The following is a 230,686-nucleotide window of genomic DNA, read 5'->3' on the forward strand; positions in this document are numbered from 1 at the left end:
CTGTCTCTTGATCACAAGTCTGGTGAATCAAGAGACTTAGCCAGTTCATACCCTTCAAGGATGGTTTGTAACCTAAACCATCCTTGCCATAATGTCTTTATAGAAGCACGACCCGTTCGCTTTGTATTCTTCCAACCCCCTAATCGAGCAATACCTCTGTAAGCCCATGATATGTCCGGAGCTTCCTTCGGTAGCCCTTTTCTTTCTAGCTTTAGCCACATTAGCTTCCATGCTTTGCCTTTTAATATCGGCTCACAACTGCTCTTAGATAACTCATCTGATTCATTCATAAATCTCAACTGGAGCAACCGAGTCGCGATAAAAGCCAGAATAACGCTGAGCCTTTCTAAGTTATCTTTGCTTTGCATTCTCAATTGCTCGACTTGAGTGCCTTCACTTTTCCAGACTTTATGAAAATCTTCAATTAGCCAACGCAGCTCATAATAACTGACGATTTTAAGTGCCTCTTCCCTGCTCGTTACTGGCTCTGAGGTCAGTAAGTGCCATGCGAGCTTATCGTTACTCTCTCCTTGCTCTATGCATCCCACGTAGTAAAGCGAAATGTTATTGAACTCTTTTTTCTTCGCGGGAGATTTGAGTGTCACGGGGGCATATTTGATGTCTAGGTGAACCGTGCGAGCTTTACGGCCGCCTTTTTGCGGTATGTCGAGCACTCTTTCTCCTGCTGATTGCAGCTTGGAAGCGTAGTCATAAAGACGATTATCATGCTCTTTTATACAGCGACTTTGCATTGAGCGAACGAGGAATCGCTGTTGTTGCTCTTGCTTGTAAGTGAGGTATTCAAATAGGTCGGCTTCTCTATCGCACACAGAAATAACATCTGAGATTTTCTCGCCAAGTCGCTCTGCGACATGGCGAGAAGCTTGCTCCCATTTATAGCTTTCTTTCTCTTTGTATGGTCGAGTGGCGTACTGGTGTCCTTGTCCACGCTTTTCAATATCTCGAGTCCAGCGTTGTTGTTCAATTAAGCCAACAACCACTTGAGTTTCGGGAGCAAAAAGTAAGGTCGAGTGTATGAACATAGCCCGATTTCGATTGCCTTGATTGGAGTGCCCAAGTTCATCTTGTATGCTGCGATGGGAGTAACTTAGAGAAGTCGTATCTTCTAATGCAAGAAGTGTTTGTTGTTCTAAAGCCTCTTGCGCTGTGACATGAAAGCCCGCTTCAGCGATATCTTCTGCTTTGATTTGCTCATTACGGATAAAGCGATAAGCCCCTTCCATATCTGCAGGGGAGATGATGAGTTTCGAGACCGGTACGCCAGGTTGCTCGGCCAGAGAGGCAGCTAGGGCAACGAGTCTTTGAGTACGTCTTGGGTCATTGAGGTGAGCTTGACCAAATTGCTTTTGTGCCCAGAGGGTTGGTTCTATATAAGTCATTCTAATCATCCTTGTTATTGCTTAGATGATCAGATCATGAAACATAAAATTAGTTCAAAAAAATCCCCAAGCAGAGGCTTGGGGATTTGTGTATAAGAGACAGGGCTTAAACCTCCCTATCGAATAATTTGTTCAAGGCGCAGAAGTAATGAATTTACTTACCCAAGGCTTCTTTATAGTGCTGACGACATACCGACACGTATTTATCGTTACCACCAATAGAGACTTGATCACCTTCAGCAATCGCCACTCCATGTTCATCGGTGCGAATGACCATGTTCGCTTTACGGCCACAATGACAAATTGTTTTCAATTCCACCAGCTTATCGGCCCAAGAAAGTAGATATTTACTCCCTTCAAATAGCTCACCTAAGAAATCGGTACGCAAGCCATAGCACAGTACCGGAATGCCGATTTTATCGACCACTTCAGTCAATTGATAGACTTGATCTTTGGTTAAGAATTGGCACTCATCAACCAAAATGCAGTGACGCTTTTGTTGCTCGTGCAGTGCGTTGATCTCATCATACAAATTCGTTTCAGCAGTAAAAAGCTGGGCGTCTGATTCCAATCCTATTCTTGAACTTACTTTACCAACACCATAGCGGTCGTCGATGGCGGCGGTATAGATCACGGGCGTCATACCACGCTCTTGGTAGTTGAAAGAAGATTGTAGAAGAGTGGTTGATTTACCTGCATTCATCGCAGAGTAATAGAAATACATTTGAGCCAAAAGAGAGATTCCTGTCACTAAGTCAATTGGCGAGAGAACAAGGTTCACTCAAATAAAAAAGGATAACCCTACGCGGGGGCAAAAAAGAGGGTGACTTTCGCCACCCTGTTACCGTTGCGTTTATTGCGCTTTTTCTTTTGCGACCGTCACCGCAATCGCCAACTCTTCGAGCGACGCTGGGTTAGCCAGACTCGGTGCATCCGTTAGCAAACAAGCGGCTGCGGTTGTTTTAGGGAAAGCGATCACGTCGCGAATATTTTCCGTACCACACAACAGCATCACCAAACGGTCAAGACCGAATGCAAGACCTGCGTGTGGTGGCGTACCAAATTTCAGCGCATCCAATAGGAAGCCGAATTTCAGTTGTTGCTCTTGCGCATCGATACCTAAAATATCAAACACCACAGATTGCATTTCAGCATTGTGAATACGCACCGAGCCACCGCCCACTTCATAGCCGTTTAGTACCATGTCGTAAGCATTTGAATTTGCAACCGCTGGGTTGGCTTGCAGCTCTTGCGCGGTTAAGTTAAGTGGCGCGGTAAATGGGTGATGCATAGCATGCAAGTTACCTTCGTCATCTTCCTCAAACATCGGGAAATCAACAACCCATAGTGGAGCCCATGAATTTTCATTGGTGATCGCCAGATCTTTACCCAATTTCAAACGCAGCGCACCCAAGGCTTCAGTCACCACTTTTATTTTATCGGCACCAAACAAAATGATGTCGCCAGACTCAGCGTGAGTACGCGCCAAAATGCCTTCCACAATGTCAGCCGAAAGGAATTTCGCGACCGGAGATTGAACACCCTCTAAGCCAGCAGCGCGGTCATTGACTTTCATCCACGCCAAACCTTTCGCGCCATAAATACCAACAAACTCAGCGTAGCTATCAATTTGCTTACGAGTTAATGCCGCGCCACCCGGTACACGAATAACCGCAACGCGTCCTTTAGCATCATTAGCTGGGCCAGAGAAAACATTGAAATCCACATCTTTTACAAGGTCTGCAACATCAACCAATTCCAGTGGGTTACGCAGATCCGGCTTGTCGCTACCATAGCGACGCATCGCTTCGCTGTATGGCATCACAGGGAAATTACCTAAGTCTACATTTAGTAACTCAAGCCACATATTGCGAACCATTTTTTCAGTCACTTCACGCACTTGGTCGGCCGTCATAAATGACGTTTCAATATCGATTTGAGTAAATTCTGGTTGACGGTCAGCACGTAAATCTTCATCACGGAAACATTTTACGATTTGATAGTAACGGTCAAAACCTGACATCATCAGCAACTGTTTAAACAGTTGTGGCGATTGAGGAAGTGCATAGAAACTGCCTTTGTGCACACGACTTGGCACTAAGTAGTCACGAGCCCCTTCCGGCGTTGCTTTCGTCAAAACTGGCGTTTCAATATCGAGGAAACCGTGTTCATCAAGGAAGCGGCGTACAAAGCTAGACGCTTTAGCGCGCAGCTTAATACGATCACTCATTTCTGGACGGCGTAGATCTAAGTAACGATATTTTAGACGTTGCTCTTCTGAGTTCTTTTGGTTGAAATCCAGTGGCAAAACATCACTGCGGTTGATAATCGAAATCCCACTCGCGAGAATTTCTACTTCGCCAGTCGCCATCTCTTTATTGATTTGACTTTCTGGACGCGCGCGTACTTCACCAGTGAGCTTAATGCAGAATTCATTACGCAGTTGGTTAGCTACTGCAAATACATCCGCCATATCTGGATCAACCACCACCTGAACGATGCCTTCACGATCTCGCATATCAATAAAGATAAGACCGCCTAAATCACGACGGCGATTAACCCAGCCGCACAACTCCACAGTTTGTCCTGCGAGGGACTTGTTCAGGTGACCACAATAATGGCTACGCATAATGAATTTCCCAATCTCTAATTAGTTATCAATTCTAAGCCGCTCAGCGTCATTATCTGAGCAGCGCAAAGTTCCATTTATACGCTGAAAGATGTGCAAAATCGACCTTCCAGAATACAATTTGTTGTGTTTTATCAAGGGTTGCTGCTTTTTAAATCAATAATCAACCAAAATAGCAACACCGCTGAGAAATTGCGGCTGATTATAGCGTTAAAATACCAAAATCATCAAAACTCTCGTAGAGTATTTATTTTTAGTAATGGATAAAAGGTCAGTATGATGAATTTACCACTGCGACTCGGCCTTACCATGTGGTCACATGCAGGCTGGCAAAGTACGTTTTACGGCGCGGGAACGCCTGCTGTGCAGCGTCTTGAAAAGTATGCGAGGGTTTTTCATACCGTAGAAGGCAACACTACTTTCTATGCGTCACCTTCCATGAACACAGTGCAGAACTGGCGCGCCGCCACTCATGATGATTTTCGGTTTACGTTCAAACTGCCCAAAGCTATTACCCACGAACATAAGCTCACTGGCTGCCAAGATCAGTTAAAAGATTTTATGATGCTGATGGAGCCTCTACACTCTCGTGTTGGATTATGGACCATCCAACTGCCAGCTACTTTTGGTCCACAGCACTTAGAGCAGTTGAAAAAATTCTGCGCCTATTTTCCCGCGGGTTTTCCACTGAGTGTTGAAGTGCGGCACCTTGAGTTTTTTGCTAAGGGAGAAGCTGAAAAAGCGCTCAATCAATGGTTAGTTGAATCGTCGATTGATCGAATCATTATGGATAGTCGTCCTATCTTTTCGGCCAAACCGACGACCCACGTCATCATTGATGCTCAGAAAAAGAAACCTAAAGTCCCTGTTCACGCCATTGCCACGGCACAAACGCCGATGATCCGTTTTATCGGCCACCCAGAATTAGAGGCCAATTACCCCTTTTTTGAAGCGTGGATGACCAAACTGCCACATTGGATCGAACAAAGAAAACAACCTTATCTTATGGTCCACACGCCAGACAATATTGAAGCCCCATTATTAGCCGCCGAGCTATACCAACAGCTGCAACAACGACTCACATTACCTACATTGACAACATTTCCAGCCCAAGATGACCAGCACCAAATCACCCTATTTTGATACTAAAACTCACCACTAATACACACCCCCTATTGTGTAACAAAAGGGGGAATCCAGTTCATGCGAACACATAAAAATGTGGGGTAACAAACCATCAGGCTTTTATGAATGCCACTATCTTTTGGTATTCAGTTTCATGAATTCACAAAATTAGACAAACCTTTTATCTTTTTCCATGCGTCTCTATCACCAATTCTCTTTCTTTTTAGAGACAGTTCTGCTGAGCTCAGCATCCAAGGTGTTTTTGTACACACTTTATTCCCCTGAGCTCCTCCTGTGTTCGATTCCTGAATTTGTAAGTTACCACTGTTGAGTAAAACCTTCTGTAGTAGTTTCTGATCTTCACTGCCAAGTGCTCCCCAAGGAGTAACCGATTCATTCTGATGTAATTTAATCACTTCTCGCTTAACTTCTCCGTCAAGAAAACCCGTACGATCTTTACCACTTTTGCAATTCCAAGCAGGAATAATCCCAATTTCATACGTTAATAACACAATGCACCTTGCCATTTTGTATGGGTCACTCTCATCGGTATTATGTGCTTTAGCTTCCCAAATCTCTTTTATTTGTTGTACCAATTGTAAAACAACCGATTTATTTTTAGGGTTATCGGCCAAATATTTACCGACCCAACCTTGTGGATCAGTACTATTGCAAAAACCATCCCCCAACAGAATCTTTAAACCCTCTAGGTTTATACTGTCCGATTTCTTTTGACCAATTTTAAATTTCAAAGAAAGCTCGTTTACTCCAAAATTAAAAGGAATGATCTCTGGTTTAACCTTAATTTTTTGACAATTTCCTGATTTGTCTACCACCTCTAATTCTATAACTTTATTTGATAATTCATTCCATGAATATATTTGGTCCTCTAATTGATCACCTTCAGTGACAGACCAAACATTACCAGCGGTAACTAGAGAGGTTGATGTTAATTGTAAAGGCACCACTTCATCAGGGTTTTGTAAAGCAGACTCTAAGATCGCCTTATTAGCATACAAGGCAGCCAATATAACCTCTTTCCCTCGATTGACTCTACCGACTTTGCGCTCTTGACTATTTTTATCAAGTCCATACGGTGACAAAACCCCATGCCTTATACCTTTAAAAAGCACATCTCCCGATGTTGATGTCAGCTCAGACATCCATAGATTTACCGCATGTTCAGATTCACATATACTTCCACTGGAAATACCTTCATCATTGTAACTATGACTGAATATATCACTATCACCTAGCTTCATTTTCCCTGCAGGCGTCATAATATTATTATATGTTTCACCTGTAGGTGTAGTAATATTATTCTTTAAAATAACCCAGCTATGCTTCGTTTTATTTAGCATAGATAACTTCTCTCTCTTCCATTTTTTCTTCATTAATTTAACATCTTTTTTTCTTAAGCGATTTCTGAGGGAATTATCTATTTTCAATGTTTTTTCTATTTTATTTTCTGTAGCTTTTATCATTTCAGCTTCCTCTTCAAGAGGTAGACACTGCTCCTCTTCAGGAAGAGACTCTTGAAGTATTTTTATACGTCTCTCTTTATTTTTTAAAATACCTTGACTTTCATTTATTGCTTTAATCGCGGTTTCTATAAGAAACGTTCTATAAAATGGTTTACTAAAATCATGTGAGCTATTTTTATTTTTTCTCTTCTTAAGCCGTTTAACTTTTTTAACTTGTTTAGAAAATGAGTTATTATTTTTTTTAATAGCTTGACACCCAATTCCAGAAATAGAGGATGAAAATAGAAAAGAAGGATATATCATTTTTTGACCTATAAGAAATGTATGTCTTTATGCAAATAATTATTCTTTCACTAGCTCAGTAATTCAAATGCAAAGATGTGAATCTTTCGCGTGCTATTAGATTCATCTTTATTCATCAAAAACGTCTTGACACTGTCAGCGTATGATAGAGTTGTTATCAGCTTAAAAACCCATTAAAGACCGGACCAGTTTTAATTTTAATATAATCTCATCGAGAGTCGTGCAAGGTTAATGACACGCGCACGCTTTTCTCTTAAAATGTGCGCCTTTTTTAAGGTAGTGCAGCCGTCAGCACTGCTTGTTGCGCGCCGCTATGAGGTACACCATGAGCAATCATAAAGACATCATCTTTTCTGCCCCAATCGATAAGATTGGTGATTTCACCTTTGATGAACGTGTTGCTGAAGTCTTCCCTGATATGATCCAACGCTCAGTGCCGGGATACAGCAATATTATTTCGGCCATTGGCATGTTAGCTGAGCGCTTTGTTAAACCACACTCTACCATTTACGATTTGGGTTGCTCTTTAGGCGCGGCTACGCTTTCGATGCGTCGTCATATTCGCCAAGAAGGTTGTAAAATTGTGGCGGTTGATAACTCGTCCGCCATGGTTGAACGATGCAAGCTGCACATTAACGCCTATCGTTCGGATACGCCTGTCGAGGTGATTGAGGCCGACATTCGTGAGATTGAAATTCGTGATGCCTCTGTGGTGGTGCTCAATTTTACGCTGCAATTTCTATCGCCAGAAGATAGGCTCGCGCTGCTTGAAAAAATCTACGCGGGCCTTCGCCCGGGTGGCATACTAATTTTGTCTGAAAAGTACATTTTTGAAGATGAAACGGCGCATGAGCTGCTAATTGATCTCCACCATGATTTCAAGCGAGCCAATGGCTACAGCGAATTAGAGATCAGTCAAAAACGCAGTGCGATTGAAAATGTGATGTGCCCAGATTCCATCACAACACATAAAGCTCGCTTTAAACAAATTGGCTTTTCAAGCTATGAAATGTGGTTCCAGTGTTTCAACTTTGGTTCAATGTTCGCCATTAAATAATAGAATGCCGTTTTGGCTTTTTTCCCTAGAAGGGCCAAAACCTGATTTGCCATTTGTCTAGGGTCTTTTTACCTAATCTAGGAATACGCTTTGCATGTTTAACTTTGCCAATTTTTATCAACTGATCGCTCAAGATACCCGTCTCCAACCTTGGCTAAACGTTTTGCCACAACAGTTGACGGACTGGCAAAATGCAGAGCATGGCGACTTTGACCGCTGGGTTCGTGCGTTAAATAAAATCCCCTCGGGTACACCTGATCTGCTTGAGCTCAAACAGTCAGTCACTCTCTCAAATAGCACACCGCTGACGTTAGGCGAACAGAAGAAACTAGAAAGTTTGCTTAAAACCTTTCATCCTTGGCGCAAAGGCCCCTATCACCTACACGGTATCCATATCGACACTGAGTGGCGATCCGATTGGAAATGGGATCGCGTATTGCCCCACATTTCACCGCTGAAAGACCGTTCCGTGCTGGATGTTGGCTGTGGTAATGGTTATCACATGTGGCGTATGCTTGGCGAAGGTGCTCGCCTGTGTGTGGGTATCGACCCTTCGCACCTGTTTTTAGTGCAGTTTGAAGCGGTGCGTAAACTATTGGGTGATGACCAACGTGCTCATCTTCTGCCACTAGGCATTGAACAATTACCTGAATTGAACGCCTTTGACACCGTATTTAGCATGGGTGTCCTATACCATCGCCGCTCACCGCTAGATCATCTGATCCAATTGAAAAATCAGTTGGTCACAGGGGGCGAATTGATTCTTGAGACGCTGGTTATTGAAGGCGACGAAAATGCGGTGTTGGTCCCTGTCGACCGCTACGCACAAATGCGTAACGTCTACTTTTTCCCTTCAGCAAAAGCGCTCAAAGTGTGGCTTGAAAAATGTGGTTTTGGTGACGTGCGTATCGTTGATGAGAGTGTCACCTCCGTTGATGAACAACGGACAACTCCATGGATGACGCACAACTCATTACCCGACTATCTTGACCCAAACGACCCAAGCAAAACCTTAGAAGGTTATCCGGCACCAAGACGCGCTATTTTGGTGGCAAAAAAACTATAATTGACACAGTTTTAACGCTTGATTCTGCGTATAATATTACCCTTATCGGAGGATGCTACACGCATCCTTTTTTATCAGCTAAACTTCGGTTTATCAGTAGTTATCCATCACAAATACATAAGGTCGCAAATGTTTAAGTCAATAGCATCCGTTGTTGCAATTGCTTTACTGTCAGGCTGCACCCTAACAAATGGTGAACAATACCACCAAGCTACCCTAGCAGCGATTCAGACTTCGGAATCGAACCTCAACAATACAATGACCAATCTGGAACTTCAGTTGAGTAACCAGAATGATTACATTGAAAACCTTGAAAATCAGATGTTAAAGCTCGATCAAAAACTCTCTAAACTCAAGGTGATTGCCGCTAACGCCCAAAAGTCACATACAGAAGCAACAACCGGCGATGACCTTATCGTTCCGGCTGCGACTCCATCGATGCCAAGATCTCGTTATGACGTTATTTTAGGTGAAGTTGAAAAGGTAACGATTGATTCGATCAAACAAACATTTGACGCGCGTGTTGACACAGGAGCCGCGACTTCTTCACTTAATGCCATTGATATTGAAGAATTTGAGCGTAACGGAAAGAACTGGGTGCGTTTCCACCTTTCCGATGGTGAGAAAGCAACAGATGAAACGAACTGGATAGAATCCCCTATTATTCGCTACGTTAAAATTCGCCAATCGACCAATGAAGAAATGGAACGCAGAGCCGTTGTTGAGCTGTGGGTAAAATTAGGCAGTATTCACGAAAAAGCACAGTTCACCTTGGCTGATCGCTCTCAAATGAGCCATCCTATCCTCTTAGGACGCGAATTTATTCGTGATATCGCCCTAGTCGATGTCAGTCGCAAATACATCCACACCGAAACCAAATAACAGCAAGGATATTTATGACGTCACGAGTTCCATTTTATCTATCAGTCTTGTTACTGATAGCGGCTGGTATTACATTGAGTGTAGTTCGCCACCAAACATATGGGGTGCCATGGACACCCGGGGAAACTCGCCAAATTTGGGATATTGAAGCACGTGTTGAATTCAATGCGTTAGGCAAAGAAGCCAAAGTCTCTTTAGCTGCGCCTCATACTCAAGATGGATATACTTTGATCAATGAATCGTCATCATCACCAGGTTATGGCGTAGCTTACGTTACTACTGACACGGGCAAACGTGTTGAGTGGTCAATCCGCAAAGCAACTGGCCCACAAACGATTTACTACAAAAGCCAATTTTTAGTCGATCCTCAAGCGAAAGCGGACCCTATCCCCCCGATGGGTGATGTGGTTAAGCCAACCTTTGATGGCCCAGAAGAAGCAGCGGCTATCGCATTAATTGAACGAGCGAATCAACGCTCGGCGGATAACATCACTTTTACCCGCGAACTGATTAAAAATCTCAATGACGCCGATAGCCAAAACGCCTCTTTGCTGCTTAATAAAATGAGCAAAGTGGACGCCACACAAAAACTGCTGTCATACTCTCAAATTCCCAATAAAGTCGTTGGTGTTATTCAGCTCGAAGATGGTCGCCGCCGTCAAACGATTCAACACATGAACGAAATATGGAATGGTGATCAGTGGGTACTTTTTAACCCTGAAACGGGCACGCAGCCCAACCACCCTAACCTACTGGTTTGGGATGAATCCAACGTTTCACTGCTGGATGTCACGGGTGGGCAAAACAGCCAAGTTCACTTCACTATGCTGTCTCAAGATGTTTCACCTCAAACGGCAACCAATAATAAAATTGAGGCCGACAAACTCTTAAACTTCTCTATTCACAGTTTGCCGCTTGAAGAGCAAGCGATGTTCAAGACCATCATGTTGATTCCTATCGGCGCATTAATTGTGGTGTTCTTGCGGGTGATTATTGGGCTAAAGACCTCAGGTACTTTCATGCCGGTACTTATCGCCGTGGCGTTTGTTCAAACTCAATTACTGACGGGTATCGTGGGCTTTCTGCTTATCGTCGGAACGGGTTTGATCATTCGTAGCTATTTATCGAAATTGAACCTGCTACTGGTAGCACGGATATCGGCGGTCATCATTGCGGTAATACTCATCATCTCTGTCTTTACCGTCGTTGCCTTTAAGATCGGGCTGACCGAAGGGTTATCCATTACCTTCTTCCCGATGATCATTCTCTCTTGGACCATCGAACGTATGTCGATTCTGTGGGAAGAAGAAGGAGCAAAAGAGGTGATTTTACAAGGTGGCGGCTCGCTCTTTACTTCCATCTTAATCTACTTAGCAATGACTAACTCTTATGTCCAACACCTAACCTTTAATTTTATTGGCTTACAGCTGATCGTATTAGCTGCCATTCTGCTATTGGGAACCTATACTGGATACCGTTTAACTGAACTTCGCCGTTTTAAACCGTTAGCCGAGGAGTAAAGATGTTTTCATTATCCGAATACACTTCTCCATTTAAGCTACGCCGTAAAGGCATTATGGGCATGAACAAGCGCAACCATAGCTACATTGGTCGCTATAACGATCGCTCAAAATACCCATTGGTTGATGATAAGTTACAAACCAAATTGATTGCGCAGCGTGCGGGTTGTACTGTGCCAAAACTGATTGGTGTGATCAGTAATCAAGCGGATGTGAAGTCGATCCATGCCATGGTTAAAGAGTGGCCGGGCTTTGTGATAAAACCTGCACGCGGAAGCGGTGGTAAAGGAATTTTAGTGATTATGTCGCACAAGGATGGCGTGTACACTAAACCTTCTGGTGCGACCATCAACCAGCAAGATGTTGAGCGCCACATCAGTAATGCCTTGGCCGGACTATTTTCACTAGGCGGTAAAAATGATGTTGCTGTGGTTGAAAACCTAATTAAGTTTGACGATTGTTTCGAAGGCTTTAGCTATGAGGGTGTGCCTGATGTACGCATTATTGTCTTCAAAGGTTACCCCGTCATGGCGATGATGCGCCTTTCGACTTCGGCTTCTGATGGTAAAGCCAACTTACACCAAGGCGCTGTTGGCGTAGGTCTTGATATTGCGACAGGAAAAGCAGTACGAGCAGTGCAGTTTAATTTACCCATCACTGAGCACCCAGATACCGGCAAAGAGCTCTCAACGCTGCAAGTACCACATTGGAAAAAGCTACTCACCTTAGCCTCTAGCGCTTGGGAAATGACCGGCCTTGGTTATATGGGAACCGACATGGTGTTGGATAAAGAAGAAGGCCCGATGGTACTTGAGCTTAACGCTCGCCCAGGGCTTGCTATCCAGATAGCCAATGGCGCAGGGCTGTTGCCACGCTTGCAGCATATTGAAAGTTTAGGTACGCAACTTATCTATCCCAGCCCCGAAGAACGCGTGGCTTATGCCGCAAAGCAATTCGGTTCAGGTGAGGTAAGCGAGTAACTCTCACCAAATTTAATCACTAAAAAGCCCAATCTCTATCAGGAGTATTGGGCTTTTTTATTAGCGATGGAGGCGATGCTTACAGCATTTCGGCCATCTGCTGTGCTTCTGATTTTGGTTTTTCAGTTTGACCAAAACCCCGTAGACCGACCACATGAACGTGTTCGTGATCTTTAAACACTTTGCGCACTAATATATAAGTCGTGCCTTTCTCAGGGCTAATATTCTCTGGCGCAGCAATCAAGAGTTGCATATCCAGACGCTCGCACAGTTCAAACAAGGTTGAAATGGATTTAGCATCCAAACGCGCCGCTTCATCTAAAAACAGTAAACGACATGGAACGATGTCTTTACTGCGTAGACGACGAGATTCCTCTTCCCAACTTTGAATTACCATCAATAAAATAGACTGCCCAGTACCAATCGCTTCACCAGTCGATAACGCGCCCGATTCCGCTTGCAACCAGCCATCGGATCCGCGATTTACTTCAACACTCAACTCTAAGTAGTTACGGTAATCCAATAGCTCTTCACCCAATACTTGCGGTGAACGTTGCCCCATATCGATATGCGGGTTAACACGCTGGAACAATTTCGCCATCGCTTCGGAGAAGGTATAACGAGTACTCTCAAACAGATCTTTATGCTGACTCTGTTTTTCAGATAATCCCGCGAGTAGGATTTCATGGCTCTCGCGTACTTTCACGTTAAGGCGAACGCCTTTCACTTGACCAAAGTTAATGTTAGACAAACCTTGGTTGAGCATCCGAATACGATTTTGCTCACGTTGAATGGTTTTTTTGATGATGCTGGCCACCGATTCAGAGCTGATCGCTAAACGGTTTTCACGTTGAGTCAGCTCTTCTGTTAAGCGCGCAAGCTCCACTTCCATCTCTTCAATCGCTTCAACAGGATCATCAGTGCGAATGATGTCTTGGCGAATACGCTCACGCAGATGTTGATACACGGCGATATAGAACAAAACTTTGCGTTCTGGATGTGCGTTATCTTCCGACAAACGCAGTGCATCGCGTAGGTCGTCATTGCTTGCGACGGCTAAACGCAGTGCGCCCAACGATTTATCCGACATGGAACGCAGTTCATCGGCCGATAGATACGCTAGCTCACGTTTATGCAAGCGGCGCTCAACATCATGATCACGCGCCAAACGTAATACAGAGCACCACCCTGCTTTTGCATTCACCACAAATGTGCGCAGATCTTGATAATCTTTCTGCGCCTTTTTCAACCGTTTAACTAATGCTTTCATTTCAAGATCAGTTGCGGTTAGTGTACGTTCATACTCGCTCTTACGGGTACGTGAGGCATGCAGACGCTGTTGAAATTCATCACGACGACGTTCAGCACGCTCTTGCGCACCTTCATCGGCATGCACACCAAACTCTTGTAGCTCCTGCTTGAACTCTTGAACCGTTTCCAACTTAGCTTGATGCGAGCTTTTTAAGGCCGCTAACACTTGGTTATATTGGTTCATTTGGCTTTGAGCCTGTTTGAGCTCATCACGAGTACGGGTACGGGCGCTTTCTGCCTCGACCAATTTGTTTTTGAGCTGCTCACTTAGCTCGCTGCTTTTACTGAGCAGATCAACCGAATCGGAATAGCTAAAATAGTGGCGGCGTTCAATCACGTCTGAGAGTGCAAAGATCTGCACTTTCAATGTCTGAAGAGCTTGATCCGCTTGCTGATATTGTGCAGTGAGTGCATCAAATTGCTGCGGGTCAACCTCAAGCGCTGAAGCAAGCTGTTCTAACTCCGCGATGGCTTTACCGTGCGAGCTTAAAAACGCTTTCGCTTCCGCCAGTTGATTAATGTTCAGCTCAGCTTCATCGAAACGTGCTTGCAATGCCTCATCTTCAATGAGCAACATGTTAGGAGCCAGCTTATCGAGCATCGTTAACGCGTGTTTGCTTAGCTGTAACTGGTTGCGTTGCTGCTGTTCTTTTGCATCCAATTCAGCCAATACACGGACCAGTTGATTGCGTTGCTCACGTGCAGCTTGCAACGCTTGTTCTGGATCGGCTTCAAAAGCAACTTGGATGTGTGAAGCAACAAATTGGTTAAAGCTGTGGTATAGACGTTGCAGTTTTTGTGAATCAAACGCCGCTTTCGAGTGCTCTTCCACCACTTCTTCGCGCTCGTTACGCAGTAACTCTAAACGTTGTTCACGCGCGGCGCGGCCAAAGAGTGGGATCTCAGGTAAACGAGAATAACGCATTTGGCGGTTATTGAGCTGAACACATACCGCTCCTTCCAATTCGTCAGCATTGAACGAGCTATCATCAAAGGCATCGACATCCCCTTCAATGATGTACAGATCTTCTGGGCAGTCATCAAGCTCGACCAGCTTCTCTTTGATGCCAGATAAATCCGAAACCACAATCGCATGGCGAGCTGGGCCGTACATGGCACTGAAATAAGGTGCATCGTCAATCGTGATGTCATCGTAAATTTCAGACAGTAAAACGCCGCCTAAGCTATCTGCTAATCCTTTCAAGCGAGGATCATTTGAACCACCAGGAGACGCCAAGCGCTCGATTTCATTTTCAAGCTGCGCGCGACGTTCTGCCAGTTTATCTTTAGCGATTGATTGTGCTTTTTCTTGCTCAAGCACTTGCTGCATCTGTGACATCACAGCTTGGCTATTTTCTAATGTTGCATCACTTTGTTCACGTAAAGTATGCAATGCATCGTTGGCAGCAATCCAAGTCGGAGCGATCGATTCCAGTCGTTGAATTTCAGCCTGTTTATCTTGCTCGGTACGGCGTTGCTCACTGCGCTGTTCACGCAGCACTTCTTGTTCATATTCCAGCGATTCAATCAGAGCGGCGTGGCGCTCGCGCTCTTGCTCTAGTGTTAGCTCATCGTGCAAGTCAATATGGTGTTGCTTTTGGTATTCAACCACGGACTGACGCGCCACTTGCTGCTGATTTAAGCGACGTTCCAGATCTCGCTGCTGTGCATACCACTGTGCTTCATTTTGGCTGATTTGCTGGGCGTTACGCGCTTGCTGCATGATGGCTTTTGCATGCTGAGCCGCATCGTGACGAGGCACTTCACCCACCACACTGCGCACCAGTTTCAGTGCCTGCTCAAACTGTTCGACTGCGGCCGAAGACATGTCCAATTTATGCTTTAACGCTAATAAGGTGGTGGTGTTAGCGTCTTGCTGATGCTTGAGATCAGAAACCTGCGCTTGGGCACGTTCTGGTGTTAACTGATCATCATTTAGCAACTGTTTGGCTTTATCGAGCGCCTGTACGGCTTGTTGATATTGCAAGGCTCGCGTTTGTTGAACATCTAATGCTTGTTGGTAATCGGCCAATTGACTCTTTAAGCTATCGACCTCATCTTCAGAGATAATCGCTTGCTCTTCAGCCATCATGACGCGCTCTTGCGCCTCTTCCACCACCATCATCTGCTCTTCAAGGCGAATAGTGAGCTCTTGCAAATCCTCTTGATAGCGTTCAATTTTCTCTTGCTGACGCAGTGCGTTTTGCACCAGTTGCAAGTGATCAGAAGCGGCTTGGTGATCTTGCTCTAAGGTAGATTCTTGCTCTAACAGCAGTTCAAGCTCTTCTTGAACTTGATTGAGCAATCGATTTTGCTCAATCAATGTATGGCGAGAGCCGAACAACTCGTTACGCAACGCGAGCGTTTGCTCTAGCTTATTGTGGCGATCGTTGGCGTGGCGCATGTAATCAGCGGCCACGTAATTTGTCGATTCGGTAATCAGGTGCTTGAAGAGATCGCGATCCGCTTGCGTGGTTTTGATCGCTTCTAACGTCATGCGGTTTTCACGTAACGCCGATTCCATATCTTGGAATGCTTTCTTCACACCACCATTTTGTGGCAACAGATAATCACGCAACGAGCGAGTAATGGCACTGGAAATACCGCCGTATAAAGAAGCCTCAATCAAGCGATAGAATTTTGAACGGTCACTGCTGTTACGCAGTTTTTTCGGCACCACGCCAAATTCAAACATTTGCGCGTGATAATCCACAATGGAGCTAAACGCTTTAAAATGCGCCCCTTCAATTTTCGCGACAATCTCTTTCACTTCATTGAGTTGACGCACGCGCGCGTGGTTGTCTGAGACGTTTTCAATCAGCACATCGGTTGGTTTAACATGGCTTGGCAAGCCTTGAATCACAAACGGTTTGATATCCACTTTTTTATCGCGCCCCGCCACCTGTTGTAGCTTAACGCCAAACAGTAAACGCTGTTTGCGTGAATTCACTACATCCAACGCGGCGTAACATGCGCCCGCTTGCAGTTTACCGTATAAGCCTTTATCGCGAGACGCTTGTGAGCTGCCCGCTTCGGTGGTGTTTCTAAAATGGAGCAAACTTTGATCTGGGATCAAGGTGGTGATGAATGCCGCCATGGTGGTCGATTTGCCCGCACCGTTACCGCCTGACAAGGTGGTAACTAATCCATCAATATCAAAAGTACGAGCAAAAAAGCCGTTCCAATTGATCATGGTTAGCGATTGATATTTACCTCTCTCAATCATGCTTCACCTTCCCATTCTGTTTGCTCGTTAACATTTTGTTCTTCAATCTCGTCTTCGTTATCCAGCAAGCTGCCTTGATTCGGCTCTTGGGCGTGGACAACCGCCTCACCATCGCGGATCAAACGCAGTTGTGCTTCACGCATGTCGTCACCAATACGCACATCGGCACCAAAACGAAATACGGCTTCGCTAATGCGGAATTTATTGGTATCACCTAAATGGATGATCATCCCCAAACGACGTAAACGACGCAATGAGGTACGCACTTTTTCAAACAGCTTTTCTTTGTCTAAGTCTGAACCGCTGGCTCGGTTGGTGACGAGCTTCATCAGTTTTTTTTCATCGGCCAGAGACAGTAGCTCTTCGTACAATTCTTGATTAGTAAAGATGCCTTCGTGCGCAAGGCGTTCAGGACTCAAATAAAGAAAACAGAGCACTTTGCCGACCAGCATATCCAACTCAGACAGCACGCTACGATTGATTAAAGCAGTAGAGCGAGGACGCAGGTAAAAAAAGCCTTCCGGCGCTTTGACTAATTCGGTGTTATAGCGTTGGTAAAACAGCGCTAAACCGGGCTCAAAATCCAATAAAAAGGTGTGATTATCCAAATCATCACTAGAAACATGACGCCCAGCTCGAAGCTGGCTATCTAGCGCAGGAAATAAAGGATTTGAAATCGCTTTAGCCAGATTTTCTGGCATGTATTCATTAATATCTGTCGATGACATTTGCTTGTACCTTTGCACCAAAATCGTTGATCGCTTGCCAGTCAGGTTGGATGGCTTGGTAATCTTGCTCTGAGTAGCCAAGTCTCACCGCTTGATCAACAATAATTCGGGCTAAATCAAAATGATGTGTATGGGGATGAGTGGTGAGGTAGTCTCTGAGTACTCGTCCTAAATCAATTGGCATCCCTTGATCTTTATGACCTTTGAGCATGCTGCCGATACGCAGGGAGAGCTCATCATTGACTTGCTGGAACTCTTCGTACTCCACTTCTGGAGGCACTTGCCCCATCACCTCATCATCTCTTAACACGAGAGCTTCATCTCGCAGGTCGGTTAAACGCTCAGCATCGGCATAAGTGAGATACCAAGGCGCGTCAAAATAGTCGCTGAGTGATTGACGTAAGCGCTGGCTAAACGCTCGGTTTTGGTCCATATCAATGGCGGTACGAATGAATTTATGGACATGGCGGTCGTAGCCAATCCAGAGATCGATCGCTTGTTGTCCCCAACTGGTGATGCGATCAAGTTTCATCTGTAATCCAAACAGGATTTCTTCAATAAATTCGAGTTCAGCTTCGCCATAAACCAATTCTTGGATATCCAAAATTTGCGTTTGCAGCTCATCCCCCGCCGCTTGTAAAGTGTCTTGCAGTTCACGCAGCGTTGAAGAGGTTTCAGACAATAACGATTCACAGTTGTTGATCGCTTCACGCCAATCTTTATTCAGCAACTCTGCGATTTGCAGTTTGACCGATTGCTGCTGCTCGTCCATCACACGTTGGTTTAAATCGATACGATCAAAAATTTCCCCTACCGAGTATTTTAATACGCCGTAGACGTTCTTTTTCCAATGCCCGGGAGTACCACCTTTATTCGCGGCTTCAATCGCCTTGGCCATTTCATCGGCGACCATAGAAAGCTGAATTGAGAGCTTCAGCTTGGAAAACTCTCTATGGCGGACGTAATAGTCCGTAATACCAATAGCCAACGGTGACAAACGGTAAATGCTAACGCCATCAGTCATCTCGCTGGTGAAGCGGCTCATTAAGCGCTGTTTTACCAACTCATTGATCGCATTATTAGCACGAAACGCGGAGGCTTCACCGGTTTCTTCAAATAAGCGAGTTACGATGGCAAACGCATCGTGTAACTCACCTTCACCTAATTCTTCATCAAACCTTTCGTTACTCAATACTGCGATGGCAATAAGGAACGCCAGTCGTTCTGTCGTCAGGTTCAATGAGAAATCATGCTGCTTTACCCAACTAACCAATTCATCAATAGGTTGCTGTGCAGCGTTCTGAGTCATCTCACTCATTGTTATTCCTGCTCTATTTTCTTTTTCGCCCATACATGAATGTATCGACCTAGCGAGAGGTACGGCTCTTGTCTACATAATTGTTGTTCGAGTGCCAGTACATCTTCATATTGGTAGTCACCCATATTTTTCACATTCCCAATATAGTCACTGAATGATCGGATGCCCGATTTTCCACAAATCTCAAATCCTGATTCTTCGATCCATTGATACACTTCTTCAGGTTTTAGCCCTTGCTGAGGCTGGAGCTTAAACCGCTTGCGATGCGGCATGCCCTCCAATACATGGGGAATGTTGCCACAGACAACGTTTTTGTACACCAAGCCATGATGGTTATAGAACATGATTGATGCCATACCACCTGGCCTAACTTGCTCTAACAAATTCTGCAATGCGGGTTTTGGCTCGGCTAACCATTCCATCACCGCGTGAAACAACAACACATCCACTGGCGCACTAAGGTGCGATTGGATGGATTGCACGGGGGAATGTACCAACCGATACTGCTCAAGCAGACCATTTTTGCGGATCTCTTGTTCCGCAAGTTGAAGCATTTCCGAGGATAAATCACACAGCGTGATTTGGTGTCCCAGCTTGGCTATTTTTTGTGACATTTGTGCCAAACCGCCGCCAGCATCAAGCACTTGCAAAGGTTTTGGGTGGTTGCTCAACAAAGCGAGCAGTTGCTCAAGATCTTGCCAAACAATGACTTGACGAATTTCACCTTTGTCAGAGCCGTATATGTTTTTTGCAAATTTGTGGGCAATATCGTCGAAATTCCGGTCTTCAGTCACAGTGGCTTGAGTTATGATAGCGAATCGTGCTGCTATTCTGTCATAGGAATGGCAGGAATAAAGGGGCTTTGTTCCTTTTTATTATCAAGTGGTGTTTTTTCGGACTATTTTGTATATGTTTGAGCTGAAAAAAGTTATTTCCTCATTATTAATGCCTCTTCCGGCAATGCTAATCCTCGGTTTTGTCGGATTAATGCTCATAATGTTCACCGTCAGACGTAAGACTGGCTGTATGTTTGTCCTCTTCTCTTTAGTGGGGATATTTCTTATCTCTTTCCAACCCTTTGCAACGCGCATGCTAATGCCTTTGGAAAGACAATACTCGGCTTTTCTCCCCGTTGATGGCACCATCGATTATGTGATGGTTTTAGGCAGCGGCCACGTAGTGGATGACCAAATACCACCGACCTCGGAACTCAGCCGCACTGCGTTGGTACGCCTAAACGAAGGCATACGTGTCATGCGTATGTACCCCGGCTCAAAGTTGATTTTATCAGGCTACTCTGGCGGGTCGGAATTTAGCCATGCGCGCATGCTAGCCGTGGTGGCACTCGCGCTTGGAGTGAATAAATCCGATATTATTTTGCTAGAAACAGCTAAAGATACTTGGGAAGAAGCACGACAAGCCGCCGCCTTTGTTCAACAGCGTAGGCTGGTTTTGGTAACGTCAGCCAGTCATATGGAAAGAGCGTTAAAAGAGTTTAATTCTGCAGGTATTGACCCAATACCTGCGCCAACCAATTTCTTAGCGCAAACGAATATTGAGCAACCTTGGGAAAAATACGCTCCTCGAGCACGTTATTTAGAACAAACCGAGCGTTACTGGTATGAAACGTTAGGGCTGCTGTGGCAAGACTTACGTGATTGGGCCTCCGGGCATGGCGATACAGAGTTGGACATCAATAGCAATTAGCAATTAGCAATTGTATTCAACCCAAAACGGAGCCACTTATGTGCTCCGTTTTTCTTGATAATTGCGGCTACAAAAAATCATGGGAATAAAAAGGCACGGCCCAACTGCCAATTTTACACACGCGACCACTCAGCTAATCACCAGCGAACATATAACCTTCACCGTGCACAGTCACAAAGATTTGCGGATTCTTGGGATCAAACTCCATCTTCGCCCTCATGCGTCGAATCAGTACATCAATCGTTCGATCGTTAGGTGCATCCACACGATGGCTGATCATATTTAAAATACGTTCACGGCTAAGGACTTGATTCGGATATGACGACAAGGCAACTAATAGCTCATATTCCGCTTTGGTCAGTTTTACGGGCTCACCATTACGGCTCAGCGCTCGGCGCTGGATATCAAAGGTCCACTCGCTAAAGCGCACTAAATTCGCATTGTGAGATACACCGCTCTCTTCGTTCAGTTTGTTTTTTGCGGTCGAGATCCGCCACAGCAAGTTTTTCACTCTCACCAGCAACTCGCGCAATTCAAAAGGTTTCGTTACGTAATCATCGGCCCCCATTTCAAGACCAACAATCTTATCAATGCTATCCGTGCGCCCTGTCACTAATATGATGCCAATATCAGATTGGCTGCGTAGCTCACGCGTTAACATTAAACCATCTTCACCGGGTAAATTAATGTCTAGCATAATCAGATCTATCGCGCTGTTTTTCAAAGCATCTCTCATCTGAGTACCGCTTTCCGCTTGCGTTACCATATAACCTTCGCTTTGAAAGTATCCAGCTAGCTTACTGCGAGTGACTGCATCATCTTCAACTACTAATACGTGATAGCTCATTTACACCACTTTACTCTATAGAAATGTTCAAACCTCGGCTCGAGATTCTGTACAAAGCCATTCTATTCATAAATAGTCATAATTCTAGTCGTATCACTTTTAAAATTAAGAAAGATGAGAGTTTTTTGATTCAAAACAACCTTCCAGACATCCATTAACTTAATGAAAAAATCACTCATATTTTTTCATTTTCTTAGCGACTGCTATTCATTTTTATTAGTTACACTTAGATCAATTACTTTTTAAAAACGATTTTCGCAAAACCACCCCCTTGGAGAGCCAATACCATGCAAGACATCAAAGCTTTTAATGAACAACGTGCCGAGATTTATTGGTGGCTTTCGAGTTTATTTGTGAAAGAACTTTCGGAGCATGAATTAGAGCAATACTATACGCCCGCTATTCGCACATTTCTTTCAGGATTAGCAGAAAACGCGACACTTAAACCTGCCATTGATAAATTAGTTGATGCACTGAACCGATTACAAGACAAAGAAGACGCACAGCTTGAGCTCGCAGCCGATTTCTGTGATCTTTTTTTAAAATCCAATAAGGAGTCCGCGCTACCCTATGCCTCAATGTACATTGGAAAATCAGGGTTGCTCAATGACGAACCAGCCAGAGCAATGTCGGATTTGATGGCAGCCCATCACATTGCAGTCAACGATACACTCAACGAACCCGCCGACCACATTGCGATTGAACTGGATTTCTTAGGTAACTTGATCATTCGCTCCAATGAGCTTGAACAAGAGACACACCTTGAACAAGCCTTTACACAGCAGTGTGATTTTATTGAACAACATTTGCTCTCTTGGATCCCACAATTCCATCTTCGCTGCCAACAAATTGATCAATTTGGTTTTTACGGTGCCGCAAGCGAATTGTTGGTCGCGTTTCTTCACTTAGACCGCGACTATTTATCAAACCAGTGAGATAACCTGGTTAATACCAATTACTAAATCGGTCAATTGTGACTGTTGACCGATTTATTCGGTGGATTTTTCGTTGCTTGATGGACATTTGCGGACTAGAATCTTGACCGCAAACGATAAAAAATGAATTTAAGATGCAACCGCTGATTAGAGGCGGTTTTTGTGTTTTTACTACTTTTAGGCTTCAATATAACACCGATAGGCCTAATACCGCTGAATTGCTCTTCGTGACTATCACTTTCAGCAGTTATCGACAGGACAGAGAATTTATGGCTACGATTAAAGACGTTGCACGCTTAGCGGGCGTATCAACCACCACGGTATCGCATGTAATCAATAAAACTCGCTTTGTGGCTGAAGCAACCCAAGAACGAGTGATGGAAGCGGTATCAGAGCTTAACTATGCACCAAGTGCAGTCGCTCGCAGCTTAAAATGCAACACCACCCGTACCATTGGTATGTTAGTGACCCAATCGACAAACTTATTTTTTTCTGAGGTTATCGATGGTGTTGAAAGTTACTGCTACCGCCAAGGCTACACACTTATTTTGTGCAATACCGGCGGTATTTACGAGAAGCAACGCGACTACATCCGCATGCTAGCGGAAAAACGTGTCGATGGTATGTTGGTCATGTGCTCGGACCTCACCCAAGAACTGCTTGAGATGCTTGATCGTCATTCAGACATTCCGAAAGTGATCATGGACTGGGGCCCTGAAAGTTCTCAAGCCGATAAAATTATTGATAACTCAGAGGAAGGCGGATATCTCGCCACCAAATACCTTATTGATCATGGCCATACTGACATTGCTTGCTTAAGTGGACACTTCGAAAAAGCGGCGTGCCAAGAGCGTATTCAAGGGTTTAAGCGTGCTCTTGCCGAAGCAAGCCTAACCGTTCATGAAGATTGGATTTTGGAAGGTAACTTCGAGTGTGATACTGCGGTGCTCGCCGCCGACAAGATCGCCGCCATGGACAAGCGCCCAACGGCTGTTTTTTGCTTTAACGATACAATGGCTCTCGGTTTAATGAGTCGCTTGCAACAAAAAGGCATCCGTATTCCTGATGACATGTCTGTTATTGGTTATGACAATATTGAACTTGCTGAGTATTTCTCGCCACCGTTAACCACGGTTCACCAGCCAAAACGACGAGTAGGGAAAAACGCCTTTGAAATCCTATTGGAACGCATTAAAGACAAAGAGCATGAACGTCGTGTGTTTGAGATGCACCCCGAAATTGTTGAACGCAACACAGTAAAAAACATAACGAAATAGTGTCATTATTTAAAGCAAGCGACAAATGTCAATTTTAGGGATTTTCCTATATTCGAGACAGAACGCCGTATTAAATAATGGTAAATTTGGAATGAGCATCACGCAAATAATAAATAAACGTGATGCTCATCCAAAAATTTATATATTCTTATTATTAGAAGTCACGCACAGGGCAAACCATTTGAAAAGATGGGACGCAAAGCCTCCGGCCTAAACCGACTATTCGGTAGGTAGCGGGGTTGCCGATGGCAAATATGCAAACGTTAAGTTTACCCCTTACTGACACTCTTTCTGCATAAGTTTGCTAATCTCTCGGACCTGATTTTGGTGGCGTTTTTCCCATACACCGAGAATTTACAGCATGGATAAACCAGTACTTAAAGATTCAATGCGACTCTTCGAACAACTTGGACGCGTTAAGTCTCGTTCAATGTTTGGCGGCTTCGGCATTTTTGTCGATGACACCATGTTTGCTTTGGTCGTAAACGATAAACTTCATATTCGCGCAGACGATCTATCAACCTCTCGCTTTAAAGAGCAAGGTTATGAGCCCTATATCTATAAAAAACGTGGGTTCCCTGTCGTCACAAAATACTTCGCATTACCTGACAATTGTTGGGAAAACCCTTCGCTCATTTTACGAGATGCTGCTGTCGCACTCGAAATCGCCAAACAAGAACGAGAAGTTCAAGCCCAAACGAAGCCAGAACGCCTAAAAGATCTCCCGAACCTTCGACTCGCCACCGAACGTATGCTTAAGAAAGCAGGGATAGAATCAGTAACGGATTTGCATACAAAGGGGGCTTTGGAAGCCTATAAAGCGATTCAGCAAACCCATTCTTCTTCAATCAGTCTTGAATTGCTATGGGCCCTTGAAGGTGCGATTGAAGGCAAGCATTGGTCGGTTATCCCACAATCTCGACGCGATGAATTAGCTAAAAGCCTTTAACTTCAGAGTAAATAAATCTCTCGATTAAATAATCAAATGCGCTCGTATCACCATGCGGGCGTTTTTTTAATCCCGTTTTGAAATATAAATTCGACTTCCTCTGTCTTCTTCACTATATCTAGTAAAATATGTCGTTTTGAGGAATACCATGAATAAAAAACTTCTCTTAGGCTTGGCTTTATTTGCCTTTATTATCTTTTTGATTGTAAATTTTGGCCACTATCTAACGTTAGATAATGCCAAAGCACAGCAAATGCTATTAAACGAATACATTAGCCAAAACGTGATCAGCGCTGCTTTGATCTATTTCTCACTCTATATTGTGCTCACCGCTTTCTCTATCCCAGGAGCGGCGGTCGTCACGTTACTGGGCGCTGCGCTGTTTGGTTTTTGGACTAGCTTACTGCTTGTCTCCTTTGCCAGCACCATAGGCGCAACTATCGCCTTTTTGAGTAGCCGTTTCTTACTGCGTGAATGGATTCAAACAAAATTTGGTCAAAAGCTGCAAACGATTAATCAAGGCGTTGCAAAAGATGGGGCATTTTATCTATTCTCACTGCGCTTAATTCCGGTTTTCCCTTTTTTCTTGATTAATTTATTAATGGGCCTAACACCCATATCAACCGCTCGCTTTTACCTGATTAGCCAACTCGGTATGCTGCCCGGCACTGCCGTTTATCTGAATGCTGGTACTCAACTAGCTGAAATTGAAAGCTTATCCGGTATTGTATCTCCTTCGGTTTTGCTTTCATTTGCTCTATTAGGTCTTTTTCCTATTCTCACCAAGTGGATTATGGCCAGATTGAACAAAAACCCAACTTCCGCCTGAAGTGAATAATGATGAAAATTTGTGTTTCAAACCACCCGATAGAGGCATATATAGTTTGTCAGTATTTACAGCAATTCAATATTCGCTGTGAAGTGAGAGGCGATAACTTATACGGCTTAGGTGGGGAGCTCCCTTTTTCAGAAGAAACCTTGCCCTATATATGGCTGTTGGATGAAACTCAAATTGCCGAGGCTCAAGCACAATTATTGGCCTATCAGATAGAAGAGATAAACGAAGAACCTAACTGGGTTTGTGGACAGTGCAACGAGGAAAATGGGCCGCAGCCTGCTGGTACTGCGGTTGTTTAGATTCAGACTAACGAGTCTGATGCTGGCGGATGAACTCAATTGAATGGCGGTTAAACATCTCAGATTGTTCAACATTGCACACGTGGCCGCAATCTGGGATTTCTAATAACACACTTTGTCTATGCATTGCCACCATGTCTTTAACGGGTTGAATGAACATATAGTCTCTCTCTCCCATAAGATAAAGAGTAGGAATGGGCAGCTCTTTCTCTTTGAAGCATTTCATCAGAGGATTGACTTCGGAAGTCAGCATAAACCAGCGTTTAAACTCTTTTTGGCACAGCTTCTTCGCTTCTCGAATAAAAAGATGGCGTGACTCTTTTTGGTTGCGTTGTGGCATTACAATGTAAGCAAACAGACGATAAAGCCACATGTAAGGAATGATGTGTTTACTCAAATTACCCAACTTTACGAGCACTTGAGAGCGCACATTCAAACGGGTTATCGCTCCCCCCAAAACCATAGAGCAAACTCGCCCAGTCGCCATTTCAGCAAGATTACGCACAATAATGGTGCCGAGTGACATTCCAACAAAATGAGCAGACTGAATTTTCAAATGATCGAGCACTTTGAGAATATCAAGAGTGACGGATTTAAACGTGTAACGATTTGCCATCAACTCTTTAAACAGTTGGTTTGACTTGCCATGACCTCGTAAATCAACTAATAACAGGTTGAAATGCTCACGGTACGCTTTGATTTGCTTAAACCAGATGGATGAACTTCCACCTGCACCATGCACAAAAACAACCCATTCATCACTGGTGGGATGCAGGTAGGTCTTATGGAAAAGTAGGCTATGAGACATACAAAACCGTTAATCAGCTTCAATTTGAGAAACGCAAGACTACCACAAAACGGGGGCTGAATAGCAAAAAATCATGCGGGCTCGTTCGGCTAAACAAGTAAGGCGCCAAAGCGCCTTACTTGTTATAAAAACATCAGTCATGAAACGCGAGATGATACATCTTGATGTACTCTTTCGCTGAATCCTGCCAGCTAAAATTTTGTCGCATCGCCCTCTGCTGAACCTCCAACATAGTTTCGGGATGTTGAAGATAAAACAGCATCGCTCGCTGCATTGCAATAAGCAGTGCTTCTGGAGAAGGATCATGAAAACCAAAGCCGGTCGCTTCTTCAGGAAACTTATCATAATCACGCACGGTGTCTTTTAAACCACCAACTTCACGAACGATGGGCAGCGTGCCATAAGCCATGCTGTAGATCTGATTCAAACCGCAAGCTTCAAATTCTGAAGGCATTAAGAAGAAATCAGAACCGGCTTCAACCAAATGTGCAAAACGATTGCTATAAGCTTCAACAAACGCAAATTTATCAGCATGCTTCGCCGCCATTTTATGTAGCTGAACAGCAACTTCAGGCTCTCCTGTGCCAACAATAATGAGCTGAGCATCATTGCGTAAGAACGACTCTAGTATAGGTAAAATATAGTGGAAACCTTTTTGGTGGGTGAGTCGACAAACCATCCCAAACAAAGGCAAGTCACGCTGAGGTAATTGCAGCTCCTCTTGCAACATGCGCTTACTCGCCCGTTTGCCCGCTTGAAGTGATTCAGCTTCATCACAGTAGCCAAGAGGAAGAAATTCATCGTTTTGTGGATCCCACTCGCTATAATCACACCCATTAACGATGCCGTGCAAATCTCTAGCTCGGTGAACAAAATCATCTACTAACCCATGAGAGCCAAGCGGTGTTAGCAGCTCAGAAGCATAATTAGGGCTAACGGCATTGATTTTGTCAGCAAAGGCAATCCCTGCTCTTAGCATACTGACGTGATCGTGTCCGTAGCGTAAAAATTCCATGCCAGATAAGTTCAATTCTGGGATGATCTCTAATTGATGATAAGAAAAAATACCTTTAAAAATCGCGTTGTGAACGGTCAATACGCTTTTCATATCAGAAAAATAAGCGTCATGCTGGTAACGCGTTTTCAACAAAAATGGAACCAACCCTGTATGCCAATCATTTGCATGGATAATCTGTGGTTTTTTACCGAGCTTAGGTAAAACATCTAGGCTAGCTGCTGAAAAGAAACCAAAACGCTCGCCATTATCAGCGTACGCTTGGTTATTCTCGCCATACATTTGTGCTCGGCCAAAATATTGTTCACATTCAATTAAGTACACGGCCACTCCATCTAGCTCCATCTGGCGGACCAGATATGAAGTATGAGGCCAATGGGTAAGCTCAGTTTCTAGCACAACAGGAGCATCTGAAATGCCCAATATAGAACGATAAGCAGGTAGCACAATAGCTACCTGATGACCTAACTCTTGCAGTGCTTTAGGCAGTGCTTTGGCCACATCGGCCAAACCACCACTTTTGATCAAACCTTGAGCTTCTGAAACGGTAAACCAAACATCGATTTTTTCCATTCTAGAATCCAACTTTTGTTCCTTTTGCGATAACAACGATACCCTCATCAGAAACATGGAAACGTTGTCTATCGAGTTCTAAATCTTCACCAATGATAGTACCTGGCGCTATTTCGACATTTTTATCAATAATCGTACGCTTAATTGTACATCCTTCGCCAATTTTAACATCACCGAGGATCACGGATTCACTCACTAAAGTGTTGGCTCCGATGTTACTGCGATAGCCTAGTACCGATTTATAAATCTTCGCACCTTGAATGTAGCTTCCGCCGGAGATCAAGCTGTCGGTGATCTGTACTTTACGATCGTGTGAATCAACAAAGGTTGCAGGTGGCAACGGTGGATAATAAGTGTGGAGAGGCCAGCTACGGTTATACAACGAGAAATCGGCATCATGCTCTAATAGATCCATGTGCGCTGCCCAGTAGGCCTCAATCGTACCAACATCACGCCAGTAAGTTGTGTCTTTTTCGCCTTTGATTTTATTGGTTGAAAAATCATAGACATAAACCTCTCCTTCTGGGAAAAGTTTAGGAATAATATCTTTGCCAAAATCATGGCTGGAGTGATTATCTTCAGCATCACGACGCAATTCTGCACAGAGTTTATCTGTATCGAATATGTAGTTACCCATAGAAACAAGTGCAAGGTCTGGGTGCCCAGGGATCGCTTTAGGGTTGCAAGGTTTTTCTTCAAAACCGACCATTTTTCCGGCTTCATCAACTTCAATCACACCAAACTGAGACGCTTCTTTCAGCGGCATTCTCAGCGCAGAAACGGTCAGTTTTGCGTCTACACGTTTATGGAAATCGAGCATCTGGCGGATATCCATTTTATAGATATGATCAGAGCCAAAAATACATACTTGGTCGGGGGTAGAGAGTTCAATAAAACGAATATTCTGGTAGATAGCATCCGCAGTACCTTCGTACCAGCGCTTGCCATCACGCATCTGTGCGGGGATTGAATCGATAAACCGATCAGTGATGCCCGAAAGGTTCCAGCCTTTCTTCATATGTAAATACAACGATTGTGATTTAAATTGTGTAAGCACGTAGATACGCATCAAATCCGCGTTTACAAAATTATTCAAAGCAAAATCGATTAAACGATAACTGCCACCAAATGGCACTGCAGGTTTACTACGAGATTCCGTTAAAGGCATCAAGCGCGAGCCTTCGCCACCAGCAAGGATCATTCCTAAAACACCAGCCATTTTAATTCTCCTTATTTCATTCTTATATTTGCATTCCATACCTTAATTTACAGGGGATGTATGGATGCTATCCTTATTGACCACTTGCAGTGGGCTGTATGAAACTCCCTCACCACCCTAAATGCAATCGGTTGTTTATACGTTATCGAATTAAAGAAATAATACAATTTTAAATACGCTGTTCTGACTTGTCTGAACCCTTTAGTTTGCTAACTCCTAACCTAGCTCACATTTACAGCTCGGTGTAACATATAAACATAACAATGTATTAACTAATCATTTTTATTCACTTTATTGATGCATTCTTAATTTTATATACACTCTCTTTTTATTAAAAATACAACGAATTTATGACGCTATGTTTACTAGGTTAAAGACATAAATATTAATTACACCAAATAGCTCCATTTTAGTTGTTGAACCGACTGAACAATTCACAACATGCTGGTGCAATAAGGCTATCTCCTGTGTACAAGACTCTGAACATCCGACACCCCGCCCGCTCACGGATAGTTCATCATTACGGTCTTACTCGACAAATGTCAAAATATTGGCGATAGATTCACTATGAATTGTATGAATAGTTGAACTTGCTCAAACTCCAGCCAAAAAAAAGGTAGCCCGAAGGCTACCTTTTCGCATTGATCACATTAAAGGCTATTTTTTAGCGTTTTTACGCTTATCGGTAATTTCCCACCGCCCATTATCGTACAACGCCGTCCAACCTGAGGGTTTACCCTCTATCTCAGTGCGTACATAGTGTTCTTTTGACTTACGACTAAAGCGTACAACCGCCGCCACACCATCAGGATCATGTGTAGGCGCATCAGCTAAGTATTGATACTTTGGTGCGAGGCGCTCTTTGAAACGAGCCAATTCTTCAACCAATGGTGCACGTGTCTCACGAGATTTAGGGAAATTGCTCGCCGCAAGAAACAGACCTGAAGCGCCATCACGCAGTACAAAATACGCATCCGAGTTTTCACAAGGCAATTCTGGGAAATGGATAGGATCTTCTTTTGGTGGAGCAACTTCGCCGCTTCTTAAGATCTTACGCGTATTTTTACAGTCATCGCTGGTGCAATCCATGTACTTACCAAAACGACCATTTTTCAGCACCATGTTTGACCCACACTTGTCACACTCGACAACTGGGCCATCATAGCCTTTAACTTTAAACTCACCGAATTCTACAACGTAACCTTCGCAGTTCGGATTGTTCCCGCACACATGCATTTTACGTGTGTCATCGATTAGGTACGCATCCATCGCCGTTTCACAGATAGGACAACGTTTTTTAGCGCGCAGTGCAGCTGTTTCAACATCTTCTTCCAAGACATTGATGACGCCTTCTTCGTCACCTAGGTTAATGGTGGTTTTACAACGCTCTTTAGGTGGCAGTGCATAACCAGAACAACCAAGGAACACCCCTGTAGAGGCTGTACGAATTCCCATTGGACGTGAACATGTCGGACATTGAATGTCGGTCATCACGATGTGGTTGGGTTTCATACCACCTTGTTCTTCATCCAGTTCAGCGGTTTCTAAATCTGCAGTGAAATCTTTAAAGAAATCGTCCAAGACTCCTTTCCAATTTGCAGATCCTGCTGCAATTTGGTCCAGCTTTTCTTCCATTCGCGCGGTGAAGTCATAGTTCATCAAATCATTGAAGCTGTCATCCAGACGATCGGTGACGATTTCACCCATTTTCTCAGCATAAAAACGTCGCTGATCCACTTTCACATAGCCGCGATCTTGAATGGTAGAGATGATAGAAGCATACGTCGATGGTCGGCCTATACCACGCTTTTCAAGCTCTTTTACCAGCGCAGCTTCCGTATAACGTGCCGGTGGCTTAGTGAAATGTTGTTTTGGATCTAACGTTTGCAATAACAACGTTTCGCCCACTTTCACTGGAGGTAAAATTTGGTCTTCATTCTTACCCATTGGACGTTGAACTCGTGTCCAACCATCAAATTTAAGGATGCGACCTTTCGCCTTAAGGGTAAATTCTGCCGCTTTCACGCTCACAGTGGTCGAATCGTATTGAGCTGGCGTCATTTGGCAAGCAACAAACTGATTCCAGATTAGCGCGTATAGCTTATGAGCATCCGCTTCCATACCTTGTAAATCATCGGCTTTAACATCCACACTGGATGGACGAATCGCTTCGTGCGCTTCTTGAGCGCCCTGCTTACTTCCATAAGCTAACGGATTCTCAGGTAAGTAGGCTTGTCCAAACTCACTACCAATATAGCTGCGAACCGCTTCAACCGCTTCAGCACTTAAGTTGGTTGAATCGGTACGCATATAAGTGATGTAACCTGCCTCATACAAGCGCTGAGCTAGCATCATCGTTTTCTTCACTCCGTAACCCAAGCGAGTACTGGCTGCTTGCTGTAACGTCGAGGTGATAAAAGGAGCGGAAGGTTTACTGCTGGTTGGGCGGTCTTCACGTTTACACACTTCGTAAGAAGCTTTTTCTAAAATCGAAACCGCTGATTTAGCTTCCGCTTCGTTGACAGGTTTAAACGCTACATCATTTTTTTGCGCAACCAACAGACGGAAATCCGTTTTATCTTGCGTTTTCGTATCAGCATGGATATCCCAGAACTCTTCAGGGACAAACGCGTTAATTTCACGCTCACGCTCAACAAGTAATTTCACCGCCACCGATTGGACGCGACCCGCAGACAGGCCACGCGCCACTTTTTTCCAAAGTAATGGAGAGACCATAAAACCCACCACACGGTCCATGAAACGACGCGCTTGTTGGGCGTTTACACCGTCGATATTCAATTCACCCGGTGTTTGGAAGGCTTGTTGGATTGCATTTTTAGTAATTTCGTTAAATACAACTCGTTTGTATCGCTGTTCATCGCCACCGATGATCTCACGAAGGTGCCAAGCGATGGCCTCTCCTTCGCGGTCCAAATCGGTTGCGAGATAAATGCAGTCGGCATCTTTGGCAAGCTTTTGCAATTCCGCCACTACTTTTTCTTTACCCGGCAAAATTTGGTAATTCGCTTCCCAGCCGTGATAAGGGTCGATGCCCATCTTCTTAATTAACGAACTGCGGTCTTTCTCGCTTTTCAAGCGTGCTTTCTCTTCAGCGCTAAGGTTCTTTGAAGAAGAACTAGGCGTTGCTTTTTTAGCGGTACTTTGACCTGCGGTTGGAAGATCACGAACATGCCCTACGCTCGACTTAACAATAAAATCTTTACCAAGATATTTATTGATCGTTTTAGCCTTGGCTGGCGATTCCACTATAACGAGTGATTTACCCATAATTGACTCAAATGCCCTTAATCATTACGCGAAAGTAAATCGCATGACGTTCTAAATTATTGCTTCTTTTTTTACTATCGAGCCAGTTAACAAGAAGATCAACATGTTTTTTAAAAATAAAATTCAACCACTCAATAATTGGTCAAAATGCAACCAGAGCTCAGTGGTCTATTCTCCGCCAGCTTTCCAACCTAAATTGAGAAGTTTAAAATCGAATCCTGTGGTACTTATGATCTTGACTTTCATTGCTGCAGCACTCTACTAAACGTGCTTTGGCGCTCATACTAAAGTGAGTATTATCAGTTCGCGAAATAAATCCAATGAAATATGCCGTAAGTCACACATTCTCATTGCATAAAAAATCGGCTTTCTTGATTAAGCTTAGACGTGGCTTCTCTCTTTGGTCAAAGCTTGAGAATCCACTCCATCGAATTTTGCGCCGAATTCTATTTGAAATCATTGAAATTACCTACCCTTTTACGGCACTATCCTCGCACATCTACTCATAGGATCGTAAAAGATGAGCGAAAAACAATCTATTACTGAATTTGATTTGCTACTTATTGCAAACCAAATCATTCAAGAACATGACGCTTATATCGTTGGCATGCGCGCCGATAGCGTTGAAGAAAAAGAGGATGTATTAGTTTTTAAAGGCAACTACTTTTTAGACGACAAGGGGCTGCCAACACCTAATACCACTGCGGTATTTAACATGTTCAAGTACCTTGCCTTGCATTTATCAAAGCAATTCACTCTCGTTCAATCGTAATTCTTGATGAAAAAAAGCCTCATTCGAGGCTTTTCATTATTGGGTTTAAAGGCTCAATACCTAGTGGCTTAGTTGCGCAAGCTGTTCAAAATAATCAGGAAACGTTTTCGAAGTACATTTAGGATCATTAATCGTCACTGCGGTATCGCTCAGTGCAACCAGCGAAAAACACATCGCCATTCGATGATCGTCATAAGTGTCGATTGCCGCATGCTGTAATGACGTTGGTGGTGTGATGATAATGTAATCATCCCCTTCCTCAACCTCTGCACCCACTTTACGCAGTTCCGTCGCCATTGCGGCTAAACGATCGGTTTCTTTAACACGCCAATTATATACGTTGCGAATGGCTGTGGTGCCTTTGGCAAATAATGCGGTCGTCGCAATGGTCATAGCCGCATCAGGAATGTGATTAAAATCGAGATCAACCGCATTAAGCTCTCCACGACGAGCGATGACATAATCATTCCCCCATTCGATGACTGCGCCCATTTTTTCTAGCGCATCGGCAAATTGAATATCTCCTTGGATACTGTTTTTACCAATACCAGTAACTTTTACTTCGCCACCTTTGATAGCCGCCGCCGCGAGGAAGTAAGAAGCAGAGGATGCATCTCCTTCCACCAAAAACTGCCCAGGAGAAACATACGATTGCCCAGCTGGGATCACAAATTGAGTGTAGTTATGGTTGATCACTTTTACACCAAACTGCGCCATGATGTGTAACGTGATATCAATGTAGGGCTTTGAGACCAAGTCACCGACGATGTTGATCGTCATTTCACCATAAGACAGTGGCGCAGCCATTAAAAAGGCGGTCAAAAATTGACTCGAGATTGAACCGTCAATCGCCACGATTCCAGCTTTAAGGCCGGTTGCCGTAATTTTTAACGGCGGGAAGTCTTCGTTTTCAAGGTACTCAATATCAGCGCCCGCTTCACGTAACGCCGTAACGAGATGACCGATTGGACGCTCTTTCATCCTCGGCTCACCAGTCAAAATGAATTCACCCTGTCCAAGAACTAATGCTGCCGCAAGTGGGCGCATTGCCGTCCCTGCATTACCTAAAAACAGCTCAACGGATTGCTCGATGCTAAAAGGCCGACCCAAACCTTTTATCTCACACACCGTTTTGTCGTCTGACAAACGATACTCCACACCAAGTTTTTCTAGTGCGTTGAGCATGTGGCGAATGTCGTCACTGTCTAACAAGTTCGTTAGCTTAGTCGTACCACTTGCCAGAGCGGCAAGCAGTAGCGCTCGGTTTGAGACACTTTTGGAACCGGGTAAATTGACTTGCCCATTAATTTTTTTTATTGGTTGTAACGTGAGGCTTTCCATTCGAGTTGTGTTTCCTTGCATCTTCCAAAGAGCTCCTGTTTGCTCTGGGAAAATGAAAATTCTTCGTACTTGCAGCCTATCTAAAAATAAAAGCGAACTCCAGTACAAATATGGCCTGATAGTAATGATTGGCAAACTATTGAAAAATCCCTACTATCCTCATTCCGTGGCCTTATCTTGATGGTTAACCCAGATCGGATCGAACATGACTATTTACCTTCCTCAACTTGCGCTTGATGATTTCTCTTTTCCTTCCGCTGATGAGGCGCTAGAAGAGCCAAATGGACTGCTCGCGTTTGGTGGGGATTTACAACCAGAACGTATTTATAATGCTTATCGACACGGAATTTTTCCTTGGTATGGCCCACAAGAGCCTATTCTTTGGTGGAGCCCCGCTCCGCGAGCTGTGTTTAACCCACAAACTTTTTCTCCAGCTAAAAGCGTTAAAAAATTCCAGCGAAAACATCAATATAAAATAAGCCTTAACCATGCAACTAAAGAGGTAATTACAAGTTGCGCCAACGTAAGATCCGCAGATCAAACTTGGCTAAATGAAGAGATGCGCAGCGCCTACCTCGCCCTTGCGGCTTCTGGCCGTTGTCATTCGGTTGAGGTGTGGCAGGAAGATAAATTGATCGGCGGGCTCTATGGCATACAAATGGGCCAAATGTTTTGCGGTGAGTCGATGTTTAGTATCAAAGCCAATGCATCAAAAATTGCGCTTTGGTATTTTTGCCAGCATTTTCAATCACACGGTGGACAGTTGATTGATTGTCAGGTGATGAATCCGCATCTGGCATCATTGGGAGCTTTCGAATTAGAGCGCGACGATTTTCTCAAATCCTTGCTATCTTTTAGAGATAGCTCTGTCGATGAGCGCTGCTTTACACCCCAGTGGATCACCTTGCCTAATGAAGGATAACCATGAGCTCAGATTTACAGCAAATACGCATCGGTTTAACCAATAACCACCCTTGTAGCTATTTAAAAGATAGGCAAGAACGTGTCGCTGTGACTTTAGATTCCGCCATGCAATCGCCTGAGAATTATGAAATTCTACTCGCAAATGGTTTTCGACGCAGTGGGGATACCATTTACAAACCTCACTGTGACAATTGCAACTCCTGCCAAGCATTGCGTGTTTTTGTTGACCAAGTCAAGCTATCAACCAGTCAAAAGCGGTTACTCAAAAAGGCACACGCTTTTCAGTGGCAGTTGAAACCAACCATGGATTCGGGTTGGTTTGCACTCTATGCCCGCTATATTGAAGCGCGACATAAAGAGGGCAGCATGTACCCTCCCAACGAGCAGGAGTTTGCAACCTTTTCCGCTTGTCGTTGGCTAGATACTCAATACCTGCATATTTATCAAAACGGACAACTGGTCGCGATTGCGGTGACGGATATTTTACAAAACAGTGCCAGCGCCTTTTATACCTTTTATGATCCAGAGTCAGATCTGTCACTCGGGACACTTGGCGTTTTATTTCAACTGCAATATTGCCAAGCCACACAGAAACAATGGTTATATTTGGGTTATCAAATTGATGAATGCCCAGCAATGAACTACAAAGTACGCTTTGAGCACCATCAAAAGCTAGTAAATCAACGTTGGCAAGGGTAGAATACGCCCCAACTTTACATATTTATCTTTTAGCGGCAGAATGCGTCCGTTAAAAATCGCCAAGTTTCTAAAGAGGATTAAATGGCTAAAGAAGACGTAATTGAGATGCAAGGCACTGTCCTTGATACTCTTCCAAACACAATGTTCCGTGTTGAGCTAGAAAACGGCCACGTAGTAACAGCTCACATCTCTGGTAAAATGCGTAAGAACTACATTCGTATTCTTACTGGTGACAAAGTAACTGTAGAGATGACTCCATACGACCTAACTAAAGGCCGCATCGTCTTCCGTGCTCGTTAATCTCTGATTTTCGAACGCAACAAAAAACGGAGCTAAATGCTCCGTTTTTTGTTACTTATAGAACTGGATTAAATGCAATGCATAGAAGAAAGCACGCCTCAGCGTGCTTTTGTTATTAGGTGATAAGCATCGGGATTACCGATTAGTGAACCGCTTCTTCACGAGAACCAATGTACTTAAACTTAAGCTCTTCGCCATCTAAATCCACTTTCACTGTGCCACCATCGACCAACGAGCCAAACAACAACTCATTCGCTAATGGCTTTTTCAGCTTATCCTGAATCACGCGGCCCATTGGACGAGCACCCATCTCAATATCGTAGCCTTTCACAGCAAGCCAATGACGAGCATCCTCAGAAACCTCTAACGATACACCCCTCGCATCGAGTTGAGCTTGTAGTTCAACAATAAACTTATCAACCACTTGATGGATTACACGCTCATCCAAACGATTAAACCAGATGATGTTATCTAAACGGTTACGAAATTCGGGTGTGAATACTTTCTTAATCTCTGACATCGCATCAAAACTATTGTCTTGTTGGATAAGACCAATCGATTTTTTCACTGTCTCTGCAACACCTGCGTTGGTTGTCATCACCAAAATGATGTTACGGAAATCCGCTTTTCGTCCATTGTTATCCGTTAAAGTGCCGTTATCCATGACTTGAAGTAACAAGTTAAAAATATCAGGGTGCGCTTTCTCAATCTCATCAAGTAGCACCACTGAATGTGGATGTTTAATCACAGCATCAGTTAGCAAGCCACCTTGGTCATACCCAACATAACCAGGAGGAGCACCAATTAAACGACTCACTGAGTGGCGTTCACCATACTCAGACATATCAAAACGCAGCAGCTCAATGCCAAGTAGCTTCGATAACTGCACTGTCACTTCCGTTTTACCCACGCCTGTTGGACCAGCAAACAAGAATGAACCCACCGGTTTATTGTCGGCACCTAAGCCAGCGCGTGAGAGTTTGATCGCCTCACTCAATACATCGATAGCGTCATCTTGTCCAAATACCAACATTTTCATTTTTCTATCAAGGTGCTGCAAAATGTCTTTATCGGAAGAAGAGACCGATTTTTCTGGAATACGCGCCATTTTAGCAACCATAGCTTCAATATCGGCCACTCCAACGGTTTTCTTGCGGCGACTTGCAGGTGCCAACCTTGAACGTGCACCCGCTTCATCAATCACATCAATCGCTTTATCTGGCAAATGACGTTCATTGATGTATTTTGCAGAAAGCTCTACGGCCGCACGTAACGCTTTATTGGTGTAACGTACATCATGGTGCGCCTCGTATTTTGTTTTCAGACCCATGAGTATTTTAGTGGTGTCATCCAACGATGGCTCGACCACATCGATTTTTTGAAAACGGCGAGCCAGCGCACGCTCTTTTTCAAAGATGTTGTTGTACTCTTGATAAGTCGTTGAGCCGATGCAGCGCAATTTACCGCTGCTAAGCAGAGGTTTGATTAAGTTAGCCGCATCCACCTGACCACCAGAAGCGGCACCCGCACCGATGATGGTATGAATTTCATCAATAAATAGAATCGCGTCCTGCTCTTTTTCAAGCTGTTTCAAAATGGTTTTAAAACGCTTTTCAAAATCGCCACGGTACTTAGTTCCAGCGAGTAATGAGCCAATATCCAGTGAATAAATAATGCTATTTTGAATGATTTCAGGCACTTGGCCTTCCACTATACGCCACGCCAGCCCTTCCGCAATCGCCGTTTTACCGACTCCCGCTTCTCCCACTAACAGCGGATTATTTTTACGGCGACGACACAACACTTGAATGGTTCGTTCTAGTTCTTTATCACGCCCAATTAGCGGGTCAATCAACCCTTGCTTTGCCAATTGGTTGAGGTTGCTGGCAAAGCTTTCCAAACGTTCATCAGAACTGACTTCATCAGCTGATTCGCTGCTAAAAGAGTCGGAAGAGGCTGAATTATCACTTGCGCTGGAAGCTTTAGTGATGCCGTGTGAAATGTAGTTGACGATATCTAAGCGACTGATGTCATTTTTTTTCAGTAGGTAAGCCGCATGTGACTCCTGCTCACTAAAGATTGCAACCAGTACATTCGCCCCTGTGACTTCATTGCGGCCAGAGGATTGCACATGAAATACAGCACGTTGCAGCACACGTTGAAAACTCAATGTAGGTTGCGTTTCACGTGTTTCGTCACTTTCAGGAATAAGAGGTGTGGTTTGATCAATAAAAATATCAAGCTCTTGGCGTAAGGCATCCAAATCCGCTTGGCAGGCTAATAAGGCCTCTCTGGCTGCATCATTTTCTAATAACGCAAGTAGGAGGTGCTCGACGGTCATGAATTCATGTCTTTTGTCTCGCGCTCGAGCGAACGCGCCGTTTAGACTCGACTCTAGTTCTTTATTAAGCATAAGTACCTCCTTAAGGAACCACTTTGTTGCTCCAGCAAGCGACTACGCTTGCTCCATAGTACAAAGCAGTGGATGCTCATTTTCCCTTGAGTACAAAGTAACTTGAGCTACTTTGGTCTCTGCAATCTCGGCACTGAACGTGCCACAAATTGCTTTCCCTTCATAATGCACCTTGAGCATTATCTGTGTTGCTTTGTCGATATCCATCGAGAAAAATCGCTCAAGGATTTCAATCACAAACTCCATCGGCGTGTAGTCATCGTTATTGAGAACTACGTTGTACATCGCTGGTGGTTTAATTGCTGTCTTCTCTTTCTCCAGAAGATCTGAGTCTGGAGTCACCCATTCAAAATGTTTACTCATGATGACCGTATTTAGAGTGCTTCTCTACCTAGTGGAACCGTGTGCCTCTCAGTAACCATTGTGTCGTTGGAATCTATTAATGTTATTAGTGCTACCGACACAGTTGAAAAACAACCCTTACTTAGAGACTAATGCAGCAATTGTATCGCTGCAAATAAAACATTGCTATTCCGAACTATCAACGGCGTAGTTGATTAAAAAGAAAACAAAAGCAACTGCTTTCTTTAACTATTTCATTCTTAACGCCCTATTTAATCGTTACAACAATGTAAACCTGAAAAGTGATTTATTTGCAAATATGTCGAGTATCATACCTTTTGCCTATTGACTGTGCCGAATCATTGACTACATTGGTCAATTAGTGACTAAAAATTTGGCAGCGGCTGAATTGATATTCACATTCGGGTAACGTTTTTAGGATAAGTTTCTCGATAACAACATCAGTAACTAAAATGCAATGAGGGATGTAAAGCATGGCTACAGGTACAGTAAAATGGTTTAACAACGCCAAAGGATTTGGGTTTATTTGTCCAGAAGGTGAGGATACCGATATTTTTGCTCACTATTCAACCATTCAAATGGAAGGCTACCGCACACTCAAAGCGGGCCAACAAGTTTCCTACGAGATTGAACAGGGGCCGAAAGGTTATCACGCTAGCGCTGTTGTTCCAATCGAAGGTCAACTTGCAAAATAATCGCTGCCAAACGTGTATTTGATGAAAAACCCGCCGAACTGGCGGGTTTTTTTATTGCTTAGAGGTGAATAACTGAAGGTTAAGCGCCAATGATCGCGTTCAAGGTTTGGCTTGGACGCATTAGTGCTGATGCTTTTTCAAACACTGGCGCATAGTAACCACCCAAATCACCCGGAGTACCTTGTGCCTGATTCAGCTCAGAGACGATAACCTGTTCATTTTCTTGTAGCTGCTTCGCAATCGGTGCGAATTCCGCCGCTAAATCAGCATCCGCCGTCTGCTCTGCTAAGGCCTCAGCCCAATAGGTTGCAAGATAGTAGTGACTGCCACGGTTATCAAGCTCACCAACTCTGCGCGATGGTGATTTATTGAGATCAAGGAACTTACCTGTGGCTTTATCAAGCGCATCGGCTAGTACTTTCGCTTTCGCATTTCCAGTGACAACACTCAAATGTTCCAAAGACGCCGCCAGCGCCAAAAATTCGCCTAACGAATCCCAACGCAAGTGGTTTTCTTTCTCAACCTGCTGAACGTGTTTTGGCGCAGAGCCACCAGCACCTGTTTCAAACAAGCCACCGCCATTCATCAAGGGAACAATCGACAACATTTTAGCCGAAGTACCGAGCTCAAGAATGGGGAATAGATCCGTGAGGTAATCACGCAGTACGTTACCCGTAACTGAGATGGTATCTTTACCCGCTTTGAGACGCTCAAGTGTGAACAGAGTCGCTTCAACGGGTGATAGGATCTGAATATCTAAGCCAGCCGTATCATGATCAGCAAGGTAGACGTTGACTTTTTTGATCAATTCACGGTCATGCGCGCGCTGATCGTCTAACCAGAAAATCGCAGGAACGCCAGTAGCTCTGGCGCGAGTCACGGCCAGTTTCACCCAGTCTTGGATCGGTGCATCTTTCACTTGGCACATGCGGAAAATATCACCAGCTTCAACAGCTTGCTCTAGCAATACTTTGCCGGAGGTATCCACAACACGTACCGAACCCGCTGCATCGAGGATAAAGGTTTTATCGTGCGATCCATATTCTTCAGCTTTTTGCGCCATAAGGCCCACGTTTGGCACACTGCCCATCGTGGTGGGATCAAATGCGCCGTGCTTTTTACAAAAATCAATCACCGCTTGATAAACGCCAGCGTAGCAGCGATCGGGGATCAGTGCTTTGGTGTCTTGTTGCTTGCCATCTGGCCCCCACATTTGACCAGAAGCGCGCAGCATTGCTGGCATTGACGCATCAACAATGATATCGCTTGGGACATGTAGGTTAGTAATACCTCGGTCAGAATCGACCATAGCAAGCGGTGGCTGCGTGTTATAAACCGCTTGAATCGCGGCTTCAATTTCTTCTTTCTGTGCTTGTGGCAATGCTTGTATTTTCGCGTAAACATCGCCTAGGCCATTGTTGACATCAACACCTAATGAATCAAACAACGCGCCATACTTCGCAAATACGTCCTTGTAGTACACTTTAACGGCATGGCCGAAAATGACTGGGTCAGACACTTTCATCATGGTTGCCTTCATGTGCAAGGAAAGCAGCACATCTTGCTGTTTCGCTGCTGCGATTTGTTGCTCGAAAAACTCAACTAGCGCTTTTTTGCTTAAGACTGAAGCATCGATAATTTCTTTATCAAGCAGCGCAAACTCTTTCTTTAAGACTTTAGTCGAGCCATCATGGCCGACAAACTCAATTTTGACCTTAGTGTCACCTTCAATGGTGACTGACTTTTCTGTTCCATAGAAATCTTTGTCTTGCATGCTGGCAACATGTGAACGGGATTGCGGTGACCATGCGCCCATTGAATGTGGGTTTTTCTTCGCATAATTCTTGACTGATAATGGTGCGCGGCGATCGGAGTTTCCTTCACGCAACACAGGGTTAACCGCACTACCTTTGATTTTATCGTAAGTCGCTTTAATCGCTTCTTCTTCGTAGGCACTTGGTTCTTCAGGATAATTTGGTAGGTCGTAACCTTTTTCCTGCAACTCTTTAATCGCGGCTTTCAATTGTGGGACCGATGCAGAAACGTTAGGCAGTTTAATAATATTCGCTTCTGGTTTGGTCGCCAGTTCACCTAATTCGGCAAGCGCATCACTTACACGTTGATTTTCTTTTAAATGTTCAGGGAAGCTGGCAAGGATACGCGCAGCCAGTGAAATATCGCGGGTTTCAACGCTAATGCCTGACGAGGCGGTAAAGGATTGGATAATCGGCAATAAAGAATAAGTGGCCAGTGCTGGTGCTTCGTCTGTGATGGTATAAATAATTGTAGGTTTTTCTGTAGGCATGAAAAATTTCCCTATTTGTTCTAGCAGCACCATTGGATGAAACAGCGCTGTGTGATTGTCCGTGTCAAGTGGGTTAGCATCCTCGCGACTTGAACACGATAGCGTCACTCTTTCAAAAACTGAATCGAATGTCGTTGAGCGTTATCCGATTTTAGTCATTGAGTGAAAATACGTATACACCCAAACCCTTTATTGATACTGAATCCAAATAGCATGGGTTGAGTATAATTAAACAAAACTAGGATAATAGTCTATTATCTTGTGCGTCAATCCTGTTTCTGGGCGCGCAAATCATAGCTTAAATCCAAAGTTCAGAAAACTTTCAAACACACTTCATTTACATTTTTGCAAGGTAGTTAACATGTCATCCCGCTTGCGTCGTGATTCTTCATCAGTATCAAAACCCTCTGGCTCTTCTCATTTTAAACGGCGCGATCCACATCAGCGCTCAACCGCCCGCTCCTCCTCATCTGCAGAAGAGGTAAAAAAACGAGTATCACTTGCTGATCGAAAAGTCATCATCTTTAATAAGCCTTTTGATACGCTAAGCCAGTTTACCGATGGTGATGGGCGCAAAACTCTCGCTGATTTTATTCCCGTAAAAGAGGTGTATGCCGCAGGTCGCTTGGACAGAGATAGCGAAGGTTTGATGGTGCTCACCAATGACGGCATCTTGCAAGCAAGACTAACGCAGCCGCAGTCAAAATTACCAAAAACGTATTGGGTTCAAGTAGAAGGAGAACCCGCTCAAAACGATTTAGATAAATTGCGCCAAGGTGTAGAGCTAAAAGATGGCATGACGCTGCCTGCCAAGGTTGAGATTTTGCAACCGCCTACCTTGTGGGAACGTAATCCACCGGTTCGTTTTCGCGCACAAATCCCAACCACATGGCTTGCGATTACCATTACTGAAGGTAAAAACCGGCAAGTACGACGTATGACAGCGCATATTGGCTTTCCAACACTGCGCTTAGTGCGCTACGCGATGGGCGACATTGTTTTAGGCGATCTACAACCCGGTGAGTGGAAAGAAATTACCCTCTAACACCGCTCTCAAAAAACGGAAGCCTCTTTATTTAAGAGGCTTCACTGTGTTTATTTATGGCGTTCTTTAAGCTTATCAATCACATCACTCAACGCTAATCCTTGGTCTTGCAATAGCACCAATAAGTGATAAATCAAATCAGCAGACTCACACACTAACTCCGCCTTATCGCCCGACGTCGCCGCAAGTGCAACTTCAACGCCCTCTTCGCCCACTTTCTGCGAAATACGCTTTGTTCCACGGGCATAAAGGCTAGCGGTGTAAGAGGAATCAGGGTCGGCACTCTTGCGGGCAGCCAATAGCTGCTCAAGCTGATGAAGCCACACCATTTGAGACTCTTCTTGTGCATCGTTATCCCAACAGGTTGTGGTTCCAGTATGGCACGTTGGCCCAATGGGATTCACTTTGACCAATAAAGTGTCGTTATCACAATCGAGCGCCATGTTTTTTAACTGTAACACATGACCAGAGGTCTCTCCTTTGGTCCAAAGCCGCTGTTTGCTGCGAGAAAAGAACGTCACTTGGCCTGTTTGCGCGGTTTTTTGCAACGCATCTTGGTTCATGTAACCCATCATAAGCACTTGACTTGATTGAAAATCTTGCACTATCGCCGGAACAAGGCCATCAACTTTGTTCCAATCAATACGCTCAGAAAGTGCAACCGCACTCGATACTTGAAAACTCATCGTCTTACCTCTACACCTTCTGCTTGTAAATATTGTTTTAATTCGCCGATATTGATGATCTGCTTGTGAAAAACCGATGCCGCCAACGCACCATCGACATGAGCTTGTTGGTAAGCTTGCGCAAAGTGCTCCATCGTTCCCGCCCCGCCAGAAGCGATAAGTGGCACGCGACACACAGCACGTACCTTCTGGAGTTGCTGTAGATCATAACCATTGCGCACGCCGTCTTGGTTCATCATATTCAATACGATTTCACCCGCACCACGTTTTTGTACCTCTTGTACCCAATCGCAAGTTTGCCACTGCGTTGCTTTAGTGCGCGTCTCATCGCCAGTAAATTGATAGACCTGATACTGACCCGTTTCTTGATCGAAGTAAGAGTCAATGCCGACCACAATACATTGCACGCCAAATTTATCCGCCAAGTCAGTAATCAACTGTGGGTTAGCGAGCGCTGGAGAGTTAATGGAGACTTTATCTGCACCAAATTCTAAAATTCGCGCAGCATCTTCGGCAGATTTAATACCGCCCGCGACGCAAAATGGAATATCAATCACTGCCGCGACACGCGCAACCCAACTTTTATCCACCACTCGGCCATCACTCGACGCGGTAATGTCGTAAAACACCAACTCATCCGCACCCTCTTCGGCGTAGCGTTTTGCAAGCGGTACGATATCACCAATGATTTCGTGATTGCGAAACTGCACCCCTTTCACGACTTGTCCATCGCGAACATCCAAACAAGGAATTATGCGTTTTGCCAACATTCAAATGCCTCCTGAGCGGTGAACTTACCATCTAATAAGGCTCGACCGACAATCACGCCTGCGACGCCACTGCCTGTTAAGGCTTTGATGTCCGCTAAGCTACCGATACCACCTGAGGATTGAAACTGTACTTGTGGGTACTGTTTGCATAAATCGATATACAACTCAACGTTAGAACCGGCTAGTGTGCCATCGCGGGAAATATCAGTGCACAATACGTGTGTCAAACCGACCGTTAGGTAATCATCAATCAAGGCTTCTATCGTTACACCTGAATCTTCTTGCCAACCTGAAATGGCCACTTTACGTGTGCCGTCTTGATCAATGTTGATGTCGAGCGCTAGCACAATTTTTTCTGCGCCATACTTTTCCATCCATCCTTTGACTAATTCAGGCTGTTTTACGGCCGTAGAACCGACAACCACGCGCTGCGCACCCGCATTTAATAAATCCACCACATCTTGCTCACTACGCACACCGCCACCAATTTGAATATTGGCAGGGGTACTGGCAAGCAGTTTGGCAATCAGATCAAGCTGTCGGGCTGAGGTATCTTTTGCACCCGTTAAATCGACAAGGTGCAACCAGTTAGCTCCAGCCTGATGATAGAGGCGAAACTGCTCTGCAGGGTCCACTTTGTATTCGGTAACTTGACCATAATCGCCTTGAAATAAGCGAACCACTTGGCCATCAATTAAATCTAATGCTGGAATAATCATTGCTAATTCCCTTTTATAATTCCAAGAAGTTCTTGATCAGTGCTGAGCCAGCTTTGGATGAGCGCTCTGGGTGAAATTGGACACCATAGTAATTACCGCTTTGCAGCGCCGCGGTGAAAGGCTTACCGTATTCACATTCGGCAATCGTGTATTCACCGACGGGCATGGCGTAGCTATGGACAAAATAGAAATATTCACCCTGCTCAATGCCTTTAAACAGAGGATGGCCTCTTTCGGCATTGACCGTATTCCAACCCATATGTGGCAGTGGTAAATCGCCTGTATCCATCAGGCGAACCTCGCCGTCACATAATCTCAAGCATTCCACAATATCATTATCAACAATGCCATTAGCTTGATCGCTAGCTTGCTGTCCTTTTTCTTCTGACAGCTGACCTAACAGTTGCATGCCTAAGCAGATGCCGAGCAGTGGCTTTTCAACCTGTTTCACCAAGGTGATTAAATCGCGCTGTTGCAGATTTTTCATCGCCTCACTTGCCGTACCGACACCGGGTAAAAACAGCTTATCTGCCGTCAACACCACATCAGGATCTTTTGAAATAGTGACTGGGTACCCCAAGCGTTCGATGGCAAATTTCACGGAAGACACATTAGCGCAGCCTGTATCAATGATGACGACCTTTTGCGGCTGGCTGCTGTGATCACTCATCGCTTCGCGGACTGACGACATTACAGTACTCCTTTGCTGCTAGGTAGTTCATTGCCTTCCACTTTAATGGCTTGGCGCAATGTGCGGCCAAAAGCCTTAAAGAGACTTTCAATAATATGGTGATCATTCTCGCCACTGGATGAGAGGTGTAGCGTACAGGCCAAAGTATCGGTTAATGAACGGAAGAAGTGATATACCATTTCAGTGGAGAGATCGCCCACTTGCTCACGTGTAAAGGTGGCCTCAAATTTCAGATAAGGGCGACCCGAGAGATCGAGCGCACATTGTGCTAAACACTCATCCATCGGCAACGAAAAACCAAAACGACCAATACCACGCTTATCGCCTAATGCCTCTTTTAAGGCTTGCCCGAGTGCTAATGCGGTATCTTCAATGGTGTGGTGATCATCAATGTGCAGATCCCCATTAACGCTCAACTTCAATTGAAAACCGCCATGGGTTGCGATTTGGTCAAGCATGTGGTCAAAAAAACCTAACCCAGTAGCAATTTGATTGCCGCCCGCTTCATCCAAATTGACCGCAACTTTAATGTCGGTCTCTTTAGTGGTTCTCACCACTTCGGCGCTGCGCGCTTTCACGGTCAAGTCTTTAACTATTTCACGCCATCCCATACTTTTCGGATGATACTGAATGCCACGGATCGCCATATTTTCAGCCAGTTGCAGGTCGGTCATTCGATCGCCAATCACCACTGATTGCTGAAAATCGACTTTGCCTCCTTGCAGATACTCTTTAACCATCCCCAGTTTGGGTTTGCGGCAAGAGCAATTATCTTTTTCAAAGTGCGGGCAAATCAACACATCATCAAAGAGCACTCCTTGGGACTGAAAAATATCCATCATCATCGCATGAGGGGCATCGAAATCGGCTTGAGGATAGCTATCCGTCCCCAGTCCATCTTGGTTGGTGACCATTACCAGCCGATAACCCGCAGCCTGCAAAGCCAGTAGGCTTGGGATCACATACGGCTCTAGTTTCAGTTTGTCTAAACGATCAACTTGGAAATCGACCGGAGGCTCAACAATTAAGGTGCCGTCACGATCAATAAAGAGAATTTTTTGCTGTTTGCTCACTGGAATATCCTTTTCTATTGGCCAGTAACGTTACTTAAACGACTGGCTCTTTATTCATTTTGGGCTATTTATGGTGCTCGATTACTGATAATAATTGCGAATAAAAGCGAGTGTTTTTTCACACTCTTCGCGATTACCGATACTGATCCTCACACAATTTTCAATCGGAGAATTGCGTAAAATGATGCCGTGATCCCAAGCGGCTTTAAACAATGCATCGCCATCGGGAAATTTCACTAATAGGTAGTTTCCCCACCCTTCAAACACAGTTAAATTGGGCACCATATACAACCCTGCTTGTAAGTAAGCACGGTTTGCATTGAGATCCAACACTTGGAATTTGGTACGAGCCAGCCCAGCTTCCGATAACGCTTGCACGGCAATGTCTGCTACCGGAATTGGCACGGGATAAGGTGCAATTACCTTCTGCAGCACATCAATCAGCTCTTTATTGGCCAAGGTAAAACCGCAGCGCAAACCGGCAAGCGCAAACGCTTTAGATAAGGTGCGTAAAATCGCCAAATTCGGGTATTGCGCTAATAAATCAACGGTTGAGGCTTCTGGACAGAAATCAATGTAGGCTTCATCCATCACGACAATAGCGCGGTCTTTAGTCATTTCCAGCAAAGCAATAATATCTTGGCGCTTAACCAAATTGCCGGTTGGATTATTAGGACTACAAACGAAGATCAACTTCACGCTGTCTAAATTGGCACGAATGGCTGACAGATCGAGCTGCCAATCCGCTGTTAATGGCACAACTTTACGCTCGACACCGAACGTTTCAGCGCTAATCGCGTACATACCATAAGTCGGCGGACAGTATAAAATAGCGTCTTGATTGGGCTCACAAAATGCGCGGATCAAAAGTTCAATCCCTTCATCAGCACCGCGTGAGGTCAACACCTGCTCTGGCTGTACCTTGGCATAAGCCGCATACGCATCGATCATAGCTTTGGGTTGGCAATCACTGTAACGGTTCAAACGTACAAAATCGGTTTTGTACTCATTATTGAATGGCGATTCGTTGGCATTGAGCCACACATCACCACTGCCGCCAATACGGCGAGCCGATAAGTAAGGTTTCAGTGCTTGAATTTGCTTACGAGCCAGTTTTTCCATTATTTTTTCGCCTTTTGCAATTTTTCGACTCGAATGGTGACCGCACGTTTGTGTGCATCCAATCCTTCAGCTTCTGCCATTGTGATCACGGTTGGCGCTAACCCTTGTAAGCCCTCTGCGCTGAGTTCTTGCACCGTCATGCGCTTACTAAAATCAGCTAAACCAAGGCTAGAATAAGTACGCGTGTAACCGTATGTTGGCAAAACGTGGTTGGTACCCGAAGCGTAGTCACCGGCTGATTCTGGTGACCACTCACCTAAGAAAATTGAGCCAGCGTTATCAAGTAACGGCAACAGCTCACGAGGGTTCCGCGTTTGCACAATTAAGTGCTCAGGACCGTAGTAGTTCGAGATAGAAACCGCTTGGGTCAAAGACTCAGCGATGATAATCAAACTAGAAGCCAAGGCTTTTTCTGCAATGGCGGCGCGAGATAAGCTTTTTAGCTGCTTTTGCACTGCATCTGTTACTTGATCGGCAATCACCGCTGAAGGGGTCACTAACACAACTTGTGAATCAGGTCCGTGCTCAGCTTGGCTAAGCAGATCTGCCGCGATAAAATCGGCATCAGCCGTATCATCAGCAATCACCAACACTTCCGAAGGACCCGCTGGCATATCAATCGCTGCACCGCGAAAATCATTGCTCACTTGACGTTTTGCTTCTGTCACGTAGGCATTACCGGGGCCGAAGATTTTGTCTACTTTAGCAACGGATTTAGTCCCATAAGCCATTGCTGCAATCGCTTGACCACCACCAATGTTGTACACCTCATCAATGTTACACAGCTTGGCCACGTAGAGGATTTCGTCCGCAATCGGTGGCGGTGAGCAGAGCACCACTTTACGACACCCTGCAATTTGTGCAGGAACACCCAACATTAATACGGTAGAAGGTAAAGGCGCACTGCCTCCGGGAATGTACAAGCCCACCGTATTAATTGGACGCGTGACTTGTTCACACACCACTCCCGGCTGCGTTTCCACTTTGATCGGTTGCAGCTTTTGTGCTTTATGGAACTTAGTAATGTTCTCATAAGCTTGTTGAAGCGCTTGTTTCATCTTGTCAGAAAGACGCTCGCACGCCGCATCAATCTCACCACTTGAAACGCGAATTGAATCCGGTTTCACGCGGTCAAATTTTTCAGTTAACTCAATTAAAGCTTGGTCACCTTGCGCTTTCACCTGCGCAATCACGGCGCTCACGGCAGCAGTGACATTGGCTCCTTCAGTAATGGCCGGGCGTTCTAAAATTGAATCTTGCTGAGTTTCACTCAACGATTGCCAAACGACAGTTCTCATCGCCGTTACTCCATCATTTTATCGATAGGTAAAACCAAAATAGAACTCGCCCCTAATGCTTTTAGGCGCTCCATGGTTTCCCAAAATAGGTTCTCGGTACTGACCACATGTACTGCAACACGATTTTTCTCCGCCGATAAAGGCAGCACTGTTGGGTCTTCCGCTCCCGGAAGTAAGTCTTTAATCGCTTCTAATTGATCAACCGGGGCATGCAGCATGATGTATTTGGACTCTTTGGCTTGAATCACGCCTTGCATACGCGTCAATAAACGAGCAATCAATGCTTGCTTATCTTCACTGAATTCACCTTGACGCTGAATGAGTGTTGCTTTGGATTGGAAGATAACTTCAGCCTCTTTGAGGCCATTCGCTTCTAATGTTGCGCCGGTAGAAACAAGGTCAGCAATCGCATCAGCTAGGCCAGCTCGTGGCGCAACCTCAACAGAACCTGTGAGCACACAAGTGCTAAAATCAATGCCCTTTTCATCCATGTACGCTTTGAGTAGCTGCGGATAAGTTGTGGCGATGCGTTTACCCGCCAAATCTTGAGGACCGTTGTATTGCTGATCTTTATTGATCGCGATGGATAAGCGGCAACCACCAAAATCAAGACGGCGCAGTGAAACAAACTCACTTTTCTTATTTTGCGACAAGCGTTCTAAACGCACCTCTTCCAGTTCATTCTCACCAATGAAACCGAGATCAACCACACCGTCCATCACCAGCCCGGGTATGTCGTCATCACGCACTAGCAGTAGGTCGATCGGCATATTGAGAGAGTGAACGACAAGACGCTCACCCATGATATTGAATTTCACGCCGCATTTTTTAAGTAAGTCTTGGCACTCTGAGCTCAAGCGGCCTTTCTTCTGGATGGCAATTCTTAGGCGTTGTGTTTGCATGACAATTTCCCTGTGCAATGTATTGAATGTATTTGGAATTGAGTTAAAGCAAAATGAAAAAACCCTCGGGAGATTTGCGTTCTCCCGAGGGTTTTAATCTAAATGCTTTGACTTAACCACCGGGAGTTTCCTGCCTCCCGGGTATGCGTACACCTCCCCGAAAGATTATTTAGGGTGATGGTGATGATGAATGTTCATTACAAAATTACGCATACTTATCAGCTCTTATTGGTTTGCTGTCTTGACTCCACACTAACCAAGCTGATGTTCTTTTTCAACTAAAAATTTTGCTTTTTTAAAATCTTTTTTCGCCGTCGTGCACCAGTAATAAAAAAGGGAAACTTTCGTTTCCCTTTTATCAACTCTATTTAACCAAAATACGGCTACAACGTCTCGCAATGTGTCATTTTTGATTTCGCCATAGCGGCCATAATCATGCACACAATGATAAATGCAACAGAAGCACAAGCCAACGAGATCAGCACTGACGCTGTCATTCCTAAAACAACAAAACCGACACTCGAAACCAAGGCCGTAGCCAGTGCATACGGCAATTGTGTCGCAACGTGATCGATATGGTTACAACGCGCGCCTGTCGACGATAAAATGGTGGTGTCAGAAATAGGAGAACAGTGGTCACCAAAAACGGAACCAGCGAGCACCGCGCTCAGCATAGGGAGTATTAGAGCGATATCGGTCGCCGCGGCCATATCTCCAGCAATGGGCAACATGATGCCAAACGTTCCCCAAGAAGTGCCGGTTGAAAACGCCATCACGCCCGATAGTAAGAATAAGATGACCGGTAGCCAATGCGGATCAATATTACCTTGAACCAAAGATGACATGTACGCACCGGTTTTCATGTCCCCAATAACAGAGCCAATTGTCCACGCAAAAATCAGGATCAAAATCGCACCAAACATCGATTTAGCACCGATCCACAATGTATTACGGATGTCATTCATTGGCAGCTTTTGCTTAAACACAGTAAACAGAGCCATCGCCAAGCCAACTAGCCCGCCGTAAATCAATGAAGCGCCGACATTGGTGTTTTCAAACGCACCCAGTAGATCAAATGCTTTACCGTCTGCGGCTAAAGATTGACCACCCGTAAATAACATGGCTGAAACCGTTGCAATGATGAGTAATACGATAGGCAGAACCAGATCCAACACTTTGCCATGTTCGCTCTCTTTGATATCAAGCTCTTCATTTAACTCATGTGCGTCTTGGCTATCGTTTTCATTTGCGTCGTCAAATCCACGGCCTTGGGAGGCATTAATTTCATGCTGGCGCATTTGACCAATATCTAATTGGAACCACACCACCGCAAACACCATCAGTAATGCAAAAATGGCATAAAAATTCATTGGTACTAAACGCATGTACGCGCCCAATGCCGAATATTCGGTAATCCCGTGAGAAACGAGAATACCGCCAATAATCGTCATAATGTACGCGCCCCAACTAGAAGCTGGCATCACAACGCACATTGGTGCTGCAGTTGAATCAAGGATATAGGCAAGTTTAGCGCGAGATACATAAAAGCGGTCAGTCACAGGGCGAGAAATAGAACCTACGGCTAAACTGTTAAAATAATCATCAACGAAAATAAACACACCCAAAAATGCCGCCAGCAGTTTTGAGCCACGTTTACTTTTTACGCGGACTTGTGCCCATTCGGCAAAAGCACGAGTACCGCCAGACAAAGTTAATAGCGCGGTCATCATACCTAATAAAAGCAAAAACCCGACGATACTCATATTCCAAGTGTTAATGCCGCCATCAGCAACAAAGACGCTTGATACCTTAGTAGCAACATAACTGAATGCACTACCAAAAGAATAATCCGCGAGTAATACCGCGCCTAGTACAATACCGACACCTAATGAAACAAGTACTCTGCGTGTAAGAACAGCCAAACTTAATGCTACCAGAGGCGGTAACAGCGACAGAGGAGATGATGCAAAATCGATTAAATTCATGATCTTCAAAAACCAGTAAGTAAATGGTTAGAGATCTACTGCAGACAAATTACGAGCTAAGATAACCACGTAATTCATGTTGAACTAAGCGAAAGGGAAGCGAACACTTCACCCAACCCTACAGTAGCGCTCCATAGTTTAAAAAAAGAATAGACTATGGCAGTGTTGTTCCTATTCGAATACAACCCCAGCAAGCTGCTTTAATGTGCATACTTACTTCGGCGATAAAACCTTTCACTTTTGTTCATTGGCATTACCCCAACAGAAGTTACTATTTTTTACCGCACCTCTACGTCAAAGAAAGTACAATAAACCACCGTTATTAAGTCATTTTAACAATGATAAATGTCTTACTTCGCTTTAGGTAAATGACATTGTACTTAACAACGAATGCATTGCAACCGATCATGTCATCAAAGTGCATCAATTATTGGTCACATTCATTAAGAAACATTGAGACTTCTTTCATAATGTGGTGCAATGAATATCACGAAGATTATAATAAAAAACATTAATTATAAGTCTATCTAAAAATCATTGATGATCTTCTTGATACTACTACTTATGTATGAAATTAGCTCATCACTAACAAGTTCATATTTTTTTGATTTTTATTTATCTATAAAATTTTCATTAATATTTGAATCTAATATTGTAAGTACCAATTCAGCAGTTTATTATTGCTGTGTCGACTAAATTAAATCAAATAGGAATAGTCATGTCTGAATTAACAAAAACTCTACTTAATATTCGTAGCCTACGCGCTTTTTCCCGTGAACTCACTCTAGAGCAGCTTGAAGAAGCACTAGATAAATTAACGATCGTTGTTCAAGAACGCAGAGAAGCGGAAGAAGAAGAACGCTCTGCTCGCGCAGAACAAGAAGCGAAGCTGGCTGCGATTGCAGAACAGATTGCCAAAGACGGTATTGATGTAAGCGCATTAATTTCTGCACTTTCTGGTGAAACTAAGAACAAAGTTAAAGTTCAAGGCAAACGCGCACCTCGTCCAGCAAAATACAAATATCTTGATGCCAATGGCCAAGAAAAAACATGGACAGGTCAAGGTCGCACACCTTCTGCAATTCAAGAGCAACTTGATGCAGGTAAATCTCTAGAAGAATTCGAGATTTAATAACTCTTTAGCAAATAAAAAGGCTCCTAACGGAGCCTTTTTATTATTTTAATCTTTTATCTTTCCCAATACGCTTCTTCTAAGCTGTCTTCACGTTCAGGTAAACCACGTGACAGACGAGGTGAATGCTGGGCTAGCACCTCATAACTGGCACGGTTGGAATATTTGCAAACTTGCGAGAAGGATGAATAGGTTAAAAAGTTATTCTGATGCTTGCTCGAATTAGGGACGTTCTCTTTATGATATTTATTGGCTGCCATATCATGCAGCAATGCCGATAACGCCGCATCTCCCGCACCATTAGTATTTTTAATTTTCTCAGGTCCACCCATATACGGTGAAATATGAGAATAAACACGTATCGGATTTTCACAACTTATTTTTGATGCTGGGCGGCTAAATTCATAACGATTGAATTCAGCAATAGAACCAGGTAATAGTGGCAACGATGTTTCACGTTTCGCCGCATCTTCAGTATATCCTGCCATAAATAAACCGACTGGGCCTGCGGTGCATAATACAAGATCAACCCAGTTTAAGGCTTTATTTGACGCTGCAAGGGGATCACTTTCCCCGGTTAATGCTTCGGCTTCATCTTCATTCATGGCAACAACAGTGACATGATCACGCAAAAAATTTTGCCAAAATTGAGGGTCATCTTGAATAACAAATTTAGTACCTAAGGTTAAAACAACAGGTACATCATATTTCTTAGCATATTCAATCGCTCTCATTGTTGCCTCTGGCATTGGATCACCAGTTTTGCAGCGAATTAAATAAGCAGTCAGTACTAAGGCTGAAGCACTTTTAAATATTTTTTCTGGAACACTTTCTGCGCGAAGTTGGTTCATTTGCCCTTCACTAATAGCAAAGGTTCTTTCTCCATCCTCTGTGATCAAGGCAAAGCAGCGCCCAATCGCTCCATCGACCGCTTGTAAATAATTCAGATCCATCCGACTTGATGTATTACATAAATAACGATAACCGTAGCTACCAATTTTTATATCTTGGCTCATCACACCTAACAACGTTGAGCGATCATCTGCCAGCACCGAATAATTGTGTAATGTGTTGCCAATCGTTCCCCCAGCATATTCGTTAGTAATCAGACCATTTTGTTTGAGCTCAGTGTACAAAGCTTCGGCCTTCTGATCGTCAATCACTAACGAATGGCCTTTACTAAGCTCATATTTTTCGATGAGGTCAGTATTTACTTTCGCTTCTATATCCACCAAGGTCTGGTCGATACCAATAATATGTGTACGTGACATTTTTTTATTTTCTTGTGCTTGGATAACAAGTGGGTCACGTGCATGAACAGGAAAGTAATGCTTTGATTTGCGTTGGCCAGGAAATTTCATAACGTCAGTCTGAGTAGAGGAGAAAAAGATGCGCGATTCTACCGCGCACCCATTAGCGCGGCAACTAAGGCAATTATAGCAAACGTTTGCTCTTGATTATTTTTATTCACCTTCCATAAAGCTGAGATCAGGTAACCTATCTAAATGCTCTGAATAGCGTTTTAGGTCAAATTGCCCTTCGTTTTTCATCACATCAAAAATCTCAATTGCAAGCGCACAAGCAATAGAGGCAACGGCATCCTCCCTTGAGTGACCTGTCATCATCAAGCGCATCAAGGTTTCTTTGACCTTTAACGGATTTCCGTCCGCGAGTTGATTCTCTACTGTTTCGATGAGGAATGCGTCATCCATAATCTGATTGTCATCTTGCATTTTGTGGCCTTTTATTACGCTTTAAAATGGCACGCACTATGCCATAAGCCATTGTAGAATTCTAAAACTAATTTCTGCTGACATTGACAGATACGACGCCAATTAAACCAGATAGAAGTGTGATTGCTGTCTCGGATCTGTCGCGACGAAAATCTTTCTGCTAGAATCTGCGACCAAGTCAATTGAGTGGTATTAAGTAATGTCAGACAACCGCAGCGCAAACAGCCAAAAGAAAGTCATCGTCGGCATGTCCGGTGGTGTTGACTCCTCCGTTTCGGCGTATCTTCTCAAAGAGCAAGGTTATCAAGTCGAAGGCCTGTTCATGAAGAACTGGGAAGAAGATGATAACGAGGAATATTGTACAGCGGCGGAAGATTTAGCCGATGCACAAGCCGTGTGCGATAAGTTAGACATCCCTCTTCATACCATTAATTTTGCCGCCGAATATTGGGACAACGTATTTGAATATTTCCTTGAGGAATATAAAGCAGGGCGAACTCCCAACCCAGACATTCTTTGTAACAAAGAAATCAAGTTTAAAGCCTTTTTAGAGTTTGCAGATGAAGTGTTAGATGCCGATTATATCGCCATGGGCCACTATGTTCGACGCACCTTCCCTGAAGGTAATGACAAACCACAAATGCTGCGCGGCTTGGACAACAACAAAGACCAAAGCTACTTCCTCTATACATTAAGCCATGAACAAGTGGCTCGTAGCTTATTTCCTGTGGGTGATTTAGAAAAACCCGAAGTTCGACGCATTGCGGAAGAACAAGGTTTGGTGACGGCGAAGAAAAAAGATTCAACCGGTATCTGTTTCATCGGCGAGCGCAAATTTACCGACTTCTTGTCTCGCTATTTACCAGCACAACCGGGTAAAATTGAAACACCAGAAGGTCTCGTTATTGGTGAACATCAAGGCCTGATGTACCACACTTTAGGTCAACGCAAAGGGTTACACATTGGTGGCCAAAAAGGCGGTGGCGGTAACGAAGACCCATGGTATGTCGCTGATAAAGATCTTAAACGTAACGTTTTGATTGCAGTCCAAGGCGCTGATCACCCATTATTGAAATCTCATGGCTTGATCGCTTCCCAATTACACTGGGTTGATCGTACACCAATCCAAGCAACGCTAAGCTGCACGGTAAAAACGCGTTACCGTCAAACGGATATAGCGTGTACCATCATCCCTATTGATGATGAAAACATTAAAGTAATTTTTGATGAGCCACAAGTGGCCGTCACGCCTGGTCAATCCGCGGTTTTCTATCAAGGCGATGTGTGTCTTGGCGGTGGAATTATTGAGCAGCGAATTTAAACAACTTAGGAGTAATAAACGTGGCTAACACCCTTTATGACCGTACCATCGCTTTTGCGGGTATCTGCCAAGCTGTCGCTTTAGTGCAACACGTAGCAAAAAATGGTCACTGTGATTCAGACGCGTTTGAAACTTCTCTAACGGCTATCTTAAGTACTAATCCAAACAATACACTTGATGTCTTCGGCTCTGAGGCCAACTTAAAAATTGGCCTCGAATGTTTGGTGAAAGGTATTGATAGCACGCCATCAGGGAGTGAAATCACTCGCTATATCATTAGCCTGATGGCATTAGAGCGTAAATTAAGCGCTCGTCGTGATGCGATGTCACAGCTGGGCGATCGTATTCAAACGATTGAACGTCAAGTCAACCATTTTGACTTGCTTGATGATCAGATGATCAGCAACCTTGCCAGTATCTACTTGGATGTTATCAGCCCTATTGGCCCGAGAATCCAAGTCACTGGAACCCCTACCATACTTCAACAAACTTCAACCCAGCACAAAGTGCGCGCCTTACTCCTTTCAGGAATTCGTTGCGCTGTCTTGTGGCGTCAGGTTGGAGGAAAGCGTCGCCATCTGATCTTCGGTCGTAAGAAAATGATCGAACAAGCTCAGATTTTATTAGCTCGAGTCTAATATTGACGCAAAGAATTCACTCTCACACTTAACCTCAAAATTCAGGAGAAAAACATGGAACTGTCAGCCTTGACTGCTGTTTCACCGGTAGACGGCCGCTACGGAAGTAAAACGATTGCGTTACGCAGTATCTTTAGTGAGTTTGGTCTCCTCAAGTATCGGACCATTGTTGAAATTCGTTGGTTACAGAAGCTTTCAGCCACTGCTGGAATTGCCGAAGTTCCAGCATTCAGTGATGAAGCCAATCAATTTCTTAATGCGATAGCAGACAATTTTAGCGAAGAAGATGCCGCTCGTATTAAAGAAATTGAACGCACAACGAACCATGATGTTAAGGCTGTAGAGTATTTCTTAAAAGAAAAAGTAGCGGGTGTTCCTGAGCTGCACGCCGTTAATGAATTCATTCACTTTGCTTGTACTTCAGAAGACATCAACAACACATCTCACGCGCTAATGCTCAAAGAAGCGCGCGATACCGTGCTTCTTCCTGAAATGCGCAACATTATTGATGCGATTCGTCACTTAGCAGAAGAGTATCGCGATATTCCGTTATTGTCTCGTACCCACGGACAGCCAGCATCACCAAGTACTATGGGTAAAGAGATGGCTAACGTAGCGTACCGTATGGAACGCCAATATAAGCAGATTGCCAATATCGAGATTCTCGCAAAAGTAAACGGCGCAGTAGGTAACTACAACGCTCACCTTTCAGCCTATCCAGAACTCGACTGGCATACCTTTAGCGAAGAGTTTATCACTGAATCGCTAGGTGTGGCGTGGAACCCTTATACCACACAAATTGAGCCACATGATTACATCGCAGAGCTATTTGATGCCGTTGCCCGCTTCAATACTATTCTGATCGACTTCGATCGTGACATTTGGGGCTATATCGCTTTGGGCCACTTCAGACAAAGAACCATTGCGGGTGAAATTGGTTCATCGACAATGCCACATAAAGTCAACCCGATCGATTTTGAAAACTCAGAAGGCAACCTAGGCCTTGCTAATGCCGTGTTCAATCACCTAGCACAAAAGCTGCCTATCTCTCGCTGGCAACGTGACTTAACAGATTCAACCGTGCTGCGTAACCTTGGTGTGGGTGTTGGTTATGCGATCATCGCCTACACTTCAACGCTAAAAGGGATCAGTAAACTGGAAGTGAACCGTGATGCGCTGCTTGCTGAGCTCGATAAAAACTGGGAAGTCCTTGCTGAACCAGTGCAGACGGTTATGCGCCGCTACGGCATCGAAAAACCGTACGAAAAATTGAAAGAACTCACGCGCGGTAAGCGAGTCGATGGTGAAGCAATGCGCCACTTTATTGATGGCCTTGCGCTACCTGAAGCTGAAAAAGCACGCTTGAAAGAGATGACACCAGCCAACTACATTGGCCAAGCAATTGAGTTAACTGACAAATTGTAATGCTCTTCAATCTAGCCAATTAATGACAAAGCCCACTTAGTGGGCTTTGTTTTTTAAGGTCGTATTTTATGTTATATCATTTTTGATACCATAAAAAACGTTAGGCGTACTGCTGTTCAAACTCTTGCATAAAATCAACTAAGGCTTGAACGCCTTCCAGTGTCATCGCATTGTAAATCGAGGCACGCATACCACCCGCGACTCGGTGACCTTGCAGCGAGACTAAACCACGTGCTTCAGCCAACTCTAAAAACGTACTATCCAACTCTGGTTTCACTAATTGGAAAGGCACATTCATCAGTGAACGGTTGTCTGGGTGAATGGTATTGCGATAGAAAGGTGACTCATCAATTGCGTTATAAAGCAGCGCTGCTTTCTCGCGGTTGATTTTCTCAATCGCCGCGACACCACCCTGCCCTTTTAGCCACTTGAACACGAGACCCGACAAATACCACGCAAACGTAGGCGGCGTGTTGAACATAGAATCTTGTTCAGCTTGCACTTTATAATTCAATATAGTCGGTAGCACATCACTGGCTAAATCAAGCAAATCATCACGAACAATCGCAATACAGATCCCCGCTGGCCCAATGTTTTTCTGCGCTCCCGCATAAATGACCCCGTACTTTGAGACGTCTATTTGGCGCGACAAAATCGTAGATGACATATCAGCTACAATCGGTTTGTCTGTATCTGGTAAATCATTAATCTCAATACCATCTATCGTTTCATTCGGACAAAAATGCACGTAAGCCGACTCAGGATCGATTTTCCATTCGCTGGCTGGTAATACCGCTGTTTTGCCCTCTTTGGTCACTTTGGCGTTGAAAACATCGATTTCACAATATTTCTTCGCTTCTTTGACCGCACTTTCAGCCCAGTAACCCGCATCAATATAGGTCGCTTTAGTCGCATCGCCTAATAAATTTAAAGGCACCGCCGCAAACTGAGCGCGCGCTCCACCCTGACAAAATAATACTTTGTAATTACTCGGGATATTAAGCAAATCTCGCAGATCTTGCTCCGCTTCTTGAGCAACATGAATAAAAGGTTTACTGCGATGACTAATTTCCATAACGGACGTGCCAAGCTCGTTCCAGTTAATAAACTCGGCTTGCGCTTTTTCCATCACGGCTTTAGGTAAGGCTGCTGGGCCTGCGCTGAAATTATAGACTGGGCCCGCTTGATTTGATTCCATGAGTTCCTTGCTCCTGCTATCGACAATTAATGTGATTAATACCACTTTTTGATGTGGATAAAAAGCGAGAAAAGAGCTTCTATCGGCTCTTTTCTCTTACTGATTGCTAAAACTCGCGAAATCGTTTGCTTGAGCGCCGTTCGCTATCGCATCAATGCCGGAAGTAATAGTGTCAATAGCGGCATTTGGTTGCCATTTTCAAATTCCAAGTTGCCCTCTTTCAGTTCAGCTTGGAGTCGATATCCTTGATCGGTTTGCTGCATAATTTCCATCACAACAAGCTCATCAATACCTTGCTGGATAAAAGGAAAATCTTCAACCAGCTGGTCAGAAATGAAGGTATCAATGTGGCCGGTTAAGGCTGGTAAAATGGTACTCGGATCTTGCACCACATTATTTGTCCCTTCAGGAACCGCTATCTTCCAGTTTGATTCAAACTCACCTTGGCCAACTTTTAGCGCCATTTTATTCATCGATAGATAAAAACCTTTCTCGAATAATGATTGCACATAAGGTAGTGCTTGCTGAATGTCCTCATCAGAAAGTTCTGGGCTGTTTTGGTAAAGCGTTGAAAGCTTCTCAAAAGCGTCACCATCTAAATCACCCAAGGTAAAATAAAGATTGAGGTCCTTCACCTCGCCTTCGCTATAAGTTAATTTATCCATCTCAATCAAGTGATTACTATCAAAACGAGAAGGCTCTCCTTTTAATACCGAATCAAAGGAATAACGCATGTTGTCCATACTCAGCGTATTTTCACCTAGGCCATCGACAAGATTAATTTTTGCTAACGCCAATGACTGTTGTCCTAGCCAGAAGCCTTTATCTTGTTTACCTATACCTTGACCAGTTAGCTGTGAAAGCATCATTTTTTCACCACTGGTAAAATCCAACTCAACAGAAGGAACATTGAGTTGATAAGTGATTTCACCTAGCACCGAAATATCACCTTTCAATGTGGCGGGCGTTGTCGAAAACGTCATCTCGCCATCTTCACTTTGGTAGTGCCAACTGTCTAGCGCCACAGTGTATTGAGTATTGCCATTCAACTGCGTGATACTGGTCATCGTCAATGGTAGATTTTCTTGATCAGCTATAACGGATGTTGCTGTTAAACTCAACAGGCCATGCTTAACCTCGCTATTGACTAAAACTTGGGTCGGTAAACCATCGGCAACAAACTGTTGTTTGAGCGTTTTATCTGCAATCTGATAGCGGGTTTGCACGGTTGATGAAAGGTAACCGCGCTTATAACTGACAATGTCCGCCTCGATTGAACCTGAAGAGATATTTGCAATACCGTTAGTGATCACCTTTTCACCGATTTGCCCGACAGCCAACGGCCAACATGCTGCTAAGACGATAGCACCACCAACCGCACCAATGATTTTTAACTGTTTCATAGCGTTCCATTCCTGAAGATTTTACCCAGTCTACCGTAAACAATTGAAAACCAAAACATGGAGTTAGGTCAGAGTATTGCTAAGATGTGATGAGAAATTCTAAAACCTAGCTCTCAAACCCACTGCGTAATACTTGCTACAGTAGTCAAAACAGCGATGACAGTAGAGGCTTGTGTGAACCATTACGCACTACTTTGTTTAGACAATAACCCAATCAGCACAGAACAGTTGCGAGCTGAGTTAGCTCCGTTCGCCGCTAAATTTGATCTTCATACAGCGGACACCATAGATGAAGCTGAGCAAGCCCTAGAATATTTGCACGAGCAGCAACAAACGATTGCATTGGTCATTGCCAGTCACCATGAGCAGTTTGATGGTGCGGATTTTTTGACTCAACTCGATAAATCAATCCACACGCGTTCAGCGCGGAAAGTGCTGATAAGCTGCGGACAAGATATTCAAGCCATTCTCACCGCCGTCAATGAGGGGCGATTAGATCACTGCCTCACTAAGCCACTACAAAATAACGTGCTCTATAAAACCGTCCAAAAAGAGCTCACGACCTACATCTTAGATCACGATAAAGACAACATTCTCAACTACAGCACAATACTTGATCAACAGCGCATCTTACGCGCGCACATCGATAATAAAATGCGCAGTTATCGAGATGGTTTTATCTCCGATTACCACAAGCTTTCTGATACAGAACTGGCTGAACAAGTAATTGGTGCTTTACACCAATTTTTTGAAAATGAAGATGAAACTCGCGCCTGCCGTACATACTCCACTAATCACTTTCTTACCAAAGAGGGAGAAGAGAACCGCTTTCTTTGGTTCATCACTGAAGGTGAAGTGGCCCTGTATAAAAAAGATGATTTAGGGCAACAAAGAGAAGTGGTTCGCCACAAAAAAGGCAACATTGTCGGTGGTATGTCTTTTGTGACTGGTGAGAAATCTTTTTCTACTGCCGTCACCCTGACTAAAACCGATGTGATTAAACTAGACCGAGATGTGTTTGCAAAAGTCATGCATTCGGATACTCGGCTATTGCCCCTATTTACTAACTTGTTGCTCCGCCATTTTAACCGCCGCTTACAACGCAGTATTAACACTAAATTGCAACTACAAAAAACGCTCGAATCACTTGAGTCAGCTCATCAGCAATTAATCGAGCGGGAAAAAATGGCCATGCTCGGTCAGCTTGTTGCAGGCGTCGCTCATGAACTAAACAATCCTGTCGCCGCAATTTTACGTGGAACCGAAACATTGTCAGACAAGATTGAGCACTTAGTCCAAGAGACTGAACATAAAAATCTGCAACATAAAGGCAGCCAACTATTAAGGAATGCACTTTCAGCCAAACCTACTTCTACATCAGAAGAGCGGGCACGCGCTAAAGCCATAGAAAATGAAATTCATCATCGTTTGATCGCGAAAAAATTGGTCAAACTCAATCTAGATGATGATCTTGCGCTCCGACAATCAGCTAAACACGATCCCGAAAAAACGTTAGAAACACTGGAACAGTTAGAAAACTATTTCCTAACAGGTAGTACACTTCGTTCTATCAATGTTTGTGCACAACGCATCGCCGATATGGTACGAAGCCTTAAAGGGTATGCTCGCCCTGATGATGAAGCGCTGCACAAGGTCAATATTCATGAAGGTATTGAAGACACTCTGGTTATTTTCGAAAATCGTCTTAAGCGCCACAAAGTTGAGAAAGAGTATGCCGACTTACCTTTGATTACCTGTCAGCCGATTGCATTACAACAAGTATGGACAAACCTCATTTCCAACGCTATTGATGCCTTCCCAGCCAATGGCGTACTGCACATTGCAACCACATTAGCAAAACAGGGTAATCAATCTTTTGTAACCATTAGTTTCACGGATAATGGTTGTGGGATCCCGTACGAGCAGAAAGAGCGTATCTTCACATTAAATTACACGACGAAAAAAGAAGGTAACTTTGGGCTCGGTATTGGGCTTTCTGTCTGCCAACAAATAGTCCACCAGCATCAAGGTTGGATCGATGTTCAATCTGAACAGGATAAATACACGACAATGACGGTATGGCTGCCAGTTAGTCGATAACTTGTCGTGCTGATGATTAAGGAGAATATCATGAACAAATTTTTGATCTTATGCGTGGACGATGAACGTGAAGTATTGGACAGCGTCATACAAGACCTCGACGAATTTGAAGAGTTTTTTATCTTAGAAGCCGCAGAATCTGTTGCAGAGGCAAAAGAAGTGATTGCCGATCACCAAGCTCAAAATATCAAGCTGGCTTTAATTTTGTGCGATCACATTATGCCCGAACAAACAGGCATTAGTTTCTTAATTGAATTAAGCCACAATGAAGAGACGCAACATACACGCAAAGTACTACTAACAGGCCAAGCAGGGCTAGAAGACACCGTAGAAGCGGTGAATCATGCCAGCCTACATTTTTATGTAGCCAAACCTTGGGATGGGAACAAACTTCGCGATGTTATCAAAGATCAATTAACACAATATATGATTGAAAACGAATCAGATTTAATGCCTTGGGCCAGAGTCTTGGATGCCGAGAAAATCTTCAATGCGATCGCACAAAACCGCATCAGTTTTGGTGAATAAAATATCCTAACGAAGAAATGGCACTCTCTTTGCTTATTTTTTGCGAAGACAACAAAAGAATGACACTTTTTAATGGCGACAATGTCAATCTATGCACTATGATGTCTAAATTCTTTAATGTCACCGCGGGTATTCCGCGACTGACCATGGAAATAAACTAAAAATATAGGTTTATAGTGACTATGCGTAAAACAATCATTGCAGCCGCTTTGCTGCTAGCCTCAGGCCAAACACTGGCAGAAATAGACCGAAATAGCCCATCCGTCATGAGCAATTTTAGTTATGACTATATCGAAGCTCGTATTGGAGCAAGTCCAGTCACCTTTGGTGCTGCGATGAGCAAATCAATTCACCCAAATGCACATGTTATTGGTCGTATAGACTCTGAGTTTGAAGGTGATTTTGACGCAGCCGCAGGTTTTGGCTTTCATGCTCCTATTAACAACTGGGCTGACTTCACGGGTGAAATGCTATTACGCCTCGTAGATACCCGCGATAATAAAAGCGCCGATACAGGAATGGAATTAAACCTTGGCGTACGTCAATGGCTTGGACCACAGTTGGAAGTTGGTGGCAAAGGTGGCTTTGTCTCTATCGATGACAATGATGACTGGATTGCGTCTGTTTATGCCCGTTTTCATTCTACAGAACTGTTCTCTCTCGGTGCCGAAGCTCGTATCAATGATGCTTACGGCGATCAGCTGATGTTTACGACTCGTTTTAAGTTCTAGGTGTAAGCTAAATACAATAAAAAGCCGAGTCTTACGTCTCGGCTTTTTATTTGATAACTATCTTTATTTATTTAATAACAGTGCTACAAAACTGTCAGCGTCATGAGCAGCTTTCTAATAATTGACGCTTGCGAGGCTCTTGCAGCAATTTCCAATGAATACCTTCGATCGCACCAGCAAACTTCCACAGTAGTTTTACATCGACGTCACTACCGTACGTTTTTCTCACTTTAGAAAATATCGTAGGAGCACCTAAGCGCATGAACGTTTCCACATCATTAATGCCCGCTTTTTTAACCATACGCTCTAACGTTAACTGCATGTTTGGTAAGTCACGTAGTCGACGGCTTGCAGAGGATTTTTGAAAGCTACGTTGCTCAACAGAATAGCGAATGGAACGTTCAATGATCGTATCTAGGCTCTCATGATTGCTCACAAAAAGCTCAGTAATATCATAATAATTAACGGTTGCTGTGGTCTGCTTTTTAACGTGTTTGTATTTTTCGCAGCCTAATTTTGTGAGTGCATCATCGAGCTCTTCACCTCCACGAATAAAAACAGACTCTTCACTAATCAGTGAATACATCGCTTCTTTTTGGAAAAGCCCAACACCGCCAAACATTGAACGCTTTTGAAATGCGCCAAATTTAATAACGTAATTGAAAAATGCATGCTCAATCATATCCATTGATCCTTAATCAAGTTCCCCGATTAATAGTGATCACCAGATAGCAGCGTATTTTTGCGAATAAAAAGAGTAAGTTAGTAACAAGCTTGTAGTAGTTTAGTATTAGCTTGCTTAATATGGGTACTATCATAGTTAACGATACAAAATAAGTCTGGGCATACATCACATCAATAGACATATCTCAGCAGAGTTATGAGATAGAAATCACATCATTGTGTTTATGAATAAATTTTTTTGACACATACGCTTTCCATTAACGTATTAAGATTAATACATCAAGAAAACAAATTAATGCGATTGACGGTGAATTGATTGCTTATTTGGGTTAGCAGACGGTAAAATGCCTTCAGTACAGATCGAGCACAAAATTATGAATCATCTATCTTTTTACTGGCTTCCAGATCATCATCAAATGCTCATCCAAGGGTTAGAAAGTGAATTTTCTCAATTGGTTGAACACTCACTCAGCACAGGAAAAATTTCACTTCCTCCTATTCCTGATGTTGTTCTAAAAATACAGCGCTTATGTACATTAGAATCTACTGAAATTTCAGATGTCGCCGATTGTCTACTTGAAGATCCCGGACTGACTGCAATTGTAGTACGCGTAGCAAACTCTGTTGTCTTTAATCGTCGAAATATTACCTGTACGGATTTAGTCACGGCTGTATCACGCTTAGGCATACTACGAGTACGCGACATTGTAACAGCCCAAGCGATTGAGCAGTTAAAGCACTCCATAAACTTAAGCAAAGAATGCAATAAAATATTGGTTAATAGCGCCGCCATATCGCGAGAGCTTGGCGCAACCATGGTGATGGTAACTCATGCATTTAAACAGCTAGAACCAAGCCGATATCAACATTTAGAGCAGGAAAAAGCCTTACTTGTCGGTCTACTTGCGGATATTGGCTTGTTTTGTCTGGTACACGAATATCATTTATATCTTGAGAAAGGCAACTATCTCGATCAAGACATCGCCCTACAGATTTTTCAGTCGCGATGTTCAAAAACCAGTCAGCTTGTGTTAAGAAGTTGGGGGTTCGACTCAGATTTCCTTGAAGTAGCAGGAAATCAATCTTTAGTCGCATCTTCTCACGAAGTCAGTTACCTTGATGTGGCACGTATTGCTCACCATCTTTTACTGTTTCGTCGTCAAGATGAAGAGATTGAAGAGCATGACGTCGAAATAAATGCGACCGGAGCTGAGGTGCTATACAACTTAAGTAACCTTAGTGAGCTTGAATTCAAATCAAAACTCAATGATGTGATCAACGCAAGCGGCTTCTAAACCCAAAATAATCAGAGGATGAGATGTTCTCAGGGATGTTATTTATTTTTGCCCCACTAATAGTGGGGTATCTATTTTCTATTGCCAATCAACAGTGGCTAGCAGCATTAAATAAAGCCACGTCTTGGTTAGTTTACGTCATTCTGTTTCTGATGGGTTTAAGCTTGGCAGCCCTCGATAACTTGGGCAGTAACCTACAGTTGATACTCAAATTTACCACCGTATTTTTCTTGATGATCGGTGCTTGCAACTTGTTGGTCTTGCCTTTTATTGACAAATTCCTACCCATAAAAACCGATGCGAACCATTCAAAACTGCCACTATCTAGCATGGCGTTAGAATCCGTAAAGCTGATTGTGGTTGTCGGTGGAGGATTGGCGCTTGGGGTTGTATTAGGATTCGATTTAAGTTGGGTGAGCACTGCCAGTGAATGGATCTTGTTCGTATTACTTTTCTTTATTGGTATTCAGTTGAGAAATAGTGGTTTAACTCTACGACAAATTTTGCTCAATAAATACGGAATGGTCATCGCATTAGTCATTATATTGACCTCTTGGATTGGGGGGATCATTGCGGCCATGATTCTTGATATCCCAATTTATCGAGGACTAGCCATGGCTTCCGGTTTTGGATGGTATTCACTTGCCGGGATTTTAATGGGTGATGCTTTCGGCCCCGTCTATGGTGGTGCCTCTTTCATGATAGAGCTACTTAGAGAACTGGTTGCTTTAGTGATGATCCCCATGCTAATCCGAACCAAACCTTGCTCTGCCATCGGCTATGCTGGGGCAACCGCGATGGATTTCACCTTGCCCGTGATCCAGACAACTGGCGGGGTTCGTTGCGTACCGATCGCGATTGTCAGTGGGTTTATTCTCAGCCTACTGGTGCCTATTCTTATGCTGTTCTTTGTATCACTTGCAGGCTAGATCTCAGGAATCACTTTAGCCTTCATTTAAACTAACAATAGGGAGTAGAAAACTCCCACACAATAACAAAGCCCAAAGGAAGATTTATGAAACGTGTTCTCGTTGCCCTACTGCTCTCAACTTCAGCGAATGTTGCTCTCGCTGCTGATAACCAATGCTTATCCGAAAAATATGACGCTTATGTCGACGCGTCTCTCCATTGGTATAGTGATCTCGCAGACTTAACGACCGCGCAATATCCTGAACTTACTGAAGTTAGCCAATGGTTTCTGCAAGGACGCCAGCATCACTTTGAATTAAGCCGTGCGGCAGTCCACTATTACCTAAGCAACGATCCTTCTAAAGTCGCCACCTCGCAACCTGTAGAAGCTTGGTTAAAACTAGAACAGCACGACATTAAAGTATTGGCCTCACGCAGTGATGATCTCGGCCACATTGCTAAAATCACCTATGAAGATCGCCAAGCAAAGCCTAACGAAAAAAACTATGAATTACGTTCAGCTTTAGCCGAATTGCTCAGTCATCCGAAGCAGATCGAAGCTGCGTTGAATAAATATAACGATGCCATCGCCTTGATCGAAAAGAAAGTCTGTAACTAGTCGCCGCCTCTACTCTAGCCGAATTAAGACGGGACAACTGTCCCGTTTTCGTTTAGATTGTGCCGCTCGCATTCCATAAAATCAAAATAACGAAGCTGTATGGTATCAGAACAAAAAACTGCAAATGTGAGTTTCGAGAGCTTGTTACGGATCTTCACTGTGCCCGAAGGCCCCGACTCAACACTGACAAAAATAGACCAAGAGCTATCGCGCAATTTGAACCTCTTCTTGCGTGAACATATTGTCGCTGAAGAAAAACCACTCAAAGAGATCGAAAAAGATTTCTCTAATCCGCAAATTCCAGAGTCACCGGAGTTCGTTTCAGAACATACTCAGCATTTGTTGGATAATTTAGTCGCTCATTCAGTGCATACCTCGGCTCCTAGCTTTATTGGTCATATGACATCTGCACTGCCATATTTCTTGATGCCGTTATCAAAGATCATGATTGCGCTGAATCAAAACTTAGTCAAAATTGAAACGTCAAAAGCGTTTACACCGCTAGAACGGCAGGTTTTGGGTATGTTGCATCGTTTGATCTATCAAAAAAACGACGCTTTTTACAGCCAATGGATGCATAGCGCTAATCATTCGCTCGGTGCATTTTGCTCTGGCGGAACAATTGCCAATATCACGGCATTGTGGGTGGCTCGTAATAATGCTTTGAAAGCCGATGGTGATTTCCAAGGCGTCGAAAAAGAGGGGCTGTTTAAAGCCATGCGTCATTATGGTTACCACGGGTTAGCCATTTTAGTGTCTGATCGTGGCCATTACTCTTTAAAGAAAGCCGCTGACGTATTGGGTATCGGCCAAGAAGGCTTGGTTTGTGTAAAAACCGACCACAACAACCGCTTATGCCCACAAGATTTGAAAGCCCAAATGGCACACCTAAAAAGCCAGAAAATTAAACCTTTTGCGGTTGTTGGCGTCGCCGGAACGACAGAAACAGGCAACATTGATCCCTTAAGAGATATCGCCAATATTTGTCAGCAAGAAGGTTGTCATTTTCACGTAGACGCCGCTTGGGGCGGTGCAACATTAATGTCGAATAATCACCGACACTTACTCAATGGTATTGAGTTGGCTGACTCCGTCACAATTGATGCACATAAACAGCTCTACATCCCTATGGGTGCAGGCATGGTACTATTCAAAAAGCCTGATGCTATGCATTCAATTGAGCACCATGCGCAGTATATTTTGCGGAAAGGTTCAAAAGATCTAGGCAGCCATACGTTAGAAGGTTCTCGTTCAGGTATGGCCATGTTGGTGTACGCTAGCATGCACATTATTAGTCGCCCTGGCTACGAATTATTGATTGACCAAAGCCTAGCTAAAGCTCGCTATTTCGCCGATCTAATTAAAGAACAAGACGATTTTGAACTGATTTCTGAACCCGAACTGTGTCTTTTAACCTATCGCTATATTCCTGCTTTTGTTCGCCAAGCACTGCAACAAGCCTTACCCAATCAAAAAGCAGAACTGAACGAGTTGCTAAATGAAATCACCCAGTTTGTGCAGAAAAAACAGAGGGAAACGGGGCGTTCATTTGTCTCTCGAACTCGTTTAAACCCAGAACGCTGGGACAAGCTTGATACCATCGTATTTCGCGTGGTACTAGCCAACCCGCTAACAACACACGCTATCTTGCACTCGATCTTAGATGAGCAGCGACATATTGCCACGCTAGCCCCTAATTTGATGGCCAAAATTGAGCAGCTTGCTCAAAAAATCATCAGCTAGAATCCCTGTAAGTTACAGCGAATTGAAAATTTATTTCTTTTTGCTGTAACTAATACATCATTAATGAGCTGGAAATTTCCATTAATCATCGATTTAAATCTAAATTCTGTAGTTTTCATGAAATTTTGTTTGAGGCTTGTCATGTTCTCATCAATTGTTAACTTGAATTGTTACGGAAATCTACATCCTAGGTTTATACTCATTGCATGGCGTTGGTTTAACTTACCTTTTTGGAAATGTGTTATTTCCAATCCCCCCAAAGGGCGACCGGGTAAAACCAACGAGTTGTTCTCTTCGCCCGCGTGAACACTATGAATACATTAGAAAAAATTCAAAAAAACCTGGAAAACTTTAGCAAGTCGGAACGTAAAGTCGCCGAAGTAATTATGGCTTCGCCCCAAACCGCGATTCACTCAAGTATTGCGACGCTCGCCAAAATGGCCGATGTCAGTGAACCAACGGTAAACCGCTTTTGTCGACGACTCGACACCAAAGGCTTTCCCGACTTTAAGCTTCATTTAGCGCAAAGCCTTGCTAACGGAACTCCGTATGTAAACCGAAATGTTGAAGAAGATGATGGCCCAGACGCCTACACCCATAAGATTTTCGAATCGACTATGGCGTGTTTGGATGTGGCTAAAAACAGCTTGGATCCAATGCAAATTAACCGTGCAGTTGACTTACTCACACAAGCAAAACGGATCTCTTTCTTCGGTTTAGGAGCCTCTTCTGCTGTAGCAAAAGATGCCCAAAACAAATTTATTCGCTTTAACATTCCGATCACTTGTTTTGAAGATATCGTGATGCAACGCATGAGTTGTATCAACTGTACCGACAATGACGTAATTGTTTTGATTTCGCATACAGGTCGTACTAAAAGCCAAGTGGAAATAGCCAATCTTGCGCGCGAAAATGGTGCGACTGTCATTGCGATTACGGCAAAAGATTCACCGCTGGACAAAGCAAGCTCGTTGTCGATCTCTCTTGACGTACCTGAAGATACTGACGTCTATATGCCCATGGCAAGCCGTGTGGTGCAAATGACGGTAATTGATGTACTGGCTACTGGTTTCACCCTGCGCCGTGGCTCTGGTTTTCGTGAAAATCTTAAACGCGTCAAGGATGTACTAAAAGACTCGCGCTACGATAAGCTGTCACAGTTCTAAGATAATCGCGATCCTAAAATAATCGTTAGAACGGAGCTCAATTGCTCCGTTTTTTTATCAACTTTGCTTGCTACTTTCAGGCGCGACGGGATCATGCCTAACTTCTACCTGATTGGATGAACTCGGTTGCCACTCCTCACACTCACCTTGGCACTCGCAAACTTGATTTAATATATGGATTAACCTTTCTTGTGTTAAAGGCAAAGGGTTACCTTTAATCGCGACCGACTTTAAAGCGTCTAACGCCACGCGCTCAAACGACGTATTGCACACACCAAACTGGTTGAGTTTAGGCAGTTGCAACTTATCTAACATCATTTTCACCCACAGCACGCCATCTTCAACGTGAACATTTGTTCTGCCAGTCACGATTTGAGCGATTTTTTTATAACGTGTAAGTACATCATTTCGCCCTGCTTTTTGCGCTGATCGAATGTTTTCTCGCATAACATGAGGGGCTAAACGCGCCGTGATCACGCTGTGTGGGGCATCAAGTTTTCCTCCCAATGCCGATGCCAAGCCATGTGCAGCGCCAAGCTTTGCATTGGTAATTGCCATTCCTCCAAGCATTGCTGCAAAAGAGAGATCCGCTCGCGCTTTATGATCATCTTTTCGACACGCTGGCAATATAGAACGACTGAGTTTGCGCAGCCCCTCTTCACACACCATATCGGTGAGTGGATTGGGTTCACCACACACATAGGCTTCCATTAAATGCGTAAAAGCATCCATTGCGCCTCTGCCAGATGTGTAACTGTCGGTACCATAGGTCAACGTGGGGTCAACAATCGCAACATCTGCCAGCATATCTGGGCTGCGCAAGCTTACTTTTACTTTGTCTTGTCCCGATTTCAACACAGCATTACGCGTGACTTCGGATCCCGTACTGGCGGTGGTTGGAATAGCAATAAATGGCAGCGGTTTTGTCTTTAACGGCACATTTCGGCCAACCACTTCCACATAATCATAAACGTTACCTTGGTTAGGAATGATTGCCGCGAGTGCCTTGCCCATATCAATCACACTGCCGCCACCAATAGCAACGACCATGTCCGGTTGAAAACGTCGGCCTAAAACGGCCGTTTCCTCCACCATGGTAATATTAGGTTCACCAACAATAGCTACATGCTGATAGCGCATATTCTGCATTTTCAGGTATTGAACAATAGGGGAAGCTCGTTGTTGTTCTTTTCCCGAAACCAGCAGTACGCTATAACCATATTGGTTAAGAACAGAAAGTGAATTCAATAACGCTCCTTCTCCAAAAATGATCCGCGTCGCCGTCATAAATTGGAACATGAATAACTCCCTTTTCTCTCATCTAGATTAGCTCTGTTTAGAGTGCACCTATCGTTAAAAAAATTTTTTGATGCAGTGCAATGTGGAGCAAATAACCACATAAAAAACACAAGTTTATGCGGCATGTCACAGCCAAGCCATTGTTGATCTATTCCCAACACCATCGAGAGGTAAGCTTGCTTTGATTAAGGAATAAGCAATAGCTTTTACCTATTGAAGTAACTGGTGAATGCCACTTTATTTCCGACCTTGAATCGGGCATAGTTGCATGCAACAAGAATGAAGGAGAAAGCTATGTTCGTTGTTATTTTTGGCCGCCCTGGTTGCCCCTACTGTGTTCGCGCAAAAGAACACGCTGAAACATTGAAATTAAAACGCGATGATTTTAACTACCGTTATGTCGATATTCACGCGGAAGGCATCAGCAAAGCTGATTTAGAAAAGACAGTGGGTAAACCAGTTGAAACTGTGCCACAAATCTTTATTGATCAAGAACACATCGGTGGTTGCACTGATTTCGAAGCTTATGCGAAAGAACATTTAGGCTTATTCGACGAATAAAACCAAGAAACATAAAAACCCGCTGATTTTTAGCGGGTTTTTGCTATTTATAGATAAATGGCTCTTTCTCTCAAATTAAGTCAATGAAATGTCAATTGTCACAAATTTCACTTATCTTTTTGCAATATTCAGATACAATTCCCACACTTTACCTACCCCACTTGGCACACATAACGAGTTGAGCCGTGAATATCGACGTCGTACTTTTGCTTGATCAGAACCCTATTCTTCTTATTTTTGTTGTCTTAGCGATTGGCCTTGGTTTTGGCAAAATTCGTTTTGGTAGCTTACAACTGGGCAACTCTATTGGGGTGTTAATTACATCTCTCATCATGGGGCACCTTGGTTTTTCCTTCAATGCTGAAGCCTTAACCATCGGTTTCATGCTGTTCATCTATTGTGTCGGCATTGAAGCTGGCCCTAACTTTTTTGGCATATTTTTCCGTGACGGAAAACATTATCTCATCTTAAGTTTAGTGGTGCTCATTACCGCCACTTGGATTACCTATTTTGGCAGTTATTATCTCGGCCTCGATTTTGGCTTAGCTGCTGGTATGATGGCAGGTGCATTAACCTCCACCCCCGTATTAGTAGGCGCACAAGATGCGTTAAACTCCGGGCTAGCCACCATTCCAAGAAATATGGATTTATCCCTTATTTTAGATAATGTTTCGGTGGGTTATGCGATGGCTTATCTAATTGGCCTTATCAGTATGATCATGTTTGCCAAGTTACTGCCTAAGTTGCAAAAACAAAACCTCTCTGATTCTGCTCAACAGATTGCTCAAGAGCGTGGTTTGGGTGGCAGCTGTCAACGCAAAGTCTATTTACCCATCATCCGTGCCTATCGCGTTGGTCAAGAGTTGATCAACTGGATTGATGGGCGCAATTTACGTGAGCTTGGTATTTATCGTCAAACGGGTTGTTATATTGAACGCATCCGACGTAATGGCATTCTTGCCCATCCTGACGGTGACGCCATCTTGCAAGAAGGGGATGAAATTGCACTGGTTGGCTTCCCTGACAGCCATGCAAGGCTAGACCCTAGCTTTCGAAATGGCAAAGAGGTGTTTGATCGCAACCTACTTGATTTGCGCATCTCTGAAGAGGAAATTGTCGTAAAAAGTGACAGTATTGCCGGTAAACGCCTATCGGATCTGAATTTATCCGAATATGGCTGTTTCCTGAACCGAGTGATACGCGCACAAATTGAAATGCCAATGGACTTAGACATTGTGCTTGCCAAAGGTGATGTGCTGCAAGTCAGTGGTGAAAAAAGCCGTGTTCAAGGCTTGGCCGATAAAATCGGTTTCATCTCTATCCATAGTCAAATGGCCGATTTACTCGCCTTTTGTAGCTTCTTTATTCTCGGCATTTTGTTTGGTTTGATCACCATGACCTTTGGACAAGTCTCCTTCGGTTTAGGCAACGCGGTTGGGCTACTGCTTTCTGGCATTATGCTTGGTTTTTTACGAGCCAACCACCCCACTTTCGGCTATGTACCGCAAGGGGCATTAAATATGGTGAAAGACCTAGGTTTGATGTTCTTTATGGTAGGCATTGGCTTAAGTGCTGGCGGGAAAATGTTCCAGCACCTCTCAGAAGTGGGCGTACAAGTGATCGGCCTTGCATTTTTAGTCAGCGTGGTGCCAGTCGTCTTTGCCTATTTGGTCGGTGCGTACATTTTGAAAATGAACCGCGCGCTTCTATTTGGTGCGATTATCGGTGCACGAACTTGCGCACCAGCGATGGATATCGTTAACGACTACGCAAAATCGACCATTCCCGCATTGGGTTATGCCGGCACCTATGCTATCGCCAATATACTGATGACACTGACAGGAACTATTTTAATTTTACTCAGCTAAACCTAATAATCCTCAGTGCTACTCGCCCAAAGTCACATATGTGGCTTTGGGCGAGCCATCGCCCCTCTATTTACTTCGCTTTTATCTCAATGTTTGCCGCTTTATCGGCTCAGAACTGCATCTTTTCTCCTGAATTCAACTCACCACTGCTTAATTTTTCAAACAAAAGGCAATCGTTTGCTTTTTATCTGGCAGCAGAAAATAGTTCTGGTATGATGCGCACAGTTTATCGATATCCTTATTAGTGTTGAGCTAAGCGATATCTTCTCTGTATGACGTTTGAAAAAGATAGGAATGTCTAAATGAGCCTTGCTGATCAAATCCTTGCCGTCAATGACGACCTCCCAATTCGCACTCACCAACCTGTTCATAGCGGCAAAGTTCGCTCTGTTTATTGGCTAACTCCAGAAGATAGCCAGCGTTTGATCAAAGAAAAAGGTTACAACGTTGCTCCTGATGCACCTTTAGCCATTATGGTAATCAGTGACCGTATTTCCGCTTTTGATTGTATCTGGCATGCCGAAGGTGGCATCAAAGGTGTACCGGGTAAGGGCGCGGCATTGAACGCGATTTCAAACCACTGGTTTAAGCTATTTCAAGAGAACGGGTTAGCCGATAGCCATATTTTAGATATTCCCCATCCTTTTGTATGGATTGTGCAAAAAGCCAAGCCAATCAAAATTGAAGCGATTTGTCGCCAGTATATTACCGGTTCAATGTGGCGTGCTTACGAAAAAGGTGAACGAGATTTTTGTGGTATTCAATTACCAGAAAGCTTGCAGAAAGATAAAAAACTGCCAGAACTGCTCATTACACCATCAACCAAAGGCATCTTAAAAGGCATTCCCGGTGTTCCAGAAGCCGATGATGTCAATATCTCACGTCATAATATTGAAGAGAATTTTGCCGCTTTTAACTTCAGTCGTGTCGAAGATATTGCCTTGTACGAAAAGCTATTAAAAGAAGGCTTCAGCGTCATTAGCCATGCACTCTGCCAAGTAGAGCAAATTTTCGTCGATACCAAGTTTGAGTTTGGTTATGTCACCGATGCCAACGGCGTTGAGAAACTCATTTATATGGATGAAGTGGGTACGCCGGACTCTTCTCGCATCTGGGACAGCGCTTCCTATCAGCAAGGACGTATTGTGGAAAATTCGAAAGAGGGTTTTCGTCAATTCTTGCTCAACTACTTCCCTGACCCAGATATTTTACTCAATAAAGAACGGATGGCTGAGCGAGAAGCGCTTGCACGTGATAATGCGCTGCCTTTGGCTGCATTAATGGATATTTCCAACACCTATCTTGCGATTGCAGAGAAAATTGTTGGCCAACCGATCGTATTAAGCCGAAACCCAAAGCAAGAGATCATTGCGATCCTGCGTTCTCAATATGGCTTGATTGACTAGCACTCAACAATAACGGGGCATTAAATATGCCCCGTTATCTGTTTATACCCTTACAGGGTGATAAGAAATTCATCTGGTTTTGTATTTTTTATCAAAGATTGGCTTTTATTTTGAATCAATTGGATCTGTTCAGAATCCAACGCATACGGCATTACTAATTTTAGCTCTTCAATCCCCTCTAATTTCGCCAATCTCACCAGTGAAATTAAATTCGCTTCATCACTACGGCGTGTTGATAACGACTTCAACGCCATTTCCCATAGGCGATCCTCTGGGCTTGATAATTCTTTAATGCTGTCTTTCCATACCGTACCAAAAATCGGTGCAAATGACGTCATGGCTTCGAGGAATGTCCATTTCTTATTACATGACGCACCAAGAAATGTAGTGTAATCAAACACCACCCGTCTCCTTTCTTGTGTATTCATTTTGTCCCCCGACAAATTGGCAGCACACTGTACTCAATATCATCCATGATTGTTCATATAGCAATAGGATATAAAAAAACAGTCTTTTATGCCTTAAAACCGAATGGATTGGCTATATCAAAACCAGGTTTGTAACAAGGCATAAACAGACTTACTGACATATGTGTCTGATTGATTAATATTTCAAACCGTGAACAAAAAGTCGCTTTATCACTTAAAGTGATCATCGCTCAACACTACTTTTGAAATCTCTGCTTAAGGAGACCAATAGACAAAAATGTGTACATTGATGCCCTCAGCAATTAACACGGAGAATTCTACCGTTTTTATCGGCATTCTTCAGTATTCTGTGCCATGTGTCGCCGCTCGTCTATTTACAATCTCATGAGTAAACCGTTATCATTTTTGAGTTCCCTTCTACCCTAAAATAGGCCGACAATGAATAATGATAAACGCCCTCTTTATATTCCCTATGCGGGCCCCGCTCTACTCAGCACGCCTTTGCTCAATAAAGGCAGTGCATTTTGTGCTGAAGAGCGCAGTTCCTTCAACTTAGAAGGCCTGCTTCCTGAAACGACGGAAACGATACAAGAACAAGTTGTTCGCGCATACCAACAATACTGCAGCTTTGAAAGTGATATGGATAAGCATATCTATCTGCGTAATATTCAAGATACCAACGAAACCTTATTCTATCGTTTAGTACAAAACCACATCACTGAGATGATGCCCATCATCTACACACCAACGGTGGGTGCCGCATGTGAAAACTTTTCAAATATTTATCGTCGCGGCCGCGGTCTGTTCATTTCCTTTCCGAATCGAGATCGCATCGATGACTTACTCAATAATGCAGCGAACCATAACGTAAAAGTTATCGTAGTGACCGATGGTGAACGCATTCTCGGCTTGGGCGACCAAGGAATTGGTGGCATGGGTATTCCTATCGGCAAACTGGCACTTTATACCGCATGTGGTGGTATTAGCCCTGCTTATACTTTACCGGTCCTGCTCGATGTTGGAACCAATAACCCACAGCGCTTGGCTGACCCGATGTACATGGGCTGGCGTCACCCTCGGATTACCGGGGCCGAATATGATGCATTTGTAGAAGAGTTCATCCAAGCGGTGCAACGTCGCTGGCCTGATGCACTGATCCAATTTGAAGATTTTGCGCAAAAGAACGCAATGCCACTATTAGAGCGTTATAAAAACCGTATTTGTTGTTTTAACGATGACATTCAAGGCACTGCGGCGGTGACTGTAGGTTCGCTATTGGCCGCATGCAAAGCCGCGGGCAGTCAACTCTCCGAGCAACGTATCGCTTTTCTTGGTGCGGGCTCTGCAGGCTGTGGTATTGCCGAAGCAATCATCGCGCAAATGGTGTCAGAAGGTATTTCAGATGCTCAAGCTCGTTCTCAAGTCTATATGGTTGACCGCTGGGGTCTGCTGCAAGAAGGAATGCCTAACCTACTTGATTTCCAACAGCGCCTCGTGCAAAAAAACAAAGACACGCATGATTGGAATACAGAAGGTAATGGTTTCTCATTATTGGAAGTAATGAAAAATGGCAAGCCAACGGTGTTGGTTGGTGTTTCTGGGGCTCCGGGACTATTCAGTGAAGAGATTATCACAGAGATGCATAAACACTGCCCACGCCCGATTATTTTCCCACTATCGAACCCAACCAGCCGTGTTGAAGCGACGCCCAATGACATTATCCGTTGGACCAACGGTGAAGCACTCGTCGCCACAGGCAGCCCGTTTGCTCCCGTGTTGCATAACGGTAAAACCTACCCAATTGCACAATGCAACAATAGCTATATTTTCCCTGGTATCGGCTTAGGCGTACTGGCGGTCAATGCACGTCGAGTTACTGATGAGATGCTGATGGAATCAAGCCGCGCACTCGCCAACTGTTCACCTCTGGCGCTTAATGGGCATGGTGCGTTACTTCCACCACTGGAAGCCATTCACTCCGTTTCCAAGAAAATTGCGTTTGCGGTAGCGAAAAAAGCAATTGAGCAAGGCGTTGCACTGGAGATCCCAGATGATGTGTTAGAAACCGCCATTGAGCAGCATTTTTGGCAGCCAGTATACCGCCGCTACAAACGCACTGCTTTCTAAGCTACTACTCTGCTGTCCCCTAAGCTTCGGCTGATGTTTAGGGGCTTTTTCTGTGAGTCAATATGATGAACTTTTTAGCGCCCGCAGGGCATTACTTATCACCGTATTTAACGGAGATATCAACCGCATTGATCGCTTGTTTGCTCGTGATGCTCGGTGGGGAGATTAACGCCGCGATGCGCAAGCTAATGCGCAACCAACACTTTGTCGTTCGCACATTTACGTTTATATTGATTAACGCTTTCGGCTACGGTTTGGTGATCATCAAAGCGAGCCCTTACCTTGCTCGGACACTTTCGCAGTTAGAATCAGGCATGATGTTCAGCATTATTATGCTCTGCTTTATTGCTATCGGGATCTGGGCACAAAGGAACCGTCAAATTTAGTGTTAAAATTTTCATCTTCAAATCACTCTCGCCCTATTTGGAAAAAGCGGGTTCACACGCTGCTTCGCTACGTGTCTGTACTGTTGTTCATTTCAAGCCTTTTTGTGCTTGGCATTGATCGCTGGGTCAGTTGGCAAGCCGAAAAACAAATCGTCACCGAGCAAAATCAAGTCGGTCAATTCCAAGTCGCTGTTGTACTTGGAACCAGTAAGTACTTGGGTAAAACGCTCAATGACTACTATACCCACCGAATTGAAGCCGCGATCGCTTTGTATGAGCAAGGCAAGGTAAAAGGGTTTTTACTCAGTGGTGATAATGCTCACCGTTCGTACAATGAACCGTGGACGATGAAACGCGATCTGCTGCGCGCTGGGATCCCGAGCGAACATATTTACTTAGATTATGCAGGGTTTCGTACTTTGGACTCCATTGTTCGCGCAAAACGTATCTTCGAAACCGACAATTTTTTGATCATTTCTCAACAATTTCATTGTGAGCGAGCACTCTTTATTGCCAACTACCATAACATTAATGCTCAGTGTTTAGCGGTTGCAGGGCCAACAACTCGTTCTGGTTTTAAAGTGAGGCTGCGTGAGGTCTTTGCTCGTACGAAAGCATTTTTAGATCTCTATATCACGAATACTCAACCTAAATTTTTAGGTCCCAAAGAACCCATTGTGATCGAAGAGTTACCCTTAGAGCCAACCGAAGATGAAAGCTAAAAGAGGCACTGCGCCCCAGAAACCTTTCCTTCGACAGATTTCCGGGCCACTTTGGTTACGCTAATGTGGATAAGACATCAAACAAAGCGTCAATTTCACTGCGCGTGTTGTAGTGCATAAAACCGATACGGACAACTCCACCGCTGTTTTCAAGATCTAACTGACGCACTAAACCAAGCGCATAGAAATGCCCATTCCACACACAAATATTATGCTCGCCCAATGTTTTGGCCACAAATTCTGGATGGTGATTAGCTAAGCGAATGGCAAAGGTCGGTGTACGTAGCTCACTGTTAGCCTTGGTCAGGCCATAGAGCTTAGCCGAACTCAATCCTTTAAGTTTATACAGAAAATACTCACTCAATTGGCGTTCATGCTGGTTGTATTGAATGAAACTATCGATCAAACGCTCTCTTAACGAGCCACTCGCGTCTCCCCATTGCGCCAAATATTCCACTGCAGCAATCACGCCTGCCAAACCTTCAAAACTCTGTGTACCGGTTTCAAAACGTCCCGGACCAATATTGGTTGCTGGTTCAACTTTGTAGGGTTTAAGTGCATGTAACCACTGCGAAGCGATATAAGCGATACCAACGTGTGGACCAAAAAACTTATATGCCGAACAGGTTAAAAAATCACAGCCTAATTCTTGTACATCAATCAAATGGTGCGGAGCATAGTGAACGGCATCCACATACACCATCGCGCCGACTTGATGCGCCGCATCCACAATGCGTTTAACATCGACAATAGATCCTGTGGTATTCGAAGCATAAGTGACCGCTACCAGCTTTGTTTTAGGATTGAGCAATGACAGTAAGTGCTCAACATCCAAAGTACAATCTTGTTGGTTCACCTTTACCTGGTGCACTGTAACGTGCTTATCCTGCGCCGCTTGCTGCCAACTGGAGACATTGGAGTAATGGTCAAGCGCAGTAACAATCACTTCATCGCCCGCTTGCCAATCTCGGCTAATGGCTCGACTTAGCTGAAAAGTCAACGAGGTCATATTCGCGCCAAATACAATATTTCCTGATGACTCAGCGTTCAGAAGCGCTTGCACCGACTCACGAGCCTGCTGCATTAAATCAGTGGTGATTTGGCTTGAAAAATAGTGTCCGCCCAAATTAGAGTTAAAATGGCCCAGATATTCACTCATTTTTTCTATTACCGACTTAGGTACTTGCGAGCCACCTGGACCATCTAAGAAACTCACTGACTTACCATGATATTTTTGCGACAAAGCACTAAACTGCGTACGCACTTTTTCAGGAGTGAAGATCATTTCGGCCATCCTTAGCGGTTAATACAAAAACATCCATATGACCTTCTTGCCCATGCTCAATTGAGCGAATAGGACAAGCGTTATGCCATAACTTACTGTCCGCGAGCATCGCAATCTCACCATTTTCTAACACTTTCCGAAAGAAAGGGGCTTCATGGCAGTCTTGATACAGCATAATTTCACCGCCGACGATGTTGTGGCGATTCACCCCCACCAACGCAATATGATCAAAACCGTCTTGATGGACACCTTCTGGCGCGACTTGCGTCTCATCAAACACAGCAGCAATTCGGATCTGATGGATTTCAATCTCTTGCCCATTAGGCAGACCATTCGTACTCACAAACACCTCGCACACTTCTCTCATCCCTTCACTTTGTAACGTAGAGGGTAAAATAGGATCGAAATGACGCTTAATGTTGCCTTGAAAATGATTGATTTGATCGGTTTGCATAAAGTCATGCTTGTCCAACGCCTCGACTTTCCCTTTGTTAAATTGAACCACAGAGTAGCGCCGTAAACGATACTGACCATCAGCATGCTCCGTATGTGGTAATTGCGCAAAGGAGGGAGCAAGTTGTTGAATCGCTTTTTGACTTAATTGCGTAATCTGTAAAGTGTTTTCGTGTACAGCTAACATCACCAACTCCTTAATTAAATGATTGGACACATTAAATTAACAATTAATTTACATTAAGGATACGCACTAATATTGCACATTCAAGTAAAAATGAATGTTATATCTGTATGTGACTAGCAATATAAAATTTAATACTTAAATAATCACAAAAATAAGAATTAACATCCAATAGCGAGCATGACACATAGCGATTTTTAGACAAGCTCACTACTTCAAGGTTAATAAGCTTTTAAAAACAATGAATTACCAACATTAGAATGATGTAGGAATGGTATATAGACCATGGGCGGGTTTAAAGGAAATATCAGTAACTAATTTATCAGCTCGATTCGACTAAATTTAGCAAGTATTAATCCATGAGCCATATAGCATCTCATTAACTCGAAATTAGCACCATTTAAGTAGTAAGCCATGCCAAAAATTAGACTAAAGTTAATACTAGATCATCAAACTAATTGATATATTTGACTATTAAGACTTAGTTGAAACATCGCTCAGCTGATAAGGAGATCCTCAACTCGTGAACTCTAGTATTAAAGTCACACTGTGGACTTTCATCGCATTAGGTTTCAGTGTAATCAATGCCTATGCGGCTATGGATCCTAAAGATAAATTTCTCCAAGCATTGGAGGGCATTGAGCAGATCACCTATTCACTACCGATCAAGGCAAAAGCACAAATTAGTGAACTAGAAGAAGACTACATCATATTGTCACAGCCTTCCGCTCTCGTTGTACGTTACTATTTGGCCAAAGCCACTGTATATGGGCTACTAGAGGAATATGATAGGAGCTTAGAAGCGGCACAATTAGGATTAAAGCGAACAGAACACACCAACGTTGAAACGCTCACTCTCAAACTAAGAGAGATTCAAGCTTTACGGCACCAAAAAGTCGACGTGTTGCCGAAACTTGACGCACTGTTAGTTGAAGCAGGAAACGATCACAATGCACAAATCGAATCAGAAGTATTACTAGCTAAAAGCCTCTATTACCAAGAGCAAGGCGAGTTTAAAAAATCGTACGCCGCAATAATGACCTCAATTGATACAGCAAAATCAATAGATAACAAAGAGTTAATGGAGAGAATATCTCACGGTCTAGGTCAAATACTGGTTCAGCTACAAGATTTTGATCGTTCACAGCTGTTACTTGAAAATTCCTACAGTTACTTCAAGCAGCGTAAAATGTCCTATAGCCAGTTGGTTAGCTTACTCGACATCTCTAAGTTGCAAGAGTCACGTAATCAAATCACGGCGGCGATCGAAACCTATAAAACCGCACTCAAGCTAGCACAAATACTGGGTGACGGGCGACATCGCTTTCGTATTAACATCGAACTTGCACGGCTTTATCGAGATACCAACAACCGAGATCAAATGCGCTTTTTCTTGAAAAAAGCGGAGGAACTGCAGTACAGAGAAAGCCAACCAGGCTACCTTGCCACTTTTCAGCTATTACAAACACAAGATCTATTGGAACAAAAACGCTACGGTGAAGTGATTGAATTTGTAGAACCACTCATTGTGCATATCAAGCAAAGATCAAATCTACTTATTCAACAGATAGAGTTGTTAAAAGTGGCAGCACAGGCTTATGCTGGGCAAAACAACTACAAACAAGCCTATGAAACTTATGATTTTTATCATTTACGATCGCTCACACTTCGCAATGTTGAACAGATAGAGAACTTACAGAGACAACAAATGTTGTTTGATCTTGAGCGTCTACAATATGAAAATCAGGATCTAAACTGGAACAACGTACTTCAAAAGCTAGAAATTGAAAACCATCAGAAAACGTTTCATCTATTAGGTGAAATCGTCTTTTTCCTTGCTCTTGCATTAATCGGATTATTGGTCATATTTATCTGGGCCAACCGCTCTCGCATCAAAATGGGCATGCTTGCCAAAACGGACACCTTGACTGGCTTGTATAATCGACGCTACATGGAAGAACGATTTGCAAAACATCAATCCAAATCTTACCAAAATAGTAGCGAAGCGCTTATTAAACTCGCACAACGGATTTTGATGTGGCAACAAACTTGGTTCAAAGGTCAATCTTCACCTAAAAAAAACGCCGAACCATTCGACTCAGCGCAATTAGACGAGCAGATCCAACATAATGAGGATGCAAAACCGATTAGCCTTATTTTAACCGATATTGATTATTTTAAAGTCATTAATGACACTTATGGTCACGCCTTCGGCGATCAAGTATTAGTGGAAATTGCGGCTATCTTTAAGTCATCGGTACGCTCTTCCGATGTTGTCGCTCGCTACGGTGGGGAAGAGTTTCTCATCTTACTACCCGACACTGACTTAAGCGTCGCTAGCGAAATTGCCGAAACCTTACGCCGAAAAATTGAAGACCACGATTTTGTAACCGAATCACGAGAATCGGTATCCGTCACTTCGAGTTTTGGCGTGTTGACCGCAACGAATACGGATTTAGATCTCCAAGCATTGTGTGAAGAAGTCGACCAACTGCTTTATGCGGCTAAAGCCAGCGGCCGAAATTGCTTAAAAACACGTTGGCTGACTTATTAGCCAAGTCCCATCATTGCTTAGTTTGGCTATATAACGATTATTTCTAAGCTAGCCCATGTAATCGCTTTAATTGACTCGAGATATTCCCTACAATCGTGTTAAATTTTCGAGCATTTTCGATACTGGAGTCCCCATGAGCAACGTGAAACATTGCAAACTTCTTATTCTTGGTTCTGGCCCGGCTGGTTATACGGCAGCCGTTTACGCAGCTCGCGCTAACCTTAATCCAGTTCTCGTTACCGGTATGCAGCAAGGTGGTCAGTTAACGACCACTACAGAAGTAGAAAACTGGCCAGGAGACGCCGAAGGCCTCACGGGCCCTGCTTTAATGGAGCGAATGAAAGAGCATGCCGAGCGCTTCGAAACCGAGATTGTGTTTGATCATATTAATGAAGTTGATTTTTCACAGCGGCCATTCCGCCTTAAAGGTGATAGTGCAGAATATAGCTGCGATGCTCTGATCATTTCAACAGGAGCATCCGCACGTTACCTAGGTTTAGATTCAGAAGAAGCCTTTAAAGGACGAGGAGTTTCCGCTTGTGCTACTTGCGATGGTTTTTTCTATCGTAACCAAAAAGTTGCAGTAGTGGGCGGCGGCAATACCGCTGTGGAAGAAGCGCTTTATCTATCTAATATTGCGGCACAAGTTCACCTCATCCACCGCCGTGATTCGTTCCGCGCAGAAAAAATACTGATTAACCGTCTGATGGATAAAGTCGCAAGCGGCAATATAGTGCTACACACTGACCGTACCTTAGAGGAAGTCTTAGGTGATGAGACTGGCGTGACGGGTGTTCGTATGAAACACACCCAATCAGAAACTACAGAAGATCTGGACGTGATGGGCGTCTTTATCGCGATTGGTCACAAACCGAATACCGACATGTTTGCTGGTAAGCTAGAGATGAAAGAAGGCTATATCGTGGTCAGATCTGGCCTTGATGGTAATGCAACTCAAACTAGTATTGAAGGTGTGTTTGCTGCTGGTGATGTGATGGATCACAACTATCGCCAAGCGATCACTTCGGCAGGAACGGGTTGTATGGCCGCCTTAGATGCGGAACGTTACCTAGATAGCTTGAACGATAAGTAGGAATGAACGACAAGTAAACAAAAGGTTATTTTCCAGTTTTATAACAAAACCCTACAGCCCGGTGGTATATCCATCGGGCTTTATTTTGTATACTACCGCCCTTCCGTTTACATAATAATTCTCATTAAGCCTTCGAAATGGATAAGAAAAAGCAACGTAGCTTGAATAATTGGCTCAAACAGCAAAGTAAACTGGCAAAACGCTGGTTAATGATTGCTGTTGGCCTTGGCGTATTATCAAGTGTGTTTTTGCTGGCTCAGGCCGCACTCCTCGCCTCCATTCTGCATCAACTGATTATTGAACAAGTTGATAAAGCAGAGCTCATTCCCTATTTTTTTGGTTTGGTGGTGACGATTGCCGCACGTGCCGCGTGCGCATGGGGGCGTGAAATTGCGGGTTTTCGCTGCGGAGAGCAGATCCGCATTTATATCCGTCAGTTAATACTGGATAAAGTTCGCGAGTTGGGCCCTGCTTACATTAAAGGTAAGCCTGCCGGTGCATGGGCAACATTACTGCTTGAACAAGTCGAAAACATGCAGGACTTTTTTGCGCGCTATTTACCGCAGATGTCATTATCTGTGTTGATCCCGTTTATGATTTTGATTGTGGTCTTTCCCGTCAACTGGGCGGCGGGTTTGATTTTCTTAATCACCGCACCCTTAGTGCCGCTGTTTATGGCCTTAGTCGGTATGAAAGCAGCCGATGCTAATCGTAAAAATTTCAAAGCTCTGCAGCGGTTATCTGGTCACTTTTATGATCGCCTGCAGTCGATGACTACAATACGCCTATTCAACCGCACACAAGCCGAAGCCGATCAGCTTAAAGGCGCTTCTGAAGTCTTTCGCACTCGCACAATGGATGTATTGAAAATCGCCTTTCTATCATCAGCAGTGTTAGAATTTTTCACCTCGATATCGATCGCCATCACCGCCGTTTACTTTGGTTTTAGCTTTATTGGCGAGTTGAATTTCGGCTACTACGGTACAGCCGTAACTCTATTTTCCGGCCTATTTATCTTGATCCTTGCGCCTGAGTTTTATCAACCATTACGTGATTTGGGCACCTTTTATCACGCCAAACAACAAGCTGTCGGCGCGGCTGAAAGCATTGTCGAGTTTTTGGAAACAGACATCAGCAAAGTGAAATCAGGATCTATCTCGCTCGACGGTGCACAGCAGATTGACATTGTAGCGCAAGATCTCGAAGTGTTTAGCCCAGAAGGAAAACGCTTGGTCGGCCCAATTTCATTTACGTTAGATAACCATTCAACCACTGCGCTTGTCGGGCCAAGCGGTGCAGGTAAAACCAGCTTAGTAAACGCCATTTTAGGCTTCATGCCTTACCAAGGCAGTTTGAAAATCAATGGTATTGAACTGAGCAATCTTGAGCATACCAGCTGGCGTAAGCAGATCAGTTGGGTTGGGCAAAACCCACTATTGGTGCACGGAACCATCGTTGAGAATATCAGCCTCGGCAAGCATGACATGAGTGACGAAGCGCTTCATTCGGCTTTAGATAATGCCTATGCGGCTGAATTTGTCGACAAACATGGTTTGGATTACGCCATAACCGATCGATCTGGTGGATTATCTGTCGGACAAGCTCAGCGAATTGCACTTGCTCGCGCGCTGCTACAAAACGGCAATTTTTGGCTACTTGATGAACCAACCGCCAGCTTAGATGCACGCAGCGAACAGTTAGTGATGCAAGGTTTGAACCGCCAAATTCAACACCACACCGCTTTAATCGTGACGCACCAATTAGCACCATTAAAATCGGTGCAACAGATTTTGGTGATGCAAAATGGGGCGATAATTCAAACAGGCGATTACAACACACTCAGCCAGCAAAATGGTCTGTTTTCCGATATGTTACAAGCTAATCAAGCGCTTGATGAAGCCAATAAGGGGAACCTTGATGCGTGATCTCATCCCTTACCTTAAATTGTATAAAAAGCACTGGTTTGGTTTATCTCTCGGTATGCTGCTGGCCTTTTTAACCCTGTTTGCCTCGATTGGTCTACTGACCTTATCCGGCTGGTTTTTATCCGCAGCGGCCATTGCTGGCTTAACCATTGCTCGTGAAACATTCAACTACATGCTACCGGGCGCGTTTGTACGTGGGTTTGCCATGGGACGCACTGCAGGACGTTGGGGTGAGCGCGTTGTCAGCCATAATGCTACATTCAAGCTGCTGACGGATCTGCGTATTTTCTTCTTCCAAAAACTCGCGCCACTGATCCCAGGACGTGTGTCAAACCTCAGAGACGCTGATTTACTCAACCGTCTAGTGGCAGATATCGATGCTATGGATCACGTCTATTTACGCTTAATCAGCCCAGTAACCGTGGGTGTGCTGGGCATTAGTGCGTTAACGGCATTCTTATGTTGGTTCGACCCTGCCATTGGCTTAACCCTTGGTGCAATTCTTCTAACGCTACTGCTCGTGTGGCCAGTCCTCTTTTATAAACTGGGTCAGCGTAATGGTGCCGAGCTCACCCAGCACAAGGCGGATTTGCGTATTGCAACGCTTGACTGGTTGCAAGGCTACAGTGAACTGACCCTGTTTGGTGCAGAAAGCCGTTACCGTGAAGCGATTCTTAGCGCGCAGCAAAAATTGCTGGTCAATCAATTGGCTAACGCTCATTTTTCTGGCCTTGCACAAGCACTGCTCATGCTCGCTAATGGCTGGACGCTTGTGTTAGTGATCTGGCTTGCCGCCGATGGTGTGGCAGGCAATCAACCCGACCCGATGATTGCACTGGTGGCTTTTGCAACTATGGCAAGTTTTGAACTGCTGATGCCGATTGCTGGTGCATTTCAACATTTAGGGCAAACACTCACTTCTGCTCGCCGCCTCAACGATATTATTTTGGCTGAGCCTGAAGTCCAATTTCCTACCGCTTTAACTCAGCACTCAGGTCAATTTGATATTGAATTTTCAGACGTAACCTTTCACTATCCTGACAGCAGCCAAGATGTGCTACGCGGTGTCAACCTCCATATTCCCGCAGGGCATCGCGTTGCGATAGTGGGGCAAACAGGCTCTGGCAAATCGACCTTAATGCAACTGCTGTCACGCTATTGGGATCCACAGCAAGGTAGCGTCTCCATTGCAGGTACCCACTTAACAGCATGGAATGAGAGCGAACTTCGCCAAACCATCAGTGTGGTTAGCCAACGTGTAGATGTACTCAATGGCACGCTGCGAGACAACCTCGCGATGGCCAATCCAAGCGCAAACGATCAACAGTTAGCTCACGCCTTAACGCAAGTCGGTTTACATACTCTATTGGACGATCTAGGTTTGGACGCATGGCTGGGTGACGGCGGCCGTCAGCTCTCTGGTGGAGAGAAACGCCGCATCGGTATCGCGCGCGCGCTGCTCCACAACGGTTCAATTTTATTACTCGATGAACCCACGGAAGGCTTGGATAAACAAACCGAGCAGCAAATTCTGGCTCTGTTTCAACAGCATTTTGCGCATAAAACGGTCCTCTTTATTACTCACCGCTTGGTCGAGTTAGAAACAATGGATGCTATTTGCCTGATTGAACAAGGTGAAATCGTAGAATACGGTAGCCACCAAGCGTTATTGGCCAAACAAGGCCGCTATTTCCAACTACAGCAAACCTTGTAGCCATAGTTTGTCATTTGCTCGTTATGAGACTTATCTTTTTTAGGAACACTATGCTGAATTAGGTAACTGAAGCTTGCTATGAAAAATCTTCGCCCTCTTGCTTTGAGAGTCAGTGCATGAGGGTGAAGAAGCGGCAGTCAACCAAACTAGCTAAATACGTACCTCATCAGCTTAATAAGTACTGAGCATACTACTCATTTTATAGGTGAGATTTTTAATTAATATTCAAAGATAGATGGTTAATAAGATCTTCCACTGGCATTGGGTGTCCTAGGTAGTAGCCCTGCACTTGTTGACAGCCCATTGTCTGCAAAATTTTCAATTGGTTGGCTGTCTCTACGCCTTCTGCCACAATATTGATGTCAAAACTTTGCGCCATAGCAATAATGGCATTCACTATCGTTCTTGAACGATCATCATGTTCTACTTCAGAGACGAAACTGCGGTCAATTTTGATTTCATCCACAGTAAGATCTTTGAGCATGGCAAGTGACGTATAACCCGTGCCAAAATCATCGATGGAAAAAGTAATCCCGTTAGATTGCAGATTAGAAATAATTTCAACACTCTTTTTCATATCGGTAAGCGTTGCTGTTTCCGTAATTTCAATGCGTATGTATGAGTTCAAATTCTCATGCTGCTGAATAAATCGCGTGAGTTCATACATCTCATCAGCATTATTGAACTCAGTCGCGGAGACATTAACAGCAACGTGTTTAATTTGTGTCCCCAATATTCCTGAACGCCCCAGCTCCTGTGATACTTTTCCAACCACAAATTTGGAGATAGCGCCCGTCAAGCCATTGTCCTCGGCTAATGGGATAAAAACATCAGGCGGGATAGCGCCTTTAACAGGATGGTTCCAACGAATCAGTACTTCGACACCGTTGACTGTTAATGTTTTTAGGTCATATTTAGGTTGATATACAACCGTTAAGCTATCGTCGTCGATCGCTAAGCGCAGGTCGAGGACCATTTGCCGGCGCTGCATCGCTTTTTCTGTTAATGTTTTGTCATGATACTGAATGGCATTCTTTTGTTTCTTTGCAACATTAAGAGCCTCAGTCGCGGAAACCATCAGTTCTCTAGCACTGATACCATCGGCTGGGTAAATGGCAACACCTATGCAGCAAGTTGTTTCAATATTGTGTTGCTTGGCCCGATGGGTATACAGACGTTGGACGCTCCGAACATGAGAATCCATATCTACAGCGTCACTCAACTTTACAAAACTGGCAAACTGATCGGCATGTAAGCGCGATACTAATGAGCCGGGCAAAGCCATTTCGTTAATATCGTGAGCTAAATCCTGCAAAAATGCATCTGCACGCTCAAACCCCAGAGTTTCGTTGATACTTTTAAAATCGTCGACATCAAGGTAACAAAGAATAAATCGCTCATTAGACTTTAATTTTTTGATCGTGATATTGAGAGTACGCACAAACATACTAAGGCTGTGCAGCCCAGTGAGGCTGTCCATATCATTGGCCTTTTCTAGTAAGCGATTCCCTCTAAGCACCAACATGAGCAAAAGTAAGGCGGTAATAATGACAAACATCAACCCCTTATAGGTTTGAGCGAGAGCGCGCAACTGGGCGTTATCTAGCAATAATTCGACTGTCATATCCGAGAATAATATCCAGAGCACGGCAAATGTTGCGTAGATAAGTGCCACTTTAACGGCTGAGATGCCTGCTCTATCCATGTTTAACTGACTCCAAATGTACCCGCTTATGATCGTAACATTGTAGCATCACTAAAATTTAGTCAACCATACCATACATGCCACATGTAGCCTGTTTCTTCACTCTACTCACTTAAATACCAGAAAATATGAACATAGGGATGTCAATCATGCACAAGTGCTCAATACCAACTCTATTGTTTTAATTTTTATTTTATTATCAATATCTTAAACGAAAAAATCCCGAGCTAAGCTCGGGATTTTAATATCAATTAACAGGCAACGAGAAAGTTTCGCTTATCGACGTGGCGCTTTCGCTTTACCAGTTTGAGGCCGACCAGTGCCGCGGCTACCATCGGCACCACTGTTACGGGTACTTGAAGCAGGCTTGCGACGGCCAGTCGTTGTGCCATTGGTTGTCGTACCGTTAGTTTTTTTACCATTCGTCGTTGTACCATTGGTCGTACGACTTTTAGGCTTGCCAGTCGTCGTTACGCGCTCTTCATGGCGCTTAACGGCACGGCGAATTTTTTGGCTACGCGCACGCTCACGAGTACGTGAAGTGTTGTCTTTGCTCAAATCTAGCATCGTCTCTTTTTCAGGACGCAGTTCAACCAATTCACGTAAATAGTTTACATCTTTAAGATCCAGTTCCATCCAACCGCCGCGTGGCAGTTTTTTGTCCAAATAGATCTCGCCATAACGAACGCGTTTCAAACGGCTCACTGTGGTATCTTGAGATTCCCAAAGACGACGAACTTCACGATTACGGCCTTCGTTAATCGCGACGTAGAAAGTATGGTTCATACCTTCACCACCAGCGTAAACGATATCTTCAAAGCGTGCCAAACCATCTTCTAGCTCAACCCCTTTAACGAGGTTACGCACTTTCTGCTCGTTCACTTCGCCAAAAACACGCACTAAATATTCGCGTTCTACTTGACGGCTTGGGTGCATAAGGCGATTAGCCAATTCACCATCGGTAGTAAAGAGAAGTAAGCCTGAGGTGTTGGCATCTAAGCGGCCAACTGAAATCCAACGCGAACCACGAATTTTAGGTAGACGATCAAATACCGTCCGACGACCTTCTGGATCATGACGGGTACAAAGCTCACCTTCCGGTTTGTAGTAAGCAAGCACTCGACAAATAACCTCTTCTGGCGCTTTAACGGAAACAGCATGTCCATCAATACGCACGACCGCGTTATCATCTTCTAGACGCTCGCCCAACATAGCTACCTTGCCATTAACACTGACACGCCCTGCTCTAATCAAAGCTTCTAACTCACGACGAGAACCATGACCAGCTCGTGCTAAAACTTTTTGTAACTTTTCGCTCATTTATCTACCTATGTGTCGTCTTCACAGACGTCGAATGAAAAAATGCGACCCCAAAATCGCGGCCGCATAGTATCTCAAATTCTACGCCAAAAAGCACTCGTTTTGATGGCCTACTCAAAAGCTATTCAAAAGGTGTTGGATCACCCGCTCCCACGCGAGCAACCACCATCTCATCTTCACTGAAATCAATCACTGTCGTCGGCTGTTCACCTAAATAGCCCCCGTTTAAAATGACATCCACGGCGTGCTCAAGGCGATCCCGAATCTCTTCTGGATCCGATTCTGTATGGGTGTTGCCGGGCAAAATAAGTGAAGTGGACATTAGTGGTTCACCTAACGCTTCAAGTAAATCAAGTGCAATACGGTTATTAGGCACGCGGATACCGATCGTCTTACGCTTCGCATTCATCAACCGACGTGGCACTTCTTTGGTCCCTTTAAAAATAAAGGTATAAGGGCCAGGTGTATTATTCTTGAGCAAGCGAAAAGCGGTATTATCCACACGCGCATAAAAAGAGAGCTCTGACAAATCACGGCACAGCAAGGTAAAATTATGCTTATCGTCAAGGCGGCGAATTTGGCAAATACGCTCTAATGCTTGTTTATTTTCTAGTTGGCAGCCTAGTGCATAACCAGAATCCGTTGGGTACACAACAACTCCGCCATTGCGGATAATAGCAACCGCTTGAGTAATCAAGCGAGTCTGCGGGTTTTCTGGATGAACGTAAAAAAACTGGCTCATTGTAATTCCTCATTATTGACTCTATCTACGGGGCTTAAACCCCAATCTTTCCAGACAGGATCGACGCCAGAAGGCAACCAAAGATTTCGCCCCAGTTCCATCCAAGGTGAGGGGTAATGAAAGTCACTGCCTTGAGAAGCTAATAGATTGTATTGTATGGCATAATCGGCCAAATTACGTCTTTCTTGTGGCGCTTGTTGTGGCTGTGCCACTTCCATAGCGTCACCACCCGCTTCTACAAACGCCGTTATTAAGCGCTTGAGCCACTTGGTCGTCAAGTCATATCGTCCAGGATGCGCTAATACCGCTTGGCCACCAGCGGCGTGTATTGCTTCAACGGCATCGGTCATCGAGCACCAACTTGGTGGTACATACCCGGGATTATCGCGGGTGAGAAACTTTTTGAACACCTGCTGCATGTTCTTCGCAAAACCCTGTTCAACCAGCCATTTTGCGAAATGCGCACGAGTAATCGGTGCCTCTCCGGCGATGGCTTGCACCTCTTCTAACACCCCTTCACGTGTCACTTTTTGCAATCGTTGTGCAATCAATTGTGCGCGCTGCACACGATGTGCCTTTTGCTGCTCAATTAACTGCTGCAAAGCTTGAGCGTTTGAGTCGATGTTGAGCCCAACAATATGAATATCTTTATTTTGCCAAACCGTGGAAATCTCGATGCCATCGATCAAGGTGATGGGTAATTGTTGCTGATTAATATAGTCATGAGCAATAGTTAATGCATCAGTCGTATCGTGATCAGTGATCGCCAATACCTCAATATCAAAGCTTAGCGCCCTATCGATTAACGCTTGCGGCGATAACCTGCCATCTGAAGAAGTGGTGTGGCTATGTAGATCAATTCTCATAATTTTATTTTGGCCATCTTTTAGGCTTGACTTTTCACTCTCGCACTAGTTAACTAGTACACAAATGCAAGGCACGTATTTGAGGTTGACCATGTTACAAGAATTTAACCAAAACCATAATCACAATTTAAGCGCAGCTTCATCTGAGCTCAATTGGTGGCACACTTGGACAAGTTCTTGGTGGGCAACCGTGTACTTTTAAAATAGAACACGAATTCACAAAGCCCGCCTCAATGAGCGGGCTTTTTATTTTGTCGAATAGCTCACATTACATTGCGCAATAAAACAGCGAAACCCCCAAAGTGATGATTGGGTCTCTAAGAGGATTATGCGAGTATGGACGACAGGAACATTAAAATTCATCAAGGAGGTCTTGTGAATAAGACCATTGAAATTAAAAACTTAGGCCAAATTGACGTAATCAATATGTCCGTGCCTTATACCCAAGATCCAACACGTCTATTTCATACGCTATGTGAGTCAAAAACAGATTGTTTGCTATTAGAATCCGCCGAGATCGACTCAAAACAGGATCTCAAAAGTCTATTATTGGTTGATGCTGCCGTGCGCATCACTTGCTTTGGTCACGTTGTCACTTTTCACGCATTGACAGACAATGGTCAACAGCTCATCGAACATCTACAGCGTAATATTAAAACGGATATTGAACATCAGTTACAACAAAATACCTTAACACTTCAATTTCAAGCACCATGCGACACGCTAGACGAAGATTCTCGCCTACGCGAAGCCTCTTCTTTTGATGCACTACGTCTCGTGCAGCACAGTTTCGATCTTCGTCATCACGATAAACATGCCCTCTTTCTAGGCGGTTTATTTGCCTACGATTTGGTGGCCAACTTCGAACCGCTAGGAAATGCCGATACGACTAATCAGTGTCCAGACTACGTTTTTTATATCGCGGAAACCTTGTTAGTGATTGACCATAAAACTGAGCATTGTCAGTTGCAAGCCAGTGTTTTTAACCCCACGCCAACAATGCGCGAAACATTAATTACTCGTTTACAAGAGATCGCGCAGCAATGTGCCGCACCCAAATTACTACCGCAAGCCAAAACCGTAGCTAACGTAAGCGTGACAACGAATATTTCTGACCAAGAGTTTTGCAAGACCGTTCAAGCGTTAAAAGAATTTGTCGTGAAAGGCGATGTTTTTCAGGTGGTCCCTTCTCGCCGATTTACCCTGCCTTGCCCTTCACCACTTGCTGCTTATAAAAAACTGAAAGAGAGCAATCCAAGCCCTTACATGTTTTATATGCAAGACGAACGCTTTACTCTGTTTGGCGCTTCTCCTGAAAGCGCATTGAAATACGCCACCGAAACCAACCAGATTGAGATTTACCCTATCGCAGGGACTCGCCGCCGTGGTAAACGCGCCGATGGTTCAATTGATTTTGATTTAGATAGCCGCATTGAACTTGAACTACGTTGCGACAAAAAAGAGAACGCTGAACACATGATGTTGGTCGACCTTGCGCGCAACGATGTCGCGCGTATTGCACAAGCAGGAACGCGCCACGTCGCTGATTTATTGAAAGTGGATCGCTACAGTCACGTTATGCATTTGGTTTCTCGCGTGGTGGGTCAACTCCGAAGCGATCTCGATGCACTGCACGCTTACCAAGCGTGCATGAATATGGGCACACTCACTGGTGCGCCGAAGATTCGCGCCATGCAGCTTATCCGTAACGTGGAAAAAGCCCGCCGTGGCAGTTACGGTGGCGCGGTAGGCTATCTTACCGGGGAAGGCGATTTAGATACTTGCATTGTGATCCGCTCGGCTTATGTCGAACAGGGTATTGCGCAAGTTCAAGCGGGCGCTGGGGTCGTTTATGATTCAGACCCTCAATCGGAAGCCGACGAGACACGTGGTAAAGCACAAGCCGTGATCTCTGCAATTCAAGCCGCGCATCAGGAGTAGCAGACATGGCCAACATTATTTTTATCGATAACTTTGATTCCTTTACCTACAACCTTGTTGATCAATTCCGCTCACTCGGCCATACGGTGACAGTTTATCGCAACAACATCGCCGCGCAGAGCATTGAACAAGCGGTCTTTCAATTGGATGAACCGCTGCTGCTACTCTCCCCCGGACCGGGCGCGCCCGCAGACGCGGGATGCATGCCACAATTAATCCAACGCCTTAAGGGCAAAGTGCCGATCATTGGCATCTGTTTAGGTCACCAAGCGATTGTTGAAGCTTACGGCGGCACCGTCGCGGGTGCTGGCGAAATTATCCATGGCAAAATCTCGATGATGGAACATCAACATCACCGTATTTACCAACAGCTACCGTCACCACTAGCCATTGCTCGTTATCATTCCCTAGTGGCTACTGAGGTTCCAGATAGTTTAACCATCACGGCTGAGGTTGATGGGCTCGTGATGTCCGTGGTGCAAGAGCAAGATAAAGTGTGCGGCTTTCAATTTCATCCAGAGTCCATCATGACTACTCATGGCGCAGCATTGCTTGCCAATGCGATCGATTGGGCTTTAGAAAAAAGCACCCACTAACGGATTTATAGGGATATTTTATGGAAAACATCATTAATAAACTTTACGCGCAGCAGTCGCTCTCGCAAGCAGAAAGCCAGCAACTGTTTGATGTCATCATCCGTGGTGAACTCGACTCTATTTTGATGGCGGCGGTATTGACGGCACTGAAAATCAAAGGTGAAACACCCGATGAAATTGCTGGCGCAGCCAAAGCATTATTGGCTAACGCGGCCCCGTTTCCAAGGCCAGACTATGATTTTGCAGACATAGTCGGCACTGGTGGTGATGGCTCAAATACTTTTAATATTTCAACCACCGCAGCATTTGTTGCTGCTGCCTGTGGCGTAAAAATTGCCAAACATGGTAATCGTGGAGTATCGAGCAAATCAGGCTCTTCTGATTTACTGGATTCATTTGGTATTAACCTTGCGATGAGCGCTGAAAATACTCGCCAAGCCATCGATGATTTGGGCGTCGCTTTCCTATTTGCGCCGCAATATCATGGTGGCGTGCGTCATGCGATGCCCGTGCGCCAAACCATGAAAACGCGCACTATCTTCAATATATTAGGACCGCTAATTAACCCTGCTCGCCCCAACATTGAACTGATGGGTGTTTACAGTAAAGAACTGGTTCTGCCTATTGCCCAAACCATGTTACAAATGGGATTGAAACGTGCAGCGGTCGTTCATGGCAGTGGTTTAGATGAAGTAGCGATTCATGGTGAAACCTTAGTGGCTGAAATTCGTGATGGACACATCATCGAATACACCTTAACACCTAAAGATTTTGGTGTTGAAAGCTATCCACTTGAAGCCATTCAAGGTGGTGAGCCTGCGGAGAATCGCGCCATTATCACCAACCTGCTGACAGGGAAAGGCACGCCAGCGCAACTGGCTGCCGTCGCTGTTAATGTGGCGCTGCTGCTGCGTCTTTTTGGCCAAGAAGATCTCAAAGCCAATACACAACAGGCCATTAGTGTAATGAACTCGGGCAAAGCCTATCAGCTTGTCCAACAACTGGCACAAAGAGGTTAAGCCCCATGCCTGAGCAACTTTCTGACCACATTTCAACCCAGCATACTCAAATGGCTGAAGTGTTGGCCAAAATCGTCAATGACAAATATGAATGGGTCGAGCAGCGTAAAACGCAGCAACCATTGGGCAGCTTCGAACACTTATTAACCGTATCGGATCGCTCGTTTTATGATGCGTTAAACACGGGTAAAACCGCTTTTATTTTGGAGTGTAAAAAAGCGTCACCTTCCAAAGGGCTCATTCGCCAAGATTTTGATTTGGATTATATCGCCTCGGTTTACCATCAATATGCAGACGCCATTTCAGTTTTGACTGATGAAAAATATTTCCAAGGCAACCTCGAATTTCTGCCACGCGTTCGCGCGCAAGTAAGCCAACCTGTGATTTGCAAAGACTTTATGGTTGATGTTTATCAGGTTTATTTGGCTCGTCACTACAGTGCAGATGCCATTTTATTGATGCTGTCCGTCCTTGATGATCAACACTATCAAACGCTAGCCAATGTGGCTCACCAACTGGGTATGGGTATTTTAACCGAAGTGAGCAATGAGGAAGAGCTGCATCGGGCAGTCGCCCTGCAAGCGAAAGTTATTGGCATTAATAACCGCAACTTGCGCGATCTCTCAACCGATCTAAATCGCACTAAACAGCTGGCACCGTTACTCCCAGAAGGAACCATGATCATCTCGGAGTCTGGCATTTATACTCACCAACAAGTGCGTGAACTTTCACAATACGCCAATGGATTTTTAATCGGCAGCTCGTTAATGGCCGAAGAAAATTTAGAGCTAGCGGTACGCAAAGTGACGCTCGGCGAAAACAAAGTGTGCGGCTTAACTCATGCTGACGATGCGGCCAAAGCCTATCAAGCTGGAGCCGTGTTTGGTGGCTTAATTTTTGTGCCGCAATCCAAACGCTATGTCGACTTGGACAATGCACGTTTGACGATGAGCGGCGCGCCGCTGCGCTACGTGGGCGTGTTTCAAAATCACACTATTGAAGCCATTACACAGATTGCTACGACGTTAAAACTCTTTGCGGTGCAACTGCATGGCGAAGAAGATCAAGCCTATGTTGACCAATTGAGAGCTCACTTACCTAGCCAGATTGAAATCTGGAAAGCTTATGGCGTGAGCGACTGCCTGCCGACCAAACTTGAGCGCCACATTGACCGTCATTTATTCGATGCCAAAGTAGGAACGCAATCTGGCGGCACTGGCCAACGGTTTGACTGGCAATTACTAACCGAGGTAAACGATGTCATGTTAGCGGGTGGCTTATCCCCTGAAAATGCTCAGCAAGCAGCAAACATCGGTTGTTTAGGGCTCGATCTCAATTCAGGTGTTGAGAGCGAGCCGGGGAAAAAAGACTTACACAAGCTAACCCTAGCGTTCGACGCTATTCGGCAGTACTAACACTAAATCGATTCCCATTGGCTTGAAAAGCGAGTGACTCACCCAGCCGCAAGGTCAAGTAGCAAGGGATAACAACAGATTCATTACCGCTGAATCACTCAGCAGTAACACAGAGACTAAGGATACGAATCATGGCAAAACTCGATGCCTATTTTGGCGAATACGGTGGTCAATACGTTCCACAAATTTTAGTACCAGCGCTTGACCAATTGGAACAAGCTTTTATTGATGCGCAGGAAGATCCTGAATTTCGTGCTGAATTCATGACGTTACTACAAGAGTATGCAGGTCGGCCAACGGCGCTAACTTTGACGCGAAACCTCACGAAAGGCACAAAAACCAAATTGTACTTAAAACGTGAAGACTTATTGCATGGCGGCGCACACAAAACCAACCAAGTACTTGGTCAGGCACTGCTTGCTAAGCGTATGGGTAAACATGAAATTATTGCCGAAACAGGCGCAGGGCAACATGGTGTTGCAACGGCGTTGGCCTGCGCACTACTGGGGCTAAAATGTCGCGTTTATATGGGTGCAAAAGATGTTGAACGCCAAAGCCCCAACGTGTTTCGTATGAAGCTAATGGGGGCAGAAGTGATCCCCGTTCATTCAGGATCAGCAACACTTAAAGATGCGTGCAATGAAGCGCTACGTGACTGGTCTGCCACCTATGAAACCACCCACTATTTATTAGGTACAGCAGCGGGTCCTCACCCATTTCCAACCATAGTCCGTGAATTTCAACGCATGATTGGCGAAGAAACGAAACTGCAAATTTTGGCTCGCGAAGGTCGTTTACCGGATGCGGTGCTTGCTTGTGTCGGCGGCGGTTCGAACGCGATTGGCATGTTTGCTGACTTTATTGAAGAAAAGAATGTCCGTTTGATTGGCATTGAGCCAGCAGGAAAAGGCATTCATACCCATCAGCATGGCGCGCCATTGAAGCACGGCAAGACAGGTATTTTCTTCGGCATGAAATCACCTTTGATGCAAGATGAAAACGGGCAAGTGGAAGAGTCTTACTCGGTGTCCGCTGGGCTTGATTTCCCTTCTGTTGGCCCTCAGCACGCTCATCTTTATGCGACAGGCCGCGCTGAGTACGAAAGCATTACCGATGACGAAGCACTCGATGCTTTCCAATCGATCGCACGTAACGAAGGCATTATTCCCGCGCTGGAATCATCACATGCGGTTGCTTACGCCGTGAAGATGGCGTATGCCGAGCCAGAAAAAGAGCAGTTATTGGTCGTGAATCTATCCGGTCGCGGCGATAAAGATATTTTCACCGTCCATAAACTATTAGAAGAGAAAGGAGCGCTGTAATGGATCGCTATCAAACCCTATTTCAGCGTTTAGCTGACAACAATCAAGGTGCGTTTGTTCCATTTGTGACCATCGGGGACCCAGATCCAGAGCAATCACTGCGCATCATGCAAACGCTAGTGGAAGCAGGAGCAGACGCATTAGAACTCGGTATCCCTTTCTCTGATCCGCTCGCTGATGGCCCAACCATCCAAGGGGCGAATATTCGTGCACTGGATGCAGGGACGACTCCAGATATCTGCTTTGAGTTGATCACCAAAATTCGCGAGCAATATCCTGACCTGCCTATCGGGCTGTTGATGTATGCCAACCTCGTTTATTCACGCGGCATCGAGAACTTCTACCAACGCTGTAAAAATGCGGGTGTAGATTCAGTATTGATCGCCGATGTTCCGACTAATGAAAGCCGTGAATTTGTCGCGGCGGCAGACAAATACGGGATTCAACCCATTTTCATCGCACCACCCACCGCCAGTGATGAGACCCTAGCCGCGGTCGCCAAACTTGGCCGTGGCTATACTTATCTACTGTCTCGATCCGGTGTGACAGGAGCAGAAACAAAAGCCAACATGCCAGTACATGCCTTGTTGGAAAGACTGAACCAATTTGATGCCCCACCCGCATTGCTTGGGTTTGGGATATCAGAACCTGAGCAAGTCAAACAGGCCATCACCGCCGGTGCCGCTGGCGCAATATCGGGATCCGCAGTGGTGAAAATTATTGAACAACGACTTAATCAGCCAGATGAAATGTTAACGACTCTCAGCCATTTCGTTTCCAGCATGAAAGCAGCAACGTTAAAATAAATTGGTTTACAGCAAGAACCAACCCGATCGATTTCTGAGTCAAACCAAGAAATCGATCTTTTTTTTAACATTTACGCCTCGCCAAATTCATTCACAAAACACAAATCAACCACTCATTGAATTGATAAAACAAATAGCAAACGTTTTCTTTTTGAAAAAACCACGTTTCATGTCAATGAACTATCAATAATCTTGTCAATTTACCTTGTTACCATATTGCTAAATGTAAAATATCCGTGTAAAAAGCTAGTCGAAATATTTATCCACCGATTGATATTTATGTAGTGGGTAACACTAGGAATTTACAATTAATTAGCACAGAGGTTATGGAAGTGTTAAACAAAAAGAGTTTGTTAAGCAACATTGGCGTGCAAGTCGTCATTGCAATGATCATTGGTACTGCCGTTGGTGCCATGATGGGACACGATGCGGCCGTCTTTTCGCCACTGGGTGTCATTTTTATCAACCTAATTAAGATGCTGGTGATCCCACTGGTGGCCGTTGCGCTTATTTCCGGTGCTGCGGGCCTTGGTAATAGCCACGCGGCGGGTAAAGTCGGTTTTGTCACACTCAGCTTTTTTGCGGTCACTTCCGCACTCGCCGTAACGCTAGCACTGGTAATGGGCGAAGTCTTCCAACCGGGTATCGGCGTCGATATTTCGGGCGTTGAAGGTATGTTTTCTGCCGAATACGCAGCAAAAGGTGAACTACCTACTTTTTGGGCAACCATTACGGGTATGATCCCAACCAACGTTTTCCAGTCACTGAATAATGCCAACATTCTACAAATCCTTGTTTTTTGCTTGTTCTTTGGCATTGCCATTTCTAAACAAAGCAAAGAAAAACGTGACCCGATCATCAATGGCGTAAACACCATTGTTGATGCCATGGTGTGGATGATCAACAAAGTGATGATCATCGCGCCTATCGGTGTATTCGGTTTGATGGCTGAAGCCGTCGGCACGTTTGGTTTTGGTGCACTGATGGTGGTGTTTAAGCTGTTTGTCGTTTATGTCGCGGCCATTTTAATTTTCGGCTTTATTGCTTACCCGCTGATGATTCAGGTCTTAACCAAGACGTCGGCTAAGAAATTTATCCTTGCGATGAAAAAGCCTCAAGCCGTAGCCCTTTCAACCGCGTCATCAATGGCGACACTCCCTGTCACTATGGATACCGTAGAACACGACCTTGGCGTACGCAACTCAACTGCCGCCTTTGTTCTGCCGTTAGGTGCCACCATCAACATGTCTGGCAACGCCATCTATTACGGTTTAGTTGCGATTTTCTTCGCCCAGCTATTCAATATTGATCTCTCGATGGGCGCTTACATTGCCATCATAGTAACAGCGACACTGGGCGCCGTCGGTCAGGCAGGTGTTCCTGGTCCTTCTTTCCTTGTAGTAGCCGTTTTGCTAGCGGCTGGAATTCCAATTGAAGGTTTGCCACTGCTGTTCGCCCTAGACCGTATCTTCGACATGATCCGTACCGCGCTCAACATCACAGGGGATGCCGCGTGTGCCGTTATTGTTGATGCTTTGATTGAAGAAGAAGCCACTGAGGCCTCATTGAAGCAGCAAAAAGCCTAACTCATCACAGAGCATCCTTGATCCAATACAAGCCGCATCCTATGCGGCTTTCTTTTTGCATCGCAATTTGCAAAAAAAACAGTTCTCATACTAAAGTTAATCATTAAAGCGCCCTGTGACTGACGATAAAGTTGGCATTGCGATTGCTATAATAAACGACACCTCTTTCGTGCCACATAGCAGCGGCAAACTTTTGGCGTTAGCACGAATCGACTTGGAGTATGAGTAATGGATATTCATCGTGATACTTATTATGGTTTGATTCACCACGGGATCCGAGAATTGGTTATCGATCGGATTGGCCATTTCAGTGAATTTGAATACCACCAATATCTAGGCTTAATTACTGGCAAAGATTCCTGTTTTTCAATGACAGATGAAGAATTGCAGATAGCCGTCGCCAATTTAAAAAGTGAAGGCTATTTAGAAGATATGAAACGAGCGATACCACAACTTGAAACCAGCGGCTGGGAACGCTGATCCATTTCTAGTTAATTTGTTTCGAATTGTCTCTTTCTATTTAGCTCTGACACGGTTTTGGTTAGACTGTGCGCAACGTTTAAATCGGAAGCATAAATACGAATGAAGCAACTTATTGATTTTATACCACTTATCATCTTTTTTGCCCTTTTCAAGATGTACGACATCTATGTCGCCACAGGGGCACTTATCGTAGCCAGTGCGGTACAGATTGCCCTGACCTACGCACTGTATAAGAAAGTTGAAAAAATGCAGATCATCACGTTTTTGATGGTAACTATCTTCGGTGGTATGACGATTTTCTTTCATGATGACAATTTCATTAAATGGAAAGTCACCATTGTTTACGTTGTGTTTGCCTTGGGCTTGACCATCAGCCACATCATGGGCAAATCAGCCATTAAAGGAATGCTTGGCAAAGAGCTAACCTTACCTGAACACGTATGGGCAAAAATCAACTGGGCGTGGGTTTTCTTTTTCAGCGTTTGCGCTGTACTAAACATCTACATTGCATATCAACTGCCATTGGATGTTTGGGTCAACTTCAAAGTATTTGGCTTATTAGCCGCAACTTTTGTTTATACCTTATTAACGGGCGTTTTTATCTACAAACACCTGCCAAAAGAGAAGCAAGTTTCCGAGAGCAAACCCTCCTCGCACGAGCACTGATTGCACCAACCTTCTCGCTAGGATTCATTCAGAGGACTCTTTGAGTGCAAAACAGGCTGTCTTTGGTATAATCCGTCCCTATTTTTCAGCGACCACTTTGGTCGCTGTTTTGTTGTTGTGGATGTCGAAAAATGAATCAGGAAAATAGCGCCCCAAGAGGCCAATTATTGCTACGCACCTTAGCCATGCCAGCAGATACTAACGCCAACGGTGACATTTTCGGCGGTTGGATCATGTCTCAACTCGACTTGGCTGGCGCAATTTTAGCCAAAGAGATCTCATTTGGCCGCGTTGTCACTGTGTCTGTTTCTAGCATTACGTTTAAAAAACCCGTCAAGGTAGGTGATGTGGTGTGTTGTTATGGTGAATGCACCAAAATTGGCCGCACTTCAATGTCCGTCAATCTTGAAGTATGGGTAAAACCCATCAAATACGACAGCGTGGGAGATCGTTTCCAAGTATGTGAAGCAACCTTCAATTATGTCGCCATTGATACCGATGGCCGCCCTCGACCGATTAAGCCTAGCAACTGATCACAGAAATTCAGTTTGGTTGCTTTCAATACGCGCCAGTTTCAGTACAGTAAGGCCTCGACTTCATTATCAAACAATAAGGATATCAATATGTGGTACGTTATTTTCTCTCAAGACGTAGAAAACTCGTTGGAAAAACGCATGAGTGTCCGGCCACAACATTTAGAGCGCTTACAAACCTTGCAAGATGAAGGTCGTCTATTAACCGCAGGGCCAATGCCAGCAATTGATTCGGAGAATCCAGCAGAAGCTGGGTTTACGGGGTCAACGGTCATCGCTGAGTTTGATTCTTTAAGACAAGCTCAAGCATGGGCGGATGCCGATCCTTATGTTGCTGCCGGTGTGTATCAACATGTTATCGTTAAACCCTTCAAGAAAGTGTTTTAAGATGAAAGTCATTCTCTGTGCTCTGTTTACAACGCTGGTACTGGTGGGTTGTAGCTCGAATGGTGATCAGCAAAAATATTTGGAAGCCGTAGCCAGTAATCGCGCGAATGTGATTAGCGCTGAGTTACCCTTAGAATTTGGGCCTTTGTCCGTGATGCGTGCCAGTGCTAAAGGCAGTACGGTGGAAATTATGATGATTTACAATGAGGGTCAAAAAGGAGCAAAGCCGATTGATCAAGTGTTGAAAACCAGCATCAATACCTACTGCTCGGATTCAACCACACGCGCTAACCTCGACCTCGGCTTAACTTATCGAATTAAAATGCGCAATACGCGGGGCCAACTTGTTGTGGACCAATTCATTAGTAAAGCAACTTGTTCGGCACAATAGTCCTCCCCTTATTAGTGATGACCACCACTTTATTCGTAAAAAACAGAGGCTTCATTTGAGGCCTCTGTCAAGATTAATGTGGCTTAACTTTGCTGGGGTTTAAGCTCTTTGCGCAGCGCTTTAGCTGCTGACACTAAGTTGGTCAGTGCTGCCTCCACTTCATTCCAATTGCGCGTTTTTAAGCCGCAATCAGGGTTAACCCATAATCTCTCTGCTGGAATTTTTTCCGCCGCTTTACGCAACAAACCTTCAATCCACTCTTGAGAGGGAATGTTTGGCGAGTGAATATCGTACACACCTGGGCCAATTTCATTCGGGTAGTTAAACTCTTCAAACGCTTTGAGCAGTTCCATATTCGAGCGAGAAGTTTCAATCGTAATCACATCGGCATCCAGTGCCGCTACTGAGTCAATGATTTCATTAAATTCGCTGTAACACATGTGAGTGTGGATCTGCGTTTCGGGTTTCGCACTCGCCGCCGCAATTTTAAATGCCTCAACCGCCCACGCCAGATATGCTTGATGGTCACGCTTCTTCAATGGCAACCCTTCACGAATCGCAGGTTCATCAATTTGGATGATGTTAATGCCCGCTTGCTGCAGGTCTGCCACTTCATCACGCAAAGCAAAAGCCAACTGCTGAGTGATGGTTTGACGAGAAACATCTTCACGAGGAAACGTCCAGCATAAAATCGTTACAGGCCCAGTCAACATTCCTTTCATTTGCTTCGCAGTCAATGATTGAGCATAAGTAGACCACTCCACCGTTATCGGTTTTTCACGTTCAATATCGGCCACCACGATAGCCGGTTTTACGCAGCGTGAGCCGTAACTTTGCACCCAGCCAAATTGTGTAGTCTGGAAACCGGCTAAGTTTTCAGCAAAGTACTCCACCATGTCGTTACGCTCAGCTTCACCGTGCACTAACACATCGAGATCAAGTACCTCTTGACGTTTTACTGCATCGGCAATGTGCCCTTTCAATGCATTGATATAATCAGCGTGTGCCAGTTTACCTTGACGGTAAGCACTGCGCTGATGACGGATCTCACTCGTTTGAGGGAATGAGCCTATGGTTGTCGTTGGCAAAAATGGCAACCCTAACACTTCAGCTTGGTGATGAGCGCGCTCTGAATAAGGTGCACTGCGCTCAGAGAGTGCCGCCGTTATGCTGTTGACTCTCGCCTGTACATGCGGTTTATTAACGTGAGTTGCCGTTTTACGTGCAAGTATCGGTTGGCTATAAGTTTCACAGGCCAGAATCGCCGCGTCATCACCGTCCAGTGCCTTACCAAGTAAAGCAACTTCTGTCACTTTTTGTTTGGCAAATGCAAACCAACTTTGTACTTCATCACTGAGCTGCTGCTCAAGATCTAAATCGACCGGGCTATGCAAGAGTGAACACGAGCTCGCAATCCACAGACGATCCCCCAGCTGCTGCTTCACTGGCTGTAAACGAGCCAATAACGTCGCAAGATCGGCGCGCCACACATTGCGTCCATTGACCACACCTGCCGAAAGTACCCAATTTTTTGGCAATTTCTCTAGTACTGCGTTCAATTGATCGGCAGAAGCGGAGAGATCGATGTGCAATCCATTCACTGGTAGCTCAATAATTTTATCGAGCGTATCAAGCACCGAATCAAAATAAGTAGTCAGTAACAGTTTTACATCACCAGCGATCACTTGATAAGCCAACTTAAATGCATCTTGCCACTTTGTTTCTAGCTCTAACGCTAAAATAGGTTCATCGATTTGTACCCATTCCACTCCTTGTTTAGCAAGCTTAGCTAAAATTGCTTGATAAGCGGTCAATAAACGAGGCAGTAAGGTCAGGCGATCAAATCCCTCTTCGACCTCTTTACCCAAGTAGAGGTAGCTCAGCGGGCCAAGCAGTACAGGCTTAACTTGGTGGCCTGCTTTCGACGCTTCATTGACTTCCTCAAACAGTTGAGGCCAGCTGACTTCGAACGTATCGTCTTGGCTGAACTCCGGCACAAGGTAGTGATAATTGGTATTAAACCATTTAGTCATATCAGAAGCTGCACTTCCGCTACAGCCGCAACCCGCTTGTGATTGACCACGTCCAACGCGAAAGAGTGTATCTAAATCTGGAAAGCCGTTTTTATGACGTTTAGGAACGTGTCCAAGGAGCAATGTGGTTGTGAGTACGTGATCATACCAAGCAAAATCGCCTACGGTTGAAAAACTCAGACCCGCTTGTTGCTGCTCAGCCCAGTTTTTCTGACGAATGTCATGCCCCACTTGCAGTAACTGCGCTTGATCGCTTTCGCCTCGCCAATATTTTTCTAACGCAAATTTCAGTTCGCGTTTTTCACCAATGCGTGGATAACCTAAGATGTGAGTCGTCGTTGCCATGTCCCTAGTCCTTGTGCTGTTGATCGTGTCTGATTCTTTATCGCATGAGATAAAGATGTCTGGATGGCTGGACTATCCATCTAAACTGACCCACAGACAAGGTGCAATTATTCAACTTGTTTATTAAAAAAATTCATGTTGATTGCAGAGAGCTTTAATTGACATCAAGATAAATAGACGTCTAGATGTTTACATCTCCATATTAAAAGCGTAACTTAGCTCAGAACAGCAGAATGGTCACCGTGTTGATGCAACCCACGATATGGTATCAACCACTGTTCTCTCAAAGGAATGAAGGAAAATAATGGCAATGATTGAACTTAAGCATCTGAAGACTTTAGTTTCTTTAAGGGACAGCGGCTCACTCACCTCAACAGCTACCGCGCTCCATTTGACGCAATCGGCCCTTTCACATCAGATTAAAGATCTCGAAACACGCATTGGCGGGTCACTGTTTCTACGTAAAACTCGCCCAGTGAAATTTACCTCAGAAGGAGAGATCCTACTGAAACTGGCTGACGAGATCTTGCCAAAGCTGGCCAGAGCTGAAAATGACTTGGCCAGTTTGAAAGAAGACGTCAATGGGCGCTTACACATGGCGATTGAATGCCACTCTTGCTTTCAATGGTTGATGCCAGCGCTGCGCGAATACCAGCTTGCTTGGCCAAGTGTGACGTTAGATTTTTCGTCCGGCTTTGGCTTTGAACCGTTACCCGCATTGCTGGCCGGCGAACTTGATTTGGTCATCACTTCCGATATTTTGCCTCGCTCAGAGGTACACTACGAACCACTCTTTGATTTTGAAATGCGCCTTATCACCTCTACGACTCACCCGCTTGCGGGAAAATCGGTGATTGAACCAGAGGATCTCGCCTCACAAACGATGCTCACTTACCCCGTACAAAAGCAGCGTTTGGATGTGGTGAAACATTTTCTACAACCTGCTAGTGTTGAACCCGCGAAGTGGAAACAAGCCGACAACACTTTGATGCTAGTACAAATGGTCTCTGCTGGATTAGGTGTGGCAGCACTGCCAAATTGGGCCATCAGCGAGTTCTCTAGGCAGGGGCTTATTACCAGCAAGCCACTAGGGAAAGGTTTATGGCGTCGACTATTTGCCGCAACACGCCACAGCGAAAAAGATCGCCACTATTTACAAGCTTTTTTTGCCACCGCGCGCCAACAATGCAAAAGCCACCTTGACGGGATCAAGATGGCTTAAACTATTCGTCGTGTCGACATGGCTATTTGAATGACAGTGCGGTTGGTTAACTGTCACTGCACGCTGCTTAGCACTAGCGTTGGTTCGCTTTAAATTGGTTGGTCAGTGGGTCGTATTGGTAACCTAAAACATCCAGCTTACCGACTACATTTTCTCTATCCATTTCATACATACTGGCAAGTTCTTCGAAGCTGTCACACTCTAAGCGTAGCTTCTCATTGACGATGCCAAGTAATATATTGCTATCAAAACGGCTGACGTTACTCAAATCCATGGCTCACTCCTATAGCAAAGAGACCACTAAAGACTAGCGGTAAAATTCGCACTAAAGAGTGACCCAGGTCTAGAGATTAAACAAACCTTGAAAACAAATACTGGCTGCCAACATCAATAACAAGGCTGCCGTTAATTGAATTTTCTCAGCGCTTTTGGCAAACAGGATATGCCAGCACCACACGATAATACCTGCAATCATGAAACCGAATGTCGTTAGTAACGGCAATGTTGCTTGAGCCAACGTTTCGTCATCTAACCCGTACGCGTGCGGCACAACGCATAAAGCGATGCCCATCGAGCAGAGAATGCCCACAACGGGTAGAACTCGATGGAAAGCTTGTAAACGCGAGCGCGCTATCGTTAGTAGAAGGTGCGAGAAGCTCGCGCCCAACAAACCAACCAACAGCAACATGGCGATAGAAGCTGACCAATGACCCTGCTCTGATATCTGAATCGCGACATAAGCCAAGGCAAGGCCATTCGCCAAATACAGTGCCCATAACGGGCCTTCATCTCGAGTTTTCTTGGTTTGAACTTGTGAATAGAAATAGAAGATGGAAAAGACGACCAAAAAGGCTTCAATTTTTAGTGAAGCCACTGCCAACCAAAGCACACCAATGGCTGGCAAGACGCGATGAATACGGCCACGTTGTCCAGGACAAATATCCCCTTTGACCAGCACTAACGTCAGTAAGATTTGCGCACCGAGCAGCATGGGTGAAAAAACAGAAAGTAAGGTTTGAATCATAATCTAAACATCATCTGGAAACATCTGGGCGCGATAATAGCAAAGAGTAAGCGCGGATGCCCAGAGAAGGTTACTGACTTTCGGCCAAATACCTCAGCACGTCCGCTTGAGTCAATAAGCCTTTGTAACGAGTGTTATCGACCAGTACCCATGGAAAATCATGTCCTTTTTCGATCAAATTCACCACTTGATTTAGCTCGGTGTACGCGTCAAGCTGAGTGAAATGAAATTTCATGATCTGATTCACGGGCTTACGCCATACGGCCGCTTCACGCGTGGTTTCAAGATCGGTCCCCATGTTCGGCGTCAGATATAAATTGAGTGAGGCTACATCGACGATGCCGACACACTCTCCTTGATTGACGACTGGCAGCACATCAACTTTAGTCGCTTTAATATACTGATAAGCAAGAGAGATTGGCTCACTGGGATCCAAATGTGGTTTCCCCTCTTTGAACAGATTGAGCAAACAGTTGGGCTTTCGCTCTTGTTCCACTTTAGCGCCTGAATACGCAAAACGGTTACGATACTCCTTGGCCCGAACCAGTTCCTTAAGCGGTAGTGGTTTTGAAAAAATATAGCCTTGTATGTAGTCAATACCCAATGATTTAAGCACCCAAACCTCATGCTCTGTTTCCACCCCTTCAGCAACCACTTTCACGCCGAGTGTATGCGACAGCTCTGTGATCATTTTAACAATACTGTACTTATTGCTGTTGACCTGAATGTCTGTGACAAACTCGCGATCTATTTTTAAATAATCAAAATTGCAATCACTGAGGTAGGTAAAAGAGGAATAACCCGTACCAAAATCATCAATCGCAACCGTTACGCCGCGCGATCGAAGAGCATTGAGGGCATCAACCTGATGAGATTGACTATCAAAATAGGCGCTTTCGGTTAGCTCAATGGTGACTGATTGAGGCGTATCCGTGTAGCGATCAATGATCTCCATGGTATTGGTTAAAATCTGCGTCGCATCCATTTTGGTATTGAAAGAGCGGTTGATCGTTACCCCAACACCTTGGCCAAACAAGGTTTTTATCTTGGGTAAATCTTGCAAAGACAAGATACTGACACAACGATCAAGCTCGGCAATCAAATCCAGATCTTCCGCGATACCAATCATTTCTTGCGTGGTAAAAGGTAAATCGGGCACAGGCTTAAAACGGCATAACGCTTCGAATTTCGCAATGTTCCATGTTTTAGTATCGACAATCGGTTGGTAGTGTATCTCCAAGTCTTTCTGCGCAATCGCTTTGGCGACTCTGTCTTCCAAGTTTTTTCTACGTTTCACTTGTTGATGTATTTCACTGTGATAGAAACTGATGTTACGCGCTTCCCCTGCATGTTGTTCAAGCATTGCTTGCATCGCATGCGTCACCATTCGAGCTGGCGTTTTTGCATCGAACCCTAAAACAGACACACCAATTCGGCCATTAATAATCGCGGTATGTGAGCTGGATTCGTTCTTTAACTCTTTCATAAAGCGACGGATCGCATGCTGGATGAGACGAAAATCTGTGTTTTTTTGGCACTCTGAACAACTCAAACTCACTAAATAAATATCTTTTCCCACATAGCCCACCAACTTAGCTTCTTTACAGCGCACCAAAAAACTGGAAAGCATTAAAGTTTCTACATGGTGTCGATCTGATTCAAACGCAGGTTGAAAAGCCAAAACAATTTGTGTTTGGCCTTTGGGGTACTCCATGCAATATGTTTCGAGCAAGGCTTTAAACTTTTGTTCGGTAGGCAGTTGCGTCAAAAGATCGATATCCCCAAGTGCCGTATCGGCTACGCGGTGAAGATTATCGGCTAAATCAAGCGTCATCCCTACAAAGAACACTCGACCATCTTGCAGTACGATTTTTTGAATAGTTAATTCTTGTGGTGCAACCAGCCCAGATGCCCGACGATTGAGAATGACACCGCTCCAATGATCTTTGGTGTTGATGTCATGCCACATCGATTGGTAAAACTCTTTGGAATGCTTGCCTGCATTAAATAGGTTGGCTTTTAATCCAAGTAGCTCATTTTGTTTGAAACCTGAATGCTGCTCAAAATAGTGGTTACAAGCCAAAACCCGCGTTTGATCGTCGGTTAGGATCAAACCATGATGTGTATTATCAAACACTCCTTCAAAAAGCTTGGCCACCTCTTGCAATGATTCCAATTTGAGCAGCGGTCGAATCGTACCTTGCAACTGCGTGAGAGAAGTACGCTCGATAAAAATCTCCACATAAGTTAACGCCTGATCCGAAATAACAAGGTTGAAATTTAAAGCATGGCTTTTGCCACTTTCAATCACATACTTGAAGCAGCGCTTCATCTCTGCAGCTTTGCTCGGCGTCATATAACGCAAGAGTTCTTGGATATTGGCTATCGAAACACTGGAATGAAATAACGCATTCGCCGCTTTCAGATCACAAATAAACTCGGAAGTCGTCAGGTTAAACGACCAATCAATCGCATCATATCGAGCCACTGGCGGTTCTCGAAGCACTGCCTTTTCTCGTAGCTCTTGAGACTTCACCTGTGTCATATAGACTCCAACTCATTCAAATGATTTACCATTAATGGCACAGCATAGAGCAAAACTTAATCACAAGCCGTGAGTTAGCACTAATGATGTAAATGCAGTTGCTTATTTATTATTTTAGGCCAGACAAGCCATATAAAAAACGCCGAACATCAATACACCTCAAAAGGAGTAGCCTAGAACTATCGTAATCGAAAGAAAAAAATGGATACAAAATGACCAATTGGTTCATTTTGTAAACTACTGAAATACATTAACTTGCCTTATCTGATTAATATATATTGTCGATATGATAATTATCATTGATTGACGAGATTCATTAGCCCCTATATGGTACCGTTCCCACACCCAAGAGGTGCTGGAAAAACTAATCCGAGGTACTAATGAACAAACCCCTTTTTTCAGTCGCGCTAGGAGCGCTTCTGTTTACATCTTTTGAGTTCAGTGCTTCTGGAACGGAATCTGGAATATCAACTAGAATCATCAATGGAACCCCTGCTGACGCGGGTAACTTTCCCTTTATGGTTGCCTTACACTATTCAACTCTTCAAAGCTCTTTTTGTGGTGGCAGCTACTTGGGTGATAAGTATGTACTTACCGCTGCTCACTGCGTAACAGGAAAAAATCCGCTCAATGCAGAGGATATTGAAGTGACGGTTGGAGCGTATGACTTACGTACTAATGCCGGTCGTCGGGTGAAAGTCAAACAAATCTATTATCATGAAGCTTATGATGATGAAACTCATGCTGACTATAACGAAAGATTCAACGACATCGCGATCCTTGAATTAGAAACGTCATTACCAATACAAGCAGTCACTCGACCTAATACTGGTGCACTTGATACGCTAGCCGCTGGCACGGTTCTAGAGACCATTGGCTTTGGTACAACGAGTTACAATCAAGTGTTGAATAAATCGAGCAATCCTTCTCAAGTATTACGTAAAGCAGAAATATCGTTAATGGATACTGCAACGTGTCAAGCTTTAGGTGGTAGTAACTACCCTCGTATAAGAAATGACGCTTTTTGTGCAACCAGTTACCCGCAAGATACCTGTCAAGGTGATAGCGGTGGCCCTGTTTTTATCAATGACGGCGGTAATTTTATTCAATATGGTGTCGTTAGTTGGGGGCGTGGTTGCGGCTTACAAGACGCGGCTGGCGTTTATGCCAAAGTCGACCATTTTAATGATTGGCTGACTCAAAGAACATCAAAGGTTTCTTTCCGACAATCTCAACACAAAAACGAGATTAAATATGGGCTTCATACCCATCGCTTTAATTTTGTAAACGGCTCTGATGAGACTATTACCGCAAACAACGTCACACTGTCTCCAGCTTCTGCAAATATCACAGCCGAAAACTGTTCACAAGGCTTGGCTCCGAGTAGCCAATGTTATGTTGATGTTTCTTATACCATTGATTCAATGACACCTGCTGATGTGCGCTTAGAGATTGACACTAACAGCCCACTAAATTTAGGAACCGTCACCTCATCACTAAAGCTCAATACGGTTCTACAACCTGCTGCAAAATCACTAGAGGGGTTAATTACCATACCCAATAGCAGTATTAGTGTGAATGTAAACCCTTGGCTAGAAGAAGGTGGTTGGCTACGTTCTGCCGTTATGAACGATAAAGCGAGATCGGTTTTGTTTCTTGAAAACGTCCCTAAAGGAAAAGTAAGTTTTGATTTCCAAGTCTCCTCTACTTTTCTTTATGATTCCTTAATTGTGAAAGTGAACGGTAGCACTTACATAATCGAAGATGGTGAACGTAGTGGCAACAGAACGTTATATTTGAATGATGAAGTCAACGATATACGCTTTGAATACGTAAAGACATCAAATACAGCAACTGGCAATGATGCGGCTTATATCAAAAATTTGAAATATGAAAAGCCTTACTCCTTTACCTTACCCCCAGTTTCAGGAGGTTCAGGCGGCGGTAGTACTGGTGGAATGACTTTATTGTCAATGCTGGCAGCCTTATTGATTCGACGTCGTTACATGAGCCACTAACTCTTGTCTAAAGGTCAACCCGTTTTATTACTGGTTGACCTTTTTACTATTGCTGCATCCTTCTTATCACATATCACTTAGTATCTCTCCGACACACTTACCACTCACTTTATTAATAATTTTCTTTATAAATAGAACGCAAAGCCAATGTTCCGCTAGATACTACCAGTGCAAGTCGTTATAATGCGCGGCTCATTAATCAGAGGTCAAAATATGCACAGCAACGTCACTCCTATTCATCAATATAAAAAATACTGGGCAGAGTGCTTTGGAACCGCACCTTTCCTGCCAACCAGTAAAAAGGAGATGGATGCCCTAGGATGGGACAGCTGTGACATCGTGATCGTCACGGGTGACGCTTATGTGGATCACCCCAGTTTTGGTATGGCGATCATTGGCCGTTTACTCGAAGCGCAAGGCTTTCGCGTTGGGATCATTGCCCAGCCGCAATGGCAAAATAAAGACGCTTTCATGGCGCTGGGAAAACCTAACCTGTTTTTTGGCATCACGGCCGGAAATATGGATTCGATGATCAACCGCTACACCTCTGACAAAAAATTACGTCATGATGATGCGTACACACCCAATAATGAAGGTGGCAAACGTCCAGATCGCGCCACACTTGTCTATTCGCAGCGTTGTCGTGAGGCTTATAAAGATGTGCCACTGGTACTCGGTGGTATTGAAGCAAGTTTGCGCCGCGTTGCCCATTATGATTATTGGTCAGACAAAGTGCGCCGTTCTGTGCTGTTTGATGCCAAAGCCGACATACTGCTGTTTGGTAACGCAGAGCGCGCATTGGTTGAAGTAGCGCACCGCTTAGCCAATGGCGATAACATCGCTGATATGACCAATATTCGCGGCACAGCCGTGAACCTGGCCGCTGAGCCTGAGCATTACACCATCATTGACTCATCACGCATTGAGAAACCGGGTAAAGCGTTTGTTCCCGTGAACCCTTACGCGGTAGAAACGCAGTGTGAAACTAATCAAGAAAAAGAAGCCGAAGCGAAGCCAATCACCATTCGTCCTTCTCGCCATGATGCCGCGACAACAGCGGTTCGTTTGCCTGCTTTTGAAAAGCTAAATAATGACCGGATTTTATACGCGCATGCAAGCCGTGTACTGCATTTAGAAACCAACCCCTACTCTGGCCGGGCGCTGATCCAGCGCCATGGCGACCGTGAGTTGTGGGTCAACCAAGCCCCGATCCCACTCACCACAGAAGAGATGGATTACGTGTTTGGCCTGAGCTACGCACGCGTGCCTCACCCTATGTATGGCAAAAGTAAAATTCCTGCTTATGACATGATCAAAACCTCAGTTAATATCATGCGCGGCTGCTTTGGTGGTTGTTCATTCTGCTCGATTACCGAACATGAAGGGCGCATTATCCAAAACCGTTCAAAAGAGTCGATTTTGAATGAGATGGAAGAGATCCGCGATAAAGTTCCCGGCTTTACTGGAACCATTTCGGATTTGGGTGGGCCAACGGCGAACATGTACCGTTTAGGTTGTAGTGATCCTAAAGCTGAGATGAACTGCCGCCGCCCATCGTGTGTTTTCCCCGGAATTTGCCATAAGCTCAATACCGACCACAAACATACGATTGATCTCTATCGTGAAGCGCGCAAAGTCAAAGGCATTAAAAAAGTGATGATCGCCTCTGGTGTGCGTTATGACTTGGCGATTGAATCTCCTGAATATGTACGTGAATTGGTCACGCATCACGTAGGAGGCTATCTCAAGATCGCCCCAGAACATACCGAGAAGAATCCGCTTGATCTGATGATGAAACCGGGTATGGGCACCTATAATCGCTTCAAAGAGATGTTTGAGAAGTACAGCGCTGAAGCAGGTAAGAAACAGTACCTCATCCCGTACTTTATTTCCGCGCATCCCGGTACAGAAGATGAAGATATGCTCAATTTGGCACTGTGGCTAAAATCAAACAATTTTGAGTGTGATCAGGTGCAGAACTTCTATCCATCGCCAATGTGTAATGCAACCGCGATGTATTACTCAGAGACTAACCCGCTCAAACGTGTGAAATACAAAAAACGTGAAGAAGTGACTGTCGCGAAGGGGGAGCGTCAACGCAGGCTGCACAAAGCGCTGTTACGCTACCATGACCCATTAAACTGGCCGATTATCCGTGAAGCCTTGATCAACATGGGTAAAAAGCATTTGATTGGTGATAAACCTAACTGCTTAGTGCCTGCGAATGATGTCGATGCACTCACGCCTGCGCAGCGTCGTAAATCTGGCCGTCACGGAGCGAACCGTTTTGCGACCAAACACACCAAAACTCAGCCGGGCTTTGATGCTCTTAACCCGCGTAAAGAGAGCGCTACTTCACCAAGCAAATCACGCGCTAGCAGCGCGATAGACAACGGTAAGAAAAACCAAGGCGGCGCATCTAAACCTGCACACTCTCGCCCGACAAGTAAAAGCAAACCGTTTGCTCAAGCCTCTAAGCCAAGAGCGCCACGCGCAGAACAGCGATAATTCCAAAGCCATATGATCAGCACAATAAGGCTCCGAAAGGAGCTTTATTGTTTTTCAAAGAACAGCGTTAGTTTACCGACCTCGATACCAAATTTTTTAATTTTAGTCAGGTTAAACACCCGCTTTTCATCTTGCCGGTAAAGCCAGTCGTCAAAGGTAACGGTTAGCGTAGAATCACCATAAGGTAAGGAAAAATCATATTGCCAGCGCAAGGCGTTACCTACTTCTTCACCTTGGGCTTGGCCTAATACATCATCCGCTTGACCGATATATTTTCCATCAGCAAAACGTTCAATCACCCATACTCTTTGGCTTTTTTCACCATCATCAAAATTGAAGTCTTCAACCAAAGTGAGTTTATTCCCCTCAACTATTCCGTCGATGGCAACCTCGAAACGACGCGTTTGCATCCCTGTATAATCTTGCACCATCCCCCATGCTAACGTTCGACCAGAGAAGTATTCAAATAGATCAAACTTAGGTTGCGTAGATTGGTATTGAGTGAGATCAGCGCTGCACCCCACTAACCAAAGTAAAAGTAACAGATAACTGCGTCTGGCTATCGCTTTCATGGTTGCATTCCTATCAATTGCTTGCGTAAGTGTGGGTATTGCGTCTGTGGCGACAGCCATATCGCGAGAAAGGCGTCATTTAACGCTTCGTCGACTACTGTACCAACCTGCGCTTGAACACCATTCTTAGGATGAAAAATAAAAGCGCCCTGCTGCCCATCGGAGGTGTAAATCAAGCGGTCGCCCTCAGTAACGCTGGGAAAAATGGACGATAGGTGCACCAGCCACGGTGCAATTTGTTGCTCGGTTAATTTGAGTTTTTGCCACTGCTCTGCGGTCGATTCCACCAGCTGTTTACTACTGATGTCGCGCTGATATTCAATTTCAAGCGCCAAGGGATGGGGCGATAAATCGCTTCCTTGCTCGTACTGCCCTGATGGGGTACGAAGCTGCGAGGAATAAATATCTAGCCATAACCAGCTTAAATTCGCTTGGCCAATCACTGGCCAAGTTTGCCACTCGGTCAGTTTATCGTCTGCCACCGCCGCAAAAGCGTTATTCACCAAGCTGTGAAAGGCAATCACTATCAGTAACAGGTTGAATTTTCTTAGCCTATTTCTCTTTGCTAACATCATCGCTAAATACCCTAAGTATCAATGCACCGATCATCACCCACTGCAGCCACAAGATGGCCATAGTCAAACCCAATGGCCAATCAAAATGTACAGCGCCTAAACGTTCTGCCGCCCAATAACTTAAACTGCCTAACACGCCGACCATCAAACAAATGAGTTTGGATGGATAACGTTTCATCAGCACCACTAAATGGGAGGCATACCAAGAAAAAGCGCCCCACAACACCATTAACCAAATGGGAAAGTCATTGGTAGCAAAGCGTAATAATCCGAAATACTGATTAAGGGCATCGATAACAATACCCACTATGGTTAACGCAATCACCCTTTCCAAAGGATAAGAGAAGTGCCGCAAAGAAAACATCAATGCGGCTAACATCATGGCCAATGCCAACCACTGCAAACGTTCTGTCCCCAACACAGCAACAAACCAGATCGCTTGAAACCAAAGAGAGACAGCAAACAGCGTTTTCATTACATCGGTCTTTGCAAAGTCATATGTACGGTGCTGATGGATTTTGCTAAAAATCCCCCCTCGCAGTAGCAGAAATAGTAACGCCACATACGCGTGAATCGCTCATCATACCCAAGTTGTGAAACCTGATGTTTTGCAAGCTCAAAACGGTGACGCCAATGAGCAAGCGTATGCGCATAATCAGGACCAAGATCAAACAGGTTGCGAACCACTAAATCACTGTGCTGTGTCGCCGCCGTTGTCAATGCAGTAATTGAGGGTAAAAAACCGCCGGGGAAAATGTATTTCTGAATGAAATCGACATTATTGCTGTAATAATCATAACGTTGATCAGCAATGGTAATGGCTTGAATCGCCATCAAACCATTGGGTTTTAGTAGTGACTGGCACTTTTCAATATAAGAGGCGAGGTACTCTTTACCGACCGCTTCGATCATCTCTATCGAGACTAATTTATCGTACTGACCTTGTAGCAGGCGGTAATCTTGCTTAAGCAAGGTGATTTGACTCTCCAGCCCCTGCCGCTCTATTTGCTGCGTGGTGTAGTAATGCTGCTCTTCAGAAATAGTCGTCGTCGTGACCTGACAGCCGTAAGTTTTGGCCATGTAAATCGCCATCGCACCCCAACCGGTGCCAATCTCAATCACATGGTCGCTTGCTTTGAGTTGCAACTGCTGGCACAAACGTTCCATTTTATTGATTTGCGCCTGCTCTAACGTTTCATCCGGATGCAGAAACAACGCGCTGGAATAGAGCATATTACTGTCTAAAAAGGTGTGGTAGAGATCATTGCCTAGATCGTAGTGGGCATGAATATTCTCTTTGGCTTTATCGATTGAATTTCGGTTGAGCCAGTGGCTGACTTTATAAAAAAGTTTGGTCAACACACTACTGCGAGCTTCAATGCCATCTAATGCACTGACATTGCGAGCCATCAGTTCCATTAGGCTGGTCAAATTCGGGCTATCCCACCAACCATCCATATAGGCTTCACCCGCTGCAATACTACCCCCTTTTAATAAACGAGCATAAAAATGAGGATGATGTATTTCAATAGTTGCATGGGGTTGATGCTCTTTAAGTACGCCAAAAGTCTCCTGACTGGACGCGCCTTCATTGGAAAAGGTTTCAATGATGGTTAAAGTGCCGACGTCTAAACGCTGTAGACAGCGAAAAATGAAGCTTCTTGCACTCTTTTGCAACCCTGTCAGTTGCTTGGGCAACGCGAGAGTTTGTGAATTAAGCATTGAGCGTTCTCCTTGTTATTGTTATTTAGACACTGTCTCTGTGTAGATCTTGCGTATTTATGAATGTGGATTGGAGTAGAAAGGTGCTCCTTTAAGCCACAGCTTTAAAGCATGCCAGTAAATACCTATTGTCACTTTTACGGCCATCACGGGTGTTTTGATCAATAACTTGAGTAAATTTTTTGAATTAAATGGTTGTGCCTTCATCGATAAAGTCGCATCGAAAACTTTACCTTCTTTGTGACATTCCAAATGCACACTCAATGACGAACCAAGCGGCTTCAACTTCCAATGATATCGCTGATCAATAGGATTGAAGGGAGAAACATGAAACGCCTTTTGATGACGCCACTGTTGCTGCTCTTCTCCCGCTTGTGCTTTCACCGCGTAGTAGTGCCGTTGATTCCAAGGTGTATTACTCACTTCGGCCAACAAGTATTGCCATTCACCTTGTTGATCATAAAGATAGTAGAAATTAACCGGGCTGAAATAAATTCCTAAATAACGAAGGTGACATACTGCTATCACCTTTCCAGAGTAGCGGTCGCCCGTCAGCTCATGAACTTTATCTTGTATGCACTGTTTTAAATCCCCTTCACCAAGATAATCGGCGCGCTGAAAACGCGCCCAGTGCCACCATTTTTCGCCAAACCCCCAAACTGAATCACTCAGTTGCTCCAGTTCATCGAGATCAATACACGGCATAAACAATGGATAATTGAGCGCATGTTCAATCGGAGTAAAGCGTCGATGACGTACCATGCCAACCATCAAACAACTGTTGGGCTCCGTCTCCATCACGCCGCGCCTTTTAACTGCTGCGCTTGCGCTTCAAGTTGTGTCACCACATCCAGCGCACTGGTCACGCCATCTTCATGAAAACCATTGCGCCAATAAGCGCCACAGTACCAAGTGTTATTCACACCGTTGACTTCAGGCTTGCGTTGCTGAGCCGCGATAGATTGCGTGGTGAATACCGGGTGGTGATAAGTAAACTGTCGTAAAACTTTCTCATCAGAAATGCGGTCACCGCTGTTGAGCGATACACAAAAAGTATGAGCGCCTTTAATATGCTGCAAGATATTCATATTGTAGGTCAGCGCTGGTAAACGCGACTCTTGATCTGGACTGCCATCAAGCCAATAGTTCCAAGCTGCCCAAGCGGCTTTTCGCTTAGGTAGCAGTGATGTGTCGGTATGTAAAGTGACTTCATTGGCTTGATAGTGCATTACGCCGAGCACCTCTTGTTCAGCCTCTGTCGGTTGCTCTAACATACCTAATGCCTGATCGCTGTGACATGCAAAAATTACATGATCAAAGTGGTGTGATTGCCCATTAACAATGAGCTCGACACCTGCCGAGCCGCGTTTGACTTGTGTAACTGGGCTATCAAGATGAATCTTATCTTTAAAACCTTGCGTCAAGGGTTCGATGTACGCGCGCGATCCGCCTTCAACCACATACCATTGTGGTCGGTTAGTGATCTCTAGCAGGCCATGGTTGAGGAAGAAACGCAAAAAGAAACTTAACGGAAAAACCCGCATATCAGCCAAGGAAGATGACCAAATTGCCGCTCCCATCGGTAAAATATAATTTTCACAAAAATAGTCAGAAAATTGGTGCTCAAATAAGAAATCACCTAAGGTTTGCATTGATTGATGCGCTTGTTCTGCTTGCTGTTTCGCTAACCGATTGAAGCGAATGATTTCAAAAATAAAGCGATAAAAGACAGGGTTTAACCAGTTCCGCTTTTGTGCAAACAACGTAGTTGCGGTATGACCGTTATATTCCAGCCCATTCGCATCATTACGCACACTGAAGCTCATTTGAGTCGGAATGCCTTTTACGCCAATTTCATTCATCATTGCGATGAAATTTGGGTAGGTCCGGTCGTTGTACACGATAAAACCAGTATCAACTGCATGATTTTGACCATCGAGCTCAATATCGACGGTGGCGGTATGCCCACCAATGTAATGATTGGCTTCAAACACGGTAACATCATGATGTTTATGCAGATAATAACCGCATGTTAACCCGGAAATACCGCTACCAATAATGGCGATTTTCATACTCAATTCCTTTAATTACAAAACAGATCGTTATTTAAGTAATGCCGCAACTAATTTGCCTTGCCATGCGTAAGGTAAGCTGCCAATCAAACGTAATAGGCTCGTAAAACGAGCCGGAAAATAGAGGGTGGTTTTGCCTTTTTCCAACCCACGGCGAATCGCCTGCGATGCATACTCGGCACTGACCATCATTGGCATCGAAAAACTATTTTTATCAGTCAAAGGCGTGGCAACAAACCCAGGATAGATCATCGTCACAGCAACACCTTGCGCTCGCCAATCTTGCATGAGCGAGCGTGCTAGGTAACTAACCGCCGCTTTAGAAGCGCCATAGGCTTCTGCTCTTGGCAGCGCGATTTCACTGGCGATGGAACCAACGATCGCCACACGGTGGTTAGCAACAAAGTGATGCTGTATCGCCTCAATGCAATGAGCTAAACCCAAAACGTTTACGTCAAACACACGCTTAAACCGGAGTGAATCCATTTGACCATGATCGATGTATTCGCAATCGCCAGCGTTGAGGATCCACAGTGAAGGAGTAAAAGGCAGTTGCGATAAAGCCGATTTCGTTTGCTCAAAATCGGTAATATCAAACGCAATACCTTGGATCTGCGGATACTCTTGATGCATTTGATTAAGCTTGGCTTGGTTACGCCCACAAGCAATAACTTGCCAACCCGTTTTTGCATAATCAACAGCTAGCTGATAACCAATACCAGAAGTGGCTCCCGTGATAAGTACACTCTTCATTGCCCTAGCCTCTGTTTGATCGAACGAATAACACTTCCCAGCAGCGGAATGTGTTCATAGAGCATTTCTCCCAAGTCGAAGTAATCACGGTGATAAATGACTTGGTTGTCTTGAAACTTGAGATGGCTCATCCCTTGCACTTGTATAAGTTTTCCACGAGCTAGCCGAGGATGCTGCAAAGACATAGTCCATGTGAGAAAGCCGCAGTCACCGACTTGCTGGTGATCATGGATGGTAAAATCACAACGCTCTACGTTCTGATACAAACGAGCAAAATAATCCGATAGCGCACGCCAACCTTCTATTCGATGAGCGGCATCCTCAAAAAGGACATTGTCGTGATAAACCTGACGTAATAAAGGCAAGTTCTCTTTGTTGAGTTGACGATAAACTTGAGCAACCGATTCGACATCCATTGTACGTTTCCATAAGTTATACAAAAACTTCACATGTACAAAATAGTACAAGTCACTTAGTTATACAAAATATTTCTTGTATAACTAAGTGACTTTTCAATGCATACGTGGTTGCAAGGAATTAAGATCAAAAAAGAAAATAAAGACTAAAATTCCAATAGTTACGACGATCAAAAAGGCCAGCATAATTCGCTGGCCTTCTCTTTTTAGTTAGCTTAGATTAACTATTGCGCAAAGCGGCGATGCGTTTATCAAGCGGTGGGTGACTCATCAATAATTCCGTCATTGAACGTTTACCGTTGATACCAAAAGCCATCATGGAACCTTCCAATTGAGATTCTTGCCCCATTTTTAAACGCTCTAACGCCGCAATCATCTTGTGTTTACCCACAAGCTTTGCTGCACCTGCGTCGGCGTGGAATTCGCGATGACGGCTATACCACATCGTAATAAAGCTCGCGAGGAAGCCAAATACCAATTCCAGCACCATAGAGATGCCAAAATAAACCATCATATTGCTACCGCCACCCTCTTCTGAATCACGAGACGACACGATGTTTGCGATAAAGCGCGATAAGAAAATAACGAAGGTATTAACCACTCCTTGCATTAAAGTCATCGTGACCATATCGCCATTGGCAATGTGGCTCACTTCATGCGCCAATACCGCTTCGGCCTCGTCACGCGTCATGCTGTGCAATAGCCCCGTTGAAACAGCGACGAGAGAATCATCACGTTTAGCGCCTGTTGCAAAAGCGTTGATGTCCGGCGAATCATAAATTGCTACCGTTGGCATACCAATACCCGCTTGCTGAGCTTGACGACGCACCGTTTGCACTAGCCAATGCTCAGTTTCGTTACGTGGACTTTCAATCACCATTCCACCTACCGAGCGCAGAGCCATACTCTTTGACATCAATAATGAAATAAATGAGCCGCCAAAACCAAACAACGCGGCCATGACGAGCAAGCCAGATAAACTGCCCGGCTGCATCCCCGTCACAGCATAAACAATATTTAATACAAGGCTAAGAACCAGCACCACCGCAAGGTTGGTTGCTAGAAATAACATGACTCGCTTCATTACTTATCTCCGAATGAAAAGCTTATTATGAGTGTAGGCTGCAAGCGACGCTAGCATAAACCTACACAATTTTTCATATACATATAGTCTAAGATTTGAAAAACAAGGTTAAGCGATAAATTGAAACATTTAATGTCTGACGCCGAGTTTTCTAAAATCTGTTATTGAACAGCAAGATGGTTAACCTACCCTTACAGCACGTGATGGGCAATTGAACTCATAAGACTTTGGTCGTATTGAGAGTCCCAGCTAAAGTGACTACATTGCATGGGAAACAGACATTTTCGACGGACAAAGGACAGCATCATGGCTGAAACGAGCAACTATCAAATGGCGATTGATTTACTGTGTTGCCACTTAGGTCTCTCTGAAGATGAAGCTAAACAACAATTGGGAATTGGCAGCACACCATCCGCGCAGCAACAAATATCTGACACGCAACAAGCACTGATGGGGCTGATGCAAGAAAAATAGCCGTTAGCAAGGCTGGCGAGAGTTTATGCTAGCTAAATTGAAACAGCGCCGCTCATGGCATCATGGGTGGCGCTGTTTGTTTGTGTTGCCTACAATGACCGTGATTAATCTCGCGGCGGCGCTGGCGATAGTACTTCGCGATTACCATTATGGCCGGGAGCGCTCACAATACCTTGTGCTTCCAGCTGCTCTACAATTCTTGCAGCGCGGTTGTAACCGATTTTAAATCGGCGTTGTACACCTGAAACTGAACCTCGACGCGTTTCCACTACATGTTCAACCACTTGATCAAATAGCGGATCCACTTCTTCATCACTTTCCATCTTCTCACCGGGTAGCAAGGCTTCTGGCCCTTGGTCACCATAAGTGATCTCTTCTATGTAGTTCGGCTTACCGCGTGCTTTCCAGTTGTTTACCACCGCATGCACATCTTCATCCGAGGCAAACGCACCGTGAACCCGGATCGTGTGGCTAGAACCCGGTGGTAGATAGAGCATATCGCCCATACCGAGCAGTGATTCCGCACCACTTTGGTCCAAAATAGTTCTTGAGTCGGTTTTAGTCGAAACGGTAAACGCAACGCGGGTCGGAATATTCGCTTTGATTAAACCGGTGATCACATCAACCGATGGACGCTGAGTGGCCAAAATAAGGTGAATACCCGCAGCTCGAGCCTTTTGTGCCAAACGCGCGATCAACTCTTCTACTTTTTTACCCACCACCATCATCAGATCAGCAAATTCATCAACAACCACGACAATGTAAGGCAGTTTTTCCAGCAGTGGCGGTTCACTCTCCATACTGTCCCCTTCTCTCCACAAAGGATCATGGATGGGGTGGCCAGCAGCAGCAGCCATTTTTAGCTTATCATTGAAGCCTTTGATGTTACGCACACCAAGCACAGACATTAATTTATAACGACGTTCCATTTCACCCACACACCAACGTAAAGCATTTGATGCGTCTTTCATGTCAGTCACGACTTCAGCCAACAGGTGAGGAATACCCTCGTAGATCGATAGCTCTAACATTTTCGGGTCAATCATAATAAAGCGAACGTCTTCTGGGCTCGCTTTATACAGCATGCTGAGGATCATCACGTTGACCCCAACCGACTTACCTGAACCTGTAGTACCAGCCACCAACACGTGCGGCATTTTGGCTAAATCCGCGACCAATGCTTCGCCTGCAATGTCTTGCCCTAAAACGATGGTCGTGGGTGATTTCGCTTCTTGGAATTGACGGCTTTTTATAACATCTGACAAATAGACGGTTTGACGACTCATGTTTGGCAGTTCAAGACCAACATAAGGTTTACCAGGGATCACTTCAACCACCCTCACCGCCATTGCCGATAAAGAACGCGCCAAATCCATCGATAGGCTAGAAATACGGCTCACTTTTACGCCTGGAGCTAAATCTAATTCAAAACGAGTGATAACCGGCCCCGGAAAGATATCAACCACTTGCGCTTGGATCTTGTAATCCGCGAGTTTAGATTCAACCAAACGAGCAACCTCCTCTAATGCCTCTCGGTCAATAAAGTGTTCACGCTTTTCTGGGTGATACAGAAGCTCTAACGTCGGTAGTGGCTCCGTCGGTTTAGGCAGGTTAGTCTCTTTTTGCATTAAAAATGGGTTTTGCTTGGCCGCCATATTGGCCTGAGCCGAAGACACCATGCTCTGAAAAGCCGTCACATCGCTATCTTGCTGGCCTAACGGTGGCTCGTCATCTTCTGACATCACATCAAGATCAGCAGCCAACGCTTGATCTGATTCATCTTCATCCAGCACATCCAAATTGGAAATAACCGGTTCAACACGCGACACATCAAGATCAACTTCTGTCATCGTAAGCGACGGATCGCTCACCTCTTCGTCCTCTGCCCATGCATATTGCTGAGCTTCTTGACTGGCATCGAGGTCGGCACTGGCTAATGCTTGATGCTCATTAGCTCTTTCATCTACCCAGTCTGCCGATGAAAGAGCAAGGTCATCCTCTTCCAACGCAACAGATTCTAACTCTTCAATCGTTGCACTAAGCTGCTTGCTGCGATCAAATGGCGCTTCATCTGAGTGAGTTTCACTGAATTCAGGAGAAGTGTTAGCCTGAGTTTTGGCCGCTGGCATGTGAATATTAAAACGTCTTGGCGAGTGAGTCTGTTCCAGCTCTTCTTCAACCTCTACCGCAGGCGTGTATTGCTCGGCCCCAAACGCATCGAGGGCTGATTTGACATATTCTTCATTTGGCGAACTAGACTCAACAACGGCTAAGTCTGCGGATGATGATTCAAGCGGCGACAATTCCATTGGCGACAAAACGGGCGCAATATCTTCATCTTTCTCACCACGTAATCGATTGATCAATGCAACGCCAAGAGAAATACTCATCGTGCCTAACCATTCCACGATGCTTAGCCAGGAGATACCCGTTAGCAGCGTAAAACCAGCGCCCCATAAAAAGAGCAATACTAAGGTTGAGCCTAGTAAATTAAGCGTTGGCAGCGCCAAACTGGTTAAGACATCCCCAATCACACCACCAGATGAAAAATACCAAATATCGTCAAAGTTGATATCAGCAAGGCCACAACTGGTCAAAATCAAGATAGTTAAGCCGAGTAAACGCGTTCCCCACAGCACAAAATCAAGGGGTTCATTCTCTTCTCTTTTACGCAGAAAAACCCATGCTAGCACAGTAATCATGAGCGGTATTGGGTAGGCCAGCGATCCAAAAATAAAGAACAAGGTATCGGCAATCCATGCGCCAATAATACCGCCTGCATTTTCAATATCGCCTCCCCACGCGGTTTGCGACCATGAAGGATCGGCGGGACTAAATGTTAATAAAGCGATGGAAAGAAGCACAGAGGCAAGCACAGCGACAATAAGCCCGCACTCTTTCAGACGTTGCGATCCATTGAGGCGTGAAGACTGAGGCTCTTCGCTGGTCTTAATAATGGTCTCAACTTTATTTTGGTTCTCTTTGAACATAAACCTAGATTCTGATTAACGCCAACACTCAAGGTTTATTGCGGCTTGATGCGTTGGTTTGGGTGAAAACAGTCCGAGCGGCAAAAGCCGCTCGGTTTGTTGTGTGATTTAACCACATCAAGGTTAAAAACCCAATTGGCGAACGTCAGAATGTGGAAAGAAGTACCACTATTCAGACAATCTGGCGTTATCGAGTTTTGATAACCAACTGGTTACTTTGCTTCACTTCTTCCATCACAACATAAGTGCGAGTGTCATTGACTCCGGGCAAACGCAATAGCGTATCACCCAACAATTTACGATACGCCCCCATGTCAGAGACTCGAGTTTTGAGAAGATAGTCAAAATCACCCGAAACAAGATGGCATTCTTGAATGTCATCCAGTTTTTGAACCGCAGTATTAAACTGTTCAAACACATCAGGTGCACCGCGATTCAATGTAATTTCCACAAATACCAACAGCGAAGCATCAAGATATTGTGGATTCAACAACGCGGTATAACCGGTAATGAAACCTTGACGCTCTAAACGACGTACACGCTCTAAACAGGGGGTTGGAGATAAACCCACTCGTTTTGATAATTCTACATTCGAAATACGACCATCTTTCTGCAATTCATTCAAAATATTGCGATCGATACGGTCTAAATCCTTGGACGGCCTTTTATAGTTGTCTGCCATTTTTTATTCCACCTTATTACTTCCTTGCAAAAATATATACTACAACTTTTTAATATTCAGTATCAAATTTTACACATTCACATCTATACTAGTCACAAATTCGAAACAACAACCCTACATATAGTTATAACAACCAAAAAAACCTAAGGAGTCAGGATGATCATTGGAGTTCCTAAAGAAATCAAAAACCACGAATATCGTGTGGGCATGATTCCCGCAAGCGTGCGCGAACTTGTCTCACACGGTCACCAAGTTTATGTTGAAACAAATGCCGGTTCCGGCATCGGCTTTTCAGACGATGATTACATCGCTGTAGGCGCATCCATTCTTCCTACTGCTTCTAACATTTTTGCGAAAGCAGAAATGATTGTTAAGGTCAAAGAACCTCAGGCTGCTGAACGAGCAATGCTCCGCGAAGGCCAAATTTTATTTACCTATTTACATCTAGCTCCAGATTTTCCACAAACTGAGGAGCTAATCAAGAGCAAAGCTGTCTGTATAGCCTACGAGACTGTAACAGATAATATGGGTCGCTTGCCACTATTAGCACCAATGTCTGAAGTCGCTGGTCGAATGTCTATTCAATCAGGTGCGCAGTGTTTAGAAAAATCACACGCGGGCTGTGGTTTGTTACTGGGTGGTGTACCCGGAGTCGCACCAGCAAAAGTGGTGGTGATTGGTGGTGGTGTAGTCGGTGCCAACGCAGCCAGAATTGCTGTCGGAATGCGTGCAGATGTGACGATTCTCGACCGAAGTGTTGATATGCTGCGAAAACTCGATGAAGAATTCCAAGGTCACGCTAAAGTCGTGTATTCAACAAAGGATGCGATTGAAAAATACGTCCTCGAAGCCGATTTAGTAATAGGCGCAGTACTGATCCCCGGAGCAGCAGCTCCTAAACTCGTAACTAAAGATCTGATTTCTAGAATGAAACCTGGCTCTGCGGTCGTTGATGTGGCAATTGACCAAGGCGGCTGCTTTGAAACCTCACATGCTACCACTCATGATGACCCGACCTATATCGTTGATGACGTCGTTCATTACTGCGTCGCAAACATGCCAGGCGCTGTGGCTCGCACATCAACTTTCGCCTTGAATAACGCTACGTTGCCTTACATTGTTAAACTGGCCAATAAAGGTTATCAACGTGCATTATTAGAGGATAAAGGATTCCTAGAAGGTTTAAACGTGATACACGGTAAAGTCACCTGTAAAGAAGTCGCCGAGAGTTTCAACCTTGAATATCTTGACCCATCTGAAGCTATAGCTCTGTTTAACTAACGATAACAATTTGCGGTAAAGCTCTCAATTCTTAGCCAAGTGCGTCATGCGCTTGGCTTTCATTTTTTATAAGCGTGAACCAATATATTGCGTGGCGTTACTTTCCTAGCGCAAAACTGCTCAATCTGCACCTCATAGCCTTGCTCTTGAAGATAAAGTGCCTTATCCAATACCAACCAAAGCTCAATCATGCGGCGAAATGCCTGTTGTACTAAGCCTATCCTTTCCATCTGCCAAAAACGCTGCTCGCCTTTACGTTCATAAGCAGGCCAATCCACTTCTGGTAATGCGATGCCTTTTTGTGCCGCCGCCCAATAACAAAAAGCTAAAAATCCTTCGGCTAGTTGTGATTTTTTGAGGCTCGGAATTGGGCAATATTGATGATGCCCAAGCTCAGATCTTAGCAACAAATCAAAACCCAAACGAAACGTCATTTCTTGCAAACGATGACGGCGAACCCGCTCTCCCCCTGTAACGGTTTCTTGCAGCGGAATACGCAGCTCTTCTTTGGACAAGGCAAGAGAAGAAGTACGACCGTAGGTGGACATGGGTTGGTAGCTATCGGCTTTGATTAAATGGTAGCAACATGGTGAAAACGTAATCGCAGGCAAGCGATGAGCAACGGAATATTCGAGTAGGCGAACATGGAGATCACCACAGGCATGTAAAGCGACGGCATGCTGATTGGTATTGAAAACGCCAAACGCTTGCGGCTCAAAAGCGTCCCCTTGAATAAATTGCATCGGAAGATCATGTTCATCGGCGCATGCTTGTCCTGCATGGCAGAGCTGCGACTGATATTCAAAACTAGTGACTTTTTGTTTTGACTGCGCTGCGATAATTCGACCTAAAAAGCCTTTACCCGCGCACCACTCTAGCCATTCCGTTCCTGAATGCCTAGAGAGGAGTGATTCGCTCATTAAACGAATTTGTTCTAGCTTTCTGCCAGGGATCCCCTGCTCTAAGTAAGGGCTGAGTGCTTGCTGAGTATTATGAGGGGCATCTTGAAGCCTAATCATGATATCCGCTTCTTTTAACCCCTCGATATACGGATGAAGTTGCTCAATGAGCGCTTGCGGCGATGACTTTAAGCTATCGATACTGTCCAAAGATAGCGTTTGCAACCACTGATCCAGCCTATGATCTGAATGTTTCCAAGGTGAACTGTCTAAGCCACTATGATGAAAGGGCTCAAATCGCCAAAAACGTTGGTTTTCAATTAAAAAAGCATCGATATGTTTGAAAAGCGCGCGCATACATCCCCCTAGAAAGGCCAATTCTAGGAGGTGATGGTTTAATTAGAAAGTGTTTCGTTTTAAATGATCGAAATTTGCTTAACGAACTGGCAATTCAATGTCTTTAAACATCTCTTCTATTTCGATATTCGATTTTAACGAGGTAGCCCGTTCGACGACAGGGCGAGTAAGATGAGGCGCGAAACGTTCCATAAAGTCAAACATATAAGAGCGCAGGAATGTGCCTCGGCGAAACCCAATGCTAGTCGTGCTCGCACCAAAAAGATGGCTGGCATCAATCGCGATAAGATCGGTGTCGCGTGATTTATCTATCGCCATACTTGCGATAACACCCACCCCAATTCCCATTCGGACATAAGTTTTTATCACATCCGCATCGGTGGCGGTGAAGACAACTCGCGGCGTTAACCCTACGCGATTAAATGCAGTGTCTAACTCTGAACGACCAGTAAAACCAAACACGTAAGTGACCAATGGATACGCGGCTAAATCCTCAATCGTTACCCGTTCTTTTTTTGCAAGAGCATGATCTTTAGGCACAACAATAGAACGGTTCCAATGATAACAAGGTAGCATGATGGCATCTTGGTACAGATGAAGCGCTTCTGTTGCTATCGCAAAATTAGCGGTGCCTTTTGCAACCGCTTCCGACATCTGACTTGGAGTGCCTTGGTGCATGTGTAGCGACACTTTCGGATAACGCGCAGTGAATCCTTTGATTACATCAGGTAACGCGTAGCGAGCTTGTGTATGAGTCGTTGAAATATTCAGCGTACCCATCTCAGGGTGCGTATGCTCCCCTGCCACGGCCTTAATGCTTTCCACACGTGAAAGGATCTCTTGTGAGATACGAATAATATCTTCACCTGCACCCGTGACTTGTGTCAGGTGCTTACCGCTACGCTCAAAAATTTGAATACCCAATTCATCTTCGAGTAAACGAACCTGTTTACTAATGCCTGGCTGAGAGGTATAAAGGCTTTCCGCAGTTGCTGAGACATTCAGGTTGTGATTAACCACTTCAACAATATATTTTAACTGCTGTAACTTCATTATTGGCCCCGTAATCCATTATCAAAGATCCAGATCTTTCAATCATAGTTTATAATTATTAGTTATAACGCTTAACACTCTCAATTCAAAGCTTGATGATTCAAGAGCGAAGAAAAAAGTAAGTATTTTGCGTAGCTGACTAAATTTTTGCCAACTATCGCCCAATCTAAGCAATAAAAGGCAGTTTTTAGGGGTCAAAACAGGAATAATAAAAATAGTCAATTTGAAGGTGTAGTGATAACTAAGGATCGTGTATTCTTAATTGCTAGCCACTGAATTCTAATAAAGATACGGATTATATGAATATAGGTTTAATCATTGCTCTTGTAGCAGTCTTGCTGGTGTTAGTCCTTGGCTATAACATCATGCTTCAATACAAAGTAAAGGTCGAGTCAGCTAAAAAGCAGGAGTCGACTCGATATATCGCCATTATTGATGCGACAGAAGACCTTATCGGCAACGCACACCACATGCCGTTTAGTAAAGAACTCTTAGTGTGTTTAAATACCCGTATCCTTGATGCCCTACTTAGTATGTATGAGCTTGACCCGAAAAATAAGCAGTTGGCACAACGCATTGAGCATATGAAAGGGCAAATTAAGCATTTACAAGAAAACCACCCAGGTGGTGACAGTACAACGTTTAAAGTACCCACCAGCGATAAACAAGCTTTGATTATGCTTAAACTAGTGAAACGTTTAAGAGACACGATTCGTAGTGAGCACAATAAAGGACGTTTTGAAACACAATCTTACGTCGCTGAAAATGCGCGTCTAGAAACAATACAAATTCGAATCAACATTGAAAATGTTGTTAAGCGGGCAAATGATTCGATCGTTCGTGGGCAACCCGGAACTGCGATTCAGCTATTGCGTAAAGGGATCGATGTTCTGAGCTCAAAAAATGATGCTTATTCCAATCAAGCTCGTGAAAAACTTCAGTCAATGTATGATGACTTAGAAAAACGACGCCAAACAAAAAGTGCAACGGATCTTCAACAAATTGAAGATAACGAGAGAAATAGTGATATGGAAGCACTGTTTGGTGAAAAGAAAAAATGGTAGCCCATTATTTTTGATTAGGAAGTATTTTTAAGGTCGCATAAGCGACCTTTTTCATACAACAACGTAAAGAAAACATTAATTTAAATTAACGTATCATTTATCGCTTTTAGGACTTCATCCGGTCTTGTTGCCTGAGTAATTGGGCGACCGATGACTAGATAATCTGAACCAGCTTTTATGGCCTCACTCGGAGTCATAATACGTCTTTGGTCTCCTGTTGCAGAACCAACAGGACGAATCCCTGGCGTAACTAATTTAAACTCTTGACCAAGATGGCTCTTAAGCATGTGCGCTTCTTGAGCTGAGCATACCACTCCATCTAACCCTGCATTTTGAGTTAGGCTAGCCAGACGCATTACATGCTCTTTAGGCGCAACATCGATGCCAATACCACGAAGATCAGGTTGTTCCATACTGGTTAGTACTGTGACAGCAATAAGTAGTGGTCTATCGTTGCCATAAGGTTCAAGAATCTGGCGAGACGCCGACATCATTCTCTCCCCACCACTGGCATGAACATTCACCATCCATACGCCAAGCTCAGCCGCCGCACGTACGGCTTTAGAGCACGTGTTGGGAATATCATGAAACTTTAGGTCTAAGAATACCGAAAAACCTCTTTTGTGTAGCTCACGCACAAAATCGGGACCAAACAGGGTAAACATCTCCTTACCCACTTTTAATCGACAGCTGCTGGGGTCAATTTTATCAACAAAAGCTAACGCTTCCGCTTGTTGCTCATAATCCAACGCGACAATTACTCTCTGGTCTTTCATTTTCACTCCTAAAATAATTAAGCTAAAAAAATGCAGCTTTCATAAGCTGCAGTTTTCGAGTCGATCAGTAACTCCAGTACATGGACTCTATTCACCATCCAAACCACGGATAGGTTTAATTGAACCCCAATTCTTACATGATGGGCAGTGCCAGTAGAGAGAATGAGTTGAGAAACCACACTTTCTGCATCGGTAGTGAGGTTTTACTTTTAGTTGCTCACCTACCAATTTTTGCAAGGTCGACAAGCTCTCTTTCGCTCGACCTTCCTCCGCTTCGATGAGATGGTAGTCAATTAAACGGTAGAAGCCCTTCATGGTCGGATTTTTAACCAATTGCCGTGTCAAAAGTTCCTGTGCTGCTCCAGCACCATCATGTTGTGCCACCAACTGTGCGAGCATCAGTTCAGCTGACACTCCAGCTTCATTGATAATGCACTCGCGTAAAAACTCAACAAGTTCACCCTCTTTCCCAATATGGTGATAGCACTCAGCAAGCGTCGGCAATACCTCGCCGATAAAATCAATGTCCTGCTCCAAGACCATCTGCATATACTGGATTGTATGACGGTAGTCATCATTTTCAAGATACAGCTTACCTAAAGAGATCGTTGCGCGTACACACTTCGGATCTTCAGACAGCGCTTTTTTAAGATATTGAATCGCTTTGCTATCGCGTCCTTCAGCCTTCTCTTGCATTGCAAGTTCACACCAAAAATGGGCTATAACACTGTGCATCCTTTTTCTGCCTAATTTGACCAACGCATAAGCGTAATCGATAGCTTTATGCCACTCTCGAGTCTGTTGGTAAATAGAAACCAATTGTTGCAACGCCGCTTCTTTGTGTTCAGGCTCTTCAATCAGTTGTTCAAATATTTTTTCAGCGCGGTCGAGAAAGCCTGCCACCATATAATCTTTTGCCAATTGTTGTAAGGCGAGATTTTTTTGGTCAATAGTAAGACTTGAACGAGATATGAGATTTTGATGGATGCGGATAGCACGATCAACCTCTCCTCTTGAACGGAATAAGTTGCCCAGCGCTAAGTGGGTATCAATCGTTTCATTGTCTACTTGGAGTAGCTCGATAAAATGGTCAACGGCCTTATCTGATTGATCAGAAAGCAGCAAGTTAAGACCCGTCACATACTGACGAGAAATTTGGTGAGAGTGTTTCTGCTTATCTTGCTGAGCACTGCGATTTCCCATATACCAGCCGTAGGCGGCGGCAATCGGTAATAGCAAGAAGAGAATTTCTAACATCAAGTCAGCCTTTATTTCACTACGCTTTACTTGTTACAGAGCTGTTCTCTGCTGTTTGCTTTTTCAGTTGCTTATTCAACTTTCTAACTTGCAACTGAGACTTGAAGTAGAAGCTACTGCCAAGCAAACAAGCAAGTAAAAAACCAGAGACAAAGACAGTGCCAAGTAAAGTAGACAGGTGAAATTCGCCTTGAGCGATCAAATAGTTAAACGTCACAACTGCTTGATTTTGAGCCCCTAATGCTAAAGCAATCAAAAAAAGTGCAAGAATTAGAACGATTTTTATAATTTTCATATGCCACTACCTATCCAGTATTGATCTGGTCTGATTATGCAGGAAAATGGCCTTACAAACCATGTCTATTATGGATTCCTTTCTTAAAAAAACGGCATACTTAAACTGTATGCCGTTTTTTAGAATACTCTCTAAATCGCTTTAGATATTCTCATTAACTCGCTCACGTAACTCTTTACCTGGCTTGAAATGAGGGACGAATTTGCCATCCAACACCACTTTATCACCGGTTTTAGGATTACGACCTACTCTAGGCTCACGATAGTGCAAAGAGAAACTACCAAATCCGCGAATTTCGATTCGCTCTCCGCTTTCTAAAGTTGATGCCATATGTTCAAGAATATCTTTCACAGCGTCTTCAATTTCTTTAGCAGATAGGTGCGTTTTCTCAGCACAGAGTCTTTCTATCAATTCAGACTTAGTCATAGTTTCCCTCATTACTTATCAAAGTAGGCACTAACTGAAAAAAAAGGAGCCTTACGGCCCCTTTTAGCGAGTTAGATTATTCGCCTTTAGCAGCCTTGAATGCATCAGCCATAGCATTACCAAACGCACCTTCATCAGCTTTGTTCAGTGTAGCCATTGCTTCTTGCTCATCAGCTTCATCTTTAGCTTTGATAGATAGGTTGATTACGCGGTTTTTACGGTCTACACCAGTAAATTTCGCTTCAACGCTGTCACCAACGCTTAGGACTAGAGACGCATCTTCAATACGGTCACGAGATGCTTCAGAAGCACGGATGTAACCTTCAACGCCGTCTACAAGTTCAATTGTAGCACCTTTCGCGTCAACTGCAGTAACAGTACCGTTAACTAGAGTACCTTTTTTGTTATCAGCAACATATGCGTTGAACGGGTCGTTTTCCATTTGCTTAACGCCAAGAGAAATACGCTCACGCTCTGCATCTACTGCTAGAACAACTGCAGAGATTTCATCGCCTTTCTTGTAATCACGTACCGCTTCTTCTCCAGGAACGTTCCAAGAGATGTCAGATAGGTGAACTAGACCGTCGATGCCGCCGTCTAGACCGATGAAGATACCGAAGTCAGTGATAGACTTGATCTTACCAGTAACTTTGTCGCCTTTAGCTTGCGCTTCAGCGAATGACTGCCATGGGTTAGCTTTACACTGTTTAAGACCTAGAGAGATACGACGACGCTCTTCGTCGATATCAAGAACCATAACCTCAACTTCGTCGCCAACATTAACAACTTTAGATGGGTGGATGTTCTTGTTAGTCCAATCCATTTCAGAAACGTGTACTAGACCTTCAACGCCTTCTTCGATTTCAACGAAGCAGCCGTAGTCAGTTAGATTTGTTACACGGCCAGATAGTTTGTGACCTTCTGGGTAACGCTTAGCGATAGCTACCCATGGATCTTCGCCAAGTTGCTTAAGACCTAGTGATACGCGAGTACGATCACGATCAAACTTAAGAACTTTAACTAGGATTTCGTCACCAACGTTAACGATTTCTGATGGGTGTTTAACGCGTTTCCAAGCCATATCTGTGATATGTAGAAGACCATCAACACCACCAAGGTCAACGAATGCGCCGTAGTCAGTAAGGTTCTTAACGATACCTTTAACTTCAGTGCCTTCTTGTAGAGTTTCAAGAAGTTCGTCACGTTCAACGCTGCTTTCTGATTCGATAACAGCACGACGAGAAACAACAACGTTGTTACGTTTCTGGTCTAGTTTGATAACTTTGAACTCTAGCTCTTTGTTTTCTAGGTGAGTAGTGTCACGGATAGGACGCACGTCAACAAGAGAGCCTGGAAGGAAAGCACGGATACCGTTTAGTTCAACAGTGAAGCCACCTTTAACTTTACCATTGATAATACCAATAACAGTTTCAGCTTCTTCGTAAGCTTTCTCAAGAACGATCCAAGCTTCATGACGCTTAGCTTTCTCACGAGAAAGTTGAGTTTCACCGAAACCATCTTCAACAGCGTCTAGAGCAACGTCTACTTCAGAACCAACTTCAACTTCAAGTTCGCCAGCAGCGTTCTTGAACTGTTCAGCAGGGATAGCAGACTCAGACTTAAGACCAGCGTCAACAAGAACGAAACCATTCTCGATAGCGACTACAGTACCTTTAACGATTGTACCTTGTTGAAATTGTGTTTCGTTTAAAAACTCTTCAAAGAGTTGAGCAAAAGATTCAGTCATTTATTTAATCTTCAATAATTAAACTTCCATGGGTATCCTACCGCATGGGGTTATTAAATTCGCCAGTCATCATCCTTGCGACCGACGCTCTTACCTAGCAGAACTACTCTGCCAGCTTAGATTCTACATATTGTAATGCTTCTTCTACAACTTCGTCGATAGACATTGAGGTTGAGTCAAGCAATAGCGCATCCTCTGCAGGGCGTAATGGGGCCACTGGGCGGTTACGATCTCGGTCGTCACGCTCTTGGATCTCGCTTAAAAGGGCGTCAAATTTAACATCTAGCCCTTTGAGTTGCAACTGCTTAAAGCGACGTTGGGCTCGCTCTTGCGCACTGGCATCGAGGAATATTTTCACTTCTGCTTGAGGAAACACAACTGTGCCCATATCACGTCCATCAGCAACCAGTCCCTGCCCTTTCGCAAAGGCTCGTTGGCGACGTAATAATGCCTCACGAACTCTAGGCAATGCCGCTACTTTTGATGCCGCCATTCCTGTCTCTTCTTTGCGCAATTCTTTCGATACGTCCTCACCTTCAAGAATCACTCTAACCAAGTCGCCTTCTGCGATAAATTGGACATCTAAATGTGTCGCCAGAGGAACAAGCGCTTCTTCCGACTCCGTATCCACACCGTGGTGAATCGCCGCCAATGCAAGAACGCGGTAAATAGCTCCAGAATCGAGCAAATGAAAGCCTAATTTCTTAGCCAACAACATACAAAGAGTGCCTTTACCTGCACCACTTGGTCCATCTACGGTAATTACCGGAGTGTGAGAGGACATGATTTACTCCACTTAGTTTTTATGCGGCTTGCTTGCTCGCTTTTGTCGGCGACAAATTATAGTGCTTATCCGTTACAGGCGCTAGGAAGGAATGGTGATATGACTGAAATTTCACAGTGATACAAGCGTCGCTTTTAGGGGGCGACGCTTTTGATAGAGACTTTTATAAAATGATACGCTCAGCGTTTTGCCTGACAGTAACGGCACCAATGCCTTTCACCAAGCTCAGATCTTCTTTGGTTTTAAAATCGCCATTTTGTTGACGATATTCAACAATCGCTTGTGCTTTTTTAAGTCCAATACCTTTCAACAAAGTAGCAATTTCCTCAGCGGAAGCCTGATTTATATTAACCGTAATTTCAATGCCTTGGTGCGTTTCTACCACCTTTTCTTCTGCTAATGTCGGTGAAAGAGGCAATACGATACTTAGAAGTAACAACCCGAGTTTTGTTTTCAATTTCATATGAACATTTCCTTGTTTATTAATGGGTACCAATATTAATTGAGCTTGGAAATGAGAGGGAATCAAAAAGGTAGAAATTGAAATGGGCTGCATAAGCAGCCCATTTTGAGTTTCATATCAATTACATTACTAGCCTTTATTGGCTCACAACATAATATTCAATGTCTGTATTTTTACGCAAAGTTGTAAGTATCGCAGCCAAATCACGTTGGCTACCGATGCGCTCTAACTGAGCCGTAATTTGATCGTTGTACTGAGGTGTGACTTTAGCCTCAACCTTATGTAGTTCAACAAGAACAATATCACCGTTCATTGCTTTCGCTTGACCGTAAACCACACTATCTGTAGCGGGTTTAGGGAGAGAAAACACCGTACTCGCCAATGGAGAGCTACGATCAATCATTTCCAACTCAGCAAATTTTAACCCACGCTGTTCCAATAAGGATTGGTCACCTTGCTTTAGCGTATCAATCAATTTTGTGGCTAACTCAATCGCTTGTTGTTCGCCTTTGACTTTAGAAAGCTGAGTAACCACTTGCTCTTTCACTTCAGCCAAAGGAAGAACTATTTGTTCCCGAGCATCATCAACACGAACAACGATAACATGTTCTGGGGCAACTTCTAATACCTCAGAATTGAGCCTATCTTCTTTTACCTCTGGGCTTAGAATAGCTTGAAGAACAGCTGGATTTTTAAGAATTTCAGGCGCATCTTGCTGAGAAATAAAATCGGTTTTCTGAATCTTAGCTGAGATAGCGTTTGCTGCTTCATCCAGAGAGTCAGGTGATTCAAATGCCACTTTTTCTAGCTTAGTCTGCAACTCATAAAACTGATCTGCGGCCTTTTGGTCTACCATTTCAGCTTTGATTTCAGAGGCAACCTGTGCGTAGGGCTGTGCGATAGGGGCTTTAACATCATCAAGACGGATAATGTGATAGCCAAATTCAGATTTGACCAACCCTGTGATATCCCCTATCTGTTCGATAGCAAAGGCTGCTTGTTCAAAAGCTGGGTCCATCACATCATGTTCAATCCAACCTAGCGAACCACCCTCTTCTGCGCTTCCTACGTCTTCTGATTTTTCTTTCGCTAAAGTCGCGAAATCAGCGCCAGCATTCAGTTCATCGAGAATCGCCTGCGCTTTAGTTTTATCATCACCTTGAACCAAAATATGGCTTACTTTACGTTGTGCTTGAGTGGAGTATTTGTCTAAATGCTCTTGGTAGTACTGCTCGGCCTGTTCATCAGACACTACAATTTGGTCTTTCAATTGTTGGGCAGAAAGCTCGATATAAGCCACTTTAACCTGCTCTGGACGGGTATAGCGCTCTGCATTTTGTTGATAATATTGAGTAATTTCTTCATCACTCAACTCAACATTTTTAGCAAAGTCGCTGAGTGACAATGTGAGCGCACGGATATCACGGGTTTGAGAGATCAGTTCACTTTGCTGATTAACCTCACCCTGCAACGTAAATTCACTACCTTGGATAGCACTAAGTAACTGGTTACGGATAAGATCATGACGTAGATATTCTGCAAAGCTTTCAGCAGAGAAACCTGCACGGCGAAGAGCCGCTTGATAGATTTCTTGGTCAAACTTACCGCCAGTCTGGAATTGGGGCATGTCTAAAATCATTTTACGAACCTGATCATCGCTCACTCGTAAACCTAGTGATTGTGCATGCTGCTCCAACAATAAATCGTTAACCATACGATCAAGCACTGACTTACGAAATGACTCGACATACTGAGGATCAGCGAGCAAGTTAGCAAAATAATCCCCTAATTGGGATTGCATGCGATTGCGCTCGTTCTGGTACGCTTGTTCAAATTCACCACGGCCAATCTCACTATTGCCAACTTTAGCCGCAGCATTACTGCCACCGCTGACCAAGTAGCTACCGACACCTGCGAATACGAATGATAAGATAATCATTCCTAGAATAATTTTCACCGCGATGCTGTTCACGCCTTCGCGTAATCGATCCATCATAATCTAACTGCTCTCCGGATAAGAAGCTTCACACTTCAGCCTAAAAATTGAATAGCGCGATAATATCAGAAAAAGAAATGCGCATCAGTAGGATGCGCATAATTTCAAAAGGTTCGAATTAATTTTGCGCTTAAGCCGCAAAAAATAACGATTTTGATTAGTTGCAAGCGTCTTTAAGCGCTTTGCCTGCTTTGAAAGCAGGTACTTTTGCTTCTGCGATTTGGATCTCTTCACCCGTTTTAGGGTTACGACCCGTGCGCGCTGCACGAGTGCGAACGCTAAATGTACCAAAGCCAACAAGCGCTACTTGATCGCCAGATTGAAGAGTGCCACTAACGGCTTCGATGAATGCATCAAGAGCACGGCCTGCCGATGCTTTAGAGATGTCAGCGTTTTCTGCGATTTTTTCTACTAATTGTGTTTTATTCACTGTGATTCCCCTTTGCGTCACCCATTATTATTTTTTAACGGTGACTTTTCGTTCCATTAAGTTCCCAAACTAGCTTGAAGCCTTATTACATCTGGGCTGCAAGCTATAGGGGCTTACGTTAGCGCCCAAAAAAAACGCTGACAAGCCTTTTTAAGCCTATCAGCGTGATCTTTTACTTATTTTTGCTGCACATCACTATTTTTTAGCTTCAAATTCAACCCCAGAAGGGTCTCGTTCAAGTGCGATCTTCAAAACTTCATCAATCCATTGAACGGGAATGACTTTTAGATCAGCAATCACATTTGCAGGGATCTCTTCCAAATCACGCTCATTCTCTTTTGGGATCAATACGGTGGTGATACCACCACGATGTGCTGCGAGCAGTTTTTCTTTCAAACCACCGATAGGTAATACTTCACCACGCAACGTTATCTCACCCGTCATCGCGACTTCCGCTTTCACAGGATTACCCGTCAAGCTAGAGACAAGCGCCGTACACATAGCAATACCCGCGCTTGGGCCATCTTTTGGTGTTGCACCTTCTGGCACGTGAACGTGAATGTCACGCTTTTCATAGAAATCAGCGTTAATCCCTAATTTCTCGGCGCGTGCGCGAACCACCGTCATCGCAGCTTGAATGGATTCTTGCATCACCTCGCCTAGAGAACCAGTTTGCGTCAACTTGCCTTTGCCAGGCATTGATTCGGTTTCAATAGTCAGCAAATCACCGCCTACTTCTGTCCATGCTAAACCCGTAACTTGGCCAATTTGGTTACTGTCGTCGGCTTTGCCAAAATCACAACGTTGCACACCTAGAAACTCTTTTAAATTCTCTTGGTTGGCTACCACGGTTTTTATGTCTTTATTCAACAAGATTTTCTTCACCGCTTTACGGCAAATTTTTGAAATCTCTCGCTCTAAGCTTCGTACGCCCGCCTCACGTGTGTAATAACGGATAATACCAATGATGGCTGAATCTTCGATAACAATTTCATGAGGCTTCAAACCATTCCGCTCAACTTGCTTAGTCACTAGATGGCGTTTAGCAATATTCAGCTTTTCGTCTTCTGTATATCCGGAAAGGCGGATAACTTCCATACGGTCAAGCAGCGGACCTGGGATGTTCATTGAGTTTGATGTCGCAACAAACATGACATCAGACAAGTCATAGTCCACTTCTAAATAGTGATCGTTAAAGGTGCTATTTTGTTCAGGATCAAGCACCTCCAACAATGCGGAAGATGGGTCACCACGCATATCTGAAGACATTTTGTCGATTTCATCAAGCAGGAACAGTGGGTTTTTCACGCCAACCTTTGCCATTTTTTGAATCAATTTACCCGGCAGAGAACCGATGTAAGTACGGCGGTGACCACGAATTTCTGCTTCATCACGCACTCCACCTAACGCCATACGGGTATACTGTCTGCCTGTTGCCGCCGCTATCGAGCGGCCAAGCGACGTTTTACCAACGCCCGGGGGACCAACAAGACACAAAATTGGCCCTTTCAGCTTGTTGATACGACTTTGTACCGCGAGATATTCTAAAATACGCTCTTTGACACGATCTAAACCGTAATGATCGGCATTTAAAATCTCTTCAGCTTTTGCCAAATCTTTCTTAACTTTTGAACGTTTTGCCCAAGGAACATTGACCATCCAATCAATATAGCTACGCACAACGGTTGCTTCTGCAGACATTGGAGACATCATCTTTAATTTCTGCAGCTCTTGTTCCGTTTTTTGGCGCGCTTCCTGCGGCATTTTAGAATCGTCAATTTTCTTCTTCAGCATTTCAAATTCATCAGGTGCGTCATCCATCTCACCTAATTCTTTCTGAATCGCTTTCATCTGCTCGTTGAGGTAATACTCACGCTGAGATTTTTCCATCTGCTTTTTAACGCGACCACGAATGCGTTTTTCAACCTGTAATAGATCGATCTCCGCTTCCATTTGTCCCATTAAAAATTCCAAACGTTCACTGACATCAACAATTTCGAGAACTTTTTGTTTTTCAATCAATTTCAATGGCATGTGAGCGGCGATGGTATCAGCCAAACGCGCTGCTTCATCAATCCCATTTAACGACGTTAATACTTCAGGCGGGATTTTCTTATTGAGTTTGATAAAACCATCAAATTGGTTGATTGCGCTACGAACGACGACTTCCTGCTCTTTATCATCCAACTCAGGAGTGACAAGATACTGCGCTTCTGCGGAGAAAAATTCACGCTCGATGAAGCGATCAATTTTCGCTCGCTGTTGGCCTTCAACCAACACTTTCACGGTACCGTCAGGTAATTTCAGAAGTTGTAAAATCGTTGCAACTGTCCCGACTTCAAAAAGATCTTCAATTTTCGGTTCGTCGGTTTCCGCTTGCTTTTGTGCCACAAGTAACACTTGCTTGTTGTTATCCATCGCCGCTTCAAGGCATTGGATGGATTTTTCTCTGCCAACAAACAAAGGAATGACCATGTGAGGATAAACCACCACGTCACGTAGAGGTAGTACGGGGATCTCGATACGCTCGGAACGTTCCAAGTTCATATTATTCTCTCTTCCGCTTCAACTGATTACCGAGTATATGGGGGCTAACTCACTGGATTCAATAACAGAATAAAAAAAAGGAGGTATTTGCTACCTCCTTTAAATATTTCTGATTGAGATTTACTCTGCGCCAGCCGCTTGGCTCTCATTTCCGCTGTAAATTAGTAGCGGTTGTGATTCACCATTAATGACTGATTCATCGATAACCACTTTACTGACATCGTTTACCGATGGCAGTTCATACATGGTTTCGAGTAGTACACCTTCCAATATTGAGCGTAAACCACGTGCGCCCGTTTTGCGGTTCATTGCTTTTTTTGCAATGGCGCGCAATGCGTCTTCACGAAACTCTAGGTCAACGTTCTCTAACTCAAACAAGGCTGCGTACTGTTTCGTCAGCGCGTTTTTCGGCTCACACAAGATTTGAATCAGTGCTTCTTCATCCAGCTCTGTCAAGGTAGCCGTTACGGGAAGACGACCGATAAATTCAGGGATCAACCCATATTTTACCAAATCTTCAGGCTCTACTTGATTGAACAACTCACCGATAGTTTTGGTTTCATCTTTAGAACGAACTTCCGCACCAAAGCCAATACCTGAACCTGTCGCAACACGTTGTTCAATCACTTTATCTAGGCCCGCAAATGCACCACCACAGATAAAGAGGATTTTAGATGTGTCTACCTGTAAAAACTCTTGTTGTGGATGCTTACGGCCACCTTGCGGCGGAACCGAAGCGATAGTGCCTTCCACCAATTTCAACAGCGCTTGCTGAACCCCTTCACCTGAGACATCTCGGGTAATTGACGGATTTTCTGCTTTACGAGAAATCTTATCAATTTCATCGATGTAGACGATACCACGTTCCGCTTTTGCAACGTCATAATCACATTTTTGCAGCAGCTTTTGGATGATGTTTTCAACATCTTCGCCGACATAACCTGCTTCAGTTAATGTGGTGGCGTCTGCCATTGTGAAAGGTACGTCTAGGAAACGAGCTAATGTTTCTGCAAGCAGTGTTTTACCACTACCTGTTGGGCCAATAAGAAGAATATTACTCTTACCTAACTCAACCCCATCGCTCGTTTTATCACCGTTTCGTAAACGCTTGTAGTGATTATATACGGCCACTGCGAGCACTTTTTTTGCATGTTCCTGGCCAATCACATAGTCATCAAGATGTTCACGGATCTTATGCGGCGTAGGTAACGCCTCAGATTCCTTTTTTGGCAGAACATCCTTAATCTCTTCACGAATGATGTCGTTACATAAATCAACGCATTCATCACAGATGTAAACAGAAGGACCGGCGATCAGCTTGCGAACTTCGTGCTGGCTTTTGCCACAGAAAGAGCAATACAACAGTTTACTACTACCGCTCTCTTTGCTTTTGTCTGTCATTCGCTAACCTCTTAGCCTTTACTTTTAATCGTCTGAGTGTAACTCAAATTACGCCAAAATGCGTTAAACAATTCTGAGAACTGTTATTCGCCGCGGTGACGCAAGACTGCATCGACTAAACCGTATTCCACAGCTTGGTCAGCAGACATAAAGTTATCACGGTCGGTATCACGCTCGATAACTTCAAGCGGTTGGCCTGTATGCTCAGCAAGCAATTTGTTGAGTTTTTGCTTGATGGTAAGGATCTCTTGAGCATGGATCTGGATATCCGAAGCTTGGCCTTGGAAACCACCTAAAGGCTGATGAATCATCACGCGTGAGTTAGGCAACACATAACGTTTCCCCGGAGCGCCACCAGCCAATAGGAATGCTCCCATTGAACAAGCTTGGCCCATACAAACAGTGCTAACATTCGGCTTGATGAACTGCATGGTGTCATAAATTGACATACCAGCAGTCACACTACCTCCTGGCGAGTTGATGTAGAGGAAAATATCTTTATCAGGGTTTTCCGATTCTAAAAACAACAGCTGCGCTACAACAAGGTTAGCCATGTGATCTTCAACTTGACCCGTTAAGAAAATCACTCGTTCTTTGAGTAGGCGAGAATAAATATCGTATGAGCGCTCACCGCGGGAAGTCTGCTCAACCACCATGGGTACTAGCGCGTCAAAAATTGGCGACATTGCGTTTTTTTCTTGGTAGCTCATATTGTTATGTCCCTAAAATAAATGGCCCGAATGATGGGTATCACACGGACCATTGTTAGCAGAATAGTTGACCTGTAGTCAACCACCTACGCTACATATTGCTTATTAAGCAGGTTGCTGGTTCATTAGCTCATTGAAGCTAACAGCCTTTTCAGAAACCTGTGCTTTAGCAATGATCGCGTCGATTGCTTGCTCTTCTAGAGCAAGATTACGCATGTTGTTCATCATTTGCTGATTTTGAGAATAGTATGCCATTACTTCAGCTGGATCTTCGTACGCTGTTGCCATCTCTTCGATCAATGCTTTCACTTTATCTTCGTCAGCTTTTAGCTCTTCAGACTTGATCACTTCACCAAGAAGTAGGCCAACCACTACGCGACGTTTTGCTTGTTCTTCGAACAATTCACGTGGTAGTTGAGCGGCGGCTTCTGGGTTACCGCCAAAGCGTTGCGCAGCTTGTTGACGCAGTACGTCGATCTCTTGATCGATCAGTGCAGAAGGAACATTGATATCGTTCTCTTTTACTAGACCTTCAATCGCTTGCTCTTTAATGCGGTTTTTTACTGCTTGCTTAAGTTCACGTTCCATATTCTTGCGAACTTCAGCTTTCAGCGCTTCAACGCCACCTTCAGCGACACCGAATTTGGCAACGAACTCGTCGTTTAACTCTGGTAATTCACGCACTTCAACTTTGTTGATTTTAATTGCGAATTTCGCCGCTTTACCTTTTAGATTTTCCGCGTGGTAATCTTCAGGGAAGTTAACGTCGATTTCAAATTCCATACCTTTGGTTTTGCCAACGATACCGTCTTCAAAACCAGGGATCATGCGACCTGCACCCATTTCTAGAGGGAAGTTTTCAGCTTTACCGCCTTCAAACTCAACGCCATCAATAGAACCAACGAAATCAATCGTCGCGCGCGAACCCGCTTCCGCAGCTGCGTCTACTTCTTTCCACGTTGCTTGTTGCTTGCGTAACGTTTCTAGCATCTCAGCAACGTCTTCTTCCTTCACTTCAACCGCTGGTTTTTCAACAGTGATGTTTTCTAGACCTTTTAACTCAACTTCTGGATATACTTCAAAAGTTGCATTGAAAACAAGGTCTTGGCCTTCTTCGATAGAAACTGGTGCGAATGTTGGTGCGCCTGCTGGGTTGATTTTCTCTTTTACGATAGCTTCAATGAAGTGGCGTTGCATCACTTCGCCCATGACGTCTTGACGTACCGCTTTACCGTACATTTGCGCAACCATTTTCAAAGGCACTTTGCCTTTGCGGAAACCATCGAAACGACGATTCTTAGCGATATTGCGTAGCTCTTTTGTAACTGCATCTTCGATGTTAGCAGCAGGAACAGTAATATTCAGACGGCGCTCTAGGCCTTCTAGCGTTTCAACAGTAACTTGCATTATTTATAAACCTCAAAACTGGCCCAGTATTTCTGAGCAATATGAGCCGCAACTTAGGCGATGCCTTGTGCTTGGCTGCATCCTTGTGTTGTGCTCTATCCGAACACTTATATTAAAACCAGCATCAACATTGGCCAAAAGACCCAATATTGGACTAATAAGCGATATCTTTAGAGACTCTAATGCATCACAAAAGGTATCTCTGATTAGTCTCAGGACAGAAAATTTAGACGCGACATTCTACCGACCAGAATCAGTGCTGTCGAGCCAATCACCGCAGAGAGATGATTCCGTACCCTAAATTGCTTTCTAAGTGCTAAAAATTCCACCAACGTGAAAAAGCACAGTTTTGAAATGGGGACAATAAAGGCTTTTTCAAGGGAATCGAGGCTTTTTTTACCCCAAAAGCGTAAAAAGAGATCTTGCTCCTGTTTTGCACCCCACAATTGCGCTCTTTTTAAACATCACCCAAAGGAAAACCAGTAGAATTATGAGTCAATGCTGGGAGCATTATCACTTGCAAAAATGGATATCTCTCGCAAAAGAACTGCCCTTGTCGCGCCGCTGAACATGGAGAAAGGATGCTACATATTCGCCGAGTAAACCTTATTTTTGTAACGTTATTCCTTTTATCTACCGCGGCTGGGGCGCATTTTGTTTGGCGGCACAACTATCAAAGTTTATTGATTGAACATCAAGCTCAGCTAGAGCGATTCTCTAGCCACATCACCACAAAACTTGATAAATATGCACATATCCCAAGATTGCTAGCCAAAGATAAAGAACTCATTGACGCTTTACACAGCCCCAGCAATAGCGCCCAAATTGAAATCACTAATCGCTATTTAGAACAGGTCAATGAAGTGATTCAAGCCGCTGACACCTACCTCATCGACCAATATGGCAACACGATCGCAGCAAGCAACTGGCACCTCACTCATTCATTTATTGGCCGAAACTTCGCTTGGCGGCCTTACTTTAAAACGGCCATAACTGGGCAAGAGAGCCAATATTTTGCGTTAGGATCAACATCGGGGCAACGAGGATATTACTACTCCTACCCTATCGTTTATGCCGCGGATGTCATTGGCGTAGTGGTAGTGAAGATGGATCTTTCCGCGATTGAGGAAAACTGGCAGAGCAAACAAAGCTATTTTGTCGCCACCGACAGCAACAACATTATTTTCATGTCCAGCCAACCGGAGTGGCTGTTTAAAAGTGTTGCCATGCTGAGCGAAAGCGATCGAATTGCGGTTCAAAATAGCCGCCAATATCTTGATACCTCCATTCGCTCACTCGGATTGATCGGCGATTTCAGCGCATCCGTTGCCGAATGGGAAAATCCTTATCAAACTTGGATTAAAGGCGATTTCATCGTTTCAACCAAACCGCTGCCCAGTATCGGGCTAAACATTCGGGTTTTATCGCCCAAAATAAACATTTTCTGGGATAGCTTTGGATTTACTCTGATCAACAGCATGCTGTTTGCCATCGTCTACTTAGGGCTATTACTGGTTCATCACCGCCAGCTCAAACAGCGCCAAATCGAACAGTTACAGTCTGAAGCAAAACAAAAATTAGAGTTTCTGGTGATGGAGCGAACCTCTGCACTGCACGCGGAAATTGCGGAGCGAAGTAAAACAGAGAGCATGTTACGCCAAACTCAAGATGAATTGATCCAAGCAGCGAAACTGGCTGTGCTTGGGCAAATGTCCGCCAGTATTAGTCACGAGCTGAATAACCCACTGGCCGCTATCCGCAGTTTTGCCGACAATGGGCGGCGTTTTTTAGCCAATGGTAAGCCGGAACGGACCGATGACAACTTGACTCGCATTTCAGCGCTCACCGAACGCATGGCTAAAATCAGTGAACAGCTCAAATCGTTTGCGCGAAAAAGTAACACCGATGAGAAAGTGAACGCGCAATTATTACCGATTATTTTGTCGACAAAAGAGTTGATGCAACCGCAATTTAAATCGAATTTGATTCAGTTTGAGATGGAATTACCCGCGATGGATCTTTGGGTGCGTGTCAATCCAATCCAACTAGAACAAGTCTTGATTAACTTGCTAACCAACGCGATGCAGGCCCTTGAGGAACAGCATCAAAAATGCGTTCGTTTGAGCACTGAGTGCAAAGCCTCTCAAGTGTTGATCCATATTGATGATAACGGCCCGGGAATTACACAAGAAAAAATAGCCCATCTTTTCGAACCGTTTTTCACCACGAAAAAAAATGGCTTAGGCTTAGGCTTGTCGATTTCACAGCAGATAATACAAAGCATGGACGGTGAGTTAACGATGGCCAGTTCACCGCAGTGTGGGGCGCGATTTTCAGTCTCTCTACCGATCGTTACGCCAAGCGTGTGATTTACAGAGAAAGTATGGTTTAAAGATAAAAAGCAGTTAAGGACAACCAATGTGTGATGTATTTTTTATCGATGATGAGGCGGATATCCGTATCGCCATTGCGCAAAGTTTCGAGCTCGCCGACCTCACAGCGCGGTTATTTTCGAGTGCGGAAGAAGCTTTACTGGCGGCCAAAGCAGACGGGCTGCCTCTTGTGGTGGTGAGCGATATTTGCTTACCTGGCCTCAGTGGCCAGAGCTTACTCAACTCGATTCATCATCAAGATGCTGAGGTCCCTGTTATTTTGATCACAGGACATGGCGATATTTCGATGGCCGTACAAGCGATGCACGATGGCGCATACGATTTTATCGAAAAACCTTTTGCTACTGAACGCTTGATAGAAACCATCCACCGCGCGATAGAAAAACGCCACTTAACGTTAGAAAATCAGCAGCTAAAACGCAGCTTAAAAGCGAGCCAAACTCTTGGACCACGCATTATCGGTAATACTGGCAACATCCAAGCGTTAAGGGACACCATCACTCATGTCGCCGACACTCAGGCTGACATTCTACTGTTTGGCGAAACTGGCACAGGAAAGGAGCTGGTTGCTCGCTCGTTACATGAGCAGAGTTCTCGCCGCGAGCTCAATTTCGTCGCACTGAACTGCGGCGCAGTGCCTGAAAATTTGATAGAAAGTGAACTTTACGGCCATGAAAAAGGCGCCTTTACTGGCGCTGAAACCAAACGCATTGGCAAATTTGAACACGCACAAGGCGGCACCTTATTTCTAGACGAGATTGAATCAATGCCGATGCAGGCACAAATTCGTTTATTACGCGTATTGCAAGAAAGAGTCATTGAACGTGTTGGGTCCAACACCTTGATCCCTCTGGATATTCGAGTCATAGCCGCAACAAAAGTCGATTTAAAGCAAGCAGCTCAAGCAGGCACCTTTCGTCAAGATCTCTACTATCGCTTAAACATTGTCACATTAGATATTCCACCACTTCGCCAACGTAAAGAGGATATTCCTGCGCTTTTCCATCACTTTTTGTTAGTGGCCGCGGCTCGTTACGGTAAAGCGGCAACCGCACTCTCTCAACCTGAAATGCAGCGCTTAATCAGCCATGACTGGCCGGGAAACGTGCGCGAACTACGCAACGCCGCAGAGCGCTATGTGCTATTGGGGAAACTGGCTCAGTTAGACGACAGCGAGCCATCACAAAAATTACCCACCCATTTAGTCGAACAAGTGGCCGAATTTGAAAAATCCGTGATCGAACAAGCATTGATTGAGTGTGGTGGGCGTATCAATGAAACAATGGAAAGGCTCAACGTACCGCGTAAAACGTTGTACGACAAAATGCAGCGTTACGGATTAGACAAAGAGCTCTATAAAATATAGAGCTCTAATAACATGCCGCAGCCATAGAAATTTCAGGTCAGCATTTTGGTTACTTAGTGATGATTTCCGGCCCCATTAAGGTGGTTGGTAACCAAGTGGAAATCCAAGGCACGTAGGTCACAATCATCAAAAATAGGAACATAATCGCCACCCACGGTAGCGCCGCTTTCACCACATTCATCATCGACATTTTGGCTACCCCTGCGGTGACAAACAAGTTTAACCCGACGGGCGGTGTGATCATCCCTATTTCCATGTTCACCACCATCATGATCCCAAGGTGAATGGGGTCAATACCGAGTGCGATGGCGATGGGGAAGACCAATGGAGCAACAATGATCAGCAGCCCTGATGGCTCCATAAACTGACCACCAAGTAGCAGTAATATGTTGACTACAATCAAAAATGTTATAGGCCCGAGACCGGCGGAAAGCATCGATTCAGCAATAATTTGCGGAATGCGCTCTTCGGTCAGAACATGTTTCAATATCAATGCATTGGCGATAATAAACAGCAGCATGATGGTCAGTTTGCCTGCATCAAACAAAGTCGCTTGCGTATCTTTATGGAAAAAGGCTTGCACGATTTTGACCAAGGCAGGTTTGGTATTTTCTTTGTCGGCGAAAGGCCCCATATCTTTGTAAACAAAATTGGCAATCAAGAAAGCGTATACCGCTGCCACCGCAGCCGCTTCGGTTGGCGTAAAGATACCACCGTAAATCCCGCCGAGAATGATCACCACCAGCAACAAACCCCAGCTGGCATCTTTGGCGGCGAAGATCGCTTCTTTCCAACCCACAAAAGGTTGTTTCGGCAGGTTTTTAATTCGTGCAAAAATGTAGATAGCAACAATCAGCATCAAACCCGCTAATAAACCTGGGATCACACCGCCTAAAAACATGCGCCCTACCGATACATCGGTCGCGGCTGCGTACACGACCATCACAATCGAAGGTGGGATCAAGATGCCCAATGTGCCAGCATTACAAATAACCCCAGCGGCAAACTCTTTGCTGTAGCCATTTTTGACCATTCCAGCAATAACAATACTGCCGATCGCCACCACTGTCGCCGGTGAAGAACCTGACAGCGCTGCAAACATCATACAGGCCACTACCGAAGCAATCGCCAGCCCTCCCCGAAACCAACCCACCATAGCGATAGCGAAACGGATAATGCGTTTTGCCACACCTCCGGTTGACATAAAGCTGGAAGCCAAAATAAAAAATGGAATCGCAAGCAAAGTGTAATGGCCTTCAAAAGCGTTAAACAAGGTTTGAGCCACTGACGCTAAAGAAGTATCGGAGTGCCAAAGTAGGAACAGAACGCTGGATAATCCGAGCGAGATAGCAATGGGTACACCGACTAGCATAAAGCCGATGACCATAACAAACAGCAGTAAAATATCCATGAATTAACGCTCCTTGCGAGAATCAATAGGCGGGGTCGCTTCGCGGTTCGGCTCTAATATGGTCTCGCTCACTTGTGCCATTTCCGCTTTCAGCGCTTCAAGATCTTCCTCGGCTTCATGGCCAGAAATCATTCTGTCTAACTTACCGCTGAGAATTTGATAGGCGATTTGTAAAAAGCGAAAAGTGAGTAATCCCATTCCGATAGGCAATGCCATGTATGGAATAAAGCGCGGCATTTTTTCATAGCGCTCCCCTTCATTGAGCCAATCGGAGAGAAATTGCAGCATTTCCGGCATAGGAATATCGTCGGTTTCATACCAAGCACGCTCAGTCGCAAACGGATACCAGTAATTCCACGAACCGATGAGCAGTAAAATAGAAAAGGTTAAACAACAAGCCACCGCGATCAGTGCAGACACTTTTCGCATGGTTGCAGGCACCATGTTAATGACCACATCAACTCCGATGTGAAAGTGTTTCTTTACCCCATAGGACGCACCAACCAGTACCATCCATGCAAACATGAACACGGTTAATTCCAATGCCCATAAAATGTTGCCGTTAAAAACATAGCGATAAACAACGTTAACGAACGTTAATAAGGTCATCGAGCCCAAGAAGAATGCAATCAGCATTTCTTCAATCGCATCGGTAAATCGGCCGACTTTAGAGAAAAAAGAGTGTTCCATGTGATACATCGCTCTCATAGTAATTATCGGAATTGACTCAAGGTCACCGCACGGCTTCAGGTTAGTTATCAATGAGACGAGCAATAAACGCGTTGAGTCCAACCCCACCACACAAGGTGGGGTTGGAGGCTGATTATTTGTTTGAAGCCAGCGCTGCCTCAATCAAATCTGAACCGATGTCTTTTTCAAATTTCTGCCACACAGGCTTCAGCGTTGTAACCCATTGCTGGCGCTGTTCAGGTGTGAGAGTGCGGATCACGCCTCCGGCTTCCAATACATATTGTCTATTTTGGAGCTCGACTTTATTTGATTCCGCATTACGCGCTTCAGTGACTTCTTTTAAAATGGTCGCGAACTGGTCACGCACATCGGCTGGTAGGCTGTCCCACCACTTGCTCGATGTCACCACTAGGTAGTCCAAAATGCCGTGATCGGTTTCGGTAATGCCATCTTGCACTTCAAAGAATTTCTTACCGTAAATGTTGGACCATGTATTTTCTTGACCATCAATAACTTTGGTTTGCAAACCTCCATACACTTCTGCAAAAGACATTTTTTGCGGGTTTGCACCAAGCTGCTCAAACTGAGCCACCAGTACATCAGATGCTTGCACGCGGAACTTTAATCCTTTTGCATCCGCCGGAACGAGTAGAGGTTTATTGGCTGACATCTGTTTCATACCGTTATGCCAAAACTCCAACCCTTTCACACCACGACGTGTCATTGAATTTTTCAGTTTTTCACCGTCAGCCGAGTTTTGGAAACGGTCAACTGCGTCCACATCCTCAAATAGGAATGGCAGGTCAAAAATACGGAATTTTTTGGTGAATTTTTCAAATTTTGATAATGAAGGCGCCGCTAGCTGCACATCGCCGTTTAGCATGGCTTCCAATACTTTGTCGTCATCGTATAAGGTTGAATTAGGGAAAACTTGTAGGCAAGCCTTACCATTCATCTCCTTATTAACACGCTCTTCAAGCAGCGAAGCCGCAATGCCTTTAGGGTGCTTATCTGTATTCGTGACGTGGCTAAATTTAATGACGATTTCGCCGGGGTCGCAATTTGCGGCCGCATTAAAACTGGTTACAGCAAGAATGGAAGCGGTCAGCAAAGTCAGTGGCTTTAACATTATTATTCTCCTTGATTGAACATATCAGCCCCATCAATGGGTGCTGGTTGTTTTCTATAAGGCAATTAACAAGCCAACATGACACATTTAATTAACAAGCCAGTAACCATAAGGTGTCACCAGCTATTCAGTTAACAACAACCCATAGAATCTTATGATAGAAAGCAAAAATGGGTAGAAAATGACCCAAGGAATATGAATTTTGGGTGGGAAATGACACCCAGCTAAATCCATCAGAGGGTGGCGATGAGAATGACGAAAAAATGTGAAACAGGAAGGAAGCGCACCCTCCGCCCAAACAGCAAGCCTAGTTTGGGCACTCCCCCCGAGCTCTTTATCGGAGAGCGCGCTAATTGGTTAGAACCGACAGATTATGTTAGTAGCACACAGAAAGTGGTGTGCTACAAGAAGAGGGTGAGCAGGCAGGCTAAAAAACCTACCCACTCTGGGGGTTAGGGCTACATCGCAGCTTTCACCGCTTTCGCTAGTTTTTGTGCTGCTTGTTTTGGATCCGCTTTTGGATCATTGAAGAAGTTCGTTACGACATCAAAAATCGCGCCTTGGGCATAGCTGGTTGTCGACATACCATGGGCAATACTGGGCACAAGGTTGTTGGACTTAGCCGTCGCTTTAAAGGCCGCCATTGAGTCCAACGCGCACTGGTCAAATTTTGACATATTCATATCTGTGCGTACCGGGATCGAGCCTTTGTTGAGGTTAAATACCTCTTGGAATTTAGGATCTAGGATCGTGGCGGCTAGCGCTTTTTGCGCCTGCTTATTGTCTGCATCAGTTAGCTCAAAAAAGACAAAACTATCGACATTATGGATAAATTGATCGGCCGTACCTGGCGCGGCAACGCACAGGTAATCTTTACCCGCAACTTTGCTCGCTGCGGTAAACTCACCTTTTGCCCAGTCGCCCATGATCTGCATCGCCGCTTCACCATTTATCACCATTGAAGTCGCAACGTTCCAATCACGGCCCGGAGAGTTAACATCAATGTAGTCATGAACTTTTTTAAACTGGATAAACACGTCAACCATTTTGTCGCCCGCGAGCACAGCCATATCAAGCTCAACAAACGCTTTCACGTAATCTTGTGAGCCAAGCACGCTCAACGCCACCGTTTCAAAAACCGTCGCGTCTTGCCAAGGTTGACCACCGTGCGCCAGTGGCACATAACCCGCGGCTTTGATCTTATCGCCCGCAACAAAAAACTCGTCTAACGTGGTTGGCACTTTAGCACCCACTTTAGCCAGTACCGCAGGGTTAACCCACAACCAGTTGACGCGATGCACGTTAACTGGCACGGCCACATACTGGCCATTCCACTTCATGACATTGGTGATCATCGGTGGTACGACTTCATCCCAACCACCCTGTTTGGCTACGTCATTAAGGTTCGTGAGAAAACCAAGCCCCGCCCATTCTTGAATATCGTGTCCTTTAATTTGAGCCGCCGACGGTGGGTTACCCGACACCGCGCGCGTTTTCAATACCGTCATGGCACTTTCACCACCACCACCTGCGACAGCGAAATCTTTCCAACTATGGCCTTGCTGCTCCAACATTTCGGTGAGCACAGCTATCGACTTGGCTTCACCACCGGAAGTCCACCAATGGAGTACTTCCACTTCACCAGCGTGAGTCGAAGGGATGGAAGAGACAGAGAGGAAAGATAAAGCAAGCAGAGTGTTATGAAATTTCATCATCATCTTCCTTGGTTTTGATTCGGCAAACCTGATTCGCAAACTTTTATTAACCATTAAAGTGCTGATCGTTTACCTACTAGTCTAATCAAAGAAAATTTTTTTCGTTGAAACAAACCGTAATTTTAACGTAACGAAAGCGTTACACTACACCGCTAACGTAGGTGGGATAAAGACTTGTGCTTCCAGACCACCATGAGCTGGATTGCGTAAAATGAGATCTCCGCCGTGTCCATGTAAAATACTTCGGCATATTCCAAGGCCAAGACCGTGGCCTTGGTCATCATCGGCAAGGCGAAAATAGGGCTCAAAGACCGCTTCTAATTTATCTATCGGGATCCCCGGGCCTTGGTCTTGAATGGTGATAACCACCCACTCTGGATTTTCTTCCAACTTCACCCACACTTGCTGACCATACTTCACGCCATTGCCAATCAAGTTTGTCAATACTCGTTGAATAGCTAGAGGCTTAGCGATTATCGGTTCAAGCTGTGTAGGCGTAAAATGGACCACTTGGCAAGTTAAGTTGTACCCTTCAGCAATCGTCTGAATCATCTCATTGAGATCAATACTGCTGTTATTTTCGTGTAAATCGGTATCTCGCACGCACTGCAATGCCCCTTTAACCATCATCTCTAGCTCATCGAGATCGCGGTTAAATTTTTCGCGCTTAACATCGCTTTCGAGCAATTCAGCCCTTAGGCGTAAGCGGGTGATGGGTGTTTTTAAATCATGAGAGATGGCCGAAAACAGATGCTCTCTATCGGCCACGTAACGTCGAATTCGTTGCTGCATACGATTGAATGCGCGGGTCGCCGTGATCAATTCTGTCGCCCCCTCTTCACGCAAGGGACGCTGGGCAATATCCATACTCATCTCATTCGCCGCTTTGGCTAAATTTCTCAGTGGCCGAACTTGGCGGCGCATAAGCAAGTAGGTCAACGCTAACAAAATGGTGGTGGAAAAAAAGAGAAATAAGATCTGCTCTTTTCTTAGTAGAGTGTCATCCAATTTCACGTATGGAGCGGGAAGTAGCGCCGCCACGTAAACCCATTCATGGCTTGATAGTTCGATTTGCACCACCAGCACTGGCGGGTTTAACGGTTCAAGTGTGAGTGTATGGTAGGCCCACGACTTGGGTAAGTCGCTGAGAAAAATATCGTTTTTTAGTAACCGCAAATGTTCTGGTTTAGTAAATTCAACTTGAATACTCTCAACGTTATTGAGCTTTTGTTGCAACACTTCCCTCACCGCATCGACTGAGGCTCGCTTGAGCGGCGTATCGATAATCGGCTCCACAGTCAATGGCTCTTTATTGAATGAGACAAAAAAACGGGTTCCCCCCATATTGCGAATTTGATCCAGCACGATATGCCGATACTTGACGGGTAGTGATTGAAAAAAGGTCACGGTGGAAGCAAACATACCTGCCATGCTAGAAGAAACGGAACTGATCCCTTCCAACTCTTTTTGTTTAGATTGGCTGTACCAAATCGCCGTTGCAATGCCCTGCGCTATCACCACCGCCAACAAAGTCAGCAGCAGTGTTCGTGAGACAAGAGAGTTGGGTTTTAAGCGTGAAAAGAGACGTCTTAGCGTCATTTTTAATGGCCGTAACTGACCGGAACGGCCAGAATATAGCCGTTGCCACGCATAGTTTTAATGTAGTGAGGGTATTTTGCACTATCACCCAATCGCTGACGTAAACGGCTAAGTTGCACGTCGATACCTCGCTCAAAAGGGAGCGCTTCACGTCCACGAGTAGCAAATGAGATGGTATCGCGATCAAGCACTTCCTTAGGCCGGGTTAAAAACAGCATCAGTAGTGCAAAATCACTGCCCGACAAGTCATGCTCATCGGCACGCTCTAGATGTGTAATTCGGTGTGACAAGGTATCGAGTTGCCAATCACCAAACGTAATCTGTTTGGGCAGCGCATCGGTTGTTTTTTCATCATTGACTTGTACCCGGCGCAGCAAAGCCTTGATGCGCGCCATTAACTGACGCGGGTTGAAAGGTTTCGCCACATAATCATCCGCACCAATTTCTAAACCAATGATTTGGTCAGTTTCATCAGAAACCGCGGTCAACATAATGATAGGAACGTTCGAATGACGACGGATTTTTTGGCATAAAGTAAAACCATCGTCTCCGGGCATCATCACATCCAACAAAATAAGATCGGGATAACTGTTACGTTCCAAATAGGCTAATAGCTCGATGCCATCCGCGGTGGTGACGATATCAAAACCAGACTTCGTCAAGTACTCATCTAATAATTGCCGAATCTCTTCGTCATCATCCACGACTAGAATGCGCGTTCTTGCCTGCATGTCCACTATCCATATTTTCAACTGATCGGCCTAGTGTAGCTATAGGTCATTTTTTTGATTATTGATATTTATGTAAAGTTTGAATTCTGTCTAGATAGAGATCACAAAATGCGTTACTTATGAGGAACAACTGATTTCCATTTTTTTCCCCCATTCAGGAGGAAGCTGGGCAAAATGACTCTTTTCTGGCTGCTCAGCATAAGGGTTGGCTAACAATTGTGCTAATTGGTGCACTTGTTGGTAATCACCTTGTTCTGCTTTATCGATCGCTTGTTGAGCCAAATAATTACGCAAAATATATTTCGGATTCACTTTTCTCATCTCTGCGCAGCGCTGCTCAATCGAAATCGCGTTCCCCGAACTGTCGATTTCTCGCTCACAACGAGCCAGATACTGTTCAAGCCAAGACTGAGCGGCAGCGCGGTCAATGAAGAGATCCAATACAGGTTGCTCCCCTTCTCGATCCAAGTTGGATAGTTGCCGGAAAAAGCGAGTGTAGTCGGTGTGATTTTTGGTTAATAACTCAAACATTTGCTCAAACAACACAGAATCACCGGACAGAGAGGCCAACACCCCCAATTTACGACGCATTTGCTGGCTAAAATAACGGCCGAGCTGCGCTTCAAACTGAGCGAGAGCCGCTTCCAGATCGCTTCTTTCAACTAACGGTGACAATGCATGTGCTAAAGCGGACAGGTTCCACAACGCCACGCGCGGCTGCTGATCAAACGCGTAGCGGCCTTGATAATCGGAGTGATTGCCAATATAAGTCGGTTCATAATCGTCGAGAAAAGCAAAAGGACCGTAGTCAAAGGTTTGACCGAGAATTGACATGTTGTCGGTATTCATCACACCATGGGCAAATCCAACCGCTTGCCAATCGGCAATCATCTTAGCAGTACGCTCAACAATGTGACTAAACATCGCCGCATAAGGTTTTTCTTCTGTAAGGCAATCAGGGTAATGCCACTCAATCACTTTATCAGCCAGTTGCTTTTGCTCTGCTAATTGGTTGGTATAGAAAAAATGTTCAAAATGACCAAAGCGAATATGGCTCTGCGCTACACGTACCAGCAGCGCACCTCGCTCTTGTTTTTCTCGATAAACGGGCGTGTCACTGCTCATCATCGCTAATGCTCTTGTGGTCGCAATCCCAAGGCCCGCCATCGCCTCACTACACAAGTATTCACGAATAGTGGAGCGCAGTACGGCGCGGCCATCCCCCATACGCGAATAAGGCGTAAGCCCTGCACCTTTCAAATGCAGATCATACACTTCACCCGTTTTACTCTCGATTTCGGCCAACAGTAACCCACGGCCATCACCTAAATCAGGGTTATAAATACCAAATTGATGGCCCGCGTATTTCATCGCTAATGGCTTAAATTGCGTGGGAATAACTTGGCCAGACAGGCTGTGCAGTAGCTCATCATTAGGTTGTGTTGGTAAAGACAAATCGCCAGCCAGTGAGGCATTCCAAGCAACCCAACGCACATTGTCTAAAGGCGCTGGGTTCACTTGAGAATAAAAAACCGAGGGTAATTCACCATAGCGAGTGTGCAGTGTTACTTGATCCCAAATCGACATGCGAAGTCCTCATAATATGGTTTTTGGTTAGACTTTTGCACGTTAGCAAATACTTGAGCTCTAGACTAGGGTATTATTAGGCAAAGTTGTCACCTATTACAGGTCACATTCAAGGTGAAGTCGATGTTATCCATTTTTGATATTTTTAAAATTGGTGTGGGCCCTTCTAGCTCACACACCAATGGGCCAATGATTGCAGGCTATCAATTTAGCCAAATCATTGCTGATTTAACGCAAGTGGCAAGAGTGCAGATTGACCTTTACGGTTCATTATCACTTACAGGACGTGGCCACCACACTGATCGGGCCGTGATATTAGGTCTGCTGGGCAATAAGCCTGACACCATCAAAATCACCAGCGCCAATCAAGCGCTAGCGCATGCTATTGAACACGGTGAGCTTAATTTAGCGGGAAAAAAGCTCATTCCATTCCAGCTAAAAACTGACCTCCTCTTCCAAAATACTAATCTTCCCTTACATGAAAATGGTATGACGATTACCGCTTTTGGAGCGCAAGGAGAAACGTTAGCCTTTGAAACTTACTACTCGGTGGGAGGCGGTTTTGTTGCTACCGCCAAAGAGTTGGAACACGGTAGTGCAAATGCACCCGTGGAGGTCGAATTTCCTTTTACTTCTGCTGATGAATTACTCTTTAAAGCCGAAAAACATGGCTTAAGTTTAGGCAGTCTCGTTTTGCGCAATGAAATAGCATTTCATGACCTTAAAACGATTAACCACAAAGCCGATCAAATCTGGAAAGTGATGTCGCTCTGCATGCAGCGCGGCTTTGAAACGGAAGGCATTCTCGAAGGTGGGTTGCATGTCACGCGCCGCGCACCAGCACTGCTCAAAAAGCTGGAAGCTAACGCGGCGATTGAAAGTGACCCAATGGAGATCATGGACTGGATTAACCTGTTTGCTTTCGCGGTCAGTGAAGAAAATGCAGCGGGAGGGCAAGTGGTTACCTCGCCAACCAATGGCGCGGCAGGAGTGATACCCGCCGTATTAATGTATTACCACCGCTTTATCCGAGAGCTTGACACTAAGCAGTTGAAAGATTTTCTCGCCGTGGCTGGCGCTATTGGTATTTTGTACAAAACCAATGCTTCTATTTCAGGGGCCGAAGTAGGCTGTCAAGGAGAGATTGGAGTCTCTTCCTCAATGGCAGCGGCAGGGTTGACCGCGCTAAGAGGTGGCAGCAACGAACAAATTTGCATGGCGGCTGAAATTGCCATGGAGCATTCATTGGGTATGACATGCGACCCAATGGGTGGCTTAGTTCAAGTCCCTTGCATCGAACGCAATGCAATGGGAGCTGTGAAAGCGATTAACGCTTCACGCATGGCCCTAAAACGGACCAGCAAATGCTTAATTTCTCTAGATAAAGTGATTGAGACCATGTACCAGACGGGGAAAGATATGAATCGGAAATATCGTGAAACCTCGTTAGGCGGCTTAGCGTTAATCCACCTATCACCACCTTGTGAATAGTAATACCGTTCAATCCTCATCAAGCCCTGTGTGAATACAGGGCTTATTTAAGCGGTAAATTCAGGAATGCGTAACTCTTGGTTCTGGGTAATCGCTTCTCGCTGCACAATCCACTGAAAGCTGAGCGACAACACACAAACCTCAACCGCACAAACCACTAACCAGACGAGTGACAATAGTAATGTCAATGGCAGAAAATGCAGATTAAACAAGGGCTGTAGTAGTGCGTTGATAAGCATGGGGATCACACCTATCAGCACAAATAGTGCTTTGGCGTGGGGCTTTGACATTTGCCACGCGGCACTCAAACCTCTAGGTTGATGATCTAGTGCTGTTGCTGGCAAAACTAATGACCAGCGGGAGATAAACCAGCCAATAGGCAGCATTGCGGCATAGGTACAAAGCTGGATTAACCACATTGGCATAGTCACTATATTTGCCAGCGAGCCAATGATAAACATGGGTATGACTAGAATGGCAAACAGCATAGCGCCTAAAGCAGCCCACCATCCAATAAAGCGCAATTCACGCGAACTTAAATAAAAAATCGTGCTCAAACGGCAAGATTTTTCACCCAGCAGAACCAAACGATGCAAGCGCACTGTCGCCATCGCCGCCGTTACCGTATAAAGCACATAAACAATCACATTCGTTAATGTAAACAACTGTTGTGGATCATCAAAGTCAACAACACCAATCGTGAAATAGAGATTCACCACCAAAAAAGGTGAAGATTGCAGCATGAGAGTCAGCCAATTTTTTTGGACTAATTTTAACGCACTCACCACAGTATACTGAATCGGTAGCTGCTGATATTCCATGAATCTATTCCCTGACAAATAAGTAAGGTTAATATATCGAAAATAGATCCCACTTGTTCTAAAAGCTCTGTGATGCCAATCCAACTCCCTGCACTCATTGATAACAATCTTATTGGTATCTCATATTAGTGACTCGGCAACGAGGCGCTATTCTGAATAAGGAGACAATCGCTGACACTGAGGTATCTCACCGCATTTGAAGAGTTCATGCTAGAATGCGCCGAATTTGCGATGAGTTGCACTCAAAGTATTAGGGCGTAGCGCCTTACTATGAGAAAGCCATCGCTTGCTAACTGTTTTGACTTTTTAACTCTGAGAGCCCGCATGCCATTTTCCAACCTAGGATTGAGCGATCCAATCTTAAAAGCCGTTCACGAACTCGGCTATTCTGCCCCAACACCGATTCAAGAACAGGCAATCCCTGCCATTTTGACGGGTAAAAATGTCATTGCGGCAGCGCAAACCGGCACGGGTAAAACCGCTAGCTTTGTACTGCCCATTTTGCAGATGCTTAGTCAAGGAACAACTCAGCGCGCCAAACGTGTTCGCGCATTAATTTTAGCGCCCACGCGCGAATTGGCTCTGCAAGTAGAAGAGAACATCACGCAATACGCAAAATATTTACCATTAACCTCGCTTGCAATGTATGGCGGTGTCGATTCGCAAAAACAAAAACAACGCTTGATTGAAGGGGTGGATATTTTAATCGCCACGCCGGGGCGCTTGCTTGATATGTATGGACAACGTGCCGTTCATTTTGATGAGCTTGAAGTGTTGGTGATGGATGAAGCTGACCGCATGCTCGACATGGGTTTCATTGAAGACATCAATAAAATTGTTGATCGCCTACCACTAAACCGTCAGAACTTACTGTTTTCGGCGACCCTTTCTCGTCCAGTGCGTGAGTTGGCCAAATCAGCCATTAATGATCCGATTGAAATTGATGTCGCTGGTTACAACCGCACGCCAAATCAAATTGATCAGTGGATTATCACTGTCGATAAAGATCAAAAATCTGCACTACTGAGCCATTTGATTACTGAAAACCAATGGCAACAAGCGATGATTTTCATCGAAACCAAACACGGTGCGGCAAAGCTGGCGAGCCAACTGGAAAAGCGTGGCATTGCGGCAGAGGCGTTTCACAGTGGCCGTAGCCAAGAAGTTCGTGAAAAATTATTAGCCGATTTCAAAGCAGGTAAACTGCAATTTTTGATTGCAACGGGCGTTGCCGCGCGCGGTATTGATATTGATAACTTAGAAAGAGTGGTGAATTACGACTTGCCTTATCCTGCGGAGAACTACATTCACCGTATTGGACGAACCGGTCGTGCTGGTGCAACCGGTGAAGCAATTTCGCTCGTATCACGCGATGATTTTAAAAACTTGTGCATGATTGAAAGCCGCTTAGGACATTTGCTTGTGCGTAAAGAAATTGAAGGTTTCACACCGAAAAAAGACGTGCCTATTTCCATTTTAAATTACCACTTGAAAAAGCGTGATAACGAGCACTCAGGTGCACCGCGTCGTAGCCCTCGCCCTAAACAAGAAAAACGCTCATAAGCATAATGCTTTTTTACAAATCCCACCGCCCGGTGGGATTTTGTTGACTAAACCATTCCCGCATCACACTTTTACGCCCTCTTTCTCTCTACGCCCCAAAATCACTACTCAAGGATGATTCTGTCTTCATCAACTTCTATTAGCCTGCAACTCATCTCCTATTTCTCGCATCCCATCATCGCTTAGGTTGACACGTTATGGCTTACAACAAATACACTATCTATCAAGTTTTCACGCGCTTATTCGGTAATACAAACTGTTGCTACACACCTTGGGCAACGAAAGAACAAAATGGCGTCGGTAAATTAAGTGACTTCACTGACGATGCACTCAATGCAATTCATCAACTTGGGATCACTCATATTTGGTATACCGGTGTTTTACATCACGCACTGGTGGGTGATTACCGTGCATGGGGAATAGAGAATGATCACCCAAGTGTTGTCAAAGGTAGAGCGGGCTCGCCTTACGCCATTAAAGACTACTATTCGATAAACCCTGATTTAGCCCACGACCCAGCTCAGCGCAATCACGAATTTGAAGCCTTGATTAAGCGTACACACCAAGCGGGCATGAAAGTCATCATTGACATTGTCCCTAACCACGTGGCGCGCCAATATCAAGGGCTCAATAACCCTCTCGGGGTCAATGATTTTGGTGAAAATGATGATACCAGTGTGCAATACGCCAGGGACAATAACTTCTATTACCTACCCGACACCTCCTTTAAACTGCCAGATATTCCCACCTCATTGCTACCGTTGGGCGGTGAATGCCACCCAGATTTAGCCACCCCGTTTTACGAACACCCCGCAAAATGGACAGGCAATGGATCTCGTTTAGCCAAACCGAACATCGATGATTGGTATGAAACCGTCAAAATAAACTACGGCATCAAACCTGATGGAGGCAAAGATTTTGCCGAGCTTCCGCAGCAATACCGTTTCCTATCTCACCTTGAACACGCCGTTTTCTGGCAAGACAAAAGTGTCCCAGATTCATGGCGTAAATTTAGGGATATCGCTCTTTATTGGCTCGATAAAGGCGTGGATGGCTTTCGTTATGATATGGCCGAAATGGTACCGATTGAATTTTGGAGCTATCTCAACTCGGCAATTAAACTACACAACCCCGATGCTTTTTTAATGGCAGAGGTGTATCAGCCAGATTTATACCGCGATTACATCCAGCTCGGGAAAATGGACTATCTGTACGACAAAGTCGACCTTTACGATAGTCTCAAAGCCATCATGCAAGGACACGGCTCTACCAAAGAGATTGGTCGTATTGAATATCAACTGCGCGACATTGAGCATCACATGCTGCATTTCTTGGAAAACCATGACGAGCAGAGAATTGCCTCGCCTGAATTTGCAGGGGAAGCACATAAAGCACGCCCAGCCATGTTGATTTCAGCCTGTTTATCCAGCTCACCAACCTTGCTTTATTTTGGGCAAGAAGTGGGCGAACCGGGAGCGGAACATGCCGGCTTTGGCCAGCCTTCTCGCACCTCTATTTTTGACTATATCGGTGTTCCACAACACCAAAAATGGATGAATAACGGCGCATTTGATGGTGGCCAATTAAACGAGAGCGAGAAGCAGCTGCGCCATTTCTACTCAACATTACTGAATTTAGTCAAACAGAGCCCCGCACTGACCGGTGAATATCATGATCTGTACGCCGCCAATGTTGAACACTTCTCCGACCAACAAGATTACTTATTTGCCTTTGCTCGCTCTAACCCGTCACAAAAGCTGATCATCGCAGCGAACTTCAGTGCCACAAGTGGCAAAACCGTAAAACTGCATTTACCTAAAGCATTGACCACTTATTGGCAGTTAACCTGTGGTGAGCACACTTTATTCGATCCGCTAAATCAACAAACGCTGACGCTCTTCGTCAACGAACAAGAGAGCTATGTGATGATCGACTTCACCCCACTTTCGACCCATTTCATGGTTCTCAATAATATTTAAACCTCAAAGAGAGTCATTGGTCTTCTTTCAATACAACAAGCCAGCATCTTCATCGTGCTGGCTTGTTTTGCTAAACGCTATAAGGTTAAGGCTTGCTTTAAGTGACTTTCATTAACACGGGCTCTTGATCAGATTCCCGCTTATGCTGATTGGGCAAAATGCCTAAAGTATGTAAAAAGGTTTTGAGCATGATGGCGTAAATGAACATCATAGGAAGGCCTGCGACCACACAAAGCGACTTAATGGTTTCAATCCCTCCCCCAGCCAAAAATACACTTAAACTGATCAGCCCAATCGCACAGGCCCAAAGCAATTTTACTCGATTATCGGGATCACCATTCAAAGCCAATTCATTGGTGGTGAGCATCGCCGTCGCAACACTCGCACTGGACATAGTGGTCAGCATCAATAAAAACTGAATGAGCAGAAATAGCCCAAGCACCCCATTTCCCCCAGGCAAGGTTTTTATCAATGAAACCACTGCGTAGGTTAAGCCACCTTCTGCCATCCAGCCCTGAACGGGTAAACCGCCCAGCATTTGAGCCCACACCGCATAGCCACCAAAAATGGAGATAAAAAATGCGCAGCCCAAAGCGCCCATCGAGATGGTGTACAAAACCACTTCACGAATCGTTCGTCCACGAGAAATTCGCGTGATGAATAGGCCCATCATAATCAAGTACGCGTAATACCAAAACCAATAGTACTGAGTCCAGCCTTGTGCAAAACCACTTTGCTGAACAGGGTCTGTCCACAATGACATTCTAAAGAAATTATCCAACATCACGCCCAGTGAGTCAGTGAAACTATTAAGAATGAAAGAAGGTTGAGTCGCCAATAATACAAACAGGGCAAACAACACCGCCATGCTGACTGTCCAGTTAGAAATCATGTTGATGCCTTGATTAAAACCAACCCCCATCACAACCACTAACGCAGCCACAAAAAGCACAATAATTGTGCCTTGTAAGCCAAGGCTATTCTCAATCTGTAACAGCTCTGCCACACCGGCGCTGACCAAGGTCACAGTTAAGGCTAGAGAGCTAGCAAACGCGGCCAACGTACCAAAAATCGACAATAGATCGATACTTTTTGCCACCAAAGGATGGTCACCCACTACCGAAGAACACAAACTGGAAACTTTTAACGTGCGTTTTTTTTGTACATAAAATGCATAAGCAAACGGAATCGCTGGAAAGCAGTAAATCGCCCAGCCTGTAATACCCCAATGAAAAATAGAGTAGGTAACGGCCCATGCCGCAGCAGGATAACTATTAGGCTCAGCAAATAACGGCGGTGATTGTAAGTAATACATCGGTTCACCTATCGCCCCAAGAAAATGAGTGACGCCCCGACGCCAGCGGTAAAAATCATCCCGCCGTAAGAAAAATTACTGTATTCGGTTTTTTCTTCACCTAAACGAATACGGCCGTATTTCGAACACGCTAGCCACAGTAAAAAAACCACTAACGCCAAACTTGCCATCTGTACTAACCAGCCAAACCAGTGGCTCACCCAACCCATAGCTTGCGCCGCCATCGCTTGAGAGGTGGCTGGATAAAGCGCAGATACCGTTAACAAAACAAGCACTAACGCAATCGCAGGAAAAGCCAACCCATAATTAAGATTTTTCAAAACTGCGCCTCCATTCATAAAGTGCTTGAATATGGCGAGGGGTGATGCCACAACATCCGCCGATCACGGTTGCACCGAGGGCATACCACTGCTTGGCAAATGCGAGATAATTTTCTGCACTAAACTCACGCATGGCTTGTACGGTTTCGTTAGCGGCGTGATCCGATTTAATCGGCGTAAAACTGTTTGCATAAACGCCGATTTCAATCTTTTGCGCTCGGCCTTCCAACACCATTTTCGCCTGTTGAATGGCATCAGCCATCACCTCGGGTATTGAGCAGTTAAAGAAAATACCCGCCCCACCCGCAGAATAGATTTGTTCTGCGGCTTCAGACACTGACTGCCCAGAACGCAATTGTGCGATATTAGAGTCATCTTTCAGAGTCAGTGCGTAATAGCAAGGCTTGGTTGATGAGGCAAACACCGATTGAATCATGCTCAACTCTTCTAAACTGGCAATCGTCTCCGCTAACCAGACGTCCACATAAGGATCTTGTGCTTGATACAAAGTGAGTGAAATCGCTCGTGCGACTTCGGCTTGAAAGAGATCAGGCCGATAGCTTCCCATAGCCGGTGGCATAGAACCCGCCACTAAAATCGGACGTTCTGACTGTTGTGCTACTTCCGCAGCAATCTGCGCGGCTAAGTTCGCTAACCTTGCACCATCGGTTTGATATAGTGACTCGCCCAAGTGAAAAGGGACACACGCATAGCTATTCACCGTGATGATGTCGGCACCGCTATCAATAAATCCTTGGTGAGCTAAACGAACATGTTGTGGAGATTCAATCAGCGCTTGCGCGCTCCAAAGTGGCTGAGAAAAAGGAGCGCCAATTCTTTTTAATTCACGCCCCATGCCACCATCAAGAAGGGTTAATTTGCTCATAATATCGTATCCATAATGCTTTATTGGTCAGTGCCATTGAAGCATACCGTGAGCAAGATCATAGTGAATAACATTGAAGTGCAATATGAATTTTATTCAAGTAAGTGACTTGATTTATCTATTCTTTTTCGCAAGGTCACTATCTGTTGTTCGTGCTGTAATTCTTAGAAAACATGGGGCTTGGTCATTTCACAACAAATACTCAACGCATCATAAACCACTCTTCATGGAACTGAGTTTCAACGTCTACATGGTAAGGCTTCAACGCCTGTTTTAAAGTCCGTGAAAACGCAACAGGGCCACAAAAGAAAAACTCAAAACCGCGTAAATCACCACACTGGCGAGCAATAGTCTCAGCAGACAAATGCGGCGCAATGCTTGAATCAATCACTGTGAGGGAGACACCTGCACGCAATGCTTTCTGCTTAAGCTCATCACACAGGGCTTGCTCTGCATGATGGCAGCAGAAGAACAGATAAGTAGCCGGATGCGCTTTTACCGTGTGTAAATAATCTAACCCAGCCATAAATGGAGCGATGCCGACACCGCCACCAATCCAGACTTGTGGCCTATCACTATAAAACTCAAATCGTCCATATGGACCTTCGACCTCAATCGGCTCACCCACGGTAATTCTCTTATAAAGGCCAGTGGTAAAATCGCCGAGCTCTTTGATCAAAAATCGCAGCTCATTAGCCTTATTGTACGAAGCAATAGTAAACGGATGCGGCTCTTCGCCAACAAAACTCAAATAGGCAAACTGCCCTGCTTTGTGTCCGGGCCAAGGTTTCTCCATCTTAATTCTTAAATCTAACGTTTGGCTCGCTGCGCAGTAGTGGCATGCGCTAATCTTCGCTGAATAACGTGCATTTCGGCCCACAAATCCAAGCAAACTGTAGACTGCTGCCGCGGAGCCAAGCGCAATAAACATCAACACTAACCAATAAATCGGCCAGCCCCAATACGCCTTTTTCAACAATAATACCGAATGCCCAGCCAGCAAAAGGTACACCACCGCCATCAAACGGTGCGATAAGCGAAACGGTTTGTATTTAATGGTTAGCCACAGTGATACACCCACCAGCAGCAATAATGAGTAGAACCCCCATTCGCCAATGGCTAACCCCATCGGGCGCATCTCTTTTACCCAAAGCGCAAAACCCGACAAGTTCCCCTGTGGGCCAGAGCCATTGAGCCGATTAGGTTTAGTCAGGAGCTCAAGTGCGATCATCCATTTCGGTATCTGGTAACAAAGCCAGTGAAATAAACCAAGCAACGTGGCCGAAATGCCCAGCCATTTGTGTATCCGATAGCCTTTATCGATTCCTTGTGTCCACTGCTCAACAAGGGGCAAACGAAGCGCCAGCACCATAGCCAATGACATCGCCACAATGGACAAAATGCCCGACCACTGGATAAAAGCCGATCGCCACTTGAAGAGGTTTTCAGACACCAAAAGCGTTGGCTCGGCTTGCATCCATAATACCGAGACAACCACCATCACAATCAATACCGTTTTGCTTACTCTGCTCATCACAATAACCACTTAAATAGAAAGGTTATCTAAGAGTAACAAGCACAACGTAAAGTAGATGAAGTAACAAGTAAATCTGTGTAAAGACGACAATCCAAGCTCTTTAAGCGCTATGTCCTTTTTATTGAACGCAGAAAAATCTGACCAATCAAACAACGCTGATCTTCCGCACGATAATCTTAGGGAGGGTCACTGAATTCTGTTAGAATGCGGCCCCTTCAACTAGCGTGTTAAGAGATGATCATTCGTGATGCCACGTTGTTTGAATAAAAAACCAACGAAAACCATACACCCCTGCTGGCCTCGGTTAGTGAACTACTTAGGAACTCGTTATGATGACTGAAGAAGAAAGAATTGAATTACAAAGAAATAACCCATTACACGGTCTTAAGTTAGAAACATTACTGCAAGAACTAGTGGATTTTTACGGTTGGGATATTCTCGATACGGCAATGCGTTTTAACTGCTTCCATACCAACCCATCGGTTGCCAGCAGCGTGAAATATCTCAATAAAACCGATTGGGCGAGAGAGAAAGTAGAAAACTTCTACCTATATCGCTTTAAACGTATGCCACGCGCTTCAGCTGAAGAATATGATCTGCCACCGCGCGCGCGCACTTTCCCACATGGCCTCAAACCTAAAGAGCCAATGGAGCTGACGGTTGATTCCATTTTAAACTCACAGGCTAAAGCGGCTTCTGCCCATAAAGAGCGTTCCGCACGTAACCGTTCGTTTCGTCGTTAAAGAACGATAAGTCAGTGATCGGCTCACGACACAACAAATCGGTTGAGCACAAAATGAATGTTGGTGTAAGAGAGAACCTTGCACCAACATTTTCCATCACAACATTTCAGCGTAAACCTTAATTATAAATAGGTTGCCATAAGCAGAATTTCTGCTGCTTACGTTGGTCATACAGCCATGTATATTGGCAATGATTATCGTAACTATATCGCCCAGTCTGAACCTTATATGGCCCAAAACTCACACCTTGTAAAGATTGAAAACGCCCTTGATAAAGCAATGAGAAGTGCAAGTGAGGGCCGGTGGACGATCCACCTTCACACAAAGCAATGGAACGCTGATTAGCATAAACACCCAACTTACTGTCTTTCGTCACCCACTGATTATTCGCGACTTGGATTCCGTCCATATGGTAATAGTTCGTCGCCCAACCGTTTGGATGCGTCACGCGCAGTTGGCACCGAGACATCACCGACACGTAGCCATCATGCGCGGCCGTTACACTGTAAGTTGGCGCGCCCCAAGCTGGCCAATCGTAAGAAACGTCGATTGAAGAAAGCGGAAAACCTGAACCACTGTGCGCATGCGTACCGTTAGGTATCCACTGATACCCTTTGCGCCATGGCCACTGCATAAACCCCTCACTAGGCGAAGCAATGAGGTTTCCCATACGCATAGGAGCTGGTGTGTTTTGTGGTTCGCTGAAAGCACCAAACCAAAGCTCATATTGCGATTTCCATAATGCCCAATCATCCACCCGATTCAATTGCTGCATGACCGCTAACGTCGCAGCATTGTATTGAAGAGCCGATGAACTTTCTTGATAGTGATAGAAACGCTGAGACAGTTGATTCGCAATATCTTTGATCTGCCGCTGTCTATCGTCCAAGCTTTGCTCCGAAGCACTCTCTTGCTCTAATAACGCTAAAGTGGTCAATAACACTCGAGGATCAACCCCCGTTGCCCCAGCCCAATGGCTAACTGACTCGACAAGCTCAAGCCAATTTGGCTGATGGGTACCAATAAAATCTTCAATATTGAAAGGACGTTGATGAGGTCGAAAAACAAACTCATCATCGCTAATCAGAGAAAATGGCAGTTGGCTCTCTGCAAGCTGCGCTTCGTTAAGCCGTGGAGTATCGACATCAGGATACAACTGATGGCTTACCACCATTGGGCTAAAACAGATAAACCATGTCACTAAAGAAGATTTGGTTAGATTCATTACGCACCCTCCATATGAATTAAATTTCACATAGAGTGTGGCACAAAATATTCGTGGGATAGCTAAGAAGGTGCGTTTTGCGAAGCCAGTAGGAGCAAGATGTAATAAGATGAAAGCGATGAAATTATCAACACTCTGCACAAAAGTACCATCGGAGTAAAAAACCGAACGGATGAACATGAAAAACAAAAGCCCCGACAACTTTTTGAGTTATCGGGGCTTTCTTGAATAAATGGCGCGCCCTGTAGGATTCGAACCTACGACCACATCCTTAGAAGGGACGTGCTCTATCCAGCTGAGCTAAGGGCGCGCTACAGGGACAGGATTATACGAGTTGAACTCCGTAAATCAATCGCTTTCTCTAACATTCTGTTTCAAATGCCTAAAAAACTGCCATTCGCTAACCATGTGACGAAAAACAGAACAAAGCAAACGTTTGCTTATAGATGTTACTTTAAATATCTGCGACAATGCGCCCAAAAATATTTGCGACCAATGTGTAAGGAAAGCCATGACTGCTCAAAATATTGATGGGACACTCATCTCCCAGACGGTTCGCTCTGAAGTAGCGGCGCGGGTAAAAGCTCGCACTCAAATGGGCCTTCGCGCTCCGGGGTTAGCGGTGGTGCTGGTGGGAGAAGATCCTGCGTCACAAGTGTATGTCGGCAGCAAACGTCGTGCTTGTGAAGAAGTAGGTTTTGTTTCTAAATCCTATGATCTTCCGGCCACTGCAGGTGAAGAGGAACTACTGGCGTTAATCGATAAGCTCAATGCCGACCCTGAAATTGACGGCATTTTAGTGCAACTGCCCTTACCTGCTGGGATTGACACAACCCATGTGCTTGAACGCATTGTTCCTGAAAAAGATGTCGATGGTTTTCACCCTTACAATGTGGGCCGTTTAGCCCAACGCATTCCTAAACTGCGCTCTTGCACGCCCAAAGGGATCATCACTTTGCTTGAGCGCTATAACGTTCAACTGCGTGGTAAGCATGCGGTGATTGTGGGCGCATCCAATATTGTCGGCCGACCAATGACGTTAGAGCTGCTACTGGCTGGTTGCACCACAACCACATGCCACCGCTTCACTAAAGATTTAGAGCACCATGTTCGCCAAGCTGATTTGTTGGTGGTGGCCGTTGGTAAACCCAATTTTATTCCCGGTGCATGGATTAAAGAAGGTGCCGTGGTGATTGATGTGGGCATCAACCGCTTGGAGTCAGGCAAACTGATTGGCGATGTCGAGTACGATGTAGCGCGCACCAAAGCAAGCTTGATCACCCCTGTTCCGGGTGGTGTCGGGCCAATGACGGTTGCCAGTTTGATTGAAAACACCCTGTTGGCATGCGAGCAATTTCACCCCAATAACTGATCTTGTTATTGATTATTGCTAGTGGTTATTGATAGCTATGATGAGCGAGCCAAAAAGAACCCCAGCACTGCGCTGGGGTTCTTGCGTTATAAACCAACTTAGCCTTTATTGGGCATTATTCATTTGCGTCAGTTTGTTGCCTATTGGCGTAGAGAAATTGTAGCCGTCGTGTTCGTCCCAGTTAATAGACCATGTCATCACACCACCGTAGTTAGGGTAGTTGAAACTCGGTTTCACCGTCGCGCAAGAGGTTCCCTTGGTTAAGCAGTCCAACGCATCAAGAATGTTTTGTGTGGGCGCTTGCCCAGAGTTGGCAGAGCTCGGGCCAGAAGGCAAACCGATTGCAACTTGATCGTCACGCAGTGGTTCAAAGCGTGAACCATCGGCCAAATCAAACCCTTCTAACAGCATTTTTGATTGAGCGACCATCATATCCACCGAACCTTCAGGAGCTGCACCCGGTAGATAAGGGTTTGGTAACCCACCGTTGTTATAAAGCTGAACATGAAGTAGATCGAGTGTGTCACGAACCTCATTGATGATAGGAATATACGCACCCCAAATGCCGCTATAAGCCACCATTCCTCCTTGAACATAAGGGTGTTCTGGTGCCATGGTCAGGTACATATCACCGCCGATGTTGGCTTCAATTTGCTTTAATGCCCGGCCCAAGCGCGCTTGAATTTGCGAGCCATGCATTAAGTTAGAACCACTTTCTAAATCAACATCCAAGCCATCAAAACCCCACTCTTTGATCAACGCCGTCAAACTATCAACAAAGTGCGCTTCATCACTGTCAGTATTGAGCGTAATGTTGCCTTCAGCGCCACCAAGTGACAAAACAAAAACTTTGCCTTTGGCTTGCAAGGTCGCCATATCTTGCTTGAACTGGGTAGCATCTAAGGCGGGACAGCTACTATGCGCATCGCCTGCGAAAAGATTGAAATGCACGGTTCCATTACTGTTGCGGTCATTATCGGCAAATGCAATATCGATCACATCCCACGCATCAGACATATCAGCGAGACGCATTGGGCAGCCAGCAGCATTGACAAAATTATGCCAGTAACCGATCAATTTGTGCTTTTTCTGTGTCTGTTCAACCACCTTCACGGCAGCTGCGTCTGACAATACACTACTGCCTACATCATAAGCTTGCGCAGCCACTGTGTATTCGCCGATAGCCGTAGGTGTCCAAGTGTAGGCATAAGGCGCACTGGTATCAATTGCGACCACCGCTCCATTCACTAAGAAATCGACTTTAGAAACAGCACCAGTGAGTGACGTCGCATTGGCAGCAATATTGACTGGTTTACCTAAACCGACGGTTTGCCCTGACGTTGGCGATGTTAACGACACCACTAACGCTTGATCGCTCACTGAAACGTTAATCTGACTTTCAGCGCTATTATTGTCATTATCGGTTGCGATGGCTTTGAGTGTGGTACTTCCTACCTTGTTCGCAACCCACTCAACCGAATAAGGCGCTTGGTTTACTACGCCAAGGCTCGTGCCATCAGCAAGAAATTCCACTTGTACTACACTGCCATCGGCATCATTAGCTTGTGCACTGAGCAGGATGGTAGAACCAGCCAGAATCACTTCATTATCAGCAGGGCTTGTCAATGAAACGGTAGGTGGCGTGGCGCACGCGCCCATTCCTGTCCACGCTTCTTGCCAATAACTTCCTTTGCCCGGCTCATAGGCCCACGCTGAGCTGGAAGAGCACCAACCTGCGATATCACAACGGAACTTTTGATTATTGTTTTGCACCAGTTCGCCCGCAGCGTAACTGCTACCCGCCACATAGGTTGCTAAACCTGCACAACCACCACTTGAGCCTCCAGATACAACCAAGGCGACCTCTTGGCTATGAGTCGTTTGGTTATCATTATCCGTCGCTTTGGCTTTAAAGGTGTGAGAGCCTGAGACAGCAGTCCAATCGTGGGCATAAGGTTCTGCAGTATCTGAAGCGACGAGTTGTCCATCCACATAAAAATCAACTTGCGTGACGGTTCCATCCGAATCGGTGGCATTAGCGCTTAGCGTCAATGAGTCACCAGCCGCTAGCTGCTCAGCACCTGTTGGGCTGGTTAAGGAGATGGAAGGAGGCACTAAACCACCAACAGGCGTAACCGAGATGGTTGACTCTGTTGACGTAGTCGCACCCTGATTATCAGTGGCAATTGCAGTCACTTGGGTTGCGCCTAAAGCGGCAGTCCAATCGGTTTGGAAAGGCGCTTGTGTGATGACGGCGATCGACACGCCATTAATCAAAAATTCAACCTGTGCCACGCTACCATCGCTATCAGACGCGGTGGCTTGCAGCGTGATTAAGCTGCCTTGTGGGATTTGTGCATTATTGGCAGGAGAAACGAGATTTAGCGTGGGTGGAACATTGCCACCACCGCTGTCACACTGCCCGAGTGATAGCCAAAATGCCCAGGGGCCGTTATTGCTTGCAGGATCATTTCCCTGCGTCCAATAGTTGGCTTGATAGGCTGCGTTAGATTGCGTCACTTTATCGCCGGACGTATAAATGGCGGCCGTATCCCAAGAGCCCAAGCCATCACAGTTATAGGCTTGAGCTTGGTAGCTTATCCCTAACGTTGTAATGATGGCAGCTCTGAGTAGATAAGAACTCATTGTTCTCTCCTTTGCTTATGAATAATTAACCCGTTCCCAAGTAACTTGACGTGGTGGCCTGCAATACGCGAGATAAAGACAAGGCAACATCAAGTAGGCAGGGTATATAACTAATAAGCTAGAGGACGAGAATTGCACTCTAAATAACTGATAATTTTAATTATCTCAGCTCAAAATCACGGCATAATTTCAACATCAACACCGCTTGCAAATCTTTTTCGGCGGACTTCACGAACTTACCTAATCACACGTCGTTGAGAAATTGATATGGTCAATATTATTTTGGTGAGATGGATGGATAAAAATGCCGGCTCTGTTAGCCGGCATCGAAGATACAAAATGTATGGTGGGTTTTCGTAACCAATAGAAACGCTACGTTTATAGCGACAAAATAACCCCAGCAAGTGCAGCACTCATCAAGTTAGCCAGCACGCCAGCGCTGATCGCTCGAAAACCATATTGAGAGATGAAGCTGCGACGCTCTGGCACCAAACTGCCCAAACCACCGATCAATACTGCCATGGTCGAAATATTGGCAAAGCCGCACAGAGCAAAAGTTACAATCGCTTGAGAATGTTCACTGAGCGAATCTTTTACGTCCATCAATTGGATAAAAGCGACAAACTCGTTCACGACAATTTTATTACCAATCAGTGAGCCTGCCGTCATCGCTTCGCTCCATGGAATGCCCACCAGCCACGCAACTGGAGCAAATAGGTAGCCTAAAATCAATTCAAAACTAAGGGTTAAGCCAAACAGACCGCCCACCCAGCCCAATAGGCCGTTGAGTAGCGCAATCACACTGATAAAGGCCAGTAACGTTGCCCCAACCGCAACCGCGATACGAAGCCCAGACATTGCCCCATCAGCCACGGCTTCAACCACATTGGTTGCTTTTGGTATCTCAACCTCTTCGTTGGCCACCTGCTGACTTTGCGCTTCGGTTTCCGGCACCAAAATTTTCGCCATCAACAAACCGGCTGGAGCTGACATAAATGCCGCCGCAATAAGATAGTTAAGGTTAACGCCCAGTGAGGCATAGCCAACTAACGTTCCGCCCGCAACCGAGGCTAAGCCACACGTCATCACCGCAAAAAATTGCGAATCACTCATGTGCTTTAAATAGGGCTTAACGACTAACGGCGCTTCAATCATGCCGACGAAAATGTTCGCCGTGGCTGACAGTGACTCTGCACGCCCCGTACCCAATAATTTTTGCAAACCACCGCCAATCAAATTAATCACTTTAGGCATCAAACCAATGTGGTACAAACCGGAGATCAAAGCGGAGAAGAAAATGATGATGCCAAGCACATTAATCGCAAACACAAAACCAACGCTACCATTGGCTAAACCGCCAAAGAGAAAGCCAATTCCCTCTTGCCCATAATTGATCAAATTCGATACCGCACCCGTGACACTGTTGAGTACTTCTTTCCCCATAGGGACATACAGAACCAATAGTGCAAAGCCTACTTGCAATAAAAAAGCGAGCGACACGGTTCTAAGTTGGATGTTTTTTCTATTGGTAGAAAGTAGCCAAGCCGTAAATAAGATGGCGACGACGCCAAGTAATGAGTTCATTTGCTGTCAATCCAGATAACGGGGATAGGAAAGGCGCGCATTCTATCGTGCGAAAACGAATGCGCAAGTCGCAAATGTTACAGAGGTGTGCTTAAAAATAGCAGCCTTAAGCCTCTTGTTTCAAGCTGTTGATTTGTAACAAGCTAAACGATTGCCTAGGCTTATATTTTCCATATGGAAAAGATGTTTCTGAGTTTGGAAATAATACATTACACTTTTGTCAAACGGATGTAAGGCTCTAACTGAGTATCCCAGTAGCAAGGTGTACCGATTAAAGCCTTGATAAATTCAATCACGGCTGAGGTTTTCTTCGGCATATGTTGTCGGCTCGGGTAAACCGCATAAAAAGGCATGCTTTGATTTGCGTGCCAATCTGGCAACAACTGGATCAGTTTACCAGTTCGAAATTCATCTCGAATTAAATAAGTCGCCAAGTAAGCAACACCCCACCCTGCCACGGCGGCGTCACGGACGGCTTCGGCTAAATCCACCGAATAGTTACCCGACACATTGATGTTGACCTTTTGCTCTGGATTGGCAAACGACCAACTGGTGTAATCTCGCTCCCAACTGCGGTAGATAAGACAGTTGTGACCTAACAGATCACCGGGTGTCTGAGGGGGTGAATGGTTTAATAAGTATTCCGGTGATGCCGCCAGCACAAATTGGCAATCGGCGAGACGCTGCGCAACGTACCCTTCCGGCAAATGTTCGTTGTTGGTCACCCACAAATCAAGCCCTTCTTCGAGCATATCGACTCGATAATCGAACAAATGCACTTCCACTTGCAGTTTTGGATAACGCTGACGAAGCGCCTCCAGTGCTGGCAAAATGTGCAAAGAACCAAACGACTGTGAAAGACCAAGCTTAATCAGCCCAGACACCTCATCACGCTGGCTTTCCATTTCAGACTGCGCAGCATCCATCAACCCAACGACCGCAATACAATGGCGATAAAAAGCCTCTCCAGCCTCGGTTGTGGTGAAGCTGCGGGTGGTTCGCTGAACGAGTTTCACCCCGAGCGAGGCTTCCAGTAAGGCCAACTGCTTACTAACATGCGATACTGATACGCCTAAGCTTTTGGCCGCAGCGGTAAAGCCTTGATGTTTGATTAACGCAGCAAATATCACCATTTGCCCTGCACGTTCAACTAGCACACGCTCTCCAGAAATAGCAAAGGGCTCATGATGAGCCCTTTGCGTTCAATTAAGGTTCAAATCAATAGGTAATTCTATCCGCCAAATGGCTCACCGCGAGGGCAAAATAATATGAACGGTTCCACTTCATCAACACATTATAGTTGTTGTATACCAAGTAAACGCGGCCATTTTCATCATCTGGCATGATAAGCCAAGCTTGAACGTTGTCTAAATTAGGCAGTGGTTTACCTTCGTAACGGGTAATACCGAGCTTGTTCCACTCTCTCAGTGATTTCCCTTTTTCGGGCTGTCGTCCTTCTAAAGTGCGGTCAAACCCATGCGGAACTTTAACTTGACGGCCCCAAGTGTATTTATCATCCCATCCCGATTGGCTGAGATAATTGGCCGTCGACGCGAATACATCTTCCTTTGAGCGCCAAATGTCTTTTTTGCCATCGCCGTTACCATCGGAAGCGAACGCCAAAAACGAACTCGGCATAAACTGGCATTGTCCCATCGCGCCAGCCCATGAACCTTTCATCTCATCAGCTTGGATATGACCTTGCTGTAGAATTTGCAACGCGGCCATCGTCTCCTTGCGGAAAAATTCTTCTCGACGACCGTCATAAGCCATAGTCGTCAGCGCATCAATAACACTAAAACCACCGGTCAACGCACCAAAATTACTTTCTACGCCCCACAAAGCCACGATAAAGCGCGGTTGCACGCCATATTGTTCGCCAATGCGGCTAAGCTCTGCATAGTGCTTTTCATACAGCGCCTTTGCTTGGTTCACTTTCCATTCTGGAACCGCGCGTGGGATATATTCATCCAGCGTTAGTTTCTTTTCTGGTTGATTGCGATCGGCCGTCACAGCACGTGGCTTGTACTCCACATTTTTAAACGCATCGATTAAAATTTGCTCTGAAATGCCTTCATTTCGTGCTTGCTGCTTCAAGCCTTCAACATAGTGTTCAAAACTAACCTCATTCGCCATCAATGGCGTGGAGAGGCTTAATCCCAATACGACTGACAATAACTTTCTCAAATCGTCCTCCTTGAGCTGAAAACTTAGCTATCTTTTTGCTGAGCCTTTTGCTGCTTATATTGTTCTAATAAATTTTGTGGCGGTGGCGGTAACTGTAGGAAAAAACCCTCATTTTCTAGAGACTCTTTTACTTTTTCAATGTTCACTTGGGCAAGTGTACGCCCTTCCAGTTTCACTACCATGACTAAAGTAGGTTTACCGAACATCGCCATTAATGTGTCAGGAACCTGTGAAAAGTCATCCTTTTTAGTAACGTAGAGATAGGCACCTTCTTTTTTAGAGCTTTTGTAGATAGAGCAAAGCATGACAAACCTTTTATTGTAATAAACTGGCTTTTCGAGCCAATTAAGTTAGAAACGTTAAACTTTTACCAAATTTGAGATTAAAACAAACATTTGACCGCAAGATAACTTGCTGAGCTAAGTCAGGGAATATAACATGACAACCCTAGTTTCAGGCAACGCCCTTTCTAGTGAAGCCATTAGTTATTGAGGTCAATATAAGATGTCGAATACTCCTGACCTAAAAGGTAGCAGTTTTACTTTGTCAGTGTTACACCTTTGCGACAGTGAAGTTGCCAATACCGTTGAGTTTCTCAAGGAAAAAGTCGCCCAAGCTCCTGCTTTTTTTGCCTCTGCACCTGTGGTGATCAATATTGCTAAAGTGATTGGCGATATTGATTTTGCGATACTTAAACAAGGCATCACTGAAGCGGGAATGATCCCGGTCGGTGTGACAGGTTGCCGTGATAAACGCAGCCAAAACTTAGCCTCAGAAGCCGGCTTTGCCGTGATGGCGGCAAGCAAGTCGCCTTCTCAAGCACCCGCTCAAATCGCGCCAACCAAGGTGATTCGCACGCCCATTCGCTCTGGCCAGCAAGTGTATGCCAAAGATAGCGATTTAGTGATCCTCAATCACGTCAGCGCGGGGGCCGAAGTGATCGCCGATGGTTCAATTCACATTCATGGTTCACTGCGCGGAAGGGCCATTGCCGGTGCCAGCGGCCAAACGGAAGCAAAAATTATTTGTCACGATTTACAAGCAGAGCTGGTCTCCATTGCTGGAAATTATTGGCTTAGCGATCAAATTGAAAGTGAGTTTTGGCAGAAGAAAGTGATGCTCAGCATGGTTGATGATTCACTGCATTTTGAAACGCTCACGATTTAAAAATTAACAAGGAAAACATAATGGCACGCATTATTGTTGTAACGTCAGGAAAAGGCGGCGTTGGTAAAACAACCTCAAGCGCAGCAATTGCTTCTGGCTTGGCTTTAAAAGGTAAAAAGACAGCGGTCATCGATTTTGATATCGGTCTGCGTAACCTTGACTTAATCATGGGTTGTGAGCGCCGCGTGGTGTACGACTTTGTCAACGTCATCAACGGTGAGGCGACACTTAACCAAGCGATGATCAAAGATAAACGCACCGAAAACCTGTTTATTCTGCCTGCCTCACAAACCCGTGATAAAGATGCGCTCACCAAAGAGGGCGTAAAGCGCGTTTTGGATGAACTCGATACGATGGGCTTTGATTTCGTCATTTGCGACTCACCAGCAGGTATTGAGCAAGGCGCGTTGATGGCTTTGTACTTTGCTGATGAAGCGATTGTAACGACGAACCCTGAAGTCTCTTCCGTGCGCGACTCGGACCGCATTTTAGGGATTTTGGATTCCAAATCAATGCGCTCAGAGCAAGGGTTAGAGCCTGTTAAACAGCACCTTTTATTAACCCGTTATAACCCTACTCGCGTGACACAAGGTGAAATGTTGAGCGTGGAAGATGTTGAAGAGATTTTACATATCTCTTTACTTGGCGTGATCCCAGAAAGCCAAGCGGTGCTTAATGCCTCCAACAAAGGTGTTCCGGTTATTTTTGACGATCAATCAGACGCAGGCCAAGCTTATGCTGACGCTGTCGAGCGCTTATTAGGGCAAGAAGTCGAGTTTCGTTTTCTAACGGAGCAGAAAAAGGGCATCTTTAAACGACTTTTCGGGGGTTAATATTATGTCTCTACTTGAGTTTTTCCGACCACAAAAGAAAACGACCTCAGCAAGCCTTGCCAAAGAGCGTTTGCAAATTATCGTCGCCGAACGTCGTAGTGAAAATGACCCTGCACCGACCTATTTGCCTCAATTGAAAGAAGACATTCTCAAGGTGATCGCCAAATACGTCGCGGTTGACCCTTCGATGGTTGAAGTCTCTTTTGAGCACAAAGATGATGATATCTCTGTGCTGGAATTGAACGTGAAACTGCCAGACGAAGAAAAGTAATCCTTATGATAAAAGAGCCTGCAAAATTGCAGGCTCTTTCTCTTTACTAACCAATTTTACTCAACCAATTTGTTGAGCCGTTCACCGAGAATAGGTAAGCGCCAGCTCTGCATCACATCCGGCAATTGCGCGGGATCTCTCTCTTTCTTCCACACCCAACTCAATAGCTGGTTGAGCTGTTTTTTAGAGGCTAAAAATTCAGTCGCTAAACCCGTAGTTTGAGACACTGATTTGACTTCATCTTTCAACCGTTTAAACAACTGTTTATAGCCGGGATAGTCCATCAAAGGGTCGATTTTAGGTGGGTATTGATCAGCCGGAGTCTGCTGGCCCGCTTTCACCAATGCAATGATTTTGGCACTGTGACGTTGAATCGATCTCGGATCGGCCCCTTCATCAATCATACGGCTTGCACTCGTCAATCCCAAACGAGCGATAGTCAGCAAATCTGTCTCTTTGACCACAAAATTGAGCGCCAAATCACGGCGTACCGCCTCTTCGTAGCGCCAAGTAGCTAAGGGTTTGAGAATCGCTAATTCTTGCGGTGTTAGTTGCCATGCCCCTTTGATATCCAAATAGGCCAAATCCGGATTAGTCTGTTTAATGCGTTTGATGCTCAATAGTTCAGATTCTTGCTGCGCCGCTTGCCACCAGCCCGCCTGCGTCACTTTATCGAGTAATTTCTCGTAAATCGGCAGCAAATAAAACACATCGGCGGCAGCGTAATCCAACTGCTTTTGCGATAAAGGCCTTGCTAACCAATCAGTACGCGATTCACTTTTATCAATTTCAATCCCTAAGAATTCATTGACCAATGCGGCAAATCCGGTAGACAGTCCATGACCGAGAAAGGCCGCCATTACTTGAGTATCGACCATTGGAAACGGTGTGCAGCCAAATGCATTATGAAACACTTCGAGATCTTCACCACACGCATGCAGCACTTTGAGCACGGAGGTGTCTTGCAGTAACTCGACAAAAGGGGCCATGTCATCAAAGGCAAGTGGGTCGATTAAAGAGAGGTTTTCACCATCATAAAGCTGGATCAATCCGAGCTGTGGGTAAAAGGTACGCACTCGGACAAACTCGGTATCGAGCATCACCACATCGGCATCTCGCGCGGCAAGGCATACACGTTGTAGGTCGTTAGGCTGGGTAATTATTTGGTAGTTCACTAATGGCTCACTTTGGGCAACCCTACTAGAGGGGACATAAAAATGCCGACGGTTTGAGTCGGCATTCTAGCACTATTTTTTCATACTGACTTGATGCTTAGGCACGTTTTGTTTGTTCAATTGCCGCATCATTTTCTTCACGAAGTACGCGGCGTAAAATTTTACCCACATTACTCTTTGGTAAATCTTCCCTAAACTCAATCAACTTAGGCACTTTATAGCCAGTCAAATGTTTACGGCAATGGGCAATGATTTCATCTTTGGTTAAGCTCGGATCACGCTTAACCACATAAATCTTGACGATTTCACCAGACACTTCATGAGGCTGGCCGATAGCGGCCACTTCTAATACTTTGCCATGCAGTGCAACCACATCTTCAATCTCATTAGGATAGACGTTGAATCCAGAGACTAAAATCATGTCTTTCTTGCGATCGACAATATAGACCATTCCTTGCTCGTCAAACTTGACGATATCGCCTGTAGAGAGCCAACCATCGGCATCAATCACTTCTTTCGTCGCTTCCGGTCTTTGCCAATAACCTTGCATCACTTGTGGGCCACGCACTTGCAACTCACCGACTTGATCATAAGCCAACACTTTGCCTTCATCATCAACGATACGCACTTCGGTTGAAGGAACGGGTAAACCAATGGCTCCCGAATAATCACTTAAATCATAAGGATTACCTGTCACCAGTGGTGCACATTCAGTCAAACCGTAACCTTCAAGCAGGTGGATACCCGTCACTTTTTTCCACTGATCGGCCACCGCGCGCTGTACCGCCATGCCACCACCAACAGAAAGCTTAAGATTTTTGAAATCAAGTTCATGGAAATCTTCGTTGTTGACCAACGCATTAAACAGCGTATTCACCCCCGTAATGGCAGTAAATGGGTACTTTTGCAGCTCTTTGACAAAGCCTGGAATATCGCGTGGGTTAGTAATCAATAGGTTACGCCCACCCATTTCGACGAACAGTAAACAGTTTACAGTCAGTGCAAATACGTGATAAAGCGGTAATGCCGTCACAACCAGTTCGCGGCCTTCGGCCAATACTGGGCCATATGCCCCTTTTGCTTGGAGCACATTCGCAATCATGTTGCGGTGGGTCAGAATTGCCCCTTTTGCCACACCGGTTGTACCACCGGTATATTGCAAAAATGCAATGTCGTCGCCAGACATAAAAGGCTTCACATACTGTAAACGGCGACCTTTGTGCAACGCCTTACGCATGGAAATGGCACCTGGTAAGTCATATTTTGGCACCATCCCTTTCACATATTTCACAACGAAATCAACCAACGTCCCTTTTGCTCTAGGTAACATCTGTCCAAGGCTGGTCAATACCACATGTTTTACCGAGGTATTTTCAACAATTTGCTCTAAGGTATTGGCAAAATTCGAGACGATGACGATCGCCTTTGCATCGGCGTCATTCAGTTGATGTTCAAGCTCCCGCGGGGTGTACAACGGGTTAACATTCACCGCAATCAACCCAGCTCGTAATACGCCAAATAACGCGACCGGATACTGCAATAGGTTAGGCATCATTAAGGCGACACGATCACCTTTTTTCAGCTTCAGCTCATTTTGCAAATAGGCGGCAAATGCTCGGCTGCGCTCTTCCAGTTTACGAAAAGTCATGACCGAACCCATATTCATAAAGGCTGGTTGATCGGCATATTTATGAACCGATTGCTCAAACATTTCGACCAAAGAGAGGTACTGATCAGGGTTGATGAATTCAGGTACATCAGTTGGATAGCGTGAAAGCCAAGGTTTCTCCACGGTAATACTCCTCGTTATTGGCGGCTGCTCTACGGCGATATTTTTATGTGCGCTATTACAGCACAGCCAAAGCGCTTGAGCACGAAACACTCAAACACTTGTTTAAATTTTGTTAACTAAGCCAAAAATTAGTTCGGCGACTTGCGAAGGTTGCTCAAGATGGCAATGATGACCACCAGAAATAGTGAACATCTCTTGCCGATCATCGGCGAAATAGCCTCGAGCGGCTCGTAACTCAGAAAAACCGTGTGTACCGAGAATCACACGTTGTGGGCATTGGATGTGCGCCATTATGTGCTGAGCATGCTCATACGACATGCGATACAAGGAATCGCTGTTTAACTGTGGGTCATGACGCCAATACCACTCGTCATTACGCCGCTCAACCCCTCGAATAACGATGGGTTGGATCAAGGCTGCTTCTAACTGGTTGACTTCGGCTCGGCGAGCAACAGCGTATTCTAAATTCGGTAACCTACGACGAGGCTTACGCCGGATCCGCTGGCGGCTGAGTACGCCATTGCGCAGCCTGGCCACACTCTCTAGTGGCGATTCAGCCAATGGAGCAATTCCTTCGATTTGAACTAATCCTGCGACTTGCTCAGGAAAGGCGGCACTATAGCAACTTGCGATTAAAGCACCAAGGGAATGCCCTACGATCACTAACCTGTTTGGTGATAAGTTGAGCAAAAATGAGTAAATATCATCAATATAGTCATGAAATGGGTAAAAATGACCGTCGGCTTTATGGCTTGAAAGGCCATGTCCCGGTAAATCGATTGCGCAAAGGTGTAACTGTGGATTAAGGTGACTTAACGCTTTGATAACGGTAAGAAAACTGGATGAATTATCTAACCAACCATGCAAAAAAACGACCGATAAGTCGGCCGTTTGTGCGTTTCCCAACTCTTGAGTCGCAATCATTCCTTGCGCAAGAGAGTACTGTTTTTGTTGCATCGCTATTTCACTTCTTGTACCACGCGCCCTTCACGAGCACCAATGTACATTTGACGACAATATAAGCTGTGGCAAGGGTACATATAAGTACCGAGATCATTCACGACCACTCTTTCTTCAACTCGCCACAAATGTAGCCCTTTTACGGCCATGGTTGGGAAAGTGTATTCAAACTCACCTACTTTGGCTTTTTCTGGAGTAAGGCTGGTTCCCACTAGCGTCACCAAACGATCTTTCGCATAAGCCACTGGGTCAACAAACCCGTCAACATAGCCAACAAAACGCCCTTGCGGTTCGCGGTCGATATCCGGTCGGCCTGATGAGCTAATCGGCAAATTGACTATTTCAATCCGTGTTTTATCCGCCAAATTAGTCACACTGGCGATGACGCCGCCCAGCCGGACTTCATCTTGCTCATTGATTGGCGTATTGACCCAAGTGGCGTAATCGGTGATCACGGCATCACTACGGGCACGAAGATCATCCGGTAAGCTTGAGCATGCACCAAGCAGCAATGTGGACGATAACAATAGTAGCGTTTTAGAAGTGGAAAAAGATCGCATCATAATGACCTTGTTGGATTAGATGTAGATATCGACTCCAAGCAGTTGAGCAAGTTCCTCTTTTTTTGCTTGGTTCATCACGTCCATGTACTCTTCCATCGCCTTTCTTGATCGACCTTCAGGAAGATCGTATTCCAGATTAGCCTGATGAATCTCTGATGGATCGACATGACGAATTGAATGAGAAACAGCATTCGCCACCTTAGTAGGTTGGCCTACTCCGGTTTTGACATCGCCTTTCTTTACCCCATTGTTCTTATTTGCGCGATTAGCCCTATTGCTACCGGGCACTATCGCAGGAGGTAAACCGTTAATTGAAACCATACTGTTCCTATTCAATTAGAGCAAGACGAATGCAACGCCTTGCCTTTAACTGATTATTCTCGGCCCGGTAACTTCTTCCAAGCCACGTTATCACGCAGGTAAACAGGGCTCGACTCTTCCACTGTTAGCGTGTTTCCTTTAGCAAACTCATACTGAGCAAGAAACACCATATCCTGTGCATCTGGGTACAATACTTCCCCCATTTGACACGAGATAGGCAACGTATCTAACTCTTCTTTATAAGCCGCCCAACCCGTTCCAGCGCAGCCCCAAGTGATGCTGTCAGCTTTGATTTGCTCAGCAAGAGTATTAGGAGCAATGACGCACTCTGCATCTATCTCTTGCCAAGAGCCATCTTCTTTACGTGTATAACGACCCCAGTAAATCTCACTCATTCTGGCGTCAATTGCACACGCCACCTGCTGGTAACCCTGTAAACGATAGCTGCCTTGCGCCATCGCTGCCAGGGTCGAAATACCTATCATAGGTAAATCAGCGCCGAATGCTAAACCTTGTGCAATTCCAATGCCAATCCGTACTCCGGTAAAACTGCCCGGACCACGGCCAAAGGCTAGCGCGTCTAGTTCCTGTAAGGTGATGCCCGCTTCTTTGAGGACGGAATCCACCATGGGTAGAATTTTCTTGGTGTGATCGCGAGGGGCAACTTCACTGCGAACGTACAGTTTGCCGTTCATCATTAAAGCAACAGAACAGTTCTCTGTTGCTGTGTCTAAGGCAAGGATCTTTGCGCTCATTACTGTCTCTAATTGTTGTTAATAGTTACGGGTGTCGTGACTGAAATTTGACTTAAGAAATCTTTTACTTTGTCCAAATCCCGCGTACGTGGAATGGGCGGTAAACTGGCAAGAAATAGCCCACCGTAGTCACGGGTGACTAAACGGTTATCACAAATGATCAGTACACCTTTGTCATGTTTATCGCGGATCAAACGCCCGACCCCTTGTTTCAAGGTGATGACGGCATCGGGTAGTTGTACTTGCGCAAATGGATCTCCACCGCGCATTCGGCAATCTTCAATTCGCGCTTTCAACAACGGATCATCCGGTGCGGTAAATGGAAGTTTGTCGATAATAACACAGCTTAATGCGTCACCTCTAACATCTATCCCTTCCCAAAATGCCCCTGTCGCGACCAATAAGGCATTACCTAATTCCATAAATTCGGCCAACGTTTTTTGTTTACTCGTCTCCCCTTGCATCAGCACTGGCACGGTTAACACTTCTCGAAAACGTTCACCTAACTCGCGCATCATGCTGTGGGAAGTACACAAAAAGAAGCAGCGGCCTTGGTTTTGCTCAATCACTGGCGACAAAATACGCACCAATTTATCGGCAAGGCCTGGGCTATTGGGTTCAGGTAAATAGCGTGGCACACACAGCCGCGCCTGCTGCTGATAGTCAAACGGGCTTGGTAATGAAAACTGAGCTTGGGGCTTTAATCCTAAGCGCTGAGTGAAATGGCTAAAATCGTCGTTTACGGCCAAAGTAGCGGAGGTGAAAATCCATGCGCCCTGCTTTTGTTGCACCTGTTCGTGAAATTTATCGGCCACCGAAAGTGGGGTGATGTGTAAACTAAAATGACGCGGCGTGGTGTCATACCAATAGGAATAACCGGTAATAGAGACATCACACACTCGATCAATTCGTCCTTTAATTAAGTTGGCGCGCTCAAATGCGGTATCCAATAACTGGCTGCGACCTAACGCGAGTTTTAACACATCGATAGCAAAATCTAAGCTGTCTCGCAAACGCGCTAATTCTCGCGAAATCGATGGTGAAGCTAACGCCTCACGCCAGTTGCCTCGAAAACTGGGTTCACCCAACACAATGCGTAAATCCATCGCTGACTGTACCAGTTTATCGCCCACTTTCTGCAATTGGCGCATATCTTTTGCTTCAGTGCGATAGCCGATTTCAATATCTTTCGCCAGCTCTTGGACTTGGCGACTGGAGACTGATTGACCAAAATATTGGCTGGCGATATCCGGTAACTGATGCGCTTCGTCGAAGATAAAGACCTCGGCTTCGGGGATCAACTCACCAAACCCGGTTTCTTTGATCGCCAGATCGGCTAGAAAAAGGTGATGGTTGACCACGACAACGTCGGCATCCATCGCCTTTTTGCGCGCTTTAGAGACAAAACAGTCGACGTAACTTGGGCACTCTTTGCCAAGGCAATTGTCGTTGGTTGAGGTGATGGTTGGAATGACCGCACTGTCTTCTGGCAACTCTTCACATTCGCCTAAATCACCACTTTTGGTTTCCGATGACCAACGACGCACTTTCACTAATTGAGTCAGCAGCTGTGGATCAGATTGGTTGGTGTGGCTTTCCACCATTTGGCGGCTTAGCCTATCAAGGCACAGATAGTTTGCTCGGCCTTTTAATAGCGCAACATTGCCATAGAAACCGAGCGCATCAATCATCAAGGGTAAATCACGATGAAAAAGCTGCTCTTGTAGGTTTTTAGAACCCGTACTGATAATGACTTTTTTACCACTGAGCAGCGCAGGCACCAGATACGCAAAGGTTTTGCCTGTACCAGTCCCTGCTTCAACCACTAATTGCGATTGTTGGGCAATCGCCTTAGCGACCGCTTCAGCCATGTCAATTTGCGCTTGTCGAGCTTGAAAACCGGCAATGGCCTTGCCTAATGCTCCTTGTGAAGAGAAGGTTTTTGCAATCATCAAAAAGTGGAGGTAAGTGTTCGTTGCGGGGCATTATGTCAGGTTTGATGAGCTGGCGCGAATCCAAGTGCAACCCGCGCCAGTTAGGTGTGTTCTATTTGCGATTGAGGTAACGAGATAACCAAGCTGGTCCTTCGTACCCATTCTCCGTTTGGGTCATTGCTTTTGCCGCCTCGGCGGGTGACGCTCGGTTCTCCCACATGTCTTCCAAAATGATTTCGTCAATTTGATGGTCTCCCATCAATGCACTCACTCTTTCCATATACAGCTTTCGTGCGAGGAGTTCTCTATCCATAAATACCGCCTTAAGACACTCTGTGAGGAAGAAAATTAGTAAAAGCCTAACGGTGAACCCGTTTATATATTGAAACCAACTTAATAATAGATTAATTATAGCCCTTATATTGCGGGGCGCCTCACCGTTCACACGCTCACGAATTAGTTTTTAGAACGAAAAAAATCATGCACGGAAGTAATTAATAATGGAAAGAAAAACACTGCTCACTCATTGTAGTGATGCGCCCGGACTTATCTCTAAAATCACGAACATTTGTTATAAACATCAACTCAATATTATTCATAATAATGAGTATGTTGATAACATCAGTGGTCACTTTTTTATGCGTACTGAATTGGAAGGCTACTTTAACGACACCACCCTTTTAGCCGACCTTGACCAAGCCTTGCCTGCACACGCAAAACGTAAACTGATTGATTCTTCGCGCAAACGCATCGTTATTTTGGTGACTAAAGAAGCACATTGCTTGGGCGATATTTTGATTAAGAATTATGATGGCAGCTTGGATGTCGATATTGCTGCAGTGATTGGCAATTACGATACGCTGCAAAATCTGACCGAAAAGTTTGATATCCCGTATCACCATGTTTCTCATGAAGGGCTAAACCGCGAGGAACACGAGCAGAAATTGTTAGAAGTGCTGGACCAATATCACGCCGACTATTTGGTCCTCGCCAAATACATGCGGGTACTCACTCCTGGTTTTGTCGATAAGTACCATCACAAAATTATTAATATTCACCACAGCTTTTTACCGGCATTCATTGGTGCAAAACCTTACCAGCAAGCGTACGAGCGCGGTGTGAAAATCATTGGTGCGACGGCGCACTTTGTCACTAATGATTTAGATGAAGGCCCGATTATTAAGCAAGATGTGATCCCGGTTGATCACACATTCAGCGCGCAAAACATGGCGCAAGCTGGACGGGATGTTGAGAAAAATGTGCTGAGTAAAGCCTTGAACAAAGTCATCAACGATCACGTTTTTGTTTATGGCAACAAAACGGTCATTTTATAGCAAAGCGAAGAGTGTTCTTCACGAACATAGGAAAGACAAAAGGCGCGATTTGCGCCTTTTGTTGTTTTACGATTGCTGGCTGATCACTCCAAGTGATAGCACCACCGGCTAGCTTGGACCATAGATTATAACTTAATCGCCAGCTCTACCCCCTGACGAATCGCACGCACAGCATCAAGCTCACCAGCATAATCGGCACCACCAATCACATGCATCTTCTCACCCAATGATGCCCATTTATCTTCAAAAGGACGTACCGATTCTTGCCCGGCACAAATCACAATTTTATCGGCGTCTAACAGCAAAGGATTACCGTCAAGCGTGATATGTAAACCGTCAGCGGCAATTTTTTCATAACCGACACCACCCAGTAGATTCACTCCACGCTTTTCTAAGGTGCGTTTATGGATCCAACCTGTGGTCTTACCGGGGCCTTTACCTACTCGTCCTTTGCGGCGCTGCAATAGCCATACCGTTTTTTCACTCATACAATCGGGAAATGGGTACAAACCTCCGGGATAAGCAATCTCTTTATCGATGCCCCAATCATGCAGCCAATCATCAAGCGTATGCTCTGTCGGCTCAGTCAACATAGTGGCGACGTCGACACCAATTCCGCCAGCACCAACAATCGCGACTTTTTCGCCAACGGGTGTTTTTTCACGGATCAGCGTTTGGTAATCCACCACCTTTTCTAGGTTATCAATACCATCAATTTTTACTTTTCTCGGCTCGACACCCGACGCCATCACCACTTCATCGTACGGTTCGAGCATCTCAAAATTGACGTCAGTATCTAAATGCAGATGCACACCGGTTTGATCAATACGATTTGCAAAGTAGCGAATGGTTTCTCTAAACTCTTCTTTGCCGGGAATTTGCATCGCCAAACGGAACTGGCCACCAATGCGATCATTTTTTTCAAACAGATCAACATGATGCCCACGCTCAGCTAATGTAGTCGCACAAGCAAGCCCCGCCGGACCTGCGCCAATCACCGCCATTTTTTTCGGCTGAGCCGCAGGGCGAATAACCATTTCCGTTTCATAGCAGGCCCGCGGGTTGACGAGGCAACTGGCCCGTTTGCCTTTAAATACGTTATCTAAACAGGCTTGGTTACAGCCGATACACGTATTGATCAGCGCGGCTTTTCCTTGCTCGGCTTTGGCAACAAATTCTGGATCGGCAAGAAACGGACGCGCCATCGACACCATATCCGCTTGACCCATTGCTAATATTTTTTCTGCTTCTTCTGGAGTGTTGATGCGATTACAGGTCACTACGGGCACAGAGAGATGTGGGCGGATTTTTTCCGTTACCCAAGTAAAAGCAGCACGGGGTACTTGAGTCGCTATCGTTGGAACGCGCGCTTCATGCCAACCGATGCCCGTATTGATAATGGTCACGCCAGCTTGTTCAAGTGCCTTAGCGAGCATTAAAACCTCTTCGAAAGTGCTGCCCTCTTCGACTAAATCCAGCATTGAAAGACGGAAAATGATGATGAACTCTTTACCAACCACTGCGCGAATCGCTTTCACTATCTCAATGGGTAAACGGATACGATTTTCGTAACTACCGCCCCAATCGTCGTAACGCATGTTGGTACGTTTACAGATAAATTGGTTGATCAAATACCCTTCCGAGCCCATCACTTCCACACCATCGTATCCTGCAAGGTGAGCTAATTCAGCACTACTGACAAAGGCATCAATGGTTTTTTTTATCTGACGAGCACTCATTTCACTCGGTGCAAAACGCGCAATAGGTGCTTTAATCGCCGAAGCACTTTGGGCAAAAGGGTGCATTGCGTATCGGCCTGCGTGCAGCAATTGCAAGGCGATTTTTCCACCTTGGCGATGCACTGCCTCAGTCACAACTTGGTGTGCACGCGCATGTTTTGCCTTGCTAAATTCAGCACTGAAAGGGTGCAGTCGACCGCGCAAATTAGGCGAAAACCCGCCCGTCACAATCAGCCCAACCCCACCTTTTGCACGCTCTTCATAAAAAGCGGCCAGCTTATGGAGCCCTTCCTTGTGCTCTTCTAATCCCGTGTGCATTGATCCCATCAATACACGGTTGCGTAACTGAGTAAATCCTAAATCCAAAGGCTCTAACAGATGTGGGTACATGGCGACTTCACTTTTATAATTATGCGTTATGGTCTGACCAGAATATTATTGCCCACAAAAAAAATCAAACAAGTGTTTACATTTTTGTAACACCGATCAATCTTGCGGTTGTTTGGGTATACTAGATCACGTAGGATGTAAGCCATTAATATCTCAAGGTTAATCCCTTGATTCATTTAAACACGCTTGCGAATAGCCGCAGTGGAGAAACAATGAAATCACTATTTCGATTTATCGGTTTGATATTTAAAGGTTTTTGGAAAATCATTACCTTTATTCGTTTAGCCTTAACCAACCTGTTCTTTTTGCTCAGTATTGCACTGATTTATTTCTTGTATGTGCATGCCGATTCTCCCCTGCCTACCATAGAAAAAGAGTCCGCATTAGTAATGAACTTATCGGGACCGATTGTTGAACAGAGTTCTTACATCAATCCGATGGATTCAATGACTGGTTCATTTTTTGGCAAAGACTTACCCAAAGAAAATGTATTATTTGATGTAGTAGAGACCATTCGCCATGCGAAAGACGATGCGAAAATCACAGGCATTGTGCTCGCTCTTGGAGAAATGCCTGAAACCAACCTCACTAAGCTACGTTACATTGCTAAAGCGCTGAACGAATTTAAAGCCACGGGCAAACCCATCTACGCGGTGGGAGATTTCTATAATCAAAGCCAATATTACTTGGCAAGCTACGCCGATAAAGTCTATTTGGCACCGGATGGCGCAGTGATGCTGAAAGGCTACAGTGCCTATTCAATGTACTACAAAACTTTGCTGGAAAAGCTGGATGTTAATACGCACGTTTTCCGTGTCGGCACTTATAAATCAGCCATTGAGCCATTTATTCGTGACGATATGTCCGACGCGGCAAAAGAGTCCGCCTCTCGCTGGTTAACGCAGTTGTGGGGAGCGTACGTTGATGACGTAGCGACCAACCGTAAGATTGACGGGAAAACGTTAAACCCATCAATGGATGAATTTCTGACGCAATTAAAAGCGAGTGAGGGTGATCTCGCTGCTTTATCATTAAAATTAGGGTTAGTAGATGAATTGGCCACTCGCCAACAAATGCGCCTATCGCTCGCCGAAACATTTGGAAGCAATGGAGAAGATAGCTACAACGCCGTAGGTTACTACGAATATCAAGCCACCATTAGTCCACAGTTTAACGCTGATATGGACGATGTAGCCGTAATCGTGGCTAGTGGTACCATCATGGATGGAGATCACCCACGAGGCACAGTCGGTGGTGATACCACCGCCGCATTACTTCGCCAAGCGCGTAACGATGATAAAGTCAAAGCCGTCGTATTGCGTGTGGACAGCCCAGGAGGCAGCGCCTTTGCCTCCGAAGTTATTCGTAATGAAATTCAAGCGTTAAAAGACGCAGGCAAACCGGTTGTCGTCTCAATGTCAAGCCTTGCAGCGTCTGGCGGTTATTGGATTTCAATGAGTGCGGATAAAATTATCGCGCAGCCAACCACGTTAACCGGTTCGATTGGTATTTTTAGTGTCATCACCACATTCGAAAAAGGACTCAATAAATTGGGGGTTTATACCGATGGCGTAGGAACCTCACCTTTTTCTGGTGTCGGTGTCACCACAGGGCTAACAAAAGGCGTGGCCGACGCACTACAACTGGGCATTAACCATGGTTACCAGCGTTTCATTAGTTTGGTGGGAGAGAACCGTGGCCTTTCATTGGCACAAGTCGATCAGGTCGCGCAAGGCCGCGTATGGACAGGACAAGATGCGATGGATCATGGTTTAGTCGATCAAATGGGTGACTTTGATGATGCCATTAAGCTCGCAGCACAACTGGCAAAATTAGAGACCTACAATATTTATTGGGTAGAAGAACCCCTTTCACCCGCTGAGCAATTCTTGCAAGACATCATGAATCAAGTGCAAGTTCGCTTCGGTTTTGATGTATCAACACTAGTGCCAGCGTCGCTGCAACCTGTAGCAAAACAATGGGTGCAAGATGCCAGCTTGCTCAACCATTTTAATGATCCGAAAGGGCAATATGCGTTCTGCCTAAACTGCCAAGTTCAGTAGCAATATCAATCTGTAATGACTAAAAACCATTGGGGCGCTTTGTGTTGAGCGCCCCTTTTTATATTAAGTGAATACGCTATAATCCCCCGCTCTGTTCCCCTACACGAGTGATTTCTAGCTATGGCAAGAAAACATATCTACATCGCCTACACTGGCGGTACTATCGGCATGCTAAAATCCGACCATGGTTATGTCCCTATTGCGGGCTTCATGGAAAAACAACTCGCAAGTATGCCTGAGTTTCAGCGCCCTGAAATGCCTGAGTTCACCATTCATGAATATGACCCTCTGATTGACTCCTCGGACATGACACCTGAAGATTGGCAACAAATCGCCAACGATATTCGAGATAATTATGATAAATACGATGGCTTTGTGATTTTACATGGTACGGATACCATGGCTTACACGGCATCGGCACTCTCTTTCATGCTGGAAAACTTGGGTAAACCCGTCATTGTGACAGGCTCACAAATTCCGTTGGCCGAATTGCGCTCTGACGGACAAGCGAATTTACTTAATGCATTGCACATCGCCGCTAATTACCCCATCAATGAAGTGACGTTATTCTTCAATAATCAGTTGATGCGGGGTAACCGCAGTGTCAAATCACACGCCGATGGTTTTAATGCGTTTACCTCGCCGAACCTTCCTCCGCTGTTAGAAGCTGGGATCAATATTCAAATCAGCAGTAACGTTAAAGTTGGCGAACAGCCGCAAGGAGCCTTCCGAGTTCATAACATTACACCACAACCGATCGGTGTGATTACCATGTACCCTGGCATCTCTCACGAAGTGATCCGCAATACCTTATTACAGCCAGTCAACGCGATGATTTTGCTGACTTTTGGTGTGGGAAATGCACCTCAAAATGCGCAACTATTAGCGCATTTAAAAGAAGCCTCAGAACGTGGCGTGATCGTCATGAACTTAACTCAATGCTTAGCAGGTAAAGTCAACATGGGCGGTTACGCAACTGGCTGTGCACTTGCAGAAGCAGGCGTGATCAGCGGCTACGACATGACACCCGAAGCCGCTTTAGCCAAGCTTCACTATTTACTGAGCCAGAATCTTTCTTATGAAGAAGTGAAGCAAAAAATGCAGGAAGTATTACGTGGTGAAATGAGCTTATAGCTTTAAACACCCACAATATATTTTCCCATCATTAACAAAATCCCCAACTCAATGAATTGGGGATTTTTGTATTCTGTACAAGTCAAATAGACTCATTCGTGGTTTGGATTGACTCGAACAATATCGTCTTGTCCGTTTTGAAAGCGCTTTTTAAGCTCATTTTTTGACTTAAAACTGATTTCTCCACCAGCGGCAACTGTCATATGGTCCGCTTCTACATTATGCTTAGATTGATACAACATCACAGCTTGCATGCATGAATCTCGCTGTGTTTGTGAAAGTGGTGTACCTTCAGGCCACTTACCCGTTTCAACAGCGTGCATTAATCGCTTGTAAGCTTCGGGGGTGATGGCGTTAATGAGTTGATCGGCATCCATGGTCTATCCTTAATTAACGAATTCGTCACAAACATAACTTGCCATGATATTGAGTCAAGACAAGCCCAATAAATAAGTGTATTTGATCACAAGCCAATACGATGAACCGGATAAAATTCATACTATTTCTATGCTTCACACTATTATTAAGTGGTTGCTTTGAAAATAATAAAAATACAGAAAAGCTCTGTGCTGATAATCCAAATTTACGCTGTGAACGGCTGAACGTGGATGACGGCCAGTGCCGAATTCCTCGTACCGATCTGATATGGCATCGCTTTGAGGTCCTTAAGAATCCAAGTGATAGTAATCGAATTCAGGAATATGGTTTTGTAAAAGCTTACCGAAAATGTCTAGAGCTTGCTTCTCAAATACAAGCGATTGATCAAACCGAATTGAAACAGCGTCGCTTCGAAGCATTGGTCAACGCTGGACATGATTTAGAGACTATTGTCGATGAGCTTCACAAATCTCGCTCACCAGAGACACTCTATTTTCTTTGGAGCCAAATTGGGGACAAGCAAGCTCGCCGGGAATTCCTCCAGTTGGAAGGCAAACCTGAGCTTGAAAACGCTGAAATGCAATATGCACTCGCTACTTTTTATGTTCAACGGGATCGAGAAAAAGCAATCTATTTGCTCCATCGAACCTTAGAACTCAGCCCAAAAGGCAGTATCAACCTTGATGCTATCAAATCTCTTGCCAGTACCAACCAAATTCTCAAACAGAAAGAAAAAGCTTACATTTGGGCGATGGTAGGAAAAACATTCAATGTGCCGGTTGCTTCAGAGACAGAACTCAAATTGCTGTATGGGTTTGATCAAGAAAAATTTGATGCACTCGACGATATCGCCGAAAAAATCGTTGACGCTATCAAAAATGGACAGTTTAAACCAGAGCTCATTCCTCTCGACTTTGCCAACTAACAAAATGTAATCATAAAACAAAGAGCGGTGATAAGTTCACCGCTTTTTCACTTTTTGTTGAAAATTAACGACACTGAATTGACACAAAATCGTTCACCTGTTGTTTGAGGTCCATCGGGAAAAACATGCCCTAGATGGCTATCACACACCGCACAACGGATCTCAGTTCGAATCATTCCATGCGTTAAATCTTCAAGATAGCGGATTGCAGTATCATTGATCGGTGCATCAAAACTTGGCCAACCACACCCCGAATCATACTTATTGTTGGAGACAAATAACGGGCTGCTGCAACAGGTACACGCGTACACACCTGTGTCACGATTATGTAATAACTTGCCACTAAACGGGGCTTCTGTACCGCGTTGACGGCAAACATAAAACTCATCATCCGTTAGTCTTTCACGCCAGTATTCATCAGGTTTAACATTATTCTCAATCTTCGATTTCACTTACAAAACTTCCCTTATTCTCAATATTGCACTGATACTCTTTATGCCAAAAACTTGCATACTTCACTCTTTGTAGCACATACTTTCTCACCATGAAATGGTAGGTATGTAATTTCTAACTGCCTTAGAAGGCTAAAGTATTTTACGCCAACTGAAAGTAAACAGAAGCGGTATAAAGTTTAAAATTTAATCACTTACGATTAATTGTGAAAAAAAGCGTCGCTTTTTTTTGACTTTAAACAAGTTAAGTCCGATTATCTGTTGCAGACATTTACTGGATTCTGTAATTTTACTACCAGTTATCTTTAATCAGAAATTAAGTTGTGGAGCAACTATAATGACTATCAAAGTAGGTATTAACGGTTTTGGCCGTATCGGTCGTTTCGTATTCCGTGCAGCGCAAGAGCGCAACGACATCGAAGTTGTAGGTATTAACGACCTTATCGACGTAGATTATATGGCATACATGTTAAAGTATGACTCAACTCATGGCCGTTTCAACGGTACTGTTGAAGTTGAAGCTGGCAACCTAGTTGTAAACGGCAAAACTGTACGTGTAACAGCTGAGCGTAACCCAGAAGATCTAAAATGGGATGCAATCGGTGTTGACGTGGTTGCTGAAGCAACAGGTCTATTCCTAGACGATGCAACCGCTCGTAAGCACATCACTGCTGGCGCGAAAAAAGTTGTTCTAACTGGTCCTTCAAAAGACGCGACTCCAATGTTCGTAATGGGTGTTAACCACGCTTCTTACGCTGGTCAAGACATCGTTTCTAACGCTTCTTGTACTACAAACTGCCTAGCACCTATCGCTAAAGTTCTTAACGACAAGTGGGGCATCGAGTCTGGTCTTATGACTACTGTTCACGCAACTACAGCGACTCAAAAAACTGTAGATGGTCCTTCTGCGAAAGACTGGCGTGGTGGTCGTGGTGCTTCTCAAAACATCATCCCATCTTCAACTGGTGCAGCTAAAGCGGTTGGCGTTGTAATCCCAGAACTAAACGGCAAACTGACTGGTATGGCTTTCCGCGTACCTACAGCAAACGTTTCTGTAGTTGACCTAACTGTTAACCTACAAAACCCAGCATCTTACGCAGAAATTTGTGCTGAAATGAAGCGCGCTTCTGAAAACGAATTCGCTGGCGTTCTAGGGTACACTGAAGATGCAGTTGTTTCTCAAGACTTCATCGGCGAAATCAACACATCTGTATTCGATGCTAAAGCTGGTATCGCACTAACTGACAAATTCGTTAAAGTTGTATCTTGGTACGACAACGAAATCGGTTACTCAAACAAAGTTCTAGACCTAATCGCTCACGTTTCTAAATAATCGTAGTGTTTAGCGAAGAAATTCGTTGAGAACAAAAAGGCGGCCATTGTGTCGCCTTTTTAGTATCTGTCCCTTTCATTAATGGGACTGCGTTAGACAATCCGAGCCGTTCCTCACTTATTTACCCAGTAGGAATGGTATGAGGTATCGAATTTATGGATCTGCAATCTCTCCCTACCCTGACTTATCTTTCTGACAACGTCACCATCGTTGAGAAAGAGGGCGTTAAAATTGTTCGCGTTATTCATGACAAAGCGACCGCCGGAATTACACTGCATGGCGGCCATGTCATCTCATTCACTCCTAAAGGACAAGATGAGCTCATTTGGATGAGTGACACGGCCATTTTTGACGGTAAAGCCGCTCTAAGAGGCGGGATCCCTGTTTGTTGGCCATGGTTTGGCCGTATTGCTGCACCAGCCCATGGTTTCGCACGCACCAGTGAATGGGCATTGATTGAACATAGAGAAAACGAGCAGGGCGTCATTATCGTGCTAGGGCTCGACCATTCGCCCCAAACACTGGCTATTTGGCCATTTCAATTCCAAACTCGTCTTTATGTTGAAATCGGTGACAAGTTAAAAGTCACTTTAGAAACGACCAATACGGATGAGAAAGCATGGACGTTTTCTGCAGCGCTGCACAGCTACCTAAAGGTTGGTAATATTACCCAGACCACTACTACAGGTATGGGCGTTGAATATATAGACAGCTTACAAGATGCAAAAATGTGTCAAGGTGGTTCAACACTCATCCTCACCGATACGATTGATCGCGTCTATACCGCGCCTGAAGCACAAATTCAGGTCCAAGATCCTGTTTTGAATCGCACGTTAGTGGTTGAAAACTCTGGGCACAACTCTGCCGTCTTGTGGAATCCATGGGCTCAAGGCGCTCAATCAATGGCAGATATGCCTGACAATGGTTATCAAACGATGCTGTGTGTTGAATCTACACTGCATGCCCCTTGCTTATCCGCTGGAAAAACCTTGCAACCAGGTGAAAGCCATCAGCTCGTCACGACGGTTTTTTCCAACTAAGCTTTTTTGGCGAATTTTCCGTCATCATACTCATGCTGAGGACAGTGAAATCACGCTGTCCTTTTTATTTCTAGCCGCAGACGCTAAACTGGCGCCTTTGTTTTTCAAGCGAGATCTTCATGGCGTATCTGTGCCCCCTTTGCCAGCAACCTCTGTTGCAACAGCAGCAAATATTGAAATGTGAAAATAATCATCAATTTGATATAGCCAAAGAGGGCTACGTCAATTTGATGCCTGCACATCATAAACGCTCAAAAGATCCGGGTGATAATAAAGAGATGATGCAAGCTCGTCGCCGTTTTCTTGAAGGTGGACATTACGATCTGATGCGTCAGACGGTCGCTCAGTTGTGCAGTAAGTATCTGCAAGATTCTTCTTATCAGTTTTTAGATATCGGCTGCGGCGAAGGTTACTACACCCAATTTGTCGCTCAAACGCTTGCACAACACTCGACACAATCGGTCACCTATGGGTTAGATATCTCTAAAATCGCCGTCCGTTATGCAGCAAAGCGCTACCCTATGGTCAACTTTGTCGTCGCCTCCAGCCACCGCTTGCCCTTTGACGATGCTTCCCTAGCCGGTATATTACGAATTTATGCGCCCTGTAAAGCGCAAGAGCTTTACCGCTGCATTCAAAACCAAGGAGTGGTGATTACCGTTACACCCGCGGCAAGGCACCTCTATCAGTTAAAAGAAGGGATCTATCCTAATGTTCAACTGCATGATGAAACCGCAGAAGAGATAGCTGGGTTTACATTAGTAGAGCAACAAAAACTGCACTACACCATGGCATTAAGTGGTAACGATGCTTTTGATTTATTACAGATGACGCCGTTTGCATGGCGGGCCAGTGATGAGCTAAGAGCGCAATTAAAGCAAGCTGAGCAATTTAATTGTGAGGCCGATTTTATGATCAGCGTTTATCGCAAAGTTAGTTGATAATAATTCTCATTATATTGCAAATCCACAGTGTCTCCATTATTATGCCAAATTCAAAATGGAGACCCTCATGCGCTTAGTTACTTCTCTGGCTCTACTATTACCACTTTTTGGCTGTGCTTCGCACCAGCCGAAACCCATTGCTCACTTCTATGACTACCAATTATCCACCCCTAGCGGCAAACCATTGAATCTCAATTCGCTGCCGAATGAGATAAAAAATGCCGATATCATTTTAGTCGGTGAGTGGCATACACACCCAGCCATTCATCGCTTCCAAACCGAGCTATTGGCACAACTCAGCCGCGAAAACACCCATGTAGCCTTGTCTATGGAACAATTTTCACGCGATGAACAAGAGATACTGAACCGCTATCTAGCAGGAGAAATCGGCGAACAATACCTTATTTCTCAGACCAGAGCGTGGCCAAACTACCAAAGTGACTACCGCCCACTGGTTGAATTTGCAAAATCACAGCAGTTGGATGTCATTGCCGCTAATGCGCCTAAACCTTTCGTACGTTGTATCGGCAAAGTAGGGATCAAATACCTTGATAAATTAACGCCAGTAGAGCGGGCTCAGGTTGCACACCAAATTGACACCTCAACCTCTCCCTACAAAGCGAAGTTCATGGAATCAATGCACCACGGTTCAAAAGAGCAAACTGAAAAACAGTACGCAGCTCAGGTCGCTTGGGATGAAACAATGGCAGAAAGCATGGTGGATTATTTACAAAACCACCCGACAGCTCAGGTGATGCACATCGCAGGTAAGTTCCACACCGAGCAGGGTTTAGGCACGGCGCATTCTATCCTTCGTCGAAATCCTGATTTAAAGGTTGCCATCATCACGCCCGTAGAGGATACCCAGGCATCGTATCCGGATTTCCAACTCACTGTACTGCCAATTCCTACCGCCTATGTTCAAGCAGAGCATCGCATGCAAGCCTATCAACAGATAAAGAATCGCAACACAGATCTCACTTGCGACTAATTAGCGGCGAATAACGGGCCTACTTATTCTTTTCATATAAAGTAGGCACGTTTTTTGCTTGTACACACTTCATACAAATTGCGAATTTTTTGCACAAGTTTTTCATAAATCTGTCGATACATTAACTGATGGCATTTATAGGAGAGAAGTATGACACCGGTAGGGACAAGCTCAGCGCAACTGCATTCACTCCAGCAAGTTAAAGCTCAAGCAAATTCTACAGCGGCATCCCCCCCCTCTGCCCCGCTCAAAGTGGAGCAGAATACCGTCACTTTGTCTGATGAAGGCAAAGCCTTGCTCGCAGCGCTGCAACAACTCGACAAAGAGAGTAAGTTAGAAAACAAAGAGAAAACTGTGACTGGCAAAGTGGAATCATTTGCTCATGGTGCTTTGGGATTAGATCATCCAGATAAAAAACCAGAAGAAGATGATAGCTCCTATTCCGCAGGGAAATATTTTTCCGCCGCGGCAACAGTAGGAGGTTTGTTACTGCTTCTCTAATTTTTTAGATTTCTATTGGATATTAATTGCGGTTTGGATGATTGATGATGTGGTCCTCCCAGTCGATAACATCAATCTCATAAACGACTTTGTTGCGAACACTTTCTTGCGCGGCGTGCATCGCCTCTTTGGAGCCGGTAATCAAAGGATGCCATTGCGGCAATGTTTTGCCTTCTGACAGTACACGATAGGCGCACGTATCCGGCAACCAGTTAAATTCATCAATTTTATCACGCGTCAGTTTTAAGCACTCCTCACCAGAATTGAAGCGGTTTGGATAATCCTTGCATGAGCAGGTATCGCTGTTTAACCAACTGCAAGCGACATTGGTGTAATAGACTTCATCACTATCTTCATCCATTAACTTGTGTAAGCAGCACTTACCGCATCCATCACAAAGCGACTCCCACTCCGATTCCGTCATTTGTTCTAATTTCTTATTTTGCCAGAATGGTGTGCTCATGAGTCTCTATCTTACTTAACGAATGGGGTGCGTGTTATACCTCCACACCAACCAAAGTTCAAGGATAAAAACGGCTTGTTAATTTAGGAAGCTATTGCTGTACACTTCGGTCACATCTGCTAGGATCGTCACCCTTTTCTTTTTACTGGTACTCAATTATGGAATGCAGACTTGGTTGTGGTGCGTGTTGTATCGCTCCTAGTATTTCTTCCTCCATCCCGGGTATGGAGCAAGGAAAGCCAGCAGGTGTACGTTGCATTCAACTTAATGACGCTAATTTGTGCAAGTTATTTGGTAAGCCTGAACGTCCAAAAGTATGCCACGAATTTAAACCTTGCCCGATGGTCTGTGGCAACACGAACCAAGAAGCTTTGAGCAACATTACCGAACTCGAAAAAATCACTTGATGGCACTGCTTTGTTTGCCTTAATTGATGGCGTCACTCAAAATTGCCCCAGCAGCTAGGGCAATGATTCGAAAGGTACTACAGCTTTTGTCTGCCAAGCAAAGAGTGTGATAGCGTCGTGCCATCAACAAGCTCAAGCTCACCGCCAACAGGCACACCATGAGCAATACGGCTCGCAGAGACTTGATGGGCGCGACATAATTCCGCAATGTAGTGCGCGGTCGCTTCCCCTTCAACGGTTGGGTTAGTGGCAAGAATGACTTCGGCAATGCCACCACGTTGCAAACGGTAATCCAGCGTATCTAAACCAATATCACTCGGGCCGATACCATCTAAAGGTGATAAGTGCCCCATCAGCACAAAATAACGTCCAGAATATTGGCCTGTAGCTTCAATGGCCGCAATATCAGCAGGGCTTTCGACTACACAGAGTTGGCCGTTATCCTGCCGCTTAGGGTTGCTACAAATATGACAAGTTTCTTCTTCAGTGAAAGTTCGGCATTCACTGCAATGTCCAATTTCTGTCATGGCTTGGCTTAAAGCATCGGCGAGCTGTAAGCCGCCTTTTCTATCGCGCTGTAACAAATGAAAGGCCATACGCTGTGCTGACTTGGGACCCACCCCAGGCAGACAACGTAAGGCCTCCATCAAATGCTCCAGCATATGACTGGTACGCATTAGTAACCTATTTTGTTTGTTAAAAAGGTCGTTCGTTAAAACGGCATCTTCATACCTGGTGGTAATTGCATACCGCCAGTGACAGAAGCCATTTTTTCTTTTTGAGTCTCTTCCACGCGGCGCGCAGCATCATTGAAAGCGGCGGCAATCAGATCTTCTAGCATCTCTTTGTCGTCTTCCATTAAGCTTTCATCAATCTCTACACGGCGTACGCTGTGGCTACCAGTAATGGTCACTTTTACCAGACCAGCACCAGACTCACCAACCACTTCCATATTCGCAATTTCTTCTTGTAGCTTTTGCATGCGCTCTTGCATTTGTTGGGCTTGCTTCATTAGGTTGCCCATACCGCCTTTACCAAACATGTTTATCTCTCTGGTTGAATTGAGTGTTTCACATAAGGTGGGGTCATAACATATAGATTCAACCCCACACTCGCTTAATTGATTAAATCGGCCGCACACTGTCACGATCCAGTTCCGCATCAAAACGTCGCTTGAAGAACATTACGTGAGGGTCGGCCTCCAAGCTATTCAATGCTTGCTCTAATTTGAGTTGGTAAAGACGCTCTCTAAGCTCCAATGGCGTCTCACCTTGCTCACCAATTGTCACGCTAAGGTGGCACTCTTCAGCTAATGTCTCATTGAGCGCTTCTAACAACTCGCTTTGTGCTTTATCGGTATTAAGATGGGCCTGACTTGGCCGCAGCACTAGCTCAATTGATGAGCCCGATTTGTGGTAGACAGAATTAAGTGCTAATTGTTCCACTAACTTGGCAATATCGAGCTGGTGGATCAGAGCTGCCCACTCATCTTGTTCTATCGATTCTGCAAGTAACTTTTCTGCCATCTCTGGCGTTTTAATATGTTCTAGCGCTTGCTTAATTTGTGTCGGTGTCAGCTCTGTTTTTTGTTGTTCAACCACCACAGGTTGCAGCGTTGGACGCCACTGATAAGGCTCGTTGTCCAAGGTTGGGGTAGCTTCAGGAATGGATGTGGACAAAGGCGACACTCGAGCTGATTTTCCATGCGAGGCAACACGCTCAAGCACAGATTCAGATTTAGTCGATGCCGCATTAGGCTTTTTTGTCCCGTTGCTCTTTGTTTCATTCACTCCTTTTGCTGGCTGAGCAACCCCTTGGCGCTGTGAACGCAACTGGTGTCGCAGCCCTGCAATCGGTGAGGGACGTGGAGCTGAAGAAGGTGCCGGTGGTTGAGGTACTGGTGCAGGCTCATACGATTCTGGGGCATATTCCATTGCACTGGACATGTCATCATTCATATCCGCATAGCGGTTATCGTAATCTTGAACGATGCCATAATCAGGCTGAGTATCCTCATGCCTTTGTGGCTCATTAACCTGACTGTCCGATACGGGAGCCGCCGACGTTTGCTTAGGTTCAGTTAGAGGCGTTGCCGCTGATGCGGGTTGTAGTGAAGGAGTGCCGTGGCTTGGCACTGCGACATGTGAACTCACTTCAGTGCTGAACGTATTCACCAACGATACCGAAGCAGGACGAAACGCCATCATACGTAGCACAATCATTTCCAGCCCCGTTCGAGCGGTTGGCGAGAGTGCTAAATCTTCACGTCCTTTTAAAGCAATTTGATAATAGAGCTGCACATCTTGTGGGCTCAGTGCTTTGCTAAGCAGTTGCACTTTCTCTGAGTCAGGTTGGGTTTTGTCCAGTGTTGCTGGCAACGCTTGATACATCGCAATACGGTGTAACTGCGCCGCGAGTTGTTGTAGTAATCCATCCCAATCCACACCATTTTGTGCTAAATGTGCAACGCTATCCATCGCCGTTTGAGGCTGTTTACTGCTAATGGCTTGCAGTAAATGGAGTGCTTGATCTGTGTCTAGCGTGCCAAGCATTGGGGCGACTACATCGGCCATCACCTGGTTATTACCTAGTGCTATCGCTTGATCAGTTAAGCTAAGTGCATCACGCATACTACCATCGGCAGCATGAGCGATCATTCTTAATGCTCTCGCTTCACAAGGGATCTGCTCTGCCGCTAAAACATTCTCAAGCTGATCGTGGATATTTTCAACACTGATCGGCTTAAGATGAAACTGTAAGCAGCGCGATAAAATCGTAACCGGCAGCTTTTGCGGATCTGTCGTAGCGAGCAAGAATTTCACATACTCAGGCGGCTCTTCCAACGTTTTAAGCAAAGCGTTAAAACTGTGGCGCGACAGCATGTGAACTTCATCGATTAAGTACACCTTGAATCGACCGCGAGCAGGCTTGTACTGCACGTTATCAAGTAATTCGCGCGTATCTTCGACTTTGGTTCGTGATGCCGCATCTATTTCTAAAAGATCAACAAAACGGCCTTGGTCAATCTCTCGACAAGTATCACATTGGCCACAAGGTGTGGCCGTAATACCTGTTTCACAGTTTAACCCCTTGGCAAACAAGCGACCAATCGTCGTCTTGCCTACACCACGTGTACCGCTGAATAAATACGCATGGTGCAATCTATTTTGGGCCAACGCATTTTCTAGTGCAGTTAAGACATGTGCTTGTCCCACCACCTCATTAAATTTTGTTGGTCGCCATTTTCGCGCTAAGGCAAGATAACTCATGAGTACGTCCAGTTGATTAGCTTAGTGACCTTCAAATTCACAAATACTATAAACGTTCAGGCCCAAACCTTGTAAACGTTTGTCTCCGCCAATTTCAGGCAGGTTGATGACAAAAGCCGCGTGCTCAACTTCACCACCAAGCTGGCGGATCAATTTAGTCGTCGCTTCAATCGTACCACCCGTTGCTAGTAGATCATCCACCACCAGCACTTTATCACCTTGTTTGATCGCATCAACGTGAATTTCTAATGTGTCAGTACCGTATTCCAATTCGTAAGATTGAGCTAACGTTTCGCGTGGTAACTTACCCGGCTTACGTACAGGTACAAACCCCAAACCAAGCTCTAAAGCCAATGGCGCACCAAATAGGAAACCACGCGCTTCTGTACCCACAACTTTGGTAAAGCCCATGTCTTTATATTTTTCGACTAATAAAGCAATGGTTGCTTGATAGGCTTTTGCATCCTCTAGCAGGCTAGTTACATCACGAAACAAAATGCCAGGTTTTGGGTAGTTAGGGATGCTTTGAATGCTCGATTTGATCAAAGAGATAGTTTCGGTTGTCATAACTTACATTTACTTAGATTGGCTCTTCATTTCTCACGATACATTTACATATCAGAATGATAGAGCGTGAGCTCTCAGCAACATAGATAAGCCACAATATCTTAGCCGCTGAAAAAACAAACGCCCATTCGAAGAATGGGCACACTTCCCCATAATGCTAGTGATTTTCTTGTTGGTTAGCAACCTGCTCATGAGTGGGAAGTCGAATAAACCAAGTGATCAGGACCACAAGCATAGTAAACAACATAATTTTGAGCCAAAAGTGTGGGACAACCCAGATGGAAAAAATAAAGCTTAGAATAATCCACAAACATCCCCGTTGTTTCACTTGCCGCGAAACAGCGCCATGTTGCTGCCAATTATCCAGTATTGGGCCTAGCGTCTGATGTTGATGCAACCAAGCATGAAAACGAGGGCTACTTCGTAAGAAGCAAGCGCTAGCAAGGAGTATGAAAGGTGTTGTAGGGAGTAGCGGTAAGAATATGCCTATCACGCCTAACAGAAGGCAGAGCCCACCAGCCACCGTAAGAAGAAAATGACGAATATTGATGGTGAACTCCCAACGTACTATCCAACTCAGAAAGTTGAATAACCATTAAACACACGGATCCAAGTCAGTATTGCTGGCAATGTAGGGATCGAAAGTACGGCAATAAAGCCTAAAAAATAAAAAATGTTGTAAGGTTCTTTAAAATTCTGCTCTTCCATCATAACTTCTCTAGTGTTGGATGACTCCGTTCGTTTTTGGCACCATAAACAAAGTTAATGCAACGTAAACGAATTGGGTGATTGTTGTTCTAGACGCGAACTATACCTCAAACAAATCACCGCAAACACCGACTAAAGATAAGGTTATTAACTACTGCCACCTTGGTAAATATTGAGTTTGAAACTACTCGAACCTAAGCGATTAGTTGATAGCTGACAAGTTGAGTTGATCGGTAAATCTTTGGTGATAAAGTTTTTTAAACAGTTCTGCCCAAGGCTAACACCCGCGGCAATATGTTGAGTTAAGTAACCATTTGACCATTGACTGTCGAGCCCAGCTGGCAGGATAGAGAGTGTACCTTCGCTTAAATCCGCAATACCGAATACTGCGTTGATTGGATTAGCACACTCTGAGCATTCAATACCTTTTTCCAGTATGTCGGCAAGGTCTTTCAGATCGGCACTGAAGCTTTTTAAGTTGCGAAGATAATCGTGAAACAGAGCACGAACAAGCAATGTTGAAGCCACACTATTTTCATAATGAGCATCTGAATCGACCAAGTAAAAGGCAAACTGCCCGTTCATCAACCACGCATAGTCAAATACCAGCGGCATCACATCCGCCGATTGTAAAAGACGGTAACTACACTTCCAACTGCCTTGTGAAGTATCCTTTTCTGGCAATAACGCGTGCAGCAAATCTTTCGCGGTACTGGGGTTTTCTCGTAAATACTCCAGATGCCAATGCAGCTCTTGTTCTTCTGGAATATCACCACCATCATCGACCCGGAACCATTGCGTCGAAAAATCGCGCTGATCAGATAAACGACTAAACGTATCTTCGAGCGTACTTTCTATTGCACTGCTTAAATACTGGTGGTTACCAATCGGTTTAGGAAGAAAATCCTTAACACCAAATCGCAGCACTTTTGCAACATCAGCCATTTCATCAGTTGCAGAGACCACAATCAGTGGCAGCGAGGGATACTCAAGGCTCACCTCTTCAACAAACTCAATACCGTTCAGTACTGGCATTGCTAAGTCACACACAACAAGGTCAGGCTCCGCATCTTTTAACTTGCGCAACCCCTCTAAGCCATTTTCAGCTTCAAGCACTTTATAGCCTTGAGCCGACAAATAACCACTGGTTATTCGCCTAAAAATTGGGTCATCATCAACGAGCATGATCAGTTTTTGCTCGACATGCTGATTATCTGAAGGTTTTTTCGCCAAGAACTCACTAGCCTGAATGTGAGATTTATACATAATCCTGCCTCACAATGCTTTTAAAAAGCAGTCATTTTATTGTTATAGGATAAATTGATAGGTTACTTTATAAAGTAGTCGCAAAATAAGATTTATACAAATGTTCCACTTTGTAACTCGGTTGCATACTATATATATGGGCTATGTATGGATTGTACGGAATGTTACTTTCGTCAAACAAGTTGATATGACTCAAGATTTGACAAATGATATACGTATAAATTACTCAAATTCGAAAAATAATGTGTCAGGAACAATGAAATTAGATGACCTAAACCTCTTTCGACTGGTTGTCGAAAATGGAAGCTATACCGCAACTTCTCGTAAAACAATGATCCCCGTTGCGACCATTACCCGACGCATTCAAGCATTGGAAGATTCTCTGAATCTTAGGTTGTTGAATCGCCATGCTCGAAAACTTTCGCTGACTGAAGCGGGTGAACGTTTTTTTCAAGAGTGCTCACCGTTGCTACATCGCTTAGCTGCAACAGCAGAAGAGCTCACCGATGAATGTCGTGGCGCTTCAGGCAAACTAAGAATATCGTCACCATCTAATGTCACGAAACGCATGATGATGCCTATCTTCAATGCCTTCATGATGCAGTACCCAGATATCAACATAGAACTGACCACCAGCAATCAGGCCGATCAACTCGACCCAACCGAATGGGATGTCATTTTTAGAGTTGGCCCTCAACGAGACTCCAGTTTGATTGCGCGAAAAATTAATGAAGTGAAAGATGTGTTAGTCGCAAGCCCAGGGTATTTAGCGAAACACCCTACACCAACTCATGCCGAAGAGCTCAGTAATCATTCATTATTGAAGGGATATCCTCTAGTAAAATGGCAGTTGACTAACAATAAAGGGGAATGCGTGGTCAATTGTGATACTGGTCGTTTTCAGGCCAACGCTTTAAACGTAGTGCGCAGCGCTTGCTCTGAGGGGCTGGGTATCACCTTAATGCCAGATGTGATGATTAAAGAATTTATCGAAGAAGGCAGCTTAGTCAGAGTACTGGAAGACTGGGTTTCCAACCCTCGTGATATTTATATGCTGTACAACCACAAGGATCATCTACCTGAAAAAGTCAGGCTATTTATTGATTTTGTGATTGCCTATAACATCCACTAGATTTTAGGCCCAGCCTTGCTGGGCCATGAGTTATCGCAGCGGCAGATAGTCAATAAACTCGCTATAGAAACTCAATAAATTTACTCAAATCACGTTCAGGCACTTTCATTGGCGTGCACCCTGCGGTTCCTAGGTATAAGAAACCAACGATTTGATCATCGCCCTTAGCACCTAATGCTTGCCGAACGTGAGAGTGGAACATCCAGCTTCCCGAACGCCAGAAACCTTGAAAACCTTGGGCTACCGCAGTCATTTGCATCGCTTGTACTGCGCATCCCGCAGAGAGATGCTGTTCAATCGCTGGCACCTTTTCATGCTCCGTAACTTTCGCGATCACTGTGATTACCATGGGTGCTCGAAACGGTGCATTTTTCGCTTTTTCTATCTCTGCATCACTGCCGTTATCCGCTCGCACAGCAGACGCCAAAATACCCGACAACTTTTGCAAACCCGCTCCCTGAGCAATCACGAAACGCCAAGGGGTTAAACCACCATGATCGGGCGCTCGTAAGCCTGCTCTAATAATATTTTCCAAGACCAGGCCTTCAGGTGCAGGCGATGTGAGATTGGCGATTGAACGACGGTTAAGCAGCAACTCTAGTGCATCCATTTCGATTCCTTATTGATGATTTTCCATAATCTTATACCAAACTGAGAATAACTCGCATAAAGAGATGACCTCATTGGCTATAAATGAAAAAAAGCGAGGATATTCCCTCGCCTAATTTAAGCAAACATATGGATGAAAACAGCCGAGATGACTACGGATAAAAACGTGCTTCAACCCCAGCTCGAGTCAGTAGCCCATCACAAGGAGCGAATTTATCGCCATACTTCTCAGCATGTTGATTCATCATTTCCACTAATTTCTTGATACCAATTTGGTCTATGTAACGGAATGGGCCACCCAAAAACGGCGGGAAACCGATACCGAAAATCGCACCAATATCGCCATCTCGCGCACAACGAATTACGCCCTCATCCAAACAACGTACGGCTTCATTCAGCATAAGTAGCACGCAACGCAGCGCGATCTCCTTATCACTCTGTTTGGCATCTGGCGTTATTTTCAGCAATTTATAGATAGATTTGTCGATTTCTTTTTTCTTACCTTTATAGGTATAGAATCCCTTACCACTTTTACGCCCTTTGCGATTGTCATTGAGCAGCAAATCAAATACGTCTGGTCCTTGAAAACGTGGGCCGAGTTCTTGCACTAGAATTGGCATGATTTTCGAGCCAACATCAATGCCCACTTCGTCCAATAACGTGATAGGGCCGACTGGGAAACCGAAATCGAGTAAAGCCGTATCTATCTTTTCAATCGACTCACCCGCCATCAGGATCTGCGCCGCTTCATTCATGTAAGGTGCAAGGATACGGTTAACATAAAAACCAGCGCAATCTTTGACCACAATCGGCGTTTTGCCCTGTTTTTTCGCCAAGGCCACCACTGTGGCTATCGTCTCTTGCGATGTGGTTTGATGAGGGATCACTTCCACCAGAGGCATTTTTTCAACAGGACTGAAATAGTGCAATCCAATCACATTCTCTGGACGCGCCGCCTTCGCTGCAATTTTCTGGATTGGAAGCGAAGAAGTATTCGTCGCAAAAATGGTGCTGGTTTTGGCATTCGCTTCAACATCAGCCACCATTTGCTGCTTAAGCGTGAGATCTTCAAATACCGCTTCAATGACAACATCGATATGCTGATAACTGGTAAAATCAATCCCGCCAGACAATTGCGCCATTTTTGTCTGCATCTGCGCTTTGGATAAAATGCGACGCTTGCGCTGTTTATCGAATAATTTGTAGTTGTAATTGAGCGCGTTTAATACCCCATCATTCGAAACATCTTTGATTCGTACGGGAACCCTGGCTTTTGCAACGCTAACATGGCTGATCCCTGCCCCCATTAAACCACCGCCCAATACGCCGATACGTTTCACGGTTTGAGGTTTTGCGTCGCTGCCCGTCTCTTTTTTCATTTCGGTGGTGGCAAAGAAAATCGAGCGCAGTGCTTTGGATTCCGAGCTCATCACCAAATCACCAAATCGCTTCGCTTCAAGCTCTAACCCGGCTTTCAAACCACGATCTAAACCGTGACGGATCACCTCTAAAATCGCGTCTGCGGCTGGGTAATTACCTCGTGTTTTTTGCTTAGTCTTTTTAGCGGCCTGATCAAAAATTAATTTGCGACCAAGCTGCGTATGAGAAATTAATTTCTCTTTGGCCGACGTATTGGCCTGATGACGTTTTTTCCCAGAATTATCGAGCACATACTTCTTGGCCACATCCAGCAAGATAGTCTCTGCTACGCAAGCATCAATAACACCCAGCTGTTTTGCTTTTTTTGCGCGCAGCTGTTTACCCGTCAAAATCAAGTCGAGAGAAGGTAACAAACCAATCAAACGCGGTAACCGCTGCGTTCCACCGGAGCCTGGTAGCAAGCCTAATTGCACTTCGGGCAAACCCAAACGCGTGATGTCCGCGTCGCTGCACACCCGGTAGTGACAAGCCAGCGCCAGCTCTAAACCACCACCTAAGCATGGGCCATGAATCGCGGCAACCACTGGGAATGGCAAATCCGATAAGGTTTGAAACATCTCCTGACCTTGCTTGGACAATGCTTGTGCTTCGCTGGCCGATTGGCAAGCGTTCAGCATACGGACATCCGCTCCAGCAATGAAATTATCTGGCTTAAGCGAGTGAATCACCATCCCCTTTAGGCTGGTTTTTTGAGCCTCCAAGGTCGCAAAAACCTCTTGCATCTCTTGGGCAAACGCCGCTTGTAGCGTATTCATTTTTTCGCCGGGAACATCAATCGCCAGCCACGCAATATTTTGTTCATCAATCGTTAAATGAAAAGCTTTCTCTGTGCTCATTATTCAACCTCCAAAATCATTGCCGCGCCCAAACCACCCGCTGCACAAGCGGTATTCAACCCTAAACCACCACCACGTCGTTTTAGTTCACGCAGTGTTTGTGTGATCATGCGTGCACCCGTCGCCGCAAAGGGGTGACCATACGCAATAGAACCACCTAGCACATTAAATTTATCCATATCAATTTCGCCAATCGCTTTTGCTCGACCAAGATGTTCCTGTGCAAACTTATCACTGGCGAACATTTTCATATTAGAGAGGGTTTGCGCGGCAAACGCTTCATGCATGTCAATCAATGTGAGATCGGAAAGCTCAATACCTGCACGTTGTAAGGCTAACGGTGTCGCATAAGACGGCCCCATTAACATATCGTGTTCAACACCAATCGCTGAAAAAGCGTAAGAACGGATATAACCCATAATCTCCAAACCAAGCTCTTTAGCACGGCCTTCGCGCATTAAAAGAATAGCGGCTGCTCCATCGGTAAGTGGTGTGCTGTTGGCGGCCGTCACGCTACCATATTGCCGATCAAACGCTGGACGTAACTTGGCATAACCTTCCAGAGTCGAGTCATGACGAATATTGTTATCTTCAGCGATCCACTTTTTATAGGGCTCTGGGAATGCCGTCATGACTTCGCCTTGGATTTTGCCCTCTTTCCAAGCTTGTGAAGCTAAAGAGTGAGAACGATGTGCCAAAGCATCTTGATCCAGTCGGCTTATGTGATGAGATTTTGCCATCTGCTCAGCCGTTTGCCCCATCGAAAGACCCGTTGAATATTCAGCGACCGCGGGCGGGACTGGCATTAAATCTTTAAAAGATAATGATTTTAAGATGCTGAGTTTCTGAGCAACGGTTTTGGTTTTACTTAAAGCGAGTAAGCTAGCGGCTAATTTTTTAGACACTCCAATCGGCAAAACGGAAGACGAATCGGCACCACCAGCCATACCAATATCAATCGTGCCAGCCATTATGCTTTCAGCCACATTCACCGCCGCCTGAAAACTGGTAGCGCATGCTCGTGTGACGCTGTACGCATCGGTATGGATGTTCATTCCTGTCCCTAAAACGATCTCACGCGCGATGTTTGGTGCCTCAGGCATTTGCACGACTTGTCCAAAGACGAGTTGTTCGATCAATTTAGGATCGAGTTCCGTTCGCGCAAGCAGTTCACTCACCACCATCTTGCCTAAATCGACTGCAGGAACTTGACTAAATTCGGTACTTTGACGCGCAAAAGGGGTACGCAACCCCGCGACGATAGCCACACGCTCACCAGAGCGCGTTTTGACTTCCTGTTTGCCCATTGTTTCTCCTTAGAATAGAGGTCTGACCTGGCACATTGTAACGAGGTTGTTAAAACAATCAAACAAGTGTTTAAATAAACGTGATATTCGCATCGAATCGAAGAAAGTAATGTAGGTAAAGGAGATGGATAATCACTTAATCTTTAAATGAATAATGGAGTTATACCCAAACAACTTGGAGTTGCAGGTAGGCGGCAAGTGAGTGAGTCCCAATAAGCATAGGCAAACTATGTGATTGGGGTGAACGAACGTAGCCAACACCGCTGCGGCTTCAAGTAGGAAGGGTATATAAGCAAAAAAAAACCACACAATAATGTGTGGTCGGAATATATAAAGCAATTAACTTACGCCAATTGAAATAATCAGTTTCCTGATTAGGAGAAAGTAAAGTCAGCCTTCAAAAGGAAGTGTCATCTTGCTCAACATGTTAGTCGCAATGACTAACGAGATGACAAGGTGTACTATAGCCACTTCGTGCTATGAGATTTTGAAGTAGATCAATTTTATATTGATTTATTCAATACTATGAAATTAAAAAGCCGTCGACGCTTGAATTGATGTTACCGAACAACTTGAACGGATCGAAAGCGAACGAATACGCGAAGCGTTCATCGCAAGACGACCATAAAATGGCCTAAACAAAGAAGAAATCACAGAGCAAACGGAGACTCATGTGTCGATAATAACCATGTTTGGAAAGAAAAAGTCCAGCAGCCCGGTCAATAGTAATATTGACAGACAGAGAAAATATGAAACGCTTGTGCGTGCTTATCACCGAGATCTTTTTCGTTATGCCTATTGGCTATGTAAAGATAAAAGCATTGCTGAAGATTTAGTCCAAGAAACCTGCTTGAGGGCTTGGAAATCTCTCGATAGCTTACTCGACGAGAAAGCGGCCAAATCGTGGCTTATAACTATTCTTCGTCGCGAGAACGCGCGCCGCTTTGAGCGCAAGCAGTTTGAGTTGGTCGATATTGATGACTACAGCGGTGACGTAAAAGTCAACGATGATCCTCATCATCAACAAGAGTGGTTGCAGGCACAGATAATGAAGCTGGATATTGAATACCGCGAACCTCTTTTCCTACAAGTCATTGGTGGTTTTAGTGGTGATGAAATTGGCGAGATCCTCGAACTCAATAAGAACACGGTCATGACTCGTCTGTTTCGAGCTCGTAATCAATTAAAAGAACAATTGGATTCATCAGAAGCGTATAAGGGGCAGCAAAATGGATGAATTAGAATTTCGCCGCCGAGTTATGTCCGATCCAAAACAGCATGACCAAGAAATTATCCAAGCGGCATCCACTAGTGATACTAATCGTCAGTTCCTAGAGGACATATTGAGCTTAGATGCAACGATTGCTACTGCAATGAATGTAGACGTGCCTGACGATCTCGCAGACCGTATTCTATTTAGTCAAACCACAATGGCAAGCAATGTCATCCGACCTACTTTTGCCAAGCAAGCGATGACATTGGCTGCATCGATTGCTTTTGTGTTTGGTTTATTGGTTGGCCAAATCAATTGGCGAAATGTGCTCATTCCACCGGCGCAGGCAAGCCTAATGGACACCGCCATCAAACACGTCATTGATGAAGAAGGCTTTGTCAACCAACTGGATGAACAAGTGAATTCAACGCAGATCAACGCCAAAATGCTGCCATTCGCTTATCAGTTAAGCAGTAACTTCCCTTACCACGTTTATTACCTAAACCACTGTGGTTTTGGCAAGGCAAACGCTCTGCACATGGTTTTTCAAGGTGAAAGCGGGAAAGTGACGCTCTTTTTCACAGGCATTGCCAGTGAACAAGCCGTGAACTTTAATGAGCAAGGCATGGCAGGAATCATCGAACCCGTCGGTGATGCTAGCCTGATCCTTGTCGGTGGAAATGGCGAAGATGTCACGAACATCGCTAAAAAACTAATGCCTATGCTAAAACCTTCCCATTAAAACCATTCCTGGCCTGTATATAATGCGGGCCAGGTTCCCTAGACAAAAATAGAGCTTAAACTCTATAAACAAGCATTTTCCGCCTTTTTCCTGCCAAATAGACATCATTTCTGCAATTTTATCATTCAATTAGACAATGGTCGGATTTCTATCTTCTATACTTGCCTCTAGTATCAGCCACCAATTGAGCATTTGCTCAAAAACAACGTCCATTAGAGGCGATGAAATCAAAAAGGAAAAGCACCATGAACAAGACGCGTCTGTTTAAAAAATCGTTACTTGCCGTAACGGTAGCTCTCGCTTCACAACAAGCACTGGCAGCGGGCTTTCAGCTCAATGCACAATCTGCGACTGGCCTAGGTCGTGCATTTGCTGGTGATGCGGTTATTGCCGATAACGCATCGGTGATGGCTCGTAACCCTGCCGCAATGGCGTTGTTTGATGAAACCTCACTCTCTTTGGGCTTTGAATCCATAACGACAAAAATTAAAGTCAAGGATGCGAAATACTGTGGTACAACTTGCCAAGTTGCACCACAGCTATCGGCTCCCAAAAACGCAAATTATGATGAAGCAGGCGGTACATCTATTGCTCCAAATATCCATCTCATTGTCCCTCTCAATGATAAGTTTGCGTGGGGCGTCAATGCCTATTCTAACTTTGGTACAAAAACTGAATTTTCAGATAGTTACTCTGCTAGTGAATATGGCGGTTTAACAGACGTCAAGAGCTTTAACTTAGGCCTTGCTGGTTCTTACAGAATAGACTCTCAATGGAGTGTTGGCGCTGGACTAGATTTAATCTATGGTAAAGGAACCATGAAACGTACGGCTAGTTCTGATGTCGCAAGTTTGGGTGGTAAAGATTTAGTCAACGTAGATGGTGCTGATGTTTGGGCTATCGGATTCAACTTTGGTACTGTCTTTGAGCTAGATGAAAATAACCGTTTCGGTGCCGCATATCATTACAGTCCTGAAATGGAAGCAAAAGATGATAAAGGACAAAAAATCAATTTACCATTGCCTGACCTTTTTGAGTTTTCTGGATTCCATAAAATAAAAGATACCAATTTTGCAGTTCATTACAGCGTACAATGGATCGGCTGGAGCACATTTGATCAAATTGAATTTAGTGACCTCAAAAACTCCCCACTAGGTTCTACTTACAACAAACCATATAAATGGCAAGATGGATGGCATTATGCTATTGGCGGAACTTATTATTTAAATACAGATTGGACTTTACGTGCTGGTTATATGTATGACACCAGCGCTCAAGATTCATTAACGTCAGTATCAGTACCTGACTCTGACCGCCAATGGTTCTCTGCTGGCTTTACTTATAACCTAGATGAAAAATCAAATATTGATTTTGGTTTCACCTACTTACTGGGTGATGATGTACAAGTATCTGAAGGAACACCTAATCCTCTTGGTTCACCTCAATATCTTTCAACTCTGACGGCAACGACTCACGCAGATGCAATCCTAGTCGGCTTACAATATAGCCGCAGCTTCTAAGCGCAACGTTTATTAGCATAGCGTCAATAAAGGGCTGGTTTTCCAGCCCTTTTTAATGCTTGTAATATCATCTCCTCGCCTAATTCAGCTAACAACTGTACCTTTGGGGCCTTAAACCACACTACAAGTGTTCGCCAAAAATCAGAAACACTTTCATAACAAGCAGAGTATTCCTCTTATAATTAAACCTTTAATAGATTTTAATTTCAAAAACAACAAATTCACTGCTTTATATTTTTAAAGCATTAGCTCTAACCTTAAAATCCCCACACCGAATTCAAATATTTCAGCGAACATTATAATGAAATCAAATAAAACTCTTCTTTCACTTGCAGTGGCATGTGGACTATTCAGCGTATCAAACGCATCTCAAGCCGCTGGTTTCCAATTGGCAGAATACTCTGCAACGGGCCTTGGGCGTGCTTACGCCGGTGAAGCGGCTATGGCTGATAACGCCAGTGCACAATGGCGTAACCCTGCCATGCTGACTTATTTGAAAGGTACGCAAATTTCTGTTGGTGCAATTTACGTTAATCCGAATGTTGATGTGAATGGAAAAATCAACGGCGCATTAGAAGCAAGCTCAAATGACTTCGCAAATGATGCCGTCATCCCCAATTTTTACCTCTCACATCAAGTGAACGATAAAATGGTACTAGGTTTAGCACTCGGTACTAACTATGGCATGGAGACCGAGCTTGACCGTAATTTCAGCGCGAGCCACTTTGGTAATCAAGCGATGGTTAAAACAATGGAAGTCAATGCCAACATCGGCTACCAACTTACTGATGTGGTCACCGTTGGCGGTGGCATTCGTTATGTGATTGGAGAAGGCCATTTCGGTGCAACCTCTCCGGCTCAAACTAAGCCTCTTCCACAAGGTACAACACTGAAGTACATGGAAGGTGAAGATAAAGCTTGGGGTTGGCAAGTGGGTACGGCATGGCAGATCAATGATAGCAATCGCATAGGCTTTACTTATAAATCAGAAGTTGACCTAAAGCTTACTGGCACAGCGAATATATTTTCGAAAGAATCGGGCAAGGTAGTGAATGATACAGGTTCAATGATGCTCACTATGCCTGCCACCGCTGAACTGGCTAGCTACCACCAACTAAATGAACAGTTGGCACTACATGCCAGTATTAACTGGACCGATTGGAGCAGTTTCGAAAAGCTTGAAGCGGATTTAAACACTCTTGGCTCAGTGATGGTTAAAGAAGAAAACTGGGAAGACAATTACCGTTTTGCTCTGGGTGCGACTTACCAAGTCGATGCAAAATTAGCACTGCGTACAGGCATTGCTTACGATATGGCGGCAGTTAACGATAAAAACCGTACCATTACCATCCCTGAAACTGATCGAACTTGGTTAAGCGTTGGTGCAGAGTATGCCTTCACGGAGCAATTCACCGTAGACACTGGCTTTACTTACATTTTTGCCAAAGATGCCAACATTGTGGAATCTCGTGGTTATGCTTCAGATGATGCAGCGCAAGCCGTTGGAGGCCAATTTTCTGGTACAACGACGGGTAATGTTTGGCTTATCGGCGTACAAGCCAATTACCGCTTCTAAACTCATTAGAGATACTACCAGAGGCCAGAGCACTGCTCTGGCTTTTTTATTCCTTGTAATTTCGATGGTTTTTGCTGCCGAGTAGTTGAGCTATGATAACGGCAACGCTATTAATGAACGGGATTGAGCATGTCGACTGAAGAGATTAAAAATGAACGCCATAAGGCGAGGCAGCAGAAAGTAAAAGAGCAAGTCGATGCACGAATTGCCGCGGCCCAGCAAGAGAAAGGGTTGTTATTGATCATTACCGGCAATGGCAAAGGGAAATCTACCTCAGGTTTTGGCACCATTGCGCGCGCTGTAGGCCACGGCTTGAAATGTTCGGTAGCCCAGTTCATTAAAGGAACCTGGGAAAACGGTGAACGTAATCTGCTTGAAAAACTGGGCGTCGAATTTCAAGTCATGGCGACAGGCTTTACTTGGGAAACACAAAACAAAGAAGCCGATACCGCAGCGGCGCAAGGGGTTTGGCAAGAATGCAAACGCATGCTTAAAGATGAGTCGATTGATGTGGTGTTGTTTGATGAGCTGACCTACATGGTGAGCTATGGCTATATCGAATTAGACGAAGTGATTGAAGCCTTAGCAACACGGCCAGCAATGCAGTCGGTGGTGATCACGGGCCGAGGAGCACACCGCAGCTTGATTGAAATCGCCGATACGGTGTCGGAAGTCAAAAATGTGAAACACGCCTTTGAGTCGGGCATCAAAGCACGAAAAGGCATCGACTGGTGATAAAAAAGCCTCCTCTAAATTGAGGAGGCTTGATCAATCATAATGAAATCAACCCAGTAAATTACTTAAAAAGACTTTTTAATAAGCCATCAACCGCTTTCTTGGTTTTCTCATCTTTTATCTCAACGCCGAGCTTTTCCAAGCCACGGTCAATCTCTTTTTCCGCTTTTTGTCTTAACACATCATCAAAAACCAATTTGAATTTAGGATCGCTCCATTGCCCTGAGATGTTGATAGGAATCGTGACGTCTCGCAACTCATCAATGTCTTTGCCACCTTGCCCCTCTAGCGTTCCCACCACAGAAGTGCTCACCAAGAAATCAACCGTTTGTTGCAGATAATTCGCTTTACCCTCACCACGAATACGCAACAGTGGTGATTGCATGGCGAGGTTATTGGTGGTGACTTCCCCTTTGTTCAATTTCAGCGTAGCGGTCATGGCGCTAAAATCGGTTTTCTTAACTGGGTCGTCATCAACTTTCTTACCTTTAATTTTGGCGTAATTGCTACGGATAAGGTGAGCAACGTTAATACCATTGACTGCACCATCGGCAAAGTTGATGTTCACGGTTCCGACAAGGTTTTGTTGAATGCCCGTTGGCGTCAAACTGCGCCCTTTTACGTCCACATCGATGTTACCCGTGCCTTGTAACATCTCATTATTGAGTACATCTTTTAATAGCGGCAGTACCTGTACTCCCTTAACGCTTTTTTTAGCGCTATAAGTGGCAGGTACGTTGGTTGCATCCAGTTGAGCGGTCGCCTGAATCGTACCTTGGTAAAGGTTGGCACTGAATGAGGTTAAATTCACAATTCCACGATCGACGCTAAAATTGGTTTGCACATTCTGTAATCGAGCATTATTAGCTTTGAACTTGTCTATGGTGACCTTGCCTTGCACATCCAACGTTTTTAATGCACTGAGATCCGGTTCCACTTCAGCGCTCACCGTAGCAGACGCTGCTGACGTTGAGCCTGACGATGCCTTACTTTCACTCACGGCACTGCTTGCCGTTGCTGGATTCGCAAGCCCTAAAAATTCATCCAAATCGATATTTGGGCTATGCATATTGAAGCGGATTTTAGGGATCTCAGCCAACGTCACTTTGACATCACCATCAAATTCTAATGCATTTGCGGTTAATTTACTGAGTAAGACATCCAGTTGGTTTTTAGAGAGATCAAAACGAATGTTCGAAGTTAAACCGATCTGCATTGGGCTTTGTGGCAAACTGGTTCCTTCTAGATTGGTATCCAGCACCAGCGTATCAATCTTCACCAAGCTCATGGCTTTATCGAGAGTCAGTTGCGCACTCCCCTTCGCATCAAGTTTTAAATCCGCTACCTTTCCTTTCACGCTGAATGACAGCGCATTCTTCTTATCAAACTCGAACGTGGCTAATTCAATCTTCGCAGAATCAATCTGGTTTGATGGGTCACTAAAGCTCGCATCAAGCACAACGTTCTTCACCGCATAATCCTTGAAACCAGCGGCTAATTTGAATTCAGCTCGCCCTTCTGCGACAAAGTTTTGTTGGTTATTTTTACCTTTGGCGGCAAAAGTTGCTGACGTCCATTTGTCCACCGCAAACTCTGAAAGATTTACCGCCACGTCATACAGCTTGGTATGTGTACCGGCTTTACGGTCTTGTATTTCCAGTAATGCGTTTTCGACGCTAACGCCCGCTAAGTTAATCGTCCACTCTTGAACAGGGTTGCTCGCATTGACGCTGCTTGTCTCTTCTTGTGCTGGTTTTGTTTCGTTTACGGCGGAAGAGGCGGCTGGTTGAGGCGCGGCTTGAGTTAAGCTATCTAAGTTTGAACGGCCATCTTTAAGGGTTTCAAGATGGAACTCAGCCCCATTTAGGCGGATGTTGCCAATTTCCAGTTGCTTATCCAGCAATGGCATCACCGAAATTTCAATACCAACTTGATCGACTTTAAACAGGTTTGGAGCGCTGAAACCTTGTGGATTTCTGAGTTCAGTTTTGCCCAGCTCAAAGCCAAGCGAAGGGAAGAAACGCCAACTGATATCTCCTTCAATGACTAAGTCCAACCCCGTTTTCTGTTTGGCTTGTTCTACAATCAAGGGCTTAAATTGGTTAGGATTGACCAACAGGACAAGTGCGAGCGCGGCAGCGATTAACGCACCGATAATAATGGCAATGAAAAGAAACAGTTTTTTCATCAGCTTTTTCCTTGCTTAATTAGAAAAAGAAAGTGGCACCTAAAGTGCCACTTGTCTGCTTAAAAATAAAGACCACAAAAGTTAAGATTTCAACAATTTCGCGATGTGGGCTTTTAATACATCAATGGCGATACGGTTTTTACCGCCACGAGGAACGATAATGTCCGCGTACTGTTTTGACGGTTCGATAAACTGCATAAACATAGGGCGAACCGTTTTTTGGTATTGCTTCAATACCGAATCCATGGTGCGGCCACGCTCTTCTACATCACGCTTCACTCGGCGTAATAAACAGATATCAAGCGGAGTGTCCATAAATACGGTCGCATGCATTAAGTCACGTAAACGTGGGTCTGTCAGCAGTAAAATACCTTCTAAAATAATCACTTTCTTGGGTGTTAATAGCGTTGTATTCGCGGTGCGAGTATGCTCAGTGTAGCTGTACTCTGGCACTTCAACCGCTTCGCCACGGGTTAATTGTTCTAAATGTTGGCAAAGTAGATCATGGTCAAGTGCATTCGGGTGGTCGTAGTTTGTCTTAACGCGCTCTTCCATACTGAGATGGCTTTGGTCGTTGTAATAGCAATCTTCCGTAATCACACCAATTTGGTGGTCGCCTACTTTGGCACGAAGTTCGTTATAAATCGTGCTTGCAATCAGGCTTTTTCCAGAAGCTGAAGCGCCAGCAATACCTACGATGACGCATTGATTATTCTCAGACATTATTTTTGCACCCGGTGATGGTTTGGTGATGAAAATAGATAAACTGCCCGATTATAGGGACTTCAACCACCTGATACCAGTCTCGATTTAGACTTTGGAAGAGGTTTGAATAACAAACTACCAAGCAAACGTTTTCGTCGTATTTCAGAAGAGATCACCACAGTGCTACTTTCACAGCACTGTGGACCAGCACTAGTCTACCAATGTAAAACTGATTGCATCTGGCTTAGGCTTTCCTTGCCAATATAGGCTTGAACAGACTCGTTCCGCCAGTTGAAGATAACGCTGTGTATGCTCACTTTCTGGTTGAGCAACCACGGTAGGACGACCTTGGTCGATGTCTTCACGCAGGGCAATGTGCAGAGGAATTTGTGCAAGCAGCGCCAACCCATATTCACTGGCCAGTTTCTGCGCGCCACCGACACCAAAGATATGCTCTTTCTCTCCACAATGACTGCAGATGTGATAGCTCATATTTTCAATAAGCCCGATAACCGGAACGTCGACTTTTTCGAACATGGCCGCCCCTTTGCGCGCATCCGCTAGTGCCAGATCTTGCGGAGTGGTGACGATCACCGCGCCCGTTACCGGAATTTGTTGTGACAAGGTGAGTTGAATATCACCTGTCCCCGGTGGCATGTCGATGACCAGATAATCCACATCTGGCCACTCGGTTTCATTGAGCAATTGCGCCAGTGCTTTCGATGCCATCGGCCCGCGCCAAATCGCCGCTTCAGATTTATCAACCAGATAGCCAATCGAATGACTGAAAATGCCAAATGCCTCAACTGGCTGCATCCACTTATTATCACGCACATCTGGCTTTGCTTCTTGCTTGCCAAGCATCATCGGTACTGAAGGGCCATAAATATCCGCATCCAACAAGCCAACTTTCGCCCCAGATTGAGCAATGGCTAGAGCAAGATTGACGGCGGTGGTTGATTTGCCAACGCCCCCTTTGGCTGAAGTCACCGCAATAATATTTTTAACACCATTAACACTATGAGCGACCGTCGTCGCTAGCGCTTTCGGCGCAATGATTATCTCAACACTGAATGGAGCAAGCGCATCGGTTTGCTGCTTGGAGACGACCCATTCGGAAAGCTCATTCAGCAGATTTTTAGCGGCAAATGGAATATGAACCGTCAAACGTCCCGCTGTTGTAACCGAAACCCAATGCGGTTGGTTTGCCCACCCCGCAATAAGATGAGGGTGTTCAAATTGGTTTAACCAATCGCAAAAATCTTGTTTAGATGTGAACGGCTGCATAGCTTCTCCTTTTTGCTCATGCTATCACTCTCTATTGTCAGACTGAACCCCAAAAAAGTTGCGGGATTCCTTAGGCTCACGCCTTGGAGTCGCTCGCTGCATAAGGTAGTATTGGTCTCTATTTTTCATACCTATCAAAAAAGCGAATATTAAGTATGGCGACTGACCCAAGAAACGTTTCTTCAAGGAAACTGCTGGTAACTTGTGCCCTTCCGTACGCTAACGGTTCGATCCACCTTGGTCATATGCTTGAGCATATCCAAGCTGACATTTGGGTTCGTTACCAACGCCTACGCGGCAACACTGTAAACTTCATCTGTGCAGACGATGCTCACGGCACGCCAATTATGCTTAAAGCACAACAGATGGGTATTACACCTGAAGAGATGATCGCCGCAGTAAGTGAAGAGCACCAAAAAGATTTTGCAGGTTTTGATATCAGCTTTGACAATTATCACAGCACTCACAGCGAAGAGAACCGCGAGCTGGCTTCTCACATTTATCTTGAGCTGAAAAAAAATGGCTTCATTTCAAGCCGCACCATTTCTCAGCTGTTTGACCCAGAAAAAGAGATGTTCTTGCCTGATCGCTTCGTGAAAGGCACTTGCCCAAAATGTAAGTCAGAAGATCAATACGGTGATAACTGCGATGCGTGTGGCGAAACCTATAGCCCAACAGAGCTTATCAACCCGAAATCGGCCGTTTCTGGCGCGACGCCAGTAATGAAGGATTCCGAGCATTTCTTCTTTGACCTTCCTCAATTTGAAAGCATGCTCAAAGAGTGGACTCGCTCTGGCTCGCTACAAACAGAAACCGCCAATAAAATGCAAGAGTGGTTCGAAGGCGGCCTGCAACAGTGGGATATTTCACGTGATGCGCCATACTTTGGCTTTGAAATCCCCGGCGAAAAGAACAAATTCTTCTACGTGTGGTTAGACGCGCCTATCGGCTACATGGGTTCATTTAAAAACCTATGTAACAAACGCGATGACTTAGACTTTGACGAATACTGGAATAAAGACAGTAAAACCGAACTGTACCATTTCATCGGTAAAGATATTGTTTACTTCCACAGCCTATTCTGGCCAGCGATGCTTGATGGCAGTGGTTTCCGTAAGCCTAATAACGTCTTCGTGCACGGTTATGTCACAGTCAATGGCGCGAAGATGTCGAAGTCTAAAGGAACGTTTGTCAAAGCAAGCACTTACTTAAACCACCTAGACCCAGAATGCTTACGCTACTACTACGCCGCAAAACTCAATAGCCGCATCGACGATCTTGATTTGAACCTTGAGGATTTCACCCAACGAGTGAACGCCGATGTGGTCAATAAAATCGTCAACCTTGCATCGCGTAATGCAGGCTTCATCACCAAACGTTTTGAAAATCAGTTGTCTGCAACCTTTGCCGAACCAGAGCTGTACGCAGAATTTGCCGCAGCAGCGGATCGCATTGCTGATCTTTACGAAAGTCGTGAATTTAACCGTGCCATTCGTGAAATCACCGCATTGGCGGACAAAGCGAACCAATACGTGGATGAAAAAGCGCCTTGGGTTGTGGCTAAACAAGAAGGTCAAGAGCAAGAGCTACAAGACATTTGCTCAGTGGGTATCAACCTATTCCGCGTGTTAATGACTTACTTAAAACCTGTAATGCCAGCACTAGCGGCGCGCACCGAAGCATTCTTAAACCAAGAACTCACTTGGGAAGGCGTACAAACACCATTAACAAGCCATACGCTCACGCCATTCAAAGCGCTGTTTAATCGCATTGATCCGAAACACGTTGAAGCGATGATTGAAGCGTCTAAAGAAGAAGCGGCAGCAGAAAAAGCTGCGATTGAGAGCGCGCAACCAACCACAGTTGAAACTGAGCTAAGTAAAGACCCTATTGCAGCTGAAATCGAATTTGATGATTTTGCTAAAGTGGACTTACGCGTTGCTAAGATCATCGCTTGCGAAGCGGTGCCAAAAGCGGACAAATTGCTTAAATTCCAATTAGATATTGGTGGCGAAACTCGCCAAGTGTTTTCAGGTATTAAAGCCGCTTATTCACCCGAAGAGTTAGTAGGCAAGTACACTGTCATGGTAGCGAACCTCAAACCGCGTAAAATGAAGTTTGGTATGTCAGAAGGCATGATCTTAGCCGCAGGCCCTGGTGGCAGCGAGCTATGGATTCTTGAGCCACATGAAGGTGCTCAAGCTGGCATGCGCATCCTGTAATACATCAATCTTCACGATAGCATCCCCAACACACTCTGTGTTGGGGATTTTTTATCACCATACTGCTCAAAATCGATCCAGCTCACACTTTTAGTTCAAAATGCACCAATAAGATGCATCACTTCAACGCAAAAATACATAAGTAATTGAATTTAAACAAATAAAAAACTGGCATTAACCCTGCTAACTCTAGATTGGTATAACATTAACAAGGAGTTGGTTATGTTTGTTTTTATCTCAATGCTTATCTCTATCGGTATATTGTGGCTGATGTTTTATCTGGCAAAACAGCGTGAATCCACATTACAACGTAAATATCAACTGCTGATCGACCTTCGCCAGCTACTGTTTTTATGCCGTCAGCACCGTAACATTACCCATCAGACACTAGCCTCTGGTCAAAGACGCGACACTGAGTTGAATGAATTGCAAGATACGCTATACGAAAAAAGTAATCACTTAATTGCTATCGCACACTTTGACAACAAACCAATGTACCGTGTGCTGCAAATTAAGCTTAAAGCACTCATGAAGGAGTGGCCAGAGCGCTCTGTGGCTCGTAACCAAATGATGCATGGTAAAATAATTCGTCACTGTATGTTCTTAATGGATGAGGTGATACTGGCTTGGTTGGTGGAATCCAACCGCGAAGATCTCAGCGATGAATACCATATTAATTGGCAACAGGTCATTGATGCGATGGACGCGCTAACTCAGTTACGCATCAGCATTGATGAAATGGATACTCAAGATGGCCGCATACGCTTGCAGCATTATAGTGAGGTTGTCAGGCGTAGGATGAATCAACTCGCCTTAATCAGCCCTTTAACGGTAGCTTCGCCAAGCTGCTCAGCCACGCTACATAGCCTGAGCGAACTGCATGATCATCCTGCCTTTCAAATAGAAGCTGGCGCGATGTACCAAATCACTTCGGATATTTCACTCAGCATCTCTCACGTTTACGACCAGATGCTCAGCGACTTAACCGAGAGCTTGTACATTCCGTTGCCTAAATTGGCGATTGCTTAGTGAGTAATTGTTTAGCTGGTGACTGTTTGACTGGTGATTATTTAGAAAGTAAAAAGGCCACTTTATTCAAAAGTGGCCTAATCACTCACCGTGTACATAGATACATCAGTGTAAATTCAGAACTCAATTACAGCATTTTACGCGCCGCTTCGACAACCACTTTGATTGAACGAGCCTCGGTCTCTTTGAGTGTCGCGTGATCTGGGATCTCTTTTTGAGTACGGTTGATGATCACACCCGCCACACAACCTGCTTTCAAACCTGAGCTCGCACACATGGTTAGCAAAGTGGCGGATTCCATCTCAAAGTTCAATACGCCCATGTCTTGCCACTCTTTCATCGAGCCTTGGAAACGACGCACAACACGACCAGTGAAAGTGTCATAACGCTCTTGGCCTGGGTAGAAAGTATCACTTGATGCGGTAACGCCCATGTGCACGGTTGCACCACTTTCAACTACAGCCGCTTTCATTGCAGTGGCGACATCGAAATCAGCCACAGCAGGGAATTCCATTGGCGCAAAGTGCAAACTTGCACCGTCAAGGCGAACCGAACCTGTGCTGACAATCATATCACCCACATTGACATGAGGTTGGATTGCACCAGTAGTACCTACGCGTAAGAAAGTACGCACGCCAAGTTGAGCAAGCTCTTCAACCGCAATAGACGTAGAAGGACCACCGATACCAGTAGAACAAACAACGACTGGCTTACCGTCTAACTCTGCGCGGTACACAGTGTATTCACGGTGGCTAGCAAGAAAGACTGGATTTTCCATCTCTTCAGCGATTTTTTGTACGCGAGCTGGATCCCCAGGGATAATGGCCAAAGTAGCACCATTCAGATCGGCTTCGGTAACACCTAGATGGAAAACGGCTTGAGACATAAGTGACTCCTTATTGCGGCTTGTTCAGCTCATAGATATACATCGGGTATGCAGCTACTCTAGCGGACCACGCGCCAACAAAGAGTGATCAAATTCACAATGAATGACGCAATGTAACGAACACATTCTCATAAAAACGGTTTGCATCACAAAAAACAGCAAGATTGATGAAATAACACCCACCCCTAAAAGATGATTTCCAACACTGCATAACAAAATACAAGCGCAATATCGACGCATTTCACACTATTACCACAATAGGGTGCAAACCCAACAGGCATGAGAGATAACGACCCGCCATGCCTTGCTGAGCTTTTTGGTTTTTAGTTTTTAGTTTTTAGTTTTTAGTTTTTAGTCTCGGACTATTTTTTAAATTTCAATAGACGCAACGCATTGAGCGTCACTAACGCGGTAGCTCCACTATCGGCCAGCACCGCTACCCATAAGCCCGTAATACCGAGTAAACTCGTGACTAAAAAGATACTTTTTAAGCCTAGCGCTAGCGTGACATTCTGGCGAATATTGGCGAGGGTTGCTTGTGATAGCTCGATCATGGTGGCGAGCTCGACCAATCGATTATGAGTAATTGCCGCATCGGCCGTTTCCAACGCAACATCGGTACCCCCCCCCATCGCAATACCAATGCTGGCTGCTTTCATTGCTGGTGCATCATTAATGCCATCCCCGACCATCGCCACTTGTTTTTGTTGCGCCAACTGTTGAATGTATTCCACTTTATCTTGCGGTAATAAACTGGCTTTGAAATCTATCCCTAATTGAGCACTCATCGTCGCAGCGCTTCTAGGGTTATCGCCAGTGAGCATAATAGTGTCGATCCCCAAACGGCGCAGTGCTTCAATGGCGGCTTTGGCATCTTCACGCAAGGTATCTTGCCATGCGATTAAACCGACAATGTTCTCTTGCTCAAAAACCACCACCACTGTTTTGCCTTGCATCTCTAGCGCTTCCACTTGCGCGCTAAATGCATCAGAAAACGGAACATTCGCTTTGCTTGGCGCTAATACGCGCAGTGATTTCCCCTCCACAACCCCCGAAACCCCACTGCCAACTAACGCTCGCTTCTCTATCGCTTCTGGAATGGGCAAAGCCATCGCTTGCACTTTTTTCACTAAAGAGGTTGCCAGAGGATGGCTCGAGCCCATTTCAACCGCTGCGACATAGCGCAACAATTGCTCTTCATCCCAGCCATTGAGCGCAACCACATCCGTAACTTCCGGTTTACCTTTGGTCAAAGTACCCGTTTTATCAAAAGCAATACTCTCTATTTTTCCAAGCTGTTCGAGCGCCGCGCCCCCTTTGATCAGTGCACCACGACGCGCCGCTGCGGCAAGGCCAGAAGTAATGGCCGCCGGAGTTGAGATAACCAACGCACATGGACAAGCAATCAGCAGTAAGGCTAAGCCACGGTAAACCCATGTTTCCCATGGCTGCGCAAACAGTGTCGGCGGTATCACAACCACGGCTAATGAAACCAACATCATTAATGGGGTATACCAGCGACTAAATTTATCAAGAAAACGTTCTAACGGCGCTTTGCGAGATTCCGCTTCTTCAATCAGATGCAAAATGCGGTCAATCGCGTTTTCACCCTGTTTGGACGTGATGGTGAAACGCACCACCTGATCCGCGACCACTGCACCCGCCATGATACTGTCACCTTGATAGCGTTCGACAGGCAGTGATTCGCCCGTTAACGCGCTCTCATCAAAGCTGGCCGACACTTCGTGCAATTGACCATCCGCAGGTAGCCGAGAGCCGGGAGAAACTTCCACTACATCCCCCGGTTTTAGCTCATGCGCTGCCACTGTGATGCGTTCTCCTGCCACAATTTTTGTTGCCGTTTCAGGCACCAGTGCCATTAGAGCTTGCACGCCGCTACGCGCTTTAGAAGCGGCAAAAGCTTCTAGCCGCTCTCCGATGAGGAAGAGTAATAGCACCATCGCCGCTTCAACCGTTTCACCAAGATAGAGCGCTCCGAGCGCCGCAACGCTCATTAAGGTTTCAATCGCAAAGGGTGTGCCTGAGCGTGCCAGTTGAATCGCTTTTTTAC

General features: G+C 44.9%; 197 protein-coding genes, 1 tRNA gene, 3 pseudogenes, 2 riboswitches and 2 other annotated features (1 of these 205 cut by a window edge). Of the genes and pseudogenes, 88 read left to right on the plus strand and 113 right to left on the minus strand.

Annotated features, from left to right (window positions below; genetic code table 11):
• Positions 1-11: 11 nt before the first annotated feature.
• From AACT23_RS07900 to aspS, 3 genes are all read right to left on the minus strand, one after another.
• Positions 12-1,400, minus strand: a complete 1,389-nt coding sequence (locus AACT23_RS07900; protein WP_088731728.1) for an IS4-like element ISVa18 family transposase — start codon at positions 1,398-1,400, stop codon at positions 12-14.
• Positions 1,401-1,554: 154 nt separating this feature from the next.
• Complete coding sequence (locus AACT23_RS07905) at positions 1,555-2,133, minus strand: thymidine kinase (RefSeq protein ID WP_026028832.1); 579 nt, start codon at positions 2,131-2,133, stop codon at positions 1,555-1,557.
• 120 nt (positions 2,134-2,253) lie between these two features.
• A complete protein-coding gene (gene aspS, locus AACT23_RS07910; RefSeq protein WP_094129337.1) occupies positions 2,254-4,029 on the minus strand; it encodes an aspartate--tRNA ligase in 1,776 nt (591 codons plus the stop codon).
• A gap of 276 nt (positions 4,030-4,305) precedes the next feature.
• On the opposite strand from aspS, the gene AACT23_RS07915 reads away from it, so the two are divergent.
• Positions 4,306-5,172, plus strand: coding sequence for a DUF72 domain-containing protein (locus AACT23_RS07915; protein WP_094129340.1), 867 nt, complete (start codon positions 4,306-4,308; stop codon positions 5,170-5,172).
• A gap of 134 nt (positions 5,173-5,306) precedes the next feature.
• Here AACT23_RS07915 and AACT23_RS07920 read toward each other — a convergent pair whose 3' ends face one another.
• Positions 5,307-6,941: an inositol phosphate phosphatase SopB gene (locus AACT23_RS07920; RefSeq protein ID WP_094129343.1), complete on the minus strand. Its 1,635-nt coding sequence runs from the start codon at positions 6,939-6,941 to the stop codon at positions 5,307-5,309.
• Between the two features lie 325 nt (positions 6,942-7,266).
• On the opposite strand from AACT23_RS07920, the gene cmoA reads away from it, so the two are divergent.
• The 6 genes and pseudogenes from cmoA (at position 7,267) to AACT23_RS07945 (ending at position 12,446) form a co-directional block, all read left to right on the plus strand.
• Positions 7,267-7,998, plus strand: coding sequence for a carboxy-S-adenosyl-L-methionine synthase CmoA (gene cmoA / locus AACT23_RS07925; RefSeq protein ID WP_029189742.1), 732 nt, complete (start codon positions 7,267-7,269; stop codon positions 7,996-7,998).
• A gap of 94 nt (positions 7,999-8,092) precedes the next feature.
• Positions 8,093-9,064, plus strand: coding sequence for a tRNA 5-methoxyuridine(34)/uridine 5-oxyacetic acid(34) synthase CmoB (gene cmoB, locus AACT23_RS07930; protein ID WP_094129346.1), 972 nt, complete (start codon positions 8,093-8,095; stop codon positions 9,062-9,064).
• Between the two features lie 129 nt (positions 9,065-9,193).
• Positions 9,194-9,389 (plus strand): annotated as a pseudogene (locus AACT23_RS18020) (ATP-dependent Zn protease); the annotation flags it as partial.
• Positions 9,390-9,514: 125 nt separating this feature from the next.
• Positions 9,515-9,946, plus strand: a pseudogene (locus AACT23_RS18025) (ATP-dependent zinc protease family protein); the annotation flags it as partial.
• Positions 9,947-9,960: 14 nt separating this feature from the next.
• Positions 9,961-11,466 (plus strand): inactive transglutaminase family protein, encoded by a 1,506-nt coding sequence (locus AACT23_RS07940; RefSeq protein WP_013857063.1) that lies wholly within the window; start codon positions 9,961-9,963, stop codon positions 11,464-11,466.
• Positions 11,467-11,468: 2 nt separating this feature from the next.
• Entirely contained in the window at positions 11,469-12,446 is a 978-nt protein-coding gene (locus AACT23_RS07945) for an alpha-L-glutamate ligase-like protein (RefSeq protein WP_019280854.1), read from the plus strand.
• Between the two features lie 79 nt (positions 12,447-12,525).
• On the opposite strand, the gene mukB is transcribed toward AACT23_RS07945, so the two are convergent.
• The 4 genes from mukB to cmoM are packed head-to-tail and all read right to left on the minus strand — an operon-like array spanning position 12,526 to position 19,823.
• Positions 12,526-16,983, minus strand: coding sequence for a chromosome partition protein MukB (gene mukB, locus AACT23_RS07950; RefSeq protein WP_094129352.1), 4,458 nt, complete (start codon positions 16,981-16,983; stop codon positions 12,526-12,528).
• Positions 16,980-17,711 carry a chromosome partition protein MukE gene (gene mukE / locus AACT23_RS07955; RefSeq protein ID WP_176428678.1) on the minus strand — a complete coding sequence of 244 codons (732 nt, stop codon included), beginning with the start codon at positions 17,709-17,711 and terminating at the stop codon, positions 16,980-16,982. Before mukE ends, mukB begins: the two co-directional genes overlap by 4 nt.
• The gene (gene mukF, locus AACT23_RS07960) at positions 17,692-19,029 is read right to left on the minus strand and encodes a chromosome partition protein MukF (protein WP_094129358.1); all 1,338 of its coding nucleotides are present in this window, start codon (positions 19,027-19,029) and stop codon (positions 17,692-17,694) included. Before mukF ends, mukE begins: the two co-directional genes overlap by 20 nt.
• A 2-nt stretch (positions 19,030-19,031) precedes the next feature.
• Positions 19,032-19,823 (minus strand): tRNA uridine 5-oxyacetic acid(34) methyltransferase CmoM, encoded by a 792-nt coding sequence (gene cmoM, locus AACT23_RS07965; RefSeq protein ID WP_017044660.1) that lies wholly within the window; start codon positions 19,821-19,823, stop codon positions 19,032-19,034.
• Between the two features lie 88 nt (positions 19,824-19,911).
• Between cmoM and elyC the strand changes: the two genes are divergently transcribed.
• Positions 19,912-20,736 (plus strand): envelope biogenesis factor ElyC, encoded by an 825-nt coding sequence (gene elyC, locus AACT23_RS07970; protein ID WP_013857069.1) that lies wholly within the window; start codon positions 19,912-19,914, stop codon positions 20,734-20,736.
• A gap of 133 nt (positions 20,737-20,869) precedes the next feature.
• Here the strand turns inward: elyC and torR are convergent, their stop codons facing one another.
• Positions 20,870-21,583 (minus strand): two-component system response regulator TorR, encoded by a 714-nt coding sequence (torR, locus tag AACT23_RS07975; protein ID WP_013857070.1) that lies wholly within the window; start codon positions 21,581-21,583, stop codon positions 20,870-20,872.
• Positions 21,584-21,870: 287 nt separating this feature from the next.
• Between torR and torD the strand changes: the two genes are divergently transcribed.
• The 5 genes from torD (at position 21,871) to AACT23_RS08000 (ending at position 25,881) form a co-directional block, all read left to right on the plus strand.
• A complete protein-coding gene (torD, locus tag AACT23_RS07980) occupies positions 21,871-22,518 on the plus strand; it encodes a molecular chaperone TorD (RefSeq protein ID WP_013857071.1) in 648 nt (215 codons plus the stop codon).
• A 269-nt stretch (positions 22,519-22,787) separates the two neighbouring features.
• Positions 22,788-23,795, plus strand: coding sequence for an HTH-type transcriptional repressor PurR (purR, locus tag AACT23_RS07985; protein WP_026028025.1), 1,008 nt, complete (start codon positions 22,788-22,790; stop codon positions 23,793-23,795).
• A gap of 161 nt (positions 23,796-23,956) precedes the next feature.
• Positions 23,957-24,042: riboswitch (cyclic di-GMP riboswitch) on the plus strand.
• A 114-nt stretch (positions 24,043-24,156) separates the two neighbouring features.
• Positions 24,157-24,744: a TfoX/Sxy family DNA transformation protein gene (locus tag AACT23_RS07990; protein WP_013857073.1), complete on the plus strand. Its 588-nt coding sequence runs from the start codon at positions 24,157-24,159 to the stop codon at positions 24,742-24,744.
• 148 nt (positions 24,745-24,892) lie between these two features.
• Entirely contained in the window at positions 24,893-25,573 is a 681-nt protein-coding gene (locus AACT23_RS07995) for a TVP38/TMEM64 family protein (protein ID WP_094129361.1), read from the plus strand.
• An 8-nt stretch (positions 25,574-25,581) separates the two neighbouring features.
• Positions 25,582-25,881: a putative signal transducing protein gene (locus AACT23_RS08000; protein WP_255211887.1), complete on the plus strand. Its 300-nt coding sequence runs from the start codon at positions 25,582-25,584 to the stop codon at positions 25,879-25,881.
• A gap of 7 nt (positions 25,882-25,888) precedes the next feature.
• On the opposite strand, the gene AACT23_RS08005 is transcribed toward AACT23_RS08000, so the two are convergent.
• The 4 genes from AACT23_RS08005 to topA all read right to left on the minus strand — a co-directional run bounded on the left by AACT23_RS08005 (position 25,889) and on the right by topA (position 32,784).
• Complete coding sequence (locus AACT23_RS08005; RefSeq protein ID WP_017043918.1) at positions 25,889-26,689, minus strand: alpha/beta fold hydrolase; 801 nt, start codon at positions 26,687-26,689, stop codon at positions 25,889-25,891.
• A 133-nt stretch (positions 26,690-26,822) separates the two neighbouring features.
• Positions 26,823-28,277, minus strand: coding sequence for a glycogen synthase GlgA (gene glgA / locus AACT23_RS08010; protein WP_013857077.1), 1,455 nt, complete (start codon positions 28,275-28,277; stop codon positions 26,823-26,825).
• A 1-nt stretch (position 28,278) separates the two neighbouring features.
• Positions 28,279-29,496 carry a glucose-1-phosphate adenylyltransferase gene (gene glgC, locus AACT23_RS08015; protein ID WP_013857078.1) on the minus strand — a complete coding sequence of 406 codons (1,218 nt, stop codon included), beginning with the start codon at positions 29,494-29,496 and terminating at the stop codon, positions 28,279-28,281.
• 657 nt (positions 29,497-30,153) lie between these two features.
• Positions 30,154-32,784 carry a type I DNA topoisomerase gene (gene topA, locus AACT23_RS08020; protein ID WP_064625008.1) on the minus strand — a complete coding sequence of 877 codons (2,631 nt, stop codon included), beginning with the start codon at positions 32,782-32,784 and terminating at the stop codon, positions 30,154-30,156.
• A 520-nt stretch (positions 32,785-33,304) separates the two neighbouring features.
• Here topA and AACT23_RS08025 point away from each other — a divergent pair.
• Positions 33,305-33,556, plus strand: a complete 252-nt coding sequence (locus tag AACT23_RS08025; protein ID WP_013857082.1) for a YciN family protein — start codon at positions 33,305-33,307, stop codon at positions 33,554-33,556.
• A gap of 60 nt (positions 33,557-33,616) precedes the next feature.
• Here AACT23_RS08025 and aroA read toward each other — a convergent pair whose 3' ends face one another.
• Positions 33,617-34,897, minus strand: a complete 1,281-nt coding sequence (aroA, locus tag AACT23_RS08030; RefSeq protein ID WP_094129364.1) for a 3-phosphoshikimate 1-carboxyvinyltransferase — start codon at positions 34,895-34,897, stop codon at positions 33,617-33,619.
• Positions 34,898-35,102: 205 nt separating this feature from the next.
• On the opposite strand from aroA, the gene aat reads away from it, so the two are divergent.
• From aat to infA, 3 genes are all read left to right on the plus strand, one after another.
• Positions 35,103-35,819 carry a leucyl/phenylalanyl-tRNA--protein transferase gene (aat, locus tag AACT23_RS08035; RefSeq protein WP_094129367.1) on the plus strand — a complete coding sequence of 239 codons (717 nt, stop codon included), beginning with the start codon at positions 35,103-35,105 and terminating at the stop codon, positions 35,817-35,819.
• Between the two features lie 2 nt (positions 35,820-35,821).
• The gene (locus AACT23_RS08040; RefSeq protein ID WP_094129370.1) at positions 35,822-36,520 is read left to right on the plus strand and encodes an arginyltransferase; all 699 of its coding nucleotides are present in this window, start codon (positions 35,822-35,824) and stop codon (positions 36,518-36,520) included.
• An 81-nt stretch (positions 36,521-36,601) separates the two neighbouring features.
• On the plus strand, positions 36,602-36,820 hold the full coding sequence (gene infA / locus AACT23_RS08045) for a translation initiation factor IF-1 (protein WP_006075347.1): 219 nt from the start codon (positions 36,602-36,604) through the stop codon (positions 36,818-36,820).
• Positions 36,821-36,962: 142 nt separating this feature from the next.
• On the opposite strand, the gene clpA is transcribed toward infA, so the two are convergent.
• Together clpA and clpS are read right to left on the minus strand one after the other, a co-directional pair.
• A complete protein-coding gene (clpA, locus tag AACT23_RS08050; protein ID WP_047690881.1) occupies positions 36,963-39,233 on the minus strand; it encodes an ATP-dependent Clp protease ATP-binding subunit ClpA in 2,271 nt (756 codons plus the stop codon).
• Positions 39,234-39,275: 42 nt separating this feature from the next.
• The gene (clpS, locus tag AACT23_RS08055; protein ID WP_010319243.1) at positions 39,276-39,596 is read right to left on the minus strand and encodes an ATP-dependent Clp protease adapter ClpS; all 321 of its coding nucleotides are present in this window, start codon (positions 39,594-39,596) and stop codon (positions 39,276-39,278) included.
• A 473-nt stretch (positions 39,597-40,069) separates the two neighbouring features.
• Between clpS and cspD the strand changes: the two genes are divergently transcribed.
• Positions 40,070-40,291 carry a cold shock domain-containing protein CspD gene (gene cspD / locus AACT23_RS08060; protein WP_013857087.1) on the plus strand — a complete coding sequence of 74 codons (222 nt, stop codon included), beginning with the start codon at positions 40,070-40,072 and terminating at the stop codon, positions 40,289-40,291.
• Positions 40,292-40,370: 79 nt separating this feature from the next.
• On the opposite strand, the gene AACT23_RS08065 is transcribed toward cspD, so the two are convergent.
• Positions 40,371-42,596, minus strand: a complete 2,226-nt coding sequence (locus AACT23_RS08065) for an NADP-dependent isocitrate dehydrogenase (RefSeq protein WP_029189738.1) — start codon at positions 42,594-42,596, stop codon at positions 40,371-40,373.
• Between the two features lie 361 nt (positions 42,597-42,957).
• On the opposite strand from AACT23_RS08065, the gene AACT23_RS08070 reads away from it, so the two are divergent.
• A complete protein-coding gene (locus AACT23_RS08070) occupies positions 42,958-43,641 on the plus strand; it encodes a pseudouridine synthase (protein ID WP_206208096.1) in 684 nt (227 codons plus the stop codon).
• Positions 43,642-43,691: 50 nt separating this feature from the next.
• On the opposite strand, the gene hisIE is transcribed toward AACT23_RS08070, so the two are convergent.
• From hisIE to AACT23_RS08115, 9 genes are all read right to left on the minus strand, one after another.
• On the minus strand, positions 43,692-44,327 hold the full coding sequence (hisIE, locus tag AACT23_RS08075; RefSeq protein ID WP_017043909.1) for a bifunctional phosphoribosyl-AMP cyclohydrolase/phosphoribosyl-ATP diphosphatase HisIE: 636 nt from the start codon (positions 44,325-44,327) through the stop codon (positions 43,692-43,694).
• Complete coding sequence (gene hisF / locus AACT23_RS08080) at positions 44,324-45,097, minus strand: imidazole glycerol phosphate synthase subunit HisF (RefSeq protein ID WP_017044649.1); 774 nt, start codon at positions 45,095-45,097, stop codon at positions 44,324-44,326. The genes hisIE and hisF overlap by 4 nt, the downstream gene beginning before the upstream one ends.
• Entirely contained in the window at positions 45,079-45,816 is a 738-nt protein-coding gene (gene hisA / locus AACT23_RS08085) for a 1-(5-phosphoribosyl)-5-[(5-phosphoribosylamino)methylideneamino]imidazole-4-carboxamide isomerase (RefSeq protein ID WP_013857092.1), read from the minus strand. Before hisA ends, hisF begins: the two co-directional genes overlap by 19 nt.
• A gap of 13 nt (positions 45,817-45,829) precedes the next feature.
• On the minus strand, positions 45,830-46,507 hold the full coding sequence (hisH, locus tag AACT23_RS08090) for an imidazole glycerol phosphate synthase subunit HisH (protein ID WP_094129373.1): 678 nt from the start codon (positions 46,505-46,507) through the stop codon (positions 45,830-45,832).
• Positions 46,507-47,580, minus strand: coding sequence for a bifunctional histidinol-phosphatase/imidazoleglycerol-phosphate dehydratase HisB (gene hisB / locus AACT23_RS08095; RefSeq protein WP_094129376.1), 1,074 nt, complete (start codon positions 47,578-47,580; stop codon positions 46,507-46,509). Before hisB ends, hisH begins: the two co-directional genes overlap by 1 nt.
• 81 nt (positions 47,581-47,661) lie before the next feature.
• The gene (hisC, locus tag AACT23_RS08100) at positions 47,662-48,702 is read right to left on the minus strand and encodes a histidinol-phosphate transaminase (RefSeq protein WP_017043905.1); all 1,041 of its coding nucleotides are present in this window, start codon (positions 48,700-48,702) and stop codon (positions 47,662-47,664) included.
• Positions 48,702-50,000 carry a histidinol dehydrogenase gene (gene hisD, locus AACT23_RS08105; RefSeq protein WP_094129379.1) on the minus strand — a complete coding sequence of 433 codons (1,299 nt, stop codon included), beginning with the start codon at positions 49,998-50,000 and terminating at the stop codon, positions 48,702-48,704. The genes hisC and hisD overlap by 1 nt, the downstream gene beginning before the upstream one ends.
• Positions 50,001-50,005: 5 nt before the next feature.
• Positions 50,006-50,902 carry an ATP phosphoribosyltransferase gene (hisG, locus tag AACT23_RS08110; RefSeq protein WP_026027608.1) on the minus strand — a complete coding sequence of 299 codons (897 nt, stop codon included), beginning with the start codon at positions 50,900-50,902 and terminating at the stop codon, positions 50,006-50,008.
• 53 nt (positions 50,903-50,955) lie between these two features.
• Positions 50,956-51,092 (minus strand) — a sequence feature (His leader region).
• Positions 51,093-51,285: 193 nt separating this feature from the next.
• A complete protein-coding gene (locus AACT23_RS08115; RefSeq protein ID WP_094129382.1) occupies positions 51,286-52,887 on the minus strand; it encodes a Na+/H+ antiporter NhaC family protein in 1,602 nt (533 codons plus the stop codon).
• Between the two features lie 116 nt (positions 52,888-53,003).
• Positions 53,004-53,187: riboswitch (Lysine riboswitch) on the minus strand.
• 418 nt (positions 53,188-53,605) lie between these two features.
• Between AACT23_RS08115 and AACT23_RS08120 the strand changes: the two genes are divergently transcribed.
• On the plus strand, positions 53,606-54,019 hold the full coding sequence (locus AACT23_RS08120; protein WP_017043902.1) for an H-NS histone family protein: 414 nt from the start codon (positions 53,606-53,608) through the stop codon (positions 54,017-54,019).
• Positions 54,020-54,075: 56 nt separating this feature from the next.
• Here AACT23_RS08120 and AACT23_RS08125 read toward each other — a convergent pair whose 3' ends face one another.
• Together AACT23_RS08125 and AACT23_RS08130 are read right to left on the minus strand one after the other, a co-directional pair.
• Positions 54,076-55,380 (minus strand): inosine/guanosine kinase, encoded by a 1,305-nt coding sequence (locus AACT23_RS08125; RefSeq protein ID WP_088721150.1) that lies wholly within the window; start codon positions 55,378-55,380, stop codon positions 54,076-54,078.
• Positions 55,381-55,482: 102 nt separating this feature from the next.
• Positions 55,483-55,752, minus strand: coding sequence for a hypothetical protein (locus AACT23_RS08130; RefSeq protein ID WP_013857103.1), 270 nt, complete (start codon positions 55,750-55,752; stop codon positions 55,483-55,485).
• A 199-nt stretch (positions 55,753-55,951) separates the two neighbouring features.
• On the opposite strand from AACT23_RS08130, the gene mnmA reads away from it, so the two are divergent.
• Genes mnmA through purB form a run of 3 tightly spaced genes read left to right on the plus strand, consistent with a single transcriptional unit; the run spans position 55,952 to position 59,136 of the window.
• On the plus strand, positions 55,952-57,073 hold the full coding sequence (mnmA, locus tag AACT23_RS08135) for a tRNA 2-thiouridine(34) synthase MnmA (protein ID WP_013857104.1): 1,122 nt from the start codon (positions 55,952-55,954) through the stop codon (positions 57,071-57,073).
• A gap of 20 nt (positions 57,074-57,093) precedes the next feature.
• Positions 57,094-57,711 (plus strand): high frequency lysogenization protein HflD, encoded by a 618-nt coding sequence (gene hflD, locus AACT23_RS08140; RefSeq protein ID WP_013857105.1) that lies wholly within the window; start codon positions 57,094-57,096, stop codon positions 57,709-57,711.
• Positions 57,712-57,765: 54 nt separating this feature from the next.
• Positions 57,766-59,136: an adenylosuccinate lyase gene (purB, locus tag AACT23_RS08145; RefSeq protein ID WP_013857106.1), complete on the plus strand. Its 1,371-nt coding sequence runs from the start codon at positions 57,766-57,768 to the stop codon at positions 59,134-59,136.
• A gap of 100 nt (positions 59,137-59,236) precedes the next feature.
• Here the strand turns inward: purB and serC are convergent, their stop codons facing one another.
• Together serC and AACT23_RS08155 are read right to left on the minus strand one after the other, a co-directional pair.
• A complete protein-coding gene (serC, locus tag AACT23_RS08150; RefSeq protein WP_026028828.1) occupies positions 59,237-60,334 on the minus strand; it encodes a 3-phosphoserine/phosphohydroxythreonine transaminase in 1,098 nt (365 codons plus the stop codon).
• Positions 60,335-60,477: 143 nt separating this feature from the next.
• Positions 60,478-61,737: a DUF945 family protein gene (locus AACT23_RS08155; protein ID WP_094129385.1), complete on the minus strand. Its 1,260-nt coding sequence runs from the start codon at positions 61,735-61,737 to the stop codon at positions 60,478-60,480.
• Between the two features lie 174 nt (positions 61,738-61,911).
• Here AACT23_RS08155 and AACT23_RS08160 point away from each other — a divergent pair, with 174 nt between their 5' ends.
• From AACT23_RS08160 to AACT23_RS08170, 3 genes are all read left to right on the plus strand, one after another.
• Positions 61,912-63,837 carry an ATP-binding protein gene (locus AACT23_RS08160; protein ID WP_170899151.1) on the plus strand — a complete coding sequence of 642 codons (1,926 nt, stop codon included), beginning with the start codon at positions 61,912-61,914 and terminating at the stop codon, positions 63,835-63,837.
• Between the two features lie 30 nt (positions 63,838-63,867).
• Positions 63,868-64,365, plus strand: a complete 498-nt coding sequence (locus tag AACT23_RS08165) for a response regulator (protein WP_026027604.1) — start codon at positions 63,868-63,870, stop codon at positions 64,363-64,365.
• A 182-nt stretch (positions 64,366-64,547) separates the two neighbouring features.
• Positions 64,548-65,096 carry a hypothetical protein gene (locus AACT23_RS08170; RefSeq protein WP_026028575.1) on the plus strand — a complete coding sequence of 183 codons (549 nt, stop codon included), beginning with the start codon at positions 64,548-64,550 and terminating at the stop codon, positions 65,094-65,096.
• Positions 65,097-65,196: 100 nt separating this feature from the next.
• Here the strand turns inward: AACT23_RS08170 and AACT23_RS08175 are convergent, their stop codons facing one another.
• Positions 65,197-65,784, minus strand: coding sequence for a TfoX/Sxy family DNA transformation protein (locus tag AACT23_RS08175; protein ID WP_094129391.1), 588 nt, complete (start codon positions 65,782-65,784; stop codon positions 65,197-65,199).
• A 370-nt stretch (positions 65,785-66,154) separates the two neighbouring features.
• Here AACT23_RS08175 and AACT23_RS08180 point away from each other — a divergent pair, with 370 nt between their 5' ends.
• From AACT23_RS08180 to AACT23_RS08200, 5 genes are all read left to right on the plus strand, one after another.
• Positions 66,155-67,075, plus strand: coding sequence for an HDOD domain-containing protein (locus tag AACT23_RS08180; RefSeq protein ID WP_176428679.1), 921 nt, complete (start codon positions 66,155-66,157; stop codon positions 67,073-67,075).
• Between the two features lie 23 nt (positions 67,076-67,098).
• Entirely contained in the window at positions 67,099-68,004 is a 906-nt protein-coding gene (locus tag AACT23_RS08185; protein WP_017047741.1) for a lysine exporter LysO family protein, read from the plus strand.
• Between the two features lie 86 nt (positions 68,005-68,090).
• Positions 68,091-68,603, plus strand: a complete 513-nt coding sequence (locus tag AACT23_RS08190) for a hypothetical protein (protein ID WP_013857115.1) — start codon at positions 68,091-68,093, stop codon at positions 68,601-68,603.
• A gap of 99 nt (positions 68,604-68,702) precedes the next feature.
• Entirely contained in the window at positions 68,703-70,346 is a 1,644-nt protein-coding gene (gene panP, locus AACT23_RS08195) for a pyridoxal-dependent aspartate 1-decarboxylase PanP (RefSeq protein WP_094129397.1), read from the plus strand.
• Positions 70,347-70,657: 311 nt separating this feature from the next.
• On the plus strand, positions 70,658-71,512 hold the full coding sequence (locus AACT23_RS08200; protein WP_010320194.1) for a MurR/RpiR family transcriptional regulator: 855 nt from the start codon (positions 70,658-70,660) through the stop codon (positions 71,510-71,512).
• Between the two features lie 57 nt (positions 71,513-71,569).
• Here AACT23_RS08200 and AACT23_RS08205 read toward each other — a convergent pair whose 3' ends face one another.
• Positions 71,570-72,811 carry an iron-containing alcohol dehydrogenase gene (locus AACT23_RS08205; RefSeq protein ID WP_094129400.1) on the minus strand — a complete coding sequence of 414 codons (1,242 nt, stop codon included), beginning with the start codon at positions 72,809-72,811 and terminating at the stop codon, positions 71,570-71,572.
• Positions 72,812-73,105: 294 nt separating this feature from the next.
• Here AACT23_RS08205 and AACT23_RS08210 point away from each other — a divergent pair, with 294 nt between their 5' ends.
• From AACT23_RS08210 to AACT23_RS08220, 3 genes are all read left to right on the plus strand, one after another.
• Entirely contained in the window at positions 73,106-73,372 is a 267-nt protein-coding gene (locus tag AACT23_RS08210) for a GrxA family glutaredoxin (RefSeq protein WP_010320195.1), read from the plus strand.
• 185 nt (positions 73,373-73,557) lie between these two features.
• Positions 73,558-75,240 (plus strand): aspartate:alanine antiporter, encoded by a 1,683-nt coding sequence (locus AACT23_RS08215; RefSeq protein ID WP_094129403.1) that lies wholly within the window; start codon positions 73,558-73,560, stop codon positions 75,238-75,240.
• Positions 75,241-75,542: 302 nt separating this feature from the next.
• On the plus strand, positions 75,543-76,646 hold the full coding sequence (locus AACT23_RS08220; protein WP_094129406.1) for a phosphoribosylaminoimidazolesuccinocarboxamide synthase: 1,104 nt from the start codon (positions 75,543-75,545) through the stop codon (positions 76,644-76,646).
• A gap of 50 nt (positions 76,647-76,696) precedes the next feature.
• Here AACT23_RS08220 and AACT23_RS08225 read toward each other — a convergent pair whose 3' ends face one another.
• Positions 76,697-77,074, minus strand: coding sequence for a hypothetical protein (locus AACT23_RS08225; RefSeq protein ID WP_026028036.1), 378 nt, complete (start codon positions 77,072-77,074; stop codon positions 76,697-76,699).
• A 438-nt stretch (positions 77,075-77,512) separates the two neighbouring features.
• Here AACT23_RS08225 and AACT23_RS08230 point away from each other — a divergent pair, with 438 nt between their 5' ends.
• From AACT23_RS08230 to AACT23_RS08240, 3 genes are all read left to right on the plus strand, one after another.
• A complete protein-coding gene (locus AACT23_RS08230) occupies positions 77,513-79,201 on the plus strand; it encodes an NAD-dependent malic enzyme (RefSeq protein WP_094129409.1) in 1,689 nt (562 codons plus the stop codon).
• A 62-nt stretch (positions 79,202-79,263) separates the two neighbouring features.
• The gene (locus AACT23_RS08235) at positions 79,264-79,587 is read left to right on the plus strand and encodes a DUF3392 domain-containing protein (RefSeq protein ID WP_017042030.1); all 324 of its coding nucleotides are present in this window, start codon (positions 79,264-79,266) and stop codon (positions 79,585-79,587) included.
• Positions 79,560-80,309 (plus strand): SanA/YdcF family protein, encoded by a 750-nt coding sequence (locus AACT23_RS08240; RefSeq protein ID WP_176428685.1) that lies wholly within the window; start codon positions 79,560-79,562, stop codon positions 80,307-80,309. Before AACT23_RS08235 ends, AACT23_RS08240 begins: the two co-directional genes overlap by 28 nt.
• 55 nt (positions 80,310-80,364) lie before the next feature.
• Here the strand turns inward: AACT23_RS08240 and AACT23_RS08245 are convergent, their stop codons facing one another.
• Both AACT23_RS08245 and AACT23_RS08250 read right to left on the minus strand, forming a co-directional pair.
• Positions 80,365-81,603, minus strand: coding sequence for a cysteine desulfurase-like protein (locus AACT23_RS08245; RefSeq protein WP_013857127.1), 1,239 nt, complete (start codon positions 81,601-81,603; stop codon positions 80,365-80,367).
• The gene (locus AACT23_RS08250; protein WP_026028039.1) at positions 81,578-82,234 is read right to left on the minus strand and encodes a 2OG-Fe dioxygenase family protein; all 657 of its coding nucleotides are present in this window, start codon (positions 82,232-82,234) and stop codon (positions 81,578-81,580) included. Before AACT23_RS08250 ends, AACT23_RS08245 begins: the two co-directional genes overlap by 26 nt.
• A 520-nt stretch (positions 82,235-82,754) precedes the next feature.
• Between AACT23_RS08250 and AACT23_RS08255 the strand changes: the two genes are divergently transcribed.
• From AACT23_RS08255 to cydC, 4 genes are all read left to right on the plus strand, one after another.
• Entirely contained in the window at positions 82,755-84,785 is a 2,031-nt protein-coding gene (locus tag AACT23_RS08255) for a GGDEF domain-containing protein (RefSeq protein ID WP_094129415.1), read from the plus strand.
• Positions 84,786-84,918: 133 nt separating this feature from the next.
• Positions 84,919-85,878 (plus strand): thioredoxin-disulfide reductase, encoded by a 960-nt coding sequence (gene trxB, locus AACT23_RS08260; protein WP_026027123.1) that lies wholly within the window; start codon positions 84,919-84,921, stop codon positions 85,876-85,878.
• A 137-nt stretch (positions 85,879-86,015) separates the two neighbouring features.
• Positions 86,016-87,803, plus strand: coding sequence for a heme ABC transporter permease/ATP-binding protein CydD (gene cydD, locus AACT23_RS08265; RefSeq protein WP_094129418.1), 1,788 nt, complete (start codon positions 86,016-86,018; stop codon positions 87,801-87,803).
• On the plus strand, positions 87,796-89,517 hold the full coding sequence (gene cydC / locus AACT23_RS08270; protein WP_094129421.1) for a heme ABC transporter ATP-binding protein/permease CydC: 1,722 nt from the start codon (positions 87,796-87,798) through the stop codon (positions 89,515-89,517). Before cydD ends, cydC begins: the two co-directional genes overlap by 8 nt.
• Before the next feature lie 214 nt (positions 89,518-89,731).
• Here the strand turns inward: cydC and AACT23_RS08275 are convergent, their stop codons facing one another.
• The 4 genes from AACT23_RS08275 to rnm form a co-directional block, all read right to left on the minus strand.
• Complete coding sequence (locus AACT23_RS08275; protein WP_094124102.1) at positions 89,732-91,222, minus strand: putative bifunctional diguanylate cyclase/phosphodiesterase; 1,491 nt, start codon at positions 91,220-91,222, stop codon at positions 89,732-89,734.
• Between the two features lie 276 nt (positions 91,223-91,498).
• Positions 91,499-92,542: a 23S rRNA pseudouridine(2605) synthase RluB gene (gene rluB, locus AACT23_RS08280; RefSeq protein ID WP_013857138.1), complete on the minus strand. Its 1,044-nt coding sequence runs from the start codon at positions 92,540-92,542 to the stop codon at positions 91,499-91,501.
• A 121-nt stretch (positions 92,543-92,663) separates the two neighbouring features.
• A complete protein-coding gene (locus tag AACT23_RS08285; protein ID WP_013857139.1) occupies positions 92,664-93,284 on the minus strand; it encodes an L-threonylcarbamoyladenylate synthase in 621 nt (206 codons plus the stop codon).
• A complete protein-coding gene (gene rnm / locus AACT23_RS08290) occupies positions 93,281-94,150 on the minus strand; it encodes an RNase RNM (RefSeq protein ID WP_094129424.1) in 870 nt (289 codons plus the stop codon). The genes AACT23_RS08285 and rnm overlap by 4 nt, the downstream gene beginning before the upstream one ends.
• A gap of 64 nt (positions 94,151-94,214) precedes the next feature.
• Here rnm and AACT23_RS08295 point away from each other — a divergent pair, with 64 nt between their 5' ends.
• From AACT23_RS08295 to AACT23_RS08355, 13 genes are all read left to right on the plus strand, one after another.
• Entirely contained in the window at positions 94,215-94,352 is a 138-nt protein-coding gene (locus tag AACT23_RS08295; RefSeq protein ID WP_010318233.1) for a hypothetical protein, read from the plus strand.
• Positions 94,299-94,401: a sequence feature (Trp leader region), on the plus strand. Its footprint overlaps the gene before it by 54 nt.
• A gap of 124 nt (positions 94,402-94,525) precedes the next feature.
• Positions 94,526-96,091: an anthranilate synthase component 1 gene (locus tag AACT23_RS08300; RefSeq protein WP_094129427.1), complete on the plus strand. Its 1,566-nt coding sequence runs from the start codon at positions 94,526-94,528 to the stop codon at positions 96,089-96,091.
• Between the two features lie 5 nt (positions 96,092-96,096).
• Positions 96,097-96,687, plus strand: coding sequence for an aminodeoxychorismate/anthranilate synthase component II (locus tag AACT23_RS08305; RefSeq protein ID WP_013857142.1), 591 nt, complete (start codon positions 96,097-96,099; stop codon positions 96,685-96,687).
• Positions 96,688-96,707: 20 nt separating this feature from the next.
• Positions 96,708-97,706: an anthranilate phosphoribosyltransferase gene (gene trpD, locus AACT23_RS08310; protein WP_013857143.1), complete on the plus strand. Its 999-nt coding sequence runs from the start codon at positions 96,708-96,710 to the stop codon at positions 97,704-97,706.
• 5 nt (positions 97,707-97,711) lie between these two features.
• Positions 97,712-99,121: a bifunctional indole-3-glycerol-phosphate synthase TrpC/phosphoribosylanthranilate isomerase TrpF gene (trpCF, locus tag AACT23_RS08315; RefSeq protein WP_094129429.1), complete on the plus strand. Its 1,410-nt coding sequence runs from the start codon at positions 97,712-97,714 to the stop codon at positions 99,119-99,121.
• A gap of 131 nt (positions 99,122-99,252) precedes the next feature.
• Positions 99,253-100,443: a tryptophan synthase subunit beta gene (gene trpB, locus AACT23_RS08320; RefSeq protein WP_013857145.1), complete on the plus strand. Its 1,191-nt coding sequence runs from the start codon at positions 99,253-99,255 to the stop codon at positions 100,441-100,443.
• Positions 100,443-101,249: a tryptophan synthase subunit alpha gene (gene trpA, locus AACT23_RS08325; RefSeq protein ID WP_094129432.1), complete on the plus strand. Its 807-nt coding sequence runs from the start codon at positions 100,443-100,445 to the stop codon at positions 101,247-101,249. The genes trpB and trpA overlap by 1 nt, the downstream gene beginning before the upstream one ends.
• A gap of 326 nt (positions 101,250-101,575) precedes the next feature.
• Positions 101,576-102,835, plus strand: coding sequence for a dicarboxylate/amino acid:cation symporter (locus AACT23_RS08330; protein WP_038171785.1), 1,260 nt, complete (start codon positions 101,576-101,578; stop codon positions 102,833-102,835).
• Between the two features lie 228 nt (positions 102,836-103,063).
• Positions 103,064-103,315, plus strand: coding sequence for a hypothetical protein (locus tag AACT23_RS08335; RefSeq protein ID WP_017044617.1), 252 nt, complete (start codon positions 103,064-103,066; stop codon positions 103,313-103,315).
• A gap of 102 nt (positions 103,316-103,417) precedes the next feature.
• Positions 103,418-103,984 (plus strand): septation protein A, encoded by a 567-nt coding sequence (locus tag AACT23_RS08340; protein WP_017042013.1) that lies wholly within the window; start codon positions 103,418-103,420, stop codon positions 103,982-103,984.
• 131 nt (positions 103,985-104,115) lie between these two features.
• Positions 104,116-104,517, plus strand: a complete 402-nt coding sequence (yciA, locus tag AACT23_RS08345; protein WP_013857152.1) for an acyl-CoA thioester hydrolase YciA — start codon at positions 104,116-104,118, stop codon at positions 104,515-104,517.
• A 90-nt stretch (positions 104,518-104,607) separates the two neighbouring features.
• Positions 104,608-104,904, plus strand: coding sequence for a YciI family protein (locus AACT23_RS08350; RefSeq protein WP_013857153.1), 297 nt, complete (start codon positions 104,608-104,610; stop codon positions 104,902-104,904).
• A gap of 1 nt (position 104,905) precedes the next feature.
• Entirely contained in the window at positions 104,906-105,295 is a 390-nt protein-coding gene (locus AACT23_RS08355) for a GspS/AspS pilotin family protein (RefSeq protein ID WP_017047758.1), read from the plus strand.
• An 83-nt stretch (positions 105,296-105,378) separates the two neighbouring features.
• Here the strand turns inward: AACT23_RS08355 and metE are convergent, their stop codons facing one another.
• Positions 105,379-107,673: a 5-methyltetrahydropteroyltriglutamate--homocysteine S-methyltransferase gene (gene metE / locus AACT23_RS08360; RefSeq protein WP_094129438.1), complete on the minus strand. Its 2,295-nt coding sequence runs from the start codon at positions 107,671-107,673 to the stop codon at positions 105,379-105,381.
• A 310-nt stretch (positions 107,674-107,983) separates the two neighbouring features.
• Here metE and metR point away from each other — a divergent pair, with 310 nt between their 5' ends.
• Positions 107,984-108,895 carry an HTH-type transcriptional regulator MetR gene (gene metR, locus AACT23_RS08365; RefSeq protein WP_094129668.1) on the plus strand — a complete coding sequence of 304 codons (912 nt, stop codon included), beginning with the start codon at positions 107,984-107,986 and terminating at the stop codon, positions 108,893-108,895.
• 73 nt (positions 108,896-108,968) lie between these two features.
• Here the strand turns inward: metR and AACT23_RS08370 are convergent, their stop codons facing one another.
• The 3 genes from AACT23_RS08370 to AACT23_RS08380 all read right to left on the minus strand — a co-directional run bounded on the left by AACT23_RS08370 (position 108,969) and on the right by AACT23_RS08380 (position 112,464).
• Complete coding sequence (locus AACT23_RS08370; RefSeq protein ID WP_010316942.1) at positions 108,969-109,169, minus strand: DUF4250 domain-containing protein; 201 nt, start codon at positions 109,167-109,169, stop codon at positions 108,969-108,971.
• Between the two features lie 69 nt (positions 109,170-109,238).
• Complete coding sequence (locus tag AACT23_RS08375) at positions 109,239-109,919, minus strand: hypothetical protein (RefSeq protein WP_017047761.1); 681 nt, start codon at positions 109,917-109,919, stop codon at positions 109,239-109,241.
• Positions 109,920-109,989: 70 nt separating this feature from the next.
• The gene (locus AACT23_RS08380; protein ID WP_094129441.1) at positions 109,990-112,464 is read right to left on the minus strand and encodes a sensor domain-containing phosphodiesterase; all 2,475 of its coding nucleotides are present in this window, start codon (positions 112,462-112,464) and stop codon (positions 109,990-109,992) included.
• Positions 112,465-112,844: 380 nt separating this feature from the next.
• On the opposite strand from AACT23_RS08380, the gene AACT23_RS08385 reads away from it, so the two are divergent.
• Together AACT23_RS08385 and AACT23_RS08390 are read left to right on the plus strand one after the other, a co-directional pair.
• Positions 112,845-114,482, plus strand: coding sequence for a S1 family peptidase (locus AACT23_RS08385; RefSeq protein WP_255211888.1), 1,638 nt, complete (start codon positions 112,845-112,847; stop codon positions 114,480-114,482).
• Between the two features lie 213 nt (positions 114,483-114,695).
• Positions 114,696-116,990, plus strand: coding sequence for a YgiQ family radical SAM protein (locus tag AACT23_RS08390; RefSeq protein ID WP_094129671.1), 2,295 nt, complete (start codon positions 114,696-114,698; stop codon positions 116,988-116,990).
• A gap of 44 nt (positions 116,991-117,034) precedes the next feature.
• On the opposite strand, the gene AACT23_RS08395 is transcribed toward AACT23_RS08390, so the two are convergent.
• The 9 genes from AACT23_RS08395 to htpX form a co-directional block, all read right to left on the minus strand.
• A complete protein-coding gene (locus AACT23_RS08395) occupies positions 117,035-117,562 on the minus strand; it encodes a DUF3833 domain-containing protein (RefSeq protein WP_094125207.1) in 528 nt (175 codons plus the stop codon).
• Positions 117,559-118,137, minus strand: a complete 579-nt coding sequence (locus AACT23_RS08400) for a chalcone isomerase family protein (protein WP_017049909.1) — start codon at positions 118,135-118,137, stop codon at positions 117,559-117,561. Before AACT23_RS08400 ends, AACT23_RS08395 begins: the two co-directional genes overlap by 4 nt.
• A complete protein-coding gene (locus AACT23_RS08405; protein ID WP_094129445.1) occupies positions 118,115-118,612 on the minus strand; it encodes a DUF2878 domain-containing protein in 498 nt (165 codons plus the stop codon). The genes AACT23_RS08400 and AACT23_RS08405 overlap by 23 nt, the downstream gene beginning before the upstream one ends.
• Positions 118,612-119,859, minus strand: coding sequence for an SAM-dependent methyltransferase (locus AACT23_RS08410; RefSeq protein ID WP_094129448.1), 1,248 nt, complete (start codon positions 119,857-119,859; stop codon positions 118,612-118,614). Before AACT23_RS08410 ends, AACT23_RS08405 begins: the two co-directional genes overlap by 1 nt.
• 57 nt (positions 119,860-119,916) lie before the next feature.
• Positions 119,917-120,657: a DUF1365 domain-containing protein gene (locus AACT23_RS08415; protein ID WP_094129452.1), complete on the minus strand. Its 741-nt coding sequence runs from the start codon at positions 120,655-120,657 to the stop codon at positions 119,917-119,919.
• Complete coding sequence (locus tag AACT23_RS08420) at positions 120,657-121,931, minus strand: NAD(P)/FAD-dependent oxidoreductase (RefSeq protein ID WP_040122962.1); 1,275 nt, start codon at positions 121,929-121,931, stop codon at positions 120,657-120,659. Before AACT23_RS08420 ends, AACT23_RS08415 begins: the two co-directional genes overlap by 1 nt.
• 30 nt (positions 121,932-121,961) lie before the next feature.
• Positions 121,962-122,684, minus strand: a complete 723-nt coding sequence (locus AACT23_RS08425; protein ID WP_013857166.1) for an SDR family NAD(P)-dependent oxidoreductase — start codon at positions 122,682-122,684, stop codon at positions 121,962-121,964.
• Positions 122,681-123,100 carry a nuclear transport factor 2 family protein gene (locus tag AACT23_RS08430; protein WP_026028585.1) on the minus strand — a complete coding sequence of 140 codons (420 nt, stop codon included), beginning with the start codon at positions 123,098-123,100 and terminating at the stop codon, positions 122,681-122,683. The genes AACT23_RS08425 and AACT23_RS08430 overlap by 4 nt, the downstream gene beginning before the upstream one ends.
• Before the next feature lie 220 nt (positions 123,101-123,320).
• Positions 123,321-124,184, minus strand: coding sequence for a protease HtpX (htpX, locus tag AACT23_RS08435; protein ID WP_013857168.1), 864 nt, complete (start codon positions 124,182-124,184; stop codon positions 123,321-123,323).
• 306 nt (positions 124,185-124,490) lie between these two features.
• Between htpX and AACT23_RS08440 the strand changes: the two genes are divergently transcribed.
• The gene (locus tag AACT23_RS08440; protein ID WP_017041998.1) at positions 124,491-124,658 is read left to right on the plus strand and encodes a hypothetical protein; all 168 of its coding nucleotides are present in this window, start codon (positions 124,491-124,493) and stop codon (positions 124,656-124,658) included.
• A 104-nt stretch (positions 124,659-124,762) separates the two neighbouring features.
• Here AACT23_RS08440 and AACT23_RS08445 read toward each other — a convergent pair whose 3' ends face one another.
• A complete protein-coding gene (locus AACT23_RS08445; protein ID WP_094129455.1) occupies positions 124,763-127,648 on the minus strand; it encodes a DNA translocase FtsK in 2,886 nt (961 codons plus the stop codon).
• 187 nt (positions 127,649-127,835) lie between these two features.
• Entirely contained in the window at positions 127,836-128,330 is a 495-nt protein-coding gene (gene lrp, locus AACT23_RS08450) for a leucine-responsive transcriptional regulator Lrp (RefSeq protein ID WP_010317439.1), read from the minus strand.
• Between the two features lie 156 nt (positions 128,331-128,486).
• On the opposite strand from lrp, the gene ald reads away from it, so the two are divergent.
• The gene (gene ald / locus AACT23_RS08455) at positions 128,487-129,611 is read left to right on the plus strand and encodes an alanine dehydrogenase (RefSeq protein ID WP_017041996.1); all 1,125 of its coding nucleotides are present in this window, start codon (positions 128,487-128,489) and stop codon (positions 129,609-129,611) included.
• 59 nt (positions 129,612-129,670) lie between these two features.
• Here the strand turns inward: ald and AACT23_RS08460 are convergent, their stop codons facing one another.
• Together AACT23_RS08460 and cysB are read right to left on the minus strand one after the other, a co-directional pair.
• Positions 129,671-130,867, minus strand: coding sequence for a methyltransferase (locus tag AACT23_RS08460; RefSeq protein WP_094129458.1), 1,197 nt, complete (start codon positions 130,865-130,867; stop codon positions 129,671-129,673).
• 78 nt (positions 130,868-130,945) lie between these two features.
• The gene (gene cysB, locus AACT23_RS08465; protein WP_010317444.1) at positions 130,946-131,920 is read right to left on the minus strand and encodes an HTH-type transcriptional regulator CysB; all 975 of its coding nucleotides are present in this window, start codon (positions 131,918-131,920) and stop codon (positions 130,946-130,948) included.
• A 299-nt stretch (positions 131,921-132,219) separates the two neighbouring features.
• Here cysB and AACT23_RS08470 point away from each other — a divergent pair, with 299 nt between their 5' ends.
• On the plus strand, positions 132,220-132,984 hold the full coding sequence (locus AACT23_RS08470) for a hypothetical protein (RefSeq protein ID WP_013857174.1): 765 nt from the start codon (positions 132,220-132,222) through the stop codon (positions 132,982-132,984).
• Between the two features lie 80 nt (positions 132,985-133,064).
• Here the strand turns inward: AACT23_RS08470 and pyrF are convergent, their stop codons facing one another.
• From pyrF to tig, 13 genes are all read right to left on the minus strand, one after another.
• A complete protein-coding gene (gene pyrF, locus AACT23_RS08475; RefSeq protein WP_043004292.1) occupies positions 133,065-133,760 on the minus strand; it encodes an orotidine-5'-phosphate decarboxylase in 696 nt (231 codons plus the stop codon).
• 87 nt (positions 133,761-133,847) lie between these two features.
• Positions 133,848-135,017: a lipopolysaccharide assembly protein LapB gene (gene lapB / locus AACT23_RS08480; RefSeq protein ID WP_026028046.1), complete on the minus strand. Its 1,170-nt coding sequence runs from the start codon at positions 135,015-135,017 to the stop codon at positions 133,848-133,850.
• 19 nt (positions 135,018-135,036) lie between these two features.
• The gene (locus AACT23_RS08485; RefSeq protein ID WP_017044598.1) at positions 135,037-135,312 is read right to left on the minus strand and encodes a LapA family protein; all 276 of its coding nucleotides are present in this window, start codon (positions 135,310-135,312) and stop codon (positions 135,037-135,039) included.
• A 141-nt stretch (positions 135,313-135,453) separates the two neighbouring features.
• Positions 135,454-135,738 (minus strand): integration host factor subunit beta, encoded by a 285-nt coding sequence (gene ihfB / locus AACT23_RS08490; protein ID WP_010317449.1) that lies wholly within the window; start codon positions 135,736-135,738, stop codon positions 135,454-135,456.
• A 76-nt stretch (positions 135,739-135,814) separates the two neighbouring features.
• The gene (gene rpsA, locus AACT23_RS08495; protein WP_013857179.1) at positions 135,815-137,485 is read right to left on the minus strand and encodes a 30S ribosomal protein S1; all 1,671 of its coding nucleotides are present in this window, start codon (positions 137,483-137,485) and stop codon (positions 135,815-135,817) included.
• A gap of 103 nt (positions 137,486-137,588) precedes the next feature.
• Positions 137,589-138,269: a (d)CMP kinase gene (gene cmk / locus AACT23_RS08500; protein WP_013857180.1), complete on the minus strand. Its 681-nt coding sequence runs from the start codon at positions 138,267-138,269 to the stop codon at positions 137,589-137,591.
• Between the two features lie 163 nt (positions 138,270-138,432).
• Complete coding sequence (locus AACT23_RS08505; protein ID WP_017047776.1) at positions 138,433-138,732, minus strand: ComEA family DNA-binding protein; 300 nt, start codon at positions 138,730-138,732, stop codon at positions 138,433-138,435.
• A gap of 136 nt (positions 138,733-138,868) precedes the next feature.
• Positions 138,869-140,728, minus strand: coding sequence for a peptidylprolyl isomerase (ppiD, locus tag AACT23_RS08510; RefSeq protein WP_094129461.1), 1,860 nt, complete (start codon positions 140,726-140,728; stop codon positions 138,869-138,871).
• Positions 140,729-140,885: 157 nt separating this feature from the next.
• Positions 140,886-141,158, minus strand: a complete 273-nt coding sequence (locus tag AACT23_RS08515) for an HU family DNA-binding protein (protein WP_026027116.1) — start codon at positions 141,156-141,158, stop codon at positions 140,886-140,888.
• Positions 141,159-141,353: 195 nt separating this feature from the next.
• Positions 141,354-143,705, minus strand: a complete 2,352-nt coding sequence (lon, locus tag AACT23_RS08520) for an endopeptidase La (RefSeq protein WP_013857184.1) — start codon at positions 143,703-143,705, stop codon at positions 141,354-141,356.
• Between the two features lie 120 nt (positions 143,706-143,825).
• Entirely contained in the window at positions 143,826-145,106 is a 1,281-nt protein-coding gene (gene clpX / locus AACT23_RS08525) for an ATP-dependent protease ATP-binding subunit ClpX (protein WP_013857185.1), read from the minus strand.
• Between the two features lie 83 nt (positions 145,107-145,189).
• Positions 145,190-145,816 (minus strand): ATP-dependent Clp endopeptidase proteolytic subunit ClpP, encoded by a 627-nt coding sequence (clpP, locus tag AACT23_RS08530; protein WP_010317461.1) that lies wholly within the window; start codon positions 145,814-145,816, stop codon positions 145,190-145,192.
• A gap of 105 nt (positions 145,817-145,921) precedes the next feature.
• Positions 145,922-147,223: a trigger factor gene (gene tig / locus AACT23_RS08535; protein WP_013857186.1), complete on the minus strand. Its 1,302-nt coding sequence runs from the start codon at positions 147,221-147,223 to the stop codon at positions 145,922-145,924.
• 581 nt (positions 147,224-147,804) lie between these two features.
• Between tig and AACT23_RS08540 the strand changes: the two genes are divergently transcribed.
• Complete coding sequence (locus AACT23_RS08540; protein ID WP_094129464.1) at positions 147,805-149,592, plus strand: sensor histidine kinase; 1,788 nt, start codon at positions 147,805-147,807, stop codon at positions 149,590-149,592.
• 49 nt (positions 149,593-149,641) lie between these two features.
• Positions 149,642-150,982 (plus strand): sigma-54-dependent transcriptional regulator, encoded by a 1,341-nt coding sequence (locus tag AACT23_RS08545; protein ID WP_094129467.1) that lies wholly within the window; start codon positions 149,642-149,644, stop codon positions 150,980-150,982.
• A 49-nt stretch (positions 150,983-151,031) separates the two neighbouring features.
• Here AACT23_RS08545 and AACT23_RS08550 read toward each other — a convergent pair whose 3' ends face one another.
• The 7 genes from AACT23_RS08550 to AACT23_RS08580 form a co-directional block, all read right to left on the minus strand.
• Complete coding sequence (locus AACT23_RS08550) at positions 151,032-152,393, minus strand: TRAP transporter large permease (RefSeq protein ID WP_013857190.1); 1,362 nt, start codon at positions 152,391-152,393, stop codon at positions 151,032-151,034.
• 3 nt (positions 152,394-152,396) lie between these two features.
• On the minus strand, positions 152,397-153,083 hold the full coding sequence (locus AACT23_RS08555) for a TRAP transporter small permease (RefSeq protein ID WP_094129675.1): 687 nt from the start codon (positions 153,081-153,083) through the stop codon (positions 152,397-152,399).
• A gap of 133 nt (positions 153,084-153,216) precedes the next feature.
• Positions 153,217-154,212, minus strand: a complete 996-nt coding sequence (locus AACT23_RS08560; RefSeq protein ID WP_017044592.1) for a TRAP transporter substrate-binding protein — start codon at positions 154,210-154,212, stop codon at positions 153,217-153,219.
• A gap of 458 nt (positions 154,213-154,670) precedes the next feature.
• A complete protein-coding gene (locus tag AACT23_RS08565; protein WP_094129470.1) occupies positions 154,671-155,924 on the minus strand; it encodes an ABC transporter substrate-binding protein in 1,254 nt (417 codons plus the stop codon).
• Between the two features lie 147 nt (positions 155,925-156,071).
• The gene (locus AACT23_RS08570) at positions 156,072-157,526 is read right to left on the minus strand and encodes an ATP-binding protein (protein WP_088732168.1); all 1,455 of its coding nucleotides are present in this window, start codon (positions 157,524-157,526) and stop codon (positions 156,072-156,074) included.
• A 2-nt stretch (positions 157,527-157,528) separates the two neighbouring features.
• The gene (locus tag AACT23_RS08575) at positions 157,529-158,257 is read right to left on the minus strand and encodes a response regulator (RefSeq protein ID WP_026028047.1); all 729 of its coding nucleotides are present in this window, start codon (positions 158,255-158,257) and stop codon (positions 157,529-157,531) included.
• Positions 158,258-158,374: 117 nt separating this feature from the next.
• Entirely contained in the window at positions 158,375-159,844 is a 1,470-nt protein-coding gene (locus AACT23_RS08580) for a protein adenylyltransferase SelO (RefSeq protein WP_094129473.1), read from the minus strand.
• A 123-nt stretch (positions 159,845-159,967) separates the two neighbouring features.
• On the opposite strand from AACT23_RS08580, the gene AACT23_RS08585 reads away from it, so the two are divergent.
• A complete protein-coding gene (locus AACT23_RS08585) occupies positions 159,968-161,335 on the plus strand; it encodes an L-serine ammonia-lyase (RefSeq protein ID WP_094129476.1) in 1,368 nt (455 codons plus the stop codon).
• A gap of 47 nt (positions 161,336-161,382) precedes the next feature.
• Here the strand turns inward: AACT23_RS08585 and AACT23_RS08590 are convergent, their stop codons facing one another.
• A complete protein-coding gene (locus AACT23_RS08590) occupies positions 161,383-162,156 on the minus strand; it encodes a hypothetical protein (RefSeq protein WP_094129479.1) in 774 nt (257 codons plus the stop codon).
• A 324-nt stretch (positions 162,157-162,480) separates the two neighbouring features.
• Here AACT23_RS08590 and AACT23_RS08595 point away from each other — a divergent pair, with 324 nt between their 5' ends.
• Positions 162,481-163,719, plus strand: a complete 1,239-nt coding sequence (locus AACT23_RS08595) for a DEAD/DEAH box helicase (protein WP_094129482.1) — start codon at positions 162,481-162,483, stop codon at positions 163,717-163,719.
• Between the two features lie 197 nt (positions 163,720-163,916).
• On the plus strand, positions 163,917-165,698 hold the full coding sequence (locus tag AACT23_RS08600) for an alpha-amylase family protein (protein WP_094129485.1): 1,782 nt from the start codon (positions 163,917-163,919) through the stop codon (positions 165,696-165,698).
• Positions 165,699-165,795: 97 nt separating this feature from the next.
• On the opposite strand, the pseudogene AACT23_RS08605 reads toward AACT23_RS08600, so the two are convergent.
• From AACT23_RS08605 to AACT23_RS08615, 3 genes and pseudogenes are all read right to left on the minus strand, one after another.
• Positions 165,796-167,333: pseudogene (locus tag AACT23_RS08605) on the minus strand (BCCT family transporter).
• Entirely contained in the window at positions 167,320-168,219 is a 900-nt protein-coding gene (locus AACT23_RS08610; RefSeq protein ID WP_094129488.1) for a homocysteine S-methyltransferase family protein, read from the minus strand. The pseudogene AACT23_RS08605 and the gene AACT23_RS08610 overlap by 14 nt, the downstream one beginning before the upstream one ends.
• Positions 168,220-168,421: 202 nt before the next feature.
• Positions 168,422-169,753, minus strand: a complete 1,332-nt coding sequence (locus AACT23_RS08615; RefSeq protein ID WP_176428680.1) for a ferredoxin reductase family protein — start codon at positions 169,751-169,753, stop codon at positions 168,422-168,424.
• A 332-nt stretch (positions 169,754-170,085) separates the two neighbouring features.
• Here AACT23_RS08615 and AACT23_RS08620 point away from each other — a divergent pair, with 332 nt between their 5' ends.
• On the plus strand, positions 170,086-170,499 hold the full coding sequence (locus AACT23_RS08620; protein ID WP_013857204.1) for a VF530 family protein: 414 nt from the start codon (positions 170,086-170,088) through the stop codon (positions 170,497-170,499).
• A 118-nt stretch (positions 170,500-170,617) separates the two neighbouring features.
• Here AACT23_RS08620 and AACT23_RS08625 read toward each other — a convergent pair whose 3' ends face one another.
• Positions 170,618-171,724 carry a M23 family metallopeptidase gene (locus tag AACT23_RS08625; RefSeq protein WP_094129494.1) on the minus strand — a complete coding sequence of 369 codons (1,107 nt, stop codon included), beginning with the start codon at positions 171,722-171,724 and terminating at the stop codon, positions 170,618-170,620.
• Between the two features lie 233 nt (positions 171,725-171,957).
• Positions 171,958-172,034: transfer RNA gene (locus AACT23_RS08630), tRNA-Arg, on the minus strand.
• A gap of 201 nt (positions 172,035-172,235) precedes the next feature.
• Here AACT23_RS08630 and folD point away from each other — a divergent pair.
• Positions 172,236-173,096, plus strand: coding sequence for a bifunctional methylenetetrahydrofolate dehydrogenase/methenyltetrahydrofolate cyclohydrolase FolD (gene folD / locus AACT23_RS08635; protein WP_176428681.1), 861 nt, complete (start codon positions 172,236-172,238; stop codon positions 173,094-173,096).
• Between the two features lie 105 nt (positions 173,097-173,201).
• Here folD and AACT23_RS08640 read toward each other — a convergent pair whose 3' ends face one another.
• From AACT23_RS08640 to AACT23_RS08660, 5 genes are all read right to left on the minus strand, one after another.
• On the minus strand, positions 173,202-175,742 hold the full coding sequence (locus AACT23_RS08640; RefSeq protein WP_094129500.1) for an Ig-like domain-containing protein: 2,541 nt from the start codon (positions 175,740-175,742) through the stop codon (positions 173,202-173,204).
• 378 nt (positions 175,743-176,120) lie between these two features.
• Positions 176,121-177,326 carry a NupC/NupG family nucleoside CNT transporter gene (locus tag AACT23_RS08645; RefSeq protein ID WP_013857209.1) on the minus strand — a complete coding sequence of 402 codons (1,206 nt, stop codon included), beginning with the start codon at positions 177,324-177,326 and terminating at the stop codon, positions 176,121-176,123.
• A gap of 209 nt (positions 177,327-177,535) precedes the next feature.
• On the minus strand, positions 177,536-178,483 hold the full coding sequence (locus AACT23_RS08650; protein WP_019282016.1) for a LysR family transcriptional regulator: 948 nt from the start codon (positions 178,481-178,483) through the stop codon (positions 177,536-177,538).
• 61 nt (positions 178,484-178,544) lie between these two features.
• Positions 178,545-179,513: a lytic murein transglycosylase gene (locus tag AACT23_RS08655; RefSeq protein ID WP_013857211.1), complete on the minus strand. Its 969-nt coding sequence runs from the start codon at positions 179,511-179,513 to the stop codon at positions 178,545-178,547.
• A gap of 23 nt (positions 179,514-179,536) precedes the next feature.
• Entirely contained in the window at positions 179,537-179,818 is a 282-nt protein-coding gene (locus AACT23_RS08660) for a YcgL domain-containing protein (RefSeq protein ID WP_094129503.1), read from the minus strand.
• Positions 179,819-180,017: 199 nt separating this feature from the next.
• On the opposite strand from AACT23_RS08660, the gene minC reads away from it, so the two are divergent.
• Genes minC through minE form a run of 3 tightly spaced genes read left to right on the plus strand, consistent with a single transcriptional unit; the run spans position 180,018 to position 181,784 of the window.
• Positions 180,018-180,680, plus strand: coding sequence for a septum site-determining protein MinC (gene minC / locus AACT23_RS08665; protein ID WP_013857213.1), 663 nt, complete (start codon positions 180,018-180,020; stop codon positions 180,678-180,680).
• Positions 180,681-180,700: 20 nt separating this feature from the next.
• A complete protein-coding gene (gene minD / locus AACT23_RS08670; RefSeq protein WP_013857214.1) occupies positions 180,701-181,513 on the plus strand; it encodes a septum site-determining protein MinD in 813 nt (270 codons plus the stop codon).
• Between the two features lie 4 nt (positions 181,514-181,517).
• Positions 181,518-181,784, plus strand: coding sequence for a cell division topological specificity factor MinE (minE, locus tag AACT23_RS08675; RefSeq protein WP_010317176.1), 267 nt, complete (start codon positions 181,518-181,520; stop codon positions 181,782-181,784).
• Between the two features lie 56 nt (positions 181,785-181,840).
• Here the strand turns inward: minE and rnd are convergent, their stop codons facing one another.
• From rnd to AACT23_RS08715, 8 genes are all read right to left on the minus strand, one after another.
• Entirely contained in the window at positions 181,841-182,959 is a 1,119-nt protein-coding gene (gene rnd, locus AACT23_RS08680) for a ribonuclease D (RefSeq protein WP_094129506.1), read from the minus strand.
• A gap of 97 nt (positions 182,960-183,056) precedes the next feature.
• Positions 183,057-184,751 (minus strand): long-chain-fatty-acid--CoA ligase FadD, encoded by a 1,695-nt coding sequence (gene fadD, locus AACT23_RS08685; protein WP_026028639.1) that lies wholly within the window; start codon positions 184,749-184,751, stop codon positions 183,057-183,059.
• A gap of 102 nt (positions 184,752-184,853) precedes the next feature.
• The gene (locus AACT23_RS08690) at positions 184,854-185,708 is read right to left on the minus strand and encodes an alpha/beta fold hydrolase (protein WP_019283279.1); all 855 of its coding nucleotides are present in this window, start codon (positions 185,706-185,708) and stop codon (positions 184,854-184,856) included.
• Positions 185,709-185,710: 2 nt separating this feature from the next.
• Entirely contained in the window at positions 185,711-186,274 is a 564-nt protein-coding gene (locus tag AACT23_RS08695) for a Slp family lipoprotein (protein ID WP_094129509.1), read from the minus strand.
• Between the two features lie 15 nt (positions 186,275-186,289).
• The gene (locus AACT23_RS08700) at positions 186,290-186,595 is read right to left on the minus strand and encodes a chromosome partitioning protein ParA (protein WP_170888650.1); all 306 of its coding nucleotides are present in this window, start codon (positions 186,593-186,595) and stop codon (positions 186,290-186,292) included.
• 53 nt (positions 186,596-186,648) lie between these two features.
• Positions 186,649-187,350, minus strand: a complete 702-nt coding sequence (tsaB, locus tag AACT23_RS08705; RefSeq protein WP_094129515.1) for a tRNA (adenosine(37)-N6)-threonylcarbamoyltransferase complex dimerization subunit type 1 TsaB — start codon at positions 187,348-187,350, stop codon at positions 186,649-186,651.
• 8 nt (positions 187,351-187,358) lie between these two features.
• Positions 187,359-189,302, minus strand: a complete 1,944-nt coding sequence (locus AACT23_RS08710; RefSeq protein ID WP_038148369.1) for an ATP-dependent DNA helicase — start codon at positions 189,300-189,302, stop codon at positions 187,359-187,361.
• 94 nt (positions 189,303-189,396) lie between these two features.
• Entirely contained in the window at positions 189,397-189,597 is a 201-nt protein-coding gene (locus AACT23_RS08715) for a hypothetical protein (protein ID WP_013857222.1), read from the minus strand.
• A 187-nt stretch (positions 189,598-189,784) separates the two neighbouring features.
• Here AACT23_RS08715 and purU point away from each other — a divergent pair, with 187 nt between their 5' ends.
• On the plus strand, positions 189,785-190,618 hold the full coding sequence (gene purU, locus AACT23_RS08720; RefSeq protein WP_010317194.1) for a formyltetrahydrofolate deformylase: 834 nt from the start codon (positions 189,785-189,787) through the stop codon (positions 190,616-190,618).
• Positions 190,619-190,743: 125 nt separating this feature from the next.
• Here the strand turns inward: purU and AACT23_RS08725 are convergent, their stop codons facing one another.
• Positions 190,744-192,747 (minus strand): NADPH-dependent 2,4-dienoyl-CoA reductase, encoded by a 2,004-nt coding sequence (locus tag AACT23_RS08725; protein WP_094129518.1) that lies wholly within the window; start codon positions 192,745-192,747, stop codon positions 190,744-190,746.
• Positions 192,748-192,959: 212 nt separating this feature from the next.
• On the opposite strand from AACT23_RS08725, the gene sppA reads away from it, so the two are divergent.
• Together sppA and ansA are read left to right on the plus strand one after the other, a co-directional pair.
• On the plus strand, positions 192,960-194,810 hold the full coding sequence (gene sppA / locus AACT23_RS08730; RefSeq protein ID WP_094129521.1) for a signal peptide peptidase SppA: 1,851 nt from the start codon (positions 192,960-192,962) through the stop codon (positions 194,808-194,810).
• Positions 194,811-194,930: 120 nt separating this feature from the next.
• On the plus strand, positions 194,931-195,944 hold the full coding sequence (gene ansA / locus AACT23_RS08735; RefSeq protein ID WP_017044568.1) for an asparaginase: 1,014 nt from the start codon (positions 194,931-194,933) through the stop codon (positions 195,942-195,944).
• A gap of 92 nt (positions 195,945-196,036) precedes the next feature.
• On the opposite strand, the gene AACT23_RS08740 is transcribed toward ansA, so the two are convergent.
• Entirely contained in the window at positions 196,037-196,321 is a 285-nt protein-coding gene (locus tag AACT23_RS08740; protein WP_013857226.1) for a YeaC family protein, read from the minus strand.
• Positions 196,322-196,422: 101 nt separating this feature from the next.
• Here AACT23_RS08740 and AACT23_RS08745 point away from each other — a divergent pair, with 101 nt between their 5' ends.
• Entirely contained in the window at positions 196,423-197,247 is an 825-nt protein-coding gene (locus AACT23_RS08745) for a DUF2989 domain-containing protein (RefSeq protein WP_094129524.1), read from the plus strand.
• Positions 197,248-197,294: 47 nt separating this feature from the next.
• Here AACT23_RS08745 and msrB read toward each other — a convergent pair whose 3' ends face one another.
• Positions 197,295-197,699 carry a peptide-methionine (R)-S-oxide reductase MsrB gene (gene msrB / locus AACT23_RS08750; protein WP_013857228.1) on the minus strand — a complete coding sequence of 135 codons (405 nt, stop codon included), beginning with the start codon at positions 197,697-197,699 and terminating at the stop codon, positions 197,295-197,297.
• A gap of 337 nt (positions 197,700-198,036) precedes the next feature.
• Between msrB and gap the strand changes: the two genes are divergently transcribed.
• From gap to AACT23_RS08775, 5 genes are all read left to right on the plus strand, one after another.
• Complete coding sequence (gap, locus tag AACT23_RS08755) at positions 198,037-199,032, plus strand: type I glyceraldehyde-3-phosphate dehydrogenase (protein WP_010317219.1); 996 nt, start codon at positions 198,037-198,039, stop codon at positions 199,030-199,032.
• A gap of 155 nt (positions 199,033-199,187) precedes the next feature.
• On the plus strand, positions 199,188-200,072 hold the full coding sequence (locus tag AACT23_RS08760) for a D-hexose-6-phosphate mutarotase (RefSeq protein ID WP_094129527.1): 885 nt from the start codon (positions 199,188-199,190) through the stop codon (positions 200,070-200,072).
• A gap of 119 nt (positions 200,073-200,191) precedes the next feature.
• Entirely contained in the window at positions 200,192-201,013 is an 822-nt protein-coding gene (gene rlmA / locus AACT23_RS08765; RefSeq protein WP_017047803.1) for a 23S rRNA (guanine(745)-N(1))-methyltransferase, read from the plus strand.
• Between the two features lie 70 nt (positions 201,014-201,083).
• On the plus strand, positions 201,084-202,007 hold the full coding sequence (locus tag AACT23_RS08770; protein WP_217898842.1) for a ChaN family lipoprotein: 924 nt from the start codon (positions 201,084-201,086) through the stop codon (positions 202,005-202,007).
• Between the two features lie 150 nt (positions 202,008-202,157).
• Positions 202,158-202,508, plus strand: coding sequence for a hypothetical protein (locus AACT23_RS08775; RefSeq protein WP_017044563.1), 351 nt, complete (start codon positions 202,158-202,160; stop codon positions 202,506-202,508).
• 22 nt (positions 202,509-202,530) lie between these two features.
• On the opposite strand, the gene AACT23_RS08780 is transcribed toward AACT23_RS08775, so the two are convergent.
• Positions 202,531-202,971 carry a YcgN family cysteine cluster protein gene (locus AACT23_RS08780; protein ID WP_010317229.1) on the minus strand — a complete coding sequence of 147 codons (441 nt, stop codon included), beginning with the start codon at positions 202,969-202,971 and terminating at the stop codon, positions 202,531-202,533.
• A gap of 158 nt (positions 202,972-203,129) precedes the next feature.
• On the opposite strand from AACT23_RS08780, the gene AACT23_RS08785 reads away from it, so the two are divergent.
• Positions 203,130-203,378: a YkgJ family cysteine cluster protein gene (locus AACT23_RS08785; RefSeq protein ID WP_013857235.1), complete on the plus strand. Its 249-nt coding sequence runs from the start codon at positions 203,130-203,132 to the stop codon at positions 203,376-203,378.
• A gap of 77 nt (positions 203,379-203,455) precedes the next feature.
• Here the strand turns inward: AACT23_RS08785 and recR are convergent, their stop codons facing one another.
• The 6 genes from recR to AACT23_RS08815 form a co-directional block, all read right to left on the minus strand.
• Entirely contained in the window at positions 203,456-204,055 is a 600-nt protein-coding gene (recR, locus tag AACT23_RS08790; RefSeq protein ID WP_013857236.1) for a recombination mediator RecR, read from the minus strand.
• Positions 204,056-204,090: 35 nt separating this feature from the next.
• A complete protein-coding gene (locus AACT23_RS08795; protein WP_013857237.1) occupies positions 204,091-204,420 on the minus strand; it encodes a YbaB/EbfC family nucleoid-associated protein in 330 nt (109 codons plus the stop codon).
• An 82-nt stretch (positions 204,421-204,502) separates the two neighbouring features.
• Positions 204,503-206,647, minus strand: a complete 2,145-nt coding sequence (gene dnaX, locus AACT23_RS08800) for a DNA polymerase III subunit gamma/tau (protein ID WP_094129530.1) — start codon at positions 206,645-206,647, stop codon at positions 204,503-204,505.
• Positions 206,648-206,668: 21 nt separating this feature from the next.
• Positions 206,669-207,214, minus strand: coding sequence for an adenine phosphoribosyltransferase (apt, locus tag AACT23_RS08805; protein WP_013857239.1), 546 nt, complete (start codon positions 207,212-207,214; stop codon positions 206,669-206,671).
• A 157-nt stretch (positions 207,215-207,371) separates the two neighbouring features.
• Positions 207,372-207,737, minus strand: coding sequence for a YbaN family protein (locus AACT23_RS08810; protein ID WP_017044101.1), 366 nt, complete (start codon positions 207,735-207,737; stop codon positions 207,372-207,374).
• 332 nt (positions 207,738-208,069) lie between these two features.
• Positions 208,070-209,188, minus strand: a complete 1,119-nt coding sequence (locus AACT23_RS08815) for a response regulator (RefSeq protein WP_017044561.1) — start codon at positions 209,186-209,188, stop codon at positions 208,070-208,072.
• 256 nt (positions 209,189-209,444) lie between these two features.
• Here AACT23_RS08815 and AACT23_RS08820 point away from each other — a divergent pair, with 256 nt between their 5' ends.
• Positions 209,445-210,320 carry a LysR family transcriptional regulator gene (locus AACT23_RS08820; protein WP_094129533.1) on the plus strand — a complete coding sequence of 292 codons (876 nt, stop codon included), beginning with the start codon at positions 209,445-209,447 and terminating at the stop codon, positions 210,318-210,320.
• A gap of 61 nt (positions 210,321-210,381) precedes the next feature.
• Here AACT23_RS08820 and AACT23_RS08825 read toward each other — a convergent pair whose 3' ends face one another.
• The 3 genes from AACT23_RS08825 to fadI all read right to left on the minus strand — a co-directional run bounded on the left by AACT23_RS08825 (position 210,382) and on the right by fadI (position 214,512).
• Positions 210,382-210,930, minus strand: a complete 549-nt coding sequence (locus tag AACT23_RS08825; RefSeq protein WP_094129536.1) for an NAD(P)H nitroreductase — start codon at positions 210,928-210,930, stop codon at positions 210,382-210,384.
• Positions 210,931-211,081: 151 nt separating this feature from the next.
• The gene (gene fadJ, locus AACT23_RS08830) at positions 211,082-213,205 is read right to left on the minus strand and encodes a fatty acid oxidation complex subunit alpha FadJ (protein ID WP_094129539.1); all 2,124 of its coding nucleotides are present in this window, start codon (positions 213,203-213,205) and stop codon (positions 211,082-211,084) included.
• Complete coding sequence (gene fadI, locus AACT23_RS08835) at positions 213,205-214,512, minus strand: acetyl-CoA C-acyltransferase FadI (protein WP_013857245.1); 1,308 nt, start codon at positions 214,510-214,512, stop codon at positions 213,205-213,207. The genes fadJ and fadI overlap by 1 nt, the downstream gene beginning before the upstream one ends.
• Before the next feature lie 688 nt (positions 214,513-215,200).
• On the opposite strand from fadI, the gene AACT23_RS08840 reads away from it, so the two are divergent.
• The 5 genes from AACT23_RS08840 (at position 215,201) to cobO (ending at position 220,298) form a co-directional block, all read left to right on the plus strand.
• Positions 215,201-215,749 (plus strand): sigma-70 family RNA polymerase sigma factor, encoded by a 549-nt coding sequence (locus AACT23_RS08840; RefSeq protein ID WP_088717986.1) that lies wholly within the window; start codon positions 215,201-215,203, stop codon positions 215,747-215,749.
• Positions 215,742-216,467: a DUF3379 domain-containing protein gene (locus AACT23_RS08845; protein WP_094129542.1), complete on the plus strand. Its 726-nt coding sequence runs from the start codon at positions 215,742-215,744 to the stop codon at positions 216,465-216,467. Before AACT23_RS08840 ends, AACT23_RS08845 begins: the two co-directional genes overlap by 8 nt.
• 221 nt (positions 216,468-216,688) lie before the next feature.
• Positions 216,689-217,987, plus strand: coding sequence for an outer membrane protein transport protein (locus AACT23_RS08850; RefSeq protein ID WP_017050593.1), 1,299 nt, complete (start codon positions 216,689-216,691; stop codon positions 217,985-217,987).
• 301 nt (positions 217,988-218,288) lie between these two features.
• The gene (locus tag AACT23_RS08855) at positions 218,289-219,563 is read left to right on the plus strand and encodes an outer membrane protein transport protein (RefSeq protein WP_094129545.1); all 1,275 of its coding nucleotides are present in this window, start codon (positions 218,289-218,291) and stop codon (positions 219,561-219,563) included.
• Between the two features lie 129 nt (positions 219,564-219,692).
• Positions 219,693-220,298 (plus strand): cob(I)yrinic acid a,c-diamide adenosyltransferase, encoded by a 606-nt coding sequence (gene cobO, locus AACT23_RS08860; protein ID WP_088728742.1) that lies wholly within the window; start codon positions 219,693-219,695, stop codon positions 220,296-220,298.
• A 61-nt stretch (positions 220,299-220,359) separates the two neighbouring features.
• Here cobO and AACT23_RS08865 read toward each other — a convergent pair whose 3' ends face one another.
• The 3 genes from AACT23_RS08865 to apbC form a co-directional block, all read right to left on the minus strand.
• Positions 220,360-222,486 carry an AsmA family protein gene (locus AACT23_RS08865; protein WP_094129548.1) on the minus strand — a complete coding sequence of 709 codons (2,127 nt, stop codon included), beginning with the start codon at positions 222,484-222,486 and terminating at the stop codon, positions 220,360-220,362.
• An 81-nt stretch (positions 222,487-222,567) separates the two neighbouring features.
• Positions 222,568-223,209: a uridine kinase gene (udk, locus tag AACT23_RS08870; RefSeq protein ID WP_010320672.1), complete on the minus strand. Its 642-nt coding sequence runs from the start codon at positions 223,207-223,209 to the stop codon at positions 222,568-222,570.
• Positions 223,210-223,401: 192 nt separating this feature from the next.
• Positions 223,402-224,478, minus strand: coding sequence for an iron-sulfur cluster carrier protein ApbC (gene apbC, locus AACT23_RS08875; RefSeq protein ID WP_017048342.1), 1,077 nt, complete (start codon positions 224,476-224,478; stop codon positions 223,402-223,404).
• A gap of 155 nt (positions 224,479-224,633) precedes the next feature.
• Here apbC and metG point away from each other — a divergent pair, with 155 nt between their 5' ends.
• Positions 224,634-226,700: a methionine--tRNA ligase gene (metG, locus tag AACT23_RS08880; protein ID WP_013857253.1), complete on the plus strand. Its 2,067-nt coding sequence runs from the start codon at positions 224,634-224,636 to the stop codon at positions 226,698-226,700.
• A gap of 216 nt (positions 226,701-226,916) precedes the next feature.
• On the plus strand, positions 226,917-227,729 hold the full coding sequence (locus AACT23_RS08885; RefSeq protein WP_094129551.1) for a hypothetical protein: 813 nt from the start codon (positions 226,917-226,919) through the stop codon (positions 227,727-227,729).
• Between the two features lie 127 nt (positions 227,730-227,856).
• Here the strand turns inward: AACT23_RS08885 and udp are convergent, their stop codons facing one another.
• Positions 227,857-228,615 (minus strand): uridine phosphorylase, encoded by a 759-nt coding sequence (gene udp / locus AACT23_RS08890; RefSeq protein WP_010320675.1) that lies wholly within the window; start codon positions 228,613-228,615, stop codon positions 227,857-227,859.
• Between the two features lie 362 nt (positions 228,616-228,977).
• A protein-coding gene (locus AACT23_RS08895) for a zinc/cadmium/mercury/lead-transporting ATPase (protein ID WP_141195563.1) crosses the window boundary here: on the minus strand, positions 228,978-230,686 show its 3' portion. Its footprint extends 586 nt past the window's final position; 1,709 of the gene's 2,295 nt are visible here — the last part of the coding sequence; the start codon falls outside the window, past its right edge; its stop codon occupies positions 228,978-228,980.

Origin of the sequence: Vibrio sp. V09_P4A23P171, assembly GCF_963875615.1 — a bacterium.
Lineage (GTDB): Bacteria > Pseudomonadota > Gammaproteobacteria > Enterobacterales > Vibrionaceae > Vibrio > Vibrio anguillarum.

Excerpts from the sequence above, each read along its gene's own strand:
- AACT23_RS07900 (WP_088731728.1), bottom strand. The coding sequence starts at position 1,400 with ATGACTTATATAGAACCAACCCTCTGGGCACAAAAGCAATTTGGTCAA.
- aspS (WP_094129337.1), bottom strand. The coding sequence starts at position 4,029 with ATGCGTAGCCATTATTGTGGTCACCTGAACAAGTCCCTCGCAGGACAA.
- AACT23_RS07915 (WP_094129340.1), top strand. The coding sequence starts at position 4,306 with ATGATGAATTTACCACTGCGACTCGGCCTTACCATGTGGTCACATGCA.
- AACT23_RS07920 (WP_094129343.1), bottom strand. The coding sequence starts at position 6,941 with ATGATATATCCTTCTTTTCTATTTTCATCCTCTATTTCTGGAATTGGG.
- cmoA (WP_029189742.1), top strand. The coding sequence starts at position 7,267 with ATGAGCAATCATAAAGACATCATCTTTTCTGCCCCAATCGATAAGATT.
- cmoB (WP_094129346.1), top strand. The coding sequence starts at position 8,093 with ATGTTTAACTTTGCCAATTTTTATCAACTGATCGCTCAAGATACCCGT.
- AACT23_RS07940 (WP_013857063.1), top strand. The coding sequence starts at position 9,961 with ATGACGTCACGAGTTCCATTTTATCTATCAGTCTTGTTACTGATAGCG.
- AACT23_RS07945 (WP_019280854.1), top strand. The coding sequence starts at position 11,469 with ATGTTTTCATTATCCGAATACACTTCTCCATTTAAGCTACGCCGTAAA.
- mukB (WP_094129352.1), bottom strand. The coding sequence starts at position 16,983 with ATGATTGAGAGAGGTAAATATCAATCGCTAACCATGATCAATTGGAAC.
- mukE (WP_176428678.1), bottom strand. The coding sequence starts at position 17,711 with ATGTCATCGACAGATATTAATGAATACATGCCAGAAAATCTGGCTAAA.
- mukF (WP_094129358.1), bottom strand. The coding sequence starts at position 19,029 with ATGAGTGAGATGACTCAGAACGCTGCACAGCAACCTATTGATGAATTG.
- torR (WP_013857070.1), bottom strand. The coding sequence starts at position 21,583 with ATGAGCTATCACGTATTAGTAGTTGAAGATGATGCAGTCACTCGCAGT.
- torD (WP_013857071.1), top strand. The coding sequence starts at position 21,871 with ATGCAAGACATCAAAGCTTTTAATGAACAACGTGCCGAGATTTATTGG.
- purR (WP_026028025.1), top strand. The coding sequence starts at position 22,788 with ATGGCTACGATTAAAGACGTTGCACGCTTAGCGGGCGTATCAACCACC.
- AACT23_RS07990 (WP_013857073.1), top strand. The coding sequence starts at position 24,157 with ATGGATAAACCAGTACTTAAAGATTCAATGCGACTCTTCGAACAACTT.
- AACT23_RS07995 (WP_094129361.1), top strand. The coding sequence starts at position 24,893 with ATGAATAAAAAACTTCTCTTAGGCTTGGCTTTATTTGCCTTTATTATC.
- AACT23_RS08000 (WP_255211887.1), top strand. The coding sequence starts at position 25,582 with ATGATGAAAATTTGTGTTTCAAACCACCCGATAGAGGCATATATAGTT.
- AACT23_RS08005 (WP_017043918.1), bottom strand. The coding sequence starts at position 26,689 with ATGTCTCATAGCCTACTTTTCCATAAGACCTACCTGCATCCCACCAGT.
- glgA (WP_013857077.1), bottom strand. The coding sequence starts at position 28,277 with ATGGAAAAAATCGATGTTTGGTTTACCGTTTCAGAAGCTCAAGGTTTG.
- glgC (WP_013857078.1), bottom strand. The coding sequence starts at position 29,496 with ATGGCTGGTGTTTTAGGAATGATCCTTGCTGGTGGCGAAGGCTCGCGC.
- topA (WP_064625008.1), bottom strand. The coding sequence starts at position 32,784 with ATGGGTAAATCACTCGTTATAGTGGAATCGCCAGCCAAGGCTAAAACG.
- AACT23_RS08025 (WP_013857082.1), top strand. The coding sequence starts at position 33,305 with ATGAGCGAAAAACAATCTATTACTGAATTTGATTTGCTACTTATTGCA.
- aroA (WP_094129364.1), bottom strand. The coding sequence starts at position 34,897 with ATGGAAAGCCTCACGTTACAACCAATAAAAAAAATTAATGGGCAAGTC.
- aat (WP_094129367.1), top strand. The coding sequence starts at position 35,103 with ATGACTATTTACCTTCCTCAACTTGCGCTTGATGATTTCTCTTTTCCT.
- AACT23_RS08040 (WP_094129370.1), top strand. The coding sequence starts at position 35,822 with ATGAGCTCAGATTTACAGCAAATACGCATCGGTTTAACCAATAACCAC.
- infA (WP_006075347.1), top strand. The coding sequence starts at position 36,602 with ATGGCTAAAGAAGACGTAATTGAGATGCAAGGCACTGTCCTTGATACT.
- clpA (WP_047690881.1), bottom strand. The coding sequence starts at position 39,233 with ATGCTTAATAAAGAACTAGAGTCGAGTCTAAACGGCGCGTTCGCTCGA.
- clpS (WP_010319243.1), bottom strand. The coding sequence starts at position 39,596 with ATGAGTAAACATTTTGAATGGGTGACTCCAGACTCAGATCTTCTGGAG.
- cspD (WP_013857087.1), top strand. The coding sequence starts at position 40,070 with ATGGCTACAGGTACAGTAAAATGGTTTAACAACGCCAAAGGATTTGGG.
- AACT23_RS08065 (WP_029189738.1), bottom strand. The coding sequence starts at position 42,596 with ATGCCTACAGAAAAACCTACAATTATTTATACCATCACAGACGAAGCA.
- AACT23_RS08070 (WP_206208096.1), top strand. The coding sequence starts at position 42,958 with ATGTCATCCCGCTTGCGTCGTGATTCTTCATCAGTATCAAAACCCTCT.
- hisIE (WP_017043909.1), bottom strand. The coding sequence starts at position 44,327 with ATGAGTTTTCAAGTATCGAGTGCGGTTGCACTTTCTGAGCGTATTGAT.
- hisF (WP_017044649.1), bottom strand. The coding sequence starts at position 45,097 with ATGTTGGCAAAACGCATAATTCCTTGTTTGGATGTTCGCGATGGACAA.
- hisA (WP_013857092.1), bottom strand. The coding sequence starts at position 45,816 with ATGATTATTCCAGCATTAGATTTAATTGATGGCCAAGTGGTTCGCTTA.
- hisH (WP_094129373.1), bottom strand. The coding sequence starts at position 46,507 with ATGTCGTCAGTCCGCGAAGCGATGAGTGATCACAGCAGCCAGCCGCAA.
- hisC (WP_017043905.1), bottom strand. The coding sequence starts at position 48,702 with ATGGAAAAACTGGCTCGTAAGCAAATTCAAGCACTGAAACCTTACTTA.
- hisD (WP_094129379.1), bottom strand. The coding sequence starts at position 50,000 with ATGAGAACTGTCGTTTGGCAATCGTTGAGTGAAACTCAGCAAGATTCA.
- hisG (WP_026027608.1), bottom strand. The coding sequence starts at position 50,902 with ATGCAAACACAACGCCTAAGAATTGCCATCCAGAAGAAAGGCCGCTTG.
- AACT23_RS08115 (WP_094129382.1), bottom strand. The coding sequence starts at position 52,887 with ATGAATTTAATCGATTTTGCATCATCTCCTCTGTCGCTGTTACCGCCT.
- AACT23_RS08120 (WP_017043902.1), top strand. The coding sequence starts at position 53,606 with ATGTCTGAATTAACAAAAACTCTACTTAATATTCGTAGCCTACGCGCT.
- AACT23_RS08125 (WP_088721150.1), bottom strand. The coding sequence starts at position 55,380 with ATGAAATTTCCTGGCCAACGCAAATCAAAGCATTACTTTCCTGTTCAT.
- AACT23_RS08130 (WP_013857103.1), bottom strand. The coding sequence starts at position 55,752 with ATGCAAGATGACAATCAGATTATGGATGACGCATTCCTCATCGAAACA.
- mnmA (WP_013857104.1), top strand. The coding sequence starts at position 55,952 with ATGTCAGACAACCGCAGCGCAAACAGCCAAAAGAAAGTCATCGTCGGC.
- purB (WP_013857106.1), top strand. The coding sequence starts at position 57,766 with ATGGAACTGTCAGCCTTGACTGCTGTTTCACCGGTAGACGGCCGCTAC.
- serC (WP_026028828.1), bottom strand. The coding sequence starts at position 60,334 with ATGGAATCAAATCAAGCGGGCCCAGTCTATAATTTCAGCGCAGGCCCA.
- AACT23_RS08155 (WP_094129385.1), bottom strand. The coding sequence starts at position 61,737 with ATGAAACAGTTAAAAATCATTGGTGCGGTTGGTGGTGCTATCGTCTTA.
- AACT23_RS08165 (WP_026027604.1), top strand. The coding sequence starts at position 63,868 with ATGAACAAATTTTTGATCTTATGCGTGGACGATGAACGTGAAGTATTG.
- AACT23_RS08170 (WP_026028575.1), top strand. The coding sequence starts at position 64,548 with ATGCGTAAAACAATCATTGCAGCCGCTTTGCTGCTAGCCTCAGGCCAA.
- AACT23_RS08175 (WP_094129391.1), bottom strand. The coding sequence starts at position 65,784 with ATGGATATGATTGAGCATGCATTTTTCAATTACGTTATTAAATTTGGC.
- AACT23_RS08180 (WP_176428679.1), top strand. The coding sequence starts at position 66,155 with ATGAATCATCTATCTTTTTACTGGCTTCCAGATCATCATCAAATGCTC.
- AACT23_RS08185 (WP_017047741.1), top strand. The coding sequence starts at position 67,099 with ATGTTCTCAGGGATGTTATTTATTTTTGCCCCACTAATAGTGGGGTAT.
- AACT23_RS08190 (WP_013857115.1), top strand. The coding sequence starts at position 68,091 with ATGAAACGTGTTCTCGTTGCCCTACTGCTCTCAACTTCAGCGAATGTT.
- panP (WP_094129397.1), top strand. The coding sequence starts at position 68,703 with ATGGTATCAGAACAAAAAACTGCAAATGTGAGTTTCGAGAGCTTGTTA.
- AACT23_RS08200 (WP_010320194.1), top strand. The coding sequence starts at position 70,658 with ATGAATACATTAGAAAAAATTCAAAAAAACCTGGAAAACTTTAGCAAG.
- AACT23_RS08205 (WP_094129400.1), bottom strand. The coding sequence starts at position 72,811 with ATGTTCCAATTTATGACGGCGACGCGGATCATTTTTGGAGAAGGAGCG.
- AACT23_RS08210 (WP_010320195.1), top strand. The coding sequence starts at position 73,106 with ATGTTCGTTGTTATTTTTGGCCGCCCTGGTTGCCCCTACTGTGTTCGC.
- AACT23_RS08220 (WP_094129406.1), top strand. The coding sequence starts at position 75,543 with ATGAGCCTTGCTGATCAAATCCTTGCCGTCAATGACGACCTCCCAATT.
- AACT23_RS08225 (WP_026028036.1), bottom strand. The coding sequence starts at position 77,074 with ATGAATACACAAGAAAGGAGACGGGTGGTGTTTGATTACACTACATTT.
- AACT23_RS08230 (WP_094129409.1), top strand. The coding sequence starts at position 77,513 with ATGAATAATGATAAACGCCCTCTTTATATTCCCTATGCGGGCCCCGCT.
- AACT23_RS08235 (WP_017042030.1), top strand. The coding sequence starts at position 79,264 with ATGATGAACTTTTTAGCGCCCGCAGGGCATTACTTATCACCGTATTTA.
- AACT23_RS08245 (WP_013857127.1), bottom strand. The coding sequence starts at position 81,603 with ATGGCCGAAATGATCTTCACTCCTGAAAAAGTGCGTACGCAGTTTAGT.
- AACT23_RS08250 (WP_026028039.1), bottom strand. The coding sequence starts at position 82,234 with ATGTTAGCTGTACACGAAAACACTTTACAGATTACGCAATTAAGTCAA.
- trxB (WP_026027123.1), top strand. The coding sequence starts at position 84,919 with ATGAGCAACGTGAAACATTGCAAACTTCTTATTCTTGGTTCTGGCCCG.
- cydD (WP_094129418.1), top strand. The coding sequence starts at position 86,016 with ATGGATAAGAAAAAGCAACGTAGCTTGAATAATTGGCTCAAACAGCAA.
- cydC (WP_094129421.1), top strand. The coding sequence starts at position 87,796 with ATGCGTGATCTCATCCCTTACCTTAAATTGTATAAAAAGCACTGGTTT.
- AACT23_RS08275 (WP_094124102.1), bottom strand. The coding sequence starts at position 91,222 with ATGGATAGAGCAGGCATCTCAGCCGTTAAAGTGGCACTTATCTACGCA.
- rluB (WP_013857138.1), bottom strand. The coding sequence starts at position 92,542 with ATGAGCGAAAAGTTACAAAAAGTTTTAGCACGAGCTGGTCATGGTTCT.
- AACT23_RS08285 (WP_013857139.1), bottom strand. The coding sequence starts at position 93,284 with ATGAGCCAGTTTTTTTACGTTCATCCAGAAAACCCGCAGACTCGCTTG.
- rnm (WP_094129424.1), bottom strand. The coding sequence starts at position 94,150 with ATGAGAATTGATCTACATAGCCACACCACTTCTTCAGATGGCAGGTTA.
- AACT23_RS08295 (WP_010318233.1), top strand. The coding sequence starts at position 94,215 with ATGCAAGGCACGTATTTGAGGTTGACCATGTTACAAGAATTTAACCAA.
- AACT23_RS08305 (WP_013857142.1), top strand. The coding sequence starts at position 96,097 with ATGGCCAACATTATTTTTATCGATAACTTTGATTCCTTTACCTACAAC.
- trpD (WP_013857143.1), top strand. The coding sequence starts at position 96,708 with ATGGAAAACATCATTAATAAACTTTACGCGCAGCAGTCGCTCTCGCAA.
- trpCF (WP_094129429.1), top strand. The coding sequence starts at position 97,712 with ATGCCTGAGCAACTTTCTGACCACATTTCAACCCAGCATACTCAAATG.
- trpB (WP_013857145.1), top strand. The coding sequence starts at position 99,253 with ATGGCAAAACTCGATGCCTATTTTGGCGAATACGGTGGTCAATACGTT.
- trpA (WP_094129432.1), top strand. The coding sequence starts at position 100,443 with ATGGATCGCTATCAAACCCTATTTCAGCGTTTAGCTGACAACAATCAA.
- AACT23_RS08330 (WP_038171785.1), top strand. The coding sequence starts at position 101,576 with ATGGAAGTGTTAAACAAAAAGAGTTTGTTAAGCAACATTGGCGTGCAA.
- AACT23_RS08335 (WP_017044617.1), top strand. The coding sequence starts at position 103,064 with ATGGATATTCATCGTGATACTTATTATGGTTTGATTCACCACGGGATC.
- AACT23_RS08340 (WP_017042013.1), top strand. The coding sequence starts at position 103,418 with ATGAAGCAACTTATTGATTTTATACCACTTATCATCTTTTTTGCCCTT.
- yciA (WP_013857152.1), top strand. The coding sequence starts at position 104,116 with ATGAATCAGGAAAATAGCGCCCCAAGAGGCCAATTATTGCTACGCACC.
- AACT23_RS08350 (WP_013857153.1), top strand. The coding sequence starts at position 104,608 with ATGTGGTACGTTATTTTCTCTCAAGACGTAGAAAACTCGTTGGAAAAA.
- AACT23_RS08355 (WP_017047758.1), top strand. The coding sequence starts at position 104,906 with ATGAAAGTCATTCTCTGTGCTCTGTTTACAACGCTGGTACTGGTGGGT.
- metE (WP_094129438.1), bottom strand. The coding sequence starts at position 107,673 with ATGGCAACGACGACTCACATCTTAGGTTATCCACGCATTGGTGAAAAA.
- metR (WP_094129668.1), top strand. The coding sequence starts at position 107,984 with ATGATTGAACTTAAGCATCTGAAGACTTTAGTTTCTTTAAGGGACAGC.
- AACT23_RS08370 (WP_010316942.1), bottom strand. The coding sequence starts at position 109,169 with ATGGATTTGAGTAACGTCAGCCGTTTTGATAGCAATATATTACTTGGC.
- AACT23_RS08375 (WP_017047761.1), bottom strand. The coding sequence starts at position 109,919 with ATGATTCAAACCTTACTTTCTGTTTTTTCACCCATGCTGCTCGGTGCG.
- AACT23_RS08380 (WP_094129441.1), bottom strand. The coding sequence starts at position 112,464 with ATGACACAGGTGAAGTCTCAAGAGCTACGAGAAAAGGCAGTGCTTCGA.
- AACT23_RS08385 (WP_255211888.1), top strand. The coding sequence starts at position 112,845 with ATGAACAAACCCCTTTTTTCAGTCGCGCTAGGAGCGCTTCTGTTTACA.
- AACT23_RS08390 (WP_094129671.1), top strand. The coding sequence starts at position 114,696 with ATGCACAGCAACGTCACTCCTATTCATCAATATAAAAAATACTGGGCA.
- AACT23_RS08395 (WP_094125207.1), bottom strand. The coding sequence starts at position 117,562 with ATGAAAGCGATAGCCAGACGCAGTTATCTGTTACTTTTACTTTGGTTA.
- AACT23_RS08400 (WP_017049909.1), bottom strand. The coding sequence starts at position 118,137 with ATGATGTTAGCAAAGAGAAATAGGCTAAGAAAATTCAACCTGTTACTG.
- AACT23_RS08405 (WP_094129445.1), bottom strand. The coding sequence starts at position 118,612 with ATGAAAACGCTGTTTGCTGTCTCTCTTTGGTTTCAAGCGATCTGGTTT.
- AACT23_RS08410 (WP_094129448.1), bottom strand. The coding sequence starts at position 119,859 with ATGCTTAATTCACAAACTCTCGCGTTGCCCAAGCAACTGACAGGGTTG.
- AACT23_RS08415 (WP_094129452.1), bottom strand. The coding sequence starts at position 120,657 with ATGGAGACGGAGCCCAACAGTTGTTTGATGGTTGGCATGGTACGTCAT.
- AACT23_RS08420 (WP_040122962.1), bottom strand. The coding sequence starts at position 121,931 with ATGAAAATCGCCATTATTGGTAGCGGTATTTCCGGGTTAACATGCGGT.
- AACT23_RS08425 (WP_013857166.1), bottom strand. The coding sequence starts at position 122,684 with ATGAAGAGTGTACTTATCACGGGAGCCACTTCTGGTATTGGTTATCAG.
- AACT23_RS08430 (WP_026028585.1), bottom strand. The coding sequence starts at position 123,100 with ATGGATGTCGAATCGGTTGCTCAAGTTTATCGTCAACTCAACAAAGAG.
- htpX (WP_013857168.1), bottom strand. The coding sequence starts at position 124,184 with ATGAAGCGAGTCATGTTATTTCTAGCAACCAACCTTGCGGTGGTGCTG.
- AACT23_RS08440 (WP_017041998.1), top strand. The coding sequence starts at position 124,491 with ATGGCTGAAACGAGCAACTATCAAATGGCGATTGATTTACTGTGTTGC.
- AACT23_RS08445 (WP_094129455.1), bottom strand. The coding sequence starts at position 127,648 with ATGTTCAAAGAGAACCAAAATAAAGTTGAGACCATTATTAAGACCAGC.
- lrp (WP_010317439.1), bottom strand. The coding sequence starts at position 128,330 with ATGGCAGACAACTATAAAAGGCCGTCCAAGGATTTAGACCGTATCGAT.
- ald (WP_017041996.1), top strand. The coding sequence starts at position 128,487 with ATGATCATTGGAGTTCCTAAAGAAATCAAAAACCACGAATATCGTGTG.
- AACT23_RS08460 (WP_094129458.1), bottom strand. The coding sequence starts at position 130,867 with ATGCGCGCGCTTTTCAAACATATCGATGCTTTTTTAATTGAAAACCAA.
- cysB (WP_010317444.1), bottom strand. The coding sequence starts at position 131,920 with ATGAAGTTACAGCAGTTAAAATATATTGTTGAAGTGGTTAATCACAAC.
- AACT23_RS08470 (WP_013857174.1), top strand. The coding sequence starts at position 132,220 with ATGAATATAGGTTTAATCATTGCTCTTGTAGCAGTCTTGCTGGTGTTA.
- pyrF (WP_043004292.1), bottom strand. The coding sequence starts at position 133,760 with ATGAAAGACCAGAGAGTAATTGTCGCGTTGGATTATGAGCAACAAGCG.
- lapB (WP_026028046.1), bottom strand. The coding sequence starts at position 135,017 with ATGTTAGAAATTCTCTTCTTGCTATTACCGATTGCCGCCGCCTACGGC.
- AACT23_RS08485 (WP_017044598.1), bottom strand. The coding sequence starts at position 135,312 with ATGAAAATTATAAAAATCGTTCTAATTCTTGCACTTTTTTTGATTGCT.
- ihfB (WP_010317449.1), bottom strand. The coding sequence starts at position 135,738 with ATGACTAAGTCTGAATTGATAGAAAGACTCTGTGCTGAGAAAACGCAC.
- rpsA (WP_013857179.1), bottom strand. The coding sequence starts at position 137,485 with ATGACTGAATCTTTTGCTCAACTCTTTGAAGAGTTTTTAAACGAAACA.
- cmk (WP_013857180.1), bottom strand. The coding sequence starts at position 138,269 with ATGTCCTCTCACACTCCGGTAATTACCGTAGATGGACCAAGTGGTGCA.
- AACT23_RS08505 (WP_017047776.1), bottom strand. The coding sequence starts at position 138,732 with ATGAAATTGAAAACAAAACTCGGGTTGTTACTTCTAAGTATCGTATTG.
- ppiD (WP_094129461.1), bottom strand. The coding sequence starts at position 140,728 with ATGATGGATCGATTACGCGAAGGCGTGAACAGCATCGCGGTGAAAATT.
- lon (WP_013857184.1), bottom strand. The coding sequence starts at position 143,705 with ATGAACTTGGAACGTTCCGAGCGTATCGAGATCCCCGTACTACCTCTA.
- clpX (WP_013857185.1), bottom strand. The coding sequence starts at position 145,106 with ATGACAGACAAAAGCAAAGAGAGCGGTAGTAGTAAACTGTTGTATTGC.
- clpP (WP_010317461.1), bottom strand. The coding sequence starts at position 145,816 with ATGAGCTACCAAGAAAAAAACGCAATGTCGCCAATTTTTGACGCGCTA.
- tig (WP_013857186.1), bottom strand. The coding sequence starts at position 147,223 with ATGCAAGTTACTGTTGAAACGCTAGAAGGCCTAGAGCGCCGTCTGAAT.
- AACT23_RS08540 (WP_094129464.1), top strand. The coding sequence starts at position 147,805 with ATGCTACATATTCGCCGAGTAAACCTTATTTTTGTAACGTTATTCCTT.
- AACT23_RS08545 (WP_094129467.1), top strand. The coding sequence starts at position 149,642 with ATGTGTGATGTATTTTTTATCGATGATGAGGCGGATATCCGTATCGCC.
- AACT23_RS08550 (WP_013857190.1), bottom strand. The coding sequence starts at position 152,393 with ATGGATATTTTACTGCTGTTTGTTATGGTCATCGGCTTTATGCTAGTC.
- AACT23_RS08555 (WP_094129675.1), bottom strand. The coding sequence starts at position 153,083 with ATGGAACACTCTTTTTTCTCTAAAGTCGGCCGATTTACCGATGCGATT.
- AACT23_RS08560 (WP_017044592.1), bottom strand. The coding sequence starts at position 154,212 with ATGTTAAAGCCACTGACTTTGCTGACCGCTTCCATTCTTGCTGTAACC.
- AACT23_RS08565 (WP_094129470.1), bottom strand. The coding sequence starts at position 155,924 with ATGAAATTTCATAACACTCTGCTTGCTTTATCTTTCCTCTCTGTCTCT.
- AACT23_RS08570 (WP_088732168.1), bottom strand. The coding sequence starts at position 157,526 with ATGACGCTAAGACGTCTCTTTTCACGCTTAAAACCCAACTCTCTTGTC.
- AACT23_RS08575 (WP_026028047.1), bottom strand. The coding sequence starts at position 158,257 with ATGCAGGCAAGAACGCGCATTCTAGTCGTGGATGATGACGAAGAGATT.
- AACT23_RS08580 (WP_094129473.1), bottom strand. The coding sequence starts at position 159,844 with ATGTCGATTTGGGATCAAGTAACACTGCACACTCGCTATGGTGAATTA.
- AACT23_RS08585 (WP_094129476.1), top strand. The coding sequence starts at position 159,968 with ATGTTATCCATTTTTGATATTTTTAAAATTGGTGTGGGCCCTTCTAGC.
- AACT23_RS08590 (WP_094129479.1), bottom strand. The coding sequence starts at position 162,156 with ATGGAATATCAGCAGCTACCGATTCAGTATACTGTGGTGAGTGCGTTA.
- AACT23_RS08595 (WP_094129482.1), top strand. The coding sequence starts at position 162,481 with ATGCCATTTTCCAACCTAGGATTGAGCGATCCAATCTTAAAAGCCGTT.
- AACT23_RS08600 (WP_094129485.1), top strand. The coding sequence starts at position 163,917 with ATGGCTTACAACAAATACACTATCTATCAAGTTTTCACGCGCTTATTC.
- AACT23_RS08610 (WP_094129488.1), bottom strand. The coding sequence starts at position 168,219 with ATGAGCAAATTAACCCTTCTTGATGGTGGCATGGGGCGTGAATTAAAA.
- AACT23_RS08615 (WP_176428680.1), bottom strand. The coding sequence starts at position 169,753 with ATGAGCAGAGTAAGCAAAACGGTATTGATTGTGATGGTGGTTGTCTCG.
- AACT23_RS08620 (WP_013857204.1), top strand. The coding sequence starts at position 170,086 with ATGATGACTGAAGAAGAAAGAATTGAATTACAAAGAAATAACCCATTA.
- AACT23_RS08625 (WP_094129494.1), bottom strand. The coding sequence starts at position 171,724 with ATGAATCTAACCAAATCTTCTTTAGTGACATGGTTTATCTGTTTTAGC.
- folD (WP_176428681.1), top strand. The coding sequence starts at position 172,236 with ATGACTGCTCAAAATATTGATGGGACACTCATCTCCCAGACGGTTCGC.
- AACT23_RS08640 (WP_094129500.1), bottom strand. The coding sequence starts at position 175,742 with ATGAGTTCTTATCTACTCAGAGCTGCCATCATTACAACGTTAGGGATA.
- AACT23_RS08645 (WP_013857209.1), bottom strand. The coding sequence starts at position 177,326 with ATGAACTCATTACTTGGCGTCGTCGCCATCTTATTTACGGCTTGGCTA.
- AACT23_RS08660 (WP_094129503.1), bottom strand. The coding sequence starts at position 179,818 with ATGCTTTGCTCTATCTACAAAAGCTCTAAAAAAGAAGGTGCCTATCTC.
- minC (WP_013857213.1), top strand. The coding sequence starts at position 180,018 with ATGTCGAATACTCCTGACCTAAAAGGTAGCAGTTTTACTTTGTCAGTG.
- minD (WP_013857214.1), top strand. The coding sequence starts at position 180,701 with ATGGCACGCATTATTGTTGTAACGTCAGGAAAAGGCGGCGTTGGTAAA.
- minE (WP_010317176.1), top strand. The coding sequence starts at position 181,518 with ATGTCTCTACTTGAGTTTTTCCGACCACAAAAGAAAACGACCTCAGCA.
- AACT23_RS08690 (WP_019283279.1), bottom strand. The coding sequence starts at position 185,708 with ATGCAACAAAAACAGTACTCTCTTGCGCAAGGAATGATTGCGACTCAA.
- AACT23_RS08695 (WP_094129509.1), bottom strand. The coding sequence starts at position 186,274 with ATGATGCGATCTTTTTCCACTTCTAAAACGCTACTATTGTTATCGTCC.
- AACT23_RS08700 (WP_170888650.1), bottom strand. The coding sequence starts at position 186,595 with ATGGTTTCAATTAACGGTTTACCTCCTGCGATAGTGCCCGGTAGCAAT.
- tsaB (WP_094129515.1), bottom strand. The coding sequence starts at position 187,350 with ATGAGCGCAAAGATCCTTGCCTTAGACACAGCAACAGAGAACTGTTCT.
- AACT23_RS08710 (WP_038148369.1), bottom strand. The coding sequence starts at position 189,302 with ATGATTGCAAAAACCTTCTCTTCACAAGGAGCATTAGGCAAGGCCATT.
- AACT23_RS08715 (WP_013857222.1), bottom strand. The coding sequence starts at position 189,597 with ATGGATAGAGAACTCCTCGCACGAAAGCTGTATATGGAAAGAGTGAGT.
- purU (WP_010317194.1), top strand. The coding sequence starts at position 189,785 with ATGGAAAGAAAAACACTGCTCACTCATTGTAGTGATGCGCCCGGACTT.
- AACT23_RS08725 (WP_094129518.1), bottom strand. The coding sequence starts at position 192,747 with ATGTACCCACATCTGTTAGAGCCTTTGGATTTAGGATTTACTCAGTTA.
- sppA (WP_094129521.1), top strand. The coding sequence starts at position 192,960 with ATGAAATCACTATTTCGATTTATCGGTTTGATATTTAAAGGTTTTTGG.
- ansA (WP_017044568.1), top strand. The coding sequence starts at position 194,931 with ATGGCAAGAAAACATATCTACATCGCCTACACTGGCGGTACTATCGGC.
- AACT23_RS08740 (WP_013857226.1), bottom strand. The coding sequence starts at position 196,321 with ATGGATGCCGATCAACTCATTAACGCCATCACCCCCGAAGCTTACAAG.
- AACT23_RS08745 (WP_094129524.1), top strand. The coding sequence starts at position 196,423 with ATGAACCGGATAAAATTCATACTATTTCTATGCTTCACACTATTATTA.
- gap (WP_010317219.1), top strand. The coding sequence starts at position 198,037 with ATGACTATCAAAGTAGGTATTAACGGTTTTGGCCGTATCGGTCGTTTC.
- AACT23_RS08760 (WP_094129527.1), top strand. The coding sequence starts at position 199,188 with ATGGATCTGCAATCTCTCCCTACCCTGACTTATCTTTCTGACAACGTC.
- rlmA (WP_017047803.1), top strand. The coding sequence starts at position 200,192 with ATGGCGTATCTGTGCCCCCTTTGCCAGCAACCTCTGTTGCAACAGCAG.
- AACT23_RS08770 (WP_217898842.1), top strand. The coding sequence starts at position 201,084 with ATGCGCTTAGTTACTTCTCTGGCTCTACTATTACCACTTTTTGGCTGT.
- AACT23_RS08775 (WP_017044563.1), top strand. The coding sequence starts at position 202,158 with ATGACACCGGTAGGGACAAGCTCAGCGCAACTGCATTCACTCCAGCAA.
- AACT23_RS08780 (WP_010317229.1), bottom strand. The coding sequence starts at position 202,971 with ATGAGCACACCATTCTGGCAAAATAAGAAATTAGAACAAATGACGGAA.
- AACT23_RS08785 (WP_013857235.1), top strand. The coding sequence starts at position 203,130 with ATGGAATGCAGACTTGGTTGTGGTGCGTGTTGTATCGCTCCTAGTATT.
- recR (WP_013857236.1), bottom strand. The coding sequence starts at position 204,055 with ATGCGTACCAGTCATATGCTGGAGCATTTGATGGAGGCCTTACGTTGT.
- AACT23_RS08795 (WP_013857237.1), bottom strand. The coding sequence starts at position 204,420 with ATGTTTGGTAAAGGCGGTATGGGCAACCTAATGAAGCAAGCCCAACAA.
- dnaX (WP_094129530.1), bottom strand. The coding sequence starts at position 206,647 with ATGAGTTATCTTGCCTTAGCGCGAAAATGGCGACCAACAAAATTTAAT.
- apt (WP_013857239.1), bottom strand. The coding sequence starts at position 207,214 with ATGACAACCGAAACTATCTCTTTGATCAAATCGAGCATTCAAAGCATC.
- AACT23_RS08815 (WP_017044561.1), bottom strand. The coding sequence starts at position 209,188 with ATGTATAAATCTCACATTCAGGCTAGTGAGTTCTTGGCGAAAAAACCT.
- AACT23_RS08820 (WP_094129533.1), top strand. The coding sequence starts at position 209,445 with ATGAAATTAGATGACCTAAACCTCTTTCGACTGGTTGTCGAAAATGGA.
- AACT23_RS08825 (WP_094129536.1), bottom strand. The coding sequence starts at position 210,930 with ATGGATGCACTAGAGTTGCTGCTTAACCGTCGTTCAATCGCCAATCTC.
- fadJ (WP_094129539.1), bottom strand. The coding sequence starts at position 213,205 with ATGAGCACAGAGAAAGCTTTTCATTTAACGATTGATGAACAAAATATT.
- fadI (WP_013857245.1), bottom strand. The coding sequence starts at position 214,512 with ATGGGCAAACAGGAAGTCAAAACGCGCTCTGGTGAGCGTGTGGCTATC.
- AACT23_RS08840 (WP_088717986.1), top strand. The coding sequence starts at position 215,201 with ATGTTTGGAAAGAAAAAGTCCAGCAGCCCGGTCAATAGTAATATTGAC.
- AACT23_RS08845 (WP_094129542.1), top strand. The coding sequence starts at position 215,742 with ATGGATGAATTAGAATTTCGCCGCCGAGTTATGTCCGATCCAAAACAG.
- AACT23_RS08850 (WP_017050593.1), top strand. The coding sequence starts at position 216,689 with ATGAAATCAAAAAGGAAAAGCACCATGAACAAGACGCGTCTGTTTAAA.
- AACT23_RS08855 (WP_094129545.1), top strand. The coding sequence starts at position 218,289 with ATGAAATCAAATAAAACTCTTCTTTCACTTGCAGTGGCATGTGGACTA.
- cobO (WP_088728742.1), top strand. The coding sequence starts at position 219,693 with ATGTCGACTGAAGAGATTAAAAATGAACGCCATAAGGCGAGGCAGCAG.
- AACT23_RS08865 (WP_094129548.1), bottom strand. The coding sequence starts at position 222,486 with ATGAAAAAACTGTTTCTTTTCATTGCCATTATTATCGGTGCGTTAATC.
- udk (WP_010320672.1), bottom strand. The coding sequence starts at position 223,209 with ATGTCTGAGAATAATCAATGCGTCATCGTAGGTATTGCTGGCGCTTCA.
- apbC (WP_017048342.1), bottom strand. The coding sequence starts at position 224,478 with ATGCAGCCGTTCACATCTAAACAAGATTTTTGCGATTGGTTAAACCAA.
- metG (WP_013857253.1), top strand. The coding sequence starts at position 224,634 with ATGGCGACTGACCCAAGAAACGTTTCTTCAAGGAAACTGCTGGTAACT.
- udp (WP_010320675.1), bottom strand. The coding sequence starts at position 228,615 with ATGTCTCAAGCCGTTTTCCATCTAGGTGTTACCGAAGCCGATCTGAAT.